The following is a 226,627-nucleotide window of genomic DNA, read 5'->3' as shown; positions in this document are numbered from 1 at the left end:
CAGCGGCAGAAACGCCAGCGGGCCCTCGTCGGTAAAGCGTTGCCAGGCCGTAGCCTGGTGCCCGGCGCTGCAACGTACGCTGGTGACGATGGCGTGGTGCAGGTAATCCCACTCACGGGTTTCGCAGCCGGTCAGGCGGCGTACCGCCGAGTTGGCGCCATCCGCCGCCACCACCAACGGCGACCGCAGTTGGCGGCCGTCGGCCAGGGTCAGCAGCCACTCGTCACCGGAGCGGCGCAGTTGCTCGAGCCGCGCGTTGGGCAACAGGCCGATGTCGCTGTCATGCAGACGCTCCAGCAGGCCGTCCTGCACCACCCGGTTTTCGACGATGTGGCCGAGCACCTGGGCATGCACGCTGGCCGCCGAGAAGTGGATCTGGCCCGTACCGCTGCCATCCCAGACGTGCATGTCGGTATACGGCGTGGCCCGTCGCCGGGCGATGCCATCCCAGGCGCCTAGGCGCTCCAGAATGCGCTGGCTGGCCGCCGACAATGCACTGACGCGCGGCTCGAACGGCGCTTCGGTATCGAAGGGTTTTACCGACAGCGGGCTGCCGTCGAGCAGGAGAATGTCCAAGCCACTGTGGCGCAATGCCAGGGCCAGGGCGCTGCCGACCATACCGGCACCGACAATCAACAGATCTGCGCGCATTTCCATGCCTTACGCCTGCCTCGCTTGCGGCTTGAGCCGCACGTATAGGGTTTTATCGACCCGCGCTACCAGTTCGCCGGCGCCGTCGCGGATGTCCACCTGCAGCCGCGGCAGGCACTTCTTGCCGGTGGCGGTCTGCTGGCGAATGTCGTCGAGCAGGGCGTCATCGAGGTGGAACTCGGCGTACACGGGGCCTTTGCCCGGCGAGATGAAATCGATGCTCGCCGCCTTGTCCCAGACGATGTACTCGCGCCCCAACTGCTCGATCAGCAGCAGCATGTAGAACGGGTCGACCATCGAGTAGAGGCTGCCGCCGAACTGGGTACCGACGTAGTTGCGGTTCCAGCGGGTGAGCTTCATGCGGACCTTGACGCTGCGCATGTCCGGGCTGATGTGCTGCACGCGGATACCGGCGCCCAGGTACGGCGGGTAAAGGTTCAGCAACCAGCGCAACATGCGGGCCCGGCGCGCCAGTCTGCGCGGATTGCTCATGCCTGGCCCCGCGGATCGGGGCGCGTACCCAGGCCCATGGCCTGGCGGGCAAACCAGCTTTTTGCCGGCGGCAGCAGGTCGAGCCCGAGCAGGCCAATGTTGCGACCGGCAGCCAGCAACGGCTGGTTGCTGCCGAACAGGCGGGTGACCTGGTCGGAGAAGCCAATGGTCAACGCCTGGTCCAGGCGCTGACGCTGGTGGTAGGCCCGCAGGGTGCCCAGGTCACCGGGGTGCTGCGGACCCGCCAGCAGCGCGTGTGCAAGCACCTGGACGTCACGCAGCGACAGGTTGAAGCCCTGGCCGGCAATGGGGTGCAGGCTGTGCGCAGCGTTGCCCAGCACCACCAGGTGCGGGCGTACCTGTTCTTCGGCCTCGACCAGTGCCAGCGGGTAAAGATGCCTTGCACCCACTTGGCGCAATGCCCCAAGACGATAGCCGAAGGCATCCTGCAGTTCGCGCAGGAAGCTGCGTTCATCAATTTCGGCCAGGCGCTGAGCGTCCATGCCCTGACGGGTCCAGACCAGCGCGCAGCGGTTTTCCGGCAGTGGCAGCAGGGCCATCGGGCCGGTTTCGGTGAACCGCTCGAACGCCTGGCCGCGGTGTGCTTCGCCAGGCGTGATGTTGGCGATCAGGGCGCTTTGCTCATAGGGCGTGCGGCGCACATGAATACCCAGCTGCTCACGCAGGCCAGAGCGGCCGCCATCGGCCAGCACGGCCAAGTCGCATTCCAGGCCGGTGTCGTCATCCAGCTGCAGGCGATAACCGCCTTCGATGGCGTGCATCGCCCTCACTTCGGCGGGGCAACGCCAGCTCACCACCTCAGGGTCCAACCCCTGCCACAGGCACTGCCCGAGCCAGGCGTTTTCCACCACGAAACCCAGCGCTGGCACGCCTTCTTCGTGGGCATCGAGGCGCGTGGCACCGAACCGGCCACGGTCCGATACCTGAATCTGCAGGATAGGCTCGGCGCGCTGGCTGATGGCCTGCCACAGCCCCAACTGCTGGTAGATCTGTTGCGTGCCATACGACAACGCCGACGAGCGTGCATCGTAGCTGGGCTGGAAACTGTGGCCGGGTGCGAACGGCTCGATCAGCAGGATCTTCCAGCCTCGCGCCTTGGCCCCGGCCTGCAGGGCCAACGCCAGGCTCGCGCCGACCAGGCCGCCACCGATGATCGCCAAGTGGACCCGGTTCATGCCGCGTCCTTGCGCGCAGCCTGCATCAGCGCCTCGATCTCGGCGACTGTGCGGGGTACACCCGACGTCAGAATTTCACAGCCCTGCCTGGTCACTACCACGTCGTCCTCGATCCTTACGCCGATGCCGCGCCACTTCTTGGCCACCGCCTGGTTGTCGGCGGCGATGTAGATGCCCGGTTCGACGGTCAGCGCCATGCCGGGCTCCAGCACGCGCCACTGGCCGCCCACTTTGTATTCGCCCACATCGTGCACATCCATGCCCAGCCAGTGCCCGGCGCGGTGCATGTAGAACGCGCGGTAGGCTTCGCTTTCGATCAGCCCCTGCACATCACCCTTGAGCAGCCCCAGTTCCACCAGGCCCTCGGTGATGACCTGCACGGTCGCCTCGTGGGCGTGGTTCCAGTGCTTGCCGGGGGCGATTTCGGCGAAGGCTGCGGCCTGGGCCTTCAGCACCAGCTCGTAGATGGCCTTCTGCTCGGGCGAAAAACGCCCGCTGACCGGGAACGTACGGGTGATGTCGCTGGCATAGCAGTCGATTTCGCAGCCCGCGTCGATCAACACCAGGTCGCCGTCCTTGAGCGGGGCGTCATTCTGCTGATAGTGCAGGATGCAGCCATTGCGCCCGGCCGCGACGATCGAGCCATAGGCCGGCATTTTCGCGCCACCTTTGCGGAACTCGTAATCCAGCTCGGCTTCCAGGCTGTACTCATGCAGCCCGGCCCGGCAGGCCTGCATGGCACGCACGTGGGCACGGGCGGAAATGTCTGCGGCAACGCGCATCACCTTCACTTCTGCCGCCGATTTATACAGGCGCATGTCGTGCAGCAGATGATCCAGCGCAACGAACTCGTTCGGCGGCTGGGCACCCAGGCGAGCCTTGGAGCGGATCACGTTGATCCAGTCCATCAGCCGGCGATCGAATTCGGGGTTGCTGCCCATGGCGCTGTACACCCGCTCCCGGCCCTCGATCAGGCCCGGCAGGATCTCGTCGATGTCGGTGATCGGGAAGGCATCGTCGGCGCCGAAATCACGCACCGCACCTTCCTGGCCGGCGCGCAGCCCTTCCCACTGCTCGCGCTCAGGGTTGCGCTCGCGGCAGAACAGCACGTACTCGCCATGTTCACGGCCCGGGATCAGCGCAATCACCGCCTCGGGCTCGGGAAAGCCGCTGAGGTACTGGAAATCGCTGTCCTGGCGGTACACGTGCTCGACGTCGCGGTTGCGAATGGCAACGGCGGCGGCGGGCAGGATGGCGATGCTGTTGGGGACCATCTGCGCCATCAGCGCCTTGCGCCGACGGGCATACTCGGCCTTGGGAATGTGGCTCATGGGCAGACTACCCCCGGTTGATCAGTGCAACGATGGCTTGGACGCAGGCGCGGCCGGCTTGGCCAGCTCGGAGAACAGCAGCAGCGGCGCGACGCGCAGGTATTCCATGACTTCCATGTAGTCGCTCTCGCCGTCTTCGGACTCTTCGAGGGCTTCTTGTACCTGGGAGATTGCCACCAGGTCCTGCAGCACGTCTTTGGCTTCGGTGGACAGGTCCTTGCCACCGGCGTTCAGGCCAAAGCCCGTGATGAAGCCTTGGCACCACTGGCCCAGCGCCGCAGCACGGTCAGCCAGCGCGGCATCATCGGTCGGCAGCAGCAGGACGATGGCCATGTCATCGCTGGTGAGCTCGCCCTTGACCATCTCTTGCAAGCCGATCAGGGCGTTGCGGACGGTGTCACCGGGTTCGTTTTCCAGCAGTTGGGCGGCGTCGGCCAGCCAGGCGTCGGCATCGAAGCCGGCACCGGCGCAGCTGCGCCCGACCAGCAAGCCGTGCAGCTCGGCAGGAGTGACAGGGTGGCCGTTGCTGGCAAGCAGCATGGCGAAGGCAATGTAGGGCGATTGGGTATTGGGCATGGGCAACTAGGCGCCAGACGGCGCAATGACTAGAATGGAGACCTTGTATCCTAGCACCGGCAGGCGCGCCAAGACCATCGGCACTGGCCGTCGCGGCCCGGGGAGAGGCATCATCGCCAGGTGACTCAACGACGGAGCGATTCGAGTGCAACCCACGCAAGAGAACGACCTGCAAGCGCTGATGAGCCGATTCGAGTTGCTGATCGAACGTGTCGAGCAACTAAAACGGCAAAATGCACTCCTAGTAGCTCAGGAAAAATCCTGGCGCGAAGAGCGCGCCCACCTCATCGAAAAGAACGAGATCGCAAGGCGCAAGGTCGAGTCGATGATTTTACGCCTCAAGGCTCTGGAGCAAGACTCATGAGTTCAAGCAATAGCGTCACCGTGCAGATCCTCGACAAGGAATACTCGATCATCTGCCCGCCGGAAGAGCGCAACAACCTGGTCAGCGCCGCGCGCTACCTGGACGGCAAGATGCGCGAGATCCGCAGCAGCGGCAAGGTGATCGGCGCCGACCGCATCGCGGTCATGGCTGCGTTGAACATTACCCACGAGATGCTGCACCGCCAGGAAGACCGTAGCGCTGCCCCGGTCGCTGGCACCAACCGCGAACAGGTGCGCGACCTGCTGGATCGGGTCGATAAGGCTTTGTCCGACGACACGGATACCAAAATCGGCTGAGATTGGTATACTGGCGCCACTCCCTGGGGGATGCGCCAGTCGGTTATGTCCCTGAGCCGATACGCACAACCACGGGGGTTGCACGCTGGGGCCGGTGTGCATGTCCGCTCGACGGAAAGCCTTAACGCCCCCTGCAATCTCCACCTTGAACTTTCGGGTTCAAGGGCTACACCGATAGCGGTCTTATCGGGGAGCCTTATTTTTTTGTCCGCCCTTGCTGCGGGCATACCCCTACCAGTCGCGACAACTGGGAACGCCTGTGCCATGACCGACACCGCGCCGCTCACCCGCCCCCAGCTTCGTCGCCTGCTCCGCAATGCTCGCCGCGCACTGACGCCTGCCCAGCAGCGCCAAGCCGCCCTTGGCCTATACCGCCAGCTGGCGCAAGACCCGCTGTTCCGCCGCGCCCGGCACATTGCCCTGTACTTGCCCAACGACGGCGAAATCGACCCCTACCTGCTATTGCGCGAAGCCCAGCGACGCGGCAAACGCACTTACCTGCCGGTGCTGCACGCCTGGCCGCGCACACGCATGGTGTTTCAGCGGTTCGAGCAGGGTGAAAAACTCAAGCGCAACCGCTTCCGTATTCCAGAGCCACTGACCGACCGCAAACGCCAACGCCCGATCTGGGCCCTGGACCTGATCCTGCTGCCGCTGGTGGGTTTCGATGAAGTGGGTGGCCGCTTGGGCATGGGCGGTGGTTTCTATGACCGCAGCCTGGCCTACCAAGCGCGCCGCAAGACCTGGAAGAAACCTTTGCTATTGGGGCTGGCGCATGAATGCCAGAAGGTCGAGCGGCTGGCACAAGCCAGTTGGGATGTACCATTGCAAGGCACGGTCTCGGACCGCGACTGGTACCTGGCGCCGAACTGAGCGGCGCCAGCGGAGGGCATCAACGTTGCGGCTGGCTGGCGTCGACCGGCATTTGATAGGCGGTGTCCAGCTTGCGCTCCAGGAACCCTTGCGCATAACCAGTGGTGACCACACCCAGGCCAAAAATGAACACCAGGATCCACAGCAGATCCGGCTTTTTGCGTTGATTCATCGAAGATTGCCCCCCAGGCAAACTGTTTCGGCTTGGCGATTTTCTGAGTATCGCCAGAGCATCTCGCTTTAAACGGGGCGCATTTTCCGACAACCTGCGCCGACACGCAAACATTGGCGCCAACCGGCTGTCGGTTTCGTGCAACAGGTTATTTCAAACCTTTTCAGGAGCAGCATGCATGGCCTATTGGCTGATGAAATCCGAGCCCGACGAGCTCTCGATCGAAGCCCTTGGCCGGCTGGGCGAAGCGCGCTGGGACGGCGTGCGTAACTACCAGGCGCGCAACTTTTTGCGGGCCATGAGCGTGGGCGACGAGTTCTTCTTCTACCACTCCAGCTGCCCGCAACCGGGCATTGCTGGCATCGCCCGCATCACTGCGGCGGCCTACCCGGACCCGACCGCACTGGACCCAGAAAGCCACTATTACGACCCAAAGGCCACCGCCGAGAAGAACCCGTGGAGTGCGGTGGACGTGGCCCATGTGAAAACCCTGCCCAAAGTGCTCGACCTTGGCAGGCTCAAACAACAGGCCGCGCTTGGCGAATTGCCGCTGGTGCAAAAAGGCAGCCGCCTGTCGGTGATGCCGGTTACCCCCGAGCAATGGGCGGCCATCGTCGCGTTGAAGTGAAGGTGGGCTAGGATCTAGGGGTTTGACCGATATCAACACGCCATGGATAGCCGCACGCCACGATAGGGGCGTGCATTGAGCAGGATGCTGACTGATGAATCGATATGCCCCCAGGGTCTTCGCCACTGCGTTGATCGCCCTTCTGGCGACCGCGGCAGGGCTGGGTTACTGGAAGTCGCTGCATGACCAGCTGCCGGAAGGCCTGAGCATGGGCAACGGCCGTCTCGAGGCGACCGAAGTGCAAATTGCCACCAAGGTCCCCGGGCGTTTGGCTGAAGTGCGGGTCGACGAAGGCGACAAGGTGACCCGTGGTCAGCTGCTGGCGCGTATCGACACCCGCACAATGGAAGCCCAGCGCAACCAGGCCGAGGCCGAAGTGCTGCGCGCCCAGGAAAACTACGCGGCGGCCCAGGCCAGCGTGCAACTGCGCCAGAGTGAGCTGCTGCTCGCCGGCCAGGAACTCAAACGCGTGCGCGAGATTTTCAAGCGCAACTATGCCAGCCAACAACTGCTCGACCAGCAGCAGGCCCGCTTCGACACCGCGAACGCGGCGGTGGTTGCGGCGCGCGCCCAGCTGGCAGCCGTCAAAGCCGCCATCGGCGCGGCCCAGGCCCAGGTCGCCCAACTGACCAGCGAGATCGACGACAGCAGCCTGCGCGCGCCCATCGACGGCATCATCCAGCTGCGCCTGGCCGAGCCGGGTGAGGTCTTGGGCGCTGGCGGTCGCGTGCTGATGCTGATCGACCCGAGCGACCAGTACATGAACCTCTACCTCCCAGCCTCCACCAGCGGCCGGCTGACCGTTGGCGATCAGGCACGCATCGTTCTCGATGCGCTGCCCGATCAGGCGTTGCCGGCGAAGGTAGCGTTTGTCGCAGCCAAGGCGCAGTTCACCCCGAAACAGGTCGAAACCCGCGATGAGCGGCAGAAACTGGTGTTTCGCGTAAAACTGCGCCTGAGCGACCCAAGCGCCGTGCCGCAAGCCAAGCCGGGCATGCCGGGTGCTGGCTATGTGCGCACGGCTGACGTGGACTGGCCGGCCAACCTGCAATGAACGCGCCGGCACTGCTGGCCGAGGGCATCAGCCACCGTTATGGCGACCTGATCGCCTTGCAGACGCTGGGTTTCAGCCTGCCCAGCGGCACCCGCTGTGCACTGATCGGGCCTGACGGGGCCGGCAAATCGACCCTGCTCGGGCTGATCGCCGGCGTAAAACGCCTGCAGCAGGGCGAGTTGCAGGTGCTGGGCGGCTCGATCCGCCAACGACGCCACCGCGCGGCGCTGTACCCCAAGGTCGCGTTCATGCCCCAAGGGCTGGGCAACAACCTGTACCCTGAGCTGTCGATCAGCGAGAACATTCGTTTTTTCGCTACGCTGTTTGGCCTGGGCCGGCACGAATGCGAACAGCGCATGGCCAACCTGCTGCAGGCCACCGACCTGCATCGCTTCGCCGAGCGCCCGGCCGGCAAGCTGTCGGGCGGCATGAAGCAGAAACTGGGCCTGTGCTGCGCGTTGATCCACGAGCCTGACCTGCTGATCCTCGACGAACCCACGACCGGGGTCGACCCCCTGTCGAGGCGACGCTTCTGGGAACTGGTCGAGCAGGTACGCGAACAACGCCCGCAATTGACGCTGCTGGTGGCCACTGCCTATATGGAGGAAGCCGAGCAGTTCGAGCATTGCCTGATGCTCGATGGCGGCCGGCTGATTGCCGCGGGCCCCAGCCACACATTGGCGGGCGTCACGCCCAGCGGCAAACTGGACGATGCCTTCACCCATTTCCAAGGGGCAGGCAGTACGCAACCTGCGCCGTTGACTATCCCGCCACGCTCGGCAAATGACGGCCTGGTCGCCATCGAAGCGCATGACCTGACCCTGCGCTTTGGTGACTTCACCGCGGTCAACAAGGTCAGCTTCGCCATTGGTCGTGGGGAAATTTTTGGTTTTCTCGGCTCCAACGGCTGCGGCAAGACCAGCACCATGAAAGTGCTTACGGGCCTGGTACCCGCCAGCGAGGGCAGTGCCAGCCTGCTGGGCCGCCCGGTGGACGCCAGCGACCTGGCCACGCGCAAGCGGGTTGGTTTCATGTCGCAGAGTTTCTCGCTGTATGGCGAGCTCAGCACCCGCCAGAACCTCACGCTGCATGCGCGCCTGTTCGACCTGCCCAAAGCCGACAGCGCGCAGCGCATCAGCGAACTGATCGAGCGCTTCGGCCTGCGCGACATCGCCGACCAACCGTCAGGCGCCCTGCCCCTCGGCCTGCGCCAGCGCCTGTCACTGGCGGTCGCGGTGCTGCACCGCCCTGAAGTGCTGATTCTCGACGAGCCGACCTCCGGCGTCGACCCTGCCGCCCGGGATGATTTCTGGCGACTGCTGGTGGAGTTGTCGCGCGAGCAAGGCGTGACCATTTTCCTCTCTACTCACTTCATGAACGAAGCCCAGCGCTGCGACCGCATTTCGTTCATGCACGCCGGGCGCGTGCTGGCCTGTGACACGCCTGATGCCCTGCAACGCCAGTACGCCGGCGAAACCCTGGAAGACGCCTTCGTGCGCTGCCTGGAGCAAGCCCAGGAGGCCCTGCCCCAGGCCCCGCAAAACGCTGTGCTGGAGCAGCCGGCAGCGGCCACACCACCGTTGCGCCAAGGTTTCAGCCTGCGCCGCCTGCTGGCGGTGGCCAGCCGGGAGGGCAAGGAGCTGCTGCGCGACAAGGTGCGCCTGGCCTTCGCCCTGCTCGGCGCCGTGTTCATGATGGTGATCTTTGGCTATGGCATCTCGCTGGATGTAGAGAACCTCGCCTTCGCCGTTCATGACCAAGACCAAAGCCCGCAAAGCCGGGCCTACCTCGAAGCGTTTCGCGGATCACGGTATTTCGCCGAGCAGGCGCCGATTCGCGATACCCGTGAAATGCACCAACGCCTGCAACGTTCCGAAATCAAACTGGCGCTGGAGATCCCACCCGGCTTTGGCCGCGACCTTTACGCCGGTCGCCAACCGGTGGTGGCCGCCTGGCTCGACGGCGGCATGCCGTTCCGTGCTGAGACCAGCCGCAACTATGTCGAAGCAGTGCACCAGGCGAACCTCGAACAATTTGCCGCGGCCAGCCAGCAACCGGTGCAGCGCCAAGACCCGGTTCGCCTGGAAACACGCTTCCGCTACAACCAGGACGTGGTCAGCGTGAATGCCATCGGGCCCGGCGTCATGGCGCTGATCCTGGCGTTCATCCCGGCCATGCTCACCGCCCTGGGCATCGTCCGGGAAAAAGAACTTGGCTCCATCACCAACTTCTACGCCACGCCCCTCACCCGGCTGGAGTTTCTGCTTGGCAAACAGCTGCCCTACCTGGCCGTAAGCCTGGTCAACCTGGCGTTGCTGGTGGCGATGAACCGCTGGTTGTTTGCCGTACCGCTCAAGGGCAGCGTGCTGGCCCTGGCCTGCGGCGGCGTCGCCTACCTGTTGGCGACCACCAGCCTGGGCTTGCTGATCTCGGCCTTCACCCGCACCCAGATCGCGGCCATCCTGGGCACCATGATCATCACCAGCCTGCCGACCATCCAGTTCTCCGGCCTGATCGTGCCACGCTCGTCGCTCGATGGCGCCGCGGCAGTGATGGGCCAGCTGTTCCCGGCGGGTTACTTCCTGGACATCGCGGTCGGCACCTTCACCAAAGCGCTGGGCCTGCGCGAGCTGTGGCCGCAGTGCCTGATCCTGCTGAGCTTCTTCGCCGTGTTCACCGGCCTGAGCCTGGCCATGCTGAAGAAGCAGGAGGCCTGACATGTCGCGCCTGAACCACACCCTGCGCCTGGGCCTGAAAGAGCTGACCAGCCTGCGCCACGACAGCGTGCTGCTGCTGTTTTTGCTGTATGCCTTCAGCGTGGCGATCTACATGCCGGCGGCAGGCTCGGTGATCGGCGTGCACAACGCCAGCGTTGCCGTGGTGGACGAAGACCATAGCCAGCTCTCACGCAAGCTCACCGAGTCACTGCAACCACCCGAGTTTCAGCCTGCCGTGCCGCTGCCCCCGGACCGCCTGGATCAGGCCATGGACAGCGGCCAGTACACCTTCGTGATCAATGTACCGGTGAACTTCCAGAGCGACCTACTGGCCGGGCGCTCACCCGAGTTGCAGATCAACGTCGACGCCACGGCCATGAGCCAGGCGTTCATGGGCGCCGGCTACATCGGCCGGATCTTCGAGCGAGAGCTGCTCGACTATGCCCAACGCACCACAACCCAGAGCCCCGTGCTGATCAACCCGAAGGCACTGTTCAACCCCAACCTGGAGGGTGGCTGGTTTCTGGCCGTGATCCAGATCATCAACAACATCACCATCCTGGCGATCATCCTCACCGGCACGGCGCTGTTGCGCGAGCGTGAACACGGCACCCTCGACCACTTGCTGGTGCTGCCGCTAACCGCTTTGGAAATCATGCTGGCGAAAATCGCCAGCAACGCGCTGGTGGTAGTGCTGTGTACCTGGGTGTCGCTCATCGTGGTGGTCAAAGGCGCCCTGGGCGTGCCGCTGTCTGGCTCCATGGGGCTGTTCCTGGCGGTGACCGCGCTGTACCTGTTCGCCAGTACCGCCTTGGGCATCTTCCTCGCCACCCTGGCGCGCTCGACGCCTCAATTCGGCCTGCTGGCGATCCCGGTCATCATCCCGATGCTGTTGCTGTCTGGCGGCAGTACCCCGCTGGACAGCATGCCGCAGTGGTTGCAGTGGGTCATGCAGGGCTCGCCGTCGACGCATTTCGTCAGCCTCGGCACCGCGATCTTGTTCCGCGACGCCGGCGCGTCCGTGGTATGGCCAGACATCCTGGCCCTGGCCGTGATCGGCCTGGTGTTCTTCAGCGTGGCGCTAGCGCGCTTTCGGCGGACGCTGGCGTCCTGAGAGAGTGTCGCTGGGGAATATGAGAGCGACACAAAGACAAAGGGCGCCTTCCGGCGCCCTACTCACAGACAGGTCGGCTTGTCATCGCCATCTACCTGCCCGGCTCTGTGATTGCTGGTTAACCAGGATCCGCAGAGTCTTACAAGCCCCTTATGGGAGCAGGATGGATTATCACGCATCAGGTGCTTTATTGACAACAGACTGCACTGTTGCTGGATGTGTGAAGCCCAGCGTGAAGCAAACTGCAGCCCTAACGGCAGCAAAATGCTCGGGCTGCATTGTAAAAGTCATATATTCCCGGCCACCTCCCTGCCGCGACTTGACGCGGCATCTGTCCAGCCTGGAGGTTGCAACCGTGTAGATCATGTCGCACTTGGCCCAGCATGTTAGATCAGGGCCAGGCAAATAACTCGGCAGTACAACGTGATGCCTGGCCAAGTGATCAGGAGCAGTGGTGCTCAACGGGATTATCGTCACCAACTGGCGATTTTGACTGTGCTTGCGAAGAACGACGACGGGCCGCACCTTGATCATTTCAGGTGCTTGAAATCCTGAAAAATCGCACATCAGTACAGTCGCCTCTTTCGGTTGGTACTTCAAAGGCATTGCCAATACTCTCGAGCAACTGAAGACGAGGCACAATTTAACGCGGCCATCGCATCAGAAACTGTAAATTGGCGGACGTACAAGGAAGACAGAAAAGTCCTACGACTAGGGTTAGTCTGAGCTCGTTTCAGACACAAATGACAAGGCCCTGCTGGAGACCTGCGCCCTACTAGAAGCCGCTGTCGCCGGCTTGCCGGCGATGGGCCCCAAGGGTTTCAGGTCACTGCACGATCAGGTTGTTGAACAGCAGGTCTTCGACAATCGGCTTGCCCTCTTCCGCTTCCATCACCTGCTGCACCTGCTTCAAGGCTTCCTGGCGCAGTTGCTCCTTGGCGTCGACGTTGCTCATCTTGTCCACCGTCTGCTGGGTGAACAGCGCCACCAGCTGGTTACGGATCAGCGGCTCGTGGTGTTTCACGGCCTTGGCGGCTTCATCACCGGTCACGCGCAGGGCCACGTCGGCTTTATAGACACGCAGCTTGGGGCTGCCGTCGAGGGCATAGTTACCGACAAAGGGTGGGCTCAGGGTGATGTAGGCGACCTTGGGCGCCCCTTCCTTGGCTTCTTCGGCCACGGCCGCAACTGGCAGCATCAGGGCCAGCACCATCAAGATCCACGCTTTCACGAATTCGCTCCTCAATACAATTGGCGCCAGCTTACCCAGCACACCGCTCAAACCCAAGCCCTGGCTTATGCCGGCCCATCAGGGTAGGCCATGCTCGTTGACCCGGCAGGTGGCCCTCCTACACTTATCGGCCACTACCCGCAAAGGAATAGCCCCGATGAAAGCTGTGTTGTGCAAAACCTTGGGCCCGGCGCGCGACCTGGTACTGGAAGACGTCGCCAGCCCCGTGCCGAAAAAGAACGAGATCCTGCTGGATGTGCAGGCAGCAGGCGTCAACTTCCCCGACACCTTGATCATCGAAGGTAAATACCAGTTCCAGCCACCGCTGCCGTTTTCCCCAGGTGGCGAGGCGGCCGGTGTGGTGGCTGCGGTCGGCGAAAAGGCCGGTGCGTTCAAGGTGGGCGATCGGGTCATGGCCCTCACGGGGTGGGGTGCGTTCGCCGAACAGGTGGCGGTGCCCTTCTACAACGTGATGCCGATCCCCGAGCACATGGACTTCACCACCGCCGCCGCCTTCGGCATGACCTATGGCACCTCGATGCATGCACTCAAGCAGCGCGGCCACCTGCAGCCGGGTGAAACCCTGCTGGTGCTGGGTGCCTCAGGGGGTGTGGGCCTGGCGGCCGTGGAAATAGGCAAGGCCATGGGCGCCCGGGTGATCGCTGCAGCCAGCAGCGCCGAAAAACTGGCCGTGGCCAAGGCTGCCGGCGCCGATGAGCTGATCGACTACAGCCAGGCCAGCCTCAAGGACGAGATCAAGCGCCTGACCGGCGGCCAGGGCGTGGACGTGATCTACGACCCGGTGGGTGGCGAGCTGTTCGACCAGGCGGTAAGGGGCCTGGCCTGGAATGGCCGGCTGCTGGTGGTGGGGTTTGCCAGCGGGGCGATCCCACAGCTGGCGGCGAACCTGGTGCTGCTCAAGGGCGCAGCGGTCGTGGGGGTGTTTTGGGGGGCGTTTGCCCAGCGTCAGCCGGAGCAGAATGCAGCTAACTTCCGTCAACTGTTTGCCTGGCAGGGTGAAGGCAAGCTGAAGCCGCTGGTGTCGGAGACTTATCCACTGGCTGAGGCTGGGGCTGCCATTGAGAAGCTGGGGCAGCGGCAGGCTGTGGGTAAGTTGGTGGTGCTGACTAGCTAGCGTCTGGCTGCTTGGTTGCCTGCTCGGGCCTCTTCGCGCAGGTTATGGCAGCGCCTGAACCGCGCCTCCAGGTTGCGATCCGGCATCTGGTGGCTGCGCAACGCATTCAACGTCTGCTCCACATACTCGCGCGTGGTGCCATATCGCCCCTTGGCACTGGCAAGGATCTGGCTGAGCAGTGTGTCGGGCAAATTCCCCGCATAGCACGGCAAATGGCGCTCCAGCACAAAACCCAAGGCCTGCACCTTGCTGCCATCACCCAATCGGCAACTGAGCCAATGCGGGCGGTAGGCCGGGTACGGCATTTCGCGTTGCCACAGGGCCATCAGCGAATCATCCAGGTTGCTTTCATCCAGCCGATAGGCAAAACCACTGCATGACCCACCACGGTCCAGGCCGAACACCAGGCCGGGCGTTTCCGGTGTGCCACGGTGCTCGTGCGACCACAGGTACAGCCCACGGTGATAACCGTGCACCCGTGCGCGCTGCCGCTCTACCGAACTGCACTCCGGTCGCCAGATCAATGAACCGTATGCGAACAACCACACAGGCCCGCCTTCATGGCGTGACATGGTCAGTTGCATGGAGTTGATCAATTGCTCGCGGGTCAGTTGCTGGCCGAAGTCGAGCGCCGGAGGGTAAGCACTTTTCCAGGACAAACTTTCAATTGCCGACATACGCTGCCGCCATTATTCCCTGTGAACTACAGATAAAGCGAGAATCGCTGTGTGCCGGGGTTTGCGCCCCGCACCTAAGGTGTCTACATTAACCTTAGGATAGAAACGCGCCAACACTCAAGCCTGAAAGCTAAAGTTTCACGCGAACTTCCGACGATTGGAGAGCATTGTTTCGAGCGGAGTGAAAGTTATTAGCCAAGGCGGTAACAATTACCGCCTTATACCCACCCGGTTGAACTTGAGTTATTAGCCGCGCGGCGCGTAGGCAAATACATCGGCGCGCATGCGGTGTGCATCCATACCAGCCTCGACCAGGGCATCGAGGGTGGCATAGACCATGTTTGGCGAGCCGCTGGCGTAGACGTGCACGCCGTTGAGGTCGTGAATGTCTTCGCAAACGGCCTCGTGCAGCATGCCGCAACGGCCTTCCCACCCACACAGGTCACTGACGACCTTGTGCAGGAACAGGTTGGGCAGGCGCAACCATTCGTCCCAATGTTCGATCTGGTAAAAGTCCTCAGGCCGACGCACACCCCAGTAAAGGTGTACCGGATGCTTGAAGCCCTGGGCGCGGCAATGCTCGACCAGGCTGTGCATCTGGCCCATTCCCGTACCGGCGGCGATCAGCACCAGCGGCCCGTCTGGCAACTCGGCCAGGTGCGCATCACCGAAAGGCATTTCGATGCGCGCCAGGCGATCACGCTGCAGTTGCTCGATCAGCTGCAGCGCGCTGGGCTCACGCGCCAGCACGTGCAGTTCCAGCTCACGCCCACCATGGGGCGCAGAGGCCAGGGAGAACGCCGCCTGCTTGCCGCCTTCGCGCTCGATCATCAGGTACTGACCGGCGTGATAACGCGGCGGTTTGCCGGCAGGCGCACGCAGGCGCACGCGCCAGACGTCGCCACCGACCTCGACGCATTCGCTCACGCTACACGCCAGCTTGCGCACTGGCAGCTCGCCCAGGGCGAGCACACCGTCCCAGAGCAACACGCAATCCTCCAGCGGTTCGGCAATACAGGTGAACAGCTCGCCATGGTCGCGTACTTCGCCGTTCTGGCGGACGCTCCCTTCCACCAGCAAGGCGGCGCAAACATGGCAATTGCCATTGCGGCAGCTGTTCGGGCAGTCATAGCCGAGCCGCCGCGCTCCATCCAGGATCCGTTCCCCGGGTTCAAGCGCCAGCACTGCCCCGGACGGCTGCAACGTTACCTGCATCAATCTATTCCCAACTGATCCCACAGCTCATCGATACGGCGGGTGACGGCCTCGTCCTTGACGATGACCCGTCCCCATTCGCGTGTAGTCTCGCCCGGCCACTTGTGGGTGGCGTCCAGGCCCATCTTCGACCCCAACCCGGACACCGGCGACGCGAAGTCCAGGTAGTCGATCGGGGTGTTGTCGATCATCACCGTATCACGCTTGGGGTCCATGCGCGTGGTGATGGCCCAGATCACATCGTTCCAGTCGCGGGCGTTGATGTCATCGTCGGTGACGATAACAAACTTGGTGTACATGAACTGTCGCAGGAACGACCACACACCCAGCATCACGCGCTTGGCGTGGCCTGGGTATTGTTTTTTCATGGTCACCACCGCCATGCGGTAAGAGCAACCTTCCGGTGGCAGGTAGAAGTCGACGATCTCCGGGAACTGCTTTTGCAGGATCGGCACGAACACTTCGTTCAGCGCCACGCCGAGAATCGCCGGTTCATCCGGCGGACGGCCCGTGTAGGTGCTGTGGTAGATCGGTTTTTGCCGGTGAGTGATGCGCTCGACCGTGAACACCGGGAAGCTGTCCACCTCGTTGTAATAGCCGGTGTGGTCACCGTAGGGGCCTTCCGGCGCCATTTCGCCGGGGTGAATCACGCCTTCGAGAATGATCTCGGCGGTGGCTGGTACCTGCAGGTTGCTGCCACGGCACTTGACCAGCTCGGTGCGGTTGCCACGCAGCAGGCCCGCGAAGGCGTATTCGGACAGGGTATCCGGCACCGGCGTCACGGCGCCCAGGATGGTTGCAGGGTCTGCGCCCAGCGCCACGGCCACTGGGAACGGCTGGCCGGGGTGCTTCTCGCACCATTCGCGGTAATCCAGCGCGCCGCCACGGTGGCTCAGCCAGCGCATGATGACCTTGTTGCGGCCGATGACCTGCTGGCGGTAGATGCCCAAGTTCTGGCGGTCCTTGTTCGGGCCGCGGGTAACGGTCAGGCCCCAGGTGATCAGCGGGGCCACATCGCCTGGCCAGCAGTGCTGGATCGGCAACTGGCCAAGGTCGACGTCGTCACCTTCGACCACGACTTCCTGGCACACCGCGTCCTTGACCACCTTCGGCGCCATCGACACGACCTTCTTGAAGATCGGCAGCTTCGACCAGGCATCCTTCAGGCCTTTCGGCGGCTCTGGTTCTTTGAGGAAGGCCAGCAGCTTGCCGATTTCGCGCAGTTCTTCGACCGACTCGGCGCCCATGCCCATGGCCACCCGCTCGGGCGTGCCGAACAGGTTGCCCAGTACCGGGATGTCGTACCCCGTGGGCTTCTCGAACAGCAACGCCGGGCCTTTGGCACGCAGGGTGCGGTCGCAGACCTCGGTCATTTCCAGGACGGGAGAGATCGGAACCTGGATGCGCTTGAGTTCACCGCGCTGTTCCAGGCCACGGATGAAGTCGCGCAAGTCGCGATACTGCATGCAGGAGCCTCGTGTTGGCCGTATCGGTCGGGGTGCAGAGTGTAGCGCCTAAGGGGGCAAATTGGCCAAAGGAGTCTGGGATCAGCGGCTGTGGTGCTGTTCACTATTATGCGAAACCACTTTTGACAGCCCGATTCCCAGTGCTTGCAGCACCTTCAGCACGGTCGATAGCCGAGGATCACCGTCCGCTGCCAGCGCGCGATAGAGATTGGGGCGGGCAAGCCCCGTGGCCTGCGCAAGATTGCCCATGCCGCCGCGCGCTTCAGCCACGCGGCGGACCGCCGTCAGAAAGCCCGCAGCACCACCAGGCTCATCGATTTCCTCGAGTGCCACGGCGAGATAGTCGATGGCGAAGGCTTCGTCATTGCGAAGCATCTCAAGAATACTTTCTTCATGCGAACGTGTGCCGGTCATAGCATTACCTTGTGCCTGTGCCAAAGCAACTTGGCTTGGTCGATATCAGCCTGCTGCCGGTCTTTCGAGCCGCCTCCGAGCAGGAAAATGATGCTCCGCCCACGGGTGGCGTAATAGATGCGGTAGCCTGGCCCAAAATCCAGTTTCATCTCGAACACGCCATCACCCACTGGCTCGGTCACACCGAAATGGCCCTGCTCAGCTCGGTCGATGCGTGTGGTAATTCTTGCTTTCAGCCTGGTGTCGCGAATGGTGTCCAACCAGGCTTGGTAGAGATCCACACCGTTGACGGATAGAACGTGATGAACTGTGTACATCCATACTGTACCTTATAAGAGACAATCCATGTGTCGACTTATTCACCGCCCCTGGGGCTAGGCTCGATGACGGCGTGAGGTTGATGCCTGCAGGGGCATGACCGAAAACCGCAGGCAGCATGGTGGCCTGCGTTCTGGGGGCTGGCGAACGATCTTTTGTGACAAACAGCAAAAAGCCGGGTTTCCCCGGCTTTTTGCGTGATGCGGCGAAGCTTACTTACGCTTCATCGACAAGAAGAACTCGTCGTTGGTCTTGGTCTGCTTGAGCTTGTCGACCAGGAACTCGATGGCGGCGATTTCGTCCATCGGGTGCAGCAGCTTGCGCAGGATCCACATGCGCTGCAGTTCGTCGTCGGCGGTCAGCAGCTCTTCGCGGCGGGTGCCGGAGCGGTTGATGTTGATGGCCGGGAACACACGCTTCTCGGCGATACGACGGTCCAGGGGCAGCTCCATGTTGCCGGTACCCTTGAACTCTTCGTAGATCACTTCGTCCATCTTCGAGCCGGTTTCGACCAGCGCGGTGGCGATGATGGTCAGCGAACCGCCTTCTTCGATGTTACGCGCGGCACCGAAGAAACGCTTCGGCTTCTCCAGGGCGTGGGCGTCGACACCACCGGTGAGGACCTTGCCGGAGCTTGGGATCACGGTGTTGTAGGCACGTGCCAGACGGGTGATGGAGTCGAGCAGGATGACTACGTCTTTCTTGTGCTCGACCAGGCGCTTGGCCTTCTCGATGACCATCTCGGCAACCTGCACGTGGCGGGTTGGCGGCTCGTCGAAGGTCGAGGCGACCACTTCGCCGCGCACGGTGCGCTGCATTTCGGTCACTTCTTCCGGGCGCTCGTCGATCAGCAGGACGATCAGGTGGCACTCGGGGTTGTTACGGGTGATGTTCGCCGCGATGTTCTGCAGCATGATCGTTTTACCCGCTTTCGGCGGGGCGACGATCAGGCCACGCTGGCCTTTGCCGATCGGGGCGCACAGGTCGATGACGCGGCCGGTCAAGTCTTCGGTGGAGCCGTTACCGGCTTCCATCTTCAGGCGCTTGTTGGGGAACAGCGGCGTCAGGTTTTCGAACAGGATCTTGTTCTTCGCGTTTTCAGGGCGATCGAAGTTGATCGTGTCGACCTTCAGCAGGGCGAAGTAACGCTCCCCTTCCTTCGGCGGGCGGATCTTGCCGACGATGGTATCGCCGGTACGCAGGTTGAAACGGCGGATCTGGCTAGGCGAGACGTAGATGTCGTCGGGGCCGGCCAGGTAGGACGCATCAGCCGAACGCAGGAAACCGAAACCATCCTGGAGAATCTCCAGCACGCCGTCACCCGAGATCTCTTCGCCGCTTTTCGCGTGCTTCTTCAGCAGGGCGAAAATCACGTCCTGTTTGCGCGAACGGGCCATGTTTTCGATGCCCATCTGTTCGGCCATTTCCAGCAGATCGGTAATCGGCTTTTGCTTGAGTTCAGTCAGGTTCATAAGGGGAGTGACGTAATCATGTATGAAGGGAGGATTAAGCTTCTGGCTTAATGAAGCCGCGCCGCTAGAAGGCGATAGGATCGCGCACAGATTCTAATTAGGAGTGCGTCGGCGACGGCGTGCAGGGGGCACTGGAGAAGCAGTGCGAGGCCGAATGTAACACTTGCTTTTTTCGACGTCTAGTGGGTTGGAAAAGAAAAGCCCCGGTATTTCCGGGGCTTTTTCACATCACAGGTGGGCGTCGAGGAACGCGGCCAGCTGCGATTTGGACAGTGCGCCGACCTTGGTAGCCTCGACGTTGCCGTTCTTGAACAGCATCAGCGTCGGGATGCCACGCACGCCGTGCTTGGCCGGGGTTTCCTGGTTTTCGTCGATGTTCAGCTTGGCGACGGTCAGTTTGCCCTCGTAGGTGCCCGCGATGTCGTCCAGTACCGGAGCGATCATCTTGCATGGACCGCACCATTCAGCCCAGTAGTCGACCAGCACCGGGCCTTGGGCTTGCAGGACTTCGGCCTCGAAGGTGGCGTCGGTGACGTGTTTGATCAGATCGCTGCTCATGGATATCTCCGGGGTCGTAAGCATAAAAACGTGGCCCATCATAGCCGCAGAGGCTGACTACAGGAAGTCACAGACGATTGAGTGTAACTATAGTTGTGCAAGACGCCGCGAATCGAAACTGTCATATGCGTGTCATAACATCGAATGGCACATTGCCCTGCATCAAGCCTTGGCGTGCCACGCGTTGGCGACAGCCCCGTATCGTGGCACGATTGCCAGGTTAACGACCGAGAACATCCAGATCATGCCGCATACCAACGCGAAGAACCTGTCTCTGATCGCCGCCATCGACCTTGGCTCCAACAGTTTTCACATGGTCGTGGCCAAGGCCCACCACACCGAGATCCGTATTCTCGAACGGCTGGGGGAAAAGGTTCAGCTGGCCGCCGGCATCGACGAAGAGCGCAAGCTCAGCGAAGAAGCCATGGAACGGGGCCTCGACTGCCTCAAGCGCTTCGCCCAACTGATCAACGGGCTGCCCGCGGGTGCGGTGCGCATCGTTGGCACCAACGCCCTGCGCGAAGCGCGCAACCGCAACGAATTCATCCAGCGCGCCGAGGCCATTCTCGGGCATCCGGTGGAAGTGATTTCCGGCCGTGAGGAAGCCCGCCTGATCTACCTCGGTGTCTCCCACACCCTGGCCGACAACCCCGGTAAGCGCCTGGTCGCCGACATCGGCGGCGGCAGCACCGAGTTCATCATCGGCCAGCGGTTCGAGCCACTGCTGCGCGAGAGCCTGCAAATGGGCTGCGTCAGCTTCACCCAGCGCTACTTCCGCGACGGCAAGATCACCCCGGCGCGTTATGCCCAGGCCTACACCGCCGCGCGGCTGGAGCTGATGAGCATCGAAAACGCCCTGCACCGCCTGACCTGGGACGAAGCCATCGGGTCGTCCGGCACCATCCGCGCCATCGGCGCAGCCATCAAGGCCAGCGGCCTGGGCAATGGCGAGGTCAACGCCGAAGGGCTGGCGTGGGTCAAACGTAAACTGTTCAAGCTGGGCGAGGTCGACAAGATCGACTTCGAAGGGGTCAAGCCCGACCGCCGCACCATCTTCCCGGCGGGCCTTGCGATTCTCGAGGCCATCTTCGACGCCCTCGAACTGCAACGCATGGACCACTGCGACGGCGCCCTGCGCGAAGGCGTGCTGTTCGACCTGCTCGGCCGCCATCACCACGAAGACGTGCGCGAGCGCACCCTCAACTCCTTGATGGAGCGTTACCACGTCGACCAAGGCCAGGCCGCGCGCGTCGAGCGCAAGGCGCTGCACGCGTTCGACCAGGTAGCAAAAGCCTGGAAGCTGGAAGAGGGAAATTGGCGCGATCTTCTGGGGTGGGCCGCGAAAGTTCACGAAGTTGGGCTGGATATCGCCCACTATCACTACCACAAGCACGGCGCCTACCTGATCGAGCACTCCGACCTGTCGGGCTTCTCCCGTGAGGATCAGCAGATGATGGCCCTGCTGGTACGCGGCCATCGCCGCAACATTCCCAAGGACAAGTTCGCCGAGTTCGGCGATGAAGGCGTGCAGCTGATTCGCCTGTGCGTGCTGCTGCGCTTCGCCATCCTGTTCCACCACATTCGTGGCACGCAGCAAATGCCGAAGGTACAGCTGCAAGCAGGCGACAACAGCCTCGATGTGGTCTTCCCTGAAGGCTGGCTGGAGCAGAACCAGCTTACCCAGGCCGACTTCGCCAACGAGGCGGAGTGGCTGGCCCGGGTCGGCTTCGTCCTCAGCGTACGTTGAGGACCGGGTTGCTCAGGCGCTCCAGCAGGGTCGCCTGGGCACTGCGCGGGTTCTGGTTGCCGGTCGGGGTGCTGCGCACGTAGCGCCCATCCGACTGCAGCGTCCAGGCATGGGTGTTGTCGGTCAGGTAGCTTTCCAGCTCTTTCTTCACCCGCAGCAACAGCTTCTTGCCTTCGACCGGGAAGCAGGTCTCGACGCGCTTGTCGAGGTTGCGCTCCATCCAGTCGGCACTGGACAGGTAGATCTGCTCTTCGCCGCCATTGAGGAAGTAGAACACCCGGGTGTGCTCCAAGAAGCGGCCGATGATCGAGCGCACGTGAATGTTGTGCGAAACCCCCGGAATACCTGGTCGCAGGCAGCACATACCACGCACCACCAGGTCGATGCGCACCCCGGACTGGCTGGCCTTGTACAGCGCCTTGATGACCTTGGCATCGGTCAGCGAATTGAACTTGGCGATGATGTGCGCGGGTTTGCCTTCGAGCGCGAACTGGGTCTCGCGGGCAATCATGTCGAGCATGCCTTTCTTCAGCGTGAAGGGTGCGTGCAGCAGCTTTTTCATGCGCAGGGTCTTGCCCATGCCGATCAGCTGGCTGAACAGCTTGCCGACGTCTTCGGTGAGGGCGTCATCAGAGGTCAGCAGGCTGTAGTCGGTGTACAGGCGGGCGTTGCCGGCATGGTAGTTGCCGGTACCCAGGTGCGCATAGCGGACGATTTCGCCCTGCTCACGCCGCAGGATCAGCATCATCTTGGCGTGGGTCTTGAACCCGACCACCCCGTAAATCACCACCGCACCCGCCGCTTGCAGGCGGCTGGCCATCTGCAGGTTGGACTCTTCGTCGAAACGCGCGCGCAATTCGATCACCGCAGTGACTTCCTTGCCGTTACGGGCAGCGTCCACCAACGCGTCGACGATCTCCGAGTTGGCACCGGAGCGGTACAGGGTCTGGCGCACGGCCAGCACATGCGGGTCCTTGGCGGCCTGGCGCAGCAGGTCGACCACCGGCGTGAACGACTCGAACGGGTGCATCAGCAGCACGTCCTGCTTACTGATCACGCTGAAGATGTTGTCAGCGTTCTGCAGCAGCTTGGGGATCGCCGGGGTGAACGGCGTGTATTGCAGCTGCGGGTGGCTGTCGAGGCCGGTGATGCTGAACAGGCGGGTCAGGTTGACCGGGCCATTGACCTGGTACAGCTCGCTCTCGCTCAGGCTGAACTGCTTGAGCAGGTAGTCCGACAGGTGTTTCGGGCAGGTATCAGCCACCTCAAGCCGCACGGCATCACCGTAACGGCGCGAGAACAGCTCGCCGCGCAGGGCGCGGGCCAGGTCGTCCACTTCTTCGGAGTCCAGCGCCAGGTCGGCGTTTCGGGTCAGGCGGAACTGGTAGCAGCCCTTGACCTTCATGCCCTGGAACAGGTCGTCGGCGTGCGCGTGGATCATCGACGAAAGGAATACATAGTTAGCGCCCGGGCCACCGACTTCTTCAGGCACGCGGATGACCCGCGGCAACAGGCGCGGCGCCGGGATGATCGCCAGGCCCGAGTCGCGGCCGAAGGCATCGACGCCTTCGAGCTCGACGATGAAGTTGAGGCTCTTGTTCACCAGCAAGGGGAACGGGTGCGTCGGGTCGAGACCGATCGGGGTGATGATCGGCGCGATCTCGTCACGGAAGAAGCGCCGCACCCAGGTCTTGAGCTTGGGCGTCCAGTGACGGCGACGGATGAAGCGGATGTGGTGTTTTTCAAGCTCTGGCAGCAGCACGTCGTTGAGGATCGCGTACTGGCGATCCACCTCGGTGTGCACCAGCTCGCTGATGCGCGCCAGCGCCTGGTGCGGCTGCAAGCCGTCGGCCCCGGCCTGTTCGCGGGCGAAATTGATCTGCTTCTTCAGGCCGGCGACGCGGATCTCGAAGAATTCGTCCAGGTTGCTGGAGAAGATCAGCAGGAATTTCAGACGCTCGAGCAGCGGGTAGCTCTCGTCCAGTGCCTGCTCCAGCACCCGAATGTTGAACTGCAGCTGCGACAGCTCGCGATGAATGTACAGGCTGCTGTCGTCAAGGCCCGGGACGGTGATCGCCGGTGCCGGCGCGGGGGCCGGTGCCGCGGCCTCGACCACAGGCTCGGGCTCTGGCGCCGGCGGCAGGTCTGGCGGGGTTTGCACCATCTCTTCGGGGACTGCCTGGGCGTCCTTGATCGCGACAGGGGTGAGCACTTCATTATTCATCTGGACGTTCCTGGAGGACGTTAACGCCCTATCATCAATTGAGCGGGACGATAAGCGGCCATTATGACGCCTGTGTTACACCCACTGGCAAGCCTGCGACTTGTGGCCGAAGGCATTGTCCTTGTAGGAATTGTTCACGTCGAGACACATTTGGACACTTTCATCCACGCGCGCGAAGGGGTAGGCTGCGCGTTCATTTCGCCAGCACCTCAGAAAATGCTTCAACAATTCCTGCAGGATTTCGGCTACTTCGCCCTTTTTCTAGGCACCTTCTTTGAAGGCGAGACCATCCTGGTGCTTGCGGGTTTCCTCGCGTTCCGCGGTTACATGGACATCAAGCTGGTGTGCCTGGTGGCCTTCTTCGGCAGCTATGCCGGCGATCAGCTGTGGTACTTCATGGGCCGTCGCCATGGGCGCAAGATCCTGGCACGCAAACCGCGCTGGCAGGCCATGGGTGATCGGGCGCTGGACCACATCCGCCGCCACCCCGACATCTGGGTGCTGAGCTTCCGCTTCGTCTATGGGCTGCGCACGGTCATGCCGGTGGCCATTGGCCTGTCGGGCTATCCGCCGCGCCGCTACCTGCTGCTCAACGGCCTCGGTGCCGCCATCTGGGCGCTGGCCCTGGGCGCAGCGGCCTACCACTTCGGCGCCATCCTCGAAGGCTTGTTGGGCAATGTGAAGAAGTACGAGCTATGGGTGCTCGGCGGCCTGTTGTTGCTCGGTGTCCTGCTCTGGCTGCGCCGGCGCTTCCGCACCCTGCGCGCGGAGCGCAAGGCGGCGGCACTGGCTCAGGCCCCAGACGCTGAGCAGGCTGTAAGCCAGGAGCAGGACCCACCCAAGCGGCGTGATCACCGCTAAGCCCAGTGCGCCAGCCAGGTACAGCGCTGGCGCATTCGACAGCAACCGCGCCCGCTCCAGGCGCACGGCCCAGGGCCGGTTCTCCAGCAGCGCGCCGAGCACGAACAGGCCCAAGGCCATGACCGACCAGCCCAGTATCAGGGCGGCGGCAGGCACGCGCTCCGCGGCCTCCATCAAATAGCTGCCCAAGGCCACGTAGACGACGAACTGCGCCGCTACATAGGCCTGCTGCGCCCGCCCCAGGGCAACCTCGAACTTGCGAAACAGCGCCAGGTCCGGCTTGGCCTGCGGGTAACGCGCCGCGACATCGGCCGGGCGCCAGCCCGTGGGCATGAACCAGATCCGCCACTTGTCCCACACGCTGCGCGTGCGCCGGGCATCACGCCACAGTTGGGCGTAGAACTGCAGGTTGGCCCACAGCGGGTTCCAGCTGGCCAGTGGCGTTGTCACGCCGAATACCACGGGCTCGGCCGGGTCCTCTTCCTTGAACGTTCCGAACAGGCGGTCCCAGAGAATGAACACGCCGCCGTAATTGCGATCCAAGTAAACAGGATTTTGCGCATGGTGGACGCGATGGTTGGATGGCGTGATGAATATCCACTCAAGCCAACCGAGTTTGGCAATGTGCCGGGTATGCACCCAGAACTGGTACAGCAGGTTCAGCGACGCCACGGTGATGAATACCAGGGGCGGCACGCCGATCAGCGCCAATGGCAGGTAGAAGATCCACGAAAAGATGAAGCCGCTGCTGGTCTGGCGCAGCGCCGTGGTGAGGTTGTACTCCTCGCTCTGGTGGTGCACCGAATGGGCCGCCCACAGCACGTTGCGTTCGTGCCCCAGGCGGTGCAGCCAGTAGTAGCAGAGGTCGTACAGGACGAACGCCAGCACCCACACCCACCACGCTTGCTGGGGCAAGCGCAGCAGCGCCAGATGCTCCCAGGCCAAGGCATAGGTCAGCAGCCCGACACCTTTGGTCAACAGGCCAGTGCTGGTCGACAAGGCGCCTGTACTCAGGCTGTTGATCGCGTCGGCCAGGGTGTAATTACGCTGGCCACGCACGCGATCAGCCACCAGCTCGACGGCGATCAATACGAAGAAGAACGGCACGGCCAGCAGTATCAGGTCCATGGTGACGACCTCAGGCGTTATCCACAAAGATTAGGCCGCGACCGCGGGAATCCCTATGGCTACATCTGCCAAACTAGAGGACATTTAGCGCCTCGACACTGGAGTAATGAGCATGACGAAAAAAGTAGCGGTGATACTTTCCGGCTGTGGCGTCTATGACGGCGCCGAAATCCACGAAAGCGTGATCACCCTGCTGCGCCTCGACCAGCGCGGGGCGCAGGTGCAGTGCTTTGCGCCGAACATCGCGCAGATGCATGTGATCAATCACCTGACCGGCGAAGAGATGCCCGAGTCGCGCAACGTGCTGGTGGAGTCGGCGCGTATTGCCCGTGGCGAGGTCAAGGACATCCGCGAAGCCAATGCCGAAGACTTCGATGCACTGATTGTGCCCGGTGGTTTCGGGGCGGCGAAAAACCTCTCCAACTTTGCCGTCGAAGGCACCAACTGCAGCGTCAACCCAGACGTGCTGGCCCTGGCCGAAGCCTTTGCCGATGCCTGCAAGCCGGTTGGGCTGATCTGCATCTCGCCAGCACTGGCGGCGAAGATCTACGGCCCAGGCGTGGTCTGCACCATCGGCAACGATGCCGGCACGGCTGCTGCGGTAGAGAAGATGGGTGGCAAGCATGAAGAGTGCGATGTGCACGACATCGTTGAAGACACCCAGCGCAAGCTGGTGACGACCCCGGCCTACATGGTTGCGAAGTCGATCAGCGAAGCGGCCGGTGGGATCTACAAGCTGGTAGACCGGGTGCTGGAGCTGACCCACGAGGGCGACCAATAACCCCCAGCCTGCGCTACCTTGGTAGGAGCAGCTTTGCGCTGCGAAGAGGCCGTTGAAGCCTCAAGCCATTCAGTGGCCATGCCGGCCCTTTCGCAGCACAAGGCTGCTCCTACAAAAGCCGTGGACGTCAGGTGGGCTTGGACAAGCGCGCGATAATCCGGTCCAGCGCATTGGCGAATGCCTGTTTCTCGCGCTCGCCATAAGGCGCCTGCCCTCCCCCAACCTGCCCTTGCTCGCGCAAATCGGTGAACAGGTTGCGCGTCGCCAGCCGGTCGCCCATGTTGCGCTCGTCAAACTCGCGCCCGCGCGGGTCCAGCGCCGCCACGCCTTTCTTGACCAGCCGATCGGCCAACGGCACGTCGCTGCAGATCACCAGTTCACCAGGCTCGGCGTTGTCGACCAAATAGTCGTCGGCCGCATCCATACCGCTGGGTACCACGATCAGCCGCACACAGGCAAAGGCCGGCTTGCTTTGCGCCTGGCCTGCCACCATCACCACCTCGAGTTTGCGCTTGAGGGCGAACTTGACGATCAAATCCTTTGCCGCCTTGGGGCAAGCGTCGGCATCGATCCATACACGCATCCGTAAACACCTCTAAATCAGCGAGACTACGCTCATGCAGCCCATCATGCCCGAAGCGGGCTGAAAGCTGGAGTCGGCGGGCTTCACCCACACGCAAGGACGCTGGAAAAATGACGCCAACAAATCGATTTAGCGCTTATCCGACTGGTTCACTCAGGCTAAACTCGCGGCAGCCCTACTGGCCTGCCACGAGCGCGCAATGAACCACCCCCAAGAAATCCGCCCAGACCTGGACGAAGGCATCGACCGCAAAGTTCTGGCGACCTTGCGTGCACGCTTTCTGACGCTCAACCAAGGTCGCCTGCAACGTGCGATGGAGGGGCTGTCGACCCGCCAGCAACAGGTACTGACGCTGTTGCCGCTGCTGTTCCACGTCAACCACCCACTGCTGCCCGGCTATGTCTCGAGCAGCACGCCCGCCGGGGTGGCCGGTTTCGAGCCTGCCGACGACCTGGTCGCCGAAGCGCAACGGCTGGCACGCTCGTTTGCCTACAAGGCTCGCCAGGGGCAGGCAGCGCGCCCAATCCATGGCGTGTTCCTGATGGGCAGCCTGGGCTCGCTGGCCCAGGCCGAACAAAGCGACATGGACTTGTGGGTCTGCCATGCGCCAGGCCTAGGTGATGACCTGCTGAACGAGCTGCGCCGCAAATGCCAACTGCTGGAAACCTGGGCCGCCAGCCTGGGCGCCGAGGCACACTTCTTCCTCATCGACCCGCAAGGCTTTGCGCAAGGCGAGCGGGACGGCCAGCTTGGCTCCGACGACTGCGGCACCACCCAGCATTACCTGCTGCTCGACGAGTTCTACCGCACCGCCATCTGGCTGGCTGGGCGTACGCCGCTGTGGTGGCTGGTGCCGGTCTACGAAGAGCACAACTACAGTGCCTATACCCAGACCTTGCTCAGCAAGCGCTTCATCCGCAGCCAGGACGTGCTCGACCTCGGCAACCTGGCGCATATCCCCCCCGGCGAGTTCGTGGGTGCAGGGCTGTGGCAACTGTTCAAAGGCATCGACTCGCCCTACAAATCGCTGCTCAAACTGCTGCTGACCGAAGCCTACGCCAGCGAGCACCCCGCCGTGCGCTGCCTGAGCCTGGACTACAAGCATGCGGTGTTCGCCAACCAGCTCGACCTCGACGAGCTGGACCCTTACGTGATGATCTATCGGCGCATCGAGCACTATCTGCGACAACGCGGCGAAACGGCGCGCCTTGAGCTGGTCAGGCGCAGCCTGTACCTGAAGGTCAACAAGAAACTCAGCGGCCAAGTGCGCGCCAACGGTTGGCAGCGCCAATTGCTGCAGCGCCTGGCGGACGAATGGGGTTGGGACGAGCGCCAGCTGGCCCTCCTCGACAGCCGCAGCCAATGGAAGGTTGGCCAGGTCGCGGTCGAACGCCGCGAGCTGGTGGCTGAGCTGAACCACAGCTACCGCTTCCTCAGCCAGTTCGCCCAGACCCGCAACGCCAGCAGCCGCGCCGACCAGCGTGACCTCAATGTGCTGGGCCGGCGCCTGTACGCCGCCTTCGAGCGCCGTGCCGGCAAGACCGAGGTGATCAACCCTGGGATCGCCCCGGACCTGGCAGAGGGCACCCTCACCCTGGTCCAGGCCCCCAACCGCAAAGAGCCGGGCAGCCACCACTGGGAGCTTTACACCGGCAACCTGAGCACGCACGAGGTCACGCATTTCAGCCCGATCAAACGTTGCCGCGAGCTGCTCGAACTGCTGACCTGGGCCCATCGCAATGGCGTCATCGACAGCAGTACACGCTTCGCCGTGCACCCTGGCGCCAGTGACCTGCGCGAGCTCGAGCTGTTCAACCTGCTGGGCAGCTTGCAGCAGACCCTCGACCTGCCGCTGCCGACCGTCAGCGAAGTCCGCCTGCTGCAACCCAGTGTGGCCGACGAAATCCTGTTGCTGATCAACGTCGGCATCGACCCGCTGCGCCAGCACCGCGACCTGAACATCCTGATGACCACCGAGCGCACCGACTCGCTGAGCTACGCCGGCGTGCGCGAAAACCTGGTGCTGACGCTGGACCAGGTCACCCTCAACAGCTGGAACGAAGTGCTGGTGCAGCGCTACGACGGCGAGCACGCATTGCTGCGCTGCCTGCGCGACTACCTCAACAGCCTCGGCCAGCGCGGCCACCGCCCCCGGCTACAGGTGCGTTGCTTCTGCCACAACCGCGCCCAGGCCATCGAGCAGCGGGTCGAGGAGGTTTTCGCCACGGTGCAACAGTTGCTCGACCAGGGGGCGAACTACCGCTACCTGCTGCAGGTGGCCCAGCACACCCATGTGCTGGAGCTGCTGCCCGGCCAGGTAAGCCTGGCGACCATGGCCGACCACGATGCGCTGCTGGACTACCTGAGCGAAGAACGCAGCCGCTACAGCCCGCTGCACCTGGACGCCAATGCCCTGCAGGACCACGACCTGGCACTGGTGCTGGAGCAGGGGCGGCCCGCGTGCATCCAAGTGTTCTATCGCCTGCAAGGCGCCTGGGCCGATCTGTATGTGCTGGATGAGTACAACGCGCTGTGGCAACAGCGCCTGCCATTGCAGGATGAAGCCCATCTGCTGCTGCCGCTGCAACGCTTCCTGCGTTCGGTGCTGATGCGCCGCGATACCCAACTGCCGCTGGACGCCCTGCGCCCTGCTTCGCTGGATATCCACTATGGGCAGTTGTTGCCGTCAGGCCCGGGCAAGGCGCGCAGCATCGAGCCACGGCTGGTGCCTGTCGAGGGCAGCGGCCAGCCGTACTATGAGGTTCAGGCGATTATCCAGGGCGGTGCCGCGGGCGCCGTGACGGTGACGTTGTACTGTGACCAGCAGGAGTTCTCGGAGTTGGACCATGGCGACCAGCTGTACGCCGTGGTTGCCCGGCAGATCATCGGGCAACGCCGCAGCGCCGGTCATTACCGCTGCTACATTACCGACCTGGATTTGTCCGAGCTGCTGGGTGATGAGCTGGGCGCAACCGTTTTGTACCTGCGTTACAAGCGGGAGCTGGAACAGGCGCTGAATAAGGGGCTAGAGCAGCTGCAAGCAGCGGTCGGGGGGTGAAGCAGCGGGGCCGTATGGGAGCGGGCTTGCCCGCTGCCACAGGAGACTTGGCGCAGCGGCCCTCAAGGCTCACAGGTCAAAATCACCCGCCGCTTCTGGCTGGTACTCGACTTCCAGCAGCTTCAGCTTGAGGGTCTTGCCGCCCGGCGCCGGCCAGTCGATCTGCTCACCGACCGAAAGGCCCAGCAAGGCACAACCAATCGGCGCCAGGATCGACACCTTGCCTTCCGGCCCAGCATCCTTCGGGTACACCAGGGTCAAGTGGTAGTCCTTGCCGCTGGCCTCTTCACGGCAGTGCACGCGCGAGTTCATGGTCACCACCCCGGCCGGGACGTCCTCGTGACCGACCACCTGTTCGGCGCGGTCAAGCTCGTCCTGCAGGGCGAGCACACCCGGCGTACTTTCGTCGAGGCTGTCGATCAGACGCTCGAGACGTTGTACGTCCAATCGGGTGAGGATGAGGGAAGGCTTGGTGCTCATGATCCAGTCAGACTCCTTTGAACAGGCAATTTTCGTCGGGCAAATAAAGCAAAACCCCGCCCAAGGGCGGGGTTTATGATGACTTTGGCGTCACCGACGCAGAACCTGACACTACCACAGCCGGGCAAATACTCAAGCCCGTGCGCGCAAGGCCTCGGCTTCGCGGCAGATCTGCCGGCGCCGCTCGTCATCTGCAGACCGCCATTCGCGGATGTGCTCCACAGGGCGGTGGCAGCCGGTGCAGACACGCTGCTCATCCAGGCGGCAGACGCTGATGCACGGCGACTTCACGGCCGTGCTGACATTGCTGTAGAGCGGCTTGGGCGGCCGCGGCTGCTCACTCATCTCAGATCTCGTCGAAGTCCAGCTTCTCGCCGGCCCGCTCCCAGACGATGCGCTCCAACATCTCGCCGAGCAGCTCTTCGCTCTTCTCGCAGATCCACTTCTTGCTCTCTTCGTCATAGTCGAAGTGGAAGCCACCCGACTTGTCCGCCAGCCACAACTGGCGCAGGGGCTCCTGGCGGCTGAAGATCAACTGGCTGCCGTTGTCGAACTTAATGGTCAGGACACCGGCGGAGTTCTCCATGTCCAGGTCCATGCCGCTCTCGTCGAACAGGTCTTCCAGGGCCTGTTGGGTCGCGTCGACCAGATCATGGAAACGCGCTTCGCTCAAACTCATTGCAGGAACCTCGAAATTGGCTGCGTTACAGGCAAGCCGGGCAAGATACGGGCGCTTGCCGCCGAATGCAAAGATTAGCCATTGCAGGCGGCAAGAATAGCCCGCCCGGCGGACCGGCTCTTGCATAGGCAATCCGCCGGTCGCTCGGTATACTCGGGCGCAATACTGCATATTTCAAAGGATTTCACCCATGAAGCGCCTGATTTCCTCGCTCGCGGCGCTGGTCGCGGTTGCCTGCCTCGTTTCGGCCTGCGGTCAGAAGGGCCCCCTGTACCTGCCGGAAGACGGCAAGGACGGCAAGGGCAGCCAGAAGTCGCATCAGCACAAGCACGCTCCGGCGGTACAGCCGCAAGAAGAGCAGCCTATCCAGCCCGAGCAAACGCCAGAGCAGTAAGGAAATCAGATGAACGCTTTCAATTACCGCGACGGTGAACTGTTCGCGGAAGGTGTAGCCCTGTCGGCCATCGCCGAACGTTTCGGCACCCCGACCTACGTGTACTCGCGCGCCCACATCGAAGCCCAGTACCGCAGCTATACAGACGCGCTGCAAGGCGTCGAACACCTGGTGTGCTTTGCAGTCAAGGCCAACTCCAACCTCGGTGTGCTGAACGTGCTGGCCCGTATGGGCGCAGGCTTCGACATCGTTTCCGGCGGTGAGCTGGAGCGTGTACTGGCCGCTGGCGGCCGTGCTGATCGTGTGGTGTTCTCCGGTGTCGGCAAGACCCGCGAAGACATGCGCCGCGCGCTGGAAGTTGGCGTGCACTGCTTCAACGTCGAATCCACCGACGAGCTTGAGCGCCTGCAAGTGGTGGCCGCCGAGATGGGCAAGGTTGCCCCGGTCTCGCTGCGGGTCAACCCGGACGTCGACGCCGGCACCCACCCGTACATCTCCACCGGCCTCAAAGAAAACAAATTCGGCATCGCCATCGCCGACGCCGAAGCCATCTACGTGCGTGCCGCCCAACTGCCGAACCTGGACGTGGTCGGTGTCGACTGCCACATCGGTTCGCAGTTGACCACCGTCGAGCCGTTCCTCGATGCCCTCGACCGCCTGCTGGACCTGGTCGACCGCCTGGCCGACTGCGGCATCCACCTGCGCCACCTTGACCTGGGTGGCGGCGTTGGCGTGCGCTACCGCGATGAAGAGCCGCCTTTGGTGGCCGACTACATCAAGGCCATCCGCGCGCGCGTCGGCGACCGCGACCTGGCCCTGGTCTTCGAGCCGGGCCGCTACATCGTGGCCAACGCCGGTGTCCTGCTGACCCGCGTCGAGTACCTCAAGCACACCGAACACAAAGACTTCGCCATCATCGATGCGGCGATGAACGACCTGATCCGACCGGCCCTGTACCAGGCCTGGATGGGCGTCAGCGCGGTCACCCCACGCGAAGGCCAAGGCCGCGCCTACGACCTGGTCGGGCCGATCTGCGAAACCGGCGACTTCATTGCCAAGGAGCGCGAGCTGAACCTGGCCGAAGGCGATCTGCTGGCTGTGCAGTCTGCCGGCGCCTATGGTTTTGTCATGAGCTCGAACTACAACACCCGTGGCCGTTGCGCCGAAATCCTGGTCGACGGTGACCAGGCGTTCGAAGTACGCCGCCGCGAAACCGTCGCCGAACTGTATGCTGGCGAAAGCCTGCTGCCGGAGTGAGCCCATGCTGCTGCGTTTCACCAAGATGCATGGGCTGGGCAACGACTTCATGGTCCTCGACCTGGTCAGCCAGCACGCACACATCCAGCCCAAGCATGCCAAGCAATGGGGCGACCGCCACACCGGCATCGGCTTCGACCAGCTGCTGATCGTCGAGGCACCGAACAATCCAGAAGTGGACTTCCGCTACCGGATCTTCAATGCCGACGGCTCCGAAGTCGAACAGTGCGGCAACGGTGCGCGCTGCTTTGCCCGCTTCGTGCTGGACAAGCGCCTGACCGCGAAAAAGCGCATCCGCGTCGAAACCAAGAGCGGCATCATCGAGCTGGACGTGCAGAACGACGGCCAGGTGAGTGTCGACATGGGCCCGCCGCGCCTGGTGCCGGCCGAAATCCCCTTTGTCGCCGACGAGCAGGCACTGAGTTACCCATTGGAAGTCGACGGCGAGGTTCACGCCATTGCCGCTGTGTCCATGGGCAACCCACATGCCGTGTTGCGCGTCGATGACGTGCATACCGCGCCTGTGCATGCCCTGGGCCCGAAGATCGAAAACCATCCGCGCTTCCCGCAGCGGGTCAACGCTGGCTTCATCCAGGTCATCGACCGTCACCGTGCCAACCTGCGGGTCTGGGAACGCGGTGCCGGCGAGACCCAGGCCTGCGGCACCGGCGCTTGCGCTGCGGCCGTGGCGGCTATCAGCCAAGGCTGGATGGACTCACCGGTGACCCTCGACTTACCGGGTGGCCGCCTGCACATCGAATGGGCCGGCCCCGGCAAGCCCGTGTTGATGACCGGCCCGGCCGTACGCGTCTACGAAGGACAGGTTCGTCTCTAAGCGAGTAACCGCCATGACCGATCAGCCCAAGGTTGTACCCCAGCAGTCCACCGAGCTCGATGCCGAGGCGGTGGTCGCGTACCTGCGCGCCCACCCGACCTTCTTCGCCGAGCACGACGAGCTGCTGGTCGAGCAGCGCATCCCCCACCAGCGTGGCGACAGCGTGTCGCTGGTGGAGCGCCAGCTCAAGCTGCTGCGCGACCGCAACATCGAGATGCGCCATCGCCTGTCGCAATTGATGGACGTGGCGCGAGACAACGACCGGCTGTTCGACAAGACCCGCCGGCTGATCCTCGACCTGCTCGATGCTGGCAGCCTGGAAGAAGTGGTGATGGCGGTCGAAGACAGCCTGCGCCAGGAGTTCCAGGTGCCCTTCGTCAGCCTGATCCTGTTCGGCGATAACGTCGCGCCAGTGGGCCGCTGGGTCAGCAACGCCGAGGCGCACCAAGCCATCGGCGGCCTGCTGGGGGGCGGCAAAACGGTCAGCGGCAACCTGCGCGACCATGAGCTGGCGTTCCTGTTCGGTGAAGATCAGCGCCTCGAAGTCGGCTCCAGCGCCGTTGCCGCCCTTGAATACCAAGGGCTGCACGGCGTGCTGGCGATTGGCAGCCGCGACCCGCAACACTACAAGAGCAGCGTCGGCACCCTGTTCCTCGGCTACATTGCCGAAGTGCTGGGCCGTGTCGTGCCGCGCGTTACCCAGACCCTGCGTCCGGTGCGCTGATGGAACGCCAGCTGGAGGCTTATTGCGCACACCTGCGCAATGAGCGCCAGGTGTCCGAGCACACCCTGCTGGCCTACCGCCGTGACCTCGACAAGGTCATTGCCTACTGCAACGATCAGGGCATCGCCGGCTGGCAAACGCTGCAAATCCAGCAGCTACGCCAGTTGATCGCCCGCCAGCACCACCAAGGCCAATCCTCGCGCAGCCTGGCGCGTCTGCTGTCGGCCGTGCGCGGCTTGTACCGATACCTGAACCGTGAAGGGCTGTGCCAGCACGACCCGGCCAGCGGCCTGTCTGCGCCCAAGGGCGAGCGCCGCCTGCCCAAGACGCTGGATACCGACCGCGCCCTGCAACTGCTCGACGGCGGCGTCGACGACGACTTCATTGCCCGACGTGACCAGGCCATCCTCGAACTGTTCTATTCGTCAGGCCTGCGCCTGTCCGAACTGGCTGGCCTCGACCTCGAATACCTCGACCTTGCCGGCGGGCTGGTGCAGGTGCTGGGCAAGGGTGGCAAGGCGCGCGTACTGCCTGTCGGCCGTAAAGCCCGCGAGGCCCTGCAAGCGTGGTTGCGCCTGCGCGGCATCGGCGGCCCACGCGACAGCGCCGTGTTCATCACACGTCAGGGCAATCGCCTGAGCCCACGGGCCATCCAGATGCGGGTCAAGGTCGCCGGCGAGCGCGAGCTGGGCCAGCACCTGCACCCGCACATGCTTCGCCATTCTTTCGCCAGCCATCTGCTGGAATCGTCCCAGGACCTGCGTGCGGTGCAAGAGATGCTCGGCCATGCCGACATCAGCACTACGCAAATCTACACCCACCTGGACTTCCAGCACCTGGCCGCGGTGTACGACAGCGCCCACCCTCGGGCCAAACGCAGCAAAGGCACAGACTCATGAGCATCAAGCTGATCACCTTCGACCTCGATGACACCCTGTGGGACACCGCGCCGGTGATTGCCAGCGCTGAAGTGGTCCTGCGCGACTGGCTCGAAGCCAACGCGCCGATCCTCGGCGGCGTACCGGTCGAACACCTGTTCGCCATTCGCGAGCGCCTGGTGCAGGCCGAGCCCGGCCTCAAGCACCGTATCAGCGCCCTGCGCCGGCGGGTGCTGTTCCATGCCCTGGAAGAAGTCGGCTACAGCGAAAAGCACGCGCAGGCGCTGGCCAACGAAGGCTTTGAAGTGTTCCTGCATGCACGCCACCAGGTAGAAATCTTCCCTGAGGTGCAGCCGGTGCTGGAAATCCTGCGCCACCAGTACACCCTGGGGGTGGTCACCAACGGCAACGCCGATGTGAGCCGCCTGGGCTTGGCGGACTACTTCCGCTTTGCCCTGTGCGCCGAGGACCTGGGCATCGGCAAACCGGACCCGGCACCGTTTCTGGAGGCGCTGAAACGTGGCGAGGTCGAGGCCAGCGCGGCGGTGCATGTGGGTGACCACCCCGGCGATGACATCGCCGGTGCCCAACGGGCCGGGCTGCGGGCCGTGTGGTTCAACCCACAAGGCAAGGCCTGGGCCGGTGAGCGGGCACCCGATGCCGAGATCCAGCGGCTTTCGCAACTGCCTGAGGTAATGGCGCGCTGGCGCTGAAAGCACGGCCCCCGTAAGGTCCCTTGTAGGAGCGGCCTAGCAGACACGCACAAAAAAGCCCGCAGCGACGGCGGGCTTTTTTGTGGGCGACCACTCAGATAGGGCGGCTGCCGTATTTGTTGTCCGGCTTCTTGGGCGGATCGGCGACCACGTTGGCCTCCACTTCCTGCACCTTGCCACCGCGCGAAAGGAACTCTTCCATCGCTTTGGCCAAGGCATCGCGCTCCTTCTGCTTGGCTTCCATGCTCGGCATCTCGTCTACCGAGACAGCGGCCTTGGACTTGCCTTTGGCAGTGGGCGCAGGGCTATCGTCTTCGCCAGCGTCTTCCGCAACGTCGTCAGCCGCTGCTTCGAGACCCTCATCAGCCTCATCTTCGTCGCCTACTTCGAGGTCGTCGTTTTCCAGATCATCGTCGCTCATGTTCTACCTCATGACTTGCGAAAAGCAGGTTGGTTATAGACCAGTGCAGCCGTAGACCGGCAGCCACCAGTGAAAATTCAACTGGCCGTGGGTTGGCCACTGCCTTGGGCAACCACCTCCTGATGGGAGGGTCGTACCCTGCAGGCCCTGCTCCTGGCAGGACCTGACAAAATCCTTGAGCCACCTGCTGGCCACGCGCTAATGGCAAGCCTAGCAAAGGCTGGGGAAGCGTGCGGACTGCATGTCAAACACCCTTCGGCGCGCATTCTAGCGCGCCCGTGGAAAAAGCAAAGCTCCATAAACGCTCGGCATCTTGTAAGTTTTCTGCCTACGTCGCGAACGTGACGGATAAACCGTTTGCCGTGCGGGAAATGGCAAAAATCAGACGAAAAAATGCCCGGCGAACCGGGCAAGTTTTTACCGCGTCGCAGTTACAGGTTGTAGCCGCGTTCGTTGTGCTGAGCCAGGTCGAGGCCGACCGACTCTTCTTCTTCGTTGACCCGCAGGCCCATCACCAGGTCCAGCACCTTGAGGATCACGTAGGTGACGATGGCGGTGTAGACCACGGTGAAAATCACGCCTTTGGCCTGGATCCAGACCTGCATGCCGATATCGGTGACCGTGCCGAAGCCGCCCAAGGCCGGTGCGGCGAACACACCGGTAAGGATGGCGCCGACGATACCGCCGATACCGTGTACGCCGAAGGCATCCAGCGAATCGTCATAGCCCAGCTTGCGCTTCAAGCTAGTGGCGCAGAAGTAGCAGATCACACCCGAAGCCAGGCCGATCACCAGGGCGCCCATCGGGCCCACGGTGCCTGCGGCAGGCGTGATTGCGACCAGGCCGGCGACCACACCCGAGGCGATGCCCAGGGCGCTCGGCTTGCCGTGGCCAAGCCACTCGGCAAACATCCAGCCCAAGGCTGCGGCGGCGGTGGCGATCTGGGTCACCAGCATCGCCATGCCGGCCGTGCCGTTGGCGGCGGCGGCAGAACCTGCGTTGAAGCCGAACCAGCCGATCCACAGCATCGCTGCGCCCATCAGGGTGTAGCCCAGGTTGTGCGGGGCCATCGGCGTGGTCGGGTAGCCTTTGCGCTTGCCCAGCACCAGGCAGCACACCAGGCCAGCGATACCTGCGTTGATGTGCACCACGGTGCCGCCGGCGAAGTCCAGCACGCCCCAGTCCCACATCAGCGCGCCATCACCGCTCCACACCATGTGCGCGATCGGTGCGTACACCAGGGTGAACCAGATGCCCATGAACACCAGCATCGCGGAGAACTTCATGCGTTCGGCGAAGGCACCAACGATCAGCGCCGGGGTGATGATGGCGAAGGTCATCTGGAAGGTGATGAACACCGCCTCAGGGAACAATGCGGTGGCCGAAGTCAGGCTGTCGGGCGTGACGCCGCTGAGAAACGCCTTGGAGAAGCCACCGACGAAGGAATTGAAGTTGAGCACGCCCTTTTCCATACCGCTGGTATCGAAGGCCATGCTGTAGCCGTAGACGACCCAGAGAATGCTCATCAAACCGGTGATCGCGAAGCACTGCATCATCACCGAAAGTACGTTCTTGGAACGCACCATGCCGCCATAGAACAGGGCCAGGCCCGGGATGGTCATGAACAGCACCAGCGCCGTAGCGGTCAACATCCAGGCGGTGTCGCCGGAGTTCAGCGCTGGGGCAGCTTCCTCTGCCAGGGCGAGCCCGGGCATTACGAGGGACAATAGGGCTCCTAGCCCTGCGATCTTACGCAGAGTCATGTTGTTTTCTCCTGGGGCGTTGGGTTTGGTGAGGCTTTTTTTGTTACTTAGATCGCGTCGGTATCGGTTTCGCCGGTACGGATGCGGATCGCCTGCTCCAGATTCACCACGAAGATCTTGCCGTCACCGATCTTGCCGGTGTTGGCTGCCTTGGTGATGGCTTCGATTACCCGATCAAGGTCCTTGTCGTCGATGGCGACGTCGATCTTCACCTTGGGCAGGAAGTCGACCACGTATTCAGCACCGCGATACAACTCGGTGTGGCCCTTCTGCCGACCGAAGCCTTTGACTTCAGTGACGGTGATGCCCTGCACGCCGATTTCCGACAGTGACTCGCGCACGTCGTCCAGCTTGAACGGCTTGATGATGGCTGTGACTAGCTTCATGAAACTCTCTCCCGATTTGGTGGACTTGCCCCAGGAAAACAAACCCGTCTCAAGTCTAAGCGCAGCGGTTGGCTTTGTAACGCGTCGTCGGCATCCGGCTCCGCGTGCGCACTGCCTGGTCACAAGGAACTGCATCAGTGCATGGCTCGTACAGGTCACTGCAGAAACCTTGCCAGTTCCACTAAAACGCCGGAAAACAGCGAGTTGCACGAAATAGTCGGGATTGGCCAGTCGCCAGCATCGAAAAGATGCACGATTTCGGTGCGCGCCGGCTTGGCCCACTGCGCGAAAAATGTGCAGTGCACACTGCTTGCTCACTGGCCAAACCGCGTTTTGCTGCGTGTTACACTGCGGGCCATTTTTCAGTTTCAGTGGACAGCCGAACATGCTCGCGCCCAAAGCCCTTCTCGATGCCCTGAGCGACCAGGCCTCACGCCTGTTCAGCAGCGATACCGCCCAGCCCCGCGCCGAACTGGAAAGCCAGTTCAAAGTGCTGATGCAGGGTGCCTTCAGCAAGCTGGACCTGGTCAGCCGCGACGAATTCGACAGCCAGATGGTCGTGCTGGCCCGTACCCGCGCGCGCCTGGAGGCCCTGGAGAAGCAGGTCGCAGAGCTGGAAGCGCGGATGGCGCCGACCAGCGAATAAGGCTCAGGCGGAGGCCTGCAATCGATCCTCGCGCCGATTACCTGGTTTCGGCGGTAACTCGCTGGCGTGCAGTGTGCCGCGGAACAGCGTCGCGCCGCACAAGGTGAACAGCGTCTTCACCCGGTTGTGCGAGTTAAGTATCTCGGCCTGGATATGCTCGATGTCGTTATCAGCCGGCTGCAATGCGACCGCGCGGTTGATCCACTCGATGGCGGCGAAACGGCTTTGCTTGCGCGTGCCCTGCCCTTGCATCCAGGCCAGCCCTAGTTCAGCACTGGCGCGAGCGGCAATACTGGCGTCCGGGTGCTCGACCAGCGCCTGCAAGTAGTCGACGGCTTCGGCCTGTTCCTGCGGTTCGCCGAACTGACGCAGCAGAATACCCAGCTGCAGACGCGCACTGGCAGCGGTCTGCAAATCGCCCAACGCATCGTTCAACAATCGCCTGACGGCCAGCATGGCACTGCGCTCATTCAAGGCTTCTGCGCTTTGCATGCGACGGCAGGCCAAGGTGTATTTCGCCTGCTTGCAACCGGTCTCTACCGCGCGCAACAACCAATAGTCGGCAGCGCTCGCGTCCAGGTACTGCGCGGGGGTGTTGGGCAGCGCGCCTCGGTGCAGGTCATGAAGGCCAAGGGCAGCCTCTGGCAGGTTCAGCTCGGCACAGCGTTCATAAAGGTAGAACGCCGCCTCGTGCTGGTTGGCAGCCCAGAGCAGGCGTGGCACTTCAAGCACGTCCAAACCCGGCCCTTGGCGGCCACATTGGCGCTTTACCGCAGCCAGCGACCACACACGTGCCTGCTCGTTCGAGCATTGAAAACCCCACAGCCCAAACGCATGCCCAACCGCCCGCAACGCACAGGCGGCGGGGTGCGAGCGGCTCGCGCAGAGCTGCTCGACCGCGATACGAAAGGCCTGCTGGTCATCCTTCACTGCGTGGAACAGCATGACGCAGACAAAACTACGAAAGGGCTGGCCGATGCCCGGGACGAACCCAAGGTCAGGGTAAAGATTCACACTGGCGGCAAAATCGCGCAGGGCGCCGGCGTAATCCTGCTGAGCACAACCGCGCAAAGCACCACGCCAGGCCAGCAAGGTAGCGCGCTCCCTGGGCCTCAGTGCTCGCAGCGACCACGCCTTGAAGACCTGCAGCCACACAGCGATCGACTGCGACTGGCCAGCATGCGGCAGTTCGAGCTGGTCCTCGATAGCCAACCAGCGAAGTGCATTGCGTTGTTCCTCGCGCCAACGCTCACACAGCGGCCCACTGGCCAGGGCGTCGATCGCGGCGTCACTGCCTCCCCAGCAGGGCAACAGGTAGGTTGCATAAGCCTGAATCGCTTCGAAACAGCCGGGGAATGCGCCAAGTGCTTGATGCAGCCAATAGTGCTGGGCGTTTTCTCGCCCCTGCTCGGCCCGTTCGCCCAGGCACGCCGGTAAGGCCTGTGGCAGTTCGGCCAGGGGTAGCAGGCCGTATTTCACCAGCAGCGGCGCTGCAGCCTCTTGCACCTCCACGTCGGCCTCAGTGCAGGGGCTGAAGCGCACCGGCTGGCCGTCGAACAGGCCCAGCAACCAGCCTGGCTCAGCGAAATGCGCGCTGATCTTCAGCATGCCGATCGCCGCTGCCACGGGCTGGCTCGAGCGCTCCATGGCACGCAGCAGGTGCGCCGCGCCAATCTCGCAAACCTGCTCCGCCGCCAGCCGACGCTCGGCGCTGATGGGCTGGGTGTTGGCAGACTCGCGGATATGGCAGGCCCGGCTGAAACAATGAAAACCCATCACCACCTGAGGGTGATAGGCCTTGGGGCAGGCATCGATCCAGGCCTTGAGGATCTGCGTCAGGGCCTTGTCGCCCTGGCTGTCCCAATCGACCAGCATGTGCCCTTCGACGGCCTCCAGGTAGGCCGGAAACTCGCCGGGCGGCGACTGCCGCCAGCGCACTTCGAGGATGTCGAAGAAGCGGTTGAGTTCAACGAATGCACTGGCCTGCACCAGTTCACGGATTGCCTGGCGAGTGCGAGTGAGCGTTTGCACGGGGCAATACCTCAAGTCCATTTGTAGGAAGTTGTGTTGCCATCCCATGGCAATCACAGTAGCCCTTCAACACTAAGCCATACCCTGGATCTGCGCAAAAATAATTGGATCCATTTGTGTCGGATTCTAAGAAAACCCAGGGGAAATACCTGACCTGAAAAACCAGGACGCACACTTATTGCGCTGATCCTGGCTGCCGCCGCTAAGCTTGCCCAAGCCGCAGGAAGCGGCCCCATTCCGCGACAATGGAGCGTCCATGTCACTTGCTCTCGTCCACAGCCGCGCCCAGGTCGGCGTGCAGGCACCGGCGGTCAGCGTCGAAACCCACCTGGCCAACGGCCTTCCCCACCTGACCCTGGTCGGCCTGCCCGAAACCACGGTCAAGGAAAGCAAAGACCGGGTCCGCAGTGCCATCGTCAATTCCAGCTTGGATTACCCAGCCAGGCGTATCACGCAAAACCTGGCGCCTGCCGACCTGCCCAAGGATGGCGGGCGTTATGACTTGGCCATTGCCTTGGGCATCCTCGCCGCGAGTGGGCAGGTGCCGGTGGCCACCCTCTGCGACATCGAATGCCTTGGCGAACTGGCGCTGTCCGGCCAGTTGCGCCCCGTGCAGGGCGTTCTACCGGCGGCGCTGGCGGCACGGGAAGCAGGCCGGGCGTTGGTGGTCCCGCGGGAGAACGCCGAGGAAGCAAGCCTGGCAGGCGGACTGGTGGTGTATGCCGTCGGGCACCTGCTGGAGCTGGTCGCCCACCTGAACGGCCAAGTGCCCTTGCCGCCGTATGCCGCCAATGGCCTGGTCTTGAACAGCCGGCCCTACCCCGACCTCAGCGAGGTACAGGGCCAAATCGCGGCCAAGCGCGCCTTGCTGCTGGCGGCCGCCGGGGCCCATAACCTGCTGTTTACCGGCCCGCCTGGTACCGGCAAGACCTTGCTTGCCAGCCGCCTGCCAGGGCTGTTGCCGCCACTGGACGAGCGCGAAGCGCTGGAGGTGGCAGCCATTCAGTCAGTCAGCGGCCATGCGCCGTTGAACAGCTGGCCGCAACGCCCGTTCCGCCACCCGCACCACTCAGCCTCGGGCCCTGCGCTGGTGGGCGGTAGCAGTCGGCCGCAACCCGGCGAGATCACCTTGGCTCACCATGGTGTGCTGTTTCTCGATGAACTGCCCGAATTTGAGCGGCGTGTGCTGGAGGTATTGCGCGAGCCGCTCGAGTCCGGCGAGATCGTGATTGCAAGGGCCCGGGACAAGGTACGTTTCCCTGCGCGGTTCCAGTTGGTGGCCGCGATGAACCCCTGCCCTTGTGGCTATCTGGGCGACCCTACCGGCCGCTGCCGCTGCAGCACCGAGCAGATCCAGCGCTATCGCAACAAACTGTCGGGCCCACTGCTGGACCGCATCGACCTGCACCTGACCGTGGCGCGTGAAACCACCACCCTCAACAACCAACCCAGCGGCGAGACCAGCGCCGCTGTCGCCGAACGGGTTGCAGAAGCACGCGAGCTGCAGCAACGCCGGCAAGGGTGCGCAAATGCCTTTCTCGACCTCAACGGCTTGCGCCGCCATTGCCCGCTGGAGGCGGCGGACCAAGCCTGGCTGGAGACAGCCTGTGAGCGGTTGACCCTGTCGTTGCGCGCGGCACATCGGCTGCTGAAAGTGGCACGCACGCTGGCGGATCTGGAAGGTGTGGCGTCGATTACCAGGGCGCACCTGGCCGAGGCGCTGCAGTATCGGCCGGGGAGTTGATTTGGATCCGCGATTTTGGGGCCGCTTTGCGGCCCATCGCGACGCAAGGCCGCTCCTACAAGTACAGCGCCCGCCTCCGCCCGGGGGGAGTCTGTGCGGCGCTATCGGTCGGCCAACGCCGCCTCTACCGCCGCCAGCAACGCCTCTTCAGAAAACGGCTTGCCCAGGCACGCCACCGCCCCATGGCGCTGCGCAGCCTTCAGCGCCATGTCATCCCAATGCGCCGACATACAGACGACCGGCAGCCGCCAGCCCCTGCGCGCCAGCTCACGCAGTACGTCTAGCCCGGAAAGCCCAGGCATCTTCAAGTCCAGCAACGCACACCCGGCCTCGCGCGCCAGCGTCGAGGCCAAGAACTCTTCGCCCGAACCAAACAGCAACGCGCCGAAGCCTGTCGCTCGCAGCAGGTTGGCCAGGCTTTTGCGCACAGACGCATCATCGTCGACGATGCACACCCACGCCCTGTCGCGTTCAACCTCGGGTTTCATGCGGCGCCCTGGCCCTCGGCACGGGCCTCGAGCACGTTGTGCATGGCGACCAGTTCGACCAGCGAGCGGGACTGCATCTTGTTCATGATGTTCTTCTTGTGCACCTTGGTCGTCACCTCGCTGGTGCCAATCTCTTTGGCAATCTGTTTGTGCGACAACCCGCCGACCACCAGCGCGAACACCTGCCGCTCACGTTGGGTCAGCCGCGCGTACTTTTCCCTGACTTGCCGTGTATGCCGCCACGCGCGCCCAGCCGTCAGCGCACGGGCACGCAGAGCCGTCAGCAGGGTCAGCAATTGCGCCTCATCAAAGGGCTTGGTCAGGAACTCCACAGCACCCGCACGCATCGCCTGAACGGTCATGGGAATAGTGCCGTGGCCGGTCATGAACACGATCGGCCAGGGCAGGTCGAGCCGACGCACCATCGCCTGCAGCTCCAAACCGCTGGCCTCAGGCAGGTTCATGTCCAGCAACAGGCAGGCATAAGGCGTGTCGGCATGCGCTTCCAGCAGCGCCTCAGCCGAGGCGTACAGGCGATGCACAATGTCGTGCGAGCGAAAGAGTCGCCCCAAGGCTTTAAGCACCGATGGGTCGTCATCCACCACCAGCACGGGCACCGCTGCGCAATCAGCCGCGGGCTCAGCCGTATCGAGGTCGAAGGCTAGCGAAGCGTTGCTCAAGGGTCTCGCCGGCAGGTCGAGGGCCACTTCAGCCGCCAGCCGATAGCCGCGGCGTGGCACGGTCTGGATCAGGCCGCGGTCACCGAAGGCCTTGCGCAACAAGGAGATCTGCACCTGCAGGTTGTTGTCTTCGACCACCGTGCCGGCCCACACCTGGCTGAACAGCTCGTCCTTGCCAACCACGCGGCCTTTGGCGCGGATCAATGTTGCCAGCACCTCGAAAGCGCGCCCGCCCAACACGATCGGCTTGCCGTCGAGAAAGGCTTCTCGTCGCTCCAGCGACACCTGGGCATTGCCAAATCGGATCATGGTCTTCTCGAGTCTCACGGGTCCGGGCGGTTGCGCAGCCCCGTGCAATCTAGGCCAGCGCCCGCATTCATACAATTATCCCGAGGGATAGGTTGGCCTTGGGACTATACAAGCGCCCGCCACGGCCAAGGGGACGATAACGGTCAAGATGGTTCCCGTTCCTGCCAAGCCGTCTGGCCCGGGCATGCGTGGGGGGATCGCTGCGTATACTCGCGCCCTTGGATGTGGTTAGCAGGGGGTGCTTGATGCTCGATGAACGCCTCGCTTACAGGCCCATCGATTATGACCAGTCGATCGACGAGGGCTGGTTGAATCGGTGCGACATCACTCGCCTGGGGCAGGAAGGCGAGCTGACCTACTTCCGCCTGTGTGACCCCGGCACGGGGCAGGCCTGGATCGCTGTGCGCGCCCCAATCGAATCCCCAGCTGCCTGCCAGCGCCTGGAGCACGATTATCGCCTGCGCCTCGACCCGAAGTGGGCCGTGATGCCCTCGGCCTATGTGCGTTCGGCCGAAGGGCCGCTGCTGGTGTATCCGGGCGGCCGCTCGGTCGCCGACCTCATCGCCCAAGGCCCGGCAGCGCTTCCCGGCTTCCTCGACATCGCCGTCAACGCCGCATCAGCATTGGCGCTGGCACACGCTGCCAACGTCCTGCACGGCGCCTTGCAACCCGCGCATATCTGCGTGCAGCACGCGCAGCGGGTGAGGCTTGGCGGGTTTCGCGCGGATGCGCACTCGCTCATCAGCGAGCAAGGCGCCCCCATCGGCAACTGGTCCTACCTGGCGCCAGAACAGATCTGCCCCCTCGGCTCCAGCAGCGACCAACGCAGCGATATCTATGCGCTGGGTGCCATCCTGTACCAGCTTTTGCTGGGCGAGTTGCCGCTCGCCGGGCGCGACACACTGCACTGGCGCCAGCTGCATGCCGGCGTGCAGCCACGGGCGGCCATCGAGGTCGACAACCGCGTGCCGCAGCCACTCAGCCGCATCCTCGCCAAGGCCCTGGCCAAAGAGCCCGATGCCCGCTACCAGACCGCCCGTGCGCTGGCGGTGGACTTTGCTCACTGCCAGCGGCAGTGGCTGGCAGCCCAGGCCATCGAGGATTTCGAGCCTGGCAGCGCTGACCCCCTTTCGCCCAACCACGAACGCCTCTATGGCCGCACAGCCGAGCAGAAGGTCATCACCCTGCTGTTCAAGGCATTGCGCCGCGACAGCGCGCCCCAGGCCCTGTTCATCAAGGGCGCTACCGGCATGGGCAAGTCCAGCCTGGTACAGGCAGCGCTCAAGGGCGGCGCCGAGGGTTATTGGGCCAGCGGCAAGTGCAACAGCCTGGAACGGGCGGTGCCCTATGGGCCCTGGATCGAGATTCTCGGTTCGCTGACCACCCAGTTGCTGGCCAAGAACCGCGATGACCTTGACGCGCTGCGCCGTGAAATTCTGCGGCGCATCAAAGGGCGCGGCCGTTTGCTGGGCAAGCTGGCCCCGGACCTGAAGCTGGTGATCGGCCCCATGGCCGAGTTCCCGGAAAAGCCCACACGGCTCGCCTTGCAGAAAGAGCTGCGAGCGATCGTCGAATTCCTGCAGGTTTTCAGCCGCCCCGGGCGACCATTGGCGCTGTTTCTCGATGACATGCAGTGGGCTGACGACGCCACGCTGCACTTGCTTGATGAACTGCTGGAGCAAGCACCCAGCAACCTGCTGTTGATCTTCGCCCGGCGCAGCGATGCACCGCCCGGCAGCAAGCCCTTGGCGACCCCCGCGTCCATCCGTAGCACCACCCTAGACCTACGCCCCCTCACCGTCGGCGCCGTGATGGAGATGATCAGCGAGCGCTACCACGCCGCGCCTGACGCTGCCTTGCAGCTCGCCGAACTGGTGCATGCGAAGACCGCTGGCAACCCGTTCTTCATCCACCAGATCCTCGGGGCGATGGTCGAGGACCAGTTGTTCACCTTCGACACCCAGACCATGCGCTGGTCGTGGTCGCTGCCAGCAGTAGCGCAACACCGCTATGCCGACAACGTCGCCGACCTGATGGTCCATCGCCTGACACGCCTGCCTGAAGCCCAGCGCACTGTGCTGCGCTTTGCCAGCGCCGCGGGTGGCCGATGCGACGAACGCCTGCTGCGCCGCATGCTGCCACTGCCCGCCGAGCAACTGGCCGAACAGCTCAAGGCCTTGATTGGCGCGGGCTTCCTGCTACCTGGACACAAGGCGCTGGTGTTCTCGCATGATCGCGTACTGGACGCCGCCTACGCACTCACCCCATCGCGCGAGCGGCCGGCGCTGCACGCGCATATTGCCCAAACCATGCGGGCGGCCTGGCAAACAGCTCAGCACGACGCGGTGTTCGAAATCGCCAACCAGGTGCAGTTGGCCAGCCCGCATGCATTTGCTGCCAGCGACTGCGAAGGGTTTCTGGTGCTGCTGCAGGAGGCCGCGTTGCGGGCGCGCGACAATGCCGCCTATGAGCAGGCCGCCGGCTACCTGCAGGCGGCCGACGAACTGCTGCGCCTCGGCGCCACGCCCGGCAGCCAGGCAAACCATGCCTTTGCCATCGCCTGCCTGGCCGCTGAGTGCGACATGCAACTGTCACGCATGCCACAGGCCAACGTTCGCATCCTCGAATGCCACCAGCGTGCGCTATCGGCGCTCGACAAGGCCCGGGTATGCAAGCTTGAAGCACGCCTGCATACCTTGCGTTCGGACTACCCAGCCGCCATCGCCTGCGCCATCGGCGGCCTTGAACTGTTGGGCATCACGCTCGCCCAGGGCATCCACCCCGAGCAAGTCGAGGCAGCCTATGGCCGTGTCCACGCCCTGATCGAGAACAAGGGCCGTCATTGCCTGGAATCGTTGCCCAGGGCCGACTCGGAAGACGCGGCGGTGGCAATCGCGCTGCTGGCGACCCTGTCATCATCGTTCTTCGTCAAGGACGACCTTTGCTTCCTGCACCTGGCCAAGATCATGGAGCTGTCATTGCTCCACGGCGTCGCCCCCGGCAGTACCTATGGCCTGGCCTGGTTCGGCGTGATGGCGGCCGAGCGCTTTGCCGCCTACCACGACGGCCATGCTTACTGCCTGGCAGCGCTCAAGCTGATCGAGCGGCACGGTTTCGAGGCCGACTTGACCAGCGCCCTGCTCGCCCTCGACCAGGTCAGCGCCTGGACGGCGCCGATGGAGTTCGCCCGGCGCACGGCACTGGAAGCGGTCGAATCGCCGCGCCTGAGCGGCGACCTGGCGATGGCCTGCTATGCCCGCAATCACCTGGTTTCCGACTCACTGTTCATGGGCCAACCCTTGCAGGAAGTCAGCGGCGAAGTGGAGCAAGGGTTGGTCACCGTTCGCGGCTACGGCTACAGCGATGTCGAACACATCCTCTTGGCCCAGCAGGCATTCGTCGCTGTCATGACCGGCAGCAGCGGCAGGGTCGGCCTTGCGTCGCGCTCGGGGTGCCAAGCGCCTGCTGAAGCCCGCGTGCACAGCATAAAATCCTGCACCACGCTGTTCTTCAAGCACCTTTACGCCGGCATGTCGGCCTTTTACCTGGGCGATATCAAACAGGCCGTACACCAACTCGCCAGCGCCGGCAGCCATGCCTGGGCCGCCCCTGCACACATCAACCTGGCCGACTACCACCTGTTCCGCGGCCTGACCCTGGGCAGCCCGGAAGCCCCGGGCAGCGCGATGGGCAAATTGGCTGCGCTGCACGAATTGCGCGAGCGCTTTGCGGCGTGGGCGAGCTTCAACCCGGTCACCTTCCGCAACAAGCTCCTGCTGATCGAAGGTGTGATCGCCAAGCTCAGCGGCGATGGCCTGGCCGCCATCCGCTGCTTCGACCAGGCCCAGATCGCCGCCACGGCCGCCGGTTTCATCCACGAGCAGGCTCTGGCCCACGAGCAACTGGCTGAAGTGTGCATCCCCAGTGGCTTGATCTCTGGCGCCAACCTGCACCTGCGCATTGCCCGTGACTGCTTCCACATCTGGGGTGCCACGGGCAAGGTGCGCCAGCTCGAAACCCTGCACCCGTTCTTGCGCACCCAGCCCGTGCAGGAAACCTACCGCTCTGCCAGCCAGGCCAGGCTCGACCTGGAAGTCGGCCTGGAAGCCGCGCGCGCGCTGTCCGAAGAGGTGCTGCTAGAGGGCCTGATCGAAACCTTGATGGGCCACCTGACCCAGCATTCCGGCGCCGACCACGGTGCCCTGCTGATCGTCAGCGGCGCCGAGTTCCAGATGGCCGCGCTGGCCTACATCGACGATGCCGGTCTGCACGTGCGCATGGACAATTGCCAGAAGTTCCTGACCCAGGCGCCGCTGTCGATCATCAATGCCACCCTGCGCACCAAGAAACCCATGGTGCTGAACGACGCCCTCAGCGACTGCCCAGAAGCGTTTCGCCAGGAGCTGCACGCACGCAACGCCCGCTCGGTGCTGTGCCTGCCGCTGCTGCTGCAGGGTGTGCTGATCGGCCTGGTCTACCTGGAAAACCGCCTGGTGCCGAACCTGTTCGGCAGCCAGCGCCTGGCCATGCTGGAGATTCTCGCTTCGCAGGCTGCGGTATCGCTGCAAACTGCCAAGTTCTATACGCGCCTGGCCGAGGACAACCAGAGCCGCGCGCAGATGGAGGCCGAGCTGCGCCGCTCACGTGCAGAGCTTGCCCGCAGCGCGCACCTGCAGGTGATGAACGAGTTGTCCGCCTCCATCGCCCACGAGATCAGCCAGCCCCTGCTCGGCATCGCCGCCAATGCGGCCGCCAGCCTGCGCTGGCTCAAGCGCGGCCAGCCCGACCTGGAAGAAGCCATCGCCGGCCTGGAAGATATCCGCAACGACAGTGAACGGGCAGCCAACATCGTCCGCGCACTGCGGTCGCTGGCCAAACAGTCGCCGATGCAACTCAAGCCGGTGAAGCTCGATGCGCTGATTCTGGAGGTGGTGCGCCTGACATCCTCGGATGCCTTGAAAGGCGGCGTGAAGGTGCAAACCCGATTGCAGGCCGCAACGAGCCTCATGGCCGACCCGGTGCAGCTGCAGCAGCTGATCTACAACCTGATCACCAATGCCCTGGAAGCGCTGGCGGGGTTCCGCGACGATGGCCTGTTGCGCATCACGTCTGCCGTGGTCGAGGCGGGGGTGGAAATTTGCGTGGACGACAATGGGCCAGGGATTGCGCCAGAGGAGCTGGAGCGGGTGTTTGGTGCGTTCTACACCACCAAGAGTGGCGGACTGGGGATGGGGCTGGCGATCTGCAGCTCGGTGATTCAGGCCCATGGTGGGCAGTTGCAGGCTCAGGTTTCGGAGCTGGGCGGGTGCCGGATCAGGTTGACGGTGCCGGTTCGGGCGGATGATTGACCTGTTTTAGCCTATCCGCGAATGGCTGCGCAGCAGCTCCAACCCAACATCGAAATATTTTGGGAAACATCCCACGTAGATAGCGGACGGCATCACCGCGCAAATTCAGGTCCCTGAGAACAGACTGGGCGTCCGGAAATTCTTCAGGAGTACTTGGATGCGCCATTCTATAGTTGACTTGAAAAGTGTAAGGCGTGGCCTTACGATCAGTTCTCTATGATCAAGAGTTTCAGGCACAAGGGCCTGCGGCTGCTTCATCAACGACGAGACTCATCGGGAGTTCGCACAGATCATGTTGCCCGGTTGCGGCGGTTACTCGCGTCGCTCGAGGTTGCGCAAACGCCTTCAAATATGGATCGACCGGGAAATCGCCTGCATATGCTGCGTGGCAAGCTGGATGGCTACTGGGCGGTGAACGTTTCAGGCAACTGGCGTCTTGTGTTCCGCTTCGTTGGTACCGACGTGGAACTTGTCGATTATCTGGACTACCACTAGGAAGCTGAAACCCATGCCTATGTACGATCCACCCCATCCCGGTGAGTCTCTGCGCGAAGACGTTTTGCCTGCTATAGGCATGAGTGTCTCCGGGCTTGCACGCCATCTCGGCTATTCGCGGGGGCAACTGTCCACCGTACTCAATGGGCGTGCCGCCCTATCTGCGGACCTGGCTTATCGTCTTGAACTGGCGGGCCTCGGCGATGCGCGGCAGTACCTTGCCGAACAGGCGGCTTATGATCTCTGGCAAGCCGCGAACCGTGAGCACCCCCAGATTACGCGGCTGGTGTTTGCCTGAAACTCAATCCGCATCCGAATCAAACAACCGCTCCAACTCCACCCGCGCTTCCTTCGCCGTCTGCATCACCTTGGCCCGGTCATCGCGCACCTGCCCCTGCGCCTCCAGCACTTCTTCGTCATGCTGGGTGAACCGCGCAATACGGTCCGCCGCTTGTTCGTCACTCAACCCCAACCCCACCAGCGCACGGCGGGTCAGCTCCAGGCTTGAGTAGAACGTCTCGCGAATGGGCTCGGCACCCACGTCCACCAGCTTGTGCACATGCTGGCGGTTACGTGCCCGGGCCAGCACTTTCAGGTGCGGGTACAGGCGCTTGACCCGCTCCGCCGTGCGGGTGGTGACTTCCGGGTCGTCGGTAGTGATCACGAAATACTCCGCCTCGCCCACCTTGGCCGCATGCAGCACTTCGGGGCGCAGGGGGTCACCGTAGAACACTGGGGCCTGCTCGAACATGCGGGTCATCTCGATGGCGTCCACCGAGGTTTCCAGGGCGATGAAGGGGATCTTCTGGGCACGCAGGATGCGCGAGACGATCTGCCCCATGCGGCCCATGCCTACGATCACCACGCGCGGTGCATCGGTCTGGATCTGCTTGTACTGTTCGGGCACTTCACGCTGCGGTTGCGGGCGCTTGAGGGCACGGGCGCAGCCGAGCATCAGCAGGGGCGTGATGGCCATCGACAAGGTGATGGTCATCATCAGCAGGTCGTAGGTCTGCGTGTCGAACAAGCCTTGGTCCTTGCCCAGCTTGAATACCACGAAGGCGAACTCGCCACCCGCCGCCAGCACCATGCCCAGGCGCAGGGCGCTGGCGCTGTTGAGGCCGCCGGCCAGCCGGCCGACCCCTATCAGCAAGGTCAGCTTGACCGCGATCAGCAGCAGGGTCAGGCCCAGCAGCACCAGCGGCATTTCCAGCAGCAGGCTGAGGTTGGCGCCCATGCCAACACTGATGAAGAACAGCCCCAGCAACAGCCCTTTGAACGGTTCGATCTGCGATTCCAGCTCGTGCCGGTACTCCGAGTCGGCCAGCAACAGGCCGGCCAGGAATGCACCCAAGGCCATGGAGATACCGGCCTCTTCCATCAGCCAGGCGGTGCCGATCACCACCAGCAGTGCGGTGGCGGTTGAAACCTCTGGCAGGCCGGTGCGCGCGACGATGCGGAACACCGGGCGCAGTAAGTAGCGGCCGCCCACGATGACCACGGCGATGCTGGCGAACACCTTCAGTGCATGTTCAAGGCTGTCACCGTGGCCGGTATCCGGGCCGCTGGCGGCCAGCAGCGGGACCAGGGCAATCAGCGGAATGGCAGCGATGTCCTGGAACAGCAGGATGGCAAACGCCAGGCGACCGTGCGGCGCGTTGAGCTGCTTGCTTTCGGCCAGGCTCTGCAGCCCCAGGGCGGTGGATGACAGCGCCAGGCCCAGGCCCAGCACCAAAGCGGCGGCCAGCGACTGGGCGAAGCCGAACAGGGCGATGGCGCCAATCACCGCGCCGGTCAGCAGTACCTGCGCAGCGCCCACGCCGAATACCGACTTGCGCATCAGCCACAAACGCTTGGGCGACAGTTCCAGGCCGATGATGAACAACAGCAGCACCACGCCGAGTTCCGAGATGTGCGCGACGCTTTCGGTATCGCGGATCAGCCCCAGTGCCTGCGGGCCGATGGCCACGCCGGCCAGCAGGTAGCCGATCACGGCGCCCAGTTGCAGGCGCTTGGCCAGGGGAACAGCAAGGACCGCAGCGAGCAGGAAGATCACCGCGGTTTGCAGAAGGCTGCCTTCGTGTGGCATTGGCTCGTACTCCATGAGCTGCCGGGGCAGCGTTGAACAATGTGGCCGGCAATTCTGGGCATTGTGCGGGTATCAGACAATCCGGCTTGCAGGAGAAACATTGTCCCGCTTAACAAGACAATTAGCTGATCGCACACGTCTCGGCTCAGCTCTCGCCAAACTGCGCCCGGTATTGTGCTGGCGTCATGCCGATGCGCTCGCAAAACACCTTGCGCATATGCCGATCACTGCCAAACCCACAGCGTGCCGCCACCACCTTCAACGGCAGGTCGCTGCCTTCGAGCAGTTTGCGCGCTTGGTCAATGCGCGCATTTTGCAGGTACTGCAACGGCGTGATACCGACCTCGCGCTGGAATGTACGGGCAAAGTTGCGGCTGCTCATGGCCACCAGGTCGGCCATTTTCTGCACGGTAAAGGCCTGGTCGATATGGTCGACGATATAGGCCTGCACCCGCGCGGTTGGCGAATCATCACGCGGCACGGCCGCCAGCAACGGGCCGTACGGGGTTTGCCCGCCCTGACGATGGCGAGCGACCAGCAGCACCTTGGCCACTTCCAGGGCCAGGGCCTTGCCGTGGTCTTCGGCGACCACGGCCAGCGCCAGGTCGATACCGGCGGTGATGCCGCCCGAGGTGATCAGGCAGCGGTCGATCACGTAGATCTGTTCGGTCTCGACGTTCGCCTCAGGGAAGGCCCGCGCCAGCCGTTCGACGTAGTTCCAGTGGGTGGTGCAGCGATAGCCGCCGAGCAGGCCGGCCCGGCCCAGCAAGAACACGCCGGTGCAGATGGCACCAAACCGCTTGGCCCCGCGCACGGCCTGTGGCAGCCAGTGCTCAAGGCCCGGCAGCGCGACGTCATAGGCCCCTGGGCCGCCGGGTACCAGCAACAGGTCGACGGCTTCGGGCAGCTCTTCAAGGCGCAGGTCGGCCATCACCCTCAGCCCGCATGAACCGCGCACCGTACCCTGGCCTTCGGCCAAGGTGATCAGCCGGTACTGCCGCTCAGCGGGCAAAAACCGGTTGGCGATGGCAAAGGCGTCCATGGGGCCGGTGACATCCAGCAACAGCACATCATTGAACAGCACCATCGCCACGGTGCGGTGGGCGGGATTTTCCTGCATGCCTCTTTCGCCTTGAATGCGGGCCGCCGGGAGCGGCCTGAAACTGAACACGCGCGCATCTTAAGGTATTGGTATAGCGGCCAGGGCCAGCACTGCACAATTAAGAACTCTTCAGGTTTGGCTCAGGACTTTGTCATGTCGCGGGGGCGAGACTTTCCTCATTGAACAGGAGAGTCGCCATGAGCCCTCTGACGATCCGCAGCACCTCACCGGCCCCAGGCGCGCTGACCCCTGCGCGGCTGCGCCAGGCCAAGGAACTGATGCTGCACAGCCCTTTGTCGATCATCGAGATCGCCGGTGTGTGCAACCTGACCCGCAGCCATTTTTCGCGCGCGTTCAAGGTCAACACCGGTTTGTCGCCCCAGGCCTGGCGCCTGCTGGCGCGCATGGAGAAGGCCAAGCGCCTGCTGGCCACCGAGGCGCCGATCACCCATGTCAGCCTCGAATGTGGTTTCTGCGACCAGTCCCATTTCACCCGGGCTTTCAGCCGCCTGGTCGGCCAGCCGCCCAAAGCGTGGCGGTTGACCACGCAAGGTGCCGCGTCCGGCCCGCATTCTTAAGCGCCTTCTATCCATTGGTATACCACCTTCGGGTAGTACGCCTGAGTTTCACACCCTAAGCCCAATGCAAGGAGTTACCCTCATGAGCCAACCGGATTACAAGCGCCTGAACAAAGACGACGCGGTGGTGCTGCTGGTCGACCACCAGACCGGCCTGATCTCCCTGGTGCAGGACTTCTCGCCCAACGAGTTCAAGAACAACGTACTGGCCCTGGGCGACCTGGCCAAGTTCTTCGGCCTGCCGACCATCCTCACCACCAGCTTCGAACAAGGCCCCAACGGCCCGCTGGTGCCCGAGCTGAAAGAGATGTTCCCAGACGCGCCGTACATTGCCCGCCCTGGCCAGATCAACGCCTGGGACAACGAAGACTTCGTCAAGGCGATCAAGGCGACAGGCCGCAAGCAGTTGATCATCGCCGGCGTGGTCACTGACGTGTGCGTGGCCTTCCCGACCTTGTCGGCGCTGGCTGAAGGCTTCGAGGTGTTCGTGGTGACCGACGCTTCCGGCACCTTCAACGAAACCGTGCAGCAGGCCGCGTGGGTACGCATGACCCAAGCGGGCGCACAAATGATGAACTGGTTCTCGGTGGCCTGTGAGCTGCACCGCGACTGGCGCAACGACATCGAAGGGCTGGGCAATCTGCTGTCGCAGCGGATCCCCAACTACCGCAACCTGATGAACAGCTATGCGGCGTTGAGCGCTCGCTGATCCAAGCCAGCACAGCGACAAAAAAGCCGGCACCCTCACAGGGCGCCGGCCTTTTCGTTTGCCACTAGCGGGTGATTACTTACCCGCCGTCAGCGCGTTGTAGCTGGTCATCAAATTCCGATAATCCGGAATGTGGTTGGAGCACAGTGCCGCCAACCCTTCGACGTCATTGCGCCAGTCGCGGTGCAGCTCACAGGCCACGCCGAACCAGGTCATCAGCTGCGCACCGGCACGGCTCATGCGGTCATGGGCGGCATCGCGGGTCATTGCATTGAAGGTGCCGGAAGCGTCGGTTACCACGAACACCTCGAACTCTTCTTCCAAGGCTGCCAGCGCCGGGAATGCCACACAGACCTCGGTCACCACACCGGCGATGATCAGCTGCTTCTTGCCAGTGGCCTTCACTGCCTTGACGAAATCTTCGTTGTCCCAGGCGTTGATCTGGCCTGGGCGGGCAATGTACGGGGCCTCTGGGAACAGCGCTTTCAGCTCGGGGACCAGCGGGCCGTTGGGGCCTTGCTCGAAGCTGGTGGTAAGGATGGTTGGCAGGTTGAAGAACTTGGCCAGGTCCGCCAGGGCCAGTACGTTGTTCTTGAATTTGTCCGGCTCGATGTCACGGACCAGGGACAACAGGCCAGCCTGGTGGTCGACCAGCAGCACAGCGGCGTCATCTTTGTTCAGGCGGTTGTAGGTGAATTTGCTCATGGTCCGTGCTCCTAAAAGGTTTCGATGTTTTCAGTAAGTGGGGTGTTTCGCGTTGATGGGCACAGATTAAATTCATCACCTTTGCTGCGGTAGACTGCGAAAATTGCCTTTAGCGTTCCATTTGGAGAACGATCATTGGAAGACCTCAACTCCCTCTACTACTTCACCCAAGTCGTCGAGCACGGCGGCTTCGCCCCGGCCGGGCGGGCGCTGGACATGCCCAAGTCAAAACTCAGCCGGCGCATTGCCGACCTTGAGGACCGCCTGGGCGTGCGCCTGCTGCACCGCACCAGCCGGCACTGCTCGTTGACCGAAATCGGCCAGGCCTACTACAACCGCTGCCTGGCCATGCGCGTGGAAGCCGAGGGCGCGGCGGAGATCATCGAGCGCAACCGCAGCGAGCCGCGCGGCCTGGTGCGCATCAGCTGCCCGACCACCCTGCTCAATTCCTGGGTCGGGCCGATGCTGACCCGCTACATGCTCAAGTACCCGCAGGTGGAGCTGTTCATCGAAAGCACCAACCGCCGCGTCGACCTGCTGCACGAAGGCTTCGATGTCGCGCTGCGCGTGCGCTTTCCGCCACTGGAAAACACCGACATGGTGATGAAGGTGCTGAGCAACAGCACCCAGTGCCTGGTGGGGCATCCGCAGTACCTGGCGCAACTGCCCGAAGGCTTCGACCCGCAGCTGCTTGGCACGCTGCCCAGCGTGCATTGGGGCAGCGCCCAGCGTGAGTACCAATGGGAGCTGTTCCAGGGCGAGGACATGAGCCGCAGCATCGTGATCCCGCACACGCCGCGCATGGTCACCGACGACCTGTTCGCGCTGCGGCATTTTGTAGTGGCCGGGGTTGGCATCGCGCACTTGCCACGGGTGGCCGTGCGCGAAGACTTGGCCGAGGGCCGGCTGGTGGAGTTGCTGCCGGCGTGGCACCCGCGGTGCGGCATCGTGCATGCGATCTTCCCGTCACGGCGCGGGTTGTTGCCATCGGTGCGGTCGCTGATCGATCACCTGGCCGAGGAGTTCGCGATCAGCGACATGGCCTGAGTCAGTTGCTGTCGGTACCGGCCTCTTCGCGGGGCACCAGCGCCCTGGAGACCACGCGATTCCTGTGGGAGCGGGCTTGCCCCGAGAAGAGGCCAGCACACCCTTACAAGACCTTGGCCTACGCTTGCCTCACAGTCTCGGATCATCCACCCCGGAGCCCTCATGATCCGCGCCAATCACGGACCAGGCCGCGCCCTGCTCGCCTCCCTCGCCCTCTGCCCCGCCCTTAGCCAGGCAGATGAACCCGGCTGGTCGCTGCTCAGCCGCAACTACTTCCTGCACAGCGACTTCCGCTCGCCTTCCGGCAGCGGCCAAAACTACCGCCAGGAATGGGCCCAAGGCTTCATCGGTGAAATCCGTTCGGGGTTCACCGAAGGCACGCTGGGTGTTGGCATCGACGCGCATGGCTTTCTTGGCCTCAAGCTTGACGGTGGACGCGGCCATGCCGGTACCGGCTTGCTGCCGCGTGACAGCGATGGGCGTGCCGAGTCCGACTATTCCAGCGCCGGTGCAGCCCTCAAGCTACGCCTGGGCAATACCCTGCTGCGCTACGGCGAGATGACTGTCGAGACACCGGTGTTCGACACCGGCGACAAACGCCTGCACCCCGAATACGCCACGGGTTGGTTGCTGGAGAACACCGACCTGCCCGACTGGCGCCTGCAGGCGGGCCGCTTCACTGCGTTCAACAACCAGGACAACAGCTCGACCCACGACGATTTTGCCGGCTACGGCGCCACCACCCATGGCCGCGCTATCAGCCTGGCCGGCGCCACGTTCGCCCCCGATGGCCCGTTCGGCGGTGCGCTGTACACCAGCCAGCTGCAAGACACCTGGCGCCAGGCCTACCTCAATCTCAACCTGGCCGAGGGCAATTGGCGCCTGGACGGCAACCTCTACAAAACCCGCGATACCGGCAACGCCAGCGCTGGCGCCATCGACACCACCGCCTACAGCCTGGCGGGCAAGTACCGCTTCGGTGCCCAGGCGCTGACCCTGGCCTACCAGAAGGTCGAGGGCGACACCCCCTTCGACTTCGTCGGCGGCGACTCCATCTACCTGGCCAACTCGATCAAGTACGCCGACTTCAACGGCCCCGGCGAGCGTTCGTGGCAACTGCGTTACGACCTCGACTTCGCCACCCTCGGCATGCCCGGCCTGAGCCTGATGGGCCGCTACGTCAGCGGCCGCGGTGTCGATGGCACGCATGCCCCGGCAGGTGGCGCCTACACGGCGCAACAGGGCCAGGACGGGCGCCACTGGGAGCGCGATGTCGACCTCAAGTACGTGGTGCAGTCCGGCGCCGCCAAAGACCTCAGCCTGGCGCTGTCCCACGTCAGCCACCGCGCCAACCAAGCCCAGGCAGGCGATGATATCGACCGCCTCTACTTGATCATCGAATACCCACTCAAAGGCGGTTTTTGAACAAAAAAGGGGCCTTTACGGGCCCCTTTCCTCACGTCAACTTAGAACGCAAAACACGAACACCCCAATGCCCCCCAGAACCCTTGGAAGTCGTTCACCGGCACGCTGGAATGCCGCGCCTTCTCGTGGCTGTGTGCATGCACCCCACACGGCCCGCTGCACTGGTGCACCGCCGCTGCCAGCGATGGCGTACCCACACGCCAGTGCCCCGGCACCTTGGCCACCGGCGACCATTCCGGCAGTACCGGTACCTGCGGTGGCCCGAGCCTGTCGAACTCGCCGGCCGCGTACACGACCTTGCCGTCAACGATGGTCAGCACCGACTCGATGCCCTTGATCGCTTCTTCCTCGACACTGAAGAAGTCCAGCGACAACGCCGCCAAGTCCGCCAACTGGCCAACCTTGATCTGGCCCTTCTTGCCCTGCTCGCTGGAGAACCAGGCGCTGCCCTGCGTGAACAACTGCAGCGCGGTGTCACGGCTCAGGCCCTCGGGGTACAGCTCCATGCCGCCGACGGTCTTGCCGCTGACCAGCCAGTACAGCGAAGTCCACGGGTTGTAGCTGGAGACGCGGGTCGCGTCGGTACCGGCCCCAACCGGCACGCCCATGTCGAGCATGCGCTGGATCGGCGGGGTCTGCTCGGCAGCCTTGGCGCCGTAGCGGTCGACGAAGTACTCACCCTGGAAGGCCATGCGGTCCTGGATGGCGATACCGCCGCCCAAGGCGCGCACGCGCTCGATGTTCTGCGGGGTGATGGTCTCGGCGTGGTCGAAGAACCACGGCAGGCCATTGAACGGGATGTCGCGGTTGACCTTCTCGAACACATCCAGCATGCGCGTGATGGATTCGTTGTAGGTGGCGTGCAGGCGGAACGGCCAGCGCTGCTCGACCAGGTGGCGTACCACCGGTTCCAGCTCTTCTTCCATGGTTTGCGGCAGGTCCGGGCGCGGCTCGAGGAAGTCCTCGAAGTCGGCCGCGGAGAACACCAGCATCTCACCCGCGCCGTTATGGCGCAGGAAGTCGGTGCCGCTGTGCAGCTTGACGCTGGAGGTCCACTTCTTGAAGTCGTCGAGTTCTTCCTTGGGCTTCTGGGTGAACAGGTTGTAGGCGATGCGCACGGTCAGCTGGTTGTTGTCTGCCAGCTCCTGGATCACCGAGTAATCGTCGGGGAAGTTCTGGTAGCCGCCCCCGGCGTCGATGGCGCTGGTCAGGCCCAGGCGGTTGAGCTCACGCATGAACTGGCGGGTCGAGTTGACCTGGTACTCCAGCGGCAGCTTCGGCCCTTTGGCCAGGGTGGCGTAGAGGATCATCGCGTTAGGGCGAGCGATGAGCATGCCGGTCGGCTCGCCGAACTTGTTGCGCTGGATCTCGCCACCCGGCGGGTTCGGCGTGTCCTTGGTGTAACCCACAGCTTTGAGCGCGGCGCGGTTGAGCAGCGCGCGGTCGTACAGGTGCAGCAGGAACACTGGGGTATCGGGCGCGGCCTGGTTGATTTCCTCCAGGGTCGGCATGCGCTTTTCAGCGAACTGGAACTCGTTCCAGCCACCGACCACACGCACCCACTGCGGGGTCGGGGTACGGGCGGCCTGGTCCTTGAGCATGCGCAGGGCATCGGCTACCGAAGGCACGCCTTCCCAGCGCAGCTCCAGGTTGTAGTTCAGGCCACCGCGGATCAGGTGCAGGTGGGAGTCGTTCAGGCCCGGGATGACCGTGCGCTGCTTGAGGTCGATGATCTGCGTGGTGGCGCTTTTGTGGGCCATGGCTTCGGCGTCGCTGCCGACGGCGATGAAGCGGCCGTCCTTGATGGCGACGGCGGTGGCGGTGGGCTTCTCACGGTCGACAGTGTGCAGTTTGCCATTGAACAGAATGAGGTCGGCGGTCATGGAGCCTCCTTGAGTGGATGCATGGGCGGAACCGGCGGAGCCGGCGAAGGGCAATGCGGACCAGAGCGCGCCGGCGGCACCGAGCACGGTGCTGGTGGCGAGGAACTGGCGACGGCTCTTGTCGTTAGGGTCCTGGGACATGGTCTTCTCCGTCTGGGTGCGGCAGCGGCAAGCGCAACTGCGGAGCATGCCGGTTCAAGCCTGGTCAGGGATTGCATGGATGTGCGGTGGGTTGAAGAAGGTTAGCCCTGTTCAAATTTTGTGCTGCCAGGGCCGGCCTCTTCGCGGCGGTCCGGCGCCCCGGTGAACCCGCTCCCACAGGGGCATCACATGCCCCAAAAGCTGTGTTGAACCTGTGGGAGCGGGTTTACCGGGGCGCCGGACCGCCGCGAATGCCTCACACCGTCATCGCTGGAGGAACGCCAACAAGTCTTCATTCAGCTGCTGCGCATGTGTCACGGCAAACCCATGCGGCGCACCTTCATACACCTTCAGCTCGGCCCCAAGAATCAACTCGGCGGCTTTCTTGCCCGTGGTCTCGAACGGCACGATCTGGTCCGCATCACCGTGAATCACCAAGGTCGGCACCTCGATCTTGGCCATGTCCGGGCGGAAGTCGGTCTCGGAGAACGCGGTGACGCAATCCAGCGTGCCCTTGATCGAGGCCAGCAGCGCGATGTTCAGGGTCTGCGTCAGCACCCCCTGGGACACCTGCTGCCCTTGGTTCAAGCCATAAAACGGTGTGGCAAAATCGGCGATGAACTGCGCCCGGTCGGCACGCAGGCCCGCCTGAATACCCTCGAACACCGCAGCCTCGACCCCCTCAGGGTTGTCATCCCGCTGGCCAAACACCGGCGTCACCGCGCCCAGCAACACAAGCCCGGCCACCCGCTCGTTACCATGGCGCGCGATGTAGCGGCTGACATCGCCACCGCCCATGGAGAAGCCCACCAAGGTCACTTCACGCAGGTCGAGGTGTTCGATCAGCTGGGCGATGTCATCGGCAAATGTGTCGTAGTCATAGCCATTCCACGGCTGGCTCGACCGGCCGAAACCACGGCGGTCGAAGGCGATGGCGCGGTAGCCACGGCTGGCCAGGAATTCCATCTGCGAATCCCACATGTCGGCGTCCAACGGCCAACCGTGGCTGAACAGCACGGGCTTGCCGCTGCCCCAGTCCTTGAAATAGAGCGAAGTGCCATCGCGGGTTACGAGTGTGCTCATATCGGTATCTCCTTGAACGTCTATGGGGAAGGGGCTGAATCAGCCACGCAGCCAGTTGGCGCAGCGGCGGGTTACCCACGGCATGATGTAGAACACCACGGGCAGGATGACAAACAGGTTGACGATCAGGTTGCCGGTGATCGCGCCGCCCACGTGCGGAAAGCGCGCGAACAACGGCGCCAGCAGTTGCGGAATGACCATGGTCATCGGGCAGATCACCAGGTAGGTCAGCAACGCCTGCTTCCAGCGCGGCGGTTGTGCCGCTGTGGTGCTCGGTGGGGTGAACCAGAACTCTGGGTCTTCGTGAACCTGGGTGTTGTCACCCTCCTCCAGCAGCGGCAGCACCTGGCTGACCAGCGTCTGGCGCTCGGTGGAGTTGACCCAGGCCTGCAGCAGGCTGGCATCGCTGAAGCGCACCACGGTGGTGAAGTGGCGGCCGCCGTCTTCGGGGCGGATCACGTTGACGTCGAGGTGGCCGGGTTGGCGGCGCGCGGCACTGACCGTGTGCTTGAGCCAGTCCTCGTAGCCGGCCAGCGCCTCGGCGCGAACCTTGTGCTGGATGACCAGGGTGACCACGTTGCGGTTGTCTTGGAGTGCGGTGTTCATCGACATTCCTTGGGATGAGCTGGCCCGCACTCACTGTGCAACAGCGAACGGGCGGAGGATTGAATGGGTGTGCTGCCCTTGCCGGGCACCGACGGTCGGTGCCCGGTGCGCGGCGGGTTACTTGCCGGCGTTGAAGGCGTTGTAGCTGGTCATCAGATTGCGGTAGTCCGGGATGTGGTTGGAGCACAGCGCCGCCAGGCCTTCGACGTCATTGCGCCAGTCGCGGTGCAGCTCACAGGCCACGCCGAACCAGGTCATCAGCTGCGCACCGGCCTGGCTCATGCGGTCATGGGCGGCATCGCGGGTCATCGCGTTGAAGGTGCCGGACGCATCGGTTACCACGAACACCTCGAACTCTTCTTCCAAGGCTGCCAGGGCCGGGAAGGCGACGCAGACCTCGGTCACTACACCGGCGATGATCAGCTGCTTCTTGCCGGTCGCCTTTACCGCTTTGACGAAGTCTTCGTTGTCCCAGGCGTTGATCTGGCCTGGGCGGGCAATGTAAGGGGCGTCTGGGAACAGCGCTTTCAATTCAGGCACCAGCGGGCCGTTGGGGCCTTGCTCGAAGCTGGTGGTGAGGATGGTTGGCAGGTTGAAGAACTTGGCCAGGTCGGCCAGGGCCAGCACGTTGTTCTTGAACGCGTCTGGCTCGATGTCGCGGACCAGGGACAGCAGGCCAGCCTGATGATCGACCAGCAGCACAGCGGCGTCGTCTTTGTTCAGGCGGTTGTATTTGAATTGGGCCATGGTCGTTGCTCCTAAGGGTTTTGATGTTCAGTAAGTTGGGTGTTTCGCGTTGATGGGAGAAGATTAAAACCATCACCTTTGGAGCGGTAGATAGCGATTTTTGGCTTTAGCGTTCTGTTTTGTGAACGATGGATTGGCAATCGATTTGCTAGCCCCATTGCCTGCCCGATCAACCTGCTCTATTACTAGCCGAAGCCCTCCCCTCACCCCCGAGACCACCATGCTGGCTTTCATCCAGTCGTCCCCGTTGTTGCTCGGCACTTCACTGATCCTGCTCGACCTGATTCTCTGGCAACTGATCCCCCTCCAACGCCGGGCCTGGCGTATTGGCTCGCGGCTGGTGATTTTCCTGCTGTTCAGCTGGGTGCTGCTGGCCGCGGGCATGAGCCCTTTGCAGCCGCCGCCATGGCCTGACGATGTGTCGCGCAACCTGATGGCGACAGTGCTGACGATCGGCTGGTGGCTGTTTGGTGCGCGCACGGTGACCGTGGTGTTCGGGCTGTTGCTGGTGGCGCGTGGCAGCCATGGCGGGCGGTTGCTGCAGGATGTGCTGGGGGCGCTGATCTTTTTGGCGGCGGTGGTGGCTGCGGCGGGCTATGTGATGCAACTGCCGGTGAAGGGGCTGCTGGCCACCTCCGGGGTGATGGCCATCGTCATCGGCCTGGCGTTGCAAAGCACCTTGGCCGACGTGTTCAGCGGCATCGTGCTGAATACGACGCGGCCGTATCAGATCGGCGATGCCATCTCCATCGACGGCACCGAAGGCAAGGTGCTGGACATCGACTGGCGTGCCACGCGGCTGCTGACCAGTGCCGGCAGCCTGGCGGTGATCCCCAACTCGGTCGCGGCCAAAGCCAAACTGCTCAACCACAGCCGCCCGCCTGACGTGCATGGGGTGTCGATCAGTGTGGTGGTGCCGGCCAAGGTGCGCCCCAAGCGGGTGTTCGATGCGCTGGAAAAGGCCCTGCAGGGCACGCGCGCGATACTCGCCACGCCCAAGCCCAAGGTCACGGTGAAGGCTTCGACCCTGGAGTCGGTGGAGTACGAAGCCAGTGGCTTCGTTGCCGACATGGGCGGCAAGAGCGACGCGCGCAATCAGCTGTTCGACCTGGCCCATCGGCACCTGGAGGCCAGTGGCGTGATGTGGAACGTCGACCTGGCCCTGCCGCCGCGCAGCCGCCAACGCGAGGTGCTGGATGAAGTGCGGGTGTTCCGCTCACTGAGCGATGAAGAGCGCGATGCGCTGAGCCAGCGCATGACGGCCGTGGAATACTTGGCGGACCAAGTGATCCTGGGTGTGGGCGAGCGCTCGGATCACCTGTTGGTGATTGGCAGCGGCGTGGTTTCAGCGTCGATTCGCGATGGCGACAAGCTGCTGGAAGCCGGGCGCATGGGGCCGGGAGAAGTGCTGGGGATCGAGGGCATCATCGACGAAGACGACGGCTTTGCCGAGTTCCGCACGCTGACCAGTTGCGTGCTTTACCGCATCGACAAGGAACAGGTGAAGAGCTGCCTGGTGCAGCGGGGCGAGGTGCAGACGGCGTTGAGCAAGTTGCAGCGGTTCAGGCGGCAGAGCCGGGAGTCGTTGTTGCTGCAGAAGCCGACCCTGATCAAGAAAGGTGGCTTTCTCAGTTGGTTGCACAAGTAATGTTTTTCACTGTGCTGGCCTCTTCGCGGGGCAAGCCCGCTCCCACAGATACATCGCAAAGGTTGAATTCACCGGTGTACTTGTGGGAGCGGGCTTGCCCCGCGAAGAGGCCAGTGGCTACAACACCACCCTCAAGCACTGCCCGGCGTGGTACAGCGAGAACCCGGACTCGTAGAACGCCGTGCGCAGCGACGGCGCGCTCACCCCGGTCATTGGCGAGAACGGAATCGGCAGGCTGTCCGCTTCGTCCTTGAGCAAGAACTCGGCAAAGGCTCGCCCGATCACGGTCCCGGTAGTGTTGCCGCGGCCGTTGTAACCGGTCACCGCCACCAGCCCCGGCGCCGGCTCGAACAGGCGCATCAGGTGGTCGGGGGTAAAGTCGATGCAGCCGGTCCAGTGCATCTCCCACTCGACCTTGCCCAGCTCAGGGTAGTAATGGCTCTGGATGCGGTCAGCCCAGCTGCGCACGAACCAGGCCGGCTTGTTGTCGACCCGGCCCAGGCTGCCGAGCAGCAGGCGGCCCTGGTCGTCGCGGCGGATGCTGCTGAGTACGGTGCGGGTGTCCCAGGAGCCCTGGCCATGCGGCAGCACCTTGTCAGCGGCAGCGCCGTGCAGCGGCTTGGACGCGACCTGGTAGTAGTAACCGCGGAAGAACTGCTTCTGCAGGTTGCTCCAGTCGCCTTCGGTGTAGGCACCGGTGGAAATCACCACTTTGTCGGCGCGCACCGAGCCACGTGCCGTTTTCACGCGCCAGCCATCGCCTTCGCGCTCCAGGCCCTCGACCGAGGACTGCTGGAACACCTTGCCACCCAGGCGCGAAACCGCAGCGGCCAGGCCTTGGGTGTAACCCATGGGGTTGATGGTGCCGGCGCGGCGGTCGAGCAGCGCGGCGGAAATCTTGTCGGTACCGCAGTATTCCTGGCACTGGGCGCCGGTCAGCAGCTCGACGTCAGCGCCGCGGCGGCTCCATTGTTCATGGCGGGCTTCGAGGTCGGCAATGCCGGTGGCGTTGTGCGCCATGTGCAGCGTGCCTTTGTGCTGGGCTTGGCAGTCGATGCCCAGGCGCTCGATCATGGCGAATACCTCGCCCGGTGCTTCGCCAAGCACCTTGTTCAAGCGGCTGCCCTGCTTCTGGCCGAGGGTCGCCTCGACGTCGTCGGGACGGATCCAGGTGCCGGCATTGACCAGGCCGACGTTACGTCCGGAGCCACCGTGGCCGATCTTCCAGGCTTCCAGCAAGATCACCGACTTGCCCTGTTCGAGCAGGTGGATCGCTGCGGACAGGCCGGTGATGCCGCCACCGATGACACAGACATCGGCCTTGTGCTCACCGGCCAGGGCCTGGGCGGCGACGGTCGGTTTGCTGACGAATTCCCACAAGCATTGTTGACGCAGTTCGGACATGGCCGGCTCCAGCAGTGTTGTTCTTATTGCGGGTGCATCTGGTTTTGTTGGGGCCGCTTTGCGGCCCATTCGCGGGACAAGCCCGCTCCCACAGGGACCACACAGGCCTGAAAGGCAGCGGGGATCCTGTGGGAGCGGGCTTGCCCCGCGAACCGGGGGCAAAGCCCCCGGCCATGCAGCATCAGTCGAACACGATACCCTGCGCCAGCGGCAGCTCGCGCGAGTAGTTGACGGTGTTGGTCTGACGACGCATGTAGCCTTTCCAGGCATCCGAACCGGATTCACGACCACCGCCGGTTTCTTTTTCGCCACCAAAAGCACCGCCGATCTCGGCGCCGCTGGTGCCGATGTTGACGTTGGCGATGCCGCAGTCGCTACCCGAGGCACTCTGGAAGCGCTCGGCTTCACGGATGTCGGTGGTGAAGATGCACGAGGACAGGCCTTGTGGCACTTCGTTGTTCAGGCGCAGGGCCTCTTCGAAATCATCGTAGGCCAGCACGTAGAGGATCGGCGCGAAGGTCTCGTGGCGAACCACGTCGCTCTGGGCCGGCATCTCGGCGATGGCTGGGGACACGTAGTAGGCGTTCGGGTACTGGTCAGCCAGCTGACGCTCGCCGCCAAACACCTGGCCACCTTCGTCGCGGGCCTTGGCCAGCGCGCCCTGCATGGCGTCGAACGACAGTTTGTCGATCAGCGGGCCCACCAGGTTGTCTTTGCGTGGGTCGCCGATACGTACTTTGCCGTAGGCGGCTTTGACGCGGGCAACCACTTCGTCCTTGATCGAGCGGTGCACGATCAGGCGGCGCAGGGTGGTGCAGCGCTGGCCCGCAGTACCCACGGCGGAGAACAGGATGCCGCGCACAGCCAGGTCCAGGTCCGCACTCGGGGCCAGGATCATGGCGTTGTTGCCGCCCAGTTCGAGGATGCTGCGGCCGAAGCGGGCGGCAACACGTGGGCCGACTTCACGGCCCATGCGGGTGCTGCCCGTGGCGCTGACCAGCGGCACACGTGGGTCATCGACCATCGCTTCGCCCGCTTCACGGCCACCGATGACCAGTTGCGCCAGGCCAGCCGGTGCATCGCCAAAGGCTTTCAGGGCTTTTTCGAACAGCGCCTGGCAGGCCAGGGCGGTCAGTGGGGTCTTTTCCGACGGCTTCCACACCACCGAGTTACCGGCCACCAGGGCCAGCGCGGTGTTCCAGGCCCAGACGGCAACCGGGAAGTTGAAGGCGCTGATCACACCAACCACGCCCAGCGGGTGCCAGGTTTCACGCATGTGATGGCCAGGGCGCTCGGAGGCGATGGTCAGGCCGTACAACTGACGCGACAGGCCAACGGCGAAGTCGCAGATGTCGATCATTTCCTGGACTTCACCCAGGCCTTCCTGGGTGATCTTGCCGGCTTCGATCGAAACCAGTTCGCCGAGGTCGGCCTTGTGTTCACGCAGCACTTCACCGAACAGGCGGACCAGCTCGCCACGGCGCGGGGCCGGCACGGTGCGCCAGGCGTCGAAGGCGCTTTGCGCCTGATCGATGCGGGCGATGGTCTCGGCCTTGCCGAGCAGTTTCACCGAGGCGATCTGGCTGCCGTCGATCGGCGTGTGAACAGGGTAGTCGCCCTGGGTGTAAGCCTCGGCGGCAACGCCAAGGCGCTCGAGCAATCCAGCAACCATTTGTGCATCTCCTACATCGGTGATGGGGTGGAAAAATGATGTGGATCAGTATTAATCCGATCACACTAGTGCAACAAACGACCTTTATTCCGCATATCATTCCGTCAGGTAATGATTTGAGCCGCAGAGACCGCTATGTCCAAACGCTTGGTGCCCTCCATGACCGCCCTGCAGTGCTTTGAAGCTGCAGCCCGTCATTTAAGTTTCACCCGTGCCGCCGAGGAGCTGCACCTGACCCAGAGCGCGGTCAGCAAGCAAGTGGCGCAACTCGAAGACATGCTGCGCCACCACCTGTTCCTGCGCATTCGCCGCCGCCTGCAGCTAACGCCAGCGGGCAGCCTGTACCTGGCCGAGGTCAACAAGATCCTCACCCAGGTGGACATGTCCAGCCGCTACGTACTGACCTATGGCGAGCAGACCGAGATATTGAAGGTAGCCACTCAACCGAGTTTTGGCGTGCGCTGGCTGATCCCCCACCTCAAAGGCTTTGGCAAGCGCCACACCAATATCCACCTGGACATCCGTAACGAGATGGAGCCATTCGCTTTGCTGCAAGGCTCGGCGGATGTGGTGTTCTTCTATGGGCAAGGCACCTGGCCGGGGGCGACCTGCGTGGAGCTGTTCCGCGAAGAGGTGGTGCCGGTGTGCGCGCCGGAGCTGTTGGCCGGGCGGGCGCTGGCCGATGCCGGTGAGTTGGCCGAGCTGGTGCTGCTGCAGAGTACGTCGCGGCCAGAGGCGTGGCATGAGTGGTTTCTGGAGCTGGGGCTGCAGAGTGTCAGCGCCTACCATGGGCCGCGGTTCGATACGTTCTATATGGCCTTGAGCGCGGCGCAGGCGGGCTGTGGGGTGGCGCTGGTGCCGCGGTACCTGGTGGCCAAGGAGCTCAATGAAGGGAGCCTGGTCATTGCCTGGAATCATGCGATGAAGAGTACCGGGGCGCATTACCTGGCGTATGCCGAGCATGCGGCGGAGGTGCCGAAGGTGCGGGCGTTGGTGGAGTGGATTCGCGAGCAGTTGTAGGCACTAAGGCCTCTTCGCGGGTAAACCCGCTCCCACAGGGGTGGTGCAATGTTGGAACGCTGTGCAGTACCTGTGGGAGCGGGTTCACCCGCGAAGGGGCCCTAAGGTCGATCAAAAAAGGAATGACACTCGCACTTTTTTTCGCTTGTGAGCCATGTGCATTCCCAGCTTTCATGTAAGCGTCCGAACCCAACCAGGAAGCTAGCGATGCCCGCCCACGATTTCGTCAGCCCAGACAGCATCCGCGCGCAGTTCTCTGCCGCCATGTCGCTCATGTACAAACAGGAAGTGCCGCTGTATGGCACGCTGCTGGAGCTGGTGAGCGAAATCAACCAGCAGGTGATGACCCAGCAACCAAAGGTGGCCGAAGCGCTGCGCTGGACCGGCGAAATCGAGCGCCTGGACCAGGAACGCCACGGCGCCATCCGCGTCGGCACCGCCGAAGAACTGGCCACCATCGCCAAACTGTTCGCGGTGATGGGCATGGAGCCCGTCGGCTACTACGACCTCAGCTCTGCAGGCGTACCCGTGCACTCCACCGCCTTTCGCGCCGTGCACGAGCAGTCCCTGCATGTCAGCCCGTTCCGGGTGTTCACCTCGCTGCTGCGCCTGGAATTGATCGACAACCCGCAACTGCGCGAACTGGCACAGGGCATCCTGGCCAAACGCAAGATTTTCACCCCGCGCGTACTCGAGCTGATTGCCCAGTGCGAGCGTGACGGCGGCCTCAGCGCAGCCGACGCCGAGGCGTTCGTGCAGGAAGCGCTGCACACCTTCCGCTGGCACCATGACGCCACGGTAACCGCCGAGCAGTACCAGCAACTGCACGACCAGCACCGTCTGATTGCCGATGTGGTGGCCTTCAAGGGCCCGCACATCAACCACCTGACCCCGCGCACCCTGGACATCGACGCGATCCAGGTCGGCATGCCGGCCAAGGGCATTCCGCCAAAGGCCGTGGTCGAAGGCCCGCCCACCCGCCGCCACCCAATCCTGCTGCGCCAGACCAGCTTCAAGGCGCTGCAGGAAAAAGTCGCCTTCTGCGGCCAGCAAGGCAGCGAGGGCAGCCACACCGCGCGTTTCGGCGAGATCGAACAACGCGGTGCCGCACTGACGCCGAAGGGTCGCCAGCTGTACGACAAACTGCTTGATGCTACCCGCGCCGCCTTGGGCGGTGTGCCAGCCGAAGCCAATGCCGAGCGTTACAGGACGCTGTTGAGCCAGACCTTCGCCGAGTTCCCCGACGACCTGGCGCAGATGCGTGAACAGGGCCTGGCCTACTTCCGTTACTTCGCCACCGAAAAAGGCCTGGCCGCTCGCGATCACAGCGACCGCCCAGCCACCCTGCAAGGGCTGATCGACGCGGGGCATGTGCACTTCGAGGCGCTGGTGTACGAAGACTTCCTGCCGGTGAGTGCGGCGGGGATCTTCCAGTCCAACCTGGGCGATGATGCGCAGGCGGAATACGGCAGCAACGCTAACCGTGAGGCGTTCGAAGCTGCATTGGGGCTGAAGGTGCAGGATGAGCTGGCGTTGTATGCGCAGAGCGAGCGCCGCTCGTTGCAGGCGTGTGCACAGGCGCTGAACCTGGGGTCGATGTAAGCCTTAGGGCCGCATTGGGTCGCGCTGCGGCCCAAGCGTCGGCAGGACCTGCACATCTGGCAGGTCCATCGCCGCCACCTCCGCGTGCAAAAATTCGCTCAAGCGCCGCAACCGCTCGCCACCCGGCCGGGTGCGCGGCCACACCAGGTAGTAATCCATGCCGCTGGGCACCGCCGTTGGCCAGGGCAAGCTCAAACGCCCCTGCGCCACATCCTCGGCCACCATCAGCAAATCCCCCATCGATATGCCATAGCCACGCGCCGCTGCGATCATGCCCAACTCCAGGGTATCGAACACCTGGCCGCCCTTGAGCGACACCTTGTCGCTAAGCCCCATGCGCTCCAGCCATTCGCGCCAGTCACGCTTGTCCACGGTCGGGTGCAGCAGTTCGATGCAGGCCAGCCGACGCTCGTCCCACGGCCCATCATCGAGCAGGTCCGGCGCACCCACCGGGATCAGCAGTTCGGGAAACAACCGGCGCACTTCCCAATGCGCCGGGAACACGCCATCGCTGAGCAACACCGCGCAATCGAAAGGCTCCTGGTTGAAATCGACATGGTCAACGTCCATCCAGGCACTGGTCAGTTGCACTTCGTTACCGGGCTGCAGGTGACGAAAACGGCTTAGGCGGGCCAGCAACCAGCGCATGGTCAGGGTAGAGGGCGCTTTCATGCGCAAGATGTCATCTTCGCCGCGCAAGGTGTCGCAAGCCCGCTCCAGCGCGGCGAAGCCTTCGCGCACGCCGGGCAGCAACACCCTGGCCGCTTCGGTCAGCTGCAAGCTGCGGCCGCTGCGCACGAACAGGCGGCAGGCGAAGTGTTGTTCAAGGGTGCGGATATGGCGGCTGACCGCACTCTGGGTAATCGAAAGTTCTTCGCCGGCACGGGTGAAGGAGCTCAGTCGCGCAGCGGCTTCGAATGCGCGCAAGGCATACAACGGTGGGAGCTGACGAGACATTAGGCACCTGCCATGCGGGCTGGGGAACGGATCGCTGACAGCATAAACACATGAGTCAAACTCATGCCAATGATCGTTTTTATCCTTTTGTGCAAAGCTGACCAAAGCCTCAGAATCGCCCTTCGCTCACGGGATCAGGAAAAGGACCACACGCATGCATGTAGCGCCTACCACCGAACTCAAGGCTTTGCTGCGCCTGGCTGGGCCGCTGATCGCCTCGCAGTTGGCGCACATGCTGATGGTGCTGACCGACACCCTGATGATGGCCCGCATCAGCCCGCAAGCCTTGGCGGGCGGCGGCTTGGGCGCTGCGAGCTACTCGTTCGTGTCGATTTTTTGCCTGGGCGTGATCGCCGCGGTCGGCACACTGGTGGCCATCCGCAAGGGTGCCAACGACATCGAGGGCGTCACACGCCTGGCACAAAGCGGCCTGTGGCTGGCCTGGGGCCTGGCGCTGGTCGCGGCGCTGGTGCTGTGGAACCTGGAGCCGGTGTTGCTGATGTTTGGCCAACAGCCGGAAAACGTCGCCTCGGCCGCCGAATTCCTCACCCTGCTGCCGCTGGCCCTGCCCAGCTACCTGACCTTCATGGCCCTGCGTGGCTTCACCAGCGCGCTTGGCCGTTCGACGCCGGTGATGGTCATCAGCGTGATAGGCACGGTGCTCAACTACCTGCTCAACGTTGCGTTGATCGAAGGCATGTTCGGCCTGCCCAAGCTGGGCCTGATGGGCATCGGCCTGGTCACTGCCGTGGTGTCGCTGGGCATGGCGATTGCCTTGGCCTTGTACATCCGCTGGCATTCGGCCTATGCCGCCTACCCGCTGCGCCAGGGCCTGTCACGCCCTTCCCTGCCGGCCCTGCGCGAGCTGTGGCGGCTGGGCCTGCCGATTGGCGGCACGTACATGGTGGAGGTGGGCCTGTTCGCCTTTGCCGCGCTGTGCATGGGCGTGCTCGGCAGCACGGAGCTGGCGGCGCATCAGATCGCGCTGCAGATCGTTTCCACGGCGTTCATGGTGCCCACCGGGCTGTCTTATGCCGTGACCATGCGCGTGGGCTTGTACTACGGCGGCGGCAACCTGCTCGCGGCCCGCAGCGCAGGCCGGGTGGGGATCGGTTTTGGCGGGATGATCATGTTCGCCTTCGCCGCGCTGTTCTGGCTGCTGCCGGATGCCCTGGTGGGCTTGTTCATCGACCGCAACGACCCCGCGTTCGCGGCCATTTACCAACTGGCCGTGCAACTGGTGATGGTCGCGGCCTGGTTCGAGCTGTTCGACGGCATGCAGACCATCGCCATGGGCTCGATCCGTGGGCTGAAGGATGCCAAGACCACCTTCCTGATAGGCCTGTGCTGCTATTGGCTGGTGGGTGCTCCCAGCGCTTGGCTGTTCGCCTTCAACCTGGGAGGCGGCGCGGTCGGGATCTGGTGGGGGCTGGCGTTGGGGCTGGCCTGTGCGGCAGTGGCGCTGACCCTTGGCTTTGAATGGCGGATGAAACGGCTGTTGAGAAAGGCGGGTTTGCCTGACAGGTCTGCACTGCCTGTGTGATTGCCGGGGCTGCTTTGCAGCCCTAGCGGCTTTACAGGCTAACCAGATGCGGCCTTCCACAGTCCTGCAAAAACGCCATCAACTCCGCCACCGGCAGCGGCTTGCTGACCAAAAACCCCTGCACCTGGTCACAGCCGAACTCACGCAACAACGCCATCTGCGCTTCGCTTTCCACACCTTCGGCAACCACTTCGAGGTTGAGGTTATGCGCCAGGTTGATCATGGCGTGCACCAGCTTGCGGTTCTCCTCGCGCATTTCCATCTCGGCGACAAAGCTGCGGTCAACCTTGAGCAAGGCGATCGGCAGGCTGTTCAGGTGCACGAACGATGAGAAGCCGGTGCCGAAGTCGTCCAGGGAAAAACGCACGCCCAAGCGCCCAAGGGCATCCATGGTCTGGCGCACCCGTTCGTTGCGGCGCATGACCGCCGTCTCGGTCAGCTCGAATTCCAGCCAGCGGGCATCGACGCCGTGCTCGATGATCAACCGGCTCAGGGTGGTCAGCAGCTGGCTGTCCTGAAACTGCCTGAAGCTCAGGTTCACCGCCATGTGCAGCGGCGGCAGGCCATGCTCGCACAGCGCCTGCATGTCACGCAGCGCGCGCGATATCACCCAGTAGCCAAGCGGCACGATCAGCCCGCTCTGCTCGGCCAGCGGCACGAACTCGCTGGGCGGCAACAGGCCGCGCTCGGCATGGCGCCAGCGCACCAGCGCCTCGAGGCCAACGATGCGCCCATCGGCCAGGTTCAGCCGTGGCTGGTAATGCAGCTCCAGCTCGTCACGGCGCAGGGCTCGGCGCAGCTCGCTTTCCAGGTCGGCGAGGCTGCGGGCGTTGCGGTTGATGCGTTCGTTGAAGACATGAAAAGTACAGCCCTGGCTACCCTTGGCCTGGCGCATGGCGATGTGCGCATGCCACATCAGCGGGTCGGCGCCGCCCTGCGCCCGGGCGTGAGCCAGGCCCAGGCTGCAGCCGAGCAGCAGGCTTTCGCCGTCGATCCAGTAGGGCTCGGCCAAGGCTTCGATGATGCGTTCGGCCATCCACTCGGCGCGGTTCGGGTCGCGGCGGGTATCAATCAGCAGGGCGAATTCGTCACTGCCCAGCCGGGCCAACTGGTCGCCGGCCTCCAGTTGCAGCTTGAGCCGTGCCACCACCTGCAGGATCAGCCGATCGCCGCTTTGATGGCCAAGCGCGTCGTTGACGTGGCGGAAGTTGTCCAAGTCGAGGTGGCCGAGGGCCAGGCCACGGCCATCCCCCTCTGCCAGGCGGGTGGTCAGCAAGGCCTGGAAACCCTGGCGGTTGGCAATACCGGTCAGCGGGTCCTGCTCGGCCAGGCGTTGCAAAGTGGCAACCAGCACGCCGCGCTCGCGAACGTGGCGCAACGAGCGGCGCAAGGCATCGGCATTGAGGTGGTCACGCACCAGCCAGTCGCTGACCCCGGTGGGCGCCACTTCAGGCTCGTGATCGAGCAGCACGACCGTGGGCAGCTCGCAGCGGCCGGGGGCTGGCTGCAAGGCCGGGGTGGCCAGGATCACGGCTTGGCGGTCGTGGCTGAACAGGCTGTCGACCGACTCCCAGTCAGGTGCGGTCAACAACACCGCGCTGCCGCTCAGTGCTTGCACGCACTCGCGCAACAGCACGGCCCATTCCGGCTCATCAGCCAACAGCAGCAAACGCAACGGTTCGACAGGCGTGGACAAGCGGGCTCCTTAGGGCATGGGCGGGTGCAACGGCAGAGGCCAAGTATGCCACTGCATGAATGAAAATGATTTACGCTTTTATATATGTAGGCAACGACACATTTCGTCGTGCATCGTGCGCGAAACCAGGCCAACCGGCAAATACGATTTTTTCGGTGAATAGCATGAGCCTGACTAATACTTATGCGCTGATAAAAGTCTGACTCAGACGTCAGACGGTCGCGCCATTACCGGCCCATGCCTGTTAGAATGCGCGGCTATTTTCTGGCGACCCCCGGTTTCTAGCATGTCCCGACTCAATCCCCGGCAACAGGAAGCCCGAGACTACGTCGGCGGCCCTCTTTTGGTGCTCGCCGGTGCAGGTTCCGGCAAGACCAGCGTCATCACGCGCAAGATTGCCCACCTCATCCAGAACTGCGGCATCCGTGCCCAGTACATCGTGGCGATGACCTTCACCAACAAGGCCGCGCGCGAGATGAAGGAGCGGGTCGCCACCTTGCTGCGCCCGGGGGAAGGCCGCGGCCTGACGGTGTGCACCTTCCACAACCTGGGTTTGAACATCATCCGCAAGGAGCACGACAAGCTGGGCTATAAGCCAGGCTTTTCGATCTTCGACGAGTCCGACATCAAGGCGTTGCTGTCGGACATCATGCAGAAAGAGTATTCCGGCGACGACGGCATCGACGAGATCAAGAACATGATCGGTGCCTGGAAGAACGACCTGATCCTCCCACCCGAGGCCCTGGAAAAGGCCCGCACCCCACGCGAGCAGACCGCCGCCATCGTCTACACCCACTACCAGCGCACGCTCAAGGCGTTCAACGCGGTGGACTTCGACGACCTGATCCTGCAGCCGGTCAAGCTGTTCCAGGAACACCCAGAGGTGCTGGAGCGCTGGCAGAACCGCGTGCGCTACCTGCTGGTGGACGAATACCAGGACACCAACGCCAGTCAGTACCTGCTGGTGAAAATGCTGATCGGCATGCGCAACCAGTTCACCGTGGTCGGCGACGATGACCAGTCGATCTACGCCTGGCGTGGCGCGCGGCCCGAGAACCTGATGCTGCTCAAGGAGGACTACCCCTCCCTGAAGATCGTCATGCTCGAGCAGAACTACCGCTCCACCAGCCGCATCCTGCGCTGCGCCAACGTGCTGATCGCCAACAACCCACACGCGTTCGAGAAGCAGCTGTGGAGCGAGATGGGCGTGGGCGACGAGATCCGCGTGATCCGCTGCAAGAACGAGGAAGCCGAGGCCGAACGCGTGGCCATGGAAATCCTCACCCTACACCTGCGTACCAACCGCCCTTACAGCGACTTCGCCATCCTTTACCGCGGCAACTACCAGGCCAAGCTGATCGAACTGAAACTGCAGCACCACCAGGTGCCGTACCGCCTTTCGGGCGGCAACAGCTTCTTCGGCCGCCAGGAGGTCAAGGACCTCATGGCCTACCTGCGCCTGCTGGTGAACCCGGACGACGACAACGCCTACCTGCGCGTGATCAACGTGCCGCGCCGGGAAATCGGCTCCACGACCCTGGAAAAGCTCGGCAATTACTCGACCGAACGCGGTGTCTCGATGTACGCCGCCAGCGAAGAGCTGGGCCTGGGCGAGCACCTGGACGCTCGTTACACCGAGCGCCTGCAGCGCTTCAAGCACTGGCTGGACGGGGTGCGCCACAAGGTGGCGCTGGATGACCCGATCGCCGCGCTGCACGAGATGATCCGCGACATCGACTACGAGAACTGGATCCGCCAGCAAACCGCCAGCGACAAAGCGGCGGAGTTCCGCATCAGCAACGTCTGGTTCCTGGTCGAAGCGCTGAAAAACACCCTCGAGAAGGACGAAGAGGGTGACATGACCATCGAGGACGCCATCGGCAAGCTGGTGCTGCGCGACATGCTCGAGCGCCAGCAGGAAGAGGAAGAAAACGCCGAAGGTGTGCAGATGATGACCCTGCATGCCTCCAAGGGCCTGGAATTCCCTTACGTGTTCATCATGGGCATGGAAGAAGAGATCCTTCCGCACCGCTCCAGCATCGAAGCCGACACCATCGAAGAAGAACGCCGCCTGGCCTACGTGGGCATTACTCGCGCGCGCCAGACCCTGGCCTTCACCTTTGCGGCCAAGCGCAAGCAGTACGGCGAGATCATCGACTGCACCCCGAGCCGGTTCCTCGACGAACTGCCGCCGGACGATTTGGCCTGGGAAGGCCTGGACGATGCGCCCGTCGAAGTGAAGGCCGCGCGTGGCAACAACGCACTGGCCGATATTCGGGCAATGCTCAAACGCTGATCAACCCTTACTCTTTAACCGTTGCCGCTGTTGCGGCCACCTTTGCTACATCGAGGAAAACCACAGTGGAAGCACTGCATCAGAAGATTCGCGAAGAAGGCATCGTGCTTTCCGATCAGGTTCTTAAAGTCGACGCGTTTCTCAACCACCAGATCGACCCTGCGCTGATGCAGTTGATCGGTGACGAGTTCGCCCGCCTGTTCGCCGACGCCGGCGTGACCAAGATCGTCACCATCGAAGCCTCGGGCATCGCCCCGGCGGTGATGACTGGCCTGAAGCTGGGCGTGCCGGTGATCTTTGCGCGCAAGCACCAGTCGCTGACCCTGACCGAGAACCTGCTGACTGCCTCGGTGTACTCCTTCACCAAGCAGACCGAGAACACCGTGGCCATCTCGCCGCGCCACCTCAACAGCAGCGACCGCGTGCTGGTGATCGACGACTTCCTGGCCAACGGCAAGGCGTCGCAGGCACTGATCTCGATCATCAAGCAGGCCGGCGCCACCGTGGCCGGCCTGGGTATCGTCATCGAGAAGTCGTTCCAGGGCGGCCGTGCCGAGCTGGACAGCCAGGGCTACCGCGTTGAATCGCTGGCCCGGGTGAAGTCGCTGGAAGGCGGTGTGGTCAGCTTCATCGAGTGATGGCCATTGGGGCCGCTTTGCGGCCCATCGCGGCACAAGGCCGCTCCCACATGGGTTAATGCAGCCCCCTGTAGGAGCGGCCTTGCGTCGCGAAAGGGCTGCGCAACAGCCCCCGCTATCACCCGGTCGCCGCCAACCCCGCCAGCAACAACCGCTGATAAATCTCTTCTTTCAGCCCCTGGGGGTCATCCAACCCCATTCGCACCAGCTGCCCCCCATACCCCTCCGGCCCCGGCGCATCCAGCGCGGCCTTGCCCAGCTCCAGCGCCTCGCTCAGCCTGAACTTGCTCTTCAACCAGTTCAGCGCCCGCAGCAAGTCCCGCTCCTCAGCCGTGAAATCAGTCCCCAGCGGATACTCCGGAAACAACCCTGCATGCCGTGCCCGGATGGCCTCGAGCCGCTCCGGCGTATTGTCAGTGAAGCGTGCTTCCAGCTCGAAATCCTTGGCCAGCTTGCCGGCCTTCTTGGCCTGCGCCATCAGCTCGCCCTGGAAGCGTGAGTCACTGACCGCCAGCAGCCGCGCAATCACCTCACTGTCAGTCTGCCCACGCAAATCGGCGATGCCGTACTCGGTTACCACGATGTCACGCAAATGCCGGGGGATGGTGCAGTGGCCGTACTGCCAGAGCAGGTTGGACGTCACCTGCCCACCCGCCTCGCGCCAACTGCGCAGCAGCAAAATCGAGCGCCCACCCTCCAGCGCGTGGCCTTGGGCGACGAAGTTGTACTGCCCGCCCACGCCGCTGAGCACACGGCCATCCTCCAGCTGGTCGGCAACCCCCGCGCCAAGCAAGGTCATGGTGAACACGGTGTTGATGAAGCGGGCATCCCGACGTTGGCGGCGTTTCAGTTCCTCTTGGCCATACAGCTCGTTGATGTAGCTGATCCGCGTCATGGCAAAGCGTGCGCGCTGCTCCAGCGGCATTTCGCGCAAGCGTTGGTAGAACGCCCGCGGGCCAAGGAAAAACCCGCCATGCACCAGCACGCCCTGCTCGTCCGCCGGGCGCCGCACCACGCCTGCCTCGGCCAGCGCCAGCAGGCCGTTGACGAACATCTCGCTGCAACCGTAAAGGCCTTGGGCGAAGGCATCCAGCCCCCCTTCGCGCTCGATCAGGGCCTGCCACGGGCCGACATCCAGTTCATCCATCAAGGCCCGGTAGCCAGCGTTGTCGCCCTGCCTGGCCAGCAACGCGGCGGCCACGGCATCGCCCATGGCGCCAATGCCGATCTGCAAGGTGCCGCCATCGCGCACCAGGGTGCTCGCGTGCAGGCCAATGCAGTGGTCCTGGGTGTTGACCGGCATGTTTGGCGTAGAGAACAGCCGACGTTGCTCCACCTCGTCAATCAGCAGGTCGAAGGCGTCGATGCTCAGCTCCGCATCACCCGGCATGTAGGGCAGTTCGGCATGAACCTGCCCGAGCATGAGAATGGTCTCGCCGGCCGCGCGGCGCTTGGCGATCATCGGCAGCAGGTCGAGGGTGATGTCGGGGTTGCAGGCCAGGCTCAGGTGCACGGGCTTTTCTGGCGTGGCAGCCACCAGCTGGGCAATCAGGTTCAGGCCCTTGGCGTTGATGTCGCGAGCGGCGTGGCTGTAGTTGCTGCTGATGTAGTCCTGCTGGGCAGTCTCGCTGTGCAGCAGGCTGCCGGGCTGCATGAAGAACTGCTCGACGCGGATGTTCGAGGGCAGGCAGTCGTTGCGCAGGTCGGCGAGGTAAGTGAGTTCTTCGTAGTCGGCAAAGACACGCTCGACGAAGGGCTCGAGAAAGCGCCGCTGCAGGCCATCACCCAGTGGCGGGCGGCCGAGGCTGAGGGCGGTGTAAATCGTCAGGCGACGTTCGGGCAGGTCGCGCACTCGGGCGTACAGGGCGTTGACGAAGGCGTTGGGTTTGCCAAGGCCCAGTGGCAGGCCCATGTGGATATGGGCCGGCAGGCGTGACAAGACCTGCTCGACAGCCTGATCGATGGCGCAGAGGTGCATCTTGGCCTCCTGAGTCTTCCCTGGGTTCAGGGGTTGGACACGGACATGCCTTGTTGGTTGCCTGTGCGGGCCTCTTCGCGGGGCAAGCCCACAGGTACACCGCAGCATTCAAAGACTGTGAGGTCCGTGTGGGAGCGGGTTTACCCGCGAAAGGGCCGGCACAGCCAGCACAAAAACAAAGCCCGCCATCAACGGCGGGCCTCGTGCAATTCAGCTGTTACTCACAACCCCGACATCTTCTTGATCGCCCCTTTCAGGTCATCATCCGAGCAATCCGCGCACGTGCCTTTAGGCGGCATGGCATTGATGCCGGTAATGGCCTTGGCCAGGATGCCATCCAGGCCGCCCTGGTGGTCGGCGCGTTCTTTCCACGCGGCGGTATCGCCGATTTTCGGCGCGCCGAGCAAGCCGGTGCCATGGCAGGCATTGCAATGCTTGGCGATGATGTCGTCTGGCGTCTTGGCACCGCCGCCGCCTGCCGCCGCGGCCACTTCCATGCCCTTGCACTCCTGGCCTTGGACACACACCTGGCCAACCGGCTCCAGGCGCTTGGCGATGTCGTCGTTGGTCGCAGCGGTTGCGCTCATTGCCCAGAGGGCGAATACGGCTGCTGGTACGGCCAGCATCTTCTTGATTTGGTTCACGCGTACACCCTCATGGTGGCTAATCACGCTCGCGGCCACGGGTCGGCGAGCGTTGAAAAGTATAGCGGGAACCCAGAGACCGTGAAACGACCCTACACAGGAAAGGGGTATTGCCGAATCAATGCACTGCGCTGGATCAAAAGTTTGAAGGCGTCGCCGCGCTGATCAGCCGGGCCGGCGCGTCGAAGGGGTTGCGAAAGCGGTGCGGGCGGGTGCTTTCGAAGTAGTAACTGTCGCCTTCTTCGAGGATGAACACCTCGTTGCCGACCACCAGTTCAAGCCGGCCTTCGAGCAGGATGCCGGTCTCTTCGCCGTCGTGGGTAAGCATTTCGGCGCCGGTGTCGGCACCCGGTGGGTAGACCTCGGTGAGAAACGCGATGGCCCGGTTGGGGTGCGACTTGCCCACCAGTTTCATGGTCACCGCGCCGTCCGAGATATCGATCAGCTCATCGGCCTTGTAGACGATCTGCGTCGGGCTCTCGACAGCCAGTTCGACCGAAAAGAATTCGACCATCGACATCGGAATGCCGCTCAACACCTTGCGCAGCGAACTGATCGAAGGGCTGACGCTGTTTTTCTCGATCATCGAGATGGTGCTGTTGGTTACGCCCGCGCGCTTGGCGAGTTCACGTTGTGACAGGCCCTTGAGCTTGCGGATGGCTTGCAGTCGTTCGCCGACGTCCAAAGCTGGAGCCTCCTGAAACGGGTAGAAATAGGGGTGGATGTGAACGATATCATGGCAATGCCGTTCAGTATTTACAACACACCACCCCTCAAGCTGTCCGCTTCAGCGTCTCATTCGTCGCACTTACTCACCGCAGTAGTCTTTCGGCACCCGCTTCAGGTTGCAGAAGATCTGGTAGGGAATGGTGCCGGCCTGCGCGGCCACTTCGCTGGCCAGCACCTGCTTGCCCCACAGCTCTACCGGGCTGCCGACGTTAGCTTCTGGCACATCGGTCAGGTCGATGCAGAGCATGTCCATCGAGACCCGGCCGATCAGCTGGGCGCGCTTGCCGGCGACCATCACCGGGGTGCCATTGGGGGCTTGGCGCGGGTAGCCATCGGCGTAGCCCATGGCGACCACACCGACACGGGTCGGCCGCGGGCTGGTGAACTTGGCGCCGTAGCCAACCGGCTCACCGGCGGGCAGTTCGCGCACGCTGATGACGCGCGACTGCAAGGTCATCACCGGTTGCAGGCGTTGCGCCTCGGCCTGGGCGACTTCGAAGGGGGTGGCGCCATACAGCATGAGGCCTGGGCGTACCCAGTCGCCGCCAGCCTGTGGCCACGCCAACACGCCGGGCGAGTTGCGCAGGCTGCACTCGGCGGCCAGGCCCTGACGCGCAGCCTCGAACACCGCGATCTGCTCGGCGGTGGCGTCGGCGTCCAGTTCGTCGGCACGGGCGAAATGGCTCATCAGTACGATGCGCGCCACCTTGCCGCTGGCCAGCAGGCGCTGATACGCCTCGTGGTAATCCTTGGGGTGCAGGCCGACGCGGTGCATGCCGCTGTCGAGCTTCAGCCAGATCGTCAGTGGCGTGTGCACCTGGGTCTTTTCGATCGCTTCGAGTTGCCACAGCGAATGCACCACGCACCACAGGTCGTGCTCGGCGATCAGCGCCAGCTCGCAGGCCTCGAAAAAACCTTCGAGCAGCAAAACGGGGGCTTTGATGCCCGCGGCGCGCAGCTCCAGGGCTTCTTCGATGCAGGCCACGGCAAAGCCGTCGGCTTCGGCTTCCAGCGCCAGGGCGCAACGCACCGCGCCATGGCCGTAGGCATCGGCCTTGATCACGGCAAGGGCTTTGGCGCCGGTCAGTTCACGGGCGAGGCGGTAGTTGTGGCGCAGGGCCTGGAGGTCGATCAGGGCGCGGGCGGGACGCATGGCGGCATGCCTTATGGTGGTTCAGTTTAAAAACAGTGTTCAATTCTTCGCGGGTAAACCCGCTCCCACAGGGACCGCACAAACTGCACGTTCATGCGATCCCTGTGGGAGCGGCTTTAGCCGCGAAGAGGCCGGAACAGGCACTCACATCACTGGTGAACGGGCGCGGTCTGCCCGTGCTTGGCCACTTCCCGGCTGTTGCCATACCGGGAAATATCCAGCCCTTCGGCACTGATCTGCGGTTTTTTACGTGCAATCAGGTCCGCCAGCAGGCGACCGGAGCCACACGCCATGGTCCAGCCCAAGGTCCCGTGGCCTGTGTTGAGGAACAGGTTACGGAACGCTGTGGCACCCACGATCGGCGTACCGTCCGGGGTGGCCGGGCGCAGGCCGGTCCAGAAACTGGCTTGGCTCAGGTCACCGCCGCGAGGATAAAGGTCGTTGACGATCATCTCCAGCGTTTCGCGCCGACGCGGGTTGAGCGACAGGTCAAAACCGGCGATCTCAGCCATGCCGCCAACGCGGATGCGGTTGTCGAAACGGGTGATGGCAACCTTGTAGGTCTCGTCGAGAATGGTCGACGTTGGCGCCATCTCGGCGTTGGTGATCGGCACGGTCAGCGAGTAACCCTTGAGCGGGTAGACCGGCGCCTTGATGCCCAGTGGCTTGAGCATCTGCGGCGAGTAGCTGCCCAGGGCCAGCACGTAGCGGTCGGCGGTTTCCAGCTTGCCGTCGATCCATACACCGTTGATGCGGTCACCGGCAAAGTCCAGGCGCTGGATGTCCTGGCCGAAGCGGAACTCCACACCCAGCTTCTGCGCCATGTCGGCGAGCTTGGTGGTGAACAGCTGGCAATCGCCGGTCTGGTCGTTGGGCAGGCGCAGTGCACCGGCGAGGATGTCTTTAACCCCGGCCAGGGCCGGTTCGACGCGAGCAATGCCATCGCGGTCGAGCAGTTCATAAGGCACGCCGGACTGTTCGAGCACGGCGATGTCCTTGGCTGCGGCATCGACCTGCGCCTGGGTGCGGAACAACTGGGTGGTGCCCAAGGTGCGGCTTTCGTAGGCGATGCCGGTTTCGGCGCGCAGCTCATCGAGGCAGTCGCGGCTGTACTCGGACAGGCGCACCATGCGCTCCTTGTTCACCGCATAGCGGCTGGCGGTGCAGTTGCGCAGCATCTGTGCCATCCACAGGTACTGGTCGACGTCGCCGGTGAGCTTGATGGCCAGTGGCGCATGGCGTTCGAGCAGCCACTTGATGGCTTTGAGCGGCACACCCGGGGCAGCCCAGGGCGAGGCATAGCCGGGCGAGATCTGGCCTGCGTTGGCGAAGCTGGTTTCCATGGCCGCCGCTGGCTGGCGGTCGACCACCGTCACTTCAAAACCTTGCCGGGCCAGATAATAGGCACTGGCGGTTCCGATGACACCGCTACCAAGTACCAGAACTCGCATTGTTGATCCCTCGCACGCGGCGCACCGCAGTCTTTTGTTGAAATGGCATGGATGCGCGCAGTATAAAAATTACAGACCAGTGCAATTCACTATATAAAAGCCTATATTTGGCGAGAATTCTCGGCAATATTGCCTTTCACGGAGGGGCATCCCCTATGAGAACCCAGCACCAGAGCAAGCGTGAACTGGACAAGATCGACCGCAACATACTGCGGATCCTGCAGAATGACGGCCGTATTTCCTTCACCGAACTGGGCGAGAAAGTTGGGCTTTCCACCACCCCGTGCACCGAGCGCGTCCGCCGCCTGGAGCGCGAGGGCATCATCATGGGCTACAACGCCCGGCTCAACCCGCAGCACCTGAAGGGCAGCTTGCTGGTGTTCGTCGAAATCAGCCTGGACTACAAGTCTGGCGACACCTTCGAAGAATTCCGCCGCGCCGTACTCAAGCTGCCCCATGTGCTGGAGTGCCACCTGGTCTCAGGCGACTTCGACTACCTGGTGAAAGCGCGCATCTCGGAAATGGCCTCGTACCGCAAGCTGCTGGGCGACATCCTGCTGAAGCTGCCGCACGTGCGCGAGTCGAAGAGCTACATCGTGATGGAGGAGGTAAAAGAGAGCCTCTGCCTGCCGATTCCGGACTGAGGCTAGACCAGCACTTGGCGGGTGGTGGCGATGAACTGGTGAACGAGCTGCTCAGCCTCGGGCTCGATCATCTGTTCCGGGCCGCGACCGCGCGGGCAGGCCATGCGCGGGGTAGTGCCGAACAGGCGGCAGATCATCGGCCGCTCTTCATACACCGTGCAACCATTGGGGCCCAGGTGCACGCAGTCCAGGTGCTCCAGCGCAGCGGCCTGCTCCGCCTCGGTCTTGCGCGGCAGGCGGGCCATTTCTTCGGTGGACGTGGTGACCGGGCCGCAGCAATCGTGGCAACCGGGCTCGCACTCGAATGAGGGGATGAGCTCGCGCAGGAAGTGGATCTTGTGGCGGTTGCAGGACATGGCGGGGTACGCAATGAGGGTCGAGGTCGAATTATAGGCCCAATCGCCGGCAAGCCGGCGATTGGGCCAGTTGCCCCACCACAAAACCCCAGCTTATCCTCCCCCTTCTGTTTTCCTGCCCAGGACCTGCCCCATGATCCACAGCGCGCAGCACGCCGCCTCCTATTACGCCGCCAGCAGCGCGCCCCACCCCGACCACGCGTTCCTGCAAGGCGAGCACAGCGCCGACGTGTGCATCGTCGGCGGCGGCTATTCAGGCCTGAACACCGCCATCGAACTGGCCGAACGTGGCCTCTCGGTGATCCTGCTGGAAGCCCGCAAGCTCGGCTGGGGCGCCAGCGGGCGCAACGGCGGGCAACTCATCCGCGGGGTTGGCCATGGCCTGGATCAGTTCCTCCCGGTGATCGGCGAAGAAGGCGTGCGCAGCATGAAGCTGATGGGCCTGGAAGCCGTGGAGATCGTTCGCGAAAGGGTCGAGCGCCACGCCATCGCCTGCGACCTGACCTGGGGCTACTGCGACCTGGCCAATAAACCTGCTGAGCTGCTGGGCTTTGCCGAAGATGCTGAAGCACTGCGCAGCTTGGGCTACGAGCATGAGCTGCGCCTGCTCGGCAAAGACGATATCCACAGCGTGGTCGGCGCCGAGTGCTATGTCGGCGGCCTGATCGACATGGGCTCGGGCCACCTGCACCCGCTCAACCTGGCCCTTGGCGAGGCGGCCGTAGCCAGCCGCCTGGGCGTGCGCCTGTATGAGCAGTCGGAAGTCACCCGCATCGAGTATGGCCCTGAGGTCAAGGTGCACACCGCTCAGGGCCGGGTCCGCGCCAAGACGCTGGTGCTGTGCTGCAATGCCTACCACAACGACCTCAACCGCGAGCTGGGCGGCAAGGTGCTGCCCGCCGGCAGCTACATCATTGCCACCGAGCCTCTGGGCGAGGAACGCGCGCGCACACTGCTGCCACAGAACATGGCCGTGTGCGACCAGCGTGTAGCGCTGGATTACTATCGCCTGTCTGCGGACCACCGGCTGCTGTTCGGCGGTGCCTGCCACTATTCCGGCCGCGACCCGCAAGACATCGCCGCCTACATGCGGCCGAAAATGCTCAAGGTTTTCCCGCACCTGGCCGATGTGCGCATCGAGTTCCAATGGGGCGGCATGATCGGCATCGGCGCCAACCGCCTGCCGCAGATCGGCCGTTTGGCCAGCCAGCCGAATGTCTATTACGCCCAGGCATACTCCGGCCATGGGCTCAACGCTACCCACCTGGCCGCACGCCTGCTGGGCGAGGCCATCAGTGGCCAGCAAAGCGGGCGCTTCGACCTGTTCGCCAAGGTGCCGCACATCACCTTCCCAGGCGGCAAGCACCTGCGCTCGCCGCTGTTGGCACTGGGGATGCTCTGGCACCGGCTGAAAGAGCTGGTCTGAATGCTGCCGTGCCTACAAATTGGGCCGTTTATGCCTTCCAGAAGGGTTTGCGCCCTTCTGTACGGGCCTGCTCCCAGCTCAGCCCGACATCGCGCAACTCATCGTCCGTCAGCTGCAACAGCGCCCTGCGGGTATGCCAGCGATGCACCATCAGCCCCCAACGGCTCAGGCCCGCTGGCGCATTGAAGACCTTGGCCCGCTGCCCGGCTTCCAGGTCCTTGGCCATCAGTTGCAAGCGCACATCGCTCATGCCACCCATCACTGCGTTCTCCCGTTCAGTTGATACCGTGGAGCAAGCATGCGCGTTGGCAATGGTGACAATACAGATCCACTCTCGGCTTATTATTCCCATACAGAATTGGCGAATCGACGCGTGAATGCTGTATTTTCAGCGCAACTGTACTGGTCGCTGTATGCAGGCGACGCTGGAGTATGCCGTGACGCTCTACCTCAACCTCGCCGAGCTGCTCGGCGCCCGTATCGAGCAAGGCCTGTATCGCCCCGGCCAGCGCCTGCCTTCGGTGCGCGCCCTCAGCATGGAACACGGCGTCAGCCTGAGCACCGTGCAGCAGGCCTACCGCATGCTCGAAGACAGCGGCATGGTCTCGCCGCGGCCCAAGTCGGGCTACTTTGTCAGCGAACACCGCCACCTCCCTGCCCTGCCCGCCGTCAGCCGCCCGGCCCAGCGCCCTGTGGACATTTCCCAGTGGGAACAGGTGCTGGAGCTGGTCCGCAGCACCCCGCGCCAGGACGTGATGCAACTGGGCCGCGGCATGCCCGACGTCAACAGCCCGACCCTCAAGCCGCTGTTGCGCAGCCTCGCCCAACTGAGCCGGCGCCAGGACATGCCTGGCCTGTATTACGACAACATCCATGGCAACCTGGCCCTGCGCGAGCAGATCGCCCGCTTGATGCTGGACTCCGGCTGCCGCCTGGGCCCGGCCGACCTGGTGGTGACCACCGGCTGCCATGAGGCGCTGTCCTGCAGCATTCGCGCGGTGTGCGAGCCGGGCGATATCGTCGCGGTCGACTCGCCCAGCTTCCATGGCGCCATGCAAACCCTCAAGGGCTTGGGCATGAAGGCACTGGAGATCCCCACCGACCCCGTCACCGGCATCAGCCTCGAAGCGCTGGAGCTGGCCCTGGAGCAGTGGCCGATCAAGCTCATCCAGATCACCCCGAGCTGCAACAACCCGCTCGGCTACATCATGCCCGAGGCGCGCAAGAAGGCGTTGCTGAGCCTGGCCCAGCGCTATGACGTGGCCATTCTGGAAGACGATGTGTACGGCGACCTGGCCTACACCTACCCGCGCCCGCGCACCCTCAAGTCGTTCGACGACGACGGCCGCGTGTTGCTGTGCAGCTCGTTCTCCAAGACCTTGGCCCCCGGCCTGCGCATCGGCTGGGTCGCGCCGGGGCGTTACCTGGAGCGGGTGCTGCACATGAAGTACATCAGCACCGGCAGCACCGCCAGCCAGCCGCAACTGGCCATTGCCGACTTCATCAAGGCCGGCCATTACCAGCCCCACGTGCGACGCATGCGCAGCCAATACCAACGCAGCCGCGACGTGATGAGCGACTGGGTCACCCGTTACTTCCCACCGGGCACCCGTGTCAGCCGGCCCCAGGGGGGCTTCATGCTGTGGGTCGAACTGCCCGAACATTTCGACACGCTGCGGCTGAACCGCGCTTTACTGGAGCAGGGGGTGCAAGTTGCCGTGGGCAGCATTTTCTCGGCCTCGGGCAAGTTCCGTCACTGCCTGCGCATGAATTTCGCCGCCCAACCTACGCCGGCAATCGAGGCCGCCGTGCGCAACGTGGGTGAAACCGCCCTTCGTCTACTGGATCAGGACGACGCCTGCGCGTAACTTTGCGCCGCCCTCCACGGTCCAACCCCTTAAGCCTTTGCTGTACAGGACGCGCTTACCTTGAGATTGCAGCAAGCTCTGCCGCTTCTGCTGACGCTACTGCTCGGCCTTGCAGGCTGTGCCAGCGTCGGCGCCCCTCGCGAAGTCAGCCAGGCGCTGCCGGCCAACGATTCCGCCTTCGGCCGCTCAGTGCTGCGCCAGGCGGCACCTTATGAGGGGCGCTCGGGCTTTCGCCTGTTGCCCAACAGCAACGAGGCGTTTCGCGCGCGCGCCGAGCTGATCCGCAACGCCCAGGCCAGCATCGACCTGCAGTACTACATCGTCCACGACGGCCTCAGCACCCGCGCGCTGGTGCATGAGCTGCTGCGTGCCGCCGACCGTGGCGTGCGCGTGCGTATCTTGCTGGACGACACCACCAGCGATGGCCTGGACACCATCATGGGCACCCTCGATGCCCACCCGAACATCCAGATCCGCGTCTTCAACCCGCTGCACCTCGGGCGCAGCACCGGCGCCACGCGGGCCGTAGGCCGCCTGTTCAACCTGTCGCGCCAGCACCGGCGCATGCACAACAAGCTGTTCCTGGTGGACAACAGCATGGCCATCGTCGGCGGGCGCAACCTGGGTGACGAGTACTTCGATGCCGAGCCCAACCTCAACTTCACCGACATCGACTTGCTGGGCGTAGGCCCGGTGGCCGAACAACTTGGCCACAGTTTCGACCAGTACTGGAACAGCGCCCTGAGCCGGCCGATCGGGGATTTTCTCTGGCGCCTGCCGGATGCCGACGACCTGCGCGCCAGCCGCCACCGCCTGGAGGTTTCCCTGGCCGAGGCACGGACGCAGCGCAAGGCCTTGTATGACCGGTTGATGGCGTACCAGTCGCAGCCGCGCCTGGATATCTGGCGCAACGAGCTGATCTGGGCCCACAGCCAAGTGCTGTGGGATGCGCCGAGCAAGGTGCTAGCCGATGACGAGCCTGACCCGCACCTGCTGCTGAGCCAGCAGTTGGCGCCGGACCTGGCCAACGTGCACAAGGAGCTGATCCTGGTATCGGCGTACTTCGTGCCGGGCGAGCCGGGGTTGCTGTACCTGACCGGCCGTGCCGATGCCGGGGCGTCGGTCAGGCTGCTGACCAATTCGCTGGAAGCCACCGATGTGCCAGCGGTGCATGGCGGCTATGCGCCCTACCGCCGTGCGCTGCTCGAACATGGCGTGCAACTGTTCGAGCTGCGCCGCCAGCCGGGCGACCCCAGCGCCGGGCGCCTGAGCTTCCGTGGCAGCTCCGATTCGAGCCTGCACAGCAAGGCGATCGTCTTCGACCGGCGCAAGACGTTCATCGGCTCGTTCAATTTCGACCCGCGTTCGGTGCTGTGGAATACCGAGGTCGGGGTGCTGGTGGACAGCCCGGAGCTGGCCGAATACACCCGCGAGCTGGCCGTGCAGGGCATGGCGCCCGCGCTGAGTTATCAGGTCAGGCTGGCCAATGACAAGCTGGTCTGGGTGACCGAGGACAACGGCCAGTTGCACACGCTCACTGCAGAGCCCGGCGGGCTCTGGCGGCGCTTCAATGCCTGGATCAGCAAGGCGGTTGGCCTGGAGAAGATGCTGTAGTTCCGATTGCGGGGGGGCGCTTTGCGCCCCATTCGCAGCACAAGGCTGCTCCAGAGCACCGCTATTCCTGTAGGAGCAGCCTTGTGCTGCGAAAGGGCCGCAAAGCTTCCAAAGAACATCAAGCAGGCGCAGGTTCGAAGGCACCGCGCCGACGGGTCAACACCACCAGCCCTGCGGCCCCAATAGCCATCAACAACGGCAACGCATGCCCGCTGATCCACTGGCTACCCGCCCCGGCCAACAGCGGCCCGAGCAGGCAACCGATGCCCCACAGCTGCGCCACATGGGCATTGGCACGTACCAGCGCATCATCCCGATAACGCTCGCCGATCAGCACCAGCGACAGGGTGAACAACCCCCCGGCACTGGCCCCGAACAGCACCCACAGCGGCCAGATCACCGGCGTGTGCAGCAGCAACGGAATCGCCAGGCTGGAACACATCAAGGTCACCGCACAACCGGTGAACAGGGTGCGCCGCGACATGTGGTCAGCCAGCGCGCCGATCGGCAACTGCAGCACTGCATCGCCCACCACCACCGTGCTCACCATGAACAAGGCAACCTCGGTGGTGAACCCTTGCTGCAGGCTGTAGACCGGCAGCAAGGTCAGGATCATCGCCTCGAACGAGGCAAACAGGGCGATTGCCCAAGCGATCACCGGCAGGCGGCGGCAGAAAGCGACCAGGTCGCGGAAGGTGACACTGTAGGCTTCAGTGGTCGGCGCCCCGCCGCGGCCCAACAGCACCAGCGGTGCCAGCAACAGCAAGCCGGTCGCGGCCCAGAACCCAAAGTCGTCGTCCGAACCGAGAAAGCCCAGCACCAGCGGCCCGGCCAGTTGGCTCAAGGCATAACTGCTGCCATACAGCGCCACCAGGCGGCCACGCCATTGCTCGACCACCAATTGGTTGATCCAGCTTTCGCCGAGGATGAACACCACAGTCAGGGACATGCCGATCAGCAGGCGCAGGGCCAGCCACAGCGGGTAGCTGGGCAGCACCGCAACCAGGCCGATCGACAGCGCGCCGCCCCAGAGGCACAGGCGCATGGCCGAAGGCACGCCGACCCAACCAGCCAGGCGGCTGGCCAGGCTGGCACCCAGCAGTACGCCCAAGGCGGGCATCGCTGCCATTACGCCGATGGCGAAACTGCCGTAGCCCCAGGCCTCCAGGCGCAGGGAAACCAGCGGCATGCTCACGCCGAGCGCAAGGCCGACGCTGAGTACGGATGCCAGTACGGCGAAGTAGGTGCCCCAGCGCATGTGCTCCCCCTGTTGGATTTTCTTGGGCCCATTCGCGGGACAAGCCCGCTCCCACAGGTACTCCGCGATTCTGAAATCAGCGGTGAACGTGTGGGAGCGGGCTTGTCCCGCGAATGGGCCGCATCGCGGCCCCAGCGATTTACAGCTTGATCCAGGTCGCTTTCAGCTCGGTGTACTTCTCCAGCGCATGCAGCGACTTGTCACGGCCGTTGCCCGACTGCTTGAAGCCGCCGAACGGCGCGGTCATGTCGCCGCCGTCGTACTGGTTGACCCAGACGCTGCCAGCGCGCACGGCACGGGCGGTCTTGTGGGCCTTGGAAATATCCGAGGTCCAGATGCCAGCCGCCAGGCCGTACGGCGTGTCGTTGGCAATGGCGATGGCTTCTTCGGCCGTGTCGAAGGTGATCACCGACAACACGGGGCCAAAGATTTCTTCCTGGGCGATCTTCATGGCATTGGTCACGCCGTCGAAGATGGTCGGCTCGACATAAGTGCCGCCGGTCTCTTCGAGGATGCGCTTGCCGCCGGCCAGCAGTTTGGCGCCATCCTTGTGGCCCGCGTCGATGTACGACAGCACGGTGTTCATCTGCTGGGTATCGACCAGCGCGCCAACGGTGGTCTGCGGGTCCAGTGGGTTGCCCGGTTTCCAGCCTTTGAGGGCCTCGACCACCAGGGGCAGGAACGTGTCCTTGATCGAGCGCTCGACCAACAGGCGCGAACCCGCGGTGCAGACTTCGCCCTGGTTGAAGGCGATGGCGCTGGCAGCGGCTTCGGCAGCGGCTTGCAGGTCCGGTGCGTCGGCGAAGACGATGTTCGGGCTCTTGCCGCCGGCTTCCAGCCAGATGCGCTTCATGTTCGATTCGCCGGCGTAGATCATCAGTTGCTTGGCGATCTTGGTGGAACCGGTGAACACCAGGGTGTCGACGTCCATGTGCAGGGCCAGGGCCTTGCCGACAGTGTGGCCGTAGCCTGGCAACACGTTCAGCACACCGGCCGGGATGCCGGCTTCGATGGCCAGCTGGGCGATGCGGATGGCGGTCAGTGGCGATTTTTCGGACGGTTTGAGCACCACCGAGTTACCGGTGGCCAGGGCCGGGCCGAGCTTCCAGCAAGCCATCAGCAGCGGGAAGTTCCACGGCACGATGGCGCCGACGACGCCCACCGGCTCACGGGTTACCAGGCCGAGTTGGTCATGCGGCGTCGGTGCGACTTCGTCGTAGACCTTGTCGATGGCTTCGGCATTCCAGTGCAGGGCTTGTGCCGCGCCTGGGACGTCGATGGTCGAGGAGTCGCCGATCGGCTTGCCCATGTCCAGGGTTTCGAGCAGTGCCAGCTCTTCGACGTTCTTGCGCAGCAAGTCGGCGAAGCGGATCAGCTTGGCCTTGCGCTTGGCCGGAGCCAGGCGCGACCAGACGCCGGAATCGAAAGTGGCGCGGGCGTTCTCGACGGCACGGTTGGCGTCAGCCAGGTCGCAGCTGGCGACCTTGGCCAGGAAGCGTCCGTCGACCGGGCTCAGGCACTCGAAGGTCTCACCGGATGCGGCGTCGGTGTATTCGCCGTTGATGAAGGCACGGCCTTCGATCTTCAGTTGCTGGGCACGTTGTTCCCAGTCCGCACGAGTCAGGGTGGTCATACGAAACTCCTCCTCTTGTTTAGGTGCAACGCCGCACTGAGGACTCACTGGCGTTGTCAGAATTCTGGCCGAGCGACGCGCGCGCACGGGCAAACGACACCCTAAACCAGCCTGTGTAAACTATCAATATATTTGACACGAAAGGCCTAAAAGCCTACTGATGTTCATTTTATTAAACAACAACAGGAGCCGCACCATGAGCATCGCCAGCATCATCGACTTCGCCCAGGTTCTGACCGAGGCTGAACGCTACCGCCCGGCGGCAGAGAAAATCCTCAAGGGCGAGCCCGACCAGGCCGTCTATAACCACTACTCCAGCCCGTGCGGCCAGTTTGCGGCGGGTGTCTGGGAAGGTGAAGTCGGGCAGTGGACCGTGAACTATACCGAGCACGAATATTGCGAGATCGTGCAGGGCGTTTCGGTGCTGCGCGACCAGGATGGCGGCGCCAAGACCCTGCGCGCCGGTGATCGGTTCGTCATCCCGGCCGGCTTCAAAGGCACCTGGGAGGTGCTGGAGCCTTGCCGCAAGATCTACGTGATGTTCGAGCAGAAGTAAGGGTCCTGGCAGGCAAAAAAAAACCCGCGTCCTTTCGGATGCGGGGTTTTTTTAAGGTTGCCGATCAATTACTTGATCTTGGCTTCCTTGTACACCACGTGCTTGCGAACAACCGGATCATATTTCTTGATCTCGATTTTGTCCGGAGTGGTGCGCTTGTTCTTGTCGGTGGTGTAGAAGTGGCCGGTACCGGCACTCGAAACCAGACGGATCAATTCACGCATGATGTTCTCCCTTAAACCTTGGCGCCAGCTTTACGGATGTCAACCAGAACGGCGTCGATGCCGCGCTTGTCGATGATACGCATGCCCTTGGCGGAAACGCGCAGACGCACGAAACGCTTCTCGGATTCAACCCAGAAACGGTGGTGCTGCAGGTTCGGCAGGAAACGACGACGGGTTTTGTTGTTTGCGTGGGAAATGTTGTTCCCGGTTACTGGACCCTTACCAGTAACTTGACAGACTCTCGACATGACTCAGCCCTCTAAAACCACATGCCCAACCCGGCATGGGTTGGCCGCTTAATCTCTCAGTCTTTGGCGCCAGGCGCCGTGATTCTGGAGGTCTTATCGACCGGATCCGCTGATGCGACAGGCCGAGCCCCTAGAAAAGAGCGCTGCTTTATACCAGAAAGACTGCATTGCAACAACAGATGATGAGCATCTAGCTGAGGCAAATCGTGCGCGAGCAGCATAGCGACTAGCGCGGCGCACTGTCGACCACTCGTCGCCAGCCGACAGAAAAAGAGGGTGGTCATTTGCTGATGCGCACACTAGGGTAGGACGTTTCCAGACTGCACTGGCAGATGGGCCACTGACAGCCAAGGAGTCACGATGCGTGCCGCCGCCTTTTCCTTATTGTTTACCTCCCTGTTTGCCGCCGGCATCGCCCAGGCAGCCCCGCTGAGTGTCTGCAGCGAAGCCAGCCCCGAAGGCTTCGACGTGGTCCAGTACAACTCGCTGACCACCACCAATGCCTCGGCCGACGTGCTGATGAACCGGTTGGTGGAGTTCGACGCCGGCCAAGGCAAGGTTGTCCCTAGCCTGGCGGCGAGCTGGACGGTGTCGGCAGACGGCCTGATCTACGACTTCAAGCTGCGCGATGACGTGAAGTTTCACACCACCGCCTACTTCAAGCCGACCCGCGAGCTGAACGCCGACGACGTGCTGTTCAGCTTCCAGCGCATGCTCTACCCAGCCCACGCCTGGCACAAGACTGCGCCGGGCGGTTACCCGCATGCGCAATCGCTGCAACTGGGCAGCCTGATCAAGTCGATCGATGCCCCTGAGCCGCACACTGTGCGCTTCACCCTGACCCACCCGGATGCCACGTTCCTGGCCACCTTGAGCATGGGCTTTGCCTCCATTTATTCCGCCGAGTATGCCGACGATCTGCTCAAGGCGGGCACGCCGGACAAGCTCAACAGCCAGCCGATCGGCACCGGGCCGTTCGTCTTCCAGCGTTTCCAGAAGGACGCCGTGGTGCGCTATCGCGCCAACCCCGACTACTTCGCCGGCAAGCCTGCGGTCGACCCGCTGATCTTCGCCATCACCACCGATGCCAACGTGCGCCTGCAAAAACTCAAGCGCAACGAGTGCCAGGTAGCCCTCTCGCCCAAGCCGCTGGACATCGCTGAAGCCGGCAAGGATGGCAACCTCACGGTAGCCAGCACGCCGGCCTTCATGACCGCCTTTGTCGCCATCAACAGCGAACACCCGCCCCTGGACAAGCCAGAGGTGCGCCAGGCCATCAACCTGGCCTTCGACAAACAGGCTTACCTCAAGGCGGTGTTCGAAGGCACCGCGACGGCCGCCAACGGTCCCTACCCGCCCAACACCTGGAGCTACGCCAAGGACCTGCCCGGCTACCCCTTGGACCTGAAAAAGGCCAAGGCCTTGCTGACCAAGGCTGGCCTGCCTGACGGCTTCAGCACCACGATCTGGACCCGCCCTTCGGGCAGCCTGCTCAACCCCAACCCCAGCCTTGGCGCGCAGATGCTGCAGGCCGACCTGGGCAAGATCGGCATCAAGGCCGAAATCCGCGTGATCGAGTGGGGCGAGCTGATCCGCCGCGCCAAGGCCGGCGAGCATGACTTGCTGTTCATGGGCTGGGCGGGTGACAACGGCGACCCGGACAACTTCCTCAGCCCGCAGTTTTCCTGTGCGGCGGTGAAGTCGGGGACCAACTTTGCACGGTTCTGCGACAGCCGCCTCGACCAGCTGATCAACGCCGGGCGCACCACCAATGACCAGAGCGTACGCAGCCGGCTGTACCAGCAGGCGCAGACGCTGATCCAGCAGCAGGCGCTGTGGGTGCCGCTGGCGCACCCGACCGCGGCGACCCTGCTGCGCCAGGGGGTCGAGGGGTACCAGGTGAGCCCGTTTGGGCGGTTGGATTTCAGCAAGGTTTCGGTGACCAAGTAAGCCTGTGCCGGCCTCTTCGCGGGGCAAGCCCGCTCCCACAAGGACCTCACAGCCTTTGAATGCTGTGCGGTACCTGTGGGAGCGGGCTTGCCCCGCGAAGAGGCCGGCACAAGTACACCGCTAAGCAACGATCCACCCCTCCTCCACCATCGACAACGGCTCGCCATCGCCCACGATGATGTGGTCCAGCACCCGTACATCGATCAGCCCTAACGCGCGCTTTAGCGCCAACGTCATGTGCACATCATCCTGGCTGGGCTCGCTGTTGCCCGACGGGTGGTTATGGCACAGGATCAACGCCGCTGCGTTGTGCAGCAACGCTCGGCGCACCACTTCCCGTGGGTAGATACTGGCCCGGTCGATCGTCCCCCTGAACAGGATCTCGAACGCCAGCGGCCGGTGCTTGGTATCCAGAAATAGGCAGCCAAACACCTCACTGGGCTCATGGCGCAGCATGGCCTTGAGGTAGCGTCGCACCGCCTCCGGGCTCTCCAGAGCCGGCGTGCGCTCGATCGTCTCATCCAGGTAGCGCCGGCCAATCTCCAGAAGTGCCTGCAACTGGGCGTACTTCACGGGCCCAAGACCTGGCTCGCGCAAAATGGCTTGGCGATCAGCCTCCAAAAATGGCCTCAGGCCCCCAAAGCGAACCAGTAACCCCCGCGCCAGCTCCAGCACGTTACGCCCGGCAACGCCCGAGCCCAGCAGCACCGCTACCAGCTCGGCGTCCGACAGCACCGCCGCCCCCCGCAACAACAACTTCTCCCTCGGCCGTTCTTCAGCCGGCCATTCCCTGATACTCATCCCCGCTCCTTGGTCCTGCTGCGGCACGTTTGGGCCCTGTGTTAATCTATTTCGCCTCGTACATGCGACGTTCTGCCGCAGGCAGTTCTTGTCGCCGCCCGCTTTCACTGGAAAAAGGCAAAAGCCTATGCAGCGGCTGTATCACAAGCGCATCGTCCTCGGCGTCGGTGGCGGCATTGCCGCCTACAAAAGCGCCGAACTGATCCGCCGACTCCTGGAGCACGGCGCGCAGGTGCGCGTCGTCATGACCCGTGGCGGTGCAGAGTTCATCACCCCGCTGACCCTGCAGGCGCTGTCCGGCCACCCGGTGCACATGGACCTGCTCGACCCCGCCGCCGAAGCGGCCATGGGCCATATCGAGCTGGCCAAGTGGGCCGACCTGGTTCTCATCGCCCCCGCCACGGCCGACCTCATGGCGCGCATGGCCCAAGGCATGGCCGACGACCTGCTGACCACCCTGATCCTGGCCACCGATGCCACCGTTGCCGTCGCCCCGGCCATGAACCAGGCGATGTGGCGTGACCCGGCCACCCAGGCCAACCTCGACCTGCTCAAAAGCCGCGGCATCCAGGTGTTCGGCCCAGCCTCCGGCAGCCAAGCCTGTGGCGACGTAGGCCTTGGCCGTATGCTCGAAGCCACCGACCTGGCCTGGTGCGCCGCCGAAAGCTTCAAGCGCCAGACGCTGACCGGCAAACACGTGCTGATCACTGCCGGCCCAACCCAGGAAAACATCGACCCGGTCCGCTACATCACCAATCATAGCTCCGGGAAGATGGGCTTCGCCCTGGCCGAAGCGGCCGCCGAAGCCGGTGCTCGGGTGACCCTCGTCACCGGCCCGGTGCACCTGCCCACCCCCGACCGGGTCAACCGCATCGACGTGGTCAGCGCGCGGGACATGCTCGCGGCCTGTGAAGCGGCCATGCCCTGCGACCTGTTCATTGCCTCGGCAGCGGTCGCGGACTACCGGCCAGAGGTGGTTGCCACGCAAAAACTCAAGAAAGATCCTACGACCGGCGACGGCATGCTGCTGCAGATGGTGCGTAATCCCGATATCCTTGCGACCATCGCTGGCCGTGGCGACCGCCCGTTCAGCGTTGGCTTCGCCGCCGAGACCGAACACCTGCTCGATTACGCCACACGCAAGCTCAAGGACAAGAATCTCGACCTGATCGTCGCCAATGATGTGGCCAACCCCAGCATCGGTTTCAACAGCGAAGAGAACGCCTTGACCGTGATCGACCGCCAGCAGCACCAGACCCTCTTTGCGCAGACCAGCAAGGGCAAGATCGCCCGGCAGCTAGTCGCCTTCATCGCCGAACGGCTCAACCAGGTTCAATAAGTTACATGCACGCTCTTCAAGCCAAGATCCTCGACCCACGCCTGGGCACTGAATTCCCCCTGCCGCAGTACGCCACCCCAGGCTCTGCCGGCCTGGACCTGCGCGCCCTGCTCAAGGAGGACACCGTCCTCGAGCCCGGCCAGACCCTGCTGATCCCCACCGGCCTGTCGATCTACATCGGCGACCCGGGCCTGGCAGCCATGATCCTGCCACGCTCTGGCCTGGGCCATAAGCACGGCATCGTGCTGGGCAACCTGGTTGGCCTGATCGACTCGGACTACCAGGGCGAGCTGATGGTGTCGTGCTGGAACCGCGGCAACACCCCGTTCACCATCGCCATTGGCGAGCGTATCGCCCAGTTGGTGCTGGTGCCGGTGGTGCAGGCGCATTTCGACATCGTCGAAGCCTTCGACGAAAGCCAGCGTGGCACTGGCGGCTTCGGCCACTCCGGCAGCCACTGAGCCGACAGCTGACCGTTCAGGCCAAGGATGGCGAACTCTCTGGCGAAACCACCGTCCAAGCGTTCAGTTTGCGCCTGCCCAGACAGCCTTTGACTAATGGAGCTTCCAGAGATGAACGAAATGGCCCACCTGGTCCCCGCACTGCCGGACAGCATTTTCCGCGCTTATGACATTCGCGGCGTGGTCGGCAAGACCCTCCATGCCGAAACCGCCTACTGGATCGGCCGCGCCATCGGCGCGCAGACCCTCGCTCAGGGCGAGCCCAAGATTTCCGTTGGCCGCGATGGCCGCTTGTCCGGCCCAATGCTGGTGGAACAGCTGATCAAAGGCCTGGCCGACGCTGGCTGCCAGGTTAGCGATGTCGGCCTGGTGCCGACCCCGGCGCTGTACTACGCTGCCAACGTGCTGGCCGGCACATCGGGCGTGATGCTCACCGGCAGCCACAACCCGTCGGACTACAACGGCTTCAAGATCGTAATCGCAGGCGACACCCTGGCCAACGAACAGATCCAGGCCCTGCAGACCCGCCTGAAAACCAACGACCTGAGCCGTGGCGAAGGCAGCGTGGAAAAGGTCGAAATCCTCGAGCGCTATTACCAGCAAATCGTCGGCGACGTGAAGCTGGCGAAAAAGCTCAAGGTGGTGGTGGACTGCGGCAACGGCGCTGCCGGCGTCATCGCCCCGCAGCTGATCGAAGCCCTGGGCTGCGACGTTATCCCGCTGTTCTGCGAAGTGGACGGTCACTTCCCTAACCACCACCCAGACCCAGGCAAGCCGGAAAACCTTGCGGACCTGATCGCCAAGGTCAAGGAAACCGGGGCCGACATCGGCCTGGCGTTCGACGGTGACGGCGACCGCGTAGGCGTGGTGACCAACACTGGCACCATCGTCTACCCCGACCGCCTGCTGATGCTGTTTGCCCAGGACGTGCTGTCGCGCAACCCGGGCGCCGAGATCATCTTCGACGTCAAATGCACCCGTCGCCTGACCCCGCTGATCGAACAGCATGGCGGCCGCGCGCTGATGTGGAAGACCGGCCACTCGCTGATCAAGAAGAAGATGAAACAGACCGGTTCGTTGCTGGCCGGCGAGATGAGCGGGCACATCTTCATCAAGGAACGCTGGTACGGTTTCGACGATGGCATCTACAGTGCCGCACGCCTGCTGGAGATCCTCAGTAAGGCCGGGCAAGACGCCGAAAGCCTGTTCGCAGCGTTCCCGAACGATATTTCCACGCCGGAAATCAATATTGATGTGACCGACGAGGGTAAATTCAGCATCATTGATGCACTGCAACGCGACGCCGACTGGGGCGCGGCCAACCTGACCACCATCGACGGTGTGCGGGTCGACTACGCCCACGGCTGGGGCCTGGTACGCGCCTCCAACACCACGCCGGTGCTGGTGCTGCGTTTCGAGGCCGACAACGACGCCGAATTGCAACGTATCAAGGATGTTTTCCGCGCCCAGTTGCTGCGGGTTGCCCCTGAGCTGCAACTGCCGTTCTGACCGACTATCTGTTCCTTACAGGAGCCCTGCATGACCCTCGATCGCGATGCCGCTTCCCATGTAGCCGAAGTTTTGTCCGAAGCACTGCCTTACATCCGCCGCTTTGTCGGCAAGACACTGGTGATCAAGTACGGCGGCAACGCGATGGAGAGCGAGGAGCTCAAAACCGGCTTCGCCCGTGACATCGTCCTGATGAAGGCTGTGGGCATCAACCCGGTGGTGGTCCACGGTGGTGGCCCACAGATCGGTGACCTGCTCAAGCGCCTGTCGATCGAAAGCCACTTCATCGACGGCATGCGCGTGACCGACTCGGCCACCATGGACGTGGTCGAGATGGTCTTGGGCGGCCAGGTCAACAAGGACATCGTCAACCTGATCAACCGCCACGGCGGCAGCGCCATCGGCCTGACCGGCAAGGACGCGGAGCTGATCCGCGCCAAGAAGCTGACCGTCAGCCGCCAGACGCCAGAGATGACCACCCCGGAAATCATCGACATCGGCCACGTCGGCGAAGTCGTGAGCGTGAACACCGACCTGCTGAACATGCTGGTCAAGGGTGACTTCATCCCGGTGATCGCGCCGATCGGCGTAGGCGCTAACGGTGAGTCGTACAACATCAACGCCGACCTGGTGGCGGGCAAGGTAGCCGAGGCACTGAAAGCCGAGAAGCTGATGCTGCTGACCAACATCGCCGGCCTGATGGATAAACAGGGCCAGGTGCTGACCGGCCTGACCACTGAGCAAGTCAACGAACTGATCGCCGACGGCACCATCTACGGCGGCATGCTGCCGAAGATCAAGTGCGCACTGGATGCGGTGCAGGGTGGCGTGAACAGCTCGCACATCATCGACGGCCGCGTGCCGAATGCGGTGCTGCTGGAGATCTTCACCGACAGCGGCGTGGGTACCCTGATCACCAACCGCAAGCCGCGCTGAGTGATTGCTTAGTCTGTCCCGGCCTCTTCGCGGGGCAAGCCCGCTCCCACAGGTGCCCGCTGAATTCAGGTTCAGCGGAGGTCTTGTGGGAGCGGGCTTGCCCCGCGAAGAGGCCGGAACAGGCAGAAACAAAAAAGGCGACCCGCAAAGGTCGCCTTTTTTATTACCGAGCCGGAATCAGATCCCGTACTGCGCCCGATACGCCTCAACAGCAGGCAGATGCTGCTTGAGCTGCGGATCATCGGCGAGGAACTCCAGCACTTGGGTCAGCGAAACGATGCTGACCACCGGAATACCAAAGTCACGCTCCACTTCCTGGATCGCCGACAGCTCGCCATTGCCGCGCTCTTCGCGGTTAAGCGCGATCAGCACGCCAGCGGCCTTGGCCTGCTGGGCATTGATGATCTGCATGACTTCACGGATGGCCGTGCCGGCCGTGATCACGTCGTCGATGATCAGTACGTCACCCGCCAAAGGCGCGCCAACCAGGCTGCCGCCTTCGCCGTGATCCTTGGCTTCTTTACGGTTGAAGCACCATGGCACGTCGAGCTGATGCTGATCGGCCAAGGCCACGGCGGTGGTCGCCGCCAGGGGGATACCCTTGTAGGCTGGGCCAAACAGCACGTCGAATGGGATCTTGCTATCGACGATGGCCGCCGCGTAGCAACGGCCCAACTGCGCCAGTGCAGAACCTGTGTTGAACAGGCCGGCATTGAAGAAGTACGGGCTGGTACGCCCCGATTTCAGGGTGAATTCGCCGAAGCGCAGAACGCCGCGGTCGATGGCAAAACGAATGAAGTCGCGCTGATACGGCTGCATGGAAAGTCCCGGACACCACGGATTTAGCTAAATGAGTTGAGCTCGGGTATCATACACGCACGAGATTTTTGGGGCCATTTATGCGGATCATCAGTGTGAACGTAAATGGCATTCAGGCTGCGGCCGAGCGTGGTTTGCTCAGCTGGCTGCAAGCCCAGAATGCCGACGTCATCTGCCTTCAGGATACCCGCGCCTCGGCCTTTGAACTCGACGACCCAGCTTTCCAGCTCGATGGCTATTTCCTTTATGCCTGCGACGCGGAGGTGCCCGCCCAAGGTGGCGTAGCCCTTTACTCGCGCATGCAGCCCAAGGCAGTCATCACCGGCCTGGGCTTCGAGACAGCCGACCGTTACGGGCGTTACCTGCAAGCAGATTTCGACAAAGTCAGTATTGCCAGCCTGCTGCTGCCTTCGGGCATGAACGGCGACGAAGACTTGAACCAGAAATTCAAGTTGATGGACGACTTCGCCAAGTACCTGGACAAACAGCGGCGCAAGCGTCGCGAGTACATCTATTGCGGCTCGTTCTACGTGGCGCAGCAGAAGCTCGACATCAAAAACTGGCGCGACAGCCAGCAATCGCCTGGCTTCCTGGCACCGGAGCGTGCCTGGATGGACGCGATCACGGGCGAGATGGGCTACGTGGATGCCCTGCGTGAAGTCAGCCGTGAAGGCGACCAGTACAGCTGGTGGCCGGACAACGAACAGGCCGAGATGCTCAACCTGGGCTACCGGTTCGACTACCAGATCCTCACCCCAGGCCTGCGCCGCTTCGTGCGTAACGCCCGCCTGCCGCGTCAGCCGCGCTTCTCGCAGCATGCGCCGCTGATTGTGGACTATGACTGGACGTTGACCATCTGAGTTGTATTCAGATACGAAAAAGCCGACATCAATGTCGGCTTTTTCGTATCTACAGAAACAGTCAGTCGGCCAGGGCGGCCTGCTGCAGTTCGAAGATCTCGTTCATGCCCTTCTGCGCCACGGCGAGCATGGCGTTCAGGTCTTCAGGCTGGAACGGCGCGCCCTCGGCGGTGCCCTGTACCTCGATGAAACCACCGGCGCTGGTCATGACCACGTTCAGGTCGGTCTCGGCGGCGGAGTCTTCCAGGTAGTCCAGGTCCAGCACGGCCTCGCCTTGGTACATGCCCACGGAAACCGCGGCGATCATGTGCTTGAGCGGGTTGCCAGCCTTGAGGCCGCCACGCTTCTTGATCACGGCCAGCGCATCGCACAGGGCGACCATGGCACCGGTGATCGACGCAGTGCGGGTGCCACCGTCGGCCTGAATTACATCGCAGTCGATGTACAGGGTGATGTCACCGAGCTTGCTCATGTCCAGCGCGGCGCGCAGGGAGCGGCCGATCAGGCGCTGGATTTCCAGGGTGCGGCCGCCCTGCTTGCCACGGCTGGCTTCGCGCTGGTTACGCTCGCCGGTGGAGCGCGGCAGCATGCCGTATTCGGCTGTCAGCCAGCCTTGGCCCTGGCCTTTGAGGAAGCGGGGCACACCATTCTCCACGCTGACCGTGCAGATGACCTTGGTGTCACCGAACTCGACCAGTACCGACCCTTCGGCGTGCTTGGTGTAGTTGCGGGTGATGCGGATCGAGCGGAGCTGATCGGCGGCGCGACCACTTGGACGTTTCATCTGGGATACCTGTACTGGGACTTGAATCTGCCGAGCATTATAGAGCTCGCAGCTGCGGGAGGACACGCCTATTGTCGCGCCCCTGACAGCCTGTCGCCTTTTCCCACTGCGCATTTCGCCCTCTGTAACATGGCTGGATTGGGCGCCGAGGCCCCACTGCGCTACAATCCTGCGCCTTGCAGCCGAGAGGCTTCCCTGTTCATTCATCTACGCGAGGTACTCCCCATGGTGCACAGCATGACCGCTTTTGCTCGTGTCGAGCGCGCCGGCAGCCAAGGCACCCTGGTCTGGGAGCTGCGCTCGGTCAACCACCGCTACCTGGAGCCGCACCTGCGCCTGCCCGAGGCCCTGCGCGACCTCGAAGGCGCGGTACGCGAAGGCCTGCGCCAGGGGCTGTCGCGCGGCAAGGTGGAATGCACCTTGCGTCTCAACGAAGACAGCACCGGCAAGCCACTGAAAGTGGACCGTGAGCGCGCCGCACAGCTGGTCGCCGCCGCCGAAGAGGTGGCTGGCCTGATCAAGCAGCCGGCCCCGCTGAATCCCCTGGAAGTGCTGTCGTGGCCGGGCGTGCTGGTCGCCGACGCCAGCGACCCGCAGGCGCTGAACGCCGAGGCCGTGGCGCTGTTCGACGACGCGCTGGCCGAGCTCAAGGCCGGGCGCCTGCGTGAAGGCCAGGAGCTGGCCCGGCTGATCAACGAACGCCTGGACAACATGACCACCGAGGTCACCACCCTGCGCGCCCTGGTGCCGCAGATGCTGGCGGCCCAGCGGCAGAAAATTCTCGACCGCTTCGGCGACATGCAGGCTGAGCTCGACCCACAACGCCTGGAGCAGGAGATGGTGCTGCTGGCGCAAAAGAGCGACGTCGCCGAAGAGCTCGACCGCCTCGCCACCCACGTCACCGAAGTGCGCCGCGTGCTCAAGTCGGGCGGCGCGGCCGGCCGGCGCCTGGACTTCCTGATGCAGGAACTCAACCGCGAAGCCAATACCCTCGGCTCCAAGGCATTCGACCCGCGTAGCACGCAAGCGGCGGTCAACCTGAAGGTATTGATCGAACAGATGCGTGAACAAGTACAGAACATCGAGTAAGGCCACCCCGACCATGAATCACAGCAGCGGCACCCTCTACATCGTTTCGGCCCCTTCGGGTGCCGGCAAGACCAGCCTGGTAACGGCCCTGACCCAGGACGACAAGCAAATCCGCGTCTCGGTCTCGCACACCACCCGCGCCATGCGCCCGGGTGAGCAGCACGGGGTGAACTACCACTTCGTCGTGCACGAAGAATTCAAGGCACTGATCGAGCAAGGCGACTTCCTCGAGCATGCCGAAGTGTTCGGCAACTTCTACGGCACCTCGCGCAGCGCGCTGCAGCAGACCCTCGACCAGGGCTTCGACCTGATCCTGGAAATCGACTGGCAAGGTGCCCAGCAGGTGCGCAAGCTGATGCCCGAGGCACTCTCGGTGTTCATCCTGCCACCCAGCCAGGAAGCGCTGCGTCAGCGCCTGGATGGGCGTGGGCAGGACAGTGAGGAGATCATCGCCGGGCGCATGAAAGAAGCGGTCAGCGAGATGGTGCATTACGACGAGTACGATTACCTGATCATCAATGATGACTTCGGCGTCGCGCTGGAGGAGTTGAAGGCGGTGTTCCGCTCGAACCGCCTGCAGTTGAAGAAGCAACAGCAGCGCCACGGTGGGCTGCTGAAAGAACTGCTCTCCTGAGAGACCGAGCGGGGCTGCTTTGCAGCCCATTCGCAGCGCAAGGCTGCTCCTACACATACTGCGCCGACATTGAAGGCAGCGGTGATCCTGTGGGAGCGGGCTTGTCCCGCGAATGGGGCGCAAAGCGCCCCTCTGCATTACTCCGCCAGCGGCAGGGTCGCCTGCTGACGCAAGGTCGCCCCCAGGAAGTACGCCGGCGCCCGCATCCGCGACAGCAGCATCAGCCCGATGCCCAGCACCGAAATGATCGCGGCAATCACGAACACCAGCCCCAGCCCACCCACATGCGAGCCGCTGCCGAAGTCTGGCGAGGCGCTGTCGATCGCGGTACGCGCGAAGATCACCGACAAGATGACCCCACCGACCAGCGGGCACAGGCCGCGCATGACGAAGTGGCGCACGCTGTCGAACAGGCTGTCGCGGAAGTACCAGACGCAGGCAAACGCAGTCAGCGAATAGTAGAAGCAGATCATCATGCCCAGCGCGGTGATGGTGTCGGCCAGCACGTTCTCACTCAGGGTACGCATGGTCACGTAGAACAGGCCGGCGGCCAGCCCGGCGCAGATGGTGGCATAGCGCGGGGTTTGCGAACGCGGGCAAACGCTGGCGAACTTAGGCGGTACCGCACCGTAGTAACCCATGGCCAACAGGGTGCGCGCCGGTGCCACGAAGGTCGACTGCAGCGACGCTGCGGTGCTGGCCAGCACGGCGATGGACATCAGGATCGCCAGCGGCCCCATGACCGGGCCGGCCAGGTGGGCAAAGACGTTCTCCTGGATGCGCGGGTTGTTCAGGCCCAGGCCCGTTTCGCTGATACCGGCAAACTGCAGGGTGGCGATGGCGGTGAACAGGTACAGGCCGAGGATCAACATCACGGTCCAAGTAGCGGCCTTGCCCGGAACCTCTTCGCTGCCCACCGACTCTTCGCTGACGGTCAGGCAGGTGTCCCAGCCCCAGAAGATGAAGATCGACAGTGAAAGCCCCGCGGCAAAGGCCGAGAACGACTCGACACCGAACGGGTTGAACCAGGCAAAATCGAATTCCAGCGGTGGCGGCGCAGTGGTGCCACCGAAGGCGGCGAAGGCAAAGCCGATCAGCACCAGCAACTGCAGGGCCACCAGGCCGTACTGCACCGTCATGGTGGTGGCTATGCCGCGACAGCAGATCCACACCGCCAGGGCGATGAACACGCAACAGGTACTGATGTTGATCAGCAGGTTATCCGCCAAGGCCGCCAGGCCATGGTTGCCGGTGATCTGCCCCAGGAACAGGTAGAAGAAGTCGACCGCCACGCCTGCCAGGTTCGACAGCACGATGGTGGTGGCGACCACCAATCCCCAGCCCCCGATCCAGCCGATCATCGGGCCAAAGGCGCGCGCCGACCAGGTGAACGAGGTGCCGCTGTCCGGCTCTGCCGAATTCAGCTCGCGATAGCCGAGGGCGACCAGCAGCATCGGCAGGAAGCCAACGATGAATACCGCAGGCAGGTGGGCACCGACCTCTCGCACGGTTGGGCCAAGCGCGCCGGTCAGGGTATAGACCGGGGCGATGGTGGAAATGCCCAGCACCACGCTGGCCAACAAGCCCAGGCGGCCTTTGGCCAAGCCCTTGCTGCGCTGGGTGTTGCCCGCGTCGGCCGCCACATCGGGTGGGCGGCCGGCTTCTGTGTAATCGCTCATGAGTATGTGCCGTAAATTTTGGAATTGTTTTCGCGGGCCTTGCGTACAAGGCCCGCTTTCACTCATTGAAAGCTTGCAACAGGGGGGTGCGTCATCCGAGACTTTCGGGTGACGTCAGAATGCCTTCTGGCGCGTACCCTCCCGTGCAGCATGGGCAATACAGGCCTCGCGGAACGCCTGGAAAAGGCGCCGGGAGACCGGGTTTTCGGCAAAACGCCATTCGGGGTGCCACTGCACGCCAAGCACGAAGCCCGGCGCATCTGGCATCGACACCGCTTCGATCAGGCCATCCGGGGCCCGCGCCTCGACGCGCAGCCCAGGGGCCAGGCGGTCGATGCCCTGGCTGTGCAACGAGTTGACCTCGAATTGCGCAGCCAGGCCCAGGCGCTCGAACAACCCGCCAGGCGCGATGCCAACGGGGTGACGAGGGCCGTATTGCACCTCCAGGGGTGCGTCCTCAGGTTCGCGGTGGTCAAGGTAGCCCGGCAGCTCCTGCACACGCTGGTGCAAGGTGCCGCCAAGGGCCACATTCAATTCCTGGAACCCACGGCAAATGCAGAACACCGGCACACCGGCGGCAATCGCCGCCTGCAGCAGCGGCAGGGTCAGGCGATCGCGCGCGCGATCATGCCGGGTACCCTCCACGCTGGGGGCGCCATTGTAATGATGCGGTTCGATATTTGAAGGCGAGCCAGTAAAAAGAATGCCGTCGAGCTGGGCCAGCAGCGCGGGGGTATCACTGCCCCCGTCGCGCGCCGGCAAAATCAGCGGCAGCCCGGCAAAGCCGGCCGCCTCGACATACTTGTCGCCCACCGTGTGCGACGAGTTCTTCCCCACCTGCTGGCGGCAGGCGCTGATACCGATCAAGGGGACCGCATTTGCGCTCATGGGCTTACACCGTGTGCAGGTACCAGTTGTACTCGAGGTCGGAGATCGACACTTCAAACTCGGCCAGCTCGCTTTCCTTGCAGGCGACGAAGATATCGATGTAATCCGGGCTGATGTATTGATTGAGCACTTCGCTGTCATCCAGCGCGCGCAGGGCATCGCGCAGGTTGTTCGGCAGGCTCTGTTCCAGTTGTTCGTACGAGTTGCCTTCAATCGGCTCACCCGGCTCGACCTTGCTGGTCAGGCCGTGGTGGATACCGGCGAGAATGGCCGCGAGCATCAGGTAAGGGTTGGCGTCAGCGCCGGCCACACGGTGCTCGATGCGCACGTTCTCGCTGCTGTCGGTCGGCACGCGAACCGCGACGGTGCGGTTGTCCAGGCCCCAGCTCGGCGCGTTGGGCACATAGAACTGCGCGCCGAAGCGGCGGTACGAGTTGATGTTCGGGCAGAGGAAGGCCATCGACGCCGGCATGGTCTCCAGCACGCCACCGATGGCGTGGCGCAGCGCGTCGCTTTCCAGCGGGTCGCTGCTGGCGAAGATGTTCTTGCCGGTTTTCTTGTCCAGCAGCGAGATGTGCACGTGCAGCCCGTTGCCCGCCTGGCCCGGGTAGGGCTTGGCCATGAAGGTGGTGTCCATCTCATGGTCGTAGGCCACGTTCTTGATCAGGCGCTTGAGCAGGATCGCGTAGTCGCAGGCCTTCAGCGGGTCGGCAACGTGGTGCAGGTTGACCTCGAACTGCGCCGGGGCGCTTTCCTTGACGATGGCATCGGCCGGCAGGCCTTGCTCCTTGGCCGCTTCGAGCATGTCTTGCAGGCAGTCGGCGTATTCGTCGAGGTCGTCGATCAGGTACACCTGGGTCGACTGCGGGCGCTTGCCCGAAATAGGCGAGCGCGGCGGTTGCGGGCGGCCGTTGAGGTTGTCCTGGTCGATCAAGTAGAACTCAAGCTCGAACGCGGCGCAGATATCCAGGCCCAGGTCGTCGAACTTGCTGACCACCTGGCGCAGCACTTCGCGCGGGTCGGCAAAGAAAGGCTGGCCTTCGATCTCGTGCATGGTCATCAGCAGCTGAGCGGTCGGGCGTTTCTGCCACGGCTCGTTGCACAGCGTGCCGGGGATCGGGTAGCAGATGCGGTCGGCATCGCCAATGTCCAGGCCCAGGCCGGTGCTTTCAACGGTCGAACCGTTGATGTCGAGGGCAAACAGTGACGCCGGCAGGTTGATGCCTTTTTCGTACACCTTGTGCAGGCTGGCCCGCTCGATGCGCTTGCCGCGTACCACGCCATTCATGTCGGAGATCAGCAGATCGACATACTGCGTATCCGGATGGGCCTGGAGGAAGTCTTTCATCTCGCTGGAAGAACTGGCGCACGGGGTGACCGACGTCATGGTGTACATCCTTTGATTTGCTGCGGCGATGTGGGGATACGGCTGGCGCCTCACGGGCGACGATGGTTGCAGCTGTTGTTTTTTTCACTTTCCCATCGTGGGGATTGGTTGCCCGACCGGGCGCATTGATTCCCAGGGGCGGTTCCACTATAAAATGGCCTCAACGCAACAGACATTGGCATTTCGGCAAGCAGAGCGTGCATCAATGCAATATCAGATTACCCACGCCGACCTCTCCCTGGTCCTGGCCCTGGAACGTGGCCGCTCGTTGGCCAAGGCTGCCGAACTGCTCAAGGTGGACGTCTCGACGGTGTTCCGCTCGATCCGTCGCCTCGAGTCGGCACTGGGCACCGCGCTGTTCGTCAAAAGCCGTAAAGGCTACCTGCCCACCGACACCGCCCAGGCTCTGGCCGAGCAGGCCGAGCGCGCCGAACAGGCCCTGGAGGCCGCGCGCATCGCCATGACCAGCGGCGAACAGGTGGTCAGCGGTACGGTGCGGCTGACCTGCACCGAGGCGGTAATGCACAGCCTGCTGCTGCCGGCATTGGCCGACTTCATGCCCAATTACCCCGCGTTGTCGCTGGAAATGGGCACCTCCAACACCTTCGCCAACCTCAGCCGGCGCGATGCCGACATCGCCCTGCGCCTGACCAATACGCCGCCCGAACACCTGGTAGGCCGCTGCCTGGGTTCGACCTCCTACGTGATCTGCGGCCAGCCGCAGTGGCGTGAACGGCTGACCGAGTCGGCCAGCAGCGTGCCGTGGATTGCCCCGGACGACTCGATGCAGGACCACCCGACCGTGGTCTGGCGCAACCAGCAATACCCTGGGTTGAGCCCACGCTACCAATGCAGCGGCATGTCGACCATTGCGCAACTGGTCAGCACCGGGCTGGGCGTGGCGGCGCTGCCCGACTACATGGTGCATGCCTTGCCTGGCGTCGATGCGCTGAGCGGCCCGCTGCCCGGTTGCGACACCCAGCTGTGGCTGTTGACCCGGCCCGATTGCCGGGCGTTGCGCTCGGTGCAGACATTGTTCGAGGAATTGACCCCGCGGTTGCGCGACGCGATGTTGTGAGATACAAGAGGAGGGTGTCTGTTGCGGCCCTTTCGCGGCTAAACCCGCCCCCACAGGGGCTGGCCTGATCCGCGCGTGGCAAAACAGCGCTTCCCTATTGGCTGGTGAATTTTTATACTATCGAGTCCGCCTGCCCATATTGGGCTGCACGCCCACCGCAATTGCTACTGAGGAAGACCATGGCCCGCGTAACTGTTGAAGACTGCCTGGAACACGTGGATAACCGCTTTGAGCTGGTCATGCTCTCGACCAAGCGCGCCCGTCAGCTGGCGACCGGCGGCAAAGAGCCACGCGTCGCGTGGGAAAACGACAAGCCGACCGTTGTTGCCCTGCGTGAAATCGCCGAAGGCATCGTCACCAACGAGTTCATCGCTGCTGAAGAGATCGTCACCGAGGATCCGGTCTTCGCCGCGTTCGAGGACGAGTCCAACGAGGCTGTCTGATTGATGCCAGGTCGACGTCGCGCGGCACAAGGCCCTCTTCCTCTGCAAGAGGTGAACCCATGCCGGGTATAGAAGCCTTAGCCGAACGGCTGTCGACCTACCTGGGCCCCGAACAGGTCAACCTGGTTCGGCGCGCCTATTTCTACGCCGAGCAGGCCCACGACGGGCAGCGCCGCCGCAGCGGCGAACCCTACGTGACCCACCCGCTGGCCGTGGCCAGCATCCTCGCCGACATGCACATGGACCATCAGAGCCTGATGGCCGCCATGCTGCACGATGTGATCGAAGACACCGGCATCGCCAAGGAAGCCCTCTGCCAGCAATTTGGCGAGACGGTTGCCGAACTGGTCGATGGGGTCAGCAAGCTGACCCAGATGAACTTCGAGACCAAGGCCGAGGCGCAGGCCGAGAACTTCCAGAAAATGGCCATGGCCATGGCCCGCGATATCCGCGTGATCCTGGTCAAGCTGGCCGACCGCCTGCACAACATGCGCACGCTGGAAGTGCTGTCCGGTGAAAAACGCCGGCGCATTGCCAAGGAAACCCTCGAAATCTACGCACCCATCGCCAACCGGCTGGGCATGCACACCGTGCGCGTCGAATTCGAAGACCTTGGCTTCAAGGCCATGCACCCAATGCGTTCGTCGCTGATTCACCGGGCGGTCAAGAGCGCCCGCGGCAACCGCAAAGAGATCGTCGCTAAAATCGAACAATCGCTGGCCAACTGCCTGGCTGCCGACGGCATCCAGGGCGAGGTCAGCGGCCGGCAGAAACACCTCTATGGCATCTACAAGAAGATGCGCGGCAAGCGCCGCGCCTTCAACGAGATCATGGACGTGTACGCCTTCCGCATCATCGTCGACAAGGTCGACACCTGCTACCGCGTGCTCGGCGCCGTGCACAACCTGTACAAGCCGCTGCCCGGTCGCTTCAAGGACTACATCGCGATCCCCAAGGCCAACGGCTACCAGTCGTTGCACACTACGCTGTTCGGCATGCACGGCGTGCCCATCGAAATCCAGATCCGCACCCGCGAGATGGAAGAGATGGCCAACAACGGCATCGCCGCCCACTGGCTGTACAAGTCCAACGACGACGAGCAGCCAAAAGGCAGCCACGCGCGGGCCCGACAGTGGGTCAAGGGCATCCTCGAACTGCAGCAGCGCGCGGGCAACTCGCTGGAATTCATCGAGAGCGTGAAGATCGACCTGTTCCCGGACGAGGTCTATGTCTTTACGCCCAAGGGCCGGATCATGGAGCTGCCGAAAGGCTCCACGGCCGTCGACTTCGCCTATGCGGTGCACACCGACGTGGGCAACAGTTGCATCGCCTGCCGCATCAACCGCCGCCTGGCGCCACTGTCTGAGCCCCTGCAAAGCGGTTCGACGGTAGAGATCGTCAGCGCGCCGGGCGCCCGGCCGAACCCGGCCTGGCTCAACTTCGTGGTCACCGGCAAGGCACGCACGCACATCCGCCACGCCCTCAAGCAACAGCGCCGCTCCGAGTCCATCAGCCTCGGCGAACGCCTGCTGAACAAGGTGCTGACCGGCTTCGACAGCAGCCTCGAAAAGATCCCGCAGGAGCGCATTCAGGCGATTCTCGCCGAGTACCGCCTGGAGCTTATCGAAGACCTGCTCGAAGACATCGGCCTGGGCAACCGCATGGCCTATGTGGTGGCGCGGCGCCTGCTGTCGGCCGAAGGCGAACAGCTGCCAACGCCGGAAGGCCCGCTGGCCATTCGCGGTACCGAAGGCCTGGTGCTTAGCTACGCCAAATGCTGCACGCCGATCCCCGGTGACCCGATCGTCGGCCACCTGTCGGCGGGCAAAGGCATGGTCGTGCACCTGGAGAACTGCCGCAACATCAGTGAAATTCGCCACAACCCAGAGAAGTGCGTGCAACTCTCCTGGGCCAAGGACATCGCTGGCGAATTCAATGTCGAGCTGCGTGTCGAGCTGGAGCACCAGCGCGGCCTGATTGCGCTGCTGGCCAGCAGCGTCAATGCCGCCGACGGCAACATCGAGAAGATCAGCATGGACGAACGCGACGGCCGTATCAGCGTGGTCCAACTGGTGGTCAGCGTGCACGACCGCGTGCACCTGGCACGAGTGATCAAGAAGCTGCGTACCTTGACCGGTGTGGTCCGCATCACCCGCATGCGTACGTAGTCCGCCAACCGCAAGGAGTCATCATGAGCAAGTCCGTCATCAACAGCGACAAGGCCCCTGCCGCCATCGGTACCTACTCTCAGGCAATCAAGGCCGGCAACACCGTGTACATGTCGGGCCAGATCCCACTGGACCCCAAGACCATGGAACTGGTCGAAGGCTTCGAGGCCCAGACCGTGCAGGTCTTCGAAAACCTCAAGGCTGTGGCTGAAGCCGCGGGTGGCTCGTTCAAGGACATCGTCAAGCTGAACATCTTCCTCACCGACCTGAGCCACTTCGCCAAGGTCAACGAAGTGATGGGCCGTTACTTCGAACAGCCTTACCCAGCCCGCGCCGCCATTGGCGTTGCCGCGCTGCCAAAAGGCTCCCAGGTCGAGATGGACGCGATCCTGGTCATCGAGTGATGCTCCTGGTGACGGGCGCCCTGCCCGTCACCTTCTCTCCCCAAGGTTACCCACCATGCGTCAAGCACTGCCCCTCGCGCTGGCAGCCCTGCTTCTGAGCGGTTGCGCCAGCCATAAACCCGAAGACTTCAACGGCACCTGGATCAACCAGGACGCCATCAAAGCCGCCGTCAAAAGTGGCAGCCTGCGTCAGGCACTGAACGAACACGGCCCTGTGTTCGAGTGGAAACTCGACGTGGCTCACCAACAGGCCAGCTTCAGCAATGGCTTCGAGGCGGCCGACGGCCAGTTGAGCGCCAACGAGAAGCAATGGCTGGCCAGCTTCCAGGACGGCCAGACCGAGCAGCTGGCGCTGGATGGCGACGAGCTGAAAACCACTGCGCAGTCCGGTACCGAACAAACCTTCGTGCGCGTCAAGCAACCCGGCAATGCACCGCTGGGTGGCAGCTTCGAGAAGGCGCTGTACCAGGCCTACCTGGGCGGTGAATGGAAAATCATCGACGGCCAGGGCAAAGGCACCGCCGTTCGCTTCAGCGACACCGGCAACGTCAGTGGCCTGCCTGGCCCGGACCGTTTTGCCCTGTGCCTGGCCGGCGATTGCGCGACCATGGGCGGTAGCAACGACAGCCTGTGGCTAGAGCGCAAACAACGCGGCGCGCCGTTTATCATCAAGCGTGATGGCGACACGCTGGAGATTTTCCAGGCCGTTAACCGCGCGAAGCCGGATGAAATGCCGGTCTTGGCGGCCGGTGCTCGGCAATGGGTGTTGGAGAAGGACTGAGGCCTGCCAGGATCTCTACCCGTCACGCCGGCGCTTTCGCGGGTAACCCCGCTCCCACAGCTACCCCGCTGACAACAGAATCAGCGCTCACCCTGTGGGAGCGGGTTTACCCGCGAAGAGGCCGGTAGACTCACCCCTTACCCTGCAGAATCGCCGCATACCCTTCTTTGTAACTGGGGTACTCTGGCACCCAGCCCAACGCCCGCACACGGGCATTGCTGCAGCGCTTGCTGCCCGTACGGCGCACCCGCTGCTCATCCGACCACTCGGTAACGCCCAGGTACCCACGCAACCAGCCCACCACATCGGCCAGCGGCGCCGGGTCGTCATCGACACCTATATAGCAGTCATCCAGCGCCACGCCGTCGGCATCGGCCTGCAGCAGGTAAGCCAGCAAGCTTGCGGCGTCTTCGGCATGAATACGGTTGCCATACAGCGGCGGCTCTTCAGCCACACGGTAGCCCTGACGCACCTGGCTCAGTAGCCATTCACGGCCCGGCCCGTAGATGCCGGTCAAGCGCACCACGCTTGCCGGGATACCACTGGCCAGCGCCAAGCGCTCGGCGTCGAGCATGATCCGGCCAGAATACCCTTCAGGCTCAGTGGCAGCCGTCTCGTCGACCCACTCGCCGTCTTTTTGCGCAAACACGCTGCTGCTGGACACAAACAGCAAGCGACGCGGGTGCTGACCACGTTCGGCAAGCCAGGCCAGCACATGGCGCAACCCGTCGACATAGGCCGACTGATACCCCGCCTCGTCGTGCTGGCTGGCCGCCACGCAGTACACCAGGTAGTCCGGCGCTCGCTGTGGCCACGCTGGCGGGATGGTGGGTTCGGCCAGGTCGGCGGCCACCGGCACAACACCTGCGGGCAGGTGCTCGACCGCGCGACGCAGGCCACTCACCTGCCAGCCACGGGCCAGCAATTGCTGGGCCAGACGGCCGCCCACATCACCACAACCTACGACCATTACTGAAAGGTCTGACATCTCAAAACTCCCTAGACCAGTTGATCAAACCCGCCACGCTACACGATGAGTGGCTAGACCTTAGGTGAAAAAAGCAACAAGATTACTTTTGTTAACAAGAATTACTTGCAATAATGGCGCCCCTATCTGTTCTCGGCCTATCTCGAGGCCTTGGAGAACGTTCACTCTTTTTCTTCATCAGGTCCGGCCAGCATGACACGTACTCAACCCTCCGCTTCGCCAACCCCGTCGCGCGCCTGGCGTGCCATCGCCGCGCTGATGTTCAGCCTGGTACTGGCCCCAGTAGCCATGGCCGATGAGCCAACTGCCAACGCCAGCACCCCGGCTGCCGCTGCCGCCCCGGCTAACACCGCCGCTGCCCCAGCCGCAGACGGCTCGGCACCTGTCGCCAACGCCCCGGCCGATGCGCCAGCCGCTGTAGACCCAAGCGTCGAAGCACTGGTCGAAGATACGTCCCTGGGCATGGCGCACGACCTGTCCCCATGGGGCATGTACAAGAACGCCGACATCGTGGTGAAGATCGTCATGATCGGCCTGGCCATTGCCTCGATCATCACGTGGACCATCTGGATTGCCAAAGGCTTCGAGCTGATGGGCGCCAAGCGTCGTCTGCGCGGCGAGATCGCCCAGCTGAAGAAATCCGCCAGCCTCAAAGAAGCCAGCGACGTCTCGAACAAGGAAGGCACCCTGGCTCACACCTTGGTCCACGATGCGCTCGAAGAGATGCGCCTGTCGACCAATGCACGTGAAAAAGAGGGCATCAAGGAGCGCGTCGCCTTCCGCCTCGAGCGCCTGGTAGCCGCCAGCGGCCGCAACATGAGCAGCGGCACCGGCGTGCTCGCCACCATTGGTTCGACCGCACCTTTCGTCGGCCTGTTCGGCACCGTGTGGGGCATCATGAACAGCTTCATCGGCATCGCCAAGACCCAAACCACCAACCTGGCAGTGGTTGCCCCAGGCATCGCCGAAGCCCTGCTGGCAACCGCCTTGGGCCTGGTTGCGGCAATCCCGGCAGTGGTCATCTACAACGTCTTCGCCCGCTCCATTGCCGGCTACAAGGCTCAGGTGTCTGACGCTTCTGCCCAGGTGCTGCTGCTGGTCAGCCGTGACCTGGACCACCAAGGCAGCGAGCGCGCCGCCCCGCACATGGTGAAAGTGGGGTAAGCCATGGGCCTGCATCTCAACGAAGGTGGCGACGACCTCGCCGAAAACCACGAAATCAACGTTACGCCGTTTATCGACGTGATGCTGGTACTGCTGATCATCTTCATGGTGGCGGCGCCCCTGGCCACGGTCGACATCAAAGTCGACCTGCCGGCCTCGACCGCCAAACCAGCGCCGAGGCCCGAGAAACCGGTGTTCGTCAGCGTCAAGGCCGACCAGAAGCTGTATGTCGGCGACGATCAGGTCCCTGCCCCCGACCAGCTTGGCCCGATGCTCGATGCCAAGACCAAGGGCGACAAGGAAACCACCATCTTCTTCCAGGCCGACAAGGGCGTGGATTACGGTGACCTGATGGAAGTGATGAACAACATGCGCGCGGCCGGCTATTTGAAAGTCGGTCTGGTAGGTCTCGAGACGGCAGCCAAGAAATGACGAAGACGCGGCACAATCTGGCGCGTTACAGCGGCAGCCTGGCACTTGTGCTGGGTGTCCATGCCGTCGCTGTGCTGCTCACGCTCAATTGGTCGGTGCCTCAGGCGATCGAGCTGCCGCCGGCAGCCATGATGGTCGAGCTGGCACCTTTGCCGGAGCCTGCGCCACCACCCCCTCCAAAAGCCGTCCCACAGCCGCCGGCACCGGTTGAAGAACTGCCGTTGCCCAAGCTGGTGGAAGCCCCTAAACCCAAGATCGCCATCGCCAAGCCGCCCAAGCCGAAGGCCAAGCCCCAGCCGCCCAAGCCCGAGAAAAAGCCTGAGCCGCCGAAGGAAGCGCCGCCGACCGAAAGCGTGGTAGACGCACCGCCAAGCAACACGCCACCGCAGAAGTCCGCGGCACCGGCACCGAGCATTGCGTCCAACAGCAACGCCCTGCCTACCTGGCAGAGTGACCTGCTGCGCCACTTGGCCAAGTACAAGCGTTACCCGGAAGACGCGCGTCGTCGCGGCCTGCAGGGCATCAACCGCCTGCGTTTCGTTGTCGATGCCGAAGGCAAGGTGGTGTCGTACGCCATGGCCGGGGGTTCGGGCAGCGCGGCGCTGGACCGGGCGACCCTGGAAATGATCCGTCGTGCCGGCACGGTACCTAAGCCGCCACCTGAGTTGTTGAACAACGGCACGATCGAAGTCGTGGCGCCGTTCGTCTACTCGCTGGACCGCCGCTGAGACTTTTGTTCCTGTCACAAATCGGCAAGTCTGATAACGTGCGTCTATCGATTGCAGCCGCTATGCTGGGCTCGCAACTTCATGGACGCACGTTATGACCCTCACAGAATTACGCTACATCGTCACACTCGCCCAGGAACAACATTTTGGCCACGCGGCCGAACGTTGCCACGTGAGCCAACCGACCCTGTCGGTCGGTGTGAAGAAGCTCGAGGACGAGCTTGGCGTGCTGATTTTCGAACGCAGCAAGAGCGCGGTGCGCCTGACCCCGGTCGGTGAAAGCATCGTCGCCCAGGCGCAGAAGGTACTGGAACAGGCCCAAGGCATCCGCGAGCTGGCCCAGGCCGGCAAGAACCAGCTGACTGCCCCGCTCAAGGTCGGTGCCATCTATACCGTCGGCCCTTATCTGTTCCCGCACCTGATCCCGCAGCTACACCGTGTGGCACCGCAGATGCCGCTGTACATCGAAGAGAACTTCACCCACGTACTGCGCGAAAAACTGCGCAACGGCGAACTCGACGCAGTGATCATCGCCCTGCCGTTCAACGAAGCCGACGTGCTGACCCTGCCGCTGTACGATGAGCCATTCTGCGCCTTGATGCCTGCCGACCACCCATGGACGGCCAAAAAGACCATCGACACCGCCATGCTCAACGACAAGAGCCTGCTGCTGCTCGGTGAAGGCCACTGCTTCCGCGACCAGGTCCTGGAAGCCTGCCCGACATTGAACAAAGGCGGCGAAGGCTCCCGGCACACCACGGTGGAATCCAGCTCCCTGGAAACCATTCGGCACATGGTTGCCTCGGGCCTTGGCGTCTCGATCCTGCCGCTGTCGGCAGTGCACAGCCACCATTACGCGCCAGGCATCATCGAAGTGCGCCCGCTGACTGCGCCAGCACCGTTCCGCACCGTGGCCATCGCCTGGCGTGCCAGCTTCCCGCGGCCCAAGGCCATCGAGATCCTCGCTGACTCGATCCGCCTCTGCTCGGTCGCCAAACCTCCTGTGGAACAGCCGGCCTGAGTCATGAGTGAGCTGTCGAAGGTCCCGGTCACGGTGCTCAAAGGGGTGGGCGATGCCATGGCGGAAAAACTCGCCAAGGTTGGCCTGGAGAACCTGCAGGACATACTGTTCCACCTGCCCCTGCGCTACCAGGACCGCACCCGTGTGGTGCCCATTGGCGAGCTGCGCCCGGGGCAGGATGCCGTGATCGAAGGTGTAGTAAGCGGTGCGGACGTCACCATGGGCAAGCGCCGCAGCCTCGTGGTGCGCCTGGGTGACGGTAGCGGCGTATTGAGCCTGCGCTTCTATCACTTCAGCAATGCGCAAAAAGAAGGCCTGAAACGCGGCACGCACCTGCGCTGCTATGGCGAAGCCCGCCCCGGCGCCTCTGGCCTGGAGATCTACCACCCGGAGTACCGGGCGCTCAACGGCGACGAGCCTCCGCCCCCGGTGGAACAGACCCTGACGCCGATCTACCCGTCCACCGAAGGCCTCACCCAGCAACGCCTGCGCCTGCTCTGCCAGCAGAGCCTGGGCATGCTCGGCCCGCGCAGCCTGCCCGACTGGCTGCCCGATGAGCTGGCCCGGGACTACCAGTTGGCGCCGTTGGACGATGCCATCCGCTACCTGCACAACCCGCCGGCCGATGCCGACCTCGACGAGCTTGCCGAAGGCCAGCATTGGGCTCAACACCGCCTGGCGTTCGAAGAGCTGCTGACCCACCAGCTGTCGCAGCAACGCCTGCGCGAGAGCCTGCGCAGCCTGCGTGCCCCCGTACTGCCCAAGGCCAGCCGGTTGCCGGCGCAATACCTGGCCAACCTGGGCTTCAAGCCGACCGGCGCCCAGCAACGGGTGGCCAACGAAATTGCCTACGACCTGGCCCAGGCCGAGCCCATGATGCGCCTGGTACAGGGCGATGTCGGGGCCGGTAAAACGGTGGTCGCCGCACTGGCGGCACTGCAAGCGCTGGAGGCCGGTTACCAGGTGGCGTTGATGGCCCCCACCGAGATCCTCGCCGAACAGCACTTCATTACCTTCAAGCGCTGGCTCGAACCGCTGGGCATCGAGGTGGCATGGCTGGCCGGCAAGCTTAAGGGCAAGGCCCGGGCCAGCTCGCTGGAGCAAATCGCCAACGGTGCACCGATGGTGGTGGGCACCCATGCGCTGTTCCAGGAAGAGGTCAAGTTCAAGCACCTGGCCCTGGCGATCATCGATGAACAGCACCGGTTCGGTGTGCAGCAACGCCTGGCCCTGCGCAAAAAAGGCGTGGCCGGCGAGCTGTGCCCGCACCAGCTGATCATGACTGCGACGCCGATCCCACGGACCTTGGCAATGAGCGCCTACGCCGACCTCGACACCTCGGTCCTCGACGAACTGCCACCCGGGCGTACGCCGGTGAACACCGTGCTGGTGGCCGACAGCCGCCGCTTCGAGGTGGTCGAGCGGGTACGCGCCGCCTGTGCCGAGGGGCGTCAGGCCTATTGGGTGTGCACCCTGATCGAAGAATCCGAAGAGCTGACCTGCCAGGCGGCCGAGAGCACCTATGAAGAGCTTGGCAGCGCCTTGGGCGAGCTACGCGTCGGCCTTATCCACGGGCGCATGAAGCCTGCGGAAAAGGCCGAGATCATGGCCCAGTTCAAGGCCGGTGAGCTGCAACTGCTGGTGGCGACCACGGTCATCGAGGTGGGGGTGGACGTGCCCAATGCCAGCCTGATGATCATCGAGAACCCCGAACGCCTGGGCCTGGCCCAACTGCACCAGCTGCGTGGCCGGGTTGGCCGGGGCAGCGCAGTGAGCCACTGCGTGTTGCTGTATCACCCGCCACTGTCGCAGATCGGCCGCGAACGCCTGGGGATCATGCGTGAAACCAACGATGGTTTCATCATCGCGGAAAAAGACCTGGAACTGCGCGGCCCCGGCGAGATGCTGGGAACACGCCAGACCGGCCTGCTACAGTTCAAGGTCGCTGACCTGATGCGTGATGCCGACCTGCTGCCGGCCGTACGTGATGCCGCCCAAGCGCTGATCGCGCGCTGGCCGGACCATGTCAGCCCGTTGCTTGACCGCTGGCTGCGGCACGGCCAGCAATACGGCCAAGTGTGACGCCAGTCCCACAATGGATCCAGATTTGCGGCGGGACTGGTTATACTTCGCGTTTAAAAGAATTAGTGGATACGGACCATGACTGAAGTTGCCCTGGACACCGCAACCCCACACGCGCCCTCTGTTATCCGGCTGCTGCTCGATAAGGTTGGCGTCACCTACCGCGAAGTGCTCGAGCATGCGCAATTGCCTGCCGCCTCGCGGGTGCAGGCGGTGCTCCTCGACGACGAAGTCGGCGCCTTGATGGTGTTGTTCCCGCAGAGCCAGCTGCTTGACCTCAATCGCCTGACCGAGCTGACCGGCCGCAAGCTGACCGCCGTATCGGTCCCCCGGCTCAAGCAGATGCTCGACAAGCACCACCTCAAGCGCCTGCCGGGCATTCCGGCGTTGACCAGCTCGCCGTGCCAGTACGAAAAAAGCCTGCTCGACTGCGAGACAGTGCTGATTCAGTCCGGCGAAGCTGGCCTGTTGCTGGAAATCGACCGCGCGAACTTCAAGCGCATGCTCGCCAAGGCCAGCGCCAGCAGCTTTGGCCAGGAGGTGAAGGCCATCAGCCCGAACCTCGACCGGCCTGATGACGACTCCCACGAAATCACCCAAGCGGTCCAGGCCTTTACCGCGCGACGTATCCAGAAGCGCCTGGAAGAAACCATCGAAATCCCGCCGTTGGCCGACACGGCGCAGAAAATCATCAAGCTGCGGGTAGACCCCAACGCCAGCATCGATGACATCACCGGCGTGGTCGAGACCGACCCTGCGCTGGCTGCGCAGGTGGTCAGCTGGGCGGCATCGCCCTACTACGCCTCACCAGGCAAGATCCGTTCAGTGGAAGACGCCATCGTGCGCGTGCTGGGCTTCGACCTGGTCATCAACCTGGCCCTTGGGTTGGCCCTGGGCAAGACCCTGAGCCTGCCCAAGGACCACCCGCAGCAGGCCACACCGTATTGGCAGCAGTCGATTTACACCGCAGCCATCATCGAAGGCCTGACCCGCGCCATGCCGCGGGCAGAGCGCCCGGAAGCCGGCCTGACCTACCTGGCGGGGCTGCTGCACAACTTTGGCTATCTGCTGCTGGCGCACGTGTTCCCGCCGCACTTCTCACTGATCTGCCGGCACCTGGAGGTCAACCCGCACCTGTGCCACACCTATGTGGAACAGCACCTGCTGGGCATCAACCGCGAACAGATCGGCGCGTGGTTGATGAAGCTATGGGACATGCCAGAAGAGCTCTCGACGGCGCTGCGCTTCCAGCATGACCCGTCTTATGAAGGCGACTATGCAGCGTTCCCCAACCTGGTGTGCCTTGCGACTCGCCTGCTGCGTTCGCGCGGTATTGGCTCGGGGCCTCAGGAAGAGGTACCCGATGAACTGCTGGAGCGGTTGGGGGTGACTCGGGAGAAGGCCGAGGATGTGGTGAACAAGGTGCTGGAAGCCGAAACCCTGCTGCGGGAACTGGCATCGCAGTTTCACGCCCCGCACTAATAGCTTGGGGCGTCCTGCGCACCCGTTGTAGGAGCAGCCTTGCGCTGCGAAAAGGCCGGTGAAAACACAGTGAATCTTCGCTGCAGTCACCGGCCTCTTCGCAGCACTAGGCTGCTCCTACAGGGCCAGGCTCAGCGCTTTTTCTTCGGCTTGAGGTACTTCATCAAGCCCTGGAACCACATCACCAACGCCGGATTGCCCTTGATCTGGATGTGCTTGTCCTGAATCCCCTGCATAAAGGCCAACTGCTTGTTGCTTGCCTGCAGCGTGGCAAACCCGTAAGCGGCATCTTTGAACGCAATGGCGAACGCCGGCTGTGGGTGCACGCCACCTTTGCTGCTGATGCGCTCGTCGCTGACGATGAAGTGCCGGGCGATTTTGCCGTCCAGGGTCTGCATCTGGAATACCAGATCCTTGTCCTTGAGCTGCTGCTTGAACGCCGGGTTGTTACGGCTGGCCCTGGCCATCAACAGCCCCATGGCCCAGAGAAGAAAGCGGAACTTCATCAACGCGCCTCGAATAAAAAATGACTGAGTCGCGCAGTTTATCCTCTTCCAGAACTATTTATGCAAGTTCGCAACATATCCCTACAGAAAGCACAACGGGCGCCCTGGGGCGCCCGCTGAACCGACACTGGGGATGTCAGGATTCGATCACTTGCCTTTCTTGGCTGGCTTGGCCGGTACGTTGACGCTGTCACGCAGGTTCTTGCCTGGCTTGAAGGCTACGGTGTTGCTGGCCTTGATCTTCACCGGCTCGCCGGTCTGGGGGTTCTTGCCGGTACGCGCACCACGGTGACGTTTTTCAAAGGTGCCGAAACCGACCAGGGTCACGGTGTCCTTGTCCAGCGCACCGGTAATGCTGTCGAGGATCGCATTCAGCACCACGTTGGCCTTTTCCTTGGTCAGATCGGCCTTTTCGGCGATGACAGCGGCGAGTTCTGGTTTGCGCATAGTGAAGCCTCTTTGACGGGATTTTTTGTTGTTATGCCGTGCTGCCTCTGGGAGCAGCGCTCAAGGCACCGCAGGCTCTAATCTGCGGCAGACGGGAGTGAGAATGGCACGCCCACCGAGGCCGCGCCAGTATCTGGGCGGCCATTGTGTGAGCAACAACAGGATAAATCCGACAGAACGCCCGCTATTTACGCCATTACCGGGGGTAACTGACGATTCAGCGCCAGCTTTTCCATCACGGCCGCACCGGTCAGGGCATAGCCCAGCAGCTTGCCGTCGGCATCGTGGCAGAGCACCTTGAGGTCGCTGCCCTGCCCCTCCACCTGCCAGTTGCCGTCGTGCCCTTGCGGGGGCGGCGAGACCACCAGCGGGCACGCCGGGGTCTTCACGGTGATCGGCATCGCCCCGTAACTGACGGCCGTGGGGTTGCCGGCCAGGGTTTGCGCCAAGGCGCGGGCACAGCTCATCAGCGGCATCACATAGAGCAGGTTGATGCCGTCCACCTCGGCGCAGTCGCCCAGGCCGAAGATATTGGCGTGGGACGTGCGCAACTGCCGGTCCACCACCACGCCGCGATTAGTCTGCAGGCCAGCAGCGGCGGCAAGATCAGTACGGGGGCGCAAGCCGATGGCTGAAACCACCAGGTCGCAGGCAATCACGCTGCCGTCGGACAGGTGCGCCTCAAGGCCCTGCGCAACCTGCTGCAGGCGCGTCAGCACCGGGCCCAGGTGGAAGCGCACGCCAAGGCCCTCTAGCCCGGCCTGCACGGCAGCGGCGGCGGCTGGGTGCAACAGGGTCGGCATCACCTGCTCGCACGGGGCCACCACCTCGACCTGGAACCCGCCCAGGCTCATGTCATTGGCGAATTCGCAGCCAATCAGGCCGGCGCCCAGAATCAGCACGCGCTGCTTGCCGGCAGCGGCGGCGCGAAAGCGTGCGTAGTCCTCCAGGTCGTTGATCGGGAAGACCTGCCCGCCAGCGTCGCCATCGATCGGCACCTGCACGGTCTGGGCGCCCCAGGCCAGCACCAGGTCGCGATAGGCCACGGCCTCTTCGCCGATCCACAGGCGCTTGTGGCCGGGGTCGATGCCGCTGATACGGGTGTGGGTGCGGATTTCGGCCTTGAGCTGCTCGGCCATCGCGCCTGGCTCGGCCATGCACAACCCATCGGCATCCTTGAGCTTGGCAAAACCCGTGGAGAGCATGGGCTTGGAGTAGGAACGACCATCGTCGGCGGTAATCAACAGCAGCGGCGTCTCGCCATCGAGCTTGCGAAATTCACGGGCCAGGTTGTAGCCGGCCAGGCCAGTACCGATGATGACTACGGGGGACGTCATGTCGTGCTTACCTCAGGGTGGGAACAGGGGATGATCAGCCGATGGCGATCATTTCGAAGTCGCTCTTGCCGACGCCGCAGTCGGGGCACAGCCAGTCTGCAGGCACGTCTTCCCAGCGGGTGCCGGGGGCGATGCCGTCGTCGGGCCAGCCTTCGGCTTCGTCGTAGATCAGGCCACAGACAATACATTGCCATTTTTTCATCGGTACGGATTCCTCGTTTCAGGCTCGGGCTTGTGTCGCTGCTGATGGCCCGCCAGGGGGCCGCCGCGCAATCTTTGGGGGCTTTTTACTGGCCCTGCCAGCAGTATGCAAGCAGTCGGGGCAATCATGCTAAGCTCGCCGCCTCTCTGGCTGTAACAAGCATACCGACGTGTCGTACGAATCCCCGCAAGCAGCCGCTGTCGCGTGGCTGCCGTATTCACAGCTGGCGACCGAGATCGACCAGCCGACCCTGGACTGGCTGTTCGACGAGGGCTCGCTGACCCGCCGCCTGACCCGCCTGTCCCACGATCATTTTTCCGTCACCCCGCTGCTGGAAGGCTGGCAGCCACTGCGTGATGACGAATGCCTGGCCCTGGGCATCTCCCCGGGGGCGCAAGGCTGGGTGCGCGAGGTGTACCTGCGTGGCCACGGCCAGCCCTGGGTGTTCGCCCGCAGCGTGGCCAGCCGCAGTGCCCTGGAGCGCGGTGGCCTGGACCTCGAGACCCTGGGCAGCCGCTCGCTGGGCGAGTTGCTGTTCTGTGACCAGGCGTTCATTCGTCACACACTGCAAGTGTGCAGTTATCCACAGGCCTGGTTACCGACCGAGGCCCGCCATGATGCGCTTTGGGGCCGACGCTCACGCTTTGAACGGGACGGCCTGGACCTGCTGGTAGCCGAGGTGTTCCTGCCAGCCCTGTGGCAAGCGGCCAAGGAGGAAAACCGCTGATGTACCTGCAACTGCTCAAGTCGCTCAACCGCGTGCACCCGCGCGCCTGGGACTTTGTCCAGCTCAGCCGCATGGACCGCCCCATCGGCATCTACCTGCTGCTGTGGCCGACCCTGTCGGCTGTATGGATTGCAGGGCAAGGTTCGCCGACCCTGGCCAACGTGCTGATCTTCGGCCTTGGCGTGGTACTGATGCGCGCTGCTGGCTGCTGCATCAATGACTTTGCCGACCGCAAGGTCGATGGCCACGTCAAACGCACCGCCGACCGCCCCTTGGCCAGCGGCCGGGTCAAGCCCCGCGAGGCGCTGGCACTGTTCGCGATCCTGGTCGGGGTGAGCTTCCTGCTGGTGCTGTGTACCAACAGCCGGACCGTCTGGCTGTCGTTCGGCGCCGTGGCCTTGGCGTTCTGCTACCCGTTCATGAAGCGCTACACCTATTACCCGCAGGTGGTGCTGGGCGCCGCGTATTCCTGGGGTATCCCCATGGCGTTCACCGCTGCCGGGGGCGAGCTGCCGGCCAGTGCCTGGCTGCTGTACATCGCCAACCTGCTGTGGACCGTGGGCTACGACACCTACTACGCCATGGTCGACCGCGACGATGACCTGAAGATCGGCGTCAAATCGACGGCCATCCTGTTTGGCGAAGCCGATCGGGTGATCATCCTGACCTTGCAGTTGCTGTCGTTGGCTTGCCTGCTGTTGGCCGGGAGCCGCTTCGAGCTGGGCGGCTGGTTCCACCTGGGGCTGCTGGGGGCGGCGTTGTGCTTTGCCTGGGAGTTCTGGTCGACGCGCAAGCTGGACCGCGAGTCGTGCTTCAAGGCGTTTCTGCACAATCACTGGGCGGGATTGCTGGTGTTCATTGGGGTCGTGCTGGATTACGCACTGCGCTGACTCTTCTGGGGCTGCTTTGCAGCCCATCGCGGCACAAGGCCGCTCCCACAGGGTCCTCCATACGCCGATCAATGTGGGAGCAACTGTCTTGTGGTGCTTGTTCCGGCCGCATCGCTGGCAAGCCCACACAGAGTCCTGCATACGCCGATCAATGTGGGAGCGGCCTTGTGTCGCGATGGGCCGCACAGCGGCCCCGGCTATGTCACGGCTTGGCCACGTGCCAGACGTCTTTCATGCCGTCACCGGTGGTATCGCCAGCCTTCTTGTCCTTGACGAAGGTGTACAGCGGCTTGCCGTCATAGGCCCATTGCATCGTGCCATCGTCACGCTTGATCTTTGTCCACTTGCCATCGGCCTTTTCCCCATCCATCACCTTCAACGGCGGCCAATTCGTTGCGCAATCACCATTGCACATCGACTTGCCCCCAGCGTCCTTGTCAAAGGTGTACAGCGTCATGCCGGCATGATCGACCCACATGCCATCCTTCTCCATCGCATGGTGGGCTGAGGCCACCCCCGGGAGTGCCAGCGCAGCAAGAAGGGCCATCCAGCTCAGCGTATGTCGTGTCATTGGATTCACCATTGTTTCCGGGGAAATGAGTTCTGATAGCCGCCGCAGCGGCCCTTTCAAGCCTAGTCCAGTCATGGAATGTCGCCAGAACAGCCAATGCTCTGTCACACAGCTGCAATAATTCCGTTATCTAATGCGGGCCAGACACGATTTTCCAGGAGAGGTTTTGAGCATGGTTGGCAGGAACATTCTGATCGTCGACGACGAAGCGCCTATTCGCGAGATGATCGCCGTTGCATTGGAAATGGCCGGCTACGACTGCCTGGAAGCGGAGAACTCGCAACAGGCCCACGCGATCATCGTCGACCGCAAGCCTGACCTGATCCTGCTCGACTGGATGCTGCCGGGCACCTCGGGCATCGAACTGGCCCGCCGCCTGAAGCGTGACGAGCTGACCGGGGACATCCCGATCATCATGCTCACCGCCAAAGGTGAAGAGGACAACAAGATCCAAGGCCTGGAAGTGGGCGCCGATGACTACATCACCAAACCCTTCTCACCCCGCGAGCTGGTCGCCCGCCTGAAAGCCGTGCTGCGTCGCACCGGCCCGAGCGACAGCGAGGCGCCGATCGAAGTCGGTGGCCTGCTGCTTGACCCGATCAGCCACCGCGTGACCATCGACGGCAAACCGGCCGAGATGGGCCCCACCGAATACCGCCTGCTGCAGTTCTTCATGACCCACCAGGAGCGCGCCTACACCCGTGGCCAGTTGCTGGACCAGGTCTGGGGCGGCAACGTCTATGTCGAGGAGCGTACCGTCGACGTGCACATCCGCCGCTTGCGCAAGGCGCTGGGTGAAGCCTACGAAAATCTGGTACAAACCGTCCGCGGCACTGGCTACCGTTTCTCGACCAAGAGCTGATACGCCTGCACGCCTGGCTGCACGACGTTGTACAAGGACCGTCAATTGAACCAGAACTGGCACGCGACCCTGATTCGCCACCTGCTGCTGCTGATCTCTGTCTGCCTGCTCGGCGGGCTGGTCAGCGGTTATTACGGCTGGAGCCTGGCCATCGGCCTGGCCCTGTACCTGGGTTGGACCCTCAAGCAGCTGCTGCGCCTGCATGACTGGCTGCGCAACCATCAACCCGACGAGGCTCCGCCAGACGGCTACGGCCTGTGGGGCGAAGTGTTCGACAGCATCTACCACCTGCAACGTCGCGACCAACGCGTACGCGGCCGCCTGCAGGCGGTGATCGACCGGGTGCAGGAGTCCACTGCCGCGCTGCGCGATGCGGTGATCATGCTCGACAGCGACGGCAACCTGGAATGGTGGAACCGCGCCGCCGAAACCCTGCTGGGCTTCAAGACCCCGCAGGACGGCGGCCAACAGGTGACCAACCTGGTGCGCCACCCTCGCTTCAAGGAATACTTCGAAGCGGAGAACTACGTCGAACCGCTGGAAATCCCTTCGCCGATCAATGACCGGATGCGTGTGCAGCTGCACATCACCCGCTACGGCAATAACGAGCACCTGATGCTGGTGCGCGATGTCACCCGCATCCATCAGCTCGAACAGATGCGCAAGGACTTCGTCGCCAACGTTTCCCATGAGTTGCGTACGCCGCTGACGGTGATTACCGGCTACCTGGAAACCTTGCTCGACAACGTCGAGGACGTAAACCCGCGCTGGACCCGAGCCCTGCAGCAGATGAGCCAGCAAGGTTCACGCATGCAGACCCTGCTCAATGACTTGCTGTTGCTGGCCAAGCTGGAGGCCACCGACTACCCCTCCGACAACCTGCCCGTCCCCGTCGATGCCCTGCTGCAGTCGATCAAGGGCGATGCCCAGGCGCTGTCCGGCCCACGTAACCAGCGCATCAGCCTGGAAGCCGCGCCCGGCGTCAGCCTCAAGGGCAGCGAGGCAGAGCTGCGCAGTGCGTTCTCCAACCTGGTGTTCAACGCGGTCAAGTACACCCCGGACGAGGGCAGCATTCGCATCCGCTGGTGGGCCGATGCCCAGGGTGCGCACCTCAGCGTGCAGGATTCGGGTATCGGCATCGATGCCAAGCATTTGCCACGGCTGACCGAGCGCTTCTACCGCGTCGACTCCAGCCGGGCGTCCAATACCGGGGGCACGGGGTTGGGCCTGGCGATCGTCAAGCATGTGCTGCTGCGCCATCGCGGGCGCCTGGAGATCAGCAGCGTGCCGGGGCATGGCAGCACCTTTACCTGTCACTTTGCGCCGGCACAATTGGCCAACGGCAAGGGTTGAGAAGGCTGCACCGCAACCCCATCAAGACCATCACCCTTTGCTTTTGCGGCTTCAACCGCTACATTGGACCCCCTGTGCCAGCCTGTGCTGGCACTTTTTTTCTCCATTCCTCAAAGACGGACCCCGTAAAAACTCCATCATGGACCCTTCCCCTGGTATCAGCCTCACCTCGTTATTCGCCGATTTCGGCATGATCATCTTTGCCTTGCTCCTGGTGCTGCTCAACGGCTTTTTCGTTGCCGCCGAGTTCGCCATGGTCAAGCTGCGCTCAACCCGCGTCGATTCCATCGCCGAACTGCACGGCTGGCGTGGCAGCATCCTGCGCAAGGTGCACAACCAGCTCGACGCCTACCTGTCCGCCTGCCAGCTGGGCATCACCCTCGCCTCCCTGGGCCTGGGCTGGGTCGGCGAGCCGGCGTTCGCCCACCTGCTGGAGCCGCTGCTGGCCTACATGGGCGTGGATACGCCAGAGCTGATCAAGGGCATTTCGTTCTTCGTCGCGTTCTTCGTCATCTCTTACCTGCACATTGTGGTCGGTGAACTGGCGCCCAAGTCCTGGGCGATCCGCAAGCCCGAGCTGCTGTCGCTGTGGACCGCGGTGCCGCTGTACCTGTTCTACTGGGCGATGTACCCGGCCATCTACCTGCTCAATGCCAGCGCCAACACCATCCTGCGCATTGCTGGCCAAGGTGAGCCTGGCCCGCACCACGAGCATCACTACAGCCGCGAAGAGCTCAAGCTGATCCTGCACTCCAGCCGTGGCCAAGACCCGAGCGACCAGGGCATGCGCGTGCTGGCCTCGGCAGTGGAAATGGGCGAGCTGGAAGTGGTCGACTGGGCCAACTCCCGCGAGGACATGGTCAGCATCGACGCGCACGCGCCACTCAAGCAGATCCTGGCCCTGCTGCGCCGCCACAAGTTCAGCCGTTACCCGGTCTACGACGCCGAGCGCGAAGAGTTCACCGGGTTGCTGCACATCAAGGACCTGTTGCTGGAGTTGGCCGAACTCGACCACCTGCCCGAAACCATCGACCTCGAAGACCTGGCTCGCCCGCTGGAGCGGGTTTCCCGGCATATGCCGCTGTCGCAGTTGCTGGAGCAGTTCCGCAAGGGCGGCGCGCATTTCGTGCTGGTCGAGGAAGCCGATGGCAAGGTAATCGGCTACCTGACCATGGAAGACGTGCTGGAAGTACTGGTCGGCGATATCCAGGATGAACACCGCAAGACCGAGCGCGGCATCCTCGCCTACCAGCCGGGCAAGCTGCTGGTGCGCGGTGACACGCCGCTGTTCAAGGTCGAGCGCCTGCTGGGCATCGACCTGGACCACATCGAGGCGGAGACCCTGGCTGGGCTGGTGTATGAAACGCTCAAGCGCGTCCCTGAAGAGGAAGAAGTGCTTGAGGTTGAAGGCCTGCGCATCATCATCAAGAAGATGAAAGGGCCGAAGATCGTGCTGGCCAAGGTGCTGAAGCTGGATTGACCTTACGGTCCCTCGTTCAGGGGTTGCCCGCCGTAAAGTCGGGCAGCCCACTGATCGGCCTGTCGAACTGATAGGGTATCGACTCCAGCGCCAACCCCACGTTGCGCTGCACCACAAAATGCAGGTGCGGGCCGGTGCTGTTGCCGGTGTTGCCGGACTTGGCCAGTACCTGCCCCTGCTTCACCCGCTGCCCCTCAGCCACCACCACCGAACCACGCATCAGGTGCAGGTACACGCCCATGGTGCCGTCGGCGTGCAAGACCCTGACAAAATTGCCCGAAGGGTTGCTGCCACGCCCGGTCTGGCTGTTCTCGACATTCACCACCACCCCTTCCCGGGCCGCAATGATGGTCGTACCCTCAGGCATGGCGATATCCATGGCATAGCGCCCCTTGGGGCCGAAATGGCTGAAGCGGCCGTTGGGCCCCTGCGTCACCCGAAACGGCCCGCCCAGCCAGGGGAAGGCGTACCGATAACCCTGAGGCCGCAGCCCCGGGTCGCCCATTGCCTGCAGCAGCGTCGAGCGATAGCCCAGCAACGTCCCAGGGCGGCCCCGCAGCACGCTGAGCATCTGGGTTGAACGCCCTGGCAGCACCCTGCGCACGATCCGCGGCGCATTGCCGCCTTGAGCGTTGATCAGCTTGTCCAGGTGCAATTCGACCTGCACCGGCACATGCGATTCATTGCGCGCAGAAAAGCTCACGCCGCCCTGGAACACGATCGCGTTGAGCCGCACCTGGCTTTCCTGGCGCTCGACCATGGATTCATGCAGCTCGATCGGCTTGGCCCCGGGGCCTGGCCGGTCGGTATAGGCACCCACACCGTTGGCATCGGTGATCGGGTAGAGAGTCACACCCAGGCTCGACGCCGAGGCCATGAGCAATGCACAGAACAGCAGCAGGCGGGCGGGCATGATAGTGGCTTTTTGACAGTTGTGATCTGTCGAAGCCTAGCAGCCGGTTTGGCGGGGGATATGACAGTTGGTCGGATGGCGAACACACACCCTGTAGCAGCAGCCTTGTGCTGCGAAGAGGCCGGTGATAACAGCCAATATCACTGTGTTATCACCGGCCTCTTCGCAGCACAAGGCTGCTCCCACAAGAACCGCGTATGCCTGACTGTGGATCAGGCGCCGGGCGTGAAGTGCTTCTGCGCCGTGCCGCGGGCAATCAGCCGCGACAGGTAGTCGAGCTTCTGCGCATCCTGGTCGACGAACTTGAAGGTCAGCTGCAGCCAGTCACTGTCTGGCTTGGGCTCCAGCGCCGCGACGGCATGCAGGTAACCGTTCAGGCGCGCGACTTCGGCGTTTTCGCCTTGCTCCAGGTCCAGTACCGCGCCCTCAAGCACCTGCGGCAGCGCTTCGCTGCGGCGCACCACCAGCAGCGCCTCTTTCAGGCTCAACGCCTTGATCACGCACGGCTGTGTGCCGCTAGACAGGCGCAACTGGCCTTGGCCACGGCCACTGGGTGCAGCCGCAGGCGGTGCCGGTGCGTTGATCAACGGCTTGGCCGGCGCGGCAGCAGGCGCCGCGACCTTGACGGCTTCAGGCTTGCCGCCCGTCAGCGCGCTCAGCGAATCGTTGGCAAACGCCGAATTCGCCCGCGCAGGCCCAGTGGCCATCAGGCTGTCGAGTTTGCCGATCTTGCTCAGGGCTTTCTTTACCTTGGTCAGCAACTGCTCGTTGGTGAACGGCTTGCCGACGAAATCGGACACACCGGCCTGAATGGCCTGGATCACGTTCTCCTTGTCACCACGGCTGGTCACCATGATGAACTGCAAGCTCTTCAACGCGGGCTGCTGACGGCACCAGCTGAGCAGCTCCAGGCCCGACATCTCGGGCATTTCCCAGTCGCACAGGACCAGGTCGAACGGCTCCTTGCCCAACATGGCCATGGCCTTGCGACCGTTGACCGCATCGTCGATGACCATGCCCGGAAAGGCATTGCGCAGGCACTTCCTGACCAAATCGCGGATGAACGGGGCGTCATCCACGACCAGCACATTGACTTTACTCATCGATACTCCTCTTGAATCCCGACTAGCCTACCGGCAAGCGATGGCTACTTGCCACAACTGCGCGTGGAGCGGGACTTCTTCACACCGTTCGCGGGTGCCTGATGGCTGCTCGACCACAAACGAAAACGCCCGGCCTAAGCCGGGCGTTGAGGCTCGGGAGCAATACTATTTATCGTCCGCTTGGCCCGGAACATTAGCGCTTTCGGCCTCATCGCCGCTGGTGCCCTGCACTTCCGCCTTCATGCGCTTGAGGCCCATGTGGCGGACGTCGGTGCCGCGCACCAGGTAAATCACCAGCTCGGAAATGTTGCGGGCGTGGTCGCCAATACGCTCCAGCGAACGCAAGGCCCAGATGACGCTCAGCACCCGCGAAATCGAACGCGGGTCTTCCATCATGTAGGTCACCAGCTCGCGCAGTGCGGTCTTGTACTCGCGGTCGATGGTCTTGTCGTACTGCGCCACCGACAACGCCAGGTCGGCATCGAAGCGGGCAAAGGCGTCCAGCGCGTCGCGCACCATGTTGCGCACCTGGTCGCCGATGTGGCGCACCTCAACGTAGCCGCGTGGCGACTCGCCTTCTTCGCACAGCTGGATGGCGCGGCGGGCGATTTTGGTCGACTCGTCACCGATGCGTTCCAGGTCGATCACCGACTTGGAGATGCTGATGATCAGGCGCAGGTCGGACGCCGCTGGCTGGCGGCGGGCGAGGATGCGGACGCACTCCTCGTCGATGTTGCGCTCCATCTGGTTGATCTGCTCATCGACCTCGCGCACCTGCTGAGCCAGGCCCGAATCGGCCTCGATCAGCGCGGTTACCGCGTCGTTGACCTGTTTCTCGACCAGGCCGCCCATGGCCAGGAGGTGGCTGCGCACCTCTTCGAGCTCGGCGTTGAACTGCTGGGAGATGTGATGCGTAAGGCTTTCTTTGTTGATCATCGTTTCGCTCCGCGAAAAAGCTGCAAGCCTCAAGCCGCAAGCTTCAAGTCGTTCGTGTTATCCCTTGGCCCCAGGCCTGCGGCTGGCAGACCGACTAGCCATAGCGACCGGTAATGTAATCTTCGGTCTGCTTCTTCGCCGGGTTGGTGAACAGGGTGTCGGTGTCCCCGAATTCGACCAGTTTGCCCATGTACATGAAGGCGGTGTAGTCCGAGACGCGCGCCGCCTGTTGCATGTTGTGGGTCACGATGACGATGGTGTACTTGGATTTCAATTCGTAGATCAGCTCTTCGACCTTCAGCGTCGAGATCGGGTCCAGTGCCGAGCACGGTTCGTCGAGCAGCAATACTTCTGGCTCCACGGCAATGGTGCGGGCAATGACCAGACGTTGCTGCTGGCCACCCGACAGGCCCAGGGCCGAATCGTGCAGGCGGTCTTTGACCTCATCCCACAGGGCGGCGCCCTTCAGTGCCCATTCGACGGCTTCGTCGAGGGTGCGCTTCTTGTTGATACCCTGGATGCGCAAGCCGTAGACGACGTTCTCGTAGATGGTCTTGGGGAACGGGTTCGGCTTCTGGAACACCATGCCCACACGGCGGCGCAGCTCGGCCACGTCCTCGCCCTTGCGGTAGATATTGGTGCCATACAGGTTGATGGCGCCCTCCACGCGGCAACCGTCAACCAGGTCGTTCATGCGGTTGAAGGTACGCAGGAGGGTCGACTTGCCGCAGCCGGACGGGCCGATGAAGGCGGTCACGCGCTGCTTGGGGATATTCATGCTGACGTCGAACAAGGCTTGCTTGTCGCCGTAGAACAGGCTCAGGCCCGGTACTTCGATGGCCACGGTTTCTTCGGCCAGGCGCAGGCTCTGCTTGTCGCGGCCCAGGGCAGACATGTCGATGCCGTGGGTATGGGATTCGTGCTGCATGGTCAACTCCATACGCTATCAATTCGTTTCAAAGGGCCGCCCGGCTTGCAGGCGGCACGCTTGTAATCAGGATCAGTGGTCCAGCGCCTTGTACTTCTCGCGCAGGTGGTTACGGATCCACACCGCCGAGAGGTTGAGGGTGGCGATCACCAGCACCAGCAGCAGCGCGGTGGCGTACACCAGCGGGCGCGCGGCCTCGACGTTAGGGCTCTGGAAGCCGACGTCATAGATGTGGAAGCCCAGGTGCATGATCTTCTGGTCCAGGTGCAGGTACGGGTAGTTGCCATCCAGTGGCAACGACGGCGCCAGCTTCACCACACCCACCAGCATCAGTGGCGCCACTTCACCCGCGGCGCGGGCCACGGCGAGGATCATGCCAGTCATCATGGCCGGGCTGGCCATCGGCAGGACGATTTTCCACAGGGTCTCGGCCTTGGTCGCGCCCAGGGCCAGCGAGCCCTCGCGCACGGTGCGTGGAATCCGCGCCAGGCCTTCTTCGGTGGCCACGATCACCACCGGTACCGCCAGCAGCGCCAGGGTCAGCGAGGCCCACAGCAGGCCCGGGGTACCCAGGGTGGGTGCCGGCAGCGACTCGGGGAAGAACAGCCGGTCGATCGAGCCACCCAGTACATAGACGAAGAAGCCCAGGCCGAACACGCCGTAGACGATCGCCGGTACACCCGCCAAGTTGTTCACCGCGATGCGGATCAGGCGCGTCACCGGGCCCTGCTTGGCGTATTCGCGCAGGTAGACTGCAGCCAGCACGCCGAACGGGGTCACGATCACGGCCATGATCAGGGTCATCATCACGGTACCGAAGATGGCCGGGAAGATGCCGCCCTCGGTGTTGGCTTCACGCGGGTCGTCGCTGAGGAACTCCCAGACCTTGGCGAAGTAAGTGCCCATCTTGGTCAGCCCGGACATGCCGTTCGGCTGGATGGCGTGCACCACCTTGCTCAGGTTGATCTCCACTTCGCGGCCGTTGGCATCACGTGCCACCAGGCTGTCACGGGAGAAGGCCTGGTGCAGGCCGCTGAGGCGGTCTTCGATGGCCTTGTAGCGGCTGTTCAGCTCGGCACGCTCGGCGTCCATGTCGGCCTGGGCAGCGGCGTCGAGCTTGCCCTCCAACTCCAGCTTGCGGCTATGCAAACGCAGGCGTTCTAGGCCATGGTTGATGGCGCCGATGTCTTTTTTCTCGAGTTGCTGCAATTCGCCATTGAGCTGGTTGGCGCGCTTGAGGCGGGCCTGCAGTTCGTTCCAGGCAGCAGGGCCTTCGGCGACCACGCGGCCTTCTTCCTTGACGCTGACCAGGTAGCCGTAGAAGTTGCCCCACTCGCGGCGTTCCAACGCCATCAGGTCGACCGGGCGTTGCTCATCGACCAGCCAGTCGCCCACCACCCAGGTGAAGTCGCTGCCGTTAAGGTCGCGGTTACCGACCTTGATCAGCTCACGGGTCATGAACTCCGGGCCCTGCTCAGGTACCGGCAAGCCGGCACCCTTCAGGCGTGCACGGGGCACTTCTTCTTTTTGCACCACTTCGCCGACGACGATGTGATCAGCCTGGCCAGGCACCTTGTAGGTGGCCTGGACCAGGTCGGCCGGCCAGAAGTGGCCCAGGCCTCGCACGGCGATGACCGACAGCAGGCCGATGGTCATGATCACCGCCATGGCAACCGCGCCACCGCTGATCCAGACGCCTGGGGCGCCGCTCTTGAACCAGCCTTTGAGGGAATCCTTTTTCACGGATCTCTACCTTTCTATCAAAGCGACGAGTATTTCTTGCGCAGACGCTGGCGAATCAGCTCGGCCAAGGTGTTCATGATGAAGGTGAACATCAGCAGCACGAGGGCCGCCAGGAACAGCACGCGATAGTGGCTGCCACCGACTTCCGACTCTGGCATTTCTACCGCCACGTTGGCGGCCAGGGTGCGCATGCCTTCGAACAGGTTCATCTCCATCACCGGGGTGTTGCCGGTGGCCATGAGCACGATCATGGTCTCGCCCACCGCACGGCCCATGCCGATCATCAGCGCCGAGAAGATACCCGGGCTGGCGGTGAGGATGACCACGCGGGTCAGGGTCTGCCACGGCGTTGCACCCAGGGCCAGGGAGCCCAGGGTCAGGCTGCGCGGCACGCTGAACACGGCGTCTTCGGCAATCGAGTAGATGTTCGGGATGACCGCGAAGCCCATGGCGATACCGACTACCAGGGCGTTGCGCTGGTCGTAGGTGATGCCCAGGTCGTTGGTGATCCACAGGCGCATGTCGCCGCCGAAGAACCAGGTCTCCAGGTAAGGGCTCATGGTCAGGGCGAACCAGCCGGTGAACAGGATCACGGGGATCAGGATCGCCGCTTCCCAGCCATCCGGCACGCGCAGGCGGATCGATTCCGGCAGGCGGCTCCAGACGAAACCGGCCAGGAGGATGCCGAACGGCATCAGTACGAACAGGCTGAACACACCCGGCAAGTGGCCTTCGAGGTACGGCGCGAGGAACAGGCCGGCGAAGAAGCCGAGGATCACCGTCGGCATCGCTTCCATCAGCTCGATCACCGGCTTGACCTTGCGGCGCATGCCAGGGGCCATGAAGTAGGCGGTGTAGATGGCGGCGGCAATGGCCAGCGGGGCGGCCAGGATCATCGCGTAGAACGCAGCCTTCAGGGTACCGAAGGTCAGCGGCGACAGGCTCAGCTTGGGCTCGAAGTCGGTGTTCGACGCAGTCGACTGCCAGACGTACTTGGGCTCGTCATAGTTCTCGTACCAGACCTTGCCCCACAGCGCGCTGAAGGAGACTTCCGGGTGCGGGTTCTTCAGGCTCAGCGGCAGCAGCTTGCCACCTTCCTCAATGATGATGCGGTTGGCACGCGGCGACAGGGCCAGGATGCCAGCGCCTTCTGCAGCCGGCTCGACCAGCAGGGTGCGGTGCGCGGTGCTGTGGAACACACCAAGCTTGCCTTCGGCGTCCAGGGCGATGAAGCCCTTGCGGCGCTCTTCGGCATCGATCTGGACGATCGGCGCAGTGCCCATCTGGAAGCTGCGGATCAACTTGAAGCGCGACTCGCCATCGGGATCGCGGGCCATGAACCACTGGTTCAAGCCACCTTTGGAGTCACCGAAGATCAGCGAGATACCGCCCACCAACTGGCCACTGGCCGTGATTTCGGCATTGCCATCTTCCAGCAGCTTATAGCGGCCGTTAAGGCTCTTGTCGCGCAGGCTGAAGACGTCGGCGGTGGCACGGCCGTTGACCACGTACAGCCATTGCTGGCGGGGGTCGACGTAGATGGCCTTGACCGGTTCGGTCATCTGCGGCAGGTCGATGCGGTTCTGCTCGCTGGTGACCTCGCCGGTCATCATGTTCTCTTCGCGGGTCAGCTGGGTGACCTGCATGTGCGAACCGGTGGAACCCGCCAGCAGCAGGGTTTCGCCGTTGACGTTGACGCTCACGTGTTCCAGGGGACGGCCCTGGTCGTCAAGCACGAACGCGTCCTTGCCGTAGGGGTAGTCGATGCCTGGGGTGATGGTCTTCTTGTTGTCCGGGTAGGTGATCTTGTAGGTGTGGTGGAACACCAACGCCTGACCATTGGACAGACCCAGCACAACCAGCGGGCTACCCGGCTGATCGGTGCTGATGGAGCTCACCTGGGTACCGGCCGGCAGCGGCAGGTCGACGCGCTGCAGCTCGGCACCGGTCTTGGTGTCGAAGAACAGTGCCTGCCCCTTGTCGGAAACCCGCATGCCCACCAGGTTTTGCTCTTCAAGCGCAATCATCAGCGGCTTGCCGGCATCCTGTTGCAGCCAGGTCGGCTCCAGGGCCTTCTTGCTGGTCAGCTCAGCGCCCTGGAACAGCGGCAGCACCACGTAGGCCAGGTAGAAGAAAATCAGGGTAATTGCCGCCAATACGGCAAGCCCGCCCACCAGTACATACCAGCGGGTCAGGCGGTCCTTGAGCGCACGCATGCGGCGCTTGCGTTGCAACTCGGGCGTATTGAAGTCAATCCGCACGGGTTGGGAATTTTGGGTCATGGTGGAGTTGGCCAGATCATTCATGCGCACACCCTAGCGGTCCCGTATGACAAAAACATGACAATGCAGTGACGCAAGAAAGCCCGACGCTCAGGGGTTCTGGCTTCGGACTGAGAATTCGTGGAAGCGGCCGGGCTTAGGCACCGGCCGCTTCCTCAGTTACTTACTTCTTTGCGACGTTACCAGCGTGGGACAGGCCCAGGTCGGCCAGGGTCTTGTCGACCACTTTGGCCGGCAGCGGGATGTAGCCATCCTTCACCACGACCTGCTGGCCAGCTTGCGACAGCACCAGCTTGATGAACTCGGCGTCCAGCGGGGCCAGAGGCTTGTTCGGGGCCTTGTTGACGTAGACGTACAGGAAGCGGGACAGCGGGTACTTGCCGTTCAGGGCGTTTTCTTCGTTATCTTCGATGAACTCGCCGCCTTCTTTCTTGGCCAGGGCTACGGTCTTGACGCTAGCGGTCTTGTAGCCGATGCCCGAGTAGCCAATGCCGTTCAGCGAGGAGCTGATCGACTGCACGACCGAAGCCGAGCCAGGCTGTTCGTTGACGTTAGGCTTGAAGTCGCCTTTGCACAGGGCTTCTTCCTTGAAGTAGCCGTAGGTGCCCGATACCGAGTTACGGCCGAACAGCTGCACTGGCTTGTTGGCCAGGTCGCCGGTCACGCCCAGGTCGCCCCAGGTTTTGACATCGGCCTTGGCGCCACACAGGCGAGTGGACGAGAAGATCGCATCGACCTGAGCCATGGTCAGGCCCTTGATCGGGTTGTCCTTGTGGACGAATACAGCCAGGGCGTCAACGGCGACCGGGATAGCGGTCGGCTTGTAGCCGTACTTCTGCTCGAAGGCCTGCAGTTCGACGTCCTTCATCTTACGGCTCATCGGGCCCAGGTTGGCGGTGCCTTCGGTCAGCGCGGGTGGCGCGGTGGAGGAGCCGGCAGCCTGGATCTGAATGTTTACGTTCGGATATTCCTTCTTGTAGGCCTCGGCCCACAGGGTCATCAGGTTGGCGAGGGTGTCCGAACCGACGCTGGAGAGGTTGCCCGAAACACCGGTGGTCTTGGTGTAGGTCGGGATTGCTGGGTCGACAGCGGCTACCGCATTGGCGGTTGCAACGCCAGCGGCGGCGAAGGTAAGGGCCGCCATCAAACGCTTCAGTTTCATGCCTTGCTCCTAGCAGGAATATTGGGGGTGTTGGATGGATCGGGCCCAAGTATCTGCAGGCCGCATGAATACGATATGACTTCAATGTGACAATTGGATGAAAGGCCATCACCGGGTGCCGGGGATGGCCTTTTCAAGATGTTGCAAGGAGGCTTTTAAACGGAGGGCTAGCCGCCTGATCGCTTGCCGCCGGCAGGAAAGAGGCCGCGAATGACGCCGAGGAAGGCGGCAAACAAGTTAATCGACGTAGCGGTTGTTACAGCAATCAGCAGATTGTCGGAGAACGGCGACTTTCCGGTGTAGTAAGTCGCCCAGCCGTTCCAGACTAAAAGCGCACACCAGAACGAAACACCGGCGACCGCAAACCAGAACGCGCGGCCTGCATATTTTTTGCGCAGTTGGCGCTCAGCCTTCTGGTCCTTGAGGTTTTCTACCTTTTCGCGGTCAGCGTCCTTTTCAGCCGCGTCATTGACTGGCTGAACATCTTCAACCGGACCTTCGCCGGAAACCTCAAGGTTCAAATCACCCAGATCGAGATCATTCTTTGCCACTGAAACGGCTCTCAGGGTGAATTTTTTGAGCCATCTCGCCCCAGGTGATCGGCGAGCCGTCTGCATCACCTTCTGCCCAGGCGGTCCCCGCCTCATGCGTCAGATTGGAGAGTTCGGTGCCCGTCAACTTGCCGTACTTGCTGATGATTTTATCGATCAGGTTGTGGGTGGCCTGATCAGACTTTGGAACGGTTGGCGTGATGAGGATCGCATCACCATCGCTATCAAAATTTATATTCTTGATCAGCGATGTCACCTCTTGGGCGCCATAGGATTTGAGCTCATGGTAAAGCGACGGGATGACCGGGCCAAACTTCCAACGGGCAAAATTATCATCGATTAGAGGAGATCTCTCCCCGTTCAGACGCAGATGCCATGACTGCGTGTAGAAGAGAAGCTTCTGAAGCTTCATCGGCGTGAGATTTCGGATTTCACCTTTTCGCGCACGCTCAATGAAGGCGTTTGCCACAGCTAATGCTGAATAGGCCATGGGCACCTCCATGAAGGATCAAGTAGCCAAGGCCTTACTGTACATGAATACAGGCCCAACAGCAGCTTAAGGGAGCCGAATGAACAGGTAGGCAAAATCGCCTGACAGGAGGGGAATGTTGCCCTATCTGTTCACAAGTAGGGCAACACACCAGCGCTATCGAGCGTGATCAGCGCTTGTTCGCGTACAGATACAGGCCCACGGCCAGCCCGACGGCACACAGCCCCGCCACATAATAGGCCGGCGCCATTGGGCTGACCTTCAACAGCGCGGTCACCACCATCGGCGTCAGCCCGCCGAAGATGGCGTAGGCGACGTTGTAAGAGAACGACAAGCCGCTGAAACGCACCACCGGTGGGAAGGCCTTGACCATCACATAGGGCACGGCGCCGACGATACCGACGCACAGGCCGGTCAGCGCATACAGCGGGAACAGCAGGTCGGGGCGGGTCGGCAGGCTGTGGTAGAAGGTCCAGGAGCTGGCCAGCAACAGCAGGCTGCCGACGATGAACACACGCCCAGCGCCGATGCGGTCGGCCAGGCTACCGGCACCGATGCAGCCGAGGCTGAGCAGCACGATGGCCAGGCTGTTGGCCTTGAGCGAGTCGGTCGGGCTGATTTGGTAGAAGCTCTGCAGCAGCGCCGGGGTCATCAGGATCACCACCACGATGCCAGCCGACAGCAGCCAGGTCAGCAGCATCGACAAGATGATCGCGCCACGGTGATCACGCAGCACCGCACGCAGCGGCAGCTCTTCGGCCAGGGCCTTGCGCTGCTGCATCTCGGCGAACACTGGAGTTTCGTGCAGCCAGCGGCGCAGGTACACCGAGAACAGGCCGAACACACCCCCCAGCAAAAACGGTATACGCCAGGCGTAATCGGCAACTTCACCTGGGGTGTAAATGCTGTTGATCAGGGTCGCGACCAGCGAGCCGAGCAAAATGCCCGAGGTCAGGCCGGCGGTCAGCGTGCCGCAGGCGTAGCCGGTATTGCGCGCTGGTACGTGCTCAGAGACGAACACCCAGGCGCCAGGCACTTCGCCACCAATCGCCGCGCCCTGAATCACGCGCATCAGCAGCAGCAAAACCGGTGCCCACAGGCCAATCTGCGCGTAGGTCGGCAGCAGGCCCATGATCAGGGTCGGCAGCGCCATCATGAAGATGCTCAGGGTGAACATCTTCTTGCGCCCGAGCAGGTCACCGAAGTGCGCCATGACGATGCCGCCCAGTGGCCGCGCCAGGTAGCCGGCGGCGAAGATGCCGAAAGTCTGCATCAAACGCAGCCATTCCGGCATGTCGGCAGGGAAGAACAGCTTGCCGACCACCGTGGCAAAGAACACGAAGATGATGAAGTCGTAAAACTCCAGTGCACCGCCCAGGGCGGACAGTGAAAGGGTCTTGTAGTCGCTGCGGGTCAGCGGCCGTGAAGGCTGCTCGATACTGCTCGGCACGGAGGTCATCGATCTTTCTCTTGTAGGTCATGCAGGCCGCTTGGCGCGCGACTTCTGGATTGGTAGACGAGCGAAGATAGCAAATTGCCGAGGCGCGCCGAAAGCGATACAAAAACCATACAGATATTCATGAATGCGCGGTCGTCGCTGGCCGTTATGCTCTATATACTGGCCGCTCGTAGGAAAAGGTTGCTCCTAGCGTGGGATGTTGTGCGAAAACGCCGGTCTGCATGTCAGGCGGTTTCGCAGAGTTTCCCTACGGCCGCCCAGTGAAACGAAATCGGCGTAGTATGTTTCCAGCTGAATCGTTTACCCGGCCTTTGCGCCACACCAACGAAAGCGTCACGGGTCAGAGGCCCCATCGCATGATTGAGCTCGAACAAGAAGATCCAATCCCGCAAGGCGACCTGGCCTTGCAAATCACCGCACTCCCTCGTGAGACCAACGGCTTTGGTGACATCTTTGGCGGCTGGCTGGTCGCTCAGATGGATTTGGCCGGCACTGCCATGGCCAGCCGTGTCGCGGGTGGCCGTGTGGCCACGGTGGCCATCGATCGCATGGCCTTCCTGGTCCCGGTCGCCGTGGGCGCCCAGCTGTCGTTCTATACCCAGACCCTGGAAATCGGCCGCAGCTCGATCCAGATGATGGTCGAAGTGTGGAGTGACGACCCGCTGTCCAGTGAATGGCGCAAGGTGACCGAAGCGGTATTCGTCTTCGTCGCCATCGACGGCAGTGGCCGCACCCGCTCTGTGCCTCGTCGCTGAGCCACGCCGGCGGTAAACTCATTGCACGTGCCCGGGTCCAAGGCCCACAGGGCAATCAATGAGACGAGTGCAATGGCTACTTTCAAGGTCGACACCGAGCAACACGGCGAACTCAATTGCTGGCGCATCACCAGCGAGCATGCCGAACTACTGATCGCCCAGCAGGGCGCGCAGATCCTCAGCTACCAGCGTGTGGGCGAACCGCCGCTGCTGTGGCTGAGCGACCAGGCCATTTTCCGCCAGGGCAAATCCGTGCGCGCCGGGGTACCGGTGTGCTGGCCGTGGTTTGGCAACCTGCAGCGCAACCCCGCGTCTGTACAAAATATGTACAAGGGCGAACAAGCCCCCGCTCATGGGCTGGTGCGGGGTCGCGACTGGCAGTTGAACAGGGCCGAGCAGGTCGGCGACACGATTCAGCTCGAATTCGAGCTCCCTGCGGCTCAAGGTGACTTGCCCGGCTGGCCGCATGAGCTCGAGCTGAAGCTGCTGATCGAACTGGGCGAACAGCTGAACGTGACGCTGACCAGCTATAACCTCGGCAGCGACAGTGTGACCATCAGCCAGGCCCTGCACAGCTACTTTGCCGTCAGCGACGTGCGCCAGGCGCGGGTCGAGGGTGTGGAGGGGTTGAGCTACATCGAGACCTTGGCCGACTGGGAGCAGCGCCAGCAGCATGGTGCGCTGGCATTTGCCGGGGAGACTGACCGGATCTACCTGGCTACCCCGCAAACCCTGAGCATTGTCGACCCCCACTGGGCGCGGCGGATTACCCTGACCAGCAGTGGCTCGCGCTCAGCGGTGATCTGGAACCCTTGGACCGAGCGGGCGCGGGAGCTGCCGGACATGGCGGATGATGGCTGGCAGCGGATGCTGTGCATCGAGACGGCGAATGTGTGGGATGACGTGGTGACGCTGAGGCCTGGGGCGAGTTGCTCGTTGAGCGTCAGTATCGGCAGTGAAGCGATCTGAGCCTTGCGGTGACTTTACCGGCCTCTTCGCGGGGCAAGCCCGCTCCCACAGGATCATCATAGGTCCCGAGCATTACGGGACCTGTGGGAGCGGGTTTACCCGCGAAGAGGCCGGTGCAGGCAATCAGAGGTCAGCGTCCTCCACCACCCTCACCTTCTGCGCATCCAGCGCATAGGCCGCATCCGCCAGGTCGTTGCTGACCTTCTCCACCTTCAACGCCCCGCTAACCCACAGCGGCGTGTAGATGTCGTCGATTTTCAGCCCCTTCGGATAACGCACCAGCACCAACTGGTTCGGTGGCGGTGGCGGCACGTGGATGCAGGCGCCCGGGTACGGCACCAGGAAAAACAGCGTGCTGTTGCCCTTGGCATCGCTCTCCAGCGGCACCGGGTAACCGCCCAGGCGAATCTGCTTGCCGTTCATGGCGGCCACGGTCTTGGTCGAATACATCACCGCCGGCAACCCTTTGCTCTGCTTGAGCCCGCCCTTGTCGGTGAAGGTGCCCATGGCCTCCGGCGAGTTGTGGTCGATTTCGGGCATCTGCTCAAGGGCCTTCTGGTCCGACTTGGGCATCAGCTCCAGCCAGTCGGTTTCGGGCAGCTCGGCACGGGCCAGGGTGCTGGCCAGAAGCAAGGGGATGAGAAATAAGGCACGCATGAAAATGCTCGGCAACTCGGATGAATTGCCGAGCATTCTAAACGGTATTCAGCGTTTCTTGATTAATCCGTAGATCACCAGAAGGACGACGGCACCGACCAGCGCGCCGAAGAACCCTGCGGCCTGCCCCGCCTGATAAATGCCCAGTGCCTGGCCGCCGTAGGTGGCGAGCAAGGAGCCGGCAATACCCAGCAGGATGGTCATGATCCAGCCCATGCTGTCGTCGCCCGGCTTGATGAAGCGGGCCAGCAGGCCAACGATGAGGCCGATGAAGATGGTTCCAATGATGCCCATGGCAATCCCTCTGCAGTGAAGATGGAACAAGCCAAAGCCTAGACGGGCTTTGGCTTGTTGCCATGTTCAGAGGGCAAGCCGCTTGCAGAAGTTCGATTTACAGCCCGATCAGTTGCTGATCAGCGCCTCTACTTCGGCAATCTTGCGCTCGAGGGTGGCCATGTCCTGGCAACGCAGGGTGGCATGGCCAACCTTGCGCCCGACCTTGAAGGCCTTGCCATAGTGGTGCAGGTGGCAGTCTTCGATGGCAACCACTTTGTCCACCGCGGGTACTTCGCCGATGAAGTTGAGCATGGCGCTTTCACCGACCTTGGCGGTCGAGCCCAGCGGCAGGCCGGCAACGGCGCGCAGGTGGTTCTCGAACTGGCTGCACTCGGCGCCTTCGATGGTCCAGTGCCCGGAGTTGTGCACACGCGGGGCGATTTCGTTGGCCTTCAGGCCACCGTCGACTTCGAAGAACTCGAACGCCATCACGCCGACATAGTCCAGCTGCTTCAGCACACGGCCGACGTAGTCTTCGGCCAGGCCTTGCAGCGGGTGCGCTTCGCTGGCCACCGACAGGCGCAGGATGCCGCTCTCGTGGGTGTTGTGCACCAGCGGATAGAAGCGGGTTTCGCCATCGCGGGCACGGACGGCCACCAGCGAGACTTCGCCGGTGAACGGCACGAAGCCTTCCAGCAGGCACGGCACGCTGCCCAGCTCGGCGAAGGTGTCGACCACGTCTTCAGCACTGCGCAGGACCTTCTGGCCCTTGCCGTCGTAGCCGAGGGTGCGGGTCTTGAGCACCGCTGGCAGGCCAATGCTGGCAACCGCGGCGTCCAGGTCTGCCTGGGAGAGAATGTCGGCGAAGGCCGGGGTCGGAATACCCAGGTCGCGGAACATGCTCTTCTCGAACAGGCGGTCGCGGGCAATACGTAGCGCTTCGGCGCTTGGGTAGACCGGGACGAACTGCGAGAGGAAGGCCACGGTCTCGGCCGGGACGCTTTCGAACTCGAAGGTCACCAGGTCGACTTCGTCGGCCAGCTGGCGCAGAGGGTCCTGGTCACCGTAGTCGGCGCGCAGGTGCTCGCCCAGAGGGGCGGCGCAGGCATCTGCAGCCGGGTCGAGGAACGCGAAGTTCATGCCCAGCGGAGTACCCGCCAGGGCCAGCATGCGGCCGAGCTGGCCACCACCGATTACACCGATCTTCATGGGGTCAGCCTCAAGCCTGGCGCGGGTCTGGATTGTCCAGCACGGTGTCGGTCTGTTCCGTGCGGAACTGCTTGAGCGCCGCGTGGTACTGCGGGTACTTGGCGCCCAGGATGCTCGCCGACAGCAATGCAGCGTTGATCGCGCCCGCCCGGCCGATGGCCAGGGTCGCGACCGGAACGCCCGCCGGCATCTGCACGATCGACAGCAGCGAATCGACACCCGACAGCATCGACGACTGCACCGGCACGCCCAGCACCGGCAGGTGGGTCTTGGCGGCGCACATGCCTGGCAGGTGGGCTGCGCCACCGGCACCGGCGATGATCACCTCGATGCCACGGCCTTCGGCCTCTTCGGCATACTGGAACAGCAGATCCGGGGTGCGGTGGGCGGAAACCACCTTCACTTCGTAGGGAATGCCGAGTTTTTCCAGCATATCGGCGGTGTGGCTAAGGGTGGACCAATCGGACTTGGAGCCCATGATCACGCCAACCAGTGCACTCATCGTCGAGCCTCTTCGCTTGTGCGCCCTTGGGCGCGTCAAAAAACAACAAGCCACGCGGGACGACCGGCGTGGCTTGTTTGCTGATCAGGACCGGAGCTATCCGGTCTAAAGGCCGCGCAGTATACCGTAACCCTGGGCGATGCTGGCACCCCCGGCGACCAACTGTCGGCCTTATTTTTCGGGGCTTTGGCTGACTTTTGGGTCAACCGCCGCCGCCCCTTCCAGCTTGCGCCACAACAAGCGCACGTTGGCCTTGCGCACCAGGGCGCAGCGGTACAGGCGGATTTCCAGGGGCACGTGCCATTGGCTGCCACCGCAGATGGCCAGCTCACCCCGCTCCAGCTCGCCGCGCATCGACAGGCGGGGCACCCAGGCAATGCCCATGCCCTCCAGCGCCATGCTCTTGAGGCTGTCGGCCATGGCGGTTTCATAAACAGTGGTGTAGCGAAGGTTGCGCTGGCGTAGCAGCAGGTTCACCGAACGGCCGAGAAAGGCACCGGCGGTGTAGGCCAAAAGTGGCACGCTGCCCTCGCCTTCCAGGTCGAACAAAGGCTGGCCGTCGGCATCCACGGCACACACCGGCAACATTTCGGTGGTGCCCATGTGCAGCGACGGGAAGATCTCGGCATCCATCTGCAGCGCGGCATCGGGGTCATAGAAGGCCAGCATCAGGTCGCAACCGCCTTCGCGCAGGGCATGCACCGCATCACCCACGTTGGTCGCCACCAGACGGGTGGCGATGTTCAACCCGTCGTTGCGCAACTGGGCCACCCAACGTGGGAAAAACCCCGACGCCAGGGAGTGCGCCGCCGCCACTTGGATAACCTCGCCCTGGCCACCTTCGAGGTGGTGCAAATGGCGCAGAATTTCGCTCAACTGGTCGACAACGGTGCGCGCCGTGACCAGAAACAGCTGCCCGGCCTCGGTCAGTTCAATCGGCGTGCGGGAACGATTCACCAGCTGCAGGCCCAAGGCTGCTTCGAGGCTGCGAATACGTCGACTGAAGGCCGGTTGAGTGACGAAACGCCGCTCTGCCGCCTGCGAAAAACTGCGCGTGGCAGCCAGGGCGCTGAAGTCTTCCAGCCATTTGCTTTCCAGGTTCACGAAGCACATCTCCCGGCGTGCACCAAAATGGAACACGCTCGAATGTCAATTGGCGTCACATGAAACACTATGCCGTTTGTGCATAGGTTAGCGTGCAACAGCATTGGCCGCAAAATCCTCTTCGGGCCTAGGATTAGCGCCATTCCGGCATGTGCCGGGTCAAATTCGAGATGATATACATCATGTCTGCCGCTGCATCGTTCCGCGTCGAAAAAGATCTGCTGGGTACCCTTGAAGTTCCTGCTGATGCCTACTACGGCATCCAGACCCTGCGCGCTGCCAACAACTTCCACCTCTCCGGTGTTCCGCTGTCGCACTACCCGAAACTGGTAGTGGGCCTGGCGATGGTCAAGCAGGCTGCTGCTGACGCCAACCGAGAGCTGGGGCACCTGAGCGATGCCAAGCACGCCGCCATCAGCGCCGCCTGCGGCCGGCTGATCAAAGGCGACTACCACGAGCAGTTCGTGGTGGACATGATTCAAGGCGGTGCTGGTACTTCTACCAACATGAACGCCAACGAAGTCATCGCCAACATCGCGCTGGAGGCCATGGGCCACCAGAAGGGTGAGTACCAGTACCTGCACCCGAACAACGACGTGAACATGGCGCAGTCGACCAACGACGCCTACCCGACTGCTATCCGTCTGGGTCTGCTGCTGGGTCATGACGCCCTGCTCGCCAGCCTCGACAGCCTGATCCAGGCCTTCGCCGCCAAAGGTAAAGAGTTCGACCACGTACTGAAGATGGGCCGTACCCAGCTGCAGGACGCCGTGCCGATGACCCTGGGCCAGGAATTCCGCGCCTTCGCCACCACCATGACCGAAGACCTCAACCGTCTGCGTTCGCTGGCGCCGGAGCTGCTGACCGAAATCAACCTGGGTGGTACTGCCATCGGTACCGGCATCAACGCCGACCCGGGCTACCAGATGCTCGCCGTACAGCGCCTGGCAACCATCAGCGGCCAGCCGCTGGTCCCGGCTGCCGACCTGATCGAAGCCACCTCCGACATGGGCGCCTTCGTGCTGTTCTCCGGCATGCTCAAGCGTACCGCGGTCAAGCTGTCGAAGATCTGCAACGACCTGCGCCTGCTGTCCAGCGGCCCGCGTACCGGCATCAACGAGATCAACCTGCCAGCGCGTCAGCCAGGCAGCTCGATCATGCCAGGCAAGGTCAACCCGGTTATCCCGGAAGCCGTCAACCAAGTGGCCTTCGCCATCATGGGCAACGACCTGGCCCTGACCGTCGCCGCCGAAGGTGGCCAGCTGCAGCTGAACGTGATGGAGCCGCTGATCGCCTACAAGATCTTCGACTCGATCCGCCTGCTCCAGCGCGCCATGGACATGCTGCGCGAGCACTGCATCGTCGGCATCACTGCCAACGAACAGCGCTGCCGTGAACTGGTCGAGCACTCGATCGGCCTGGTCACCGCCCTGAACCCTTACATCGGCTACGAAAACGCCACCCGTATCGCCCGTGTTGCCCTGGAAACAGGCCGCGGTGTGCTGGAACTGGTGCGCGAAGAGAAGCTGCTGGACGAAGAGATGCTCAACGACATCCTGCGCCCAGAAAACATGATCGCACCGCGTCTGGTTCCGCTGAAGGCGTAACCGACCGCTTCACTGTCTCACCAGGTCGAGGGACTAGACACCTCTCAACCTTTCAAAGGCCCGAGCGCATGCATCGGGCCTTTTTTTTGCCTGCATGATCTAGCGCGGTTGCGCTGCCCCAGGTTTGCGGCACACAACTTGCTCCATAATGCATCCCAACCAACGGGATACCGAGCATGCTGCACAGCCACCTGACCACCCTCAACGCGGTTTCGCTGATCCTCAACGTCTTTCAGGCAGAGGGTTGCGAGGCTTCGGCCTTGCTCGCCGGCAGCGGCATCGGCCCGGCGGACCTGGGGCATGCAGACGCGCGCATCACCACCCAGCAAGAGCTGCAGGTGTGTGCCAATGCCGTCGCCCGGCGCGAAGACATCGGCCTGGAGCTGGGCCAGCGCATGCACGTGTCGTGCTATGGCATGCTCGGTTACGCCCTGCTCTCCAGTGCCACTTTGGGTGACGCCTTGCGCCTGGCGCTGCGCTTTCCGGCACTGCTGGGAACAGTCTTCCAGCTGCGCCTGATCGACGACGGCCAGCGTGTCTGGCTCAGCGCCAGCGATTACCGCGACAGCCCGGCGCTGACCGCTTTCAATGCAGAGTTCTGCCTGGTCTCGCTGAAAGTGATCTGCGACAACTTGCTGGGCCGGCCCCTGCCACTGCTCGGTAGCCGCTTCGAGCATGCCCGGCCGGGCTACCACAGCCTTTATACCCGTGCGTTCCAATGCCCGATCGGCTTCGCGGCCGAGGACAACGCCTTTGCCTTCGAGCGGCGCTGGCTGGATACGCCGCTACCGTTGGCCGACCCCATTACCCACAAAGCCATGAGCGAGCGCTGCCGACGCCTGAACCTCGAGTTCACAGGGCGTCAGGCCTGGCTGGGCAAGATACGCCAGCTGCTGGCCCAACAACTGGACGCAGCGCCCGGGCTTGAGGGTTTGGCGCGGCAGATGAACTGCTCATCGCGGACCTTGCGTCGGCATCTGCAGGCGCTGGGCAGCAGTTATCAACAGCTGCTCGATGAGCTGCGTTTCGAGCGGGCCAAGCAGTTGTTGGCCGATGAACAGATGCCGATCTACCGGATTGCCGAAACCTTGGGGTTCAGCGAAACGGCCAGCTTCCGCCATGCGTTCCAGCGCTGGAGTGGCGTGGCGCCCAGCCACTTTCGCGGTTGACCTGTGCGGGCCTCTTCGCGGGCTTGCCCGCGAAGAGGCCCGCACATTAAACCCGGCCAGCGACCTTGGCCACATCGATCCCCTTTTGGCCGTTTGCGTCGTTCTCCGCTACCGGGCTGCCCCTGAAAATGGGACCACGCCAGTCCAACCGGAGAACAACAATGCTGACGATCTATTCCGATGACCACCGCCTGCACCACGGCCGCTGCGAGCTGATCGACGGCAAGCTGATGCCCTGCTTCGAAATGCCTTCGCGCGCCGACCATGTGCTCGATCAAGTGAACAAGCGCCAGCTGGGCGACGTGAAGGCGCCGGACGACTTCGGCCGCGCGCCGCTGCTGCGCATCCACAGCGCCGACTACCTGGACTTCTTTGAAGGCGCTTGGGCGCGCTGGGCCGCTTTGGGCCACGAAGGCGACCTGCTGCCTTTCACCTGGCCAGCCCGCACCCTGCGCCAGGTCAAACCCACCGGCCTGCATGGTGAGCTTGGCTACTACAGCTTCGACGCCGGCGCGCCGATTACCGCCGGTACCTGGCAAGCCGCCTACAGCGCCGCCCAGGTCGCGCTCACCGCCCAGGCCGCCATCCAGCAAGGCGCTCATTCGGCGTTCGCCCTGTGCCGCCCACCGGGGCACCATGCCGCCGGCGAAGTCATGGGCGGTTACTGCTACCTGAACAACGCTGCCATCGCTGCCCAGGCCTTCCTGGACCAAGGCCGCGCCAAGGTCGCCATCCTCGACGTCGACTATCACCACGGCAACGGCACCCAAGACATCTTCTACAGCCGCAGCGATGTGTTCTTCGCCTCGATCCACGGCGACCCGCAGGACGAATTCCCGTTCTTCCTCGGCTATGCCGACGAGACGGGCGAAGGCGCAGGTGAAGGCTGCAACATCAACTACCCGTTGCCGGCCGGCAGTGACTGGGCCGCCTGGAGCGCAGCGCTGGAAGACGCGTGCCAGCGCATCGCTGCCTACGACGCCGATGTGCTGGTGATCTCGCTCGGGGTAGACACCTTCAAGGACGACCCAATCTCCCAGTTCAAGCTGGACAGCCCTGACTACCTGGAAATGGGCAAACGCATCGCCCAGCTCGGCAAGCCGACCCTGTTCGTGATGGAAGGCGGCTACGCTGTGGAAGAAATCGGCATCAACGCGGTCAATGTGCTGGAAGGTTTCCAGCGCGCCCAGCCAGGAGCCCGATAATGGCCCGACTCAAGCGTCTGCTCGCCCCGATCATCGCTGCCACCCTGTTCACCGGCGCCCTGCAGGCCCAGGCCGAACAGCGCACCCTGCGGGTCTACAACTGGTTCGACTACATCACCCCGCAGACCTTGGTCGACTTTCAGAAAGACAGCGGCGTAAAGCTGATCTACGACATTTTCGACACCAACGAGGCACTGGAAGCCAAGCTGTTGACCGGTAACTCCGGGTATGACGTGGTGGTGCCGTCCAACGTGTTCCTTGCCAAGCAGATCGAGGCTGGCGTGTTCCAGCCACTGGACCGCAGCAAGTTGCCGAACTGGCAACACCTGGACCCGGCCCTGATGAAGCTGATCGAGGCCAACGACCCCGGCAACAAGTTTGCCGTGCCCTACATGTACGGCACCGTGCTGATCGGCTTCAACCCGGCCAAGGTCAAGGCTGCGCTGGGTGAGAACGCACCTGTGGACAGCTGGGACCTAATCTTTAAGGAAGAGAACATCGCCAAGCTCAAGCAGTGCGGCGTTGCCTTGCTCGATTCGCCCTCGGAGATCTTGCCACTGGCTCTGCAATACCTGGGCTTGCCGCCCAACAGCGACAAGCCGGCCGACTACAAGAAGGCCGAGGAGCTGCTGCTGAAGATTCGCCCGCACGTCACGTACTTCCATTCCTCCAAGTACATGGCCGACATCGCCAACGGCGACATCTGCGTGGCGGTGGGCTACAGCGGCAGCTTCTCCCAGGCCGCCAACCGGGCCCGCGATGCGAAGAATGGCGTGGTGGTCGACATGCGCCTGCCCAAGGAAGGTGCGCCGATCTGGTTCGATATGCTGGCCATTCCGAAAAACGCCGCCAACGCCGAAGACGCCCACACCTTCATCAACTACCTGCTGCGCCCGGAGGTGATTGCGCCGATCAGTGATTTTGTCGGCTATCCGAACCCAAACAAGGACGCCACCGAGAAGGTGAACCCGGCGATTCGCAATAACCCCAACCTTTACCCGACGGCGGAAGCGATGGCCAAGCTGTACACCCTCAAGCCGTTGCCACGCGACGCCGAGCGCGCGCGCACCAGGGCCTGGACGCGCATCAAGTCCGGCACCTAAGGGTATGTAGGCCACAGCCCACATCGCTGTAGGAGCAGCCTTGCGCTGCGAAGAGGCCAGTAACCCCAGCAGCATCTTCGCTGCCTTTACCGGCCTCTTCGCAGCACAAGGCTGCTCCTACCGGGGGAAGGCTTGGCGCAAAGGGTGGCGTTTGGGCCGCACAGCGGCCCCCTTCACTTTCGCCAGGCACTGCGCAATCGCATCAGTGCATTGGCGATGTCGCCTTCCGGCACGGCCGCAAACCCCAGCACCAACCCTGCCCGCTTATCCACAGGCACCTCGCTGTCATCCAACCAGTAACTACTCAGTGGATTCACCTCAACGCCAACCGCTTCAGCCTTGGCGACCAAGGCTTGTTCCCGCGCAAAGTTATCCACATCCACCTTCACGTGCAGCCCCGCCGCCACTTCCGGCATGGCGCCCAAGCCTGGAACATCCACAGGCCAGCCCGCCTTGAGCACGTTGCGCCGGCTCAACGCGGCCCGGCGCATACGCCGGATGTGCCGCTGGAAATGCCCTTGGGCCATGAACTCGGCCATCACGCACTGGCTACTGACCTCCGAATGCCGCATGGCCAACGCCCGCCCCTGGCTGAAGGCCTGCACCAGGCGCCCGGGCAGCACCAGGTAGCCCAGGCGTAACGCGGGGAAGGCAATCTTGCCGAACGTGCCGATGTACAGCACCCGCCCCTGCCGGTCCAATGCCGCCAGCGGTGCCAATGGCGCACCGCTGTAGCGGTACTCGCCGTCGTAATCGTCTTCGATGATCCAGCCATCGCTGCGCTCGGCCCAGGCCAGCAATGCCAGGCGCCGTGCCAGGCTCATGGTCACCCCGGTCGGGTACTGGTGGGCCGGCGTCACATAGGCCAGGCGGCAGTCCGCCAGCTGCATCAGCCGCTGGCAATCCATGCCCTCGTCATCCACTGGCACGCCCATCACCCTGCCACCCGCCACGGCGAAGGTATGCCCGGCGGCCCGGTAGCCCGGGTTTTCCACAGCCACCCCCTCGCCACGCTGCAACAGCAACTGTGCACAAAGGCTGATGGCCTGCTGTGCACCACTGGTGATCACAATTTGTTCAGCCGTGCACGATAAGCCCCGCGAACGACGTAAATAGGTGGCAATCAGCTCGCGCAGCTGCAGCTCGCCTGCGGGTTCACCGTAGCCCAGCTGCGCAGGGTCCGGGTTACGCCAGAAACCCGCTTGCAGCTTGGCCCAGACGTCAAACGGGAACAGATCGAAGGCCGGAATCCCCACCCGGAATGCGCGCGGCGCGCCACTTCTGGGAGGCGGCAAATGGTTACTTTTCAGACGCTCCAAAGGCTCGCTGGTGCGCTCACAGCTGGATAAATCCTCAGTCTTTTCTGAGGAAAATGTGGATAAACCTGTTGATAACCCTAGGGATAACCCTGTGGACAGTTGTGTGGATAGTTTATCGAGCTGGGTGACATAGGTGCCGTCCCCCACCCGGCTCTCGATATACCCTTCGGCATACAACTGGTCGTAGGCACGCACCACACTGTTGCGCGACAGCGCGAGGATGGCTGCCAGGTCACGGCTGGCCGGTAACCGCGTGCCGCTGCTCAAGCGCCCATCCAGCACCCGTGCACGCAAGGCCTGGTAAAGCTGCTGGCTGAGCCCTCGCTGGCGGTCCAGCACGATGCCAGCGGGGTCGAAGGGCAAGATGAGGGGGCGCTTGTTCACCGTATTGGACCTGTCAAATCAGTCATAAATGGATCTTACACAGAACCAATAGCCTGCCTAGGATGGAGGCATTCGACAAGGAACCCACCATGTACAACAGCAAGCCCCACCAGGAACACGACCTCGATCGCCTGCACCAGCACATGGCCGATACTCGCCTTGCCGTGCTTATCAGCCACGGCGAACACGGGCTGCTGGCCACCCACCTGCCGGTGTTGATCGACCCCGAGCAAGGCGAGTTCGGCACGGTCTACGCGCACCTGGCGCGGGCCAACGCTCAGTGGAAAGACCTGGAGCAAGGCACTGAAGCGCTGCTGGTGTTCCCCGGCGCTGACGCATATGTCAGCCCCAGTTACTACCCCAGCAAGGCCGAGAACCCCAAGGTGGTACCGACCTGGAACTACCTGGCGGTGCACGCCTACGGCCCGGTTGAAGTGATCCACGAAGCCGCGCCGCTGCTGCAGATCGTCAGCCGCCTGACCGACCGTCACGAGCAGGGCCGCAGTGAACCCTGGAAGGTCTCCGACGCCCCCAGCGACTACATCGACGGCATGCTGCGCGCGATTGTCGGCATACGCCTGCCGATCGCCCGCCTGCAAGGCGCCCGCAAGCTCAGCCAAAACCGTTCGCCCGAGGACATCGCAGGCGTGCGTGAAGGCCTGAGCGGCAGTGCCGACTACCCTGACAACCAACTGGCGGCACACATGCGCCAACTCTGAAGGAAAAGCCCATGCCCAGCGTCACTCTGCGCCCCGTCAGCGCCAACGACCATGCAGCCTGGCTTGCCCTGTGGCAGGCCTACTTGCGCTTCTACGAAACCGAGTTGGCCGAAGCAATCAGCGCCAACACCTGGCAGCGCCTGCTCGACCCCAACGAGCCCACCCACTCGGCCCTGGCCTGGGTCGATGGCAAGGCCGTAGGAATGGTCAACTGGATCTATCATCGTTCCAACTGGAGCATCGAAAATTCGTGCTACCTGCAGGACCTTTATGTGGATAACACGCAGCGTGGCCTGGGCATCGGCCGCCAACTGATCGAGCATGTCTACGCCACTGCCAAAGCTGCCAACTGCGCTAAGGTGCACTGGCTGACCCACGAGACCAACGCCACCGCCATCAGCCTGTACCAACAGGTCGCCGAGCGGCCGGGCTTCATTCAATTCCGCAAAGGGCTGTAGGCACGACATGACTGACGCACTGAACTGGAAACCCGCCACCGCGCCCACCGCAGCGCCCATCGAGGGCCGCTTCATCCGCCTGGAAAAACTCGACCCGGCGCGCCACGGCGATGACCTCTGGGACGTACTGCAAGGCCCGGATGCAGACCCGGTTCTGTGGGATTACCTGCCTTATGGGCCATTCCCGGAACGCGGCGCCTTCGACCGCTGGCTGCAAGGCAATGCCGCCAGCCCAGACCCGTTGTTCTTTACCGTCATCGACCGCCCCACCGGCCAAGCCCAGGGCATTCTCAGCCTGATGTCGATCGTGCCCGATCATGGCCGCATCGAGATCGGCCACATCGCCTTCGGCGCCGCCATGCAGCGCACGCCCAAGGGCACCGAAGCGGTGTACCTGCTGGGCAAGCGGGCGTTCGAGCTGGGCAACCGCAGGCTTGAGTGGAAGTGCAACAACGCCAATGCCCGCTCCAAGCGCGCGGCAGAACGGTTTGGCTTTGTCTACGAAGGGGTTTTCCGCAAGCACCTGGTGGTCAAGGACCACAACCGCGACACCGCGTGGTACTCGGTTACCGATGATGAATGGCCACAGGTAGCGGCAGGGTTCGAGCGCTGGTTGAGTGCCGACAACCAGCGCCCTGAGGGGCAAGCCAGGACGCTGGAAGCCTGCCGCAACGGGTGATCAGGCCAGGTTGGCCTTGAGCGCCGAAATGTGCTCCGGGCCAATCCCACAGCAACCGCCGAGCAGGCTCGCGCCGCGTTGCCGCCAGTTGCTGGCCCAGCTCAGGTAGCCCGGTGGGTCAAGGTCTTCACGCAGCTCATCGAGGCCATCGTTGGCGGTGGCGTCCTTGGGCTGTGGCGGGAAGGCATTGGCGTAGGCGCCGATGGCGATGTCCACGCCCAGGCGCTCGAAGGTCTCGCGCGCCACATCCAGCGCCGCGCCAATCACCTCAGGCTGGCTGCAGTTGAACAACAGCGTACTGACACCCAGCCCGGCAATCGCTTCGGCCGCGTCGGCGACCGTTTGTCCGGAACGCAGCCGCGGCACGTCGATGTCACCTTCGTCCTGCAGCGTGAACGATACCCAGAACGGCCTGCCGTCCTGTGGCAATTGCGCGCCGATGGCCCGAACTTCTTCGATCGAGCTCTGGGTTTCTGCCAGCCACAGGTCCACGTAGGGCGACAGGCCGGCCAGCAGGGGGGTCAGCACTTCGGCGACGCGCTCGGGCTGATACAGGTCCGGGCGATAAGAGCCGAACAACGGCGGCAGCGAACCGGCAACGCGTACCGGCGCGGCAGCCGCATCGGCTGCCGCACGGGCCAATTGCCCCGCCGTTGCAGCCAATGTGCGCCCTTCCTGGGCGAACCGCTCTTCACCAATATGGAAGGGCACTACCGCATAGCTGTTGCTGGTGATGACCTGAGCCCCGGCCTCGATATACGCCGTATGCACCGCCAGCACCGCCTCAGGTGCTTCGCTCAAGGCCAGCGCTGACCACTCGGGCTGCCGAAACGGCGCACCACGACGCTGCAGCTCTCGCCCCATACCGCCATCCAGAATTACCAGCGATCGTTCGCCCATATGACTATCACTTATATGTTTATGAATAAAATTCATTAGTGTGCAACTTGTTATAACTATTAAATACCCAGCACCGATTGTCCAACAACTTTTTCAGGTACTTCCATGCGCTTGCTTACCTTGCTCGGCACCGGCCTCATCGCCCTGTGTGCCACCACTCAAGCCTTCGCAGGCGCCACGTTGGAGCGAGTGGAATCGCGCAAGGAAATGGTCAACGTGCTGATGGAAAGCTATCCGCCGTTCTCGTTCCTGAACGCGCAGAACCAGCTCGATGGTTTTGACGTGGATGTGGCCAAGGCCGTCGCCGACAAGCTGGGCGTCAAGCTGCGCCTGGAAACGCCATCTTGGGATGTGATTGCCGCGGGCCGCTGGAGTGGCCGCTACGACCTTTGCATCTGCTCCATGACGCCAAGCAAGGCGCGCGCCGAGGTGTTTGATTTCCCGGTCGAGTACTACGCCTCGCCCGCCGTGATCGTGGTCAACGCCAAGGACGATCGCATTCATTCGGCCAAAGACCTGGATGGCCGCAAGGTCGGCTTGACCAGCGCATCCAGCTACGAGAGCTACCTGAACAAGAACCTGGTCATCGAAGGCAACGAAGACAAAAAAATCGATTACCCCTTCGAAATGGTGCAAATCGCCCCCTACGACACCGACAACGTCGCCTTCCAGGACCTGGGCCTGGGTGCCGGCGTGCGCCTGGACGCGATCCTGACCAACCTGGTCACCGCCCAGCCCCGCCTCGACCAGGACAAACGCTTCAAACTGGCCGGCGCGCCGCTTTATGAAGAACCCAACTCGGTGGCCATCGAAAAAGGCGACCCGGAGTGGGATGCCAAGCTGCGCCAAGTATTCGCCGAGCTCAAGGCCGACGGTACCTTGGCCAAGCTGTCCCAGAAATGGATCGGCGCCGATATCAGTAAATGAGTGCTCATCAACCTGCCCCTCGCCCGACTGCCAAAGCCTCGGGCGCTGGACTGTTCGGATTCCGCACACGCCTATACCTGACCTGGGTTGGGCTATTTGTGCTGTTTGCCGCGTTTTTCCTGAGCTTTGACCTCAAGTTTTCGATCATTGTCGAGAAATTCCCGTATCTGGCGGGGTTCAAGCTGGGGCCGAACGGCTTCTTGCAGGGTGCGGCACTGACCCTGTTCCTGTGCGTGTGCTCCATCGTCGTTTCCGTGGCACTGGGCTTCGCTGCAGCGCTGGCACGCCTGTCGAGCAGCGCAGTGCTGCTGGGCATCGCCAGCTTCTACACGTCGTTCTTCCGTGGCACACCGCTGCTGATCCAGATCCTGCTGATCTACCTGGGCTTGCCGCAGCTCGGTGTGGTGCCTGGGGCCATCAGTGCTGGCATCATCGCCCTGTCGCTGAACTATGGCGCCTACCTCAGCGAAATCTTCCGAGCCGGCATACTTGGCGTGGCCCCCGGGCAACGCCAGGCGGCGATGGCCCTGGGCCTCGGCCCCGCGCAGATCTTCTGGCACGTCACCCTGCCCCAGGCCATGCGCACCATCATCCCGCCAAGCGCCAACCAGTTCATTTCGATGCTCAAGGACTCGTCGCTGATTTCGGTGATGGGCGTGTGGGAAGTGATGTTCCTGGCCCAGTCCTATGGCCGTTCCAGCTACCGCTACCTGGAGATGCTGACGACCGCAGCGGTGATCTACTGGGTGCTGTCGATTTTGCTGGAACTGGTGCAGGCCAAGCTGGAGCGGCATTTTGACAAGGGCTATCAGCACTGAAAGCCGGCGTCAGATGACCTGACGCTGGCGTCTGACCACACCTACCTGAAGACCAAACGGGCGAAGTACGGCATTCATTGATTTAAGAGTAGGGTTGCCATCGCCCCCCTCGATCTGGATAAGGGTGCGCAACGATACCTTGCACATGCGAGCAAACTGGGACTGTTGAAGCCCTGCCACCGTCACGCGCAAATGACGTACCGCCGTCCCCATGTCCCACGTACCGTCGGCGATCCATTGCTGAACATCATCAATGACTTTGGCCCGTTGCTCGGGTGTCAGTGTCATAGCAGGCCCCACCCTCTAAAACGCTGCTCGAGTTGTCTTAGCGCGACAGCAGGATGATTCATCACCACCTCCGGCAAGCCAGAGTCGCGGAGCAGATCCGGAAGTGCCAACAGCAGAGCCGCATCCTGACGCAAGTGTTCGAACGCCTGCTCAGGACTGATCAATGGCGATAGGCTCTCACACGCCCTGCGCCAGTCGACCTCTCCAGCACGCTCAATATCGGATGACCATTTGGTCGTGCGGGTGACACCTTCGGCATCCAACACCATGGGCGCCAAATCGTAGATCGGCGCCAACCGCAACCTGTCATCATCGCGAATGACGGCCATGTTGCGCCCATGATTGTCCGAGTTGCCCAGTATCTTGTTGATCAGGTCTCGGCGCAGGTACTCGGCAATCAGGTCATTTACCTGTTGCTCTTGACCGGCCTCTTTCCAGAGCCGTACCAAGCCCATCAGCACGTCCCGGTGGTCCAGTCGGCTACCGGCCAGGGTGATGCCGGCCAACGAATAGATAGACTCCACGGCAAATCGCTCTACGCCATGTTCAGTCACTTTGCGGTCGAACCTGCGCATCCAGAGACTGGGTTTCTCACCCTCTTCCAAGGCCATTTCATCGGTGGCCACCGTCTCGATACCCAGCGCGTGCAATGCCCGGTAATACAGGTACTCGGCCCTGAGTATTTCCTGATCATGTTTAAGGGCTTGGTTGCGAGCGAATTTGATGAACCAATGTCGTCTGGCCTGTGCATCCGCAAGGGCAGCATCTGGGTACAGCAGACCGTCTTGGCCTTCTGTCATCAACAGTTTGGGCGCCTCTCCCCCCGCGCCGGTCGCTCCGCCCATTGCAGCACCCTGCTCATACGCGTACTCGAGAAATTGCTGATCACGACTGACTACATCCTGCCTGCTGAACCCCATCGGCTCACGCGTGTCGAGGTGCGCCATCGACTCCTTGACCCGCAGGTTACCTATTGGAGCTGGTGTGCTTCTGGCTAGCAGGAACATGTCGTCACTCAGGCCCTCCGGTTTCTCTCGCCCCATATGCGCCAGCAGAAATCGCTTCGCAGCCCCCGAAGGCGCGATGTCATGGATGAATGCAGGGGCTTCGGAGAGCGAAAAACTATCGAAATCCACAGGCAAGCGAGCACTTACCGCTTTCGCGAACTGACTCTGGTAAGCATCAAGGTTGGCCCTGATGTAGGACGATTCATAGGCAATTGAGCAAGGGCCGACGAAGCCCTGTTCCGGCTGAGCGAAAGAGAGCGTCATCGCATCCTGCCAAACGCAATCAGCATAGATTTGTAGCGTTATCGAGTACATGACCAAGGCCCACAGGCAGCAACACCTGCAATATAGTGCATATTTGACGACCAGAAACCCACTATTTATGCATTAAAATGCATATTTTCAACCGCTACCGTCCAAAATATGCAATTTAATGCATAAAAAAGGGGAGCATTCGCTCCCCAGAGGTAAACCGTTTTTTAGCTGAAGGTTTCTATCAACCTTCGATCTCGATCAGGATCTCGCCCGGGGTGACGCGGTCGCCCTTGGCCACGTGGATGGCCACGACTTTGCCGGCGATCGCAGCCTGTACTTCGGTCTCCATCTTCATGGCTTCGGTGATCAGCACGGCCTGGCCGGCCTTGACCATGTCGCCTTCCTTGACCAGTACATCGACGATGTTGCCAGGCATGGTGGTGCTGACATGGCCAGGGTCGGTGGCCTGCTTGCGCTTGCTGCCGCCGCCGCCGACGAACTCGTTGAGCGGTTCGAACACCACTTCTTCCGGCATGCCATCGATCGACAGGTAGAAGTGGCGCTTGCCCTCTGCCTTGACGCCCACACCGGTGATGTCCACACGGTAGGTTTCGCCGTGCACGTCGATGACGAACTCGGTCGGCACGCCTTCGCCGCCAGGTGCGGCAATGGCGCCGGCTTCCGGGATCGGCAACAGGGCTTCTGGGGTCAGGGTGCCGGCTTCACGCTCTTCGAGGAACTTGCGGCCGATGTCCGGGAACATGGCGAAGGTCAGCACGTCTTCTTCGCAACGAGCTAGGGCGCCGATGTCGTTACGCAGCTTGGTCATTTCTGGCTTGAGCAGGTCGGCCGGGCGCACGTCGATCACTTCTTCGCTGCCAATGGCCTGGCGGCGCAGTTGCTCGTTGACCACCCCCGGGGCCTTGCCGTAACCGCCTTGCAGGTACAGCTTCACCTCGTTGGTGATGGTCTTGTAGCGCTCGCCGGCCAGCACGTTGAAGAACGCCTGGGTACCGACGATTTGCGAAGTCGGGGTCACCAGCGGAGGGAAGCCGAGGTCTTCACGCACCCGCGGGATTTCCGCCAGCACTTCGTTCATGCGGTTGAGGGCGCCCTGCTCCTTGAGCTGGTTGGCCAAGTTGGAAATCATGCCGCCCGGCACCTGGTTGACCTGTACGCGGGTGTCCACCGCGGTGAATTCGCTTTCGAACTGGTGGTACTTCTTGCGCACGGCGTAGAAGTACAGGCCGATTTCCTGCAGCAGCTCCAGGTCGAGGCCTGTGTCGAACTCGCTGCCCTTGAGCGCCGCGACCATCGACTCGGTGCCAGGGTGGCTGGTGCCCCAGGCGAAGCTGGAGATTGCGGTGTCGATGTGGTCGGCACCGTTTTCCACAGCCTTGAGCTGGCACATGGCAGCCAGGCCAGCGGTGTCATGGGAGTGGATGAACACCGGCAGCGACTGCTCGGCCTTCAGTGCCTTGACCAGCTCGCCCGTGGCAAACGGGGTCAGCAGGCCGGCCATGTCCTTGATCGCCACCGAGTCGCAACCCATGGCTTCCATCTGCTTGGCCTGGTTCACGAAGGCTTCGATGGTGTGCACCGGGCTGGTGGTGTAGGCGATGGTGCCCTGGGCGTGCTTGCCGGCGGCCTTGACCGCTTCGATGGCCACGCGCAGGTTACGCACATCGTTCATGGCGTCGAAGATGCGGAACACATCGATGCCGTTGACGGCGGCCTTGGCGACAAAGGCTTTGACCACGTCATCGCTGTAGTGGCGGTAGCCCAGCAGGTTCTGGCCGCGCAGCAGCATTTGCAGGCGGGTGTTGGGCAGCGCGGCGCGCAGCTTGCGCAGGCGCTCCCACGGGTCTTCCTTGAGGAAGCGCACACAGGCGTCGAAGGTGGCACCGCCCCAGACTTCCAGCGACCAGTAGCCGACTTTGTCGAGCTTTTCGCAGATCGGCAGCATGTCTTCGGTACGCATGCGGGTGGCCAGCAGGGACTGGTGGGCGTCGCGCAGGATCGTGTCGGTTACGTGGATTTTCTTGGACATTATTAGGTTCCTCACAGGCCTGCGTGGGCGGCGATGGCGGCGGCGATGGCCAGGGCCAGCTCTTCGGGTTTGCGCTTGATCGAGTAGTTGGTCAGTTCAGGGTGGCTTTCGACGAAGCTGGTGTTGAACTGGCCGCTACGGAATTCCGGGTTGCGCAAGATTTCCTGGTAATACGCCGCGGTGGTTTTCACCCCTTGCACGCGCATGTCGTCCAGGGCCCGCAGGCCGCGGTCCATGGCTTCTTCCCAGGTCAATGCCCAGACCACCAGTTTCAGGCACATGGAGTCGTAGAACGGCGGAATGGTGTAGCCGGTGTAGATGGCCGTGTCGGTGCGCACGCCTGGGCCGCCGGGTGCGTAGTAACGGGTGATCTTGCCAAAGCTGGGCAGGAAGTTGTTTTTCGGGTCTTCGGCGTTGATCCGGAACTGCAGCGCGTAGCCGCGGTGCTGGATGTCTTCCTGCTTGACCGACAGCGGCAGGCCCGACGCGATGCGGATCTGCTCACGCACGATGTCGATGCCGGTGATTTCCTCGGTGATGGTGTGCTCCACCTGCACCCGGGTGTTCATTTCCATGAAGTACACCTCGCCATCGGCGAGCAAGAACTCCACGGTACCGGCGTTTTCGTAATTCACAGCCTTGGCTGCACGCACCGCCAGGTCGCCGATGTAGGCACGCTGCTCGGGGGTGAGCTGTGGGCTTGGGGCGATCTCGATGAGCTTCTGGTTGCGGCGCTGGATCGAGCAGTCGCGCTCGAACAGGTGCACCACGTTGCCGAAGCTGTCACCGAGAATCTGCGCCTCGATGTGCTTGGGGTTGACGATGCACTTTTCCAGGAACACTTCCGCCGAACCGAAGGCCTTGGTAGCCTCGGAGATCACCCGGGGGAAGTTCTGCTCCAGCTCTTCACGGCTGTTGCAACGGCGAATACCGCGGCCGCCACCGCCGGAGGTGGCCTTGAGCATCACCGGGTAACCGATGCGGTCACCTTCGCTCAGGGCTTCATGGATATCGGCAACGTTACCTTCGGTGCCCGGTGTGACCGGGACGCCGGCCTTGATCATGGTGCGGCGCGCTTCGGTCTTGTCGCCCATGCGGCGAATGACTTCGGCAGCCGGGCCGATGAACTTGATCCCGCGCTCGGCGCAGATCTCTGCCAGTTCAGCGTTTTCCGACAAGAAACCGTAACCCGGGTGCAGGGCATCACAACCGGTTTCGACAGCGAGGTTCACCAGCTTGCGCGGGTTCAGGTACCCGGCCAGCGGCTCGGCACCGATGCTGTGGGCCTCGTCAGCGCGCTTCACGTGCAGCGCATGACGGTCGGCGTCGGAATAGATCGCTACCGAGCGAATGCCCATCTCGGCGCAGGCACGCACGATCCGAACTGCGATTTCACCTCGGTTGGCGATCAGGATTTTTTTTATCACTGGAGTCTTCCCAAAGCCGTAGGAACAGTCGAGCCGGTTCTACCGGTCGGCGCGTGACCAGACGTTGCTGGCCAGTCGCACATTCACCCTAGCGCTGTAGGTCGATAAACAAAAATCAATATTTGTTAGGGGCAGTATTAGCAAAAGCTTATAGTGCCGTAACAAGGTTTTGCCGGAGCCTGGATAAAAATGCGTAAGTCCTTGATGCGTATGACTTTACGTCAGTTACAGATCTTCAACGAAGTGTGCGATCTGCGCTCGTACAGCCGCGCGGCCGAGGAGATGGCGCTCACGCAACCCGCCGTTAGTCTACAGATCCGCCAGCTTGAAGAACTGATCGGCCAGCCGCTGTTCGAGTACGTCGGCAAGAAGCTCTACCTGACCGAAGCGGCCGAAGCGCTGCAGCGCGCCAGCCGCGACATCTTCGGCCGGCTAGAGAGCCTCGACATGCAACTCTCGGACATGCAGGGCTCACTGCAAGGGCAGCTGAAGCTGGCGATCGAGTCCAGTGCCAAGTACTTCGTGCCACACCTGTTCGCCGCCTTCAAGCAACGACACCCGGAGGTCAACCTGACGCTCACGGTGGTCAACCGCGCCCAGGCGATCCGGCGCCTTTCGGACAACCGTGACGACCTGATCATCATGTCCATGGTGCCGCAGGACATGGGCCTGGAGTTTCTGCCGTTCTTGAACAACCCGATCGTCGCCGTGGCCCCGCCGGACCATCCGCTGTGCAAGCTCGAGCACCTGCGCCTGCAAGACCTTGAGCCTCATACCCTGCTGGTCCGCGAACAAGGCTCGGGCACCCGCAAGGCGTGCGAGGAGTACTTCAAGGACAAGCGTGTGCACTTCACCCAGACCCTCGAAGTGGCCTCGGCCGATGCCCAGCGCGAGTGTGTGATTGCAGGCTTGGGCATCGCCCTGCTGACCCGCCATGCGTTGAACATGGAGCTGGCAACGGGGGTGCTGAAAGAATTACCGGTGGAGGAACTGCCGCTGTACCGAAGCTGGTGCGTGGTACAGGCCAAGGCCAAGCGGCAGTCACCGGTGGCCCTGGCATTTTTAGCGTTCATCCGCAGCGAACGCGTGCTTATCAGCGCAATTGTGGAGCGTTTTTCGGGGAAGTCGCTGCCGACGCCTGCCACACCGTGAGCGCTTGTAGCTCAGGGTAGTCGGCCAAGTCACGAAGCAATTGACGCTGGTCGCAGTAGCTTTCGATCGCGCGGCGATACTCCATGCGGCGCTGATCCTTTTCCTGCTGCTTGCGAGCCTTGGCGTTGGGTTGGTACGTACCGTCGAAGTCACGAGCCATTGCCTGTCTCCCAGTTAGGATGCGGGAGTTTCAGACTGGCGCTGGCGGTTTACGGTTTTGCGGTGGGGAGGTTACAAAACCATGAATTTTCGCGGGCTTCATCGCTGGGCCTTGCGCCCGCTGGAGCAGCCTTGTGCTGCGAAGAGGCCATTGATAGCAGCGAAGATTCATGGCGTTTACACCGGCCTCTTCGCAGCGCAAGGCTGCTCCTACAAAGGGCCGTGCAGATGATCGCGAGGGTCAGTCGTCGGTAGCCTTGATCGACTTGGGCGACAACCGCAGGCTGCGCAAACTGCGCTTCACGCTCTTGAGGTGGTTGACCAGGCTCGGCCCACGCGCCATGGCAACGCCCATGGCCAGCACATCGATCACCACCAGGTGCGCAATGCGGGAGGTCAGCGGGGTGTAGATCTCGGTGTCTTCATGCACGTCGATCGCCAAGTTAACGGTGGAAAGCTCCGCCAACGGGGTTGCGCTCGGGCACAGGGTGATCAGGTTGGCGCCACTTTCACGCACCAGGTTGGCGGTGATCAGCAGGTCTTTGGAACGGCCCGACTGGGAAATGCACACTGCTACATCGCCTGGCTTCAAGGTGACCGCCGACATGGCCTGCATGTGCGGGTCGGAATAGGCGGCGGCACTGAGCAGCAGGCGGAAGAATTTGTGCTGGGCATCGGCAGCCACCGCGCCGGACGCGCCAAAACCGTAGAACTCCACACGCTGCGCCTGCGCCATCGCGCTCACGGCCTGCTGCAGCGCCTGCGGGTCGAGGTGCTCGCGCACTTCCATCAGCGTGTGCAAGGTAGTGTCGAAGATCTTCAGGCTGTAATCGGCGACCGAATCATCTTCATGGATCGCGAACTGGCCAAAACTGGCCCCGGCGGCCAGGCTCTGCGCCAGCTTCAACTTGAGGTCCTGGAAACCTGAACAACCTATCGCCCGGCAGAAACGCACGATGGTCGGTTCACTGATACCCACGTTGTGCGCCAAATCGGCCATCGAGCTGTGCATGACGGCAGCCGGGTCTAGCAGCACGTGGTCGGCCACTTTCAGTTCCGATTTGCGCAGCAGGTGGCGCGATTGGGCGATATGTTGCAACAGATTCACGGGCTGGACTCGGTTATGATCGGCTGGCCGGGATGTAGCTTTCTTGTAGTTATACTACATGGGCGCCAACCCGCCCAGTTAAACGAACGTGGAGAGTGGTGGTTTGACTATTCCTTGCGACATTCTGGTCTTCGGTGGTACCGGCGATCTGGCCCTGCACAAACTGCTTCCAGCGCTCTATCACCTGTTTCGCGAGGCTCGCCTGAACAACGCCGTGCGGATCATCGCCCTGGCGCGGCGCAACCTGCCACGTAACGACTACCTGAAACTCGCCGAGCGCCATTGCCGGGCGCAGATTGCCCGTAATGACTTCGACGAGGAGGTCTGGCAGCGGTTCTCCGCCCGGCTCGACTACTTCGCCATGGACGCTGCGCAAAGCGCCGACTTCGGCCGCCTGGCACGCTACCTCGGCGAGCCCGGCGGGCTGACGCGGATCTTCTACCTGGCCACCGCCCCCAACCTGTTCGTGCCCATCGCCAACCACCTGCGCATCGCCGGCCTGGCCGACCCCGAGGCCCGTATCGTGCTGGAAAAACCGATTGGCCATTCACACGCGTCCGCCACGGCCATCAATGAAGCGATTGGCGCGGTGTTCGAGGAAGCCCAGGTGTTCCGCATCGACCACTACCTGGGCAAGGAGACCGTGCAGAACCTGATGGCCCTGCGTTTCGCCAACGCCCTGCTGGAGCCGGTCTGGCGCAACAGCCAGGTCGACCATGTGCAGATCAGCGTCTGCGAAACCCTGGGTGTGGAGAACCGCGGCGGCTACTACGACCGCGCCGGCGCGACCCGCGACATGCTGCAGAACCACCTGCTGCAGTTGCTGTGCCTGGTGGCCATGGAGCCGCCGGCGCAGTTCGAGGCCGAGGCGGTGCGGGACGAGAAAGTGAAGATTCTACGTGCCCTGAAGCCGATCACCGGCCAGGACGTACAGGACACCACCGTACGCGGCCAATATGGCGCCGGGCGCATCGGCGGGCAGGAAGTGCCGGCGTACTACTTCGAAAAAGACGTGGACAACGACAGCGACACCGAGACCTTCGTTGCCGTGCAGGCCCACATCGACAACTGGCGCTGGGCCGGCGTGCCCTTTTACCTGCGCACCGGCAAACGCATGGCGCGGCGCTCGTCGCAGATCGTCATCCAGTTCAAGCCAGTGCCCCACGAGCTGTTCAACGGCGGCCAGGTCAACCAGCTGCTGATCCAGCTGCAGCCTGAAGAACGTATCAGCTTGCGCATGATGACCAAGAGCCCTGGCAAGGGCATGCGCCTGGAGCCGGTCGACCTGGACCTGAACCTGGCTCAGGTATTTGGCCAGACGCGCCGCTGGGACGCCTATGAACGCCTGTTGCTGGACATTTTGGAGGGTGATTCGACGCTGTTCATGCGCCGCGATGAGGTCGAAGCAGCCTGGGCCTGGATCGACCCGATCATCAAGGGCTGGGAGGAGCACTTCCAGGCCCCACGCCCCTACGCGGCTGGCAGTAACGGGCCTGAGCAGGCCAACAGCCTGCTGGCGCACCAGGGCAGGCATTGGCACAGCTGAACTGTTTCTGGCTGCGATGATGTTCGTGGGTGCATGACCCTGTGCTCACGCGGCACTTCGTCGCGCAACTTCGGAGAACAGAAACATGACCCTCGACACCAAAGGCTGGGTTGCCCAAATGGACAACATGCCTGGCGCTACCGCATTTCGCGTATCCGGCAGCGTCATGGTTGGCCACCCCGGTATCCACCCGACCCTGAGCCTGCGCAAGATGCAAGACAAGTCCTTCGCGCTGGCACTTGAATTGACGCTCGAAACCGACCAAGGCATTTATCCACAGGTGGTCACGCAAAAGCCGGTGAGCTTCAACATGCCAGGCGACCACAGCAACATCCCCAAGGTAGACATCTTTCACGATGGCGCCCTGATCACCAGCATCAGCGAGATCATGGTGACCTACTGAGCACCCGGCCTGCCTTTAAGGCAGGCCCTTGCTCGAGCGCTCGGATGAACGGTGGGCCTGCAGGGTGAACATTTATACAGTAGACGTTTGCCCCATCCCTTGCCTCGCCCTAGAATGGCCCGATGCGCACAGATGACCTCTCCCTCCTGCTGAACTCCCTCAATGACGCCCAACGCCAGGCCGTAGCCGCCTCGCTCGGGCGTCAACTGGTGCTTGCCGGCGCCGGTTCCGGTAAAACCCGCGTGCTGGTGCACCGCATCGCCTGGCTGATCCAGGTCGAGCAGGCCTCGCCGCACTCGATCTTGTCGGTGACCTTCACCAACAAGGCCGCGGCAGAAATGCGCCAGCGGATCGAGCAGTTGCTGGGGATAAACCCGGCGGGCATGTGGGTGGGCACCTTCCACGGCCTGGCCCATCGCCTACTGCGCGCGCACTGGCAGGAAGCCCGGCTGGTGCAGAACTTCCAGATTCTCGACAGCGATGACCAGCAGCGCCTGGTCAAGCGGGTGATGCGCGAACTTGGCCTCGATGAGCAGAAGTGGCCAGCACGCCAGGCGCAGTGGTTCATCAACGGGCAGAAAGACGAAGGCCTGCGCCCCCAGCATATCCAGCCCGGCGGTGACCTGTTCCTGTCGACCATGCGCGACGTCTATACCGCCTACGAACAGGCCTGTGAGCGCGCCGGGGTCATCGACTTCTCCGAGCTGCTGCTGCGTGCCCTGGACCTGTGGCGCGATCACCCTGGCCTGCTGGAGCATTACCAGCGGCGCTTCCGCCATGTGCTGGTGGACGAGTTCCAGGACACCAACGCCGTGCAGTACGCCTGGTTGCGCCTGCTTGCGCGCGGTGGCGACAGCCTGATGGCGGTGGGTGACGACGACCAGTCAATTTACGGCTGGCGCGGCGCCAAGATCGAAAACATTCACCAGTACACAGCCGACTTCCCCGACGCCGAGATGATCCGCCTGGAGCAGAACTACCGCTCCACCGGCGGCATCCTCAAGGCAGCCAACGCCTTGATCGCCAACAACAGTGGGCGCCTGGGCAAAGAGCTGTGGACCGACATGGGCGAAGGCGAACCGCTGACCCTGTACGCGGCCTACAACGAACACGATGAAGCGCGCTACGTGGTGGAAACCATCGAGAGCCTGATCAAGCAAGGCAATGCGCGCAACGAAATCGCCATTCTGTACCGCTCCAACGCCCAGTCGCGGGTGCTGGAAGAAGCCCTGCTGCGCGAACGCATTCCGTACCGCATCTACGGCGGCCAGCGCTTCTTCGAACGTGCCGAAATCAAGAACGCCATGGCCTACCTGCGCCTGCTCGAAGGCCGTGGCAACGATGCAGCGCTGGAGCGGGTCATCAACGTGCCACCGCGCGGTATCGGCGAAAAAACCGTCGAAGCCATCCGCGACCACGCCCGCCACAGCCAGCTGTCGATGTGGGAGGCGATGTGCCAATTGATCGCCGCCAAAGCCCTCAAGGGCCGCGCCGCCAGCGCCCTGGGGGCGTTCATCGAGTTGATCGAGGGCTTGGCCGCCAAAGTTGTGGACATGCCACTGCATACCATGACCCAGGTCACCATCGAACAGTCCGGCCTGATCCTCTATCACCAGGAAGAAAAGGGTGAAAAGGGCCAGGCACGGGTAGAAAACCTTGAGGAACTGGTCAGCGCTGCGCGCAACTTCGAGTCCAGCGACGAAGACGCCGACCTCTCGCCGCTCTCCGCCTTCCTTGGCCACGCGTCGCTCGAAGCGGGCGATACCCAGGCCGACGAGCATGAAGACAGCATTCAGCTGATGACCTTGCACAGCGCCAAAGGCCTGGAATTCCCCTACGTGTTCCTGGTGGGCATGGAAGAAGGCCTGTTCCCGCACAAGATGAGCCTGGAAGAGCCTGGCCGCCTTGAAGAGGAACGTCGCCTGGCCTACGTGGGCATTACCCGCGCCATGCGCCAGCTGGTCATGACCTATGCCGAGACACGTCGCTTGTATGGCAGCGAGACCTACAACAAGGTGTCGCGTTTCGTACGCGAGATTCCGGCAGGCCTGGTCCAGGAAGTGCGCCTGTCCAACAGTGTCAGCCGCCCGTTCGGCGGCGCGAAGGCCACCACCAGCAACCTGTTCGCCAATGCCAACATTCCGCAGACCGCCTTCAATCTCGGGCAGCGGGTGCAGCATGCGGTGTTCGGCGAAGGGGTTATCCTCAACTTCGAAGGCTCTGGCGCCCAGGCACGTGTGCAGGTGAATTTTGCCGAAGGCAGCAAGTGGCTGATGCTGGGGTACGCCAAGCTCGAGGCGGTGTAGGCACCGCCTTGTAACATTCAGGCAAAAGCTCGAAACATTATGTCGCTGGTCATGTGCCCGGGAACCTGTGCACCATGACGCGCGTGCAATCCACAACAGGGGATATCCCACTTATGCAACGTTTTCTTAGCATCGCTCTGGCGCTCTGCGTCGGCTTGACGCTGAGCCTGGACGCCAACGCCAAGCGGTTCGGCGGCGGCAAGAGCTCGGGCTCCGCGCCTATTCACCAGACCCGTCAGGCCACGCCAACCACGCCTGCCGCCGCGCCGACCGCGCCAGGCCGTGCACCGGCTGCCGCCAGCGGTGCTTCGCGCTGGCTGGGCCCACTGGCCGGCCTCGCCGCCGGTGGTCTGCTGGCCTCCATGTTCATGGGTGACGGCTTCCAGGGCATGCAGATCATGGACTTCCTGATCATGGGCCTGATCGCCTTCCTGGTGTTCCGCTTCATTGCCGCGCGTCGCCGCCAGCAGCAGCCGCAAATGGCTGCACCGGGCCATGCGCCGTTCCAGCGTGAAGCCCACGCACAGCCTGCCCAGCCGTCGGTCTTCGGTGGTTCGGCCGCACCTGCCGCTGCAGCCGCTCCGGTGATCAACGCACCGGCCTGGTTCAACGAGCAGAGCTTCCTGGCTGCCGCGCAAAGCCACTTCCAGTCGCTGCAGCAGCACTGGGATGCCAACGAGATGGACAAGATCGCCGAGTTCGTCACGCCGCAGATGCTCGAGTTCCTCAAGCGCGAACGTGCCGAGTTGGGTGATGGCTTCCAGGCCACCTACATCGACAACCTCGAAGTGCAGCTGGACGGTGTAGACGACCGCGCCGACCGTACTGACGCCACCCTGACCTTCCGTGGCGTGTCGAAGACCTCGCGCTTCGACCAGGGCGAAGTGTTCAGCGAAAGCTGGCACATGGTTCGCGCCCAGGGCGAGAACCAGCCTTGGCTGGTCGCCGGTATCCGTCAAAACGGCTAACCGACAGGCGCACTACAAAAACCCCGGGCCTTGTCCCGGGGTTTTTGCTTTTGCCACAGTGGGCTACTAGGGTATAACGCGCAGCGTTGTCATCAGGTAAGAGGAAGTGAACCGTGGAAGAAGTGATCGAACAACTCCGTGAAGCCAATGAACCGGTACCGGTACCTTTGGAGCTTCCCGATGAAGATCAGCTGGTAGAAATCGAAGAGCAGCTGTTCATCAACATTCCCTTCGTGTTCAAGGAGTTCCTGCTGACCGTCAGTGATGTGGTCTACGGCTCGCTGGAACCTGTCACGGTCACCGACCCGCAGTCGCATACCTACCTGCCGGATGTTGCATCCAATGCCTGGGATGCCGGCGTGCCGCGCGAGCTGATCCCGATCTGCCAGGACGGTGATAACTATTACTGCGTGGAAGAAGACGGCACTGTCGTGCTGTGGGATGCCGAAGAAGAAATCGTCCTTGAAGACAGCTGGGAGTCAGTCTGGCACTGGGCGCGGGACGTCTGGCTGGAAAGCTGATAATTCCTACAAAAGCATCAGAAATATCGCCAGGAAAAACAATGGCTCATAGCCATTAATGCGATTAAAATCGCCAGGCTTTCTGCGCCTGGCGACATCGCTACCGCTCCATCCCCTCGGACGACGGTGAAATCTTGCGCAGGGAGCATTACCTCCTCAGTGCGAATTCTCGCGGCTGTTTTCCAGCGTCTCCAGCAAGGCAATCTGCATGCGCGTGTGCACGCGGATAAACCAACGCCACAGCAAAGCCACCACCACTGCCGCCACCACCGCAATGACCAATAGCAGTTCATTGGTGGGCAGGATGCTCGCCGACAGCGCCGACAACAGCAGGAAGATCACCAGCAGCGACAGCAGCGGGATTACCTCGGCAATCACACGCCGCACACGCTGGGTGTGACGCCCCGCCATTTCAGGCTTAACGCCCATTTCCGCCAGCAGCATCGACAGCGCCTTAAGCTTGCGATAGGCCGCAATCAGGAACGGCAGCGACAGCAGCAATGCCGCCCCCCAGATCACCGCCTTTTGCTGGCTGACATCGGTGAACCACTCACTGAGCCAGTTGCCAATGCGCCCAGCGAAGTAACCACCGCTGAAGAAGATGGCAATCACCAGCGCCAGGTTAACGCCAACCTGCAACAGGATGCGGCGGATCATGGCTGCCAGCATGGCACCCTCACCTTGCGGCTGAATGTTGCGCAACCATTCGCCATACAGCGACAGCACACGCGCCAGACGGCTCGGCACCACCTTACCCAGCTTCAATGACAGGGGGTCGGCCGCACGGATCAGATAAGGCGTCAGCAGTGTGGTAATGGCCGAAACAGCAACCGCCACCGGATAAAGGAAATCACTGGTGACCTGCAGGGTCATGCCCAGCGCGGCAATGATGAACGAGAACTCGCCGATCTGCGAAAGCCCCATGCCGACACGCAACGAAGTGCGGCCATCATTGCCCGCGATAAACGCCCCCATGCCACAGGACAACATCTTGCCCAGCACTACTGCCAAGGTGATGACCACGATCGGCCAGGCGTAGTCGATCAGTACCTGAGGGTCGATCATCAGGCCGATGGCGACAAAGAAAATGGCGCTGAACAGGTCACGTACCGGCTCGATCAGTTGCTCGATCTTCAGCAGCTGGCGCGACTCGGCCATGATCGCGCCAATCAGGAAGGCGCCCAGGACCATGCTGTATTCCAGCTTCACCACCAGCAGGCAGAACCCGAAACACAGGCCCAACACGGTAATCAGCAACATCTCGTTGCTTTCGAATTTCGCCACATAGGCCAACAGCCGTGGCACCAGCAAGATGCCAATGACCAGCGCGACAATCATGAACAGCGACAGCTTGCCGACCGTGGAAAACACCTCGCCAGAGCTGACCGTGCCGCTGACGGCGATGCCCGAGAGCAAGGCGATGATGCCGATACCGAGGATATCCTCGACGATCAGCACGCCGAATATCAGTTGAGCGAAGCGCTCGTTCTTCATCTTCAGGTCGTTGAGCGCCTTGACGATGATGGTGGTCGAGGAGATCGCCAGGATTGCGCCGAGGAACAACGAATCCATGGTGTTCCAACCGAACCAGCGACCGATCTCGAACCCGATCCAGATCATCAGCACGATTTCCAGGAACGCCGCGATAAACGCTGTGGCGCCGACCTTGAACAGCTTGCGCAGGCTGAACTCGAGCCCCAAGCAGAACATCAGGAAGATCACCCCGAGCTCGGCGAGGGTCTTGATGGTGTCTTCATCGTGGATCAGGCCAAACGGCGGTGTGTGTGGGCCGATGATGAAGCCGGCGACGATATAGCCCAACACGACGGGTTGCTTGAGGCGGTGGAAGAGAATCGTGACCACCCCGGCAACCAGCATGATCACTGCCAAGTCCTGGATGAAGCTGATGGCATGCATGGCGCGATACTCCTTTTATCGAATGCCCGGGCAGACCGCTCCTCTGCCAAAGCAAACCGAGCGAGCAGCAAGTACATACTGTATTGAATGCAGGAAAGCCCATGTTGCATGGGCGTACTCAGGTTAACATCGCACCCCGCCGCATAACGCCGATGCAATATGTAGAAACAGATCGGCAGGTTAACCGCCGCCGATGGCGTGATCAGCGTGACCATGGCGCAACAGAAAACGTCCCGTACCAGGCAGGCAAACTCAAAGAGGGGAAAAAGAACGTGTCAGCAGATACCCGCCCCGATTCAGCGCAACCTCACCGTGAGCACACTATGGAACCTGGAAACGCCCAGCTGAGCATGACCGTCCTGATGACCCCGGACATGGCCAACTTCTCCGGCAACGTGCATGGCGGCACCTTGCTCAAGTACCTGGATGAAGTCGCCTATGCCTGCGCAAGCCGCTACGCCGGCAGCTACGTGGTGACCCTGTCGGTCGACCAGGTGATCTTCCGTGAACCCGTGCACGTGGGTGAACTGGTGACGTTCCTCGCATCGGTCAACTACACCGGCAACACCTCGATGGAGGTGGGCATCAAGGTGGTGACCGAAAACATCCGGGAACGCTCGGTACGCCATTCCAACAGCTGCTTCTTCACCATGGTGGCGGTCGATGACAACCGCCGCCCGGTAGCGGTGCCGCCGCGCCAACCGCACAGCAGCGAGGAGAAGCGCCGGTTCCTGCAGGGCCAGCAACGCCGGCAAATCCGCCAGGAGCTGGAAAAACGCTACCAGGACCTCAAGACCGACGCCGTTTAAAGCGCCAGGCGCTGCGCCTCGAAGCGCACGCGCGGGTGGGCGATACGATCCTGGGCCCGCACCAGCTGCAGTTCGTAGCTGGCACAGGCCTGGGTTTCGAGCAGCACTTCATGCACTGCCGAGGCCGTGAACTCGAATGCCTGCAGCCACGTGTCGCCAAGCAGCACACGGGCCAGGAACAGGCCGGAGGTCAGGTCGCCCACGCCCACCGGCTGACGCGGGAAAGCCAGCAGCGGGCGGCGCAGGTGCCAGCTGTCTTCGGCGGTCACCAACAGCATCTCGAACTGATCCTCGGCGCGCCCGGGATACGCCAGGTGCTTGACCAGCACCACTCTCGGCCCGCGCGCGAGCAGGCTGCGCGCCATCTGCACGCAATCTTCCAACGACCGCGCACGACGGCCACAAAAACTGTCCAGCTCCAGCTGATTAGGGCAAAGGATATCGGCCCGGGCGGCCGCTTCTTCAAGCAGAAACTCGCTCACTTCCTGCGGTACGATGCAACCTTTCTCGGGGTGGCCCATGACCGGGTCGCATAGGTACAGCGCTTTGGGATTCACGCCCTTAATGCGCTCGACCCCCGCCAGGATTGCCCGCCCCTGTTCGGCACTGCCCAGGTAGCCAGAAAGCACCGCATCGCAATGGCCCAGCTCGCCGATGTTGGAAATGCCTTCCACCAACGCAGGAATTTGCGCTGGAGCAAGCACGTCGCCTGCCCACTGGCCATACTGAGTATGATTGGAAAACTGCACGGTATTGAGCGGCCAGACATTGACCCCAATACGCTGCATGGGAAACACCGCGGCGCTGTTGCCGGCGTGGCCGAACACCACATGTGACTGGATGGCGAGCAGGTGCGGGGTACGTTTCATGCGGGAGATTTCCAAAGCTGTTTCAAGGATTGTGCGCAGCGCAGTATGAACTCGATTGCCACCTGTACGACAGGCCAGGGACGCAGTTAAGCTGGTTCGACCTGTTTGGAGCATACGCAAATGTTGACCCTGGAGAATCTCTTCGTCCTGATGCTGGTCGCCACGGCAGGCGCTTGGTTGTGGCACAACCATGGGTTGCGCGAGAAAGCCTTGGAGCGGGTCAAGCAGCATTGCGCCAAGCTCGACCTCGAACTGCTCGACGATGCCGTTGCCCTCAAGCGCATCGCCTTTGTCCGTGACGCCAACGGCAAAAAGCGCCTGGCGCGCATCTATGCCTTCGAGTTCACCGTGACCGGTGAGCAGCGTCACCCCGGCACCGTCACCCAGTTCGGCGCCCACAGCGTGCAGATCGAACTGGCGCCCTACCCGTTCGAAATCAAGACGCCACCGCGCACTGACAATGTGATCGAGATGCAGCAGTGGCGCCAAGAGCACAACCGCTGGCGCTGATCAACGCATAAGGCATTCCTTCAAGCCGGCCTCAAGGGCCGGCTGCGGTTGAGCATGATCAAAAATCAGCTCGATGCGCGTATCCCTGCGCCAGTCGCTCGGCTGCCAGTCCGGCAGCACCCCGTCCAGCCCATTGAAAGACTGCCAGCCTTGACCTGTGTGGATAACTCCCTTGGCGCGGCGCCACGGCCAGGCGTGCAAAAACGCTAATACGCGTTGTGGATAAAATTGCTGACTGGGATGCCAGCGCCAACCAATACTCCAACCTCCCTCCCCTTGCTGCGCACTGCAGATCGGCTCATTGGGCTTATTCCATAGGGTTGCAGGCGTATTTCCCAGATTGTCGACAATCCTGTTATCCACATCTGGCGGCGAAATACCCCCTGTGGATGAAATCGGAAGCCGCGAAATGGGCAGCATCCCCTGGCTTGTCCAAAGCATATCTTTTTGTGGAAATTTCTTAGTTATCAACAACCTATGATATTCATCCACAGCCTCGGATTTGTTGAAAACCACTGTCTTGCAGGCCTCGAAAGCGTGTAGTTGAGCCTCTGGAAGCGGCTCGTCGCGGAGCATTTTCTGAGCATCCACAACCATGAGAAATGGCTGGATTGTCAGCACTCCAACCCAAGGCGCTTGCTGAAGTTGAGCGAGCAACTGCAACGGATGGCCTAGGCCGGAGGGCTCGATGAACAATCGATCAGGTCGGGCCTTGCGCAACAGCCGGCCCAAACCCACCTGGAACGGCATGCCATTGACGCAGCACAGGCAGCCCCCAGCGACTTCACCGATGGCGATGCCGTCCTCGTCGCGGCTTAGCAAGGCGGCATCGAGCCCCACCAGGCCGAACTCATTGATCAACACGGCCCAACGCTCACCGGCGGGGCGTTGGGCCAGCAAATGACGGATGAGCGTGGTCTTGCCGGCGCCCAGTGGGCCGGCAATCACGTGGGTAGGGATGTTCTGCAACATGGCATGGCTTCAGGCTGGAGGTTCACCTCACTATGCGCCGTCACGCCAGCCAGTCAAGGCTGAGCAACAAGCGCCCTTGGCGCCCGGAGGGGGAGCGATGAACCAACCCAGCGCCCTCGTTGCCCTGCCACTTTTCGCCTTTCAGCACGGCCACTTCGCCTGCCTGTAGGCACTGAATGTTATCCACAGGTGGCACGGCCTGGTGTAATCCGCGCCGATCCACAGCGCCTTCTTTCAGCCACTCGCTACCGGGGCCTGCATAGCTGGTAAGCAAGCGCACCGGCACGTGGTCCACATGGAAGCGCGGGCACATCGGCCCTTGCAGCACACGCAGGCGCAGGCCCACTCGGCGCGCACCGAGCAGGCAGGTATAGGCAGCCACCAGCCAGCTGACATCGGCGACAAAGCTCTCATAGCCTTGCAGGTCGGCAGCTTCGCGCAACAGACCGGTCAACGCCGGCATCTGCTGTTCGTCCACATCGATTACGCGCTGGTCAGCCAAGGGTTGGCCGAGGCTGATGACCAGCTGTGCAAAATCCTCCAGTTGGGCCGGCAAGCGCCGACGCCATACCGCCAGGTTCACGCCGTCCTGCAGAACCTCGGTCAGCACCTGGGGCGAATCACCGAACACCTGAAAGATATCCACAGGCTTGAGGGCAGGGTTCATGCTGCCACCTCTTCATGCCAAGGGCCGAATGGATCGGGCAGAAGCAACCAACCCATCGGGCCCAATTCCATTTCTGAATCCGTCAACAGGCAGCTTTCAAGCTCTGTGGATAACTTTTCGAAGTCGATATTTTGCCCGATGAACACCAATTCCTGGCGGCAGTCACCCGCCTCCACAGTCCAGTATTTCAGTATCGCCTCGGCGTTATCCACATCCTGCGGCCACTGTTCACGCGGTACGAATCGCCACCAGCGCCCGGCCATGCCATGGCGCATCATGCCCCCTGCCTGAGACCAGCTACCGGCCTCCTGATACTTGCTGGCCAGCCAGAAAAAACCTTTCGAACGCAGCAGCCTACCGTTGCTCCAGGGCTTGTGGATAAAGTCGAAAAAGCGTTGTGGATGAAGTGGGCGCCTCGCTTGCCAGGTGCTTGCGGCGATGCCGTACTCTTCGGTTTCCGGCACATGCTCGCCACGCAGCTCCTGCAGCCAGCCGGGGGCTTGTGCGGCCTGGTCGAAGTCGAACAGGCCCGTGTCGAGGATGCGCGCCAGCGGTACCTCCCCCATCACCATGGGCACAATCTGCGCCCGGGCGTTGAGGCTGCGCAAAATGGCCATGAGTTCTTCACGTTCGTGCTGGCTGATCAAGTCGATCTTGCTCAACAGCAACACGTCGGCGAACTCGACCTGCTCGATCAGCAGGTCGCTGATTGAACGCTCATCGTCATCACCTAGGGTCTCGCCACGGCTGGCCAGGCTGTCCGCTGCCTGGTAATCGCGCATAAAGTTGAGGCCATCGACCACCGTGACCATGGTGTCCAGCCGGGCCATGTCGGACAGGCTGCGGCCCTGCTCATCGCGAAAGGTGAACGTCTCGGCCACCGGTAGCGGCTCGGATATGCCGGTGGACTCGATCAGCAAATAGTCGAACCGCCCCTCTTCGGCTAAGCGCGCCACTTCCTCGAGCAGGTCTTCGCGCAGCGTGCAGCAGATGCATCCGTTGCTCATCTCGACGAGTTTTTCTTCTGCGCGGTTCAGGCTGACGTTGCGTTGCACCTCGCTGGCATCGATGTTGATTTCACTCATGTCATTGACGATGACCGCGACGCGCAGGTTGTCGCGGTTACGCAGTACATGGTTGAGCAAGGTGCTTTTGCCGGCGCCAAGAAAGCCAGACAGCACGGTAACGGGGAGACGGTTGGGCATGGCGAAACCTCTTCAGGCAGACGCATTCGAAACGATGCATTGCATAATGTTATAAAGTAACAATACAATTTCGCCAAGCTGTTCTCGTCGGAAGAGTGATCGCCGGAGATGAAAAATGAAGCCTCCACGCGCTGTGCTGATGCTGTTGCTGGCCATGCCCGCAACGCTGCTAGCCATGCCACAGAGCAACCCGTTGGCACTGTGTACCCGCAGCGCGACCTTGTTGGCCTGCCAGGATGGCAAGGGCAGTTACTACAGTGTGCGCACTGAAGGCAGCACGTTCTATCTGCGTGGCTATGAGCACGTGAGCCGCCGTTCATGGGCGCAAACCAACAGCCGCTATGGTGGGTTGACCTTCTACACCGGCTTGGCCAGCGACGGCGAGGCTTGGGTGGGTTATAGCCGCCGTATCGGCTGGACCACGTTGAACCGGGTGTCCAGCTCCAGTGGGCAGCGCTTCAACCTGCACTGCAGCTTGATTGGCGGTTGCCGCTGATCTTTTCGTTTGGAATCACACATGACCCAACTCTCGCTTCCCGATATTGCCGCACAAGCTCAACAGTACGCCTTGCCCCTCGACTGGGTAGGTATGTGCGGGATCGCTGTGCCTGTGCAATTCGAAGGTCGCATAGCCGCTGCCACTGTCGACGCGGGCGTGAGCCTGGTGGACGGCAGCTCACGTGGTATCCACATGTCGCGCCTGTACTTGGCATTGGAATCACTGGAGCATCAACCACTCACTCCCTTAGCGATTCGTCAGCTACTGGCAGATTTTCTGAGCAGCCATGAAGGGCTCTCTTCCGCTGCCTATCTGCGCCTAACCTTCGAGCACCTGTTGAAACGGCCAGCTCTGATCAGCCCATTGGCAGGTTGGAAAAGCTATCCGATTACCCTCGATGCCCGCATCGAAAGTGAAGTGTTCCACGTGGAACTATTTGTTTCTGTGCCTTACTCATCGACGTGCCCGTGCTCGGCAGCACTCGCAAGGCAGCTGATTCAGCAGCAGTTTCAGGCAGACTTTGCACAGGGGCAGTTGGATAAAGACAGCGTGCTGGAGTGGCTGGGCAGCAGCCAGGGCATCGTTGCGACGCCCCATAGCCAACGCAGTAGCGCAAAAATTCACGTGCGCCTGAAGCGTAATTTGCTAGCGCTGCCGATTACCGAGTTGATCGACCGTGTCGAGGCGAGTTTGGGTACGGCTGTGCAAACGGCGGTTAAGCGCGCGGACGAACAGGCGTTCGCGTTGGCCAGCGGGCAGAACCTCATGTTCTGCGAAGACGCCGCTCGGCGACTGCATCAATCGTTGCGACAAATAGAATGGGCCACCGCCTTCAAGCTGCGCGTGGAACATGCAGAGAGCCTGCATGCCCACGACGCAGTCGCCACCAGCCAATGGCAATGGGACCTCACGTACGCGGTTTGACCGCGCCACAATCATTGCCCAACCAGACGGCTCGGGTGTTCATGCTGCCTTGCTGCTGCACGCCCGATGCGTTGAACGTACCACTGACCTGGGTGGTGAATTCCTTGTCACTGAGGAAGGTAGCCTGCCCAGTGCCCTGAGCCTTGGGGCAGCTGAACTGGAACTTCCAAACATTACCGGTGCGGTCGGTAATCTTCTGCGTGCAACCCGACTTCGGGTCTTGCAGCGGGATATCGTTGGTTGCCACCTGCTCTTGCGTCAGGCAAGAGCGCACGCCCTTGCCCCCCACTGTCACACCCTGTTTTGCCAGCACCCCTTCCATCATGGCGCGCTGCTCTGGCGGCAGGTTTTTCAACTGGCCGAGCATGAACTCCATGTCGGGTAACGGCTTGCCATCGACCTGCATGTTGCTGGTGGTCAGCTCCCACAAGCCGGGCTGCAACATCTGTGCATGCACCAATGGGCTGCTCAGGCCAAGGGCCAACGCCAACAGTGGCAGACGAATCTTCATGGACGAACGCTCCTGAAAAAAACCGGCCAACGGGCCGGGCTGAGGCTTAGACGCCAAATCCAGCTGCAGGTTGCAAGCCGCACCTGGAACGTGTTCTGTTACCCACAGTGTACTCGGCAAGCAGGATGCATATGGATTACCACAGCCCCTACTTCTTCGGTTATGTGCTCGGCCTGATTCACCTGTTGGGCATCGTCGCCGCACTGCATGCAGTGTTCACCGTGCGCACCGCCCAAGGTGCGATTGCCTGGGCCATGCCCCTGGTCTTCATTCCCTACCTGACGCTCATCCCCTACCTGATCTTCGGCGCTCGCTCCTTCTACGCCTACATCAAGGCACGGCGCCAGGCCAACCAGGAAATGCACGTGGCCATGGCCAACCTGAACTGGCGCCCCTGGGTAGAAGAGGCCCTCACCGCCCGCGAGTCGGAAAGCTATGCCGCCCTGCGCGCCATGCCCAAACTTGGGCGCATGCCTTGCCTGGCGAACAACCAGGTAACGCTGTTGATCGACGGCAAGGCGACTTTCGATGCCATCTTCGCCGCCATCCATCAAGCCCGCGACGTGGTGCTGGTACAGTTCTTCATCATCCACGACGACACGTTGGGCAAGGCACTGCAGCAGTTGCTGTTGCGCAAAGCGGCTGAAGGCGTGAAGGTTTTCGTGCTGTATGACCGCGTTGGCAGCCATGCCTTGCCGGCCAGCTACAGCCAGGTACTGCGTGACGGTGGCGTGGAGATTCATGCCTTCGCTACACGCCGTGGTTGGTTCAACCGCTTTCAGGTCAACTTCCGCAACCACCGCAAGATCGTCGTGGTGGATGGCCTGACGGGTTTCATCGGCGGGCACAACGTGGGTGACGAGTACCTGGGTGAGCACCCGCAACTGTCGCCCTGGCGCGATACCCATGTGCAGATCGGTGGGCCGGTACTCGCCTGTTTGCAGGAGTCGTTCGCCGAAGACTGGTACTGGGCGACGCGCCAGCTGCCGCCGTTGATCCTGCCCGATACCTACCCGGAGAACGGCGTACTGTGCCAAGCCCTCGCCAGCGGGCCGGCAGACCCACAGGAAACCTGCTCGCTGTTCTTCCTCGAAGCGATCCATTCGGCGACACGCCGGGTGTGGATCACCAGCCCCTACTTCATCCCGGACGAGGCCGTTTTTGCCGCGTTGCGTCTGGCGGTTCTGCGCGGTGTGGATGTGCGCATCCTCATTCCGTCACGGCCCGACCACCGGATTGTCTACGCGGCCTCCAGCCTGTTTGCCTTCGAAGCGGTACGTGCCGGTGTGCGCATGTTCCGTTACTTGCCGGGCTTTCTGCACCAGAAGGTGGTGCTGGTGGATGACGAGGTCAGCGCGATCGGCAGCGCGAACCTGGATAACCGTTCGTTCCGCCTGAACTTCGAAATCACCTTGCTGACCGTCGATCGCGTGTTCGCCGACCAAGTCGAACAGATGCTGCTGCGTGACTTTGATCAGGCCCGGGAAATCACCCCAGAGGACAGTCTCGATACCCATCGGCTGCAACAGCTTGGGATGAGAATAGCCCGGTTGATCTCGCCGATTCTTTGAGTTGAGTTTCAGGCTTACTCATTCTTTGTAGGAGCAGCCTTGCGCTGCGAAGAGGCCAGTGCAGGCACCCGCAATCGATGGTGCTTGCACCGGCCTCTTCGCAGCACAAGGCTGCTCCTACAACGGTTGGACGTTCAGCGGTAAAGATCCTCGCGGGTCCAAGGCAGGTCATGGTGACCATCGGCATAGGGCTTCACAGCCAAAATCTGGTGCAGGTTGATCCAGCCCTTCTCGAAGGCATAGGCACAACCGGCCAGGTAGAGCCGCCAGATACGCAGCGTCTTTTCCGGCACCATGGCCGCGGCGCGGTGCAGCTGGTTCTCCAGGTTTTCGCTCCAGTGGTGCAAGGTCTTGGCGTAATGCAGGCGAAGGCTTTCTACATCGACCACCTCGAGCCCTGTTTCACAGATGCTCGCACTGATCATCGACAGGTGGGGCAGCTCGCCATGGGGGAACACATAACGGTCGATGAACTCCCCTGCCCCCCGCCCTACCGGCCGGCCATCCACATGCTTGGCGGTGATGCCATGGTTCATCACCAGGCCACCTTCGCGCACGGCACCGAACAGCTTCTGGCAATACAACGGCAGGTTGGCATGCCCCACGTGTTCGAACATGCCGACACTGACCACCTTGTCGAAACGCCCATCCTGGGGAAGGTCACGGTAGTCGAGGATCTGCAGGTCGACCTGCTCGGCCAGCCCTTCCTCCTTCACCCGCTGACGGCCCAGCTTGAGTTGCTCCTTGCTCAAGGTAATGCCGAGTACCTTGGCACCATATTCGCGCGCGGCGAAGCGTGACAGGCCGCCCCAGCCACAGCCGACGTCCAGCAGGTAGTCGCCGGCCTGCAAGCGCAACTTGCGGCACAGGTGATCGAACTTGTCCTGTTGGGCCTGGGCCAGGGTGTTGTCTGGCTCACGGAAGTAGCCACAGGAGTAAGCCATGTCCGGGTCCAGCCACAGCTGGTAGAACGCGTTGGACAGGTCGTAGTGGTAGGAAATGGCTTCGGCATCGGTGTGTTTGTCATGGGCGGTACGCTGTGGAACAGCGTCCTCGTCGTCACTCAGCAGCGCCTCGCTGAGTTCGTCGCATACCCGAATGACCTCGCCGATATCGCCTTCAAGCTCCAGCTTGCCTTCAACGAAAGCCTCACCCAGCTCGTTCAAGCTCGGGTGGGTCAGCTGGCTGATCAATTGAGGCTCCTTGATCAGGATCGTGACTTGCGGGCTGGGCCCAAGATCGAACTGGTTGCCGTCCCACAACTTCAGACGCAAAGGTAAGTGCAGGCTCTGCAACGCAGGTGGAAGTTGCGCAAGCATCAATGACCCTCCCTTCAGGTAACGGGGCGTCACGCCTCATAATTTCGGACGCCTCCGGATCAGGGTAGTTCATTGGTGCCGATTTTGGGCTTTACACGACGATGGTCTAGAACAAACAGACATGAAAGACACGCAGATTGTATACAACTTTAAACGCACAGACTAACCTTGTGCCCCTCTCGCGCTTCTTCATCCTGGAGTTGAACCCATGAAATCCTATGACGTGGTGATCATCGGCGGTGGCCCTGGCGGCTACAACGCGGCAATCCGTGCAGGCCAGCTGGGCCTGACTGTTGCCTGTGTGGAAGGCCGCTCGACCTTGGGCGGCACCTGCCTCAATGTCGGCTGCATGCCGTCCAAGGCGCTGCTGCATGCATCCGAGCTGTACGAGGCCGCCAGCGGCGAGGAGTTCGCCCACCTCGGTATCGAAGTGAAGCCCACCTTGAACCTCGCCCAGATGATGAAGCAGAAGGACGAGAGCGTTACCGGCCTGACCAAGGGCATCGAGTACCTGTTCCGCAAGAACAAGGTCGACTGGGTCAAGGGTTGGGGGCGTCTGGATGGCGTTGGCAAAGTCGTGGTCAAGGCCGAGGACGGCAGCGAAAGCACCCTTCACGCCAAGGACATCGTGATTGCCACCGGTTCCGAGCCCACGCCCCTGCCAGGCGTGACCCTCGACAATCAGCGCATCATCGATTCGACCGGTGCCCTGTCCCTGCCCCAGGTGCCCAAGCACCTGATCGTCATCGGCGCCGGCGTCATCGGCCTCGAGCTGGGTTCGGTATGGCGCCGCCTGGGCAGCGAAGTGACTGTCATCGAATACCTTGACCGCATCTGCCCGGGCACCGATGAAGAAACCGCCAAGACCTTGCAGAAGGCCTTGGCCAAGCAAGGCATGAGCTTCAAGCTCGGCAGCAAAGTCACCCAGGCCACCTCGTCGGCTGATGGCGTCAGCCTGACGTTGGAGCCCGCCGCCGGTGGCGACGCACAAACCTTGCAGGCCGACTACGTGCTGGTGGCCATCGGTCGCCGCCCCTACACCCAGGGCCTGAACCTGGAAAGCGTAGGCCTGGCGACCGACAAGCGCGGCATGCTCAGCAACGATCATCACCGCAGCTCGGTGCCTGGCATCTGGGTGATCGGCGATGTCACCTCAGGCCCGATGCTGGCGCACAAGGCTGAAGATGAAGCGGTGTCGTGCATCGAGCGCATCGCCGGCAAGGCCCATGAGGTCAACTACAACCTGATCCCCGGTGTCATTTATACCCGCCCCGAGCTCGCCAGCGTCGGCAAGACCGAAGAACAGCTCAAGGCCGAAGGCCGCGCCTACAAGGTGGGCAAGTTCCCCTTCACCGCCAACAGCCGCGCCAAGATCAACCATGAGACCGAAGGGTTCGCCAAGGTGCTCGCCGATGCCAACACCGATGAGGTACTGGGCGTGCACCTGGTGGGCCCGAGTGTCAGTGAGATGATCGGTGAGTTCTGCGTGGCCATGGAGTTCTCGGCGTCGGCAGAGGACATCGCCCTCACCTGCCACCCGCACCCGACCCGCTCCGAGGCATTGCGCCAGGCGGCGATGAATGTGGAAGGGATGGCGATGCAGATCTGACAAAACCTCGGCCACAGGGGCCGGTGCTGGCACGGTTGATACGGAGATCAACCGTCTGGCGCCCTCCCAGGCAGATTTTTACAACCCGGATATGCTGGACGATGGAGCAGTAAACCCCCGAGTTTTCGGGACCAGTGGCAACAAGGAGGTTCACCATGTCATCCACCCCGCGTGTACGTCGTTCGCTCAGCGATATCCAGGCCGACTACGACCAAGGCAAAAAAGCAGAACTTGAGAACCTGATCCGCGCCTGGAAGGGCATCAAGGATCTTCCCGCTAACGACCCAAACTCCTTCTTCACCCTCGGCGGCCTGCATGGCGAGCCATTCCGTGACAAGGGCAAGACCGACCCCAACTGGTGGGGCGGCTACTGCCAGCACGGGACGGTGCTGTTCCCAAGCTGGCACCGCGCCTACCTCTGGCGCCTGGAAGAGGCGCTGCGCAGCATCCCCGGCTGCACAGACGTGACCTTGCCGTTCTGGGATGAATGCAGCGATGCATCACGGGAAAACGGTATCCCGTCGGCCCTGACCCAAGAATATTTCGTGCTCGATGGCCAGAAGATCGACAACCCTCTGCGCTCCTTCGTGTTCCCGAAAGCCATCACCGACGAGGTCGAGGATACGCCGATCATCTACAGCAAGCCGGAAGGCTACGAGACAGTGCGTTACCCGCTGTCCGGTTTGGTGGGCACTGATGAAGACCGCGCGAAGACCGACGCCCATAACGCGCAATTCCCAGACCCAGAGCAGAACATCGGCTACCTCAATAGCAACATCAGTACCTGGCTGAGCGGCAAGATCAAGATCGGTGGCAGGTGGCGTGGCGAGGTATTCACCCGCTTCGAAAACTGCCTGGACGCGCCCACCTACACCCTGTTCTCCAATACCACGTCGGCCGCCGCGAAAAACAAGGCTGACCCAGCGGGCACTCACCATGTCTCCCTGGAAGAGCCGCATAACTTCATGCACCTGGCCGTCGGCGGCTTCGACTACCCGGGGCAAGGCAACAATTCGGCGATCCCGGGTGCCAACGGCGACATGGGCGAGAACGAGACCGCCGGCCTGGACCCGATCTTCTTCTTCCACCACTGCTTCATCGACTATGTGTTCTGGACCTGGCAGCGTCGGCAAGGCGCGACTGATGAATTCAGCATCGATGCCACCGATCCCGGCGCCAGCTACTACAAGCCCGATGGCGTGCAACCGCCAGCAGGGGCAGCAGGCCTGGACCCGAATGCCATCCTGAGCCTGGACACCACGCTTGACCCGTTCGTGAAGGCCGACGGCAGCCCCTTCACCACCCGTGACTGCTTCAACATCGAAACCCAGCTGGGCTATGGCTATGGCAAAGGCTCGCTGGACGCCTACGCCCAACCCGACAAGCCGTTGCTGTTCAAGGCCGAGGCCGTGCAACCCGCTGGCAAGACCTTGCGGGTCAGCCGCATCAACCGGGGCAAGATCCGCGGTTCGTTCCTGATCAGCGCCTACGCCAAGGTCGATGGCAAGCGCGAATACCTGGGGACCCGGCCGATACTCAGCCGCTGGCATGTCGAAGGCTGCATGAACTGCCAGACCCACCTGGAAGCCACCGCTACCTTCAAGCTGCCACTCAACGCCGACAACTCGGCGATTGATGAAGGCACAATCGAAGTGGAAGTACAGACCCGTGACACGGTGCTCAAACGGCCAGAGGGGGCCAAACTGCTCAATAGCAGCAACGCTGTAGCCGCTGACGTGCCATTCAAACTGGAAACCTACTGAGCCACCGCCGGCGCAGCATCCTAAGCCTGGCTTCGGGTGCTGCGCTCAGGCGCTTGAACGCTGTCGGTCCCTACGCTCATAGGCAATGATGATTGCACCGGCGATCATCACGGGCAGATGAACAGACGGCAGGCAAAATGCGATCAGCATCAACGGCCAGCAGGTGGCGTAGCACCACACCCCATGCAGCGCCCCCTTGGCCATTGGGTTGGCGACGCTGGCGGGCCGATGGCAGCGCACAAGGCAACGCGCCCTGAACGCGCACAACTGCCACCCCCCTGCCCCTATCAGCGCCAGCAATCCTGCTGCGAGTTGCGAGCCGGTGAAAGAAACCAGCAACAGCGCAATCATCAACAGCAGTGCACTGCCCGCCAGCCACACGCCAAAATACCCCAGCAGAAATGCCGCGACAGCGGGCGCTCGATGGTAGGGCCTTGATTGATGCCACAGATGTGCCAATGGCCCCTGCATCGCGGGCAGCATCATCGCGACCAGCATAAGCCCCACCGCACCGGTGAAGACGGCGATGTCCATGCTGGAATAATAGAGGCGCAGGTTCAGCCAACCCTCGGTCAACATCGAGGGCGAGCCGGAAATACAGAACGATTCAAGATCGTGGTGGCTGTCGTTACTGAGCGCCATCCAGATAAAAGCAACGAGGCTGGCAGCCCATAACGCACATTTGAGCGGATCACTGCAGGTGTCGCGCACCCATGCTGGCAGGGGCGCATTAGCCTGGCGCGCCATCAGACGACCTCCCTGTCATCGGCTAGACGGCCTGGCTCATTGCCTGTGCCGCGCTAGTGACTATAGAGCAGGTTACTAAGGCTTGCCGGTACGCCGACTGATGGTGACAGGGGCGCGCGGATGCTACGCAGGCTATGCCGCAGCGCCCTACAAACAAGAGCGCCGCAGCCTGGCATTACCTTCAGAACGTCGCGTTCTTGAGCGAGATGTGGCAGTTCTTGTAGTCGTAGTCGACCAGTGTCACGACACCGGAAACATTCGATTTTTTCCCAACGGAAAGCGCATTGACCATGCTGGTGTTGGTCGATTCAGCGTGGATATCCACGTCGCCAACGCTCAGCACTACCCGATACGCCTCGAGCCCTTGATTGATCATGGCGACTTCACCGTTAGTGGAGAAGGTCTTGCCGCGGTACAGGCTGTTTGCGCGAACCTTGTTTTCTTTCGTGACACGGCAGATTTCTGCAAGGCTTTGATCGATGGCTACTGGCGCGGTCGCCTTCTGAATTTCCTGCATTGTTTGCTCAAAATTCGCGCAACCCGAAAGGGCTACGAAAGGCAGCGCGGCGAAGAGGCAATTACGAAGAGCTTTCATGTGGACAACCTTACAGATGATTGAAGAAGTGCTTTGGCCTTGAGCACACCCTGACTGGAGAAATTTCAGACAGTTCCATACGAACCTCGCGGGCACATGCAGGCGTGGTGAATAGGCGATGGCTAGGCGTTGGGCTGACTTGCGGAAAATCGGGCACTACCGGTCAGGACGACGGCGGCAGCGAAGTAAGAAGGGGGGACAGCAGGCATCAGTCATTCCTTTGAGGCGCGTTTGAATGTGTTCAATCCCTTGAACCGGCCGAAAGTTATATCAAAAACCGTTTTATTGCGCAAAAAAGCACCAGCTCCTACTGTTGATCACAGCGGGGCCGGTGCTTTCTGTGTCGCAATAAAAAAGTTGTCGCAGGCTGAGGGGGACCTCCAATGCCCAGGCTAATGGTCAGTCAAGTCGTAAGCCCACCGCCATCTGCACAGTGCGCTGCGCAACTCGCGCCTCACGTCGTTGCAGCAGGTTGAGCAATGGCGCGGTGATCAGGGTGGAGAACAGCGCCATGATCACCAGGATCGAGAAGAGCTGCGCCGGCATCAGGCCCAGCTCATGGGCGATGTTCAGCACCACCAACTCCATCAGCGCCCGGGTATTCAGCAACACCCCGATCTTCAACGCCTCACGTCCCGCCATACCAGCCAGCCGGGCGGCCAGCGCGCAGCTCAGGCCTTTGCTGGCACAGGCGCAGAACACCCAGAACAGACACCAGAGCAGGTCATCGGCGGTGCCGAGGGTGCCCAGGTCAATCTTCATGCCGGTGTAGAAGAAGAACACCGGCACCATGACGATATTGACCAGCGGGCGCATGCGCAGGTCCCACTGCTCGCGCAGCACATCACAGCGATACAGCGCGGTGCCGAGCAGGAAGCCGCCGACGATGGCGAACACGCCAAGCCATGCGGTGATGATCGCCATGACGAATATCGTGGCGACCACTAGGCCGAAACGCATGTCGCTCAACCCCTCGCCCGCCGGCGACTCACGCTGCAGCCAACGGTTCAGCCAGGGCGCCACACCGCGATAGAACAGGCCGAGGAACAGGCCGACCGCGCCCACTTTCAACAGCGTGGCGGTGAAGCCTCCGCCGGCGCACACCACGATGACCAGCCCCAGCGCGATCCAGCCGATCAGGTCGTTGATGCCGGCGGCCGCGATGGCAGTCACCCCGGTCTCGCTGCGCGCCATGCCGCGCTCGAGCAGGATGCGACCGAGAATGGGCAGCGCCGTGATGGAGAAGGATATGCCACACACCAGCATCAGCCCGGTCACGTTCTCCACCGGCTGGTACTGGGTATAGAGATACGCGCAGGCCATCCCGGCCAGATAAGGCAGGGGGATGCCGAGCACGGTGATCCAGCTCAGAGCACGCTTCAGTCGTCGCTCGCGCAGCAGGCCGAAGTCGAACTCCATGCCGATCTGGAACATCATCAGGATGATGCCCAGCTGCGAGATCGCCGTGAGAATGCCGCCCACCGAGCCGTGCAGAAACGCCCCGCCCTCGGGCCAGAACACGCCCATCAAGGTGCCGAGTACGATGCCGCCAGCGATCTCACCGACCGCGAAAGGCTGGCCGTGACGCTGCGCCAGTCGCCCCGCCAACTGGCTGCTGACGATGATGATCGCCAAGGCCCCCAGGAGCGTGACCAGTTGCTGTTCGTGATGATTCATGGCTGGACCTCCTGGTCCGAAAGAAGGGCGAGTTCGCCCAGCAGCCCGTCGAGGCCTTGTTTGAAGGCGTGCATGTGCGCCACGCCAGTGTCCGGGTTGCTGACCGCGACCCGCAGGTACTGACGCCCTTGCCAGTCCAGAAGGCTGGGGTAGCCCAGGCCACGTTGCTGGCAGAGTTCTACCAGTTGCCGGACCTGCTGGTCGCTGGCCGACCGTGGACGAAACGCCAGGACCGGCATCAGTCCCTGGTCCGGCACCAGGCTGTAGTGCATATCGGCCCGCACCTGCTCGCGCAGGCTGGCGGCAGCGGCGATCATGCTGCGCAACGCCTGGCGATAGCCTTGTTCGCCAAGGTGGCGCAGCAGGCACCACAGGCCCAGGGAGCGAAACTGACGGGTGCCGTACAGGTTCATCTTGAAGGTGTCGAGCTCGCCCTTCTCTTCCCAGTAAGGCCCGCCCGACCAAAAGCTGCCGGCCAGCAGCTCGCCGTTGCGCACCAGCAGGCAGCCCACGCCGAAGGCGGCGAACATCCACTTGCAGGGGTCGAAGGTGATCGAGTCGGCCTCGCGCAGGCCGTGCATCATGGCCCTGGCCTCGGGCAATGCGGCCAGGGCGAGGCCAGCGGCGGCATCGACGTGGAACCACAAGTCATGCTGGCGAGCACAGTCGGCAATCGACTGCAAAGGGTCGATCGCGCCAGTGGCGGTAGTGCCCAACATGCCGACCACACACATCGGGCTCAGGCCCTGGGCGATGTCCACGGCCAGTTGCGCGGCCAAGGCATCGACCTGCAGCGCGCCATGGCTGTCGACTTCCACTGAGACCAGCACCTGCGGATCGAAGCCGAGCACATCCAGGGCCTTGGCCACCGAGAAGTGCCCTTCGCGCGACATGTATACCCGTGCCCGAGAAAACGGCATGTCACATCCGACGCGAGCCTGCCAGTGCTCGCGCGCCAACTTGAGACCGATCAGGTTGGCCAGGGTGCCGCCACCGGTGAAGATCCCTCCCGGCAGGCGGCCCTGCACCGCCGGCAGATCGAATAGCCCGCGCAACGCGTGCAACACCTCCGCTTCGATCATCGTCGCACTCGGCCCCGCGCGCCAGGCGCCCGGAGTCTGGTTCAGCGCGCTGCCGAGCAGGTCACCGAGCACGGTGGCCGGGTGCGGCTTGGGCGAGATATAGCCGAAATATTTCGGGTGGCTGACATTGCACAGCCCTGCGCTCATCAGTTCGATTGCCGCCGCCAGGGTGTCGCACAGCGGTTGGCCCTCGGCGGCCAGCGGTTGCGGCGCATCGATCCGCTCGGCGATGGCGTCGTGCGCGTGCCAGAGCGGGAAACGCTCCGGCGCGGCCTGCATTTCAGCGAACAGTTCCAGCACCTGACGCCCGGCGTTCAACAGAGCCTGCGAGCGCTCATGCTGCAAGGGATCAACCATGCTCCACCTCCAAGGTCTCGACGTGCAGACGGATCTCGTGCTGGATGCGCATGTGCCGCTCCAGCACGGTCTGCCGGTCCTCACCAGCGATCAGGTAGTAGCAGTAATGCGGCTGCGCCGAGTCGGGCATCGCCTGTACCCAGTCGCCGGGCTCGGCCAGGATGATCCGCTCACACAGCCCCTGCATATCGTCGAACACTTCCAGTCCCTCGACCTCGCGCAGCACGCCGCTGCGCTCGATCACCACGCCACCGAACAGCACCGCGCCCCGGGGCGGCGCCAGGGTTGGCAAGGCCGGCAGGCCGAGCAACTGCCCGGCCTGGGCGGCATGCACATCCAGCCCGGAAAGGCGGTCGATCACCTGCACAGTGAAGCCGCCACCTGGCCGCAACCCCGCCTCCAGTACGCAGGGCACACCCTGCCGGTAACGGATCTCGACGTGTGCGGCGCCCTGGGTCAGCCCCAGCCCCCGCGCCGCACGGATCGCCAGCGCACCCAGCTGGCGTTCCTCATCACGGCTACAGGAGGTCGGCCATACCGATGCCGATTCGGCGAAATACGGCCCATGTCCGCCTTCCTTCTCCAGTACCGCCAGCACCAGGTCCTCGCCGTCAGCCTGCAGCAGCACGTCGATGCCGAACTCGCGCCCTTCGCAGTAGGCTTGAGCAATCATGCGCAGGCTGCCTTGACCGTAGGCGAAGCGGTTGCGGTCCTTGAGCGGATCGACCGCGATCGACTGCGCGATGAGGCCGCCGAGCCTAGCCAACGCCGCCTGGTACTGCCGCTCGTCAGTAACGGCAATGACCCCCTGGCTGTTCATCGAGTCGCTGAGCTTGATCACCACGCGCTCGCCCAACTGCTCGCTCACTCGCGCCCACGGCGTGTGCGCATCCAGGGGCAGGGTCGGCGGCACGGCGATGCCCTGAGCCTCCCAGAGCAGCGCCGCCAGGTACTTGTTGCGGCTAGCGACCGCCGTGGCCACCGGCATGCCCGCCAAGCCCAATTGCTCGGCCAGCTGCGCCGTCGCCAGAACGGTGCCTTCGTTGACCGGCAGCAAGGCATCGAGCGGCTGCCGCGCGTGGTAGTCGCGCACGGCATCGAACACCCCCTCGACCGGCCACAGCGGCACATTCAGCACCGATTCCACGGCAGGGTGCTCACGCCACGCCTCACCGTTGCCGATCAGCACCACGCGCAAGCCCGCCGCGCCCAGGCCATCGAGCAGGCGTCGGCCGGGATAGGCGTGAATCACGCCAATGCGTTTTCCCTTCATGGCAACTCTCCTCAGAAGGAACCCGTGCGGGCGCCCGGGCGGTGTTCAAGCAACGTCAGCACTTGCCCGCCGACCTGACGCTGGGTAGCCTCGAACAGGTCGGTGGTCATGTTGTTGGTCCACAGCCGGCCTCGCTGGGAGATCTCGTAGGCGTGCTCACCGTCGGCCAGCAGGCCGTGCTCGACCCAGCGTTCCAGCAACGGCGGGTCGATGGTCTGCAGCGCCTGGTAGTGGGACTTGTCCAGTCGCAGGAACTTGGGAAACATCACCGCGCCACGGTTTTCCGGACGATCCAGCGCCAGCGAGCTCTTCTCGATGCTCGGCAGCCCTTGCTCGATCGCCTCCATGTAGCGGTTGACGTTGCTTTGCTTCATGTAGCTGAAACCATCGACGTAGCCGCGCGCCGAGGAACCGACCGCCAGCGTCTCGGCGCGGTGCTCGCCGCCACCGCCGCCCCACAGCAGGCGGAAGTACTCGCACACCTGATCCTTGCGGCTGTAGATCTGGTCGGCGACGTTGCGATAGCCCGACTCGGCCAGGCGGTGGCGCAACTGTTCGAACATCGCCAGCATCAGCGTATCGCTGGGCTTGGGCGGAATGCTGCCCTCCTCCATCTGCCGCTTGAACTTGGGCGGGAAGGCGAAGTAGTGCAGGTTGTAGTAGTCAACGCTGTCGAAGCCGTCGTCGATCAGCCGTGCCAGGTCACGCTCCAGCGATACCAAGGTCTGCCCAGGTAGGTTGTACATCATGTCGACGTTGATCTCGTCGAAGCCGAAGCGCCGCCCCTGATCGCGCACATTGGCCACGTCGTCCAGCGTCGCGGCGATGTTGAAGTGCTCGCGCAGCGACTGCTCATAGGTCTGCAGGCCGAAGCTGATGCGCTGCACGCCATTGGCCTTGAGCACCTCCAGGCGATTAGGGTCGCCGAGGGTCTTCGGCTCGCCCTCGAAAGTCCATTCGGCCTGCGGGTCGATGGCGAAACTCTGGCTGATGGTATCCATGATGCGTTGCAGCTGCCCGGGCGACAGAACCGAGGGCGAGCCGCCACCGAAGTAGATGGCGCGCAGCGTCGAGGACTGGCCACGCTCGCTCGCCGCCTCGTTGCGAATGTCACTGCACAGTGCCTGGGTGTAACGCTCGTAGACCGAGGTGTCCTTGTCCACGCGCACGTGGAACGGGCAGAAACGGCACATGTCCTGGCAGTAGGGTATGTGCACGTAGAGCAGGGTTTCCACGCCGGCCGCCACCGGTTGCTGGAACACCCCCGGCAGTCGGGCATGCACCGCATCGCCGAGCAACGGATAGAAGTAATAGGTCAGCGGATAGTAGGCCTCGTACATGCTCGTCCCCTAGCCCAGCAAAAGGTTGGCGTTGTCTTGCAGCACGGCACGCAGTACCTGCTCGTCCAGCCCGGCGCCAAGAATGCGCTGGCACACCGCCGAGTAGCTGCCGCTGACCGGCAGGTCCGAACCGAACAGTACCTTGTGGTGAATCTGCGGCCGGTCGCGTAGCCAGTCCGCCAGCACCTCCGGCGGCACCAGCGCGGTATCGAGGTAGACCCCCGGATAGCGCTCGGCCATTTCCAAGGCTTCGTCGTACCAGGTCGGCTTGCCGCCATGGGCGAACACCACGTTCAGCGTCGGGAAGGTTTCCACCAGGCGGCGATAATCGCTGGGGCGAATGTATTTCTGCTCGGTGTCGCGCTGGGCGGTCAGCCCGGTGTGGTACATGATCGGCTGGCCGGCCTCGGCGCATTTTTCATAGACCGCCATCATCGAATCCAGGTACGGATCGAAGTCGTGGTCGGCCGGGTAGAACTTGTAGCCCTTAATGCCGCGCGCATGGTCCTTGTGCCATTCGGCAAGCGGATCGGAATGATGGTTGGGGTTGATGTTGCCGAACGGCACGAAAAACGGATCGTTGCCGCAGAACTCGAGAATCAGCTCGCTATCGATGGAGAAGTTGGTGCCCGGCCCGCACTCGGCCAGGATAACCGCGCGCACCACGCCACAGCCTTGCAGGTAAGCCTTGAGCGCGGCCGGCTCGGAGAATATCTGGCGCACGTCGACACCCGGCTCGAAAGGAAACTTGGTCAGCAGGCCCTGTATGTCGTCGCGCAGCAGGGCGAACTTGCCGGCATGAATGTGAAAGTCAACGAAGTTCATTTCAAAAGTCCTTTTTCAAAATGTAGGAATGGTCTGGAACAGGGACATGTAATGAGGGGCGACACTGGCGTGCAGGCGCTGGTCGAGGAACGCCAGCAGCGGCTCGACATGTTCGGGCTCGCGCCATTCGGCTGCCAGGTCCTCGATAACGTGGTGTTCGGCCAGCAGCTTGCCGTCCCGGTAATGACGCACAATCGGATGGAGGAAGTTGGAGTCCTCGGCGCGCTTGACGTTTTCCCGGCCTATGCGCTCGACGTTGAACGGGTTGTCGAACTTGCGCTGGCCGAATTCCAGGGTCAGGGTGAGGTACTCCTGCCCGGCGAAGCGTTCGGCGACCTGGAGCATGGTCAGTTCTTCGAAGCAGGTCAGCGTCCGCTCCTTGCGGTCGAGCACCGCCACGTCCTGCAGATAGCCCGGTTGCTGCCAGAGCGCCGATGAACGGTTGATTCGCGCCAGCAAGCGCTCGCACAGTGCCTCAGTCTGCAACGCCAGTGTCTGGCGTGGCAAAGCGATACCTTCGTAGCGCTCATGCAGCAGGCGGCACAGGGTGCGCACGTTGTAGCGGAAACCATGGATGAAGCCGGACATGTACTTCTTGTAGTCCAGGTACTGCATGAGGGTGCCGGCGAAATACAGGTCCGGCACGTTGGCGCACTGCCAGTCGGCGCTCTGCACCGGCAGCCGTCCCTGGGTGCAAAGTTGCGGGCGGCAGCTGTCGTCGAACAGAGAATCGTCGAAGCGGAAGCCGGTGCAAGCGATGACGTGGTCGTACTCGATCATTTCCAGCTCGCCCTCAGCGTGCTGGTAGGCGAACCACGCCTTATAGCGCTCGCCGTCGCGCTCGATGCGCTGAAGCTGAGCATCGAGCACGGCGTTCTGCGACTTGAGCTGGTAGGTATCGAGCAGGTTGTTGTTGACCGCTCGGACATGGCCCACATAGTGGGTCGACCAGGCCATGCGCAGCGGGTTGGGGCTGGCCACGTGAATCATCGCAGCGTGCTCGATCAGCGCATCGGCGGTCTCGAACGCCGAGTTACCCTTGCCCAGAATCAACACTTTCTTGTTGGTCATTGACTCGGGGTCGACATCCATGTCGGCGTAATGCTCGGCATGCTCGATGCCCTCGATGGCCGGCAGCCAGCCCAGGTGCACGCCGGTCGCCACGATCAGCACGCGCGCATGCAGCTGCTCGCCGTCGCCCAAGGTGACGATGAAGTGCCCGTCACGCTTAACGTTGGTCACGGTGCAGCCGCTGCGCACGTTCAGCTGGTGCTGCTCGGCGAAGCCCTTGAGGTAACGGGGCATGTCATCGGCGTCGGGGAAGTAGCGGCGGCTGAAGTCCGGGAAACGCAGGCTCGGCTGCTCGTCGCTGAGCAGCGAGTTCCAGTCCCAGCGCAGGTTGATTTCCGGATCGTCGTAGCCGGTGTGGACCTTGTTGATGGAAATCAGCTTGCGGTGCCGGGGGAAGCGCTCAAAGCTGGTTCCTGGCGCTTGGCCGCCTTCGAGTATCAGGTAATCGCAGCCCTGTTCCTGCAGGCAGTAGCCGGCCTGCAAGCCGGCAGGGCCAGCACCGATCACCAGGTATCCATACATCCTCGAATCAGGCATTTCGATAACTCCATTTATTGACGGTCAGTGAATGGCGGGCACGCGGCGTCGCTCAGCCATCGCCGGTTGGCGAAAGCTGTGCGCGCTCATCGAATCGTTAAGTCAGTGTTGAGGGGTTGTTGTACACGTCGGGCTCAAGGCCCCGGTGGGCTACACGAAGCCGATCAGCGCATGCTTTTCACCGCTGCTGCGGGTTACCTGGGTGCTGCTGAAACCCGCGGCGCGCAGCAGGGCTTCGAACTGCTCGGCGGTACGGTGCCGGCCACCGGTTTCCAGCAGCATGGCCAGGTCTTGCATCACAGCATTGAAGGGCGCCGCGCCCGAGACCTCGAGCAGGCGGTCGAGCACCAGCACCCGACCGTTCTCTGGCAAGGCTTCGCGCACCCGGCGCAACAGGGCGATCGACTGCTCATCGTCCCAGTCCGAGAGAATGAAGCCCAAGGCATAGGCCTGGGCCTTGGGCAACGGGCTGTCCCAGAAGTCGCCGGCCACGAAACCAACCCGACCGAGCAGCTCCATGCCTTCGACACGCGCCAGGCAATGGCGCTCGACGGCGGGCAGGTCGAACACTGTCGCACGCAGTCCGGGGTGACGGCGAGCTGCGGCGATGGCGAATGCTCCGACGCCGCCGCCCAGGTCGACGATACTGTCGAGGCCATCGAGCAGGCCAAGCCCTACGAGCTCTTCGGAAGGTTGGTGACTGAGGCTCCACATGGCGTCATGAAACGCACTGCCACGCTCCTCGGCCTCCAGATAGTCGAACGGTGCCTCGGCGTCGTGGGCCAGTTGCGACCATTGCGCCTGGCCGCTGGCAAGCGCCGCGTCCAGGTGCTCGAACAGCGGCTGGGTGTTGTCGGCGAAATGCTCCAGCAACGGTCCCAGGTACTGAGGCGATGCCGGATCCAGCGAGCGCTGAGCGCCGGATGTCAGGACATAGCCGTGCGCGCCTTGACCGACCAGGTTCCAGGCCATGGCGCCACCGAGCACGCGACGCAAGGTGTCTTGGTCAAGGCCCAAGCGCTGCGCCAGCGTGTCTAATGCAACGCCGGCGGGGGCCGTCGCCAGCTCGCGATAAAGGCCAAGACGATGGCCATGGAACAGGATGCCGCTGCCCATGAAGCCGTAAAGCGCCATGTTCACCGGGTCCTGGGCGACATTGGTATCGAATGCCGTTTGCATGGATAAAACCTCCTTGTTTCGAGGGGCGCGAACTCAGATGCCCAGTTCGAAGGCACTTTCGGCCAGTACCTGTCCATTGACTATTAGCTGTATCTGATGCGCACCGGGGTAATAACGACGTACTTGGTTGGTGGCGATGCCATGCTCGCGCTGCAGGCGCACGCTGCCCTGGGCCTGCTTCTTGCGCTTGCTCCACTTGAACACACGGCGATTGGTCTGCCCCCGGGCACCGGGGGCGAGGATGGCGTAGTCGACCATCAGACCATGCTCGCCCGCCCCTTCGACCTGGATATCGCAGTCCAGCGTGATGCTCTGGCCCGCCACGATGCGCGGCGGACTGACCTCGAAACGCTTGACCTTGACCGGTGCCTTGCGCGAATAGCCAAGTAGCTCGAGGGCCGCGGTGTTGCCCTGGCGCGTCAGGGTGCGCGCGGCGTGGCGTACCATCCACTGCCCCTGCTCGCTCGGCAGTTCTGCGTTCCAGCGGCTGAGCAGCTCGACCACCAACGCGGGATGATCCTTGCTGATGTCGTTGAGGTTGTTCGCCACCGAACGCCGCACATAAAGGCTGGGATCGTCGCGCAGGTGTTCGAGCAGTGGCAGGATCGGCGTCGGATCGAGCAGCAGTGAAGGCACGCGCGAAGCCCAAGGCAGGCGCGGTCGAGTGCCTTCGCTGACCAGCCGGCGCACATCGGCGCTGTCATCGTCCAGCCATCCGGCTAGCACCGCCAAGGTCTGCCGCGGGTACGCAATCAGGTAAGGTCGAATGGCGAATTCGCTGGTGAAGTGTCGGGTCACCTTTTGAATCGCCTGCATCGCCAGCTCGAAATCGTCCAAACCACGGGTCTCGACGATATCGGCGATGACCCACACCGGGAACCCGCTCATGCGCCCCAGGCGCGCCTGCGGCACGGCATCGAGCATGCCCGTGCACACGGCCACGGCCTCATTGAACGGCAGCCCCAGCCCGTGCCAAAGCGCCTCGGCCAACGCCCGCACCCGGGCTTTCATTTCCAGGCCTTGCAGCTCAGTCGGCAGGGCCGCCTGGTAGCGCTGGGCGTCGAAGCCCGGCGCCAGGGCGGCGGCGCGCTGGCCCAGCTCCTGGCACAGTGCTTGATCAAAATAATCCTTGAAGTCCATGTCCTTTCTCCATGCCTGTTAGCGCCGGGCTTCCAGGCTGCTTCTGTCGAAGGTCAGCGCGTCGTAGCCGTTGCCGAAGCGATAGTTGCTCCAGCGCATCAGCGTCTGTTTGCCGGTCTGGTGGTTGACCATGCGCATCTGTCCGGCGCGCCAGTAGCGCTCGCCATAGACCTGGTAGTCCTGGTAGGTCTGGGTCTTGAGCAGCGCGTTCTTGCGGTCGTAGTACTCGACTTTCAGAGGTCGGTAATGCGCCTTGTCCAGCCAGGTTACCTGACGCGTGTAGCCCGAGCGCGGATACGCCGGCACCATCTGCAAGCGGTACGCCTGCTGCCCTTCGACTTCCTCGTCGCCCAGGTACTCGTAGCTGTACTTGTCCAGCTCCCAGCTGGCCATGTCCTCATAGGCGAACTCGCTGCCCATGAACGGCCCGGACTTGTTCTCCGAGGCGATGCGCTTGACCCGGCGCAGCGACGGGAAGTACTGCCACTGATCGTCCGACTGCAAACTGTGGGCGTGGGTCAGCAGGGTCGTACCGCGCACATCCGCAGGGCTGAGAAACCGCGCCAGGCTCTTGTCTCCATCGCCCTGCACTTCGAGAAACTGCACCTCCAGCTCCCGACTGCTGGTCGCACCGTAGGCATTGCGCAGTTCCATCAGCAGTTCGGCCGCCATGTCCTGCCAGCCCGTGTTGCGGCGATCCGCCTCCTGGGCAATTTGCAGGCCACGCTCATCGGCCAGCACCGCGCCCGCCTCAACGAGGCAGAGCAGGCTGACCAGCAGCTTCAATTGTTTCAGTCCCTTCACGTTTTTTCTCCAGAGTCAGTTCAAGCAGCCGTGGCAGCAGGAAGAAGTCCGCCAGCAGGGCGATCACCAGGGTCAGGGCAGTCATCAGCCCCATCTCCCGGTTCAAGGCGAAGTCCGACAGGGCCAGCACCAGGAAGCCGGCAGTCAGGGTCAGCGTGGTCACCAGCAGGGCCGGCGCGGTGCTGCCGAAGGCATCGACCACCGCCTCGGCGACGTTGCGCCCTTCTTCGCGGGTGCGTTGCAGAACCGCATACATGAAGTGAATGGTGTCATCGACCACCACGCCGAGCGTCATCGACGCGACGATGGCGACGGAGAAGCCGACCTGCCCGACAAACAGCCACCAGATGCCCAGTACCATGGCCACCGGAATGATGTTCGGCACCAGCGACAGCAGGCCGAGCTTCCAGGAACGGAAAAGCACCATCAGCAGCAGCGCCACAACCAGCGCCGAGCTGGCGATGCCCCACATCATGCTTTCAACGTTGCGCTGGCCGATGTGGGCGAAGATCAGCGTGGTGCTGGCGGCCTTGGCAGTCAGCATCGAGGCGTTGGCCTGCAGCCAGTCCATCGAACGGCGCTCGAAGGCCAGCATCTGCCGCGTGCTCAGCTCGTGCAGCGCGACCACGGTCCGGGTGGTGCCACGGCCGACATCGATCTGGTTGTTCAGGTCGAGCCCGTAGGGCAGCGACTGTTCGTACAACAACAGGCTCTGAGCCGCTATTTCGGTGTTCGCCGGCAGGCGGTAGGCATCCGCCTCGCCAGTGGTCAGGCTGCGGTTGATGCGCTTCACCACATCCGACAGGGTGCCCACGTGCGCCACTTCGGGCTGCTGGCGCAGCCAGCCGGCGAAGGCGTCGACATCGGCAAGGAAGCGCGGGTCGCTGACACCGGCGTCGGAGCGCGAGCGCAGGGCGTATTCGATGGTGTAGAGGCCGGTCAGGTTGTGCTCGGTGAAGTCGTTGGCCTGGCGAAACGCGGTGTCCGGGCTGAACCAGCGCAGGTACTGGTCGTTGAGCTCGTTGCGCCCAGCCAGCGACACCAGCACCACCACGACCGGCAGGGTCAGCCACATCAGCAGCCGCGAGCGCGCCTGGATCCAGGCGCCGAAGCGACGCATGCCACGTTCCAACGGATCGCTGCCCTTGCCCGGCTTCAGTGGCAGCAGCGCTACCAGCCCCGGCAGCAAGCACAACGTATATAGCCAGGCCATGCCGATGCCGATCGAAACGATGTTGCCCAGGTCGCGGAACGGCGGGAGCTCGCTGAAGTTCAGCGACAGGAAGGCGATGGCGGTAGTGATGCTGGTCACCGTCACCGGCACGGCGGTTTCCTGCAACGCCTCGCGCACCGCCACCAGGCGCGACTCGCCCTTGCGCAGGTGGCTCAGCGTCACCGACAGCACATGCACCACGTCCGCCACCGCGATCATCAGCACCACCAGCGGCGCCGAGGCCGACAGTGAGGTCAGGCTCATGCCCAGCCAACCGGCGATGCCTTCGGCGCTGTTCATCGCCAAGTACACCACCGCCACCGCCGCCAGCGTGGCCAGCACGCTGCGCAGCATGACCAGCGCGGCGACCAGGATGACCAGGTAGACCCACGGCGTGAGGTTAATTGCATCGCCCATGGCCGCCTCAAGGAAGGCATTGTTGTACATGGCCATGCCAGTCAGATGCACCTTCAGGCCGGGATAGCGACTCTGCGCCTGATCGGCGAGCTGACGGGCAAAGCCCACCACCTCGCTGTTCTCAAACGGCGACGCGCCTGCCAGATGGTAGATGACATTGACCGCGGCGACCTTGCCGTCCTGCGACACCAGGCGGCCGACGAGTTGCGGCTCGGCCAGGGCCACGGCTTGGATGCGCTCGCGCTCGGCAGGCTCCAGGCGCGCCTGCTCGGGCACCAGGTCGGCGACACGGATGTTATCGGCGTCGGCCTCTATATGCTGGAAGTTGGCCAGCGAGTCGACGCGCACCGAATAGGGCGTCTGCCAGGCTTGCCGGGTGATCCAGCGCAGGGCCTCGAGGGATTGTTCGTCGAAGGCGTCGCCGGAGGCCGGCGCCAGCACGATGAACAGGTTGTCCGAGCGGTCGAAGGTGGCCTGCATTTGCTCGAGCGCCATCAGCTCAGGGTTGTCCTTGGCCAGGTAGTCACGGTAGTCGGTGCTGAAGCCGAGCCGGTCCTTGCCCAGGCTGGCCAGCGCGGCCACTGCAAGAAAGGCCAGCAACAGTCCCCAGCGCAGGCGCACCAGCACCGAGGCAGTCGTTCTCATCATCTTTGACGTCCATTTCAAAAAGACCGGGGTAATCGGTGGCTGCGCACGCTATAGATCAAATATTCACATGTCAACAATTGACGCATCAACTTTTGACTTGTAACTTTCTTCCCTCACTTTCCCCTCGCAAGGAGCGATACATGAAGTTGACCGTCAGCTATTCCACCGAAACACAGGCCATTGCCAGCAGCATGCTGGACGGCCTGGTCGCTCAACCGCTGTTCGGCGAGCTTGACGTGCGCCGCCTGCAGCTCGGCAACGCTGACGCAGGCCTGGCCGTGACGCAGGTAAAACAGGACCTGGCGCGCTGGAACAGCCCTGCGGGTCAAAAGATGCTGGTGGTATTCCAGTTCCACGAGCGCGACACCGCCGAGCATCAATCGGCCCTGACCTGCTACGTCAACGACCGCGAACCGGCGCTGGCCCGCCACGGTGCAGCGGTGGTGCTCAGCGCCGTGACCGAGCGCGGCGAGCACTGGCCCTTCGATGGCTTCGAGATCATCGACTTCCCAAGCCCGGAAACCGTTGGCCAGCTGATGCAGGACGACGACTACCGTCAACGCACCGCAACCTCCAGCGCCGTGTTCGGCGGTGCCTTTGCCATGGCGCCGATCAAGGCCGCCTGAAGCCGCAATCAAGGACGATGACATGATGGCTTTCGCCCCAGGCCCTCGCGGGCATGTTCTCTTTGGGTGCGCCCAGCAGTTCCGTGAGCGCCCGCTGGCACTGCTGGACGAGTGCCGCCAGCGCCATGGGCCGCTGGTGCGCCTGCCGGTCGGTTTCGGCATGGCCTTCTGCCTGGCCTTCGACCCTCATGACCTGGCTACGATCTTCCACAGCGACAACTTCGGCCGCAGCGATATCGCCAAGGCCTTCGAGCCGCTGGCTGGCGGCAGCATGATCATTGCCGACGGTGATCAGTGGAAGGAGCAGCGCAAGGCCGTGATGCCCTCGTTCGCGCTACCACGCCTGCGCGCCCTGGCCCAGGTGGTCGATGATCTCGCCGCCGAACGCGTCGCCGGCTGGCAGCACCATCTGCAGACCGGCACGCCCCTGGACCTGCAAGCGCAGATGGTCGCATACGCCATGGACGTGCTGACCCACTTCCTGTTCGGTCGGCGCATCGACGCGCAGGCGATCGCGCGAATCGCCGATGGCTGGACGCAGAGCCTTTACTACATGAACATCCGCCTGTCGGCCGCCATGCCGGTACCCGACTGGCTGCCGACCCCCAACAACCGACGCCTGCACCGTGCCGCGAGCCTGATCGCCGATGTGCTGCTGGAAATCATCGACGAACAGCGCCAACGCCAGGGCAGCCAGGACGGTGGCTTTCTCGGCGACCTGATCAGCTACCGCGACGAGCGTGGCCATGCCCTGCAGGACGCGCGTATTCTGCGCGAAATCATGGGTGTGTTCCTGGCCGGTTTCGACACTGTCGCCAGCGCCATGATGTGGACGCTCAACGACCTGGCCAACCATCTGCAGTGGCAGAGCAGGGTCGCCGGCGAATTGGCCAGGCCTGGCCAGGAACCGCGCCTGGATCTTAAAGACGCGCCGCTGCTGGAGCAGTGCTTCAACGAATCGATGCGGCTGTCGCCGCCACTCTGGCTGGTGGACCGCAAGGCCAAGGCCAGCTGCGTGCTCGGCGGCCAGCGCATTCCGGCAGGCACCAACATTATCACCAGCCCCTGGGTCACCCACCGCGACCCGCGCTACTGGGCAACGCCATTGCAGTTCAACCCCGAGCACTTCGCCGCGCACGCTCCCGAGCGCCCGAAGTACGCCTACTTCCCTTTTGGTGGCGGACGCATGAAGTGCATCGGCATCGGCTTGGCCCACTTGCAGCTCAAGGCGATCGTGCGCCATGCCCTGGGGCATTTCGAGCTCGCCCCGGCCACCGACCACGTCCCGCAGATCGAGCCGGCCTTCGTGCTGCGTACCCGTGATGGCCTGAAGGTGACATTGACCAGACGCGAAGCCAGACGTGCGACGGCCGTTGCGGTCTAGCGCCTGCGGGCTGCTAGGCTGGCTGTGCTGCGCGCTCGCCCAGGGCGCGCCGGGACACGCCAAACTGACCGTACAGGGCAACGGCTACGAGGCCGCTCGTCGCAGCTTCGCTGGCCTGCAGTACAAGTGGGATCGCCAGGAGGTGCTGGCTCCCGGGCTCATGCTGGACATGGAGGTCGAGTTGCAGATGGCTGGCCTGCCACGCTACGACGCCGCCGACCTGCGCGAGCTTTCCATCACCTACGACAGTGGTCCCTGGCAGCTGCGTGCTGGCGCCAGTCGCGTGTTCTGGGGTGTTACCGAATCGCGCCACCTGGTGGATGTGGTCAACCAGCTCGACCAGCGCTTCGACCCTGATGGCGATGTGCGCCTGTCACAGCCCATGGTCGCGCTCGGCTATCGCCAGCCCGGACGCACCGTCACGCTATTCGCCCTGCCCTGCCACCGCGAGCGGCAAACCACGCTGATGGTTACGCCCGGAGATGACGCGGCCTACGACGACAGACTGGTATCGGCTCTGCGCTGCGACGGCGTTCCCGGTTTCGCTCTGCGCGCAAGCCAGGTGGCCGGGCCGGCCGACCTGGGCCTGAGCCTGTTCCAGGGCCCGGCGCGCGAGCCGTACGGCGGGCGTCAGGCCGAGCCCCATGGCGACCCCTATGCGCGCGTGCAGCGTGCCGCCTTCGATGGCCAGGTCACCCTGGGGGCCTGGCTGCTCAAGCTCGAGGCCCTGTTGCAGGACAGCGAGCGCGGCAGCGATCAGGCCGCAGTGGCCGGTTTCGAATACACCTGGCCATCGGCGTTCGGCGGCGCCAGCGACCTTTCCCTGTTAATGGAGCATCTGGTCGACAGCCGCTGCCATAGCCTTGTCGCGGCCTGCGGGGAAATGCTCGGCGTGCGCTGGCTGGCCAACGACAGCGAAGACAGCAACTTGCTGATCTCGGCCATCCGCGATCATCCTAGTGGTCGCATGGGCCTGAAGATCCAGGGCAGTCGGCGCATCGACGAACAGCTCAGCATGCTGCTCAACGGTGGAGGAATGCACCGCGCAAGGTATCTCTCTGTTGGGCTATCCTATGCGTTTTGAACCTATCCGTTACTCCCTGCGACAGTACGTATGCCCTGCACGTCAAAGCCGCTTCACCAGGATGGTCTGCGCGGCGTGAAACCTATTGCGCGCCTTGCTTAGGCTCTGTCCAAAATGTCTTGCGACGAAGGTCAGGCAAGGCGAAAACAGTCAAGGAAGCGGAGTGTCCTGGAGGACGTGAGCATTCCGGGGCTGTTTACAACGCCGCATGAACGAGTATCAAGGCTTTTCCTACAGAGCCTAGTCGCCTATAGCATCCAGAGGTCTTGAACAGTGGCAAGCAACGCTGAACCGGTATTACGCAGTCTGTTTTGTTTCAACTTCTATCGTGGCTGGAGAGGCATCTCCGAGTTCTATCGCAGGTACCTGCCTGAGGGCATCTCTGCCCAGCAGAGCTACCTGCTGGAACTGTGCAAAACCAATGAAGGCATCTTGGTCGGCGAGATCGCGCATCAGCTCGAAATCGAGATGTCGGCCGTATCCGGCCTACTCAAGCGCATGGAGGTCAGCGGCCTGGTGCGCCGCGAAGTGGCGCCGCAGAATCGCCGCCAAACTCTGGTTTACCTAACCGACGAGGGCGAGCAACTGCGCAGCCAAGTGCACACGGCCATGGTGGTGGCGGATAAGCAGCTATCCAAAGCCATCCCCAAAGAAGACAAGGTCGCTTTGATGAAGGTGGTCGACCAGATCCGCGTGCTGATCGGCGAAGACGGCTGAAGTCTGTTTCAAGCGGCAACGCCTTGCTTGCATTAGCACATCATGAGCTTGCAGTACCGGTGCTGCAGCCCCTGGCCTATTCCGCACTGATTACAGAGGCACAAGTCACAGCGGTTTCAAACATTCTGACCCTGATTTGCCATACCTGCTCCTGCCCCGATGTACGGTCGGGGCAAGGGCTTGTGACAAACTTTATTCTTTTGTGACAGCTTTTGGATTTAGAGAATTAAAACTGTCGCAGCCAGGCCACGAATTTTGTGGTTTGCAGCCTCGTTTAGAGGAAACGCAAAACTGTCGCGAGAGCGACAAATGCCTACGCGATCAGATTCGCTAGAGAATTAAATCTGTCGCAGCCAGAAACGACGCTCCTTTCAGGTGCATGCAAGATACCCGGCGGCGGATCAGCCGACGAGTCATAGGATCTTTGAAGAGATTTGTCAGAATGACTTGGCTTGGGTCGGGCTTGAGTAAGGTGGATGGCGGTAGAAGCGATAAAAGCTTTGTGCTGTCCTGTGATAGGCCCGCTTAGGCAGCAGTTGCAAACGGCGCTCTCCCAAGACCTCAAGCAGCATCCAGCGATTCCAGCTTCAGATGCCAAGCTAAGGGCGATGGTGTCCACAAAAAAATTCGTGTACACCATCGTTGTTAACGTAAGGAGTCCCATGTGCCAGCGCAGCTCATACCAGCACAAAATTCAACGGAGCCCTAAACGTGGGGCTTCGTCGGGATACCTCCACTAAGTAGTTTGTAAGCCGTTACTGCAGGCCAGAATATGCGAATGCATACCGCCATCGACCGCCACATTGGTACCGCGCATCCAGCGTGATCCGTCACTGAGCAGGAAGGCCACTACCGGCGCAATGTCGGAAGCGTGGCCAGGTCGATCCATGGTTTTCATGTCCTCTTCGGCGCGGGCACCGAGGGTTTCGATGAAGTCCTTGAGGATCGGTGTGTCTACCGGGCCTGGGCTGACGGCATTCATGCGAATGCCGCGGTCGCGCCAGGTCCAGCGCTGCTGCAGGGTCCAGGCGATCAGCGCTTCCTTGGAGAAGAAATAGCTGCGCGCGCCGACGATCTCATGGCGAGCACAGAACGCCGCTGCGCCAGAGAAACTCAGGTGTTCACTGTCGTTGATCGCAGCGATCGACTGTGGCCAGCCCACGCCCGCGAGCGAGGCCAAGTTGACGATGGAGGCATTGTCGGCGAGGCGCGGCAACATCCCCAGCGTAAGATACTTGAGGCCGACCAGATTGACCTTGAGCACCAGCTCGGCATTTTGCGTCGGTGCCAAGCCAGCGATGTTGGCCAAGCCGTCAATGCCATCGGGCAGTTGCCCGAGCAGTGAGTCGATCGAGGCCTGGGAGGACAGGTCGGCCTGGATGAAGCGGTCGACCTCGACTGTGGGGCGGTTGATGTCGACGCCGATCACGTGGGCACCCTGGGCGCGCGCAAGCCGGGCGGTTTCTTCGCCGATGCCTGAGGACACACCTGTGATGACCAGCACTTTACCGTTCAGCATGATCGTTCTCCGGTTGGCCTCAGAATGGATAGCGGCGCGGGCTGGCTTGCACGCTAACCCAATGATCGGTAGTGAACTCCTCGATGGCCCAGTCGCCATTGAAACGGCCAAGGCCGGAGTTCTTCTCGCCACCAAATGGCGCATGCGCCTCGTCATTCACCGGGATATCGTTGACATGAGTCATGCCGGCCTTGACCTTGCGAGCGAAGCGCACAGCACGTTCCAGATCGCCACTAAACACAGCGCTGGACAAGCCAAATTCGCTGTCGTTGGCCAGCTCCAGAGCATGGGCTTCATCACGTGCACGCTGAATCCCGACCAGAGGGCCAAAGATCTCCTCGCGGGCGATCTCCATATCCTTGGTGACATCCGCGAACACATGCGGCGCCAACAATTGCCCTTGAACCTCGCCTTCGACTACGGTCCGGGCACCCTCCTGCTTGGCTCGCGTAATCTTTTCCAGCAGACCTTGCAATTGCTTGGCATTGATAATTGGCCCGATCACTGTGTCAGCGTCATGCGGGTTGCCGACTTTCAACGCCTTTACTTTCTTGGCATAACCCGCGACAAATTCATCGTAAATCGCGTCTTCAACGATGATCCGGTTGATCGCCATGCAGATCTGGCCCTGATGAAGGAACTTGCCCATCACCGCAGCGCCTGTTGCTTGTTCCAGGTCGGCATCAGCCAGGACCACGAAAGGGCTGTTGCCACCCAGTTCCAGCGCCACATGCTTGAGGTGCTGCCCGCCCGAGGCTAGGCGGCCGATGTTCAGCCCGACTGGCGTAGAGCCTGTGAAAGAGATGAACTTGGGCACCTCATGCTCGACAAACGCATTGCCGATTTTCGATCCGGCGCCGACCACGACGCTGATTAGCCCTGCCGGCAGCCCGGCCGCTTCGTACAGACTGGCCAGGAGCAGACCGCCGGTGACCGGCGTGTCGCTGGCAGGCTTGATCACTACAGCGTTACCCAAGGCCAAGGCAGGCGCCACGGAGCGCTGCGACAAATGCAGAGGGAAGTTCCATGGGCTGATCACGCCAACAACGCCAAGCGCCTCACGGTATACGCGATTTTCCTTGCCAGGCACGTTGGACGGCAACAGGCGGCCGTGAACCCGCGCTGGGAACGAGGCCGACTCCAAGGTAATGCTGCGCGCCGCGCCCCATTCGATCTGCGCCTTGATGCGGGTACTGCCCGACTCGCGAATTATCCAGTCGATCATCGCTTCGCGGTGCTCATCGAACAACTGCACCACGCGATGCATCACTGCTGCCCGCTCGGCAGGGCCGGTGGCGGCCCACTGCACCTGCGCTTGCGCGGCTTTGCGATAGGCTTCGTCAAGGTCGTCGCGATCAGCCTGGACAATTTGTGCCAACTGGCTGCCATCGAACGGGTTGGTCACCTGCAGTACACTGCCGTCACGGCCGTCGCGCCATTGACCGGCAATGAACTGTTGAGTGAAGACTGGGAATTGCGTGGCAAGGTGAGTCATGAGTTACCTCTGTATTGGAATAGCGCTCATCGTTCGATGAGTCGTTGATCACAGCGCAAGGGGTTTCACTCCACTGGCTCGTACGGCAAGCCAACATAGTTTTCCGCAATCGTTTTACGGCCGGCTTCGGAGCTCACGAAGTATTCCAGCTCGGTCTGCTGCATACGTTGGCTGAAGGCGTCGGTGCCGGGGAATTGATGCAACACTGAGGTCATCCACCAGGAGAAGCGTTCGGCTTTCCAGACTCGGCGCAGGCAGATCTGCGAGTAACGCTCGAGCAGGTCCTGGCGGCCTTCGCGGTAGTACTTGAGCAGAATTCGGTAAAGGGTGCTGACGTCGCTGGCGGCCAGGTTCAAGCCTTTGGCGCCGGTAGGCGGGACGATGTGGGCGGCATCCCCGACCAAGAACAGGTGGCCATACTGCATTGGCTCGACCACGAAGCTGCGCAGCGGCGCGATGCTTTTTTCGATGGAGGGGCCGGTGATCAACTTGGCAGCAACGGCTTCAGGCAAGCGGCTCCTGAGTTCGTCCCAGAAGCGCTGATCCGACCAGTCCTCGACCTTTTCATCGCTGGCGACCTGCACGTAGTAATGCGTGCGGGTGGGCGAGCGCATGCTGCACAGGGCGAAGCCGCGCTCATGGCTGGCATAGATCAGTTCTTCGTTGACCGGCGGCGTATCGGCCAGTACGCCCAGCCAGCCAAAGGGATACACCCGCTCGAATTCCTTGAGCACGCCATCCGGGATCGATTTGCGCGAAACGCCGTGATAGCCATCGCAGCCCGCGATCAGGTCGCAGTCGATGCGCACCTGTTTACCGTCCTGGAGGAAAGTGACGTAGGGTTTTTCGCCCTTCAACTCGTGCAGTTGCACATCGCTGGCGTCGTAGTAAGTTGGCGCACCGCTTTGCCGGCGAGCCTGCATGAGGTCACGGGTAACCTCGGTCTGGCCGTAGATCATCACCGTCTTGCCGCCAGTCAGTTCGCGCAGGTTGATGTGCTCGACACGACCATTGAACGCCAGCTCGAAACCATCGTGCACCAGCCCTTCCTGATCCATGCGCGCACCAACACCCGCCTCGCGCAGCAGATCGACCATGCCTTGCTCAAGCACGCCGGCGCGGATCCGGCCGAGGACATAATCAGGGCTCTGGCGCTCGATGATGACGTTGTCGATACCGGCATTGTGCAGCAATTGACCGAGCAGCAATCCAGACGGCCCCGCTCCGACAATAGCAATTTGAGTCTTCATTGTTCTTATCCTCATGAACCTGACGGCTCTGGGTTACGATTAGTCGTTATGTATTTTTCGCAGATAAATGTTCTATAAGAAGGCAATTTCTGCTTTATTTTTAGGACTTTTCGAGGATTTGCAGGATATCCGTATGGCGACTGTGAATGGCATCCCGGTGTTCAAGCTCTACGGCGAGACGTCCTGGCCTACGCCGGACCTTATCCACTGCGAGTCGATTCCTGAGCGCAGCCGTTTGCATGATTGGGAAATCAAGACCCACCGCCACGGTGACCTTGCTCAGTTGCTCTACGTGCAGGCAGGGCAGGCCCGGGTCCTGGTCGAAGATGTCGAGCAGCAAGTGAGCGGCGGTGCCCTGCAGATTGTTCCGGTGATGAGCATTCATGGTTTTCGCTTCTCCGAAGACATCCAGGGCTACGTGATCAGCCTGGCCAAGCCGGTACTCGACCGCTTTGCGCCGTTGCTCGAAGGCAAGCCGATGGCCGAGGCACACTGCTACTGGGCTGGCGATGACCGTGAATACCTTGAGCAGTTGCTCGCCCAGTTGACTGAGGAATACGCCTTGCGCCGGCCGGAGCGCGACCTGATGTTGCAGTCGCTGCTGTGCGCCCTGCTGGTATGGATTTCGCGGCGTTCGCGCGAACGCGCCCAGCACATTGCCAAACCCCGAGAGCGCGGCATGCAGCACCTCGATCACCTCGCGCAACTGATAGAAAAGCACTTCCGGGAACACCAGCAGATCAAGCACTACGCCCAGCAGATCGGCGTCAGCACTGCCCACCTCAATGCGCTGTGCCGGCAGCTTGCCGGGCAGTCTGCGCTGCAACTGGTCAACCAACGGGTGATCCTCGAGGCCAAGCGCAACCTGGTCTACACCTCCATGACCATCGGCCAGGTAGCCGACAGCCTGGGCTTTGCCGAGCAGGCTTACTTCTCGCGCTACTTCAAGCGCGCCACTGGGCTGACGCCCAAGGAGTTCCGCCTGCAACGCCGCGAGGTTTAGCCCTCGCTGACCTTGACCAGGTTGTACAGCGCCAGCAGCACAGGTGTCGCCACGCCCAAGCGCTTGCCCTGCGCCACTACTGCCCCATTGATGAAGTCAATCTCGGTTTTTCGCCCGGCTTCCAGGTCCTGTAGCATCGACGGTTTGTGCTGCTGGTGATTGCGCAAGGCGTAGTCGACAGCAGCGTTGACTCGCGCGCCATCTACCGCGATTCCATTCGCCTGGGCAACGGCCACTGTTTCCGCCAGGATGCTGGCCAATACCTGGCGTCCCTGCTCGGAGCTGCCAACCGCACCGACCGTCTGCCGAGTAACGGCACACACCGAGTTGAGTGCTGCGTTGAAGGCAACCTTTTCCCAGATCGCTACCTGTACCTGCGGATCGGCCTCGCAGGTCAAGCCAGCCTGGCTGAATACAGCGGAGACCTCTCGCACCACCGGGCTGTCTTCGCCGCTATAGGCCCAGAGGTTGACGTGGCCTTCGCCATGGCTATGCACCACGCCTGGCGCCACCAGGTCGGCAGGAAAGTTGGTCATGCCGACGATTACGCGTTCAGCAGGCACCACCTCGGCAATCAATTCGGCGTTGCCCAGGCCATTCTGTACCGACAGCGCCCAGGTGTCGGGCCCGACCAGATGACACACCGAGTCGATCGCCGCTGCGGTGTGAAAACCTTTGGTGAAGATCACCAGCAAATCAACGTGGCCAGAAAATTGCGCTGCCCGTCCAATCGGGACCTGCACGGTTGCCTGCACATCGGGGGCTTCCAAGCGCAGACCCTGCCGGCTGATGATCTCGATGGCGTGGTCGGAGGCTTCGACAAACGAAACATCTTGCCCTGCCAATGCCAGACGGGCGCCAAACAGACCGCCCATGGCTCCCGCACCAACAATCGCAATCTTCATCGCTGTTCTCCGAGTGGGTAAAGACACACTGTAAGAACTCGTCGGATATCTCACAAATAGATGGTTGATAGGAAATCCATAGACCGCACTTATTTAACCGCGAACGTTTCGCCTTCCCGGGGCAGTGCCCTGAATTTGCTACGCCTAGGCAACTTTGGCGGTACGCAGGGGAAAAAGCGCCGCAGGCCAGCTCCATAGAATGAGGCTGCACATACCCCAAGGAGCCTGTGATGCCCATCACTCACCCCAAGTACCGCGTTGCCGCCGTTCAGGCCGCACCTGAATTTCTCGATCTGGACGCAACCATCGAGAAGGCTATCGGCCTGATGCAACAGGCCGCGAGCGCCGGTGCCAGCCTGATCGCCTTTCCCGAGAATTTCTTCCCCGGCTATCCATTCTTTCTCTGGCTGGGTTCGCCGGCCTGGGCCATGCAGTTCATCCAGCGCTACCACGATAACTCGCTGATAATTGACAGCCCGCAATACCAGCGCCTGTGCGAAGCAGCCAGACGCCTGCATATCTATCTGTCCATCGGCTTCAGCGAAAAATCCGACGGCAGCCTGTACATGGCCCAAGCGCTGATCGACGACCAAGGCAATACCCTCAGCACCCGGCGCAAGCTGAAACCAACGCTGGTAGAGCGCAGTCTTTTCGGCGAAGGCGATGGCAGTGACCTGAGCGTGATCGACACGCCACTGGGCAAAGTCGGTTCGCTGTGCTGCTGGGAACATGTGCAGCCGCTGAGCAAGTATGCGTTGTTCGCCCAGCACGAGCAGGTGCATATCGCAGCCTGGCCGAGCTTCTCTCTGTACAGCGGAGTCGCCTACGCCCTTGGTCCGCAGGTCAACACGGCCGTGACCCAGACCTACGCCGTAGAAGGCCAGTGTTTCGTAGTGGCGCCCAGTTCGGTAGTAAGCGACAGGATGATCGAGCTGCTCTGCCACAACGAAGAGGCTCAGCGACTGCTGCCATCCGGCGGTGGCCATGCCCGGATCTTCGGGCCTGATGGCGCGCCCTTGGCCGAGCCACTGGATGAGCACCGCGAGGGGCTTTTGCTTGCGGACGTCGACCTGGCTGTTCTGAGCCTGGCGAAGCTCGCCGCCGACCCGGTAGGCCACTACTCACGCCCGGATGTCACCCGCCTGCTGCTCGACAACACCCCTCGCCGGCCAATGCACCTCGGTGCCTTCGCGCAACCCGCCGCAGTCACGCCCATCAAGAATCCTGATGAGGTCCAGTCAGACGTCTGAGGTGGCACTCCATATAAGAATCGACCCGCCAGCGCCCCACCCTTTGCTCACTGCCAATAATAAATATCTGGAGCAATCACATCATGAAAGCCCTTAAAGACACGACCGTCTTTACCACCTTGTGTGCAGCCCTGACAGCGTTGGCTCTGGCCAACAGCAACGTCGTCGACGCAGCCGTGCTATCAACGGACCCCGGTGACTATGTCGCCTTGCCGCCCGGAACCGAGCTGGGTCTTCTGTATTACCAGCACACCGAACGCAACCGCATCAAGGTCGACGGCCGCACCGTGACCAAAGATTTCGGCCTGGACAGCGACATCGGCATCGCTCGCTTTGTGCACTGGACCACCTTGGGCGGTTTCACGGTCACGCCACAAGTCATCCTGCCCTTCGGCCATCTCGACCTGAGCGGCAGCAAGGACTATAGCGTCAGCGGCGCCACAGACCCTATGGTCGGAAGTGCACTGTGGCTGGTAAACGACCCCAAGCAGGAGCGCTATCTGGCCATCGCCGGATATGTCGGCATGCCACTGGGCAGTTATGACCACGACGCTCCAGTTAACCTCGGTGAAAACCGCTGGAAAGGCATGCTTCATCTGGCCTATGTGCAGGCGCTTGTGCCTAACACACTGTACGCAGAGATAACGCTGGAGCACGACACCTTCGGCGATAACGATGACTTCTTCGGCCAGACACTGCGCCAGGACGATGTTTTCGAACTACAAACGCACCTGCGCTATGTCTTCAGCCAGAAGAATCAGTTCGGAGTCAGCTGGTTTCACACCACCGGTGGCGAAACCCATGTCGGTGGGGTGGCCCAGAACGACACGACCGGCACCCAGCGCTATCTGCTGACGTGGCAACACTTCCTGCAACCGACCCTGCAGATACAGACCCAGTTCGGACAGGATCTCGATGTCGTCAACGGCGCTGAAGAGAAATTCCGGGTGAACATCCGCATCGCACACGCCTTCTGACACCCCACTCCTTTGTGAGCACTAACCATGAAAAAACTCTCTTACGAGTGGAAGCTGGTACTCCTGCTGGCTGTCCTGTTCGGGATCGTCGGCCTTGACCGGTTTGTTGTCCTCTATCTGTTCCCAGTGATCATCCCGGAGCTTGGACTCAACAATATGCAGGCCGGCGCCATAGCGTCCGTGCTGGCGTTCACCTGGGCAATCTCCACCTGGGTACTGGGCAGCATGTCCGACAAGTACGGGCGCAAGCGGGTGCTGATCTATTCGACGCTGTTTTTCTCGCTGATGACGTGGATGACAGCTATCGCCAAGAGTTTCACCAGCATGCTGGTGATCCGAGGGCTGCTGGGCATCGGCGAAGGTGGCGTGTTCAGCACCAGCGTCGCGGCCATTGCCAGCGCCTCCTCACCCGAGAAAAAAGGCCTCAATCTGGGCATCCACCAGGCATTCTTCCCGCTACTGGGGATCGGGCTGGGGCCGATCATCGCCACTCAGCTCAATAACTACATGCCCTGGGAGATGGTCTTCATCGTGGTGGGCGTTCCCGGCGTATTGCTGGCCTGGTGTTTGGCCAGGTTCATGCGTGAGCCCGCACGGGAGGCGCCAAGTGCCCACGGCGTCTCAAGCGATGGCGCCTTCGCGGCGCTGCGTTACCGTAACATCTGGGTCGCGACCGTGGTCAGCTGCTGCTTCCAGACGGGCCTGTTCGTTTTCTCGACATTCGTTGCGCTGTACCTGACCCAGGTCATAGGCCTGGAGCTGAGTACGGTTGGCCTGATCGTTTCCGGCTGGGGCTTTGGCGGTTTCTTCGGCATGATCATTATGCCGGCGCTGTCTGACCGTGTTGGCCGGCGCCCGATCATGATTGTCTGCGCGGCGGCCTACAGCGCGCTGATGCTGGTATTCGCTCTGTACCCGCTGCCCCCGGCCGGTATGTTCGCGTTGTTGTTCATTGCAGGCGTGTTCGGCTTCGGCATTGCGCCGATATTTCTGGCGATCATCCCCGCAGAAACCGTGCCCGCGCGCATGACCGGTAGCGCCGTGGGCATTCCGACCTGCATCGGCGAGATGCTCGGTGGCGTGCTCATGCCTATCGTCGCGGGAGGGCTGGCTGATGCATTTGGCCTGCAGTATCCGATGATGATTGTCGGCGTGGCCTTCGCCGCGATCGCCATCGTCTCGTTCGCGTTCATCGAAACGGCGCCACGCGCCATAGCCAGTGCAGCAGTCACTGAGAATGCCGCTCCGCTTTAATGATGGCCTGGCCCCGCTCGCATGGCATTGCCCACAGAGCGGGGCCTGCAGGACGTTTACTTCGTGGCCAGTGAGCGCGCGCGATATTCGCGGGGAGACATACCCAGGTGACGTTTGAATGCCCGACTGAAATGCGCATTGCTGGAGAAGCCCCAGTTATAGGCGATGTCGCTGATGCTGCGGTCACGCAGGCAAGGGTTGGCCAGCGCCATCCGGCACAACTCCAGACGCTTGCCCCAGATGTACTCGCTCGCCGAGACTGGTTGCCCCGAAAATACCCGGTGCACAGAGCTGACAGACATCTTCAGTTGTTCGGCGATCCACTCGACACTTAGCAGTGGCTCGGCCAGATGGGCATCGATCAGGCTCTTGATGCGCTCAAGATGAAACTGGACGAGACGGGTGCAAGCCGGGTCGGACTCATCCTTGGCCAACGACTGCACACCCAGCGAGAGCATTTCCAGCAACGGTCTGGCCATGGCATCTTCACCCACTTCGGCAGCATGCTCCTGCTCTTCGAACAGTGTCAGCATGAGACCGCCAATGATCCGGCCGATAGCGTGAGCCGTGGTCAGGGGCTTCGATACCGCACGCTCTGCAGCAGGATGGTAAAGGCGCATGGTTTCTTGGGGAATGCGCAGCGAGCACATACGAAAAGCGCGAGGCAGCACGACCTTGTACGGGCGGCGGGTGTCATAAAGGACAATCTCGCCTGCACCTACCGTGCAGCGCCGGTCGTCCTGGGTGAGCTCGCACATGCCACGCGTAATCAGGCTCAGGATGAAATAATGCGGCTCGCTTCCACCACTGACCCGGCGCTCGACGCTGTGCGCACTTGCCTGAAGGTCGATCAGGTCAAGGCAGCCTAGGCGACTGTGCTTGAGATGCGCCTCAAACCCAGCGGGCGCATCGTTACTGGAAAGTTCGCCCAGCTGGCAATCAAGCTTGGCGAAGAATCGGCTGCTGATATCGTCCCAGAAACCGCCGAGCTCTGACGCCGGAACGCAGGCAGTTGAGATGGAAGTCGTCATAGCGGTTACCTGGAAGATGGCATAACGAAAACCTGCAATTAATGTTCCGCTGCAAACGGCTGGCAGCGCAGCTCGAAGCGCACGGGCGCCTCAGGCAACAATGATGCGACGCTCAGTCAAACAGTGGGGTCTTGCAGCCGGCTGTACTCAACGTATGGCCCTGCACACCGGTCCGCATGAGCGATAGGCCGCACACACTCGGTGCAATCGCTGATACCGAAAATCCCGAGATGTGTGCTTTGGTAAACCGATACCGTTGCCCACCGCCGGCCCAGTCAGAAGTTCCAGGTGTAGGTCGTAATCAGACGATTTTCATCGTAATCGGCACCCGACGCCCTGCCGCTGCCGTAGCGGGTCTTCACGTCAATGTTGCGCCATTCAAAGCCAAGGCCCTTGAGCGCACCGCTTTGCAGCACGTAGCTGATGACGAAGTTACGCTCGCTTTCGACATTCTGGTCCAGATCGTTATTGCCACGATCGATGCCACTGCCACGCAGGTAGCGGGTCATGAACTTGAGGCCAGGCACGCCTAGCGCGGCGAAGTCGTAGTCGTAGCGCAGTTGCCAAGACGCCTCGTTGGCCTTGAAGAAGCCAACTGTCGACCAGTTGACCAGGTAAGGTTGTGGCGCATAGCCGTTGAACAGCGGGAAGGCGCTGTCGCCCAGCATTCGCTGATAGCCAACCCCCAAGCCATGCCCACCGGTCTTGAGGGTAGTCATGGCTCCGTAACTCTTGTTATCGATCTCGCCGTACAGCGCCTGGCCGTCCTCGCGATTCTGGTAGTAACGCAGCTCGGTCTGCAGGGTGTAGTCCGCCGAGAGCGCCCAGCGGTTGGAAAGGCCCAGATAGTGCTGCTGGTAGATGTCCTCGAGCTGGCCATAAAAGTAGGTTGCGGACAGGTTCGGGGTGAACTGATAAGTAGCACCGGCGAAGTTCAGGCCATCGCTGGTGCGCCGGATGTTGGCCCCATTCATGAGGTAGATCTTTTCCCGGTTCGAGGACTCGCGAGTCGCGATCTCGTTGATCCGCCCCGCTGTCAGCGCAAGGTTGGACCACTCCTTGGACTCGACCATGACACCCTGGTACGTGGTCACCAGTTGCCGCGAATCGTCGATGTAGGCTACTGGCAAACGTGGACGCAACTCGCCGACGCGCAGCTCGGTCTGCGAGTATTTGACCTTGCCGGTGACTCCAGTGCGCCCATAGTCGCGCACCTGTTCACCCTTGCTGGCATCGTACGGGATCACACTGTCTGGACCGCGGCCACCGCCGCCATCAAGGCGATAGGCCCATTGTGTACTAGTTTCTACACCGAACTGCAGAGGGCCTTCGGTATATCCGGAAGAGAAGCGCAGGTCGAAGCCCTGCGTCCAGCTGCCGACACGTGACTTGGCGGCATCGTGCTGTTTGAAATCCCTGTCGATATAAGCATTACGCAGCACGAGCGCCACGGTGCTGTCCTCGACGAAGTCAGCGTTGGCTGCAAACGATTGGGCAAAGCAGGCACAACCAATCAGCCACACGCTGCGACTGCACGATACATAAGAACGCATACCGGATACCTTTTTATTGTTTTCTGAACGGCACGATCCATCCGCCGCTCATGGCTGAGCGGCGGGAATTCCTGAGATGGCAAGGTGGGCGCGAAACTCGCCCTGGGTGTACTCGGCGCCGCGCTCAGCTCAAGGCTGCGCATCCAGCGCCGGTGTGGTGGCAGTAGGTACTGCGACGCGGCGCTGGCGAATCATGGCGATGGCGAAGATGGCTATCACGCCTGGCACCGCGCAGAGAATGAAGTTGAGCTGCAGCGGCAGGTTCATGCTCAGCATCAGCCCGCCCAGCATCGGGCCGGCGACGCCGCCGAAGCGGCCGATTGCCGAGCACCAGCTAACGCCGGTAGAGCGGATCTCGCTTGGGTACTGCTGGGCAGCGAAGGCATGAATGACCGCAAGGGTACCGATGGTGGTAGCACCCGCGATCAGCAGCATGATGTTGAGCAGCACAGGGCCCGGCTTGACCCCCAGGGTGCACAAGGACACCACGGCCAGCAGGAAGAACAGCATCAAGGTCGGCTTGCAGCCCCAGCGGTCAGCCAGCCAGCCGCCGCCCAACGCGCCTGCCGTAGCGCCGATGTTGAGGATAACCAGGAACATCAGGCTCGAACCCAGCTCGAAGCCGCCGGCGACCATGATTTTCGGCAGCCAGGTATTGAGCCCGTAGACCATCAGCATGCACATGCCAAAGCCCAGCCACAGGAACACCGTGCCACCCCCACGGCCCTCGGCGAACAGCCGCGAGAGCGGTGCTGCAGATGAGGTACGCATTGGTGCGGCGAAGCTGACGGTGCTGGTATCCACCTGCGGATCGATTCGCTTGAGCAGAGCGCTCGCCGCGGCAGGGTCTTTCTCCAGCAGATAGTGCAGCGACTCCGGCAGTTGGCGCGCCAGCCAAGGCAAGAACAGCAATGGTACACCGCCGATGATGAAGGTCGCTTCCCAGCCAAAGCGCGGGATGATCAGCATCGCCACCAGCGCCGAAATCATCGCGCCAATCGAGTAGAAGCTGAGCATGATGGTGGTGAGCGAGCTGCGCCGCGAGGTCGGCGCCAGGTCATTCATCAATGCCACGATGTTGGGAATTGCGCCGCCCAGACCTACGCCGGTGATGAACCGCAGCAAAGCAAAGCTAGGTGCATCCCAGGTAAAGGCAGTGCCGAGGGCGCACAGGCTGGCCAGGGCCATGGAGCCGATGATCACCTTGCGGCGCCCGAGTCGGTCGGCCTGCGGCCCGACCACCACCGCGCCGAACATCATCCCAAACAGTGCTGCGCTGCCCATCCAACCGGCAACCACAGGGGTCAATGCCCACTCTTCCATCAGGCGCGGTACTACCGAACCATAGATGACCAGGTCATAGCCATCGAACAGCATGATGAAAGAGCACCAGAACAGCAGCGTGTAGTGGAGCTTGCCGAGGGGCGCGGCCCCCGCGATGTGCAGCGCAGGTTTATGAGTCATGGTCATGTCTTCTTGTTTTTATGTCAGTGGGTTGAAGGGGCCACGATGGCCCTGCAGCACGTCAGTGAGGTTCGATGGTGACCGTCGGCACTTCGATGACGGTAGGTTCGTTGGCGTCCAGCGCGGCGCGCAGTGCCGCCTCGAAGCTGGCGCGGGTGTCGGTGTGCACGGCGTTGACACCGTAGCCCTTGGCGATGGCGCAGAAGTCTAGGCCCGGAACGTCCAGGCCAGGTGCGTCTTCGGCCTTGAGCACTCCGGCGAACCAGCGCAATGCGCCGTAGGTGCCGTTCTTGAGGATGATGAACACCACCGGCACGCGGTACTGGGCAGCCGTCCACAACGCGGTGATGCCGTAGTTGGCCGAGCCATCGCCGATCAGCGCAACTACGCGCCGCTGCGGCTGGGCCAGCTGAACGCCGACTGCAGCAGGCAAGCCGAAGCCGAGGCCGCCTGCGGCCGGGAAGTAATAGCTGCCAGGATGGCGCAGGTTCATCCGCTGCCAGAAGGCGCTGGTGGTCGAAGTCGATTCCTTGACGTAGATAGCGTCTTCCGGTGCCACTGCATCGAGCACATCGAACAAGGTCTCTGGACGCAGATGGCGAGGCTCGTCTGCAATCGCCTGTGGCACTGGCAGTGGCTCGGGGTAAGCTCGCGAATTCGGCGTGACGCCCTCGGCCAGCGCCTGCAGGGCGACTGCGATGTCACCAATCAATGCGTCGCCCATGGGCGCACGCGCCGCTTCCTGCGGATCGGACGTGATGTGCAGCAGGCGTGCGCCCGCCGGCAGGTAGTCGCCTGGCGCAAACTGGTGATAACGGAACACCGGCGCCCCAACCACCACGATCAAGTCGTGCCCTTGAAGTATTTTGCTGATCCCGGCAATGGCTGCCGGAAGCACGCCACGGAAGCTTGGGTGACGGGTGGGGAACGGGCAGCGCGAGGCCGACGGCGCGATCCATACCGGCAAGTGCAGTTTGTCGGCCAGGGCCACGGCGGCAGCGTTGCTGAGGGTGGCGTCCACCTCAGGGCCTAGCACCAGTACCGGATTACGTGCGTTATCCAGCTGCTCGATCAACGCCTGCAACTGGGCCACGTCGGGCGTGCCAGCGACTTGCACCTGGCGCTCGAACAGATGCTCGACCCCAGGCGCGCATTGCGCATCCCAGTCGTCGTAAGGGATAGAAAGGTAGACCGGTGCTTTTGGTGTGGTGTTGGCATAGTGAATGGCCTGGCTGAGCGCGCGCGGCACGTCCTGCGCATTGGCAGGTTCGTAGCTCCACTTGACCAGCGGCTTGGGCAGTTGCACCGCATCCACATTCGCCAGCATGGCCTCGACACCGATCATCGGCCGCACTTGCTGACCTGCAGTGATCACCAGCGGGCTGTGCGAATACCAGGAGTTGGTCAGTGCGCCCATGCCGTTGCCGGTGCCCGCTGCTGCGTGCAAATTGACGAAAGCCGGTTTACCGCTAGCCAATGCGTAGCCGTCGGCCATGCCGACCACCGCACCTTCGTGCAGCCCGAGCACGTACTGAAAATCTTCCGGGAACGACTTCAGAAACGGCAGTTCATTGGAGCCCGGGTTACCGAAGATGGTGGTCATGCCGTGGCGTCGCAGCAGCGTATAAGCCGCGGAGTGGATGGTTTGCATAAGGCAGAATTCCGCGTGTGTCGTGAGAACTTCACTCTATGGAGCAACCTCCAATCGATCAAATAAATGTTTTGCAGCCACTGTATAAATATGGCTTATGTTGATAGCGTTTGAATCCGCTGCTCGGCTCTAGTCACACTGCCAGCGGTGCAGAAGTGTATTTCGATAAACAAAAACAACAGGCGCTCGATCATGGCCAGCTTCGATCTGAATCTCATCACCACCTTCATCACCCTCTATGAGACCCAAAGCGTGACGGCCACTGCGCAACGTTTGTTCGTCACTCAGCCATCAGTCAGCTATGCCCTGGCAAAACTCAGGGAGCAATTCGATGACGCGTTGTTCGTGCGTAATCGCCAAGGCATGCAACCGACGCGGCTAGCCACTCAACTCTATGGCGGCTTCAAGGAAGCCTCGCGCTGCATCGACTCGGCGGTAGGCGAAGCGCGCAAGTTCGAACCCGGCCATTCGCGCCGTCAGTTCCGTCTGGCGCTGTCGGACCTGGGCGAAATGGCCCTGTTGCCTCGGCTGATGGAACACCTCAGCACCCTGGCGCCGAACATCGAACTTGAAGTGGTGCCGCTGGAAATCGACCAGGTCGGCACCTGGCTGAACGATGGCCACATCGACGCAGCCATCTGTAGCAGGAAGCTCAACGAAACCGGGATGGTCTCGCGGGTACTGATGAAAGAGCGCTATGTATTGCTGCTCGATGCGGCCCATCCACGTATCGGTGAAGCCATCAACATGCAGCAGTTTCTCGCTGAGCCGCACGTGCTGGTGACGCGCACCTCCGGCCATGGCATGGCTGAAGACGCGCTGCAGCTCCTCGGCGTCGAGCGCTGGATCAAACTGCGTCTGCCGCATTTTTCGGTACTGCCCAGACTGATTCCGGGCACCGATCTGCTGGGTATCCTGCCCCACCAGATTGCCCAGAGCTTTTGTGAAATGCCACTGCCTAGGCAGCTCAAAACGCTCGAGCTGCCCTTCGATGTCCCGGCCTTTGACGTCACCCTGTACTGGCATTCGCGCAGCGCCCAGTCCACCGCACTGACCTGGTTTGTCCGTCAGGTGCAGATCGCCTTGGGCAGCGACACGGGGGCGGCTCAGTGATGCATGCCGGCCAACGACATCGCCACCCTCACCGCCATGGCCACGGCGCCCAGGGCAACCACGCTGGCGGCCCAGATACCGGCCATCCACAGCAGTTTGCGGCCTAGATGGCTTGAAGAGACTGCTTTGCTCATCAGTGATACCCCTCGCCAACTTTGACCTTGCCGCGGAAAACGTAATATGACCAGGCTGAATAACCCAGGATGAACGGGATGATGAACAGCGCGCCGACCAAAGCGAAGCCCAGGCTCTGCGGCGGGCCGGCTGCCTCCCAGATGGTCAGGCTCGGTGGCAGCACATAGGGCCAGATGCTGATCAGCAGGCCCGTGTAGCCGAGAAAGACCAGCACCAGCGACCAGATGAACGGGCCCGCATGAGGCACACCGCGCAGCGACCGCAGGATCGCCCAGGTAGCCAGCATGACCAGCACCGGCACCGGCAGGAAGAACCAGAAGTTCGGCAGGCTGAACCAGCGCTCGAAGATCGCCGGGTGGGTCATCGGCGTCCAGATGCTCACTACCAGCATGGTCAATACTGTCGCCAGGGTGATCGGCGATGCAGCGCGAATGATGCTGGCCTGCAGCGGCCCTTCAGTCTTGTACACCAGCCAGGTCGCACCGAGCAGCGCGTAGGCCACTACCACACCCAGGCCACAGAATACGTTGAACAGCGTCAGCCAGCTCATGACATCATTGGTGGCCACGCCGTCAACGATCCGATGGCCTTCGATGAACGCACCCAGGATCACGCCCTGGAAGAACGCCGCCGCAAACGAACCGGCCATGAAGGCTCGATCCCAGAACGGCTTGTGCGCCTCGTCGGCCTTGAAGCGAAACTCGAATGACACGCCACGCCAGATCAACCCGACCAGCAGCCCCAGCGCCGGCAAATACAGTGCGCTGAGGAGAATCGCGTAGACCTTGGGAAACGCCGCCATCAACCCGGCGCCCCCCAATACCAACCAGGTCTCGTTGCCGTCCCACACCGGCGCCACAGTGTTGACCATGGTGTCGCGGTGTTCGCGGTCGCGGATGAAGGGAAACAGAATGCCGATTCCCAGATCGAAGCCATCGGTGATGACGTACATCATCACCCCAAAGCCAATGATCAGAAACCAGATCAGCGGAAGATCAATACCCATGACAACGTCTCCCGTCGGTCAATGTGTGGAATTGGGTGAGGAGTACAGCGGATCGTCCACGGCCGACAGCGGGCGAGCGGGCCGTTGGTTATCGGCAATCTCGCCAGCGTGTGGCGCATGCCCCTGAGGCCCGCTTCGCACCAGCCGCAGCATGTAACCGATGCCGGTGCCGAAGATGCCCAGGTACATCACCACCAGCACCACGAGCCCGACCGACAATGTCATTGCCGAGTGCTCTGAAACTGCATCCTTGGTGCGCATCAGCCCGTACACCACCCACGGTTGACGGCCAATCTCGGTGACATACCAGCCGGCCAGCAACGCGATCAGCCCCGATGGCCCCATCCAAAGCGCAAAGCGGGCCAGCAGCGGCGACTGATACAGGCGCCCGCGCCAGCGTAACCACGCCCCATACACCCCAAGCAGGACCATCAACAGACCCAGGCCGACCATTACCCGGAAGCTCCAGAACACCACGGCGGCGTTGGGTCGGTCTTCACGGGGGAAGTCCTTCAGCGCCGGAATCTGACCATCCAGCGAATGGGTCAGGATCAGGCTCGCCAAGCGTGGAATTTCCACTTTGTAATGGGTAGTTTCAGCTTCCATGTCGGGCAGCCCGAACAGGATCAAGGGCACGCCCTCGCCCGGAACATTGTCCCAGTGGCCTTCCATCGCCGCGATCTTCGCCGGTTGATGCTTGAGCGTGTTGAGGCCGTGCATATCGCCGATCAATATCTGCAACGGCGCGGTAAACAGCAGCATCCACAGCGCCATTGAGAACATGCGTTTGACGGCGGGGGTCTTGTTTCCCTTGAGCAGGTGCCAAGCCGCAGACGCTCCAACGAACAGCGCCGTGGACAGCATCGCTGCGGTCACCATGTGCGCCAGCCGGTAGGGGAAGGATGGGTTGAAGATGATCGCGAACCAGTCCACCGGGATCACCACCCCATTGATCACCTCGTGGCCCTGAGGGGTCTGCATCCAGCTGTTGGAGGCCAGAATCCAGGTGGCTGAGATCATCGTGCCCAGCGCGACCATGAGCGTGGCGAAAAAGTGCAAACCACGCCCGACCTTGTTCCAGCCAAACAGCATCACGCCGAGGAAGCCCGCCTCGAGGAAGAACGCCGTAAGAACCTCATAGGTCAGCAGCGGACCGGTGATGCTGCCAGCGAATTGCGAATAGAAGCTCCAGTTGGTTCCGAACTGATAAGCCATGACCAACCCGGACACCACGCCCATGGCGAAGTTGACCGCAAATATCTTCGACCAGAAATGATAGAGGTCGAGATAGGCATCGTCTTTCTTCCACAACCACAAGCCTTCCAGGACCGCGAGGAACGCGGCGAGGCCGATAGTGATTGCCGGGAACACGATGTGAAAAGTGACGGTGAAACCGAACTGTATCCGGGCCAGCTCAAGCGCTGTCAGGCCAGACATGGCTATACCTCGTTACGTTGAGAGAGGCGCTCGAGCAGGGTCCGCGGGCGCGCGTTGTGAATGGCGCCAGCAGCTTGCTGCCAACGCACGACAGGGCTTGCAGGCGGGATCAGAATGCTGCTGAAGCCACACTGCAGCAGCATGGCGAACTGGTCCGGCAGCAATGGCCCAGCGGCACGCAAGTCCCCGTCGAAGCCGTAGCGTTCACGCAGCAGGCGCGCCAGGGTGAAGCCGCGGCCATCCCGCGACTTGGCGAACTCCACCACGATCAGGGTCAGCTGGCCGAGTATTGCCTGCACTTGGTCGAGCGCCTGCTCGCCAGCCAGCCACAGGCCTTGGGCCGGCGTACCAAAGTGCATGTGGTAAACATCCCACTGCTGCGGATGGACCACGGTGCTGGGCGAAAAGGACGGCGTTTCGTCGCGGTCCAGATAGTGCCAGGTGTCACTCTGCGGCAGGCCATGGCGATCAATGAGTATCACGTAGCACCTCCTTGAAAGGCTCGATACCGACACGCCGATAGGTGTCGAGGAAGCGCTCGTGCGCCTCACGCAGGTTCAGATAGATGTCGATGATCGCTTCGATCACCTCCGGGACCTGCTCGTAGGGCACAGAGCGACCCAGAATGGTCCCCACTGCAGCATCTTCTTCGGCGCTGCCGCCCAGGGTGATCTGGTAGTTTTCGTGTCCTGACTTGTCCAGCCCGAGGATGCCGATATGGGCGACATGGTGGTGGGCGCAGGCATTGATGCAACCCGACACATTCAGCTTCAGCTCGCCGATCTCCCGCTGCCGAGGCCCATCGAAACGCGCCGCGATACGCTGGGCAACCGGTACCGAGCGGGCAGTCGCCAGGCTGCAGTAGTCCATGCCTGGACAGGCAATGGAGTCAGACAGCAAGCCGACATTGGCGGTGGCCAGGCCCATGGTGCAAAGCGCCTCCCATACGGTGTAGAGGTCGCGCTGACGGACGTGAGGCAACACCAGGTTCTGCTCGTGGGAAACACGCACTTCATTCAGCGAGTACGCTTTGGCAAGGTCGGCCAGCTGGAGCATCTCCTGCGCGCTGATATCGCCGGGAATACCGCCTGGCGGCTTCAGCGAAACTACCGCACTGATGTAGCCGCGGCGCTTGTGCGGGTGGGTGTTGCTGTTCACCCAAGCGGCGAACGCCGGGTCTTCGGCGCGCCTCTCGATAAAGTCCTCGCACAGTTCTGGCAGCACCTCGAAAGCCGGCTGCACGAAGCGTGCGGTGATCGCCTCGACGATCGTTGGCTCCAGATACTGACGGTCGCTGGGCAGACGCGCGAACTCGTCTTCGATCATCTCGATGAAACGGCCAGGCTTGAGCTCCCGCACCAGTATCTTGATGCGCGCCTTGTAAAGGTTGTCACGTCGTCCGAGCGCGTTGTAGACACGCAGAATGGCCTCGACATAACGCAGCAGTTCACGCTCAGGCAGCCACTCGCGCACGAGCGTACCGACGATCGGTGTACGCCCCAGCCCGCCTCCGGCGTAGATCTGGAAGCCGACCTGCCCCTGCTCGTTGCGTCGCGCCAGGATACCGATGTCATGGAAGCGCACAGCCGCACGGTCGTTCGGGCTGCCGGTCATGGCAATCTTGAATTTGCGCGGCAGGTAGGTGAACTCGGGATGGTCGGTGGACCACTGGCGCAGGATTTCGGCATGCACCCGAGGGTCGACAAGTTCATCCGCGGCGGCGCCAGCGAAGTGGTCGGTGGTGACGTTACGGATGCAGTTGCCGCTGGTCTGAATACAGTGCAAATCGGCATCTGCCAGCACCGAAAGGATTTCGGCGGTATCTGCCAGCTTGGGCCAGTTGAACTGGATGTTCTGCCGCGTGGTGAGGTGGCCATAGCCCTTGTCGTAGGTGTCCGCGACATAGGCCAGCTGACGCAACTGCACCGCACTCAAGGTGCCATACGGGATAGCCACGCGGAGCATGTAGCCGTGCAGTTGCAAATACAGGCCGTTCATCAGTCGATAGACCTTGAACGCATCTTCATCGAGCTCACCGCTGAGGCGACGTTCCACCTGCTGGCCGAACTGGCGCGCACGGTCCTTGAGAAACTCGCGTTCATCAGGGTCGTATTGGTAAACCCCGGCTCTGCTTGCAGCCATGGGCACTGCGGGCCGCTGGTTGGGTGATTCGGCCATAGAGCGCTCGGCGGGCGCCTGTTTACCCAGGTCTGTACGCACGGACGGACCTCGCGCCCGCAACCGCTCGCGCAGGCTATGCGGTTCAGGGACACCGTTGACCAGCGACGCCGGGCACTGCAGTGGCCCGACTACCAGATTGTCGCGAACAGCTGTCTCGGCAGCGCGCTCCGCAACCGGCAACTGCTCGGCGCTGAAAACGGCGGCGTGCTCTAGGCTGTCGACCCAGCCATGCAATGCATCCAGCCAGACCACGGCGCCATCGCCGAGGCGATTGGCGCAGATCAGATGGCAGTCACTCATGAAACATCTCCATGACTGGCACCCCGTAAGCGCTTATGGTTGCAACCTGCCGCGCTGCGCGAGTGCCCAAGAATAAACCATACGCTACAATATTGTATGGAATAATGATAATCTGTATGACATTTTATTCCTGAGCGTATGGATTTACAACCGTAGGAATCGTTATGCCCATAAGTGACGAATCATCTGCATTGCCCGAGATCGCTTGGATCAGGCCATTTATCCCAGGCGGCGGTGCAAAATACATACAAATTATAGAAATGCTGGAAAAATCCATACAGTCCGGTTCACTCCAGCAGGGAGACCAGTTACCGCCACAGCGCACCCTGGCCGCTCACCTTGGCGTAGATCTGACGACCATCACCCGTGCCTACACCGAAGCACGTAACCGTGGGCTGATCGCGTCCTATAGTGGGCGGGGCTCTTTCGTCATGGGTGCCAGCGAA

210 protein-coding genes, 1 other RNA gene and 3 pseudogenes (2 of these 214 cut by a window edge) are annotated in these 226,627 nt (G+C 62.6%); 97 read left to right on the top strand and 117 right to left on the bottom strand.

Annotated elements, in window-relative coordinates; translation table 11 throughout:
• The 5 genes in view from MFF34_RS03280 to MFF34_RS03260 are tightly spaced (at most 21 nt apart) and all read right to left on the bottom strand, a layout consistent with a single transcriptional unit that may run on beyond the window.
• Window positions 1-651, bottom strand: the 5' portion of a protein-coding gene (locus tag MFF34_RS03280) for a 2-octaprenyl-3-methyl-6-methoxy-1,4-benzoquinol hydroxylase (protein ID WP_238210261.1). The gene continues 567 nt to the left of window position 1, outside the view; the window shows 651 of its 1,218 coding nt (coding positions 1-651); the start codon lies at window positions 649-651; its stop codon lies off the left edge, out of view.
• Between the two features lie 9 nt (window positions 652-660).
• Window positions 661-1,143, bottom strand: coding sequence for a DUF4442 domain-containing protein (locus MFF34_RS03275; RefSeq protein ID WP_027592237.1), 483 nt, complete (start codon window positions 1,141-1,143; stop codon window positions 661-663).
• Window positions 1,140-2,339: a 2-octaprenyl-6-methoxyphenyl hydroxylase gene (ubiH, locus tag MFF34_RS03270; RefSeq protein ID WP_238210220.1), complete on the bottom strand. Its 1,200-nt coding sequence runs from the start codon at window positions 2,337-2,339 to the stop codon at window positions 1,140-1,142. The genes MFF34_RS03275 and ubiH overlap by 4 nt, the downstream gene beginning before the upstream one ends.
• Window positions 2,336-3,670 carry a Xaa-Pro aminopeptidase gene (pepP, locus tag MFF34_RS03265; RefSeq protein WP_027592235.1) on the bottom strand — a complete coding sequence of 445 codons (1,335 nt, stop codon included), beginning with the start codon at window positions 3,668-3,670 and terminating at the stop codon, window positions 2,336-2,338. Before pepP ends, ubiH begins: the two co-directional genes overlap by 4 nt.
• Window positions 3,671-3,691: 21 nt before the next feature.
• Complete coding sequence (locus MFF34_RS03260; protein WP_099430753.1) at window positions 3,692-4,246, bottom strand: YecA family protein; 555 nt, start codon at window positions 4,244-4,246, stop codon at window positions 3,692-3,694.
• Between the two features lie 181 nt (window positions 4,247-4,427).
• On the opposite strand from MFF34_RS03260, the gene MFF34_RS03255 reads away from it, so the two are divergent.
• The 4 genes from MFF34_RS03255 (at window position 4,428) to MFF34_RS03240 (ending at window position 5,800) form a co-directional block, all read left to right on the top strand.
• Window positions 4,428-4,610, top strand: coding sequence for a TIGR02449 family protein (locus MFF34_RS03255; protein WP_033693939.1), 183 nt, complete (start codon window positions 4,428-4,430; stop codon window positions 4,608-4,610).
• The gene (locus tag MFF34_RS03250; RefSeq protein WP_027592233.1) at window positions 4,607-4,927 is read left to right on the top strand and encodes a cell division protein ZapA; all 321 of its coding nucleotides are present in this window, start codon (window positions 4,607-4,609) and stop codon (window positions 4,925-4,927) included. The genes MFF34_RS03255 and MFF34_RS03250 overlap by 4 nt, the downstream gene beginning before the upstream one ends.
• Before the next feature lie 17 nt (window positions 4,928-4,944).
• Window positions 4,945-5,124, top strand: a non-coding RNA gene (ssrS, locus tag MFF34_RS03245) — 6S RNA.
• A gap of 67 nt (window positions 5,125-5,191) precedes the next feature.
• On the top strand, window positions 5,192-5,800 hold the full coding sequence (locus MFF34_RS03240) for a 5-formyltetrahydrofolate cyclo-ligase (protein WP_027592232.1): 609 nt from the start codon (window positions 5,192-5,194) through the stop codon (window positions 5,798-5,800).
• 19 nt (window positions 5,801-5,819) lie between these two features.
• Here the strand turns inward: MFF34_RS03240 and MFF34_RS03235 are convergent, their stop codons facing one another.
• Window positions 5,820-5,972: a hypothetical protein gene (locus MFF34_RS03235; RefSeq protein WP_172960392.1), complete on the bottom strand. Its 153-nt coding sequence runs from the start codon at window positions 5,970-5,972 to the stop codon at window positions 5,820-5,822.
• A 178-nt stretch (window positions 5,973-6,150) separates the two neighbouring features.
• Between MFF34_RS03235 and MFF34_RS03230 the strand changes: the two genes are divergently transcribed.
• The 4 genes from MFF34_RS03230 (at window position 6,151) to MFF34_RS03215 (ending at window position 11,485) form a co-directional block, all read left to right on the top strand.
• Entirely contained in the window at window positions 6,151-6,600 is a 450-nt protein-coding gene (locus MFF34_RS03230; RefSeq protein WP_238210218.1) for an EVE domain-containing protein, read from the top strand.
• A 94-nt stretch (window positions 6,601-6,694) separates the two neighbouring features.
• Entirely contained in the window at window positions 6,695-7,654 is a 960-nt protein-coding gene (locus MFF34_RS03225; protein WP_099430755.1) for an HlyD family secretion protein, read from the top strand.
• On the top strand, window positions 7,651-10,371 hold the full coding sequence (rbbA, locus tag MFF34_RS03220) for a ribosome-associated ATPase/putative transporter RbbA (protein WP_238210216.1): 2,721 nt from the start codon (window positions 7,651-7,653) through the stop codon (window positions 10,369-10,371). Before MFF34_RS03225 ends, rbbA begins: the two co-directional genes overlap by 4 nt.
• Before the next feature lies 1 nt (window position 10,372).
• On the top strand, window positions 10,373-11,485 hold the full coding sequence (locus MFF34_RS03215) for an ABC transporter permease (protein ID WP_099430757.1): 1,113 nt from the start codon (window positions 10,373-10,375) through the stop codon (window positions 11,483-11,485).
• A 171-nt stretch (window positions 11,486-11,656) separates the two neighbouring features.
• Here MFF34_RS03215 and MFF34_RS03210 read toward each other — a convergent pair whose 3' ends face one another.
• Together MFF34_RS03210 and MFF34_RS03205 are read right to left on the bottom strand one after the other, a co-directional pair.
• Entirely contained in the window at window positions 11,657-12,091 is a 435-nt protein-coding gene (locus MFF34_RS03210) for a type II toxin-antitoxin system PemK/MazF family toxin (protein WP_099455683.1), read from the bottom strand.
• A 220-nt stretch (window positions 12,092-12,311) separates the two neighbouring features.
• Entirely contained in the window at window positions 12,312-12,716 is a 405-nt protein-coding gene (locus MFF34_RS03205; protein WP_027592226.1) for a flagellar basal body-associated protein FliL, read from the bottom strand.
• A gap of 157 nt (window positions 12,717-12,873) precedes the next feature.
• On the opposite strand from MFF34_RS03205, the gene MFF34_RS03200 reads away from it, so the two are divergent.
• A complete protein-coding gene (locus MFF34_RS03200) occupies window positions 12,874-13,851 on the top strand; it encodes an NADPH:quinone oxidoreductase family protein (protein ID WP_027592225.1) in 978 nt (325 codons plus the stop codon).
• Here the strand turns inward: MFF34_RS03200 and MFF34_RS03195 are convergent.
• The 7 genes from MFF34_RS03195 to trxA form a co-directional block, all read right to left on the bottom strand.
• Window positions 13,848-14,528, bottom strand: coding sequence for a gamma-glutamylcyclotransferase (locus MFF34_RS03195; protein ID WP_238210207.1), 681 nt, complete (start codon window positions 14,526-14,528; stop codon window positions 13,848-13,850). The genes MFF34_RS03200 and MFF34_RS03195 overlap by 4 nt on opposite strands.
• A 246-nt stretch (window positions 14,529-14,774) precedes the next feature.
• Complete coding sequence (locus MFF34_RS03190; protein ID WP_027592223.1) at window positions 14,775-15,743, bottom strand: CDP-6-deoxy-delta-3,4-glucoseen reductase; 969 nt, start codon at window positions 15,741-15,743, stop codon at window positions 14,775-14,777.
• Window positions 15,743-17,209 carry a 4-hydroxy-3-polyprenylbenzoate decarboxylase gene (gene ubiD, locus MFF34_RS03185; RefSeq protein WP_033702193.1) on the bottom strand — a complete coding sequence of 489 codons (1,467 nt, stop codon included), beginning with the start codon at window positions 17,207-17,209 and terminating at the stop codon, window positions 15,743-15,745. Before ubiD ends, MFF34_RS03190 begins: the two co-directional genes overlap by 1 nt.
• An 81-nt stretch (window positions 17,210-17,290) precedes the next feature.
• Window positions 17,291-17,623, bottom strand: a complete 333-nt coding sequence (locus tag MFF34_RS03180) for an addiction module antidote protein (RefSeq protein WP_238210189.1) — start codon at window positions 17,621-17,623, stop codon at window positions 17,291-17,293.
• Window positions 17,620-17,940 carry a type II toxin-antitoxin system RelE/ParE family toxin gene (locus MFF34_RS03175; RefSeq protein ID WP_238210187.1) on the bottom strand — a complete coding sequence of 107 codons (321 nt, stop codon included), beginning with the start codon at window positions 17,938-17,940 and terminating at the stop codon, window positions 17,620-17,622. The genes MFF34_RS03180 and MFF34_RS03175 overlap by 4 nt, the downstream gene beginning before the upstream one ends.
• A 213-nt stretch (window positions 17,941-18,153) precedes the next feature.
• Window positions 18,154-19,413, bottom strand: coding sequence for a transcription termination factor Rho (gene rho / locus MFF34_RS03170; RefSeq protein ID WP_003253661.1), 1,260 nt, complete (start codon window positions 19,411-19,413; stop codon window positions 18,154-18,156).
• Between the two features lie 228 nt (window positions 19,414-19,641).
• Window positions 19,642-19,971, bottom strand: coding sequence for a thioredoxin TrxA (trxA, locus tag MFF34_RS03165; protein ID WP_238210179.1), 330 nt, complete (start codon window positions 19,969-19,971; stop codon window positions 19,642-19,644).
• Window positions 19,972-20,215: 244 nt separating this feature from the next.
• Between trxA and ppx the strand changes: the two genes are divergently transcribed.
• Window positions 20,216-21,718 (top strand): exopolyphosphatase, encoded by a 1,503-nt coding sequence (ppx, locus tag MFF34_RS03160; protein ID WP_099455689.1) that lies wholly within the window; start codon window positions 20,216-20,218, stop codon window positions 21,716-21,718.
• On the opposite strand, the gene ppk1 is transcribed toward ppx, so the two are convergent.
• The gene (gene ppk1, locus MFF34_RS03155; protein WP_238210177.1) at window positions 21,705-23,942 is read right to left on the bottom strand and encodes a polyphosphate kinase 1; all 2,238 of its coding nucleotides are present in this window, start codon (window positions 23,940-23,942) and stop codon (window positions 21,705-21,707) included. The two genes, ppx and ppk1, sit on opposite strands and share 14 nt — an antisense overlap.
• Window positions 23,943-24,158: 216 nt before the next feature.
• On the opposite strand from ppk1, the gene MFF34_RS03150 reads away from it, so the two are divergent.
• Window positions 24,159-24,803, top strand: coding sequence for a DedA family protein (locus MFF34_RS03150; RefSeq protein ID WP_177323866.1), 645 nt, complete (start codon window positions 24,159-24,161; stop codon window positions 24,801-24,803).
• 501 nt (window positions 24,804-25,304) lie between these two features.
• On the opposite strand, the pseudogene MFF34_RS03145 reads toward MFF34_RS03150, so the two are convergent.
• Window positions 25,305-25,931, bottom strand: a pseudogene (locus MFF34_RS03145) (sterol desaturase family protein); the annotation flags it as partial.
• A gap of 112 nt (window positions 25,932-26,043) precedes the next feature.
• Between MFF34_RS03145 and elbB the strand changes: the two are divergent.
• Window positions 26,044-26,712, top strand: a complete 669-nt coding sequence (elbB, locus tag MFF34_RS03140) for an isoprenoid biosynthesis glyoxalase ElbB (RefSeq protein ID WP_027592215.1) — start codon at window positions 26,044-26,046, stop codon at window positions 26,710-26,712.
• 127 nt (window positions 26,713-26,839) lie between these two features.
• On the opposite strand, the gene MFF34_RS03135 is transcribed toward elbB, so the two are convergent.
• A complete protein-coding gene (locus MFF34_RS03135; protein ID WP_027592214.1) occupies window positions 26,840-27,295 on the bottom strand; it encodes a YaiI/YqxD family protein in 456 nt (151 codons plus the stop codon).
• Window positions 27,296-27,494: 199 nt separating this feature from the next.
• Between MFF34_RS03135 and MFF34_RS03130 the strand changes: the two genes are divergently transcribed.
• On the top strand, window positions 27,495-30,353 hold the full coding sequence (locus tag MFF34_RS03130; protein WP_238210175.1) for a class I adenylate cyclase: 2,859 nt from the start codon (window positions 27,495-27,497) through the stop codon (window positions 30,351-30,353).
• 69 nt (window positions 30,354-30,422) lie between these two features.
• Here the strand turns inward: MFF34_RS03130 and rnk are convergent, their stop codons facing one another.
• The 3 genes from rnk to cyaY all read right to left on the bottom strand — a co-directional run bounded on the left by rnk (window position 30,423) and on the right by cyaY (window position 31,512).
• A complete protein-coding gene (rnk, locus tag MFF34_RS03125) occupies window positions 30,423-30,833 on the bottom strand; it encodes a nucleoside diphosphate kinase regulator (RefSeq protein WP_027592212.1) in 411 nt (136 codons plus the stop codon).
• A gap of 132 nt (window positions 30,834-30,965) precedes the next feature.
• The gene (locus MFF34_RS03120; protein WP_027592211.1) at window positions 30,966-31,178 is read right to left on the bottom strand and encodes a DUF1289 domain-containing protein; all 213 of its coding nucleotides are present in this window, start codon (window positions 31,176-31,178) and stop codon (window positions 30,966-30,968) included.
• A gap of 1 nt (window position 31,179) precedes the next feature.
• Window positions 31,180-31,512, bottom strand: a complete 333-nt coding sequence (gene cyaY, locus MFF34_RS03115; RefSeq protein ID WP_027592210.1) for an iron donor protein CyaY — start codon at window positions 31,510-31,512, stop codon at window positions 31,180-31,182.
• A gap of 190 nt (window positions 31,513-31,702) precedes the next feature.
• Here cyaY and MFF34_RS03110 point away from each other — a divergent pair, with 190 nt between their 5' ends.
• Genes MFF34_RS03110 through MFF34_RS03085 form a run of 6 tightly spaced genes read left to right on the top strand, consistent with a single transcriptional unit; the run spans window position 31,703 to window position 36,313 of the window.
• Window positions 31,703-31,906 (top strand): lipoprotein, encoded by a 204-nt coding sequence (locus MFF34_RS03110; protein ID WP_033693895.1) that lies wholly within the window; start codon window positions 31,703-31,705, stop codon window positions 31,904-31,906.
• 9 nt (window positions 31,907-31,915) lie between these two features.
• Window positions 31,916-33,163 (top strand): diaminopimelate decarboxylase, encoded by a 1,248-nt coding sequence (lysA, locus tag MFF34_RS03105; protein ID WP_027592209.1) that lies wholly within the window; start codon window positions 31,916-31,918, stop codon window positions 33,161-33,163.
• 4 nt (window positions 33,164-33,167) lie between these two features.
• Window positions 33,168-33,998, top strand: coding sequence for a diaminopimelate epimerase (dapF, locus tag MFF34_RS03100; protein ID WP_027592208.1), 831 nt, complete (start codon window positions 33,168-33,170; stop codon window positions 33,996-33,998).
• 13 nt (window positions 33,999-34,011) lie between these two features.
• Entirely contained in the window at window positions 34,012-34,722 is a 711-nt protein-coding gene (locus tag MFF34_RS03095) for a DUF484 family protein (RefSeq protein ID WP_099430767.1), read from the top strand.
• On the top strand, window positions 34,722-35,621 hold the full coding sequence (gene xerC / locus MFF34_RS03090; RefSeq protein ID WP_238210173.1) for a tyrosine recombinase XerC: 900 nt from the start codon (window positions 34,722-34,724) through the stop codon (window positions 35,619-35,621). The genes MFF34_RS03095 and xerC overlap by 1 nt, the downstream gene beginning before the upstream one ends.
• A complete protein-coding gene (locus tag MFF34_RS03085) occupies window positions 35,618-36,313 on the top strand; it encodes an HAD family hydrolase (protein WP_085272188.1) in 696 nt (231 codons plus the stop codon). The genes xerC and MFF34_RS03085 overlap by 4 nt, the downstream gene beginning before the upstream one ends.
• Window positions 36,314-36,407: 94 nt before the next feature.
• On the opposite strand, the gene sutA is transcribed toward MFF34_RS03085, so the two are convergent.
• The 3 genes from sutA to glnK all read right to left on the bottom strand — a co-directional run bounded on the left by sutA (window position 36,408) and on the right by glnK (window position 38,883).
• Entirely contained in the window at window positions 36,408-36,734 is a 327-nt protein-coding gene (sutA, locus tag MFF34_RS03080) for a transcriptional regulator SutA (RefSeq protein WP_099430769.1), read from the bottom strand.
• A 431-nt stretch (window positions 36,735-37,165) separates the two neighbouring features.
• Complete coding sequence (locus MFF34_RS03075) at window positions 37,166-38,497, bottom strand: ammonium transporter (protein ID WP_027592203.1); 1,332 nt, start codon at window positions 38,495-38,497, stop codon at window positions 37,166-37,168.
• 47 nt (window positions 38,498-38,544) lie between these two features.
• The gene (gene glnK / locus MFF34_RS03070) at window positions 38,545-38,883 is read right to left on the bottom strand and encodes a P-II family nitrogen regulator (protein WP_002555808.1); all 339 of its coding nucleotides are present in this window, start codon (window positions 38,881-38,883) and stop codon (window positions 38,545-38,547) included.
• A 385-nt stretch (window positions 38,884-39,268) separates the two neighbouring features.
• Between glnK and MFF34_RS03065 the strand changes: the two genes are divergently transcribed.
• Window positions 39,269-39,529: an accessory factor UbiK family protein gene (locus MFF34_RS03065; protein WP_027592202.1), complete on the top strand. Its 261-nt coding sequence runs from the start codon at window positions 39,269-39,271 to the stop codon at window positions 39,527-39,529.
• Between the two features lie 3 nt (window positions 39,530-39,532).
• On the opposite strand, the gene MFF34_RS03060 is transcribed toward MFF34_RS03065, so the two are convergent.
• Window positions 39,533-41,560, bottom strand: coding sequence for a DUF4034 domain-containing protein (locus MFF34_RS03060; RefSeq protein WP_238210171.1), 2,028 nt, complete (start codon window positions 41,558-41,560; stop codon window positions 39,533-39,535).
• A gap of 256 nt (window positions 41,561-41,816) precedes the next feature.
• On the opposite strand from MFF34_RS03060, the gene MFF34_RS03055 reads away from it, so the two are divergent.
• Window positions 41,817-43,304 (top strand): YifB family Mg chelatase-like AAA ATPase, encoded by a 1,488-nt coding sequence (locus MFF34_RS03055; protein ID WP_027592198.1) that lies wholly within the window; start codon window positions 41,817-41,819, stop codon window positions 43,302-43,304.
• Window positions 43,305-43,405: 101 nt separating this feature from the next.
• Here MFF34_RS03055 and MFF34_RS03050 read toward each other — a convergent pair whose 3' ends face one another.
• Window positions 43,406-43,759, bottom strand: a complete 354-nt coding sequence (locus MFF34_RS03050; protein WP_027592197.1) for a response regulator transcription factor — start codon at window positions 43,757-43,759, stop codon at window positions 43,406-43,408.
• Between the two features lie 29 nt (window positions 43,760-43,788).
• On the bottom strand, window positions 43,789-44,781 hold the full coding sequence (locus tag MFF34_RS03045; protein ID WP_238210169.1) for a response regulator: 993 nt from the start codon (window positions 44,779-44,781) through the stop codon (window positions 43,789-43,791).
• A gap of 245 nt (window positions 44,782-45,026) precedes the next feature.
• Between MFF34_RS03045 and MFF34_RS03040 the strand changes: the two genes are divergently transcribed.
• From MFF34_RS03040 to MFF34_RS03030, 3 genes are all read left to right on the top strand, one after another.
• Window positions 45,027-50,129 carry an ATP-binding sensor histidine kinase gene (locus tag MFF34_RS03040; protein WP_238210167.1) on the top strand — a complete coding sequence of 1,701 codons (5,103 nt, stop codon included), beginning with the start codon at window positions 45,027-45,029 and terminating at the stop codon, window positions 50,127-50,129.
• Between the two features lie 216 nt (window positions 50,130-50,345).
• Window positions 50,346-50,624 (top strand): type II toxin-antitoxin system RelE/ParE family toxin, encoded by a 279-nt coding sequence (locus MFF34_RS03035; RefSeq protein ID WP_238210159.1) that lies wholly within the window; start codon window positions 50,346-50,348, stop codon window positions 50,622-50,624.
• A 13-nt stretch (window positions 50,625-50,637) separates the two neighbouring features.
• Window positions 50,638-50,922 (top strand): HigA family addiction module antitoxin, encoded by a 285-nt coding sequence (locus MFF34_RS03030; protein ID WP_099430780.1) that lies wholly within the window; start codon window positions 50,638-50,640, stop codon window positions 50,920-50,922.
• A gap of 3 nt (window positions 50,923-50,925) precedes the next feature.
• Here the strand turns inward: MFF34_RS03030 and MFF34_RS03025 are convergent, their stop codons facing one another.
• The gene (locus MFF34_RS03025; RefSeq protein ID WP_027592194.1) at window positions 50,926-52,713 is read right to left on the bottom strand and encodes a monovalent cation:proton antiporter-2 (CPA2) family protein; all 1,788 of its coding nucleotides are present in this window, start codon (window positions 52,711-52,713) and stop codon (window positions 50,926-50,928) included.
• A gap of 145 nt (window positions 52,714-52,858) precedes the next feature.
• Window positions 52,859-53,833 (bottom strand): GlxA family transcriptional regulator, encoded by a 975-nt coding sequence (locus MFF34_RS03020; RefSeq protein ID WP_027592193.1) that lies wholly within the window; start codon window positions 53,831-53,833, stop codon window positions 52,859-52,861.
• Window positions 53,834-54,012: 179 nt separating this feature from the next.
• On the opposite strand from MFF34_RS03020, the gene MFF34_RS03015 reads away from it, so the two are divergent.
• Complete coding sequence (locus MFF34_RS03015) at window positions 54,013-54,393, top strand: AraC family transcriptional regulator (protein ID WP_050580711.1); 381 nt, start codon at window positions 54,013-54,015, stop codon at window positions 54,391-54,393.
• A gap of 82 nt (window positions 54,394-54,475) precedes the next feature.
• The gene (gene ycaC, locus MFF34_RS03010) at window positions 54,476-55,102 is read left to right on the top strand and encodes an isochorismate family cysteine hydrolase YcaC (protein ID WP_004375560.1); all 627 of its coding nucleotides are present in this window, start codon (window positions 54,476-54,478) and stop codon (window positions 55,100-55,102) included.
• A 75-nt stretch (window positions 55,103-55,177) separates the two neighbouring features.
• Here ycaC (MFF34_RS03010) and ycaC (MFF34_RS03005) read toward each other — a convergent pair whose 3' ends face one another.
• On the bottom strand, window positions 55,178-55,807 hold the full coding sequence (gene ycaC / locus MFF34_RS03005; RefSeq protein ID WP_099430781.1) for an isochorismate family cysteine hydrolase YcaC: 630 nt from the start codon (window positions 55,805-55,807) through the stop codon (window positions 55,178-55,180).
• A gap of 135 nt (window positions 55,808-55,942) precedes the next feature.
• Between ycaC (MFF34_RS03005) and MFF34_RS03000 the strand changes: the two genes are divergently transcribed.
• Together MFF34_RS03000 and MFF34_RS02995 are read left to right on the top strand one after the other, a co-directional pair.
• Window positions 55,943-56,854: a LysR substrate-binding domain-containing protein gene (locus MFF34_RS03000; RefSeq protein WP_238210158.1), complete on the top strand. Its 912-nt coding sequence runs from the start codon at window positions 55,943-55,945 to the stop codon at window positions 56,852-56,854.
• Window positions 56,855-57,016: 162 nt separating this feature from the next.
• Window positions 57,017-58,279 (top strand): OprD family porin, encoded by a 1,263-nt coding sequence (locus tag MFF34_RS02995; protein ID WP_238210156.1) that lies wholly within the window; start codon window positions 57,017-57,019, stop codon window positions 58,277-58,279.
• Window positions 58,280-58,320: 41 nt separating this feature from the next.
• Here the strand turns inward: MFF34_RS02995 and MFF34_RS02990 are convergent, their stop codons facing one another.
• From MFF34_RS02990 to ycaC (MFF34_RS02975), 4 genes are all read right to left on the bottom strand, one after another.
• Window positions 58,321-60,162 carry an amidohydrolase gene (locus MFF34_RS02990; protein ID WP_186681499.1) on the bottom strand — a complete coding sequence of 614 codons (1,842 nt, stop codon included), beginning with the start codon at window positions 60,160-60,162 and terminating at the stop codon, window positions 58,321-58,323.
• Window positions 60,163-60,567: 405 nt separating this feature from the next.
• The gene (locus MFF34_RS02985) at window positions 60,568-61,386 is read right to left on the bottom strand and encodes an alpha/beta fold hydrolase (protein ID WP_238210154.1); all 819 of its coding nucleotides are present in this window, start codon (window positions 61,384-61,386) and stop codon (window positions 60,568-60,570) included.
• Window positions 61,387-61,425: 39 nt separating this feature from the next.
• Window positions 61,426-61,992, bottom strand: coding sequence for an antibiotic biosynthesis monooxygenase (locus MFF34_RS02980; RefSeq protein WP_238210152.1), 567 nt, complete (start codon window positions 61,990-61,992; stop codon window positions 61,426-61,428).
• A gap of 117 nt (window positions 61,993-62,109) precedes the next feature.
• Window positions 62,110-62,739 carry an isochorismate family cysteine hydrolase YcaC gene (gene ycaC / locus MFF34_RS02975; protein WP_027592185.1) on the bottom strand — a complete coding sequence of 210 codons (630 nt, stop codon included), beginning with the start codon at window positions 62,737-62,739 and terminating at the stop codon, window positions 62,110-62,112.
• Window positions 62,740-62,959: 220 nt separating this feature from the next.
• Between ycaC (MFF34_RS02975) and MFF34_RS02970 the strand changes: the two genes are divergently transcribed.
• Window positions 62,960-64,387, top strand: coding sequence for a mechanosensitive ion channel family protein (locus tag MFF34_RS02970; RefSeq protein WP_238210144.1), 1,428 nt, complete (start codon window positions 62,960-62,962; stop codon window positions 64,385-64,387).
• A gap of 117 nt (window positions 64,388-64,504) precedes the next feature.
• On the opposite strand, the gene MFF34_RS02965 is transcribed toward MFF34_RS02970, so the two are convergent.
• The gene (locus tag MFF34_RS02965; protein ID WP_027592183.1) at window positions 64,505-65,791 is read right to left on the bottom strand and encodes an FAD-binding oxidoreductase; all 1,287 of its coding nucleotides are present in this window, start codon (window positions 65,789-65,791) and stop codon (window positions 64,505-64,507) included.
• 181 nt (window positions 65,792-65,972) lie between these two features.
• Window positions 65,973-67,463 (bottom strand): aldehyde dehydrogenase family protein, encoded by a 1,491-nt coding sequence (locus MFF34_RS02960; protein ID WP_012274799.1) that lies wholly within the window; start codon window positions 67,461-67,463, stop codon window positions 65,973-65,975.
• Between the two features lie 135 nt (window positions 67,464-67,598).
• On the opposite strand from MFF34_RS02960, the gene MFF34_RS02955 reads away from it, so the two are divergent.
• Both MFF34_RS02955 and MFF34_RS02950 read left to right on the top strand, forming a co-directional pair.
• Window positions 67,599-68,483: a LysR family transcriptional regulator gene (locus MFF34_RS02955; RefSeq protein ID WP_027592182.1), complete on the top strand. Its 885-nt coding sequence runs from the start codon at window positions 67,599-67,601 to the stop codon at window positions 68,481-68,483.
• A gap of 207 nt (window positions 68,484-68,690) precedes the next feature.
• Window positions 68,691-70,085: a VOC family protein gene (locus MFF34_RS02950; RefSeq protein ID WP_238210142.1), complete on the top strand. Its 1,395-nt coding sequence runs from the start codon at window positions 68,691-68,693 to the stop codon at window positions 70,083-70,085.
• A 3-nt stretch (window positions 70,086-70,088) separates the two neighbouring features.
• On the opposite strand, the gene MFF34_RS02945 is transcribed toward MFF34_RS02950, so the two are convergent.
• The gene (locus MFF34_RS02945; protein ID WP_027592180.1) at window positions 70,089-71,042 is read right to left on the bottom strand and encodes a LysR substrate-binding domain-containing protein; all 954 of its coding nucleotides are present in this window, start codon (window positions 71,040-71,042) and stop codon (window positions 70,089-70,091) included.
• Window positions 71,043-71,196: 154 nt separating this feature from the next.
• Here MFF34_RS02945 and MFF34_RS02940 point away from each other — a divergent pair, with 154 nt between their 5' ends.
• Window positions 71,197-72,585 carry a NorM family multidrug efflux MATE transporter gene (locus tag MFF34_RS02940; protein WP_027592179.1) on the top strand — a complete coding sequence of 463 codons (1,389 nt, stop codon included), beginning with the start codon at window positions 71,197-71,199 and terminating at the stop codon, window positions 72,583-72,585.
• A gap of 31 nt (window positions 72,586-72,616) precedes the next feature.
• Here MFF34_RS02940 and MFF34_RS02935 read toward each other — a convergent pair whose 3' ends face one another.
• On the bottom strand, window positions 72,617-74,281 hold the full coding sequence (locus MFF34_RS02935) for a bifunctional diguanylate cyclase/phosphodiesterase (protein WP_238210140.1): 1,665 nt from the start codon (window positions 74,279-74,281) through the stop codon (window positions 72,617-72,619).
• 286 nt (window positions 74,282-74,567) lie between these two features.
• On the opposite strand from MFF34_RS02935, the gene rep reads away from it, so the two are divergent.
• A complete protein-coding gene (rep, locus tag MFF34_RS02930; protein WP_238210138.1) occupies window positions 74,568-76,577 on the top strand; it encodes a DNA helicase Rep in 2,010 nt (669 codons plus the stop codon).
• Between the two features lie 65 nt (window positions 76,578-76,642).
• Entirely contained in the window at window positions 76,643-77,215 is a 573-nt protein-coding gene (locus tag MFF34_RS02925) for a xanthine phosphoribosyltransferase (RefSeq protein WP_003253535.1), read from the top strand.
• Window positions 77,216-77,333: 118 nt separating this feature from the next.
• Here the strand turns inward: MFF34_RS02925 and MFF34_RS02920 are convergent, their stop codons facing one another.
• The 5 genes from MFF34_RS02920 to dadA form a co-directional block, all read right to left on the bottom strand.
• On the bottom strand, window positions 77,334-79,193 hold the full coding sequence (locus tag MFF34_RS02920; RefSeq protein WP_238210136.1) for an acetyl-CoA hydrolase/transferase C-terminal domain-containing protein: 1,860 nt from the start codon (window positions 79,191-79,193) through the stop codon (window positions 77,334-77,336).
• A 221-nt stretch (window positions 79,194-79,414) separates the two neighbouring features.
• Window positions 79,415-79,819 (bottom strand): cytochrome c5 family protein, encoded by a 405-nt coding sequence (locus tag MFF34_RS02915; RefSeq protein ID WP_033693936.1) that lies wholly within the window; start codon window positions 79,817-79,819, stop codon window positions 79,415-79,417.
• A 154-nt stretch (window positions 79,820-79,973) separates the two neighbouring features.
• A complete protein-coding gene (locus MFF34_RS02910; RefSeq protein ID WP_027592174.1) occupies window positions 79,974-80,522 on the bottom strand; it encodes a cupin domain-containing protein in 549 nt (182 codons plus the stop codon).
• Window positions 80,523-80,645: 123 nt separating this feature from the next.
• Window positions 80,646-81,719, bottom strand: a complete 1,074-nt coding sequence (alr, locus tag MFF34_RS02905; protein WP_238210134.1) for an alanine racemase — start codon at window positions 81,717-81,719, stop codon at window positions 80,646-80,648.
• Window positions 81,720-81,868: 149 nt separating this feature from the next.
• Entirely contained in the window at window positions 81,869-83,170 is a 1,302-nt protein-coding gene (gene dadA, locus MFF34_RS02900; protein WP_027592172.1) for a D-amino acid dehydrogenase, read from the bottom strand.
• Window positions 83,171-83,325: 155 nt separating this feature from the next.
• On the opposite strand from dadA, the gene dadR reads away from it, so the two are divergent.
• Window positions 83,326-83,814, top strand: a complete 489-nt coding sequence (dadR, locus tag MFF34_RS02895; protein ID WP_003258963.1) for a transcriptional regulator DadR — start codon at window positions 83,326-83,328, stop codon at window positions 83,812-83,814.
• Between the two features lie 2 nt (window positions 83,815-83,816).
• On the opposite strand, the gene MFF34_RS02890 is transcribed toward dadR, so the two are convergent.
• On the bottom strand, window positions 83,817-84,170 hold the full coding sequence (locus MFF34_RS02890; RefSeq protein ID WP_027592171.1) for a YkgJ family cysteine cluster protein: 354 nt from the start codon (window positions 84,168-84,170) through the stop codon (window positions 83,817-83,819).
• 133 nt (window positions 84,171-84,303) lie between these two features.
• Here MFF34_RS02890 and MFF34_RS02885 point away from each other — a divergent pair, with 133 nt between their 5' ends.
• Entirely contained in the window at window positions 84,304-85,596 is a 1,293-nt protein-coding gene (locus MFF34_RS02885; RefSeq protein ID WP_238210132.1) for an FAD-binding oxidoreductase, read from the top strand.
• Between the two features lie 28 nt (window positions 85,597-85,624).
• Here MFF34_RS02885 and MFF34_RS02880 read toward each other — a convergent pair whose 3' ends face one another.
• Window positions 85,625-85,855, bottom strand: a complete 231-nt coding sequence (locus MFF34_RS02880; protein ID WP_238210130.1) for a DUF1127 domain-containing protein — start codon at window positions 85,853-85,855, stop codon at window positions 85,625-85,627.
• A gap of 178 nt (window positions 85,856-86,033) precedes the next feature.
• Here MFF34_RS02880 and MFF34_RS02875 point away from each other — a divergent pair, with 178 nt between their 5' ends.
• Together MFF34_RS02875 and MFF34_RS02870 are read left to right on the top strand one after the other, a co-directional pair.
• A complete protein-coding gene (locus MFF34_RS02875; RefSeq protein WP_177323868.1) occupies window positions 86,034-87,464 on the top strand; it encodes a PLP-dependent aminotransferase family protein in 1,431 nt (476 codons plus the stop codon).
• 60 nt (window positions 87,465-87,524) lie between these two features.
• Window positions 87,525-89,078, top strand: a complete 1,554-nt coding sequence (locus MFF34_RS02870) for a phospholipase D family protein (RefSeq protein ID WP_238210128.1) — start codon at window positions 87,525-87,527, stop codon at window positions 89,076-89,078.
• A 118-nt stretch (window positions 89,079-89,196) separates the two neighbouring features.
• On the opposite strand, the gene MFF34_RS02865 is transcribed toward MFF34_RS02870, so the two are convergent.
• A complete protein-coding gene (locus tag MFF34_RS02865; protein WP_238210126.1) occupies window positions 89,197-90,336 on the bottom strand; it encodes an MFS transporter in 1,140 nt (379 codons plus the stop codon).
• A gap of 139 nt (window positions 90,337-90,475) precedes the next feature.
• The gene (locus MFF34_RS02860) at window positions 90,476-91,969 is read right to left on the bottom strand and encodes an aldehyde dehydrogenase (RefSeq protein ID WP_027592165.1); all 1,494 of its coding nucleotides are present in this window, start codon (window positions 91,967-91,969) and stop codon (window positions 90,476-90,478) included.
• A 196-nt stretch (window positions 91,970-92,165) separates the two neighbouring features.
• On the opposite strand from MFF34_RS02860, the gene MFF34_RS02855 reads away from it, so the two are divergent.
• Entirely contained in the window at window positions 92,166-92,525 is a 360-nt protein-coding gene (locus MFF34_RS02855) for a cupin domain-containing protein (RefSeq protein WP_027592164.1), read from the top strand.
• 68 nt (window positions 92,526-92,593) lie between these two features.
• On the opposite strand, the gene rpmG is transcribed toward MFF34_RS02855, so the two are convergent.
• Window positions 92,594-92,749, bottom strand: coding sequence for a 50S ribosomal protein L33 (rpmG, locus tag MFF34_RS02850; RefSeq protein WP_003253507.1), 156 nt, complete (start codon window positions 92,747-92,749; stop codon window positions 92,594-92,596).
• Between the two features lie 11 nt (window positions 92,750-92,760).
• Complete coding sequence (rpmB, locus tag MFF34_RS02845) at window positions 92,761-92,997, bottom strand: 50S ribosomal protein L28 (RefSeq protein ID WP_003253504.1); 237 nt, start codon at window positions 92,995-92,997, stop codon at window positions 92,761-92,763.
• Between the two features lie 360 nt (window positions 92,998-93,357).
• On the opposite strand from rpmB, the gene MFF34_RS02840 reads away from it, so the two are divergent.
• Window positions 93,358-94,947 carry an ABC transporter substrate-binding protein gene (locus MFF34_RS02840; RefSeq protein ID WP_238210123.1) on the top strand — a complete coding sequence of 530 codons (1,590 nt, stop codon included), beginning with the start codon at window positions 93,358-93,360 and terminating at the stop codon, window positions 94,945-94,947.
• 120 nt (window positions 94,948-95,067) lie between these two features.
• Here the strand turns inward: MFF34_RS02840 and radC are convergent, their stop codons facing one another.
• On the bottom strand, window positions 95,068-95,748 hold the full coding sequence (radC, locus tag MFF34_RS02835; protein WP_027592162.1) for a DNA repair protein RadC: 681 nt from the start codon (window positions 95,746-95,748) through the stop codon (window positions 95,068-95,070).
• Window positions 95,749-95,875: 127 nt separating this feature from the next.
• Between radC and coaBC the strand changes: the two genes are divergently transcribed.
• From coaBC to argB, 4 genes and pseudogenes are all read left to right on the top strand, one after another.
• Entirely contained in the window at window positions 95,876-97,087 is a 1,212-nt protein-coding gene (coaBC, locus tag MFF34_RS02830; protein WP_027592161.1) for a bifunctional phosphopantothenoylcysteine decarboxylase/phosphopantothenate--cysteine ligase CoaBC, read from the top strand.
• Window positions 97,088-97,092: 5 nt separating this feature from the next.
• Window positions 97,093-97,548 carry a dUTP diphosphatase gene (gene dut, locus MFF34_RS02825; RefSeq protein ID WP_027592160.1) on the top strand — a complete coding sequence of 152 codons (456 nt, stop codon included), beginning with the start codon at window positions 97,093-97,095 and terminating at the stop codon, window positions 97,546-97,548.
• 135 nt (window positions 97,549-97,683) lie between these two features.
• Window positions 97,684-99,057: pseudogene (locus tag MFF34_RS02820) on the top strand (phosphomannomutase/phosphoglucomutase); the annotation flags it as partial.
• Between the two features lie 30 nt (window positions 99,058-99,087).
• Window positions 99,088-99,993, top strand: coding sequence for an acetylglutamate kinase (gene argB / locus MFF34_RS02815; protein ID WP_027592158.1), 906 nt, complete (start codon window positions 99,088-99,090; stop codon window positions 99,991-99,993).
• A 177-nt stretch (window positions 99,994-100,170) separates the two neighbouring features.
• Here argB and pyrE read toward each other — a convergent pair whose 3' ends face one another.
• On the bottom strand, window positions 100,171-100,812 hold the full coding sequence (gene pyrE, locus MFF34_RS02810; RefSeq protein WP_008091580.1) for an orotate phosphoribosyltransferase: 642 nt from the start codon (window positions 100,810-100,812) through the stop codon (window positions 100,171-100,173).
• Window positions 100,813-100,892: 80 nt separating this feature from the next.
• Between pyrE and MFF34_RS02805 the strand changes: the two genes are divergently transcribed.
• Window positions 100,893-101,672 carry an exodeoxyribonuclease III gene (locus MFF34_RS02805; RefSeq protein ID WP_003253401.1) on the top strand — a complete coding sequence of 260 codons (780 nt, stop codon included), beginning with the start codon at window positions 100,893-100,895 and terminating at the stop codon, window positions 101,670-101,672.
• Between the two features lie 61 nt (window positions 101,673-101,733).
• Here MFF34_RS02805 and rph read toward each other — a convergent pair whose 3' ends face one another.
• Window positions 101,734-102,456, bottom strand: coding sequence for a ribonuclease PH (rph, locus tag MFF34_RS02800; protein ID WP_027592157.1), 723 nt, complete (start codon window positions 102,454-102,456; stop codon window positions 101,734-101,736).
• Between the two features lie 225 nt (window positions 102,457-102,681).
• On the opposite strand from rph, the gene MFF34_RS02795 reads away from it, so the two are divergent.
• The gene (locus tag MFF34_RS02795; RefSeq protein WP_085272162.1) at window positions 102,682-103,545 is read left to right on the top strand and encodes a YicC/YloC family endoribonuclease; all 864 of its coding nucleotides are present in this window, start codon (window positions 102,682-102,684) and stop codon (window positions 103,543-103,545) included.
• Between the two features lie 13 nt (window positions 103,546-103,558).
• Window positions 103,559-104,179 (top strand): guanylate kinase, encoded by a 621-nt coding sequence (gene gmk / locus MFF34_RS02790; RefSeq protein WP_027592155.1) that lies wholly within the window; start codon window positions 103,559-103,561, stop codon window positions 104,177-104,179.
• A 137-nt stretch (window positions 104,180-104,316) separates the two neighbouring features.
• On the opposite strand, the gene MFF34_RS02785 is transcribed toward gmk, so the two are convergent.
• The 3 genes from MFF34_RS02785 to MFF34_RS02775 all read right to left on the bottom strand — a co-directional run bounded on the left by MFF34_RS02785 (window position 104,317) and on the right by MFF34_RS02775 (window position 108,094).
• Window positions 104,317-105,858, bottom strand: coding sequence for an APC family permease (locus MFF34_RS02785; RefSeq protein WP_027592154.1), 1,542 nt, complete (start codon window positions 105,856-105,858; stop codon window positions 104,317-104,319).
• A gap of 114 nt (window positions 105,859-105,972) precedes the next feature.
• Window positions 105,973-106,746 (bottom strand): gamma-glutamyl-gamma-aminobutyrate hydrolase family protein, encoded by a 774-nt coding sequence (locus MFF34_RS02780; RefSeq protein ID WP_099455723.1) that lies wholly within the window; start codon window positions 106,744-106,746, stop codon window positions 105,973-105,975.
• A gap of 4 nt (window positions 106,747-106,750) precedes the next feature.
• Window positions 106,751-108,094, bottom strand: a complete 1,344-nt coding sequence (locus MFF34_RS02775) for a glutamine synthetase family protein (protein WP_371097094.1) — start codon at window positions 108,092-108,094, stop codon at window positions 106,751-106,753.
• A 244-nt stretch (window positions 108,095-108,338) separates the two neighbouring features.
• On the opposite strand from MFF34_RS02775, the gene MFF34_RS02770 reads away from it, so the two are divergent.
• From MFF34_RS02770 to MFF34_RS02750, 5 genes are all read left to right on the top strand, one after another.
• Entirely contained in the window at window positions 108,339-109,211 is an 873-nt protein-coding gene (locus MFF34_RS02770) for a LysR family transcriptional regulator (RefSeq protein WP_027592151.1), read from the top strand.
• A gap of 179 nt (window positions 109,212-109,390) precedes the next feature.
• The gene (gene rpoZ / locus MFF34_RS02765) at window positions 109,391-109,654 is read left to right on the top strand and encodes a DNA-directed RNA polymerase subunit omega (RefSeq protein WP_012312123.1); all 264 of its coding nucleotides are present in this window, start codon (window positions 109,391-109,393) and stop codon (window positions 109,652-109,654) included.
• 59 nt (window positions 109,655-109,713) lie between these two features.
• Window positions 109,714-111,822 carry a bifunctional GTP diphosphokinase/guanosine-3',5'-bis pyrophosphate 3'-pyrophosphohydrolase gene (gene spoT, locus MFF34_RS02760; protein WP_027592150.1) on the top strand — a complete coding sequence of 703 codons (2,109 nt, stop codon included), beginning with the start codon at window positions 109,714-109,716 and terminating at the stop codon, window positions 111,820-111,822.
• Window positions 111,823-111,845: 23 nt separating this feature from the next.
• The gene (locus tag MFF34_RS02755; RefSeq protein ID WP_027592149.1) at window positions 111,846-112,226 is read left to right on the top strand and encodes a RidA family protein; all 381 of its coding nucleotides are present in this window, start codon (window positions 111,846-111,848) and stop codon (window positions 112,224-112,226) included.
• Window positions 112,227-112,281: 55 nt separating this feature from the next.
• Window positions 112,282-113,007, top strand: a complete 726-nt coding sequence (locus MFF34_RS02750) for a hypothetical protein (RefSeq protein WP_099430803.1) — start codon at window positions 112,282-112,284, stop codon at window positions 113,005-113,007.
• Between the two features lie 130 nt (window positions 113,008-113,137).
• Here MFF34_RS02750 and MFF34_RS02745 read toward each other — a convergent pair whose 3' ends face one another.
• On the bottom strand, window positions 113,138-113,995 hold the full coding sequence (locus MFF34_RS02745; protein WP_099455724.1) for an SDR family oxidoreductase: 858 nt from the start codon (window positions 113,993-113,995) through the stop codon (window positions 113,138-113,140).
• A gap of 192 nt (window positions 113,996-114,187) precedes the next feature.
• On the opposite strand from MFF34_RS02745, the gene exbB reads away from it, so the two are divergent.
• From exbB to MFF34_RS02715, 6 genes are all read left to right on the top strand, one after another.
• Complete coding sequence (exbB, locus tag MFF34_RS02740; protein WP_238210120.1) at window positions 114,188-115,159, top strand: tonB-system energizer ExbB; 972 nt, start codon at window positions 114,188-114,190, stop codon at window positions 115,157-115,159.
• Window positions 115,160-115,162: 3 nt separating this feature from the next.
• Window positions 115,163-115,591, top strand: coding sequence for a TonB system transport protein ExbD (gene exbD / locus MFF34_RS02735; protein WP_013974803.1), 429 nt, complete (start codon window positions 115,163-115,165; stop codon window positions 115,589-115,591).
• The gene (locus MFF34_RS02730) at window positions 115,588-116,319 is read left to right on the top strand and encodes an energy transducer TonB (RefSeq protein WP_027592144.1); all 732 of its coding nucleotides are present in this window, start codon (window positions 115,588-115,590) and stop codon (window positions 116,317-116,319) included. Before exbD ends, MFF34_RS02730 begins: the two co-directional genes overlap by 4 nt.
• A gap of 94 nt (window positions 116,320-116,413) precedes the next feature.
• Window positions 116,414-117,340: a hydrogen peroxide-inducible genes activator gene (locus MFF34_RS02725; RefSeq protein WP_027592143.1), complete on the top strand. Its 927-nt coding sequence runs from the start codon at window positions 116,414-116,416 to the stop codon at window positions 117,338-117,340.
• Window positions 117,341-117,343: 3 nt separating this feature from the next.
• The gene (gene recG, locus MFF34_RS02720) at window positions 117,344-119,422 is read left to right on the top strand and encodes an ATP-dependent DNA helicase RecG (protein WP_027592142.1); all 2,079 of its coding nucleotides are present in this window, start codon (window positions 117,344-117,346) and stop codon (window positions 119,420-119,422) included.
• 78 nt (window positions 119,423-119,500) lie between these two features.
• On the top strand, window positions 119,501-120,904 hold the full coding sequence (locus MFF34_RS02715) for an aminoacyl-tRNA deacylase and HDOD domain-containing protein (protein ID WP_238210118.1): 1,404 nt from the start codon (window positions 119,501-119,503) through the stop codon (window positions 120,902-120,904).
• A gap of 131 nt (window positions 120,905-121,035) precedes the next feature.
• Here MFF34_RS02715 and MFF34_RS02710 read toward each other — a convergent pair whose 3' ends face one another.
• The 4 genes from MFF34_RS02710 to MFF34_RS02695 all read right to left on the bottom strand — a co-directional run bounded on the left by MFF34_RS02710 (window position 121,036) and on the right by MFF34_RS02695 (window position 123,396).
• A complete protein-coding gene (locus tag MFF34_RS02710; protein WP_027592140.1) occupies window positions 121,036-121,410 on the bottom strand; it encodes a helicase in 375 nt (124 codons plus the stop codon).
• Window positions 121,411-121,557: 147 nt separating this feature from the next.
• The gene (locus MFF34_RS02705; RefSeq protein WP_027592139.1) at window positions 121,558-121,857 is read right to left on the bottom strand and encodes an HU family DNA-binding protein; all 300 of its coding nucleotides are present in this window, start codon (window positions 121,855-121,857) and stop codon (window positions 121,558-121,560) included.
• Between the two features lie 188 nt (window positions 121,858-122,045).
• On the bottom strand, window positions 122,046-123,194 hold the full coding sequence (locus MFF34_RS02700; protein WP_238210116.1) for an NAD(P)/FAD-dependent oxidoreductase: 1,149 nt from the start codon (window positions 123,192-123,194) through the stop codon (window positions 122,046-122,048).
• 34 nt (window positions 123,195-123,228) lie between these two features.
• A complete protein-coding gene (locus tag MFF34_RS02695) occupies window positions 123,229-123,396 on the bottom strand; it encodes a rubredoxin (RefSeq protein WP_027592137.1) in 168 nt (55 codons plus the stop codon).
• 169 nt (window positions 123,397-123,565) lie between these two features.
• Here MFF34_RS02695 and MFF34_RS02690 point away from each other — a divergent pair, with 169 nt between their 5' ends.
• Both MFF34_RS02690 and ubiA read left to right on the top strand, forming a co-directional pair.
• Window positions 123,566-124,123 (top strand): chorismate lyase, encoded by a 558-nt coding sequence (locus tag MFF34_RS02690; RefSeq protein ID WP_238210107.1) that lies wholly within the window; start codon window positions 123,566-123,568, stop codon window positions 124,121-124,123.
• Complete coding sequence (gene ubiA, locus MFF34_RS02685; protein ID WP_027592135.1) at window positions 124,123-125,013, top strand: 4-hydroxybenzoate octaprenyltransferase; 891 nt, start codon at window positions 124,123-124,125, stop codon at window positions 125,011-125,013. Before MFF34_RS02690 ends, ubiA begins: the two co-directional genes overlap by 1 nt.
• 202 nt (window positions 125,014-125,215) lie before the next feature.
• On the opposite strand, the gene MFF34_RS02680 is transcribed toward ubiA, so the two are convergent.
• Complete coding sequence (locus tag MFF34_RS02680) at window positions 125,216-125,584, bottom strand: hypothetical protein (protein ID WP_238210105.1); 369 nt, start codon at window positions 125,582-125,584, stop codon at window positions 125,216-125,218.
• Between the two features lie 172 nt (window positions 125,585-125,756).
• On the opposite strand from MFF34_RS02680, the gene phoB reads away from it, so the two are divergent.
• The 3 genes from phoB (at window position 125,757) to MFF34_RS02665 (ending at window position 129,279) form a co-directional block, all read left to right on the top strand.
• A complete protein-coding gene (gene phoB / locus MFF34_RS02675) occupies window positions 125,757-126,446 on the top strand; it encodes a phosphate regulon transcriptional regulator PhoB (RefSeq protein WP_003253341.1) in 690 nt (229 codons plus the stop codon).
• Window positions 126,447-126,491: 45 nt separating this feature from the next.
• Window positions 126,492-127,799 (top strand): phosphate regulon sensor histidine kinase PhoR, encoded by a 1,308-nt coding sequence (phoR, locus tag MFF34_RS02670; RefSeq protein WP_027592133.1) that lies wholly within the window; start codon window positions 126,492-126,494, stop codon window positions 127,797-127,799.
• Window positions 127,800-127,938: 139 nt separating this feature from the next.
• The gene (locus MFF34_RS02665) at window positions 127,939-129,279 is read left to right on the top strand and encodes a hemolysin family protein (protein WP_027592132.1); all 1,341 of its coding nucleotides are present in this window, start codon (window positions 127,939-127,941) and stop codon (window positions 129,277-129,279) included.
• Window positions 129,280-129,295: 16 nt separating this feature from the next.
• Here MFF34_RS02665 and MFF34_RS02660 read toward each other — a convergent pair whose 3' ends face one another.
• The 10 genes from MFF34_RS02660 to MFF34_RS02615 form a co-directional block, all read right to left on the bottom strand.
• A complete protein-coding gene (locus tag MFF34_RS02660; RefSeq protein WP_238210103.1) occupies window positions 129,296-130,192 on the bottom strand; it encodes a peptidoglycan DD-metalloendopeptidase family protein in 897 nt (298 codons plus the stop codon).
• 212 nt (window positions 130,193-130,404) lie between these two features.
• Window positions 130,405-131,295: a response regulator gene (locus MFF34_RS02655; RefSeq protein WP_238210101.1), complete on the bottom strand. Its 891-nt coding sequence runs from the start codon at window positions 131,293-131,295 to the stop codon at window positions 130,405-130,407.
• A 165-nt stretch (window positions 131,296-131,460) separates the two neighbouring features.
• Entirely contained in the window at window positions 131,461-132,231 is a 771-nt protein-coding gene (phoU, locus tag MFF34_RS02650) for a phosphate signaling complex protein PhoU (protein WP_027592129.1), read from the bottom strand.
• A gap of 94 nt (window positions 132,232-132,325) precedes the next feature.
• On the bottom strand, window positions 132,326-133,159 hold the full coding sequence (gene pstB, locus MFF34_RS02645; protein ID WP_027592128.1) for a phosphate ABC transporter ATP-binding protein PstB: 834 nt from the start codon (window positions 133,157-133,159) through the stop codon (window positions 132,326-132,328).
• 72 nt (window positions 133,160-133,231) lie between these two features.
• Window positions 133,232-134,902, bottom strand: a complete 1,671-nt coding sequence (gene pstA / locus MFF34_RS02640) for a phosphate ABC transporter permease PstA (RefSeq protein WP_027592127.1) — start codon at window positions 134,900-134,902, stop codon at window positions 133,232-133,234.
• 17 nt (window positions 134,903-134,919) lie between these two features.
• Window positions 134,920-137,208: an ABC transporter permease subunit gene (locus MFF34_RS02635; RefSeq protein WP_238210100.1), complete on the bottom strand. Its 2,289-nt coding sequence runs from the start codon at window positions 137,206-137,208 to the stop codon at window positions 134,920-134,922.
• Window positions 137,209-137,347: 139 nt separating this feature from the next.
• Window positions 137,348-138,346 carry a phosphate ABC transporter substrate-binding protein PstS gene (locus MFF34_RS02630; RefSeq protein ID WP_027592125.1) on the bottom strand — a complete coding sequence of 333 codons (999 nt, stop codon included), beginning with the start codon at window positions 138,344-138,346 and terminating at the stop codon, window positions 137,348-137,350.
• Window positions 138,347-138,513: 167 nt separating this feature from the next.
• The gene (locus MFF34_RS02625) at window positions 138,514-138,897 is read right to left on the bottom strand and encodes a hypothetical protein (protein ID WP_225874404.1); all 384 of its coding nucleotides are present in this window, start codon (window positions 138,895-138,897) and stop codon (window positions 138,514-138,516) included.
• Window positions 138,884-139,387 carry a Panacea domain-containing protein gene (locus tag MFF34_RS02620; RefSeq protein ID WP_099430814.1) on the bottom strand — a complete coding sequence of 168 codons (504 nt, stop codon included), beginning with the start codon at window positions 139,385-139,387 and terminating at the stop codon, window positions 138,884-138,886. The genes MFF34_RS02625 and MFF34_RS02620 overlap by 14 nt, the downstream gene beginning before the upstream one ends.
• 169 nt (window positions 139,388-139,556) lie before the next feature.
• Window positions 139,557-140,846, bottom strand: a complete 1,290-nt coding sequence (locus tag MFF34_RS02615) for an MFS transporter (protein WP_238210091.1) — start codon at window positions 140,844-140,846, stop codon at window positions 139,557-139,559.
• A gap of 356 nt (window positions 140,847-141,202) precedes the next feature.
• Here MFF34_RS02615 and MFF34_RS02610 point away from each other — a divergent pair, with 356 nt between their 5' ends.
• Both MFF34_RS02610 and MFF34_RS02605 read left to right on the top strand, forming a co-directional pair.
• The gene (locus tag MFF34_RS02610) at window positions 141,203-141,601 is read left to right on the top strand and encodes an acyl-CoA thioesterase (protein WP_003253317.1); all 399 of its coding nucleotides are present in this window, start codon (window positions 141,203-141,205) and stop codon (window positions 141,599-141,601) included.
• Window positions 141,602-141,673: 72 nt separating this feature from the next.
• The gene (locus MFF34_RS02605) at window positions 141,674-142,570 is read left to right on the top strand and encodes a D-hexose-6-phosphate mutarotase (RefSeq protein WP_238210089.1); all 897 of its coding nucleotides are present in this window, start codon (window positions 141,674-141,676) and stop codon (window positions 142,568-142,570) included.
• A 123-nt stretch (window positions 142,571-142,693) separates the two neighbouring features.
• Here MFF34_RS02605 and MFF34_RS02600 read toward each other — a convergent pair whose 3' ends face one another.
• The 5 genes from MFF34_RS02600 to MFF34_RS02580 all read right to left on the bottom strand — a co-directional run bounded on the left by MFF34_RS02600 (window position 142,694) and on the right by MFF34_RS02580 (window position 146,318).
• Window positions 142,694-143,263 (bottom strand): DUF3299 domain-containing protein, encoded by a 570-nt coding sequence (locus MFF34_RS02600; protein WP_085272156.1) that lies wholly within the window; start codon window positions 143,261-143,263, stop codon window positions 142,694-142,696.
• Between the two features lie 12 nt (window positions 143,264-143,275).
• Window positions 143,276-143,521 carry a GlsB/YeaQ/YmgE family stress response membrane protein gene (locus MFF34_RS02595; RefSeq protein WP_027592121.1) on the bottom strand — a complete coding sequence of 82 codons (246 nt, stop codon included), beginning with the start codon at window positions 143,519-143,521 and terminating at the stop codon, window positions 143,276-143,278.
• A gap of 108 nt (window positions 143,522-143,629) precedes the next feature.
• Window positions 143,630-144,712: a 5-(carboxyamino)imidazole ribonucleotide synthase gene (locus MFF34_RS02590; RefSeq protein WP_238210087.1), complete on the bottom strand. Its 1,083-nt coding sequence runs from the start codon at window positions 144,710-144,712 to the stop codon at window positions 143,630-143,632.
• Window positions 144,713-144,722: 10 nt separating this feature from the next.
• Window positions 144,723-145,214, bottom strand: coding sequence for a 5-(carboxyamino)imidazole ribonucleotide mutase (gene purE / locus MFF34_RS02585; protein ID WP_016489856.1), 492 nt, complete (start codon window positions 145,212-145,214; stop codon window positions 144,723-144,725).
• Window positions 145,215-145,385: 171 nt separating this feature from the next.
• Window positions 145,386-146,318, bottom strand: coding sequence for a LysR substrate-binding domain-containing protein (locus MFF34_RS02580; RefSeq protein ID WP_172960396.1), 933 nt, complete (start codon window positions 146,316-146,318; stop codon window positions 145,386-145,388).
• A gap of 182 nt (window positions 146,319-146,500) precedes the next feature.
• Here MFF34_RS02580 and aspA point away from each other — a divergent pair, with 182 nt between their 5' ends.
• The 4 genes from aspA (at window position 146,501) to MFF34_RS02560 (ending at window position 151,402) form a co-directional block, all read left to right on the top strand.
• Window positions 146,501-147,925, top strand: a complete 1,425-nt coding sequence (gene aspA, locus MFF34_RS02575; protein WP_027592118.1) for an aspartate ammonia-lyase — start codon at window positions 146,501-146,503, stop codon at window positions 147,923-147,925.
• A gap of 176 nt (window positions 147,926-148,101) precedes the next feature.
• The gene (locus tag MFF34_RS02570; RefSeq protein ID WP_238210079.1) at window positions 148,102-149,094 is read left to right on the top strand and encodes an AraC family transcriptional regulator; all 993 of its coding nucleotides are present in this window, start codon (window positions 148,102-148,104) and stop codon (window positions 149,092-149,094) included.
• Window positions 149,095-149,255: 161 nt separating this feature from the next.
• The gene (locus tag MFF34_RS02565) at window positions 149,256-150,299 is read left to right on the top strand and encodes a histone deacetylase family protein (RefSeq protein ID WP_238210077.1); all 1,044 of its coding nucleotides are present in this window, start codon (window positions 149,256-149,258) and stop codon (window positions 150,297-150,299) included.
• Window positions 150,299-151,402: an extracellular solute-binding protein gene (locus MFF34_RS02560; protein WP_099430820.1), complete on the top strand. Its 1,104-nt coding sequence runs from the start codon at window positions 150,299-150,301 to the stop codon at window positions 151,400-151,402. The genes MFF34_RS02565 and MFF34_RS02560 overlap by 1 nt, the downstream gene beginning before the upstream one ends.
• 173 nt (window positions 151,403-151,575) lie before the next feature.
• On the opposite strand, the gene MFF34_RS02555 is transcribed toward MFF34_RS02560, so the two are convergent.
• Window positions 151,576-153,105, bottom strand: a complete 1,530-nt coding sequence (locus MFF34_RS02555) for a PLP-dependent aminotransferase family protein (protein WP_238210075.1) — start codon at window positions 153,103-153,105, stop codon at window positions 151,576-151,578.
• Between the two features lie 89 nt (window positions 153,106-153,194).
• On the opposite strand from MFF34_RS02555, the gene MFF34_RS02550 reads away from it, so the two are divergent.
• Genes MFF34_RS02550 through MFF34_RS02540 form a run of 3 tightly spaced genes read left to right on the top strand, consistent with a single transcriptional unit; the run spans window position 153,195 to window position 154,961 of the window.
• Window positions 153,195-153,824 (top strand): FMN-binding negative transcriptional regulator, encoded by a 630-nt coding sequence (locus MFF34_RS02550; RefSeq protein WP_238210066.1) that lies wholly within the window; start codon window positions 153,195-153,197, stop codon window positions 153,822-153,824.
• 11 nt (window positions 153,825-153,835) lie between these two features.
• Window positions 153,836-154,282 (top strand): GNAT family N-acetyltransferase, encoded by a 447-nt coding sequence (locus tag MFF34_RS02545; RefSeq protein ID WP_238210064.1) that lies wholly within the window; start codon window positions 153,836-153,838, stop codon window positions 154,280-154,282.
• A gap of 7 nt (window positions 154,283-154,289) precedes the next feature.
• A complete protein-coding gene (locus tag MFF34_RS02540; protein WP_238210061.1) occupies window positions 154,290-154,961 on the top strand; it encodes a GNAT family N-acetyltransferase in 672 nt (223 codons plus the stop codon).
• Here the strand turns inward: MFF34_RS02540 and MFF34_RS02535 are convergent, their stop codons facing one another.
• Window positions 154,962-155,861 carry a homocysteine S-methyltransferase family protein gene (locus MFF34_RS02535; RefSeq protein ID WP_033693890.1) on the bottom strand — a complete coding sequence of 300 codons (900 nt, stop codon included), beginning with the start codon at window positions 155,859-155,861 and terminating at the stop codon, window positions 154,962-154,964.
• Window positions 155,862-155,966: 105 nt separating this feature from the next.
• Here MFF34_RS02535 and MFF34_RS02530 point away from each other — a divergent pair, with 105 nt between their 5' ends.
• Together MFF34_RS02530 and MFF34_RS02525 are read left to right on the top strand one after the other, a co-directional pair.
• Complete coding sequence (locus MFF34_RS02530) at window positions 155,967-156,788, top strand: ABC transporter substrate-binding protein (protein WP_238210059.1); 822 nt, start codon at window positions 155,967-155,969, stop codon at window positions 156,786-156,788.
• A complete protein-coding gene (locus tag MFF34_RS02525; RefSeq protein ID WP_238210056.1) occupies window positions 156,785-157,606 on the top strand; it encodes an amino acid ABC transporter permease in 822 nt (273 codons plus the stop codon). Before MFF34_RS02530 ends, MFF34_RS02525 begins: the two co-directional genes overlap by 4 nt.
• A 9-nt stretch (window positions 157,607-157,615) precedes the next feature.
• Here MFF34_RS02525 and MFF34_RS02520 read toward each other — a convergent pair whose 3' ends face one another.
• The 4 genes from MFF34_RS02520 to MFF34_RS02505 form a co-directional block, all read right to left on the bottom strand.
• Window positions 157,616-157,894, bottom strand: coding sequence for a helix-turn-helix transcriptional regulator (locus MFF34_RS02520; protein WP_238210054.1), 279 nt, complete (start codon window positions 157,892-157,894; stop codon window positions 157,616-157,618).
• The gene (locus MFF34_RS02515; RefSeq protein ID WP_238210052.1) at window positions 157,891-159,216 is read right to left on the bottom strand and encodes a type II toxin-antitoxin system HipA family toxin; all 1,326 of its coding nucleotides are present in this window, start codon (window positions 159,214-159,216) and stop codon (window positions 157,891-157,893) included. The genes MFF34_RS02520 and MFF34_RS02515 overlap by 4 nt, the downstream gene beginning before the upstream one ends.
• Before the next feature lie 181 nt (window positions 159,217-159,397).
• Window positions 159,398-161,206 carry a sodium-extruding oxaloacetate decarboxylase subunit alpha gene (gene oadA / locus MFF34_RS02510; RefSeq protein ID WP_027592105.1) on the bottom strand — a complete coding sequence of 603 codons (1,809 nt, stop codon included), beginning with the start codon at window positions 161,204-161,206 and terminating at the stop codon, window positions 159,398-159,400.
• Window positions 161,207-161,217: 11 nt separating this feature from the next.
• Complete coding sequence (locus MFF34_RS02505) at window positions 161,218-162,633, bottom strand: acetyl-CoA carboxylase biotin carboxylase subunit (RefSeq protein WP_027592104.1); 1,416 nt, start codon at window positions 162,631-162,633, stop codon at window positions 161,218-161,220.
• A gap of 189 nt (window positions 162,634-162,822) precedes the next feature.
• Here MFF34_RS02505 and MFF34_RS02500 point away from each other — a divergent pair, with 189 nt between their 5' ends.
• Window positions 162,823-163,785 carry a LysR family transcriptional regulator gene (locus MFF34_RS02500; protein ID WP_027592103.1) on the top strand — a complete coding sequence of 321 codons (963 nt, stop codon included), beginning with the start codon at window positions 162,823-162,825 and terminating at the stop codon, window positions 163,783-163,785.
• Here MFF34_RS02500 and MFF34_RS02495 read toward each other — a convergent pair.
• Window positions 163,727-163,945, bottom strand: coding sequence for a PA3496 family putative envelope integrity protein (locus MFF34_RS02495; protein WP_081717438.1), 219 nt, complete (start codon window positions 163,943-163,945; stop codon window positions 163,727-163,729). The two genes, MFF34_RS02500 and MFF34_RS02495, sit on opposite strands and share 59 nt — an antisense overlap.
• Window positions 163,946-164,185: 240 nt before the next feature.
• Entirely contained in the window at window positions 164,186-165,052 is an 867-nt protein-coding gene (hexR, locus tag MFF34_RS02490; RefSeq protein WP_027592102.1) for a transcriptional regulator HexR, read from the bottom strand.
• A gap of 103 nt (window positions 165,053-165,155) precedes the next feature.
• Between hexR and zwf the strand changes: the two genes are divergently transcribed.
• The 5 genes from zwf to MFF34_RS02465 all read left to right on the top strand — a co-directional run bounded on the left by zwf (window position 165,156) and on the right by MFF34_RS02465 (window position 170,796).
• Complete coding sequence (gene zwf / locus MFF34_RS02485) at window positions 165,156-166,598, top strand: glucose-6-phosphate dehydrogenase (protein ID WP_027592101.1); 1,443 nt, start codon at window positions 165,156-165,158, stop codon at window positions 166,596-166,598.
• Between the two features lie 85 nt (window positions 166,599-166,683).
• Entirely contained in the window at window positions 166,684-167,001 is a 318-nt protein-coding gene (locus MFF34_RS02480; RefSeq protein ID WP_186679338.1) for a hypothetical protein, read from the top strand.
• 122 nt (window positions 167,002-167,123) lie between these two features.
• A complete protein-coding gene (gene uvrD / locus MFF34_RS02475; protein ID WP_099430829.1) occupies window positions 167,124-169,307 on the top strand; it encodes a DNA helicase II in 2,184 nt (727 codons plus the stop codon).
• A 113-nt stretch (window positions 169,308-169,420) separates the two neighbouring features.
• The gene (locus tag MFF34_RS02470; RefSeq protein WP_027592098.1) at window positions 169,421-170,275 is read left to right on the top strand and encodes a Tim44 domain-containing protein; all 855 of its coding nucleotides are present in this window, start codon (window positions 169,421-169,423) and stop codon (window positions 170,273-170,275) included.
• 113 nt (window positions 170,276-170,388) lie between these two features.
• Window positions 170,389-170,796 (top strand): SMI1/KNR4 family protein, encoded by a 408-nt coding sequence (locus MFF34_RS02465; RefSeq protein ID WP_099455749.1) that lies wholly within the window; start codon window positions 170,389-170,391, stop codon window positions 170,794-170,796.
• A 156-nt stretch (window positions 170,797-170,952) separates the two neighbouring features.
• On the opposite strand, the gene MFF34_RS02460 is transcribed toward MFF34_RS02465, so the two are convergent.
• Window positions 170,953-172,713, bottom strand: a complete 1,761-nt coding sequence (locus tag MFF34_RS02460; protein WP_238210044.1) for a cation:proton antiporter — start codon at window positions 172,711-172,713, stop codon at window positions 170,953-170,955.
• Window positions 172,714-173,036: 323 nt separating this feature from the next.
• Here MFF34_RS02460 and MFF34_RS02455 point away from each other — a divergent pair, with 323 nt between their 5' ends.
• A complete protein-coding gene (locus MFF34_RS02455; RefSeq protein WP_027592095.1) occupies window positions 173,037-173,522 on the top strand; it encodes an acyl-CoA thioesterase in 486 nt (161 codons plus the stop codon).
• Here the strand turns inward: MFF34_RS02455 and pdxY are convergent.
• Window positions 173,519-174,391, bottom strand: a complete 873-nt coding sequence (gene pdxY / locus MFF34_RS02450; protein ID WP_238210042.1) for a pyridoxal kinase PdxY — start codon at window positions 174,389-174,391, stop codon at window positions 173,519-173,521. The genes MFF34_RS02455 and pdxY overlap by 4 nt on opposite strands.
• A gap of 120 nt (window positions 174,392-174,511) precedes the next feature.
• Between pdxY and MFF34_RS02445 the strand changes: the two genes are divergently transcribed.
• Window positions 174,512-174,901: a DUF3301 domain-containing protein gene (locus MFF34_RS02445; protein WP_027592093.1), complete on the top strand. Its 390-nt coding sequence runs from the start codon at window positions 174,512-174,514 to the stop codon at window positions 174,899-174,901.
• Here the strand turns inward: MFF34_RS02445 and MFF34_RS02440 are convergent, their stop codons facing one another.
• Genes MFF34_RS02440 through zigA form a run of 3 tightly spaced genes read right to left on the bottom strand, consistent with a single transcriptional unit; the run spans window position 174,902 to window position 177,745 of the window.
• Entirely contained in the window at window positions 174,902-175,873 is a 972-nt protein-coding gene (locus tag MFF34_RS02440) for a GTP-binding protein (RefSeq protein ID WP_238210040.1), read from the bottom strand.
• Between the two features lie 40 nt (window positions 175,874-175,913).
• Window positions 175,914-176,540, bottom strand: a complete 627-nt coding sequence (locus MFF34_RS02435; protein WP_238210038.1) for a DUF1826 domain-containing protein — start codon at window positions 176,538-176,540, stop codon at window positions 175,914-175,916.
• Complete coding sequence (zigA, locus tag MFF34_RS02430) at window positions 176,537-177,745, bottom strand: zinc metallochaperone GTPase ZigA (RefSeq protein WP_238210036.1); 1,209 nt, start codon at window positions 177,743-177,745, stop codon at window positions 176,537-176,539. The genes MFF34_RS02435 and zigA overlap by 4 nt, the downstream gene beginning before the upstream one ends.
• A 115-nt stretch (window positions 177,746-177,860) precedes the next feature.
• Here zigA and MFF34_RS02425 point away from each other — a divergent pair, with 115 nt between their 5' ends.
• On the top strand, window positions 177,861-178,241 hold the full coding sequence (locus tag MFF34_RS02425) for a glutamine synthetase (protein WP_186679328.1): 381 nt from the start codon (window positions 177,861-177,863) through the stop codon (window positions 178,239-178,241).
• Window positions 178,242-178,262: 21 nt separating this feature from the next.
• Complete coding sequence (gene folE2 / locus MFF34_RS02420) at window positions 178,263-179,168, top strand: GTP cyclohydrolase FolE2 (protein WP_238210034.1); 906 nt, start codon at window positions 178,263-178,265, stop codon at window positions 179,166-179,168.
• Here the strand turns inward: folE2 and MFF34_RS02415 are convergent.
• Window positions 179,152-179,679 (bottom strand): DUF3617 domain-containing protein, encoded by a 528-nt coding sequence (locus tag MFF34_RS02415; protein ID WP_099430837.1) that lies wholly within the window; start codon window positions 179,677-179,679, stop codon window positions 179,152-179,154. The two genes, folE2 and MFF34_RS02415, sit on opposite strands and share 17 nt — an antisense overlap.
• A 131-nt stretch (window positions 179,680-179,810) precedes the next feature.
• Here MFF34_RS02415 and cls point away from each other — a divergent pair, with 131 nt between their 5' ends.
• The gene (gene cls / locus MFF34_RS02410) at window positions 179,811-181,250 is read left to right on the top strand and encodes a cardiolipin synthase (RefSeq protein WP_238210032.1); all 1,440 of its coding nucleotides are present in this window, start codon (window positions 179,811-179,813) and stop codon (window positions 181,248-181,250) included.
• 134 nt (window positions 181,251-181,384) lie between these two features.
• On the opposite strand, the gene cfaB is transcribed toward cls, so the two are convergent.
• Window positions 181,385-182,569, bottom strand: coding sequence for a C17 cyclopropane fatty acid synthase CfaB (gene cfaB / locus MFF34_RS02405; RefSeq protein ID WP_238210029.1), 1,185 nt, complete (start codon window positions 182,567-182,569; stop codon window positions 181,385-181,387).
• Window positions 182,570-182,777: 208 nt separating this feature from the next.
• Between cfaB and lpdA the strand changes: the two genes are divergently transcribed.
• Together lpdA and MFF34_RS02395 are read left to right on the top strand one after the other, a co-directional pair.
• On the top strand, window positions 182,778-184,178 hold the full coding sequence (gene lpdA, locus MFF34_RS02400) for a dihydrolipoyl dehydrogenase (RefSeq protein ID WP_238210021.1): 1,401 nt from the start codon (window positions 182,778-182,780) through the stop codon (window positions 184,176-184,178).
• 155 nt (window positions 184,179-184,333) lie between these two features.
• Complete coding sequence (locus MFF34_RS02395) at window positions 184,334-185,941, top strand: tyrosinase family protein (protein ID WP_238210020.1); 1,608 nt, start codon at window positions 184,334-184,336, stop codon at window positions 185,939-185,941.
• A 45-nt stretch (window positions 185,942-185,986) separates the two neighbouring features.
• On the opposite strand, the gene MFF34_RS02390 is transcribed toward MFF34_RS02395, so the two are convergent.
• From MFF34_RS02390 to MFF34_RS02335, 12 genes are all read right to left on the bottom strand, one after another.
• A complete protein-coding gene (locus MFF34_RS02390) occupies window positions 185,987-186,688 on the bottom strand; it encodes a DUF2182 domain-containing protein (protein WP_238210018.1) in 702 nt (233 codons plus the stop codon).
• Between the two features lie 181 nt (window positions 186,689-186,869).
• Complete coding sequence (locus tag MFF34_RS02385; RefSeq protein WP_081717437.1) at window positions 186,870-187,283, bottom strand: hypothetical protein; 414 nt, start codon at window positions 187,281-187,283, stop codon at window positions 186,870-186,872.
• Between the two features lie 399 nt (window positions 187,284-187,682).
• Entirely contained in the window at window positions 187,683-188,960 is a 1,278-nt protein-coding gene (locus tag MFF34_RS02380; protein WP_238210016.1) for a cation:proton antiporter, read from the bottom strand.
• Window positions 188,957-190,399 (bottom strand): aminotransferase class V-fold PLP-dependent enzyme, encoded by a 1,443-nt coding sequence (locus MFF34_RS02375; protein ID WP_238210013.1) that lies wholly within the window; start codon window positions 190,397-190,399, stop codon window positions 188,957-188,959. Before MFF34_RS02375 ends, MFF34_RS02380 begins: the two co-directional genes overlap by 4 nt.
• Window positions 190,392-191,672 (bottom strand): ATP-grasp domain-containing protein, encoded by a 1,281-nt coding sequence (locus MFF34_RS02370; RefSeq protein WP_238210012.1) that lies wholly within the window; start codon window positions 191,670-191,672, stop codon window positions 190,392-190,394. Before MFF34_RS02370 ends, MFF34_RS02375 begins: the two co-directional genes overlap by 8 nt.
• A gap of 11 nt (window positions 191,673-191,683) precedes the next feature.
• On the bottom strand, window positions 191,684-193,012 hold the full coding sequence (locus MFF34_RS02365; RefSeq protein ID WP_238210010.1) for a coproporphyrinogen-III oxidase family protein: 1,329 nt from the start codon (window positions 193,010-193,012) through the stop codon (window positions 191,684-191,686).
• 9 nt (window positions 193,013-193,021) lie between these two features.
• Window positions 193,022-193,837: an amidohydrolase family protein gene (locus tag MFF34_RS02360; protein ID WP_238210008.1), complete on the bottom strand. Its 816-nt coding sequence runs from the start codon at window positions 193,835-193,837 to the stop codon at window positions 193,022-193,024.
• Between the two features lie 15 nt (window positions 193,838-193,852).
• Window positions 193,853-195,445: an NAD(P)-binding domain-containing protein gene (locus MFF34_RS02355; RefSeq protein ID WP_238210005.1), complete on the bottom strand. Its 1,593-nt coding sequence runs from the start codon at window positions 195,443-195,445 to the stop codon at window positions 193,853-193,855.
• 150 nt (window positions 195,446-195,595) lie between these two features.
• Entirely contained in the window at window positions 195,596-196,624 is a 1,029-nt protein-coding gene (locus MFF34_RS02350) for a methyltransferase (RefSeq protein WP_238210003.1), read from the bottom strand.
• Between the two features lie 33 nt (window positions 196,625-196,657).
• The gene (locus MFF34_RS02345; RefSeq protein WP_238210001.1) at window positions 196,658-197,764 is read right to left on the bottom strand and encodes a hypothetical protein; all 1,107 of its coding nucleotides are present in this window, start codon (window positions 197,762-197,764) and stop codon (window positions 196,658-196,660) included.
• Window positions 197,765-197,782: 18 nt separating this feature from the next.
• On the bottom strand, window positions 197,783-198,568 hold the full coding sequence (locus MFF34_RS02340; RefSeq protein WP_238209999.1) for an outer membrane lipoprotein-sorting protein: 786 nt from the start codon (window positions 198,566-198,568) through the stop codon (window positions 197,783-197,785).
• Window positions 198,516-200,846, bottom strand: coding sequence for an RND family transporter (locus MFF34_RS02335; protein ID WP_238209997.1), 2,331 nt, complete (start codon window positions 200,844-200,846; stop codon window positions 198,516-198,518). The genes MFF34_RS02340 and MFF34_RS02335 overlap by 53 nt, the downstream gene beginning before the upstream one ends.
• Before the next feature lie 140 nt (window positions 200,847-200,986).
• Here MFF34_RS02335 and MFF34_RS02330 point away from each other — a divergent pair, with 140 nt between their 5' ends.
• From MFF34_RS02330 to MFF34_RS02315, 4 genes are all read left to right on the top strand, one after another.
• On the top strand, window positions 200,987-201,472 hold the full coding sequence (locus MFF34_RS02330) for a hypothetical protein (RefSeq protein ID WP_238209995.1): 486 nt from the start codon (window positions 200,987-200,989) through the stop codon (window positions 201,470-201,472).
• 22 nt (window positions 201,473-201,494) lie between these two features.
• Complete coding sequence (locus tag MFF34_RS02325) at window positions 201,495-202,856, top strand: cytochrome P450 (protein ID WP_238209993.1); 1,362 nt, start codon at window positions 201,495-201,497, stop codon at window positions 202,854-202,856.
• A complete protein-coding gene (locus MFF34_RS02320) occupies window positions 202,846-203,940 on the top strand; it encodes a hypothetical protein (protein ID WP_238209991.1) in 1,095 nt (364 codons plus the stop codon). Before MFF34_RS02325 ends, MFF34_RS02320 begins: the two co-directional genes overlap by 11 nt.
• A 273-nt stretch (window positions 203,941-204,213) precedes the next feature.
• A complete protein-coding gene (locus MFF34_RS02315; protein ID WP_238209989.1) occupies window positions 204,214-204,657 on the top strand; it encodes a MarR family winged helix-turn-helix transcriptional regulator in 444 nt (147 codons plus the stop codon).
• Between the two features lie 441 nt (window positions 204,658-205,098).
• Here MFF34_RS02315 and MFF34_RS02310 read toward each other — a convergent pair.
• The 4 genes and pseudogenes from MFF34_RS02310 to pobA form a co-directional block, all read right to left on the bottom strand.
• Window positions 205,099-205,226: pseudogene (locus MFF34_RS02310) on the bottom strand (IS3 family transposase); the annotation flags it as partial.
• A 167-nt stretch (window positions 205,227-205,393) separates the two neighbouring features.
• Entirely contained in the window at window positions 205,394-206,176 is a 783-nt protein-coding gene (locus MFF34_RS02305; protein ID WP_238209988.1) for a coniferyl-alcohol dehydrogenase, read from the bottom strand.
• Between the two features lie 19 nt (window positions 206,177-206,195).
• Window positions 206,196-207,671 carry an aldehyde dehydrogenase family protein gene (locus MFF34_RS02300; protein ID WP_238209985.1) on the bottom strand — a complete coding sequence of 492 codons (1,476 nt, stop codon included), beginning with the start codon at window positions 207,669-207,671 and terminating at the stop codon, window positions 206,196-206,198.
• A 65-nt stretch (window positions 207,672-207,736) separates the two neighbouring features.
• A complete protein-coding gene (pobA, locus tag MFF34_RS02295) occupies window positions 207,737-208,921 on the bottom strand; it encodes a 4-hydroxybenzoate 3-monooxygenase (RefSeq protein WP_238209976.1) in 1,185 nt (394 codons plus the stop codon).
• Window positions 208,922-209,048: 127 nt separating this feature from the next.
• Here pobA and MFF34_RS02290 point away from each other — a divergent pair, with 127 nt between their 5' ends.
• Window positions 209,049-209,924: a helix-turn-helix domain-containing protein gene (locus tag MFF34_RS02290; protein WP_374707377.1), complete on the top strand. Its 876-nt coding sequence runs from the start codon at window positions 209,049-209,051 to the stop codon at window positions 209,922-209,924.
• On the opposite strand, the gene MFF34_RS02285 is transcribed toward MFF34_RS02290, so the two are convergent.
• On the bottom strand, window positions 209,921-210,829 hold the full coding sequence (locus MFF34_RS02285) for a ketopantoate reductase family protein (protein WP_238209972.1): 909 nt from the start codon (window positions 210,827-210,829) through the stop codon (window positions 209,921-209,923). The two genes, MFF34_RS02290 and MFF34_RS02285, sit on opposite strands and share 4 nt — an antisense overlap.
• 230 nt (window positions 210,830-211,059) lie before the next feature.
• Between MFF34_RS02285 and MFF34_RS02280 the strand changes: the two genes are divergently transcribed.
• The 3 genes from MFF34_RS02280 (at window position 211,060) to MFF34_RS02270 (ending at window position 214,310) form a co-directional block, all read left to right on the top strand.
• Window positions 211,060-212,079, top strand: coding sequence for a carbon-nitrogen hydrolase family protein (locus MFF34_RS02280; protein WP_238209970.1), 1,020 nt, complete (start codon window positions 211,060-211,062; stop codon window positions 212,077-212,079).
• Window positions 212,080-212,162: 83 nt separating this feature from the next.
• The gene (locus MFF34_RS02275; RefSeq protein ID WP_238209969.1) at window positions 212,163-213,056 is read left to right on the top strand and encodes a transporter; all 894 of its coding nucleotides are present in this window, start codon (window positions 212,163-212,165) and stop codon (window positions 213,054-213,056) included.
• 27 nt (window positions 213,057-213,083) lie between these two features.
• Entirely contained in the window at window positions 213,084-214,310 is a 1,227-nt protein-coding gene (locus MFF34_RS02270; protein WP_238209967.1) for a nitrate/nitrite transporter, read from the top strand.
• 56 nt (window positions 214,311-214,366) lie between these two features.
• On the opposite strand, the gene MFF34_RS02265 is transcribed toward MFF34_RS02270, so the two are convergent.
• The 4 genes from MFF34_RS02265 to mdlC form a co-directional block, all read right to left on the bottom strand.
• On the bottom strand, window positions 214,367-215,341 hold the full coding sequence (locus tag MFF34_RS02265) for a helix-turn-helix domain-containing protein (RefSeq protein ID WP_238209965.1): 975 nt from the start codon (window positions 215,339-215,341) through the stop codon (window positions 214,367-214,369).
• A gap of 275 nt (window positions 215,342-215,616) precedes the next feature.
• Window positions 215,617-216,894, bottom strand: coding sequence for an OprD family porin (locus MFF34_RS02260; protein ID WP_238209964.1), 1,278 nt, complete (start codon window positions 216,892-216,894; stop codon window positions 215,617-215,619).
• A gap of 129 nt (window positions 216,895-217,023) precedes the next feature.
• The gene (locus MFF34_RS02255) at window positions 217,024-218,358 is read right to left on the bottom strand and encodes an aromatic acid/H+ symport family MFS transporter (RefSeq protein WP_238209962.1); all 1,335 of its coding nucleotides are present in this window, start codon (window positions 218,356-218,358) and stop codon (window positions 217,024-217,026) included.
• Window positions 218,359-218,419: 61 nt separating this feature from the next.
• Complete coding sequence (mdlC, locus tag MFF34_RS02250; protein WP_238209960.1) at window positions 218,420-220,009, bottom strand: benzoylformate decarboxylase; 1,590 nt, start codon at window positions 220,007-220,009, stop codon at window positions 218,420-218,422.
• Between the two features lie 192 nt (window positions 220,010-220,201).
• Here mdlC and MFF34_RS02245 point away from each other — a divergent pair, with 192 nt between their 5' ends.
• On the top strand, window positions 220,202-221,122 hold the full coding sequence (locus MFF34_RS02245) for a LysR family transcriptional regulator (protein WP_238209951.1): 921 nt from the start codon (window positions 220,202-220,204) through the stop codon (window positions 221,120-221,122).
• On the opposite strand, the gene MFF34_RS02240 is transcribed toward MFF34_RS02245, so the two are convergent.
• From MFF34_RS02240 to MFF34_RS02220, 5 genes are read right to left on the bottom strand one after another with little or no spacing between them, the layout of a single operon-like run.
• Window positions 221,116-221,256 (bottom strand): DUF2474 domain-containing protein, encoded by a 141-nt coding sequence (locus MFF34_RS02240; protein ID WP_238209950.1) that lies wholly within the window; start codon window positions 221,254-221,256, stop codon window positions 221,116-221,118. The genes MFF34_RS02245 and MFF34_RS02240 overlap by 7 nt on opposite strands.
• A complete protein-coding gene (gene cydB / locus MFF34_RS02235; protein ID WP_238209949.1) occupies window positions 221,256-222,263 on the bottom strand; it encodes a cytochrome d ubiquinol oxidase subunit II in 1,008 nt (335 codons plus the stop codon). The genes MFF34_RS02240 and cydB overlap by 1 nt, the downstream gene beginning before the upstream one ends.
• A gap of 18 nt (window positions 222,264-222,281) precedes the next feature.
• On the bottom strand, window positions 222,282-223,700 hold the full coding sequence (locus MFF34_RS02230; protein WP_238209944.1) for a cytochrome ubiquinol oxidase subunit I: 1,419 nt from the start codon (window positions 223,698-223,700) through the stop codon (window positions 222,282-222,284).
• 2 nt (window positions 223,701-223,702) lie between these two features.
• Window positions 223,703-224,182, bottom strand: coding sequence for a DUF934 domain-containing protein (locus tag MFF34_RS02225; protein ID WP_238209942.1), 480 nt, complete (start codon window positions 224,180-224,182; stop codon window positions 223,703-223,705).
• On the bottom strand, window positions 224,169-226,181 hold the full coding sequence (locus MFF34_RS02220; protein ID WP_238209940.1) for a DUF2849 domain-containing protein: 2,013 nt from the start codon (window positions 226,179-226,181) through the stop codon (window positions 224,169-224,171). The genes MFF34_RS02225 and MFF34_RS02220 overlap by 14 nt, the downstream gene beginning before the upstream one ends.
• Before the next feature lie 164 nt (window positions 226,182-226,345).
• Here MFF34_RS02220 and MFF34_RS02215 point away from each other — a divergent pair, with 164 nt between their 5' ends.
• A protein-coding gene (locus MFF34_RS02215) for a PLP-dependent aminotransferase family protein (RefSeq protein ID WP_283236612.1) crosses the window boundary here: on the top strand, window positions 226,346-226,627 show its 5' end (the start). Its footprint extends 1,125 nt past the window's final position; only the first 282 of its 1,407 coding nucleotides appear in the window; its start codon is at window positions 226,346-226,348; its stop codon lies off the right edge, out of view.

The sequence above is a fragment of the Pseudomonas sp. PAGU 2196 genome (assembly GCF_022179005.1).
GTDB lineage: Bacteria > Pseudomonadota > Gammaproteobacteria > Pseudomonadales > Pseudomonadaceae > Aquipseudomonas > Aquipseudomonas kermanshahensis.
Note: the sequence above shows the minus strand (reverse complement) of the source record. Positions and strands in the feature narration are given on the sequence as shown.

Coding starts and splice junctions, on each gene's coding strand:
- MFF34_RS03275 (WP_027592237.1), bottom strand. CDS start 1,143: ATGAGCAATCCGCGCAGACTGGCGCGCCGGGCCCGCATGTTGCGCTGG.
- ubiH (WP_238210220.1), bottom strand. CDS start 2,339: ATGAACCGGGTCCACTTGGCGATCATCGGTGGCGGCCTGGTCGGCGCG.
- pepP (WP_027592235.1), bottom strand. CDS start 3,670: ATGAGCCACATTCCCAAGGCCGAGTATGCCCGTCGGCGCAAGGCGCTG.
- MFF34_RS03260 (WP_099430753.1), bottom strand. CDS start 4,246: ATGCCCAATACCCAATCGCCCTACATTGCCTTCGCCATGCTGCTTGCC.
- MFF34_RS03255 (WP_033693939.1), top strand. CDS start 4,428: ATGAGCCGATTCGAGTTGCTGATCGAACGTGTCGAGCAACTAAAACGG.
- MFF34_RS03250 (WP_027592233.1), top strand. CDS start 4,607: ATGAGTTCAAGCAATAGCGTCACCGTGCAGATCCTCGACAAGGAATAC.
- MFF34_RS03240 (WP_027592232.1), top strand. CDS start 5,192: ATGACCGACACCGCGCCGCTCACCCGCCCCCAGCTTCGTCGCCTGCTC.
- MFF34_RS03235 (WP_172960392.1), bottom strand. CDS start 5,972: ATGAATCAACGCAAAAAGCCGGATCTGCTGTGGATCCTGGTGTTCATT.
- MFF34_RS03230 (WP_238210218.1), top strand. CDS start 6,151: ATGGCCTATTGGCTGATGAAATCCGAGCCCGACGAGCTCTCGATCGAA.
- MFF34_RS03225 (WP_099430755.1), top strand. CDS start 6,695: ATGAATCGATATGCCCCCAGGGTCTTCGCCACTGCGTTGATCGCCCTT.
- rbbA (WP_238210216.1), top strand. CDS start 7,651: ATGAACGCGCCGGCACTGCTGGCCGAGGGCATCAGCCACCGTTATGGC.
- MFF34_RS03215 (WP_099430757.1), top strand. CDS start 10,373: ATGTCGCGCCTGAACCACACCCTGCGCCTGGGCCTGAAAGAGCTGACC.
- MFF34_RS03210 (WP_099455683.1), bottom strand. CDS start 12,091: ATGCCTTTGAAGTACCAACCGAAAGAGGCGACTGTACTGATGTGCGAT.
- MFF34_RS03200 (WP_027592225.1), top strand. CDS start 12,874: ATGAAAGCTGTGTTGTGCAAAACCTTGGGCCCGGCGCGCGACCTGGTA.
- MFF34_RS03195 (WP_238210207.1), bottom strand. CDS start 14,528: ATGTCGGCAATTGAAAGTTTGTCCTGGAAAAGTGCTTACCCTCCGGCG.
- MFF34_RS03190 (WP_027592223.1), bottom strand. CDS start 15,743: ATGCAGGTAACGTTGCAGCCGTCCGGGGCAGTGCTGGCGCTTGAACCC.
- ubiD (WP_033702193.1), bottom strand. CDS start 17,209: ATGCAGTATCGCGACTTGCGCGACTTCATCCGTGGCCTGGAACAGCGC.
- MFF34_RS03180 (WP_238210189.1), bottom strand. CDS start 17,623: ATGACCGGCACACGTTCGCATGAAGAAAGTATTCTTGAGATGCTTCGC.
- MFF34_RS03175 (WP_238210187.1), bottom strand. CDS start 17,940: ATGTACACAGTTCATCACGTTCTATCCGTCAACGGTGTGGATCTCTAC.
- rho (WP_003253661.1), bottom strand. CDS start 19,413: ATGAACCTGACTGAACTCAAGCAAAAGCCGATTACCGATCTGCTGGAA.
- trxA (WP_238210179.1), bottom strand. CDS start 19,971: ATGAGCAGCGATCTGATCAAACACGTCACCGACGCCACCTTCGAGGCC.
- ppx (WP_099455689.1), top strand. CDS start 20,216: ATGCCGCATACCAACGCGAAGAACCTGTCTCTGATCGCCGCCATCGAC.
- ppk1 (WP_238210177.1), bottom strand. CDS start 23,942: ATGAATAATGAAGTGCTCACCCCTGTCGCGATCAAGGACGCCCAGGCA.
- MFF34_RS03150 (WP_177323866.1), top strand. CDS start 24,159: ATGCTTCAACAATTCCTGCAGGATTTCGGCTACTTCGCCCTTTTTCTA.
- elbB (WP_027592215.1), top strand. CDS start 26,044: ATGACGAAAAAAGTAGCGGTGATACTTTCCGGCTGTGGCGTCTATGAC.
- MFF34_RS03135 (WP_027592214.1), bottom strand. CDS start 27,295: ATGCGTGTATGGATCGATGCCGACGCTTGCCCCAAGGCGGCAAAGGAT.
- MFF34_RS03130 (WP_238210175.1), top strand. CDS start 27,495: ATGAACCACCCCCAAGAAATCCGCCCAGACCTGGACGAAGGCATCGAC.
- rnk (WP_027592212.1), bottom strand. CDS start 30,833: ATGAGCACCAAGCCTTCCCTCATCCTCACCCGATTGGACGTACAACGT.
- MFF34_RS03120 (WP_027592211.1), bottom strand. CDS start 31,178: ATGAGTGAGCAGCCGCGGCCGCCCAAGCCGCTCTACAGCAATGTCAGC.
- cyaY (WP_027592210.1), bottom strand. CDS start 31,512: ATGAGTTTGAGCGAAGCGCGTTTCCATGATCTGGTCGACGCGACCCAA.
- MFF34_RS03110 (WP_033693895.1), top strand. CDS start 31,703: ATGAAGCGCCTGATTTCCTCGCTCGCGGCGCTGGTCGCGGTTGCCTGC.
- lysA (WP_027592209.1), top strand. CDS start 31,916: ATGAACGCTTTCAATTACCGCGACGGTGAACTGTTCGCGGAAGGTGTA.
- dapF (WP_027592208.1), top strand. CDS start 33,168: ATGCTGCTGCGTTTCACCAAGATGCATGGGCTGGGCAACGACTTCATG.
- MFF34_RS03095 (WP_099430767.1), top strand. CDS start 34,012: ATGACCGATCAGCCCAAGGTTGTACCCCAGCAGTCCACCGAGCTCGAT.
- xerC (WP_238210173.1), top strand. CDS start 34,722: ATGGAACGCCAGCTGGAGGCTTATTGCGCACACCTGCGCAATGAGCGC.
- MFF34_RS03085 (WP_085272188.1), top strand. CDS start 35,618: ATGAGCATCAAGCTGATCACCTTCGACCTCGATGACACCCTGTGGGAC.
- sutA (WP_099430769.1), bottom strand. CDS start 36,734: ATGAGCGACGATGATCTGGAAAACGACGACCTCGAAGTAGGCGACGAA.
- MFF34_RS03075 (WP_027592203.1), bottom strand. CDS start 38,497: ATGACTCTGCGTAAGATCGCAGGGCTAGGAGCCCTATTGTCCCTCGTA.
- glnK (WP_002555808.1), bottom strand. CDS start 38,883: ATGAAGCTAGTCACAGCCATCATCAAGCCGTTCAAGCTGGACGACGTG.
- MFF34_RS03065 (WP_027592202.1), top strand. CDS start 39,269: ATGCTCGCGCCCAAAGCCCTTCTCGATGCCCTGAGCGACCAGGCCTCA.
- MFF34_RS03055 (WP_027592198.1), top strand. CDS start 41,817: ATGTCACTTGCTCTCGTCCACAGCCGCGCCCAGGTCGGCGTGCAGGCA.
- MFF34_RS03045 (WP_238210169.1), bottom strand. CDS start 44,781: ATGATCCGATTTGGCAATGCCCAGGTGTCGCTGGAGCGACGAGAAGCC.
- MFF34_RS03040 (WP_238210167.1), top strand. CDS start 45,027: ATGCTCGATGAACGCCTCGCTTACAGGCCCATCGATTATGACCAGTCG.
- MFF34_RS03035 (WP_238210159.1), top strand. CDS start 50,346: ATGATCAAGAGTTTCAGGCACAAGGGCCTGCGGCTGCTTCATCAACGA.
- MFF34_RS03030 (WP_099430780.1), top strand. CDS start 50,638: ATGCCTATGTACGATCCACCCCATCCCGGTGAGTCTCTGCGCGAAGAC.
- MFF34_RS03025 (WP_027592194.1), bottom strand. CDS start 52,713: ATGCCACACGAAGGCAGCCTTCTGCAAACCGCGGTGATCTTCCTGCTC.
- MFF34_RS03020 (WP_027592193.1), bottom strand. CDS start 53,833: ATGCAGGAAAATCCCGCCCACCGCACCGTGGCGATGGTGCTGTTCAAT.
- MFF34_RS03015 (WP_050580711.1), top strand. CDS start 54,013: ATGAGCCCTCTGACGATCCGCAGCACCTCACCGGCCCCAGGCGCGCTG.
- ycaC (WP_004375560.1), top strand. CDS start 54,476: ATGAGCCAACCGGATTACAAGCGCCTGAACAAAGACGACGCGGTGGTG.
- ycaC (WP_099430781.1), bottom strand. CDS start 55,807: ATGAGCAAATTCACCTACAACCGCCTGAACAAAGATGACGCCGCTGTG.
- MFF34_RS02995 (WP_238210156.1), top strand. CDS start 57,017: ATGATCCGCGCCAATCACGGACCAGGCCGCGCCCTGCTCGCCTCCCTC.
- MFF34_RS02990 (WP_186681499.1), bottom strand. CDS start 60,162: ATGACCGCCGACCTCATTCTGTTCAATGGCAAACTGCACACTGTCGAC.
- MFF34_RS02985 (WP_238210154.1), bottom strand. CDS start 61,386: ATGAGCACACTCGTAACCCGCGATGGCACTTCGCTCTATTTCAAGGAC.
- MFF34_RS02980 (WP_238210152.1), bottom strand. CDS start 61,992: ATGAACACCGCACTCCAAGACAACCGCAACGTGGTCACCCTGGTCATC.
- ycaC (WP_027592185.1), bottom strand. CDS start 62,739: ATGGCCCAATTCAAATACAACCGCCTGAACAAAGACGACGCCGCTGTG.
- MFF34_RS02970 (WP_238210144.1), top strand. CDS start 62,960: ATGCTGGCTTTCATCCAGTCGTCCCCGTTGTTGCTCGGCACTTCACTG.
- MFF34_RS02965 (WP_027592183.1), bottom strand. CDS start 65,791: ATGTCCGAACTGCGTCAACAATGCTTGTGGGAATTCGTCAGCAAACCG.
- MFF34_RS02960 (WP_012274799.1), bottom strand. CDS start 67,463: ATGGTTGCTGGATTGCTCGAGCGCCTTGGCGTTGCCGCCGAGGCTTAC.
- MFF34_RS02955 (WP_027592182.1), top strand. CDS start 67,599: ATGTCCAAACGCTTGGTGCCCTCCATGACCGCCCTGCAGTGCTTTGAA.
- MFF34_RS02950 (WP_238210142.1), top strand. CDS start 68,691: ATGCCCGCCCACGATTTCGTCAGCCCAGACAGCATCCGCGCGCAGTTC.
- MFF34_RS02945 (WP_027592180.1), bottom strand. CDS start 71,042: ATGTCTCGTCAGCTCCCACCGTTGTATGCCTTGCGCGCATTCGAAGCC.
- MFF34_RS02940 (WP_027592179.1), top strand. CDS start 71,197: ATGCATGTAGCGCCTACCACCGAACTCAAGGCTTTGCTGCGCCTGGCT.
- rep (WP_238210138.1), top strand. CDS start 74,568: ATGTCCCGACTCAATCCCCGGCAACAGGAAGCCCGAGACTACGTCGGC.
- MFF34_RS02920 (WP_238210136.1), bottom strand. CDS start 79,193: ATGCACCTCTGCGCCATCGATCAGGCTGTCGAGCAGGTCTTGTCACGC.
- MFF34_RS02915 (WP_033693936.1), bottom strand. CDS start 79,819: ATGCTGGCCGTACCAGCAGCCGTATTCGCCCTCTGGGCAATGAGCGCA.
- alr (WP_238210134.1), bottom strand. CDS start 81,719: ATGCGTCCCGCCCGCGCCCTGATCGACCTCCAGGCCCTGCGCCACAAC.
- dadA (WP_027592172.1), bottom strand. CDS start 83,170: ATGCGAGTTCTGGTACTTGGTAGCGGTGTCATCGGAACCGCCAGTGCC.
- dadR (WP_003258963.1), top strand. CDS start 83,326: ATGAGAACCCAGCACCAGAGCAAGCGTGAACTGGACAAGATCGACCGC.
- MFF34_RS02890 (WP_027592171.1), bottom strand. CDS start 84,170: ATGTCCTGCAACCGCCACAAGATCCACTTCCTGCGCGAGCTCATCCCC.
- MFF34_RS02885 (WP_238210132.1), top strand. CDS start 84,304: ATGATCCACAGCGCGCAGCACGCCGCCTCCTATTACGCCGCCAGCAGC.
- MFF34_RS02880 (WP_238210130.1), bottom strand. CDS start 85,855: ATGGGTGGCATGAGCGATGTGCGCTTGCAACTGATGGCCAAGGACCTG.
- MFF34_RS02865 (WP_238210126.1), bottom strand. CDS start 90,336: ATGCGCTGGGGCACCTACTTCGCCGTACTGGCATCCGTACTCAGCGTC.
- MFF34_RS02860 (WP_027592165.1), bottom strand. CDS start 91,969: ATGACCACCCTGACTCGTGCGGACTGGGAACAACGTGCCCAGCAACTG.
- MFF34_RS02855 (WP_027592164.1), top strand. CDS start 92,166: ATGAGCATCGCCAGCATCATCGACTTCGCCCAGGTTCTGACCGAGGCT.
- rpmG (WP_003253507.1), bottom strand. CDS start 92,749: ATGCGTGAATTGATCCGTCTGGTTTCGAGTGCCGGTACCGGCCACTTC.
- rpmB (WP_003253504.1), bottom strand. CDS start 92,997: ATGTCGAGAGTCTGTCAAGTTACTGGTAAGGGTCCAGTAACCGGGAAC.
- MFF34_RS02840 (WP_238210123.1), top strand. CDS start 93,358: ATGCGTGCCGCCGCCTTTTCCTTATTGTTTACCTCCCTGTTTGCCGCC.
- radC (WP_027592162.1), bottom strand. CDS start 95,748: ATGAGTATCAGGGAATGGCCGGCTGAAGAACGGCCGAGGGAGAAGTTG.
- coaBC (WP_027592161.1), top strand. CDS start 95,876: ATGCAGCGGCTGTATCACAAGCGCATCGTCCTCGGCGTCGGTGGCGGC.
- dut (WP_027592160.1), top strand. CDS start 97,093: ATGCACGCTCTTCAAGCCAAGATCCTCGACCCACGCCTGGGCACTGAA.
- argB (WP_027592158.1), top strand. CDS start 99,088: ATGACCCTCGATCGCGATGCCGCTTCCCATGTAGCCGAAGTTTTGTCC.
- pyrE (WP_008091580.1), bottom strand. CDS start 100,812: ATGCAGCCGTATCAGCGCGACTTCATTCGTTTTGCCATCGACCGCGGC.
- MFF34_RS02805 (WP_003253401.1), top strand. CDS start 100,893: ATGCGGATCATCAGTGTGAACGTAAATGGCATTCAGGCTGCGGCCGAG.
- rph (WP_027592157.1), bottom strand. CDS start 102,456: ATGAAACGTCCAAGTGGTCGCGCCGCCGATCAGCTCCGCTCGATCCGC.
- MFF34_RS02795 (WP_085272162.1), top strand. CDS start 102,682: ATGGTGCACAGCATGACCGCTTTTGCTCGTGTCGAGCGCGCCGGCAGC.
- gmk (WP_027592155.1), top strand. CDS start 103,559: ATGAATCACAGCAGCGGCACCCTCTACATCGTTTCGGCCCCTTCGGGT.
- MFF34_RS02785 (WP_027592154.1), bottom strand. CDS start 105,858: ATGAGCGATTACACAGAAGCCGGCCGCCCACCCGATGTGGCGGCCGAC.
- MFF34_RS02780 (WP_099455723.1), bottom strand. CDS start 106,746: ATGAGCGCAAATGCGGTCCCCTTGATCGGTATCAGCGCCTGCCGCCAG.
- MFF34_RS02775 (WP_371097094.1), bottom strand. CDS start 108,094: ATGAAAGACTTCCTCCAGGCCCATCCGGATACGCAGTATGTCGATCTG.
- MFF34_RS02770 (WP_027592151.1), top strand. CDS start 108,339: ATGCAATATCAGATTACCCACGCCGACCTCTCCCTGGTCCTGGCCCTG.
- rpoZ (WP_012312123.1), top strand. CDS start 109,391: ATGGCCCGCGTAACTGTTGAAGACTGCCTGGAACACGTGGATAACCGC.
- spoT (WP_027592150.1), top strand. CDS start 109,714: ATGCCGGGTATAGAAGCCTTAGCCGAACGGCTGTCGACCTACCTGGGC.
- MFF34_RS02755 (WP_027592149.1), top strand. CDS start 111,846: ATGAGCAAGTCCGTCATCAACAGCGACAAGGCCCCTGCCGCCATCGGT.
- MFF34_RS02750 (WP_099430803.1), top strand. CDS start 112,282: ATGCGTCAAGCACTGCCCCTCGCGCTGGCAGCCCTGCTTCTGAGCGGT.
- MFF34_RS02745 (WP_099455724.1), bottom strand. CDS start 113,995: ATGTCAGACCTTTCAGTAATGGTCGTAGGTTGTGGTGATGTGGGCGGC.
- exbB (WP_238210120.1), top strand. CDS start 114,188: ATGACACGTACTCAACCCTCCGCTTCGCCAACCCCGTCGCGCGCCTGG.
- exbD (WP_013974803.1), top strand. CDS start 115,163: ATGGGCCTGCATCTCAACGAAGGTGGCGACGACCTCGCCGAAAACCAC.
- MFF34_RS02730 (WP_027592144.1), top strand. CDS start 115,588: ATGACGAAGACGCGGCACAATCTGGCGCGTTACAGCGGCAGCCTGGCA.
- MFF34_RS02725 (WP_027592143.1), top strand. CDS start 116,414: ATGACCCTCACAGAATTACGCTACATCGTCACACTCGCCCAGGAACAA.
- recG (WP_027592142.1), top strand. CDS start 117,344: ATGAGTGAGCTGTCGAAGGTCCCGGTCACGGTGCTCAAAGGGGTGGGC.
- MFF34_RS02715 (WP_238210118.1), top strand. CDS start 119,501: ATGACTGAAGTTGCCCTGGACACCGCAACCCCACACGCGCCCTCTGTT.
- MFF34_RS02710 (WP_027592140.1), bottom strand. CDS start 121,410: ATGAAGTTCCGCTTTCTTCTCTGGGCCATGGGGCTGTTGATGGCCAGG.
- MFF34_RS02705 (WP_027592139.1), bottom strand. CDS start 121,857: ATGCGCAAACCAGAACTCGCCGCTGTCATCGCCGAAAAGGCCGATCTG.
- MFF34_RS02700 (WP_238210116.1), bottom strand. CDS start 123,194: ATGACGTCCCCCGTAGTCATCATCGGTACTGGCCTGGCCGGCTACAAC.
- MFF34_RS02695 (WP_027592137.1), bottom strand. CDS start 123,396: ATGAAAAAATGGCAATGTATTGTCTGTGGCCTGATCTACGACGAAGCC.
- ubiA (WP_027592135.1), top strand. CDS start 124,123: ATGTACCTGCAACTGCTCAAGTCGCTCAACCGCGTGCACCCGCGCGCC.
- MFF34_RS02680 (WP_238210105.1), bottom strand. CDS start 125,584: ATGACACGACATACGCTGAGCTGGATGGCCCTTCTTGCTGCGCTGGCA.
- phoB (WP_003253341.1), top strand. CDS start 125,757: ATGGTTGGCAGGAACATTCTGATCGTCGACGACGAAGCGCCTATTCGC.
- MFF34_RS02665 (WP_027592132.1), top strand. CDS start 127,939: ATGGACCCTTCCCCTGGTATCAGCCTCACCTCGTTATTCGCCGATTTC.
- MFF34_RS02660 (WP_238210103.1), bottom strand. CDS start 130,192: ATGCCCGCCCGCCTGCTGCTGTTCTGTGCATTGCTCATGGCCTCGGCG.
- MFF34_RS02655 (WP_238210101.1), bottom strand. CDS start 131,295: ATGAGTAAAGTCAATGTGCTGGTCGTGGATGACGCCCCGTTCATCCGC.
- phoU (WP_027592129.1), bottom strand. CDS start 132,231: ATGATCAACAAAGAAAGCCTTACGCATCACATCTCCCAGCAGTTCAAC.
- pstB (WP_027592128.1), bottom strand. CDS start 133,159: ATGCAGCACGAATCCCATACCCACGGCATCGACATGTCTGCCCTGGGC.
- MFF34_RS02635 (WP_238210100.1), bottom strand. CDS start 137,208: ATGAATGATCTGGCCAACTCCACCATGACCCAAAATTCCCAACCCGTG.
- MFF34_RS02630 (WP_027592125.1), bottom strand. CDS start 138,346: ATGAAACTGAAGCGTTTGATGGCGGCCCTTACCTTCGCCGCCGCTGGC.
- MFF34_RS02620 (WP_099430814.1), bottom strand. CDS start 139,387: ATGGCCTATTCAGCATTAGCTGTGGCAAACGCCTTCATTGAGCGTGCG.
- MFF34_RS02615 (WP_238210091.1), bottom strand. CDS start 140,846: ATGACCTCCGTGCCGAGCAGTATCGAGCAGCCTTCACGGCCGCTGACC.
- MFF34_RS02610 (WP_003253317.1), top strand. CDS start 141,203: ATGATTGAGCTCGAACAAGAAGATCCAATCCCGCAAGGCGACCTGGCC.
- MFF34_RS02605 (WP_238210089.1), top strand. CDS start 141,674: ATGGCTACTTTCAAGGTCGACACCGAGCAACACGGCGAACTCAATTGC.
- MFF34_RS02600 (WP_085272156.1), bottom strand. CDS start 143,263: ATGCTCGGCAATTCATCCGAGTTGCCGAGCATTTTCATGCGTGCCTTA.
- MFF34_RS02595 (WP_027592121.1), bottom strand. CDS start 143,521: ATGGGCATCATTGGAACCATCTTCATCGGCCTCATCGTTGGCCTGCTG.
- MFF34_RS02590 (WP_238210087.1), bottom strand. CDS start 144,712: ATGAAGATCGGTGTAATCGGTGGTGGCCAGCTCGGCCGCATGCTGGCC.
- purE (WP_016489856.1), bottom strand. CDS start 145,214: ATGAGTGCACTGGTTGGCGTGATCATGGGCTCCAAGTCCGATTGGTCC.
- aspA (WP_027592118.1), top strand. CDS start 146,501: ATGTCTGCCGCTGCATCGTTCCGCGTCGAAAAAGATCTGCTGGGTACC.
- MFF34_RS02570 (WP_238210079.1), top strand. CDS start 148,102: ATGCTGCACAGCCACCTGACCACCCTCAACGCGGTTTCGCTGATCCTC.
- MFF34_RS02565 (WP_238210077.1), top strand. CDS start 149,256: ATGCTGACGATCTATTCCGATGACCACCGCCTGCACCACGGCCGCTGC.
- MFF34_RS02560 (WP_099430820.1), top strand. CDS start 150,299: ATGGCCCGACTCAAGCGTCTGCTCGCCCCGATCATCGCTGCCACCCTG.
- MFF34_RS02550 (WP_238210066.1), top strand. CDS start 153,195: ATGTACAACAGCAAGCCCCACCAGGAACACGACCTCGATCGCCTGCAC.
- MFF34_RS02545 (WP_238210064.1), top strand. CDS start 153,836: ATGCCCAGCGTCACTCTGCGCCCCGTCAGCGCCAACGACCATGCAGCC.
- MFF34_RS02540 (WP_238210061.1), top strand. CDS start 154,290: ATGACTGACGCACTGAACTGGAAACCCGCCACCGCGCCCACCGCAGCG.
- MFF34_RS02535 (WP_033693890.1), bottom strand. CDS start 155,861: ATGGGCGAACGATCGCTGGTAATTCTGGATGGCGGTATGGGGCGAGAG.
- MFF34_RS02530 (WP_238210059.1), top strand. CDS start 155,967: ATGCGCTTGCTTACCTTGCTCGGCACCGGCCTCATCGCCCTGTGTGCC.
- MFF34_RS02525 (WP_238210056.1), top strand. CDS start 156,785: ATGAGTGCTCATCAACCTGCCCCTCGCCCGACTGCCAAAGCCTCGGGC.
- MFF34_RS02520 (WP_238210054.1), bottom strand. CDS start 157,894: ATGACACTGACACCCGAGCAACGGGCCAAAGTCATTGATGATGTTCAG.
- MFF34_RS02515 (WP_238210052.1), bottom strand. CDS start 159,216: ATGTACTCGATAACGCTACAAATCTATGCTGATTGCGTTTGGCAGGAT.
- oadA (WP_027592105.1), bottom strand. CDS start 161,206: ATGTCCAAGAAAATCCACGTAACCGACACGATCCTGCGCGACGCCCAC.
- MFF34_RS02500 (WP_027592103.1), top strand. CDS start 162,823: ATGCGTAAGTCCTTGATGCGTATGACTTTACGTCAGTTACAGATCTTC.
- MFF34_RS02495 (WP_081717438.1), bottom strand. CDS start 163,945: ATGGCTCGTGACTTCGACGGTACGTACCAACCCAACGCCAAGGCTCGC.
- MFF34_RS02480 (WP_186679338.1), top strand. CDS start 166,684: ATGACCCTCGACACCAAAGGCTGGGTTGCCCAAATGGACAACATGCCT.
- uvrD (WP_099430829.1), top strand. CDS start 167,124: ATGCGCACAGATGACCTCTCCCTCCTGCTGAACTCCCTCAATGACGCC.
- MFF34_RS02470 (WP_027592098.1), top strand. CDS start 169,421: ATGCAACGTTTTCTTAGCATCGCTCTGGCGCTCTGCGTCGGCTTGACG.
- MFF34_RS02460 (WP_238210044.1), bottom strand. CDS start 172,713: ATGCATGCCATCAGCTTCATCCAGGACTTGGCAGTGATCATGCTGGTT.
- MFF34_RS02455 (WP_027592095.1), top strand. CDS start 173,037: ATGGAACCTGGAAACGCCCAGCTGAGCATGACCGTCCTGATGACCCCG.
- pdxY (WP_238210042.1), bottom strand. CDS start 174,391: ATGAAACGTACCCCGCACCTGCTCGCCATCCAGTCACATGTGGTGTTC.
- MFF34_RS02445 (WP_027592093.1), top strand. CDS start 174,512: ATGTTGACCCTGGAGAATCTCTTCGTCCTGATGCTGGTCGCCACGGCA.
- MFF34_RS02440 (WP_238210040.1), bottom strand. CDS start 175,873: ATGTTGCAGAACATCCCTACCCACGTGATTGCCGGCCCACTGGGCGCC.
- MFF34_RS02435 (WP_238210038.1), bottom strand. CDS start 176,540: ATGAACCCTGCCCTCAAGCCTGTGGATATCTTTCAGGTGTTCGGTGAT.
- zigA (WP_238210036.1), bottom strand. CDS start 177,745: ATGCCCAACCGTCTCCCCGTTACCGTGCTGTCTGGCTTTCTTGGCGCC.
- MFF34_RS02425 (WP_186679328.1), top strand. CDS start 177,861: ATGAAGCCTCCACGCGCTGTGCTGATGCTGTTGCTGGCCATGCCCGCA.
- folE2 (WP_238210034.1), top strand. CDS start 178,263: ATGACCCAACTCTCGCTTCCCGATATTGCCGCACAAGCTCAACAGTAC.
- MFF34_RS02415 (WP_099430837.1), bottom strand. CDS start 179,679: ATGAAGATTCGTCTGCCACTGTTGGCGTTGGCCCTTGGCCTGAGCAGC.
- cls (WP_238210032.1), top strand. CDS start 179,811: ATGGATTACCACAGCCCCTACTTCTTCGGTTATGTGCTCGGCCTGATT.
- cfaB (WP_238210029.1), bottom strand. CDS start 182,569: ATGCTTGCGCAACTTCCACCTGCGTTGCAGAGCCTGCACTTACCTTTG.
- lpdA (WP_238210021.1), top strand. CDS start 182,778: ATGAAATCCTATGACGTGGTGATCATCGGCGGTGGCCCTGGCGGCTAC.
- MFF34_RS02395 (WP_238210020.1), top strand. CDS start 184,334: ATGTCATCCACCCCGCGTGTACGTCGTTCGCTCAGCGATATCCAGGCC.
- MFF34_RS02390 (WP_238210018.1), bottom strand. CDS start 186,688: ATGGCGCGCCAGGCTAATGCGCCCCTGCCAGCATGGGTGCGCGACACC.
- MFF34_RS02385 (WP_081717437.1), bottom strand. CDS start 187,283: ATGAAAGCTCTTCGTAATTGCCTCTTCGCCGCGCTGCCTTTCGTAGCC.
- MFF34_RS02380 (WP_238210016.1), bottom strand. CDS start 188,960: ATGAATCATCACGAACAGCAACTGGTCACGCTCCTGGGGGCCTTGGCG.
- MFF34_RS02375 (WP_238210013.1), bottom strand. CDS start 190,399: ATGGTTGATCCCTTGCAGCATGAGCGCTCGCAGGCTCTGTTGAACGCC.
- MFF34_RS02370 (WP_238210012.1), bottom strand. CDS start 191,672: ATGAAGGGAAAACGCATTGGCGTGATTCACGCCTATCCCGGCCGACGC.
- MFF34_RS02365 (WP_238210010.1), bottom strand. CDS start 193,012: ATGTACGAGGCCTACTATCCGCTGACCTATTACTTCTATCCGTTGCTC.
- MFF34_RS02360 (WP_238210008.1), bottom strand. CDS start 193,837: ATGAACTTCGTTGACTTTCACATTCATGCCGGCAAGTTCGCCCTGCTG.
- MFF34_RS02355 (WP_238210005.1), bottom strand. CDS start 195,445: ATGCCTGATTCGAGGATGTATGGATACCTGGTGATCGGTGCTGGCCCT.
- MFF34_RS02350 (WP_238210003.1), bottom strand. CDS start 196,624: ATGCAAACGGCATTCGATACCAATGTCGCCCAGGACCCGGTGAACATG.
- MFF34_RS02345 (WP_238210001.1), bottom strand. CDS start 197,764: ATGGACTTCAAGGATTATTTTGATCAAGCACTGTGCCAGGAGCTGGGC.
- MFF34_RS02335 (WP_238209997.1), bottom strand. CDS start 200,846: ATGATGAGAACGACTGCCTCGGTGCTGGTGCGCCTGCGCTGGGGACTG.
- MFF34_RS02330 (WP_238209995.1), top strand. CDS start 200,987: ATGAAGTTGACCGTCAGCTATTCCACCGAAACACAGGCCATTGCCAGC.
- MFF34_RS02325 (WP_238209993.1), top strand. CDS start 201,495: ATGATGGCTTTCGCCCCAGGCCCTCGCGGGCATGTTCTCTTTGGGTGC.
- MFF34_RS02305 (WP_238209988.1), bottom strand. CDS start 206,176: ATGCTGAACGGTAAAGTGCTGGTCATCACAGGTGTGTCCTCAGGCATC.
- MFF34_RS02300 (WP_238209985.1), bottom strand. CDS start 207,671: ATGACTCACCTTGCCACGCAATTCCCAGTCTTCACTCAACAGTTCATT.
- pobA (WP_238209976.1), bottom strand. CDS start 208,921: ATGAAGACTCAAATTGCTATTGTCGGAGCGGGGCCGTCTGGATTGCTG.
- MFF34_RS02285 (WP_238209972.1), bottom strand. CDS start 210,829: ATGAAGATTGCGATTGTTGGTGCGGGAGCCATGGGCGGTCTGTTTGGC.
- MFF34_RS02280 (WP_238209970.1), top strand. CDS start 211,060: ATGCCCATCACTCACCCCAAGTACCGCGTTGCCGCCGTTCAGGCCGCA.
- MFF34_RS02275 (WP_238209969.1), top strand. CDS start 212,163: ATGAAAGCCCTTAAAGACACGACCGTCTTTACCACCTTGTGTGCAGCC.
- MFF34_RS02270 (WP_238209967.1), top strand. CDS start 213,084: ATGAAAAAACTCTCTTACGAGTGGAAGCTGGTACTCCTGCTGGCTGTC.
- MFF34_RS02265 (WP_238209965.1), bottom strand. CDS start 215,341: ATGACGACTTCCATCTCAACTGCCTGCGTTCCGGCGTCAGAGCTCGGC.
- MFF34_RS02260 (WP_238209964.1), bottom strand. CDS start 216,894: ATGCGTTCTTATGTATCGTGCAGTCGCAGCGTGTGGCTGATTGGTTGT.
- MFF34_RS02255 (WP_238209962.1), bottom strand. CDS start 218,358: ATGACTCATAAACCTGCGCTGCACATCGCGGGGGCCGCGCCCCTCGGC.
- mdlC (WP_238209960.1), bottom strand. CDS start 220,009: ATGCAAACCATCCACTCCGCGGCTTATACGCTGCTGCGACGCCACGGC.
- MFF34_RS02245 (WP_238209951.1), top strand. CDS start 220,202: ATGGCCAGCTTCGATCTGAATCTCATCACCACCTTCATCACCCTCTAT.
- MFF34_RS02240 (WP_238209950.1), bottom strand. CDS start 221,256: ATGAGCAAAGCAGTCTCTTCAAGCCATCTAGGCCGCAAACTGCTGTGG.
- cydB (WP_238209949.1), bottom strand. CDS start 222,263: ATGGGTATTGATCTTCCGCTGATCTGGTTTCTGATCATTGGCTTTGGG.
- MFF34_RS02230 (WP_238209944.1), bottom strand. CDS start 223,700: ATGTCTGGCCTGACAGCGCTTGAGCTGGCCCGGATACAGTTCGGTTTC.
- MFF34_RS02220 (WP_238209940.1), bottom strand. CDS start 226,181: ATGAGTGACTGCCATCTGATCTGCGCCAATCGCCTCGGCGATGGCGCC.